This is a genomic window from Saccharothrix isguenensis, from assembly GCF_052936305.1.
Genome location: NZ_CP193626.1, coordinates 4,812,289 through 5,042,974 on the forward strand (window position 1 = coordinate 4,812,289; position 230,686 = coordinate 5,042,974).

At 67.9% G+C, this 230,686-nt stretch carries 201 protein-coding genes, 9 pseudogenes and 8 CRISPR repeat arrays (2 of these 218 running past the window's edge); of the genes and pseudogenes, 92 read left to right on the forward strand and 118 right to left on the reverse strand.

The genetic code is table 11. The annotated features are described in order from the left end of the window. Nucleotides 1-603, reverse strand: the 5' portion of a protein-coding gene (locus ACRAKI_RS21560; protein ID WP_447002314.1) for an ANL family adenylate-forming protein. 87 nt of this gene lie to the left of the window's left edge; the window shows 603 of its 690 coding nt (coding positions 1-603); the start codon lies at nt 601-603; the stop codon falls past the left edge of the window. Nucleotides 604-1,657: 1,054 nt separating this feature from the next. On the opposite strand from ACRAKI_RS21560, the gene ACRAKI_RS21565 reads away from it, so the two are divergent. The 3 genes and pseudogenes from ACRAKI_RS21565 to ACRAKI_RS21575 form a co-directional block, all read left to right on the forward strand. Then, on the forward strand, nt 1,658-1,987 hold the full coding sequence (locus ACRAKI_RS21565) for an integrase (protein ID WP_447002315.1): 330 nt from the start codon (nt 1,658-1,660) through the stop codon (nt 1,985-1,987). Continuing rightward, nucleotides 1,984-2,463, forward strand: coding sequence for an integrase (locus ACRAKI_RS21570; RefSeq protein ID WP_447002316.1), 480 nt, complete (start codon nt 1,984-1,986; stop codon nt 2,461-2,463). The genes ACRAKI_RS21565 and ACRAKI_RS21570 overlap by 4 nt, the downstream gene beginning before the upstream one ends. A gap of 60 nt (nt 2,464-2,523) precedes the next feature. Beyond that, nucleotides 2,524-2,727 (forward strand): annotated as a pseudogene (locus tag ACRAKI_RS21575) (integrase core domain-containing protein); the annotation flags it as partial. 63 nt (nt 2,728-2,790) lie between these two features. Here the strand turns inward: ACRAKI_RS21575 and ACRAKI_RS21580 are convergent. Genes ACRAKI_RS21580 through ACRAKI_RS21605 form a run of 6 tightly spaced genes read right to left on the reverse strand, consistent with a single transcriptional unit; the run spans nt 2,791 to nt 9,263 of the window. Beyond that, on the reverse strand, nt 2,791-3,765 hold the full coding sequence (locus ACRAKI_RS21580; protein ID WP_447002317.1) for a hypothetical protein: 975 nt from the start codon (nt 3,763-3,765) through the stop codon (nt 2,791-2,793). Continuing rightward, on the reverse strand, nt 3,762-4,751 hold the full coding sequence (locus tag ACRAKI_RS21585; protein ID WP_447002318.1) for a M20/M25/M40 family metallo-hydrolase: 990 nt from the start codon (nt 4,749-4,751) through the stop codon (nt 3,762-3,764). Before ACRAKI_RS21585 ends, ACRAKI_RS21580 begins: the two co-directional genes overlap by 4 nt. Further along, entirely contained in the window at nt 4,748-5,530 is a 783-nt protein-coding gene (locus tag ACRAKI_RS21590; RefSeq protein ID WP_447002319.1) for a GNAT family N-acetyltransferase, read from the reverse strand. Before ACRAKI_RS21590 ends, ACRAKI_RS21585 begins: the two co-directional genes overlap by 4 nt. Then, a complete protein-coding gene (locus ACRAKI_RS21595; protein ID WP_447002320.1) occupies nt 5,527-6,135 on the reverse strand; it encodes an HAD family hydrolase in 609 nt (202 codons plus the stop codon). The genes ACRAKI_RS21590 and ACRAKI_RS21595 overlap by 4 nt, the downstream gene beginning before the upstream one ends. Then, entirely contained in the window at nt 6,132-7,601 is a 1,470-nt protein-coding gene (locus tag ACRAKI_RS21600) for a coproporphyrinogen-III oxidase family protein (protein WP_447002321.1), read from the reverse strand. The genes ACRAKI_RS21595 and ACRAKI_RS21600 overlap by 4 nt, the downstream gene beginning before the upstream one ends. A gap of 39 nt (nt 7,602-7,640) precedes the next feature. Further along, the gene (locus ACRAKI_RS21605) at nt 7,641-9,263 is read right to left on the reverse strand and encodes a B12-binding domain-containing radical SAM protein (RefSeq protein WP_447002322.1); all 1,623 of its coding nucleotides are present in this window, start codon (nt 9,261-9,263) and stop codon (nt 7,641-7,643) included. Between the two features lie 416 nt (nt 9,264-9,679). On the opposite strand from ACRAKI_RS21605, the gene ACRAKI_RS21610 reads away from it, so the two are divergent. After that, nucleotides 9,680-10,183, forward strand: a complete 504-nt coding sequence (locus tag ACRAKI_RS21610; RefSeq protein WP_447002323.1) for a hypothetical protein — start codon at nt 9,680-9,682, stop codon at nt 10,181-10,183. A 293-nt stretch (nt 10,184-10,476) separates the two neighbouring features. Here the strand turns inward: ACRAKI_RS21610 and ACRAKI_RS21615 are convergent, their stop codons facing one another. From ACRAKI_RS21615 to ACRAKI_RS21660, 10 genes are all read right to left on the reverse strand, one after another. Further along, nucleotides 10,477-11,925: a BTAD domain-containing putative transcriptional regulator gene (locus tag ACRAKI_RS21615; protein WP_447002324.1), complete on the reverse strand. Its 1,449-nt coding sequence runs from the start codon at nt 11,923-11,925 to the stop codon at nt 10,477-10,479. Nucleotides 11,926-12,292: 367 nt separating this feature from the next. Beyond that, the gene (locus tag ACRAKI_RS21620) at nt 12,293-13,318 is read right to left on the reverse strand and encodes a diiron oxygenase (protein WP_447002325.1); all 1,026 of its coding nucleotides are present in this window, start codon (nt 13,316-13,318) and stop codon (nt 12,293-12,295) included. A 32-nt stretch (nt 13,319-13,350) separates the two neighbouring features. Then, nucleotides 13,351-14,166 (reverse strand): ABC transporter permease, encoded by an 816-nt coding sequence (locus tag ACRAKI_RS21625; protein ID WP_447002326.1) that lies wholly within the window; start codon nt 14,164-14,166, stop codon nt 13,351-13,353. Next, entirely contained in the window at nt 14,166-15,158 is a 993-nt protein-coding gene (locus ACRAKI_RS21630; protein ID WP_447002327.1) for an ATP-binding cassette domain-containing protein, read from the reverse strand. Before ACRAKI_RS21630 ends, ACRAKI_RS21625 begins: the two co-directional genes overlap by 1 nt. Before the next feature lie 3 nt (nt 15,159-15,161). Further along, a complete protein-coding gene (locus ACRAKI_RS21635; RefSeq protein ID WP_447002328.1) occupies nt 15,162-15,965 on the reverse strand; it encodes an ABC transporter permease in 804 nt (267 codons plus the stop codon). A gap of 10 nt (nt 15,966-15,975) precedes the next feature. Beyond that, nucleotides 15,976-16,251, reverse strand: a complete 276-nt coding sequence (locus tag ACRAKI_RS21640; RefSeq protein WP_447002329.1) for a PqqD family protein — start codon at nt 16,249-16,251, stop codon at nt 15,976-15,978. Nucleotide 16,252: 1 nt separating this feature from the next. Then, a complete protein-coding gene (locus ACRAKI_RS21645) occupies nt 16,253-17,050 on the reverse strand; it encodes a hypothetical protein (protein WP_447002330.1) in 798 nt (265 codons plus the stop codon). Beyond that, a complete protein-coding gene (locus ACRAKI_RS21650; RefSeq protein WP_447002331.1) occupies nt 17,047-17,814 on the reverse strand; it encodes a CPBP family glutamic-type intramembrane protease in 768 nt (255 codons plus the stop codon). Before ACRAKI_RS21650 ends, ACRAKI_RS21645 begins: the two co-directional genes overlap by 4 nt. Then, on the reverse strand, nt 17,811-20,021 hold the full coding sequence (asnB, locus tag ACRAKI_RS21655; protein ID WP_447002332.1) for an asparagine synthase (glutamine-hydrolyzing): 2,211 nt from the start codon (nt 20,019-20,021) through the stop codon (nt 17,811-17,813). The genes ACRAKI_RS21650 and asnB overlap by 4 nt, the downstream gene beginning before the upstream one ends. A 383-nt stretch (nt 20,022-20,404) precedes the next feature. Next, nucleotides 20,405-20,599 (reverse strand): transposase, encoded by a 195-nt coding sequence (locus tag ACRAKI_RS21660; RefSeq protein WP_447002333.1) that lies wholly within the window; start codon nt 20,597-20,599, stop codon nt 20,405-20,407. A gap of 80 nt (nt 20,600-20,679) precedes the next feature. Here ACRAKI_RS21660 and ACRAKI_RS21665 point away from each other — a divergent pair. Next, nucleotides 20,680-20,964: pseudogene (locus ACRAKI_RS21665) on the forward strand (helix-turn-helix domain-containing protein); the annotation flags it as partial. A gap of 278 nt (nt 20,965-21,242) precedes the next feature. Here ACRAKI_RS21665 and ACRAKI_RS21670 read toward each other — a convergent pair. Next, nucleotides 21,243-21,635 carry a hypothetical protein gene (locus tag ACRAKI_RS21670; protein WP_447002334.1) on the reverse strand — a complete coding sequence of 131 codons (393 nt, stop codon included), beginning with the start codon at nt 21,633-21,635 and terminating at the stop codon, nt 21,243-21,245. Nucleotides 21,636-22,113: 478 nt separating this feature from the next. On the opposite strand from ACRAKI_RS21670, the gene ACRAKI_RS21675 reads away from it, so the two are divergent. Further along, nucleotides 22,114-22,407 carry a hypothetical protein gene (locus ACRAKI_RS21675; protein ID WP_447002335.1) on the forward strand — a complete coding sequence of 98 codons (294 nt, stop codon included), beginning with the start codon at nt 22,114-22,116 and terminating at the stop codon, nt 22,405-22,407. A gap of 529 nt (nt 22,408-22,936) precedes the next feature. Beyond that, nucleotides 22,937-23,851 (forward strand): NACHT N-terminal Helical domain 1-containing protein, encoded by a 915-nt coding sequence (locus ACRAKI_RS21680; RefSeq protein WP_447002336.1) that lies wholly within the window; start codon nt 22,937-22,939, stop codon nt 23,849-23,851. On the opposite strand, the gene ACRAKI_RS21685 is transcribed toward ACRAKI_RS21680, so the two are convergent. From ACRAKI_RS21685 to ACRAKI_RS21715, 7 genes are all read right to left on the reverse strand, one after another. Next, entirely contained in the window at nt 23,841-25,013 is a 1,173-nt protein-coding gene (locus ACRAKI_RS21685; RefSeq protein ID WP_447002337.1) for an ISAs1 family transposase, read from the reverse strand. The two genes, ACRAKI_RS21680 and ACRAKI_RS21685, sit on opposite strands and share 11 nt — an antisense overlap. Nucleotides 25,014-25,104: 91 nt before the next feature. Continuing rightward, nucleotides 25,105-25,626: a hypothetical protein gene (locus ACRAKI_RS21690; RefSeq protein WP_447002338.1), complete on the reverse strand. Its 522-nt coding sequence runs from the start codon at nt 25,624-25,626 to the stop codon at nt 25,105-25,107. A gap of 155 nt (nt 25,627-25,781) precedes the next feature. Then, nucleotides 25,782-26,102 carry a hypothetical protein gene (locus ACRAKI_RS21695; RefSeq protein WP_447002339.1) on the reverse strand — a complete coding sequence of 107 codons (321 nt, stop codon included), beginning with the start codon at nt 26,100-26,102 and terminating at the stop codon, nt 25,782-25,784. Nucleotides 26,103-26,267: 165 nt separating this feature from the next. After that, nucleotides 26,268-26,603 carry a hypothetical protein gene (locus ACRAKI_RS21700; protein WP_447002340.1) on the reverse strand — a complete coding sequence of 112 codons (336 nt, stop codon included), beginning with the start codon at nt 26,601-26,603 and terminating at the stop codon, nt 26,268-26,270. A 151-nt stretch (nt 26,604-26,754) separates the two neighbouring features. Next, nucleotides 26,755-27,738: a non-homologous end-joining DNA ligase gene (gene ligD, locus ACRAKI_RS21705; RefSeq protein WP_447002341.1), complete on the reverse strand. Its 984-nt coding sequence runs from the start codon at nt 27,736-27,738 to the stop codon at nt 26,755-26,757. 242 nt (nt 27,739-27,980) lie between these two features. Then, complete coding sequence (locus tag ACRAKI_RS21710; RefSeq protein WP_447002342.1) at nt 27,981-28,331, reverse strand: hypothetical protein; 351 nt, start codon at nt 28,329-28,331, stop codon at nt 27,981-27,983. Between the two features lie 338 nt (nt 28,332-28,669). Continuing rightward, nucleotides 28,670-29,161, reverse strand: a complete 492-nt coding sequence (locus ACRAKI_RS21715; protein WP_447002343.1) for a hypothetical protein — start codon at nt 29,159-29,161, stop codon at nt 28,670-28,672. Between the two features lie 342 nt (nt 29,162-29,503). Between ACRAKI_RS21715 and ACRAKI_RS21720 the strand changes: the two genes are divergently transcribed. From ACRAKI_RS21720 to ACRAKI_RS21745, 6 genes are all read left to right on the forward strand, one after another. Further along, the gene (locus ACRAKI_RS21720) at nt 29,504-32,293 is read left to right on the forward strand and encodes an AfsR/SARP family transcriptional regulator (protein WP_447002344.1); all 2,790 of its coding nucleotides are present in this window, start codon (nt 29,504-29,506) and stop codon (nt 32,291-32,293) included. A 98-nt stretch (nt 32,294-32,391) separates the two neighbouring features. Continuing rightward, nucleotides 32,392-33,240, forward strand: coding sequence for a hypothetical protein (locus ACRAKI_RS21725; protein WP_447002345.1), 849 nt, complete (start codon nt 32,392-32,394; stop codon nt 33,238-33,240). Nucleotides 33,241-34,160: 920 nt separating this feature from the next. Continuing rightward, nucleotides 34,161-34,433: a hypothetical protein gene (locus ACRAKI_RS21730; protein WP_447002346.1), complete on the forward strand. Its 273-nt coding sequence runs from the start codon at nt 34,161-34,163 to the stop codon at nt 34,431-34,433. A 1,341-nt stretch (nt 34,434-35,774) separates the two neighbouring features. After that, entirely contained in the window at nt 35,775-36,071 is a 297-nt protein-coding gene (locus tag ACRAKI_RS21735; RefSeq protein ID WP_447002347.1) for a hypothetical protein, read from the forward strand. After that, nucleotides 36,058-37,113: a tyrosine-type recombinase/integrase gene (locus ACRAKI_RS21740; RefSeq protein ID WP_447002348.1), complete on the forward strand. Its 1,056-nt coding sequence runs from the start codon at nt 36,058-36,060 to the stop codon at nt 37,111-37,113. Before ACRAKI_RS21735 ends, ACRAKI_RS21740 begins: the two co-directional genes overlap by 14 nt. Before the next feature lie 362 nt (nt 37,114-37,475). Then, complete coding sequence (locus ACRAKI_RS21745) at nt 37,476-39,824, forward strand: ATP-binding protein (RefSeq protein ID WP_447002349.1); 2,349 nt, start codon at nt 37,476-37,478, stop codon at nt 39,822-39,824. 50 nt (nt 39,825-39,874) lie between these two features. Here ACRAKI_RS21745 and ACRAKI_RS21750 read toward each other — a convergent pair whose 3' ends face one another. Further along, nucleotides 39,875-41,098 (reverse strand): cytochrome P450 family protein, encoded by a 1,224-nt coding sequence (locus ACRAKI_RS21750; RefSeq protein WP_447002350.1) that lies wholly within the window; start codon nt 41,096-41,098, stop codon nt 39,875-39,877. 1,044 nt (nt 41,099-42,142) lie between these two features. On the opposite strand from ACRAKI_RS21750, the gene ACRAKI_RS21755 reads away from it, so the two are divergent. Together ACRAKI_RS21755 and ACRAKI_RS21760 are read left to right on the forward strand one after the other, a co-directional pair. Continuing rightward, entirely contained in the window at nt 42,143-42,430 is a 288-nt protein-coding gene (locus ACRAKI_RS21755) for a helix-turn-helix domain-containing protein (RefSeq protein WP_447002351.1), read from the forward strand. After that, on the forward strand, nt 42,415-43,044 hold the full coding sequence (locus ACRAKI_RS21760; protein WP_447002352.1) for a hypothetical protein: 630 nt from the start codon (nt 42,415-42,417) through the stop codon (nt 43,042-43,044). Before ACRAKI_RS21755 ends, ACRAKI_RS21760 begins: the two co-directional genes overlap by 16 nt. 308 nt (nt 43,045-43,352) lie before the next feature. Here ACRAKI_RS21760 and ACRAKI_RS21765 read toward each other — a convergent pair whose 3' ends face one another. Genes ACRAKI_RS21765 through ACRAKI_RS21785 form a run of 5 tightly spaced genes read right to left on the reverse strand, consistent with a single transcriptional unit; the run spans nt 43,353 to nt 47,759 of the window. Beyond that, nucleotides 43,353-44,384, reverse strand: a complete 1,032-nt coding sequence (locus tag ACRAKI_RS21765; RefSeq protein WP_447002353.1) for a hypothetical protein — start codon at nt 44,382-44,384, stop codon at nt 43,353-43,355. After that, complete coding sequence (locus tag ACRAKI_RS21770; RefSeq protein WP_447002354.1) at nt 44,381-45,094, reverse strand: hypothetical protein; 714 nt, start codon at nt 45,092-45,094, stop codon at nt 44,381-44,383. The genes ACRAKI_RS21765 and ACRAKI_RS21770 overlap by 4 nt, the downstream gene beginning before the upstream one ends. A 25-nt stretch (nt 45,095-45,119) precedes the next feature. Beyond that, nucleotides 45,120-45,815 carry a hypothetical protein gene (locus tag ACRAKI_RS21775; RefSeq protein ID WP_447002355.1) on the reverse strand — a complete coding sequence of 232 codons (696 nt, stop codon included), beginning with the start codon at nt 45,813-45,815 and terminating at the stop codon, nt 45,120-45,122. Next, complete coding sequence (locus ACRAKI_RS21780; RefSeq protein ID WP_447002356.1) at nt 45,812-46,888, reverse strand: hypothetical protein; 1,077 nt, start codon at nt 46,886-46,888, stop codon at nt 45,812-45,814. The genes ACRAKI_RS21775 and ACRAKI_RS21780 overlap by 4 nt, the downstream gene beginning before the upstream one ends. A 37-nt stretch (nt 46,889-46,925) precedes the next feature. Next, entirely contained in the window at nt 46,926-47,759 is an 834-nt protein-coding gene (locus tag ACRAKI_RS21785; RefSeq protein WP_447002357.1) for a YczE/YyaS/YitT family protein, read from the reverse strand. Nucleotides 47,760-48,377: 618 nt separating this feature from the next. Between ACRAKI_RS21785 and ACRAKI_RS21790 the strand changes: the two genes are divergently transcribed. From ACRAKI_RS21790 to ACRAKI_RS21805, 4 genes are all read left to right on the forward strand, one after another. Next, complete coding sequence (locus tag ACRAKI_RS21790; protein WP_447002358.1) at nt 48,378-49,271, forward strand: hypothetical protein; 894 nt, start codon at nt 48,378-48,380, stop codon at nt 49,269-49,271. 131 nt (nt 49,272-49,402) lie between these two features. Further along, complete coding sequence (locus ACRAKI_RS21795; RefSeq protein WP_447002359.1) at nt 49,403-49,699, forward strand: hypothetical protein; 297 nt, start codon at nt 49,403-49,405, stop codon at nt 49,697-49,699. Nucleotides 49,700-49,951: 252 nt separating this feature from the next. Further along, entirely contained in the window at nt 49,952-50,440 is a 489-nt protein-coding gene (locus ACRAKI_RS21800) for a DUF6355 family natural product biosynthesis protein (RefSeq protein ID WP_447002360.1), read from the forward strand. 108 nt (nt 50,441-50,548) lie between these two features. After that, the gene (locus ACRAKI_RS21805; RefSeq protein ID WP_447002361.1) at nt 50,549-51,511 is read left to right on the forward strand and encodes a L,D-transpeptidase; all 963 of its coding nucleotides are present in this window, start codon (nt 50,549-50,551) and stop codon (nt 51,509-51,511) included. Here ACRAKI_RS21805 and ACRAKI_RS21810 read toward each other — a convergent pair. Then, nucleotides 51,504-51,935 (reverse strand): hypothetical protein, encoded by a 432-nt coding sequence (locus tag ACRAKI_RS21810; protein WP_447002362.1) that lies wholly within the window; start codon nt 51,933-51,935, stop codon nt 51,504-51,506. The genes ACRAKI_RS21805 and ACRAKI_RS21810 overlap by 8 nt on opposite strands. Nucleotides 51,936-52,038: 103 nt before the next feature. On the opposite strand from ACRAKI_RS21810, the gene ACRAKI_RS21815 reads away from it, so the two are divergent. The 14 genes from ACRAKI_RS21815 (at nt 52,039) to ACRAKI_RS21880 (ending at nt 66,794) form a co-directional block, all read left to right on the forward strand. Next, nucleotides 52,039-52,713, forward strand: coding sequence for a hypothetical protein (locus ACRAKI_RS21815; protein ID WP_447002363.1), 675 nt, complete (start codon nt 52,039-52,041; stop codon nt 52,711-52,713). Between the two features lie 22 nt (nt 52,714-52,735). Continuing rightward, nucleotides 52,736-53,260 (forward strand): N-acetyltransferase family protein, encoded by a 525-nt coding sequence (locus ACRAKI_RS21820; RefSeq protein ID WP_447002364.1) that lies wholly within the window; start codon nt 52,736-52,738, stop codon nt 53,258-53,260. Beyond that, nucleotides 53,257-54,045 carry a GP88 family protein gene (locus ACRAKI_RS21825; RefSeq protein WP_447008477.1) on the forward strand — a complete coding sequence of 263 codons (789 nt, stop codon included), beginning with the start codon at nt 53,257-53,259 and terminating at the stop codon, nt 54,043-54,045. The genes ACRAKI_RS21820 and ACRAKI_RS21825 overlap by 4 nt, the downstream gene beginning before the upstream one ends. Next, nucleotides 54,035-54,334, forward strand: a complete 300-nt coding sequence (locus ACRAKI_RS21830) for a helix-turn-helix domain-containing protein (protein ID WP_447002365.1) — start codon at nt 54,035-54,037, stop codon at nt 54,332-54,334. The genes ACRAKI_RS21825 and ACRAKI_RS21830 overlap by 11 nt, the downstream gene beginning before the upstream one ends. Nucleotides 54,335-55,133: 799 nt before the next feature. After that, complete coding sequence (locus tag ACRAKI_RS21835; RefSeq protein WP_447002366.1) at nt 55,134-56,132, forward strand: hypothetical protein; 999 nt, start codon at nt 55,134-55,136, stop codon at nt 56,130-56,132. 11 nt (nt 56,133-56,143) lie between these two features. Further along, on the forward strand, nt 56,144-56,419 hold the full coding sequence (locus ACRAKI_RS21840; RefSeq protein WP_447002367.1) for a hypothetical protein: 276 nt from the start codon (nt 56,144-56,146) through the stop codon (nt 56,417-56,419). After that, a complete protein-coding gene (locus tag ACRAKI_RS21845) occupies nt 56,416-56,838 on the forward strand; it encodes a hypothetical protein (RefSeq protein ID WP_447002368.1) in 423 nt (140 codons plus the stop codon). The genes ACRAKI_RS21840 and ACRAKI_RS21845 overlap by 4 nt, the downstream gene beginning before the upstream one ends. Further along, nucleotides 56,835-59,450: an ATP-binding protein gene (locus ACRAKI_RS21850; RefSeq protein ID WP_447002369.1), complete on the forward strand. Its 2,616-nt coding sequence runs from the start codon at nt 56,835-56,837 to the stop codon at nt 59,448-59,450. Before ACRAKI_RS21845 ends, ACRAKI_RS21850 begins: the two co-directional genes overlap by 4 nt. Then, nucleotides 59,447-59,908 (forward strand): hypothetical protein, encoded by a 462-nt coding sequence (locus ACRAKI_RS21855; protein ID WP_447002370.1) that lies wholly within the window; start codon nt 59,447-59,449, stop codon nt 59,906-59,908. Before ACRAKI_RS21850 ends, ACRAKI_RS21855 begins: the two co-directional genes overlap by 4 nt. Nucleotides 59,909-59,970: 62 nt before the next feature. Next, complete coding sequence (locus tag ACRAKI_RS21860) at nt 59,971-62,001, forward strand: hypothetical protein (protein WP_447002371.1); 2,031 nt, start codon at nt 59,971-59,973, stop codon at nt 61,999-62,001. A 132-nt stretch (nt 62,002-62,133) separates the two neighbouring features. Continuing rightward, nucleotides 62,134-63,060 carry a hypothetical protein gene (locus ACRAKI_RS21865; protein WP_447002372.1) on the forward strand — a complete coding sequence of 309 codons (927 nt, stop codon included), beginning with the start codon at nt 62,134-62,136 and terminating at the stop codon, nt 63,058-63,060. Between the two features lie 4 nt (nt 63,061-63,064). After that, on the forward strand, nt 63,065-64,198 hold the full coding sequence (locus tag ACRAKI_RS21870; protein ID WP_447002373.1) for a C40 family peptidase: 1,134 nt from the start codon (nt 63,065-63,067) through the stop codon (nt 64,196-64,198). After that, a complete protein-coding gene (locus tag ACRAKI_RS21875) occupies nt 64,192-66,210 on the forward strand; it encodes a type IV secretory system conjugative DNA transfer family protein (protein WP_447002374.1) in 2,019 nt (672 codons plus the stop codon). The genes ACRAKI_RS21870 and ACRAKI_RS21875 overlap by 7 nt, the downstream gene beginning before the upstream one ends. Nucleotides 66,211-66,266: 56 nt before the next feature. Beyond that, a complete protein-coding gene (locus ACRAKI_RS21880; protein ID WP_447002375.1) occupies nt 66,267-66,794 on the forward strand; it encodes a hypothetical protein in 528 nt (175 codons plus the stop codon). 31 nt (nt 66,795-66,825) lie between these two features. Here the strand turns inward: ACRAKI_RS21880 and ACRAKI_RS21885 are convergent, their stop codons facing one another. The 3 genes from ACRAKI_RS21885 to ACRAKI_RS21895 form a co-directional block, all read right to left on the reverse strand. Then, nucleotides 66,826-67,875 (reverse strand): hypothetical protein, encoded by a 1,050-nt coding sequence (locus ACRAKI_RS21885; RefSeq protein ID WP_447002376.1) that lies wholly within the window; start codon nt 67,873-67,875, stop codon nt 66,826-66,828. Between the two features lie 16 nt (nt 67,876-67,891). Further along, nucleotides 67,892-69,025 (reverse strand): IS630 family transposase, encoded by a 1,134-nt coding sequence (locus ACRAKI_RS21890; RefSeq protein WP_447001894.1) that lies wholly within the window; start codon nt 69,023-69,025, stop codon nt 67,892-67,894. Between the two features lie 321 nt (nt 69,026-69,346). Further along, nucleotides 69,347-74,404, reverse strand: coding sequence for an AAA family ATPase (locus tag ACRAKI_RS21895; protein WP_447002377.1), 5,058 nt, complete (start codon nt 74,402-74,404; stop codon nt 69,347-69,349). Between the two features lie 356 nt (nt 74,405-74,760). Between ACRAKI_RS21895 and ACRAKI_RS21900 the strand changes: the two genes are divergently transcribed. Continuing rightward, on the forward strand, nt 74,761-75,381 hold the full coding sequence (locus ACRAKI_RS21900) for a hypothetical protein (RefSeq protein ID WP_447002378.1): 621 nt from the start codon (nt 74,761-74,763) through the stop codon (nt 75,379-75,381). A 121-nt stretch (nt 75,382-75,502) separates the two neighbouring features. On the opposite strand, the gene ACRAKI_RS21905 is transcribed toward ACRAKI_RS21900, so the two are convergent. The 6 genes from ACRAKI_RS21905 to ACRAKI_RS21930 form a co-directional block, all read right to left on the reverse strand. After that, the gene (locus ACRAKI_RS21905; protein WP_447002379.1) at nt 75,503-76,732 is read right to left on the reverse strand and encodes a hypothetical protein; all 1,230 of its coding nucleotides are present in this window, start codon (nt 76,730-76,732) and stop codon (nt 75,503-75,505) included. An 830-nt stretch (nt 76,733-77,562) separates the two neighbouring features. Beyond that, the gene (locus ACRAKI_RS21910) at nt 77,563-78,159 is read right to left on the reverse strand and encodes a hypothetical protein (RefSeq protein WP_447002380.1); all 597 of its coding nucleotides are present in this window, start codon (nt 78,157-78,159) and stop codon (nt 77,563-77,565) included. 186 nt (nt 78,160-78,345) lie between these two features. Then, a complete protein-coding gene (locus ACRAKI_RS21915; protein WP_447002381.1) occupies nt 78,346-78,636 on the reverse strand; it encodes a hypothetical protein in 291 nt (96 codons plus the stop codon). 39 nt (nt 78,637-78,675) lie between these two features. Then, complete coding sequence (locus ACRAKI_RS21920; protein ID WP_447002382.1) at nt 78,676-79,728, reverse strand: hypothetical protein; 1,053 nt, start codon at nt 79,726-79,728, stop codon at nt 78,676-78,678. Between the two features lie 321 nt (nt 79,729-80,049). Further along, nucleotides 80,050-80,538 carry a hypothetical protein gene (locus tag ACRAKI_RS21925; RefSeq protein ID WP_447002383.1) on the reverse strand — a complete coding sequence of 163 codons (489 nt, stop codon included), beginning with the start codon at nt 80,536-80,538 and terminating at the stop codon, nt 80,050-80,052. Nucleotides 80,539-81,031: 493 nt separating this feature from the next. After that, a CRISPR array of direct repeats spans nt 81,032-82,585; the repeat unit is 28 nt; unit sequence GTCTTCCCCGCGCGAGCGGGGGTGGTCC. An 81-nt stretch (nt 82,586-82,666) separates the two neighbouring features. Continuing rightward, entirely contained in the window at nt 82,667-84,187 is a 1,521-nt protein-coding gene (locus tag ACRAKI_RS21930; RefSeq protein WP_447002384.1) for a helix-turn-helix domain-containing protein, read from the reverse strand. 373 nt (nt 84,188-84,560) lie between these two features. Then, nucleotides 84,561-84,894: a CRISPR direct-repeat array (repeat unit 28 nt; unit sequence GACTTCCCCGCGCGAGCGGGGGTGGTCC). Between the two features lie 521 nt (nt 84,895-85,415). Between ACRAKI_RS21930 and ACRAKI_RS21935 the strand changes: the two are divergent. Both ACRAKI_RS21935 and ACRAKI_RS21940 read left to right on the forward strand, forming a co-directional pair. Then, nucleotides 85,416-85,526 (forward strand): annotated as a pseudogene (locus tag ACRAKI_RS21935) (transposase family protein); the annotation flags it as partial. A gap of 545 nt (nt 85,527-86,071) precedes the next feature. Next, a pseudogene (locus tag ACRAKI_RS21940) lies at nt 86,072-86,284 on the forward strand (hypothetical protein); the annotation flags it as partial. A gap of 52 nt (nt 86,285-86,336) precedes the next feature. On the opposite strand, the gene ACRAKI_RS21945 reads toward ACRAKI_RS21940, so the two are convergent. From ACRAKI_RS21945 to ACRAKI_RS21965, 5 genes are all read right to left on the reverse strand, one after another. Then, nucleotides 86,337-86,609: a hypothetical protein gene (locus ACRAKI_RS21945; RefSeq protein WP_447008617.1), complete on the reverse strand. Its 273-nt coding sequence runs from the start codon at nt 86,607-86,609 to the stop codon at nt 86,337-86,339. A 673-nt stretch (nt 86,610-87,282) separates the two neighbouring features. Beyond that, nucleotides 87,283-87,741 carry a hypothetical protein gene (locus ACRAKI_RS21950; protein WP_447002385.1) on the reverse strand — a complete coding sequence of 153 codons (459 nt, stop codon included), beginning with the start codon at nt 87,739-87,741 and terminating at the stop codon, nt 87,283-87,285. A gap of 9 nt (nt 87,742-87,750) precedes the next feature. Further along, nucleotides 87,751-88,434, reverse strand: coding sequence for a NucA/NucB deoxyribonuclease domain-containing protein (locus ACRAKI_RS21955; protein WP_447002386.1), 684 nt, complete (start codon nt 88,432-88,434; stop codon nt 87,751-87,753). A 128-nt stretch (nt 88,435-88,562) separates the two neighbouring features. Further along, a CRISPR array of direct repeats spans nt 88,563-89,201; the repeat unit is 28 nt; unit sequence GTCTTCCCCGCGCGAGCGGGGGTGGTCC. Between the two features lie 45 nt (nt 89,202-89,246). Beyond that, the gene (locus ACRAKI_RS21960; protein WP_447002387.1) at nt 89,247-89,666 is read right to left on the reverse strand and encodes an Imm1 family immunity protein; all 420 of its coding nucleotides are present in this window, start codon (nt 89,664-89,666) and stop codon (nt 89,247-89,249) included. Nucleotides 89,667-89,721: 55 nt separating this feature from the next. Further along, a complete protein-coding gene (locus tag ACRAKI_RS21965; RefSeq protein WP_447002388.1) occupies nt 89,722-90,519 on the reverse strand; it encodes a DddA-like double-stranded DNA deaminase toxin in 798 nt (265 codons plus the stop codon). A 1,098-nt stretch (nt 90,520-91,617) separates the two neighbouring features. Here ACRAKI_RS21965 and ACRAKI_RS21970 point away from each other — a divergent pair. Beyond that, complete coding sequence (locus ACRAKI_RS21970) at nt 91,618-92,985, forward strand: pentapeptide repeat-containing protein (RefSeq protein ID WP_447002389.1); 1,368 nt, start codon at nt 91,618-91,620, stop codon at nt 92,983-92,985. A 443-nt stretch (nt 92,986-93,428) separates the two neighbouring features. Here ACRAKI_RS21970 and ACRAKI_RS21975 read toward each other — a convergent pair whose 3' ends face one another. The 17 genes from ACRAKI_RS21975 to ACRAKI_RS22055 form a co-directional block, all read right to left on the reverse strand. Beyond that, the gene (locus ACRAKI_RS21975) at nt 93,429-93,980 is read right to left on the reverse strand and encodes a flavoprotein (RefSeq protein WP_447002390.1); all 552 of its coding nucleotides are present in this window, start codon (nt 93,978-93,980) and stop codon (nt 93,429-93,431) included. Next, entirely contained in the window at nt 93,977-95,320 is a 1,344-nt protein-coding gene (locus tag ACRAKI_RS21980) for a helix-turn-helix domain-containing protein (protein WP_447002391.1), read from the reverse strand. The genes ACRAKI_RS21975 and ACRAKI_RS21980 overlap by 4 nt, the downstream gene beginning before the upstream one ends. A 322-nt stretch (nt 95,321-95,642) precedes the next feature. Continuing rightward, a CRISPR array of direct repeats spans nt 95,643-96,582; the repeat unit is 28 nt; unit sequence GTCTTCCCCGCGCGAGCGGGGGTGGTCC. Nucleotides 96,583-96,707: 125 nt separating this feature from the next. After that, nucleotides 96,708-97,571, reverse strand: a complete 864-nt coding sequence (locus ACRAKI_RS21985) for a bifunctional DNA primase/polymerase (protein ID WP_447002392.1) — start codon at nt 97,569-97,571, stop codon at nt 96,708-96,710. Nucleotides 97,572-97,624: 53 nt separating this feature from the next. Beyond that, nucleotides 97,625-98,098 carry a bifunctional DNA primase/polymerase gene (locus ACRAKI_RS21990; RefSeq protein ID WP_447002393.1) on the reverse strand — a complete coding sequence of 158 codons (474 nt, stop codon included), beginning with the start codon at nt 98,096-98,098 and terminating at the stop codon, nt 97,625-97,627. A gap of 340 nt (nt 98,099-98,438) precedes the next feature. Beyond that, on the reverse strand, nt 98,439-99,491 hold the full coding sequence (locus tag ACRAKI_RS21995) for a DUF4192 domain-containing protein (protein ID WP_447002394.1): 1,053 nt from the start codon (nt 99,489-99,491) through the stop codon (nt 98,439-98,441). A 108-nt stretch (nt 99,492-99,599) separates the two neighbouring features. Beyond that, entirely contained in the window at nt 99,600-100,019 is a 420-nt protein-coding gene (locus tag ACRAKI_RS22000) for a hypothetical protein (RefSeq protein WP_447002395.1), read from the reverse strand. A gap of 292 nt (nt 100,020-100,311) precedes the next feature. Next, a complete protein-coding gene (locus ACRAKI_RS22005) occupies nt 100,312-100,848 on the reverse strand; it encodes a hypothetical protein (RefSeq protein WP_447002396.1) in 537 nt (178 codons plus the stop codon). Between the two features lie 66 nt (nt 100,849-100,914). Next, nucleotides 100,915-101,112 (reverse strand): hypothetical protein, encoded by a 198-nt coding sequence (locus tag ACRAKI_RS22010; RefSeq protein WP_447002397.1) that lies wholly within the window; start codon nt 101,110-101,112, stop codon nt 100,915-100,917. Nucleotides 101,113-101,162: 50 nt separating this feature from the next. Then, nucleotides 101,163-101,642, reverse strand: a complete 480-nt coding sequence (locus ACRAKI_RS22015; protein ID WP_447002398.1) for a hypothetical protein — start codon at nt 101,640-101,642, stop codon at nt 101,163-101,165. 376 nt (nt 101,643-102,018) lie between these two features. Then, nucleotides 102,019-102,189 (reverse strand): hypothetical protein, encoded by a 171-nt coding sequence (locus ACRAKI_RS22020; protein WP_447002399.1) that lies wholly within the window; start codon nt 102,187-102,189, stop codon nt 102,019-102,021. Between the two features lie 324 nt (nt 102,190-102,513). Beyond that, nucleotides 102,514-102,948, reverse strand: a complete 435-nt coding sequence (locus ACRAKI_RS22025) for a hypothetical protein (RefSeq protein ID WP_447002400.1) — start codon at nt 102,946-102,948, stop codon at nt 102,514-102,516. 311 nt (nt 102,949-103,259) lie between these two features. Further along, nucleotides 103,260-103,436, reverse strand: a complete 177-nt coding sequence (locus ACRAKI_RS22030) for a hypothetical protein (RefSeq protein WP_447002401.1) — start codon at nt 103,434-103,436, stop codon at nt 103,260-103,262. A 187-nt stretch (nt 103,437-103,623) separates the two neighbouring features. Then, nucleotides 103,624-105,033, reverse strand: a complete 1,410-nt coding sequence (locus ACRAKI_RS22035) for a hypothetical protein (RefSeq protein WP_447002402.1) — start codon at nt 105,031-105,033, stop codon at nt 103,624-103,626. A gap of 77 nt (nt 105,034-105,110) precedes the next feature. Beyond that, complete coding sequence (locus tag ACRAKI_RS22040; RefSeq protein ID WP_447002403.1) at nt 105,111-106,568, reverse strand: magnesium chelatase subunit ChlI family protein; 1,458 nt, start codon at nt 106,566-106,568, stop codon at nt 105,111-105,113. A 254-nt stretch (nt 106,569-106,822) separates the two neighbouring features. Further along, nucleotides 106,823-108,073 carry a hypothetical protein gene (locus ACRAKI_RS22045; protein WP_447002404.1) on the reverse strand — a complete coding sequence of 417 codons (1,251 nt, stop codon included), beginning with the start codon at nt 108,071-108,073 and terminating at the stop codon, nt 106,823-106,825. A gap of 296 nt (nt 108,074-108,369) precedes the next feature. After that, nucleotides 108,370-109,155 carry a hypothetical protein gene (locus ACRAKI_RS22050; RefSeq protein WP_447002405.1) on the reverse strand — a complete coding sequence of 262 codons (786 nt, stop codon included), beginning with the start codon at nt 109,153-109,155 and terminating at the stop codon, nt 108,370-108,372. A gap of 3 nt (nt 109,156-109,158) precedes the next feature. Continuing rightward, entirely contained in the window at nt 109,159-109,674 is a 516-nt protein-coding gene (locus ACRAKI_RS22055; protein WP_447002406.1) for a hypothetical protein, read from the reverse strand. 264 nt (nt 109,675-109,938) lie between these two features. Between ACRAKI_RS22055 and ACRAKI_RS22060 the strand changes: the two genes are divergently transcribed. Beyond that, nucleotides 109,939-110,061 carry a hypothetical protein gene (locus ACRAKI_RS22060; protein WP_447002407.1) on the forward strand — a complete coding sequence of 41 codons (123 nt, stop codon included), beginning with the start codon at nt 109,939-109,941 and terminating at the stop codon, nt 110,059-110,061. A gap of 18 nt (nt 110,062-110,079) precedes the next feature. Here the strand turns inward: ACRAKI_RS22060 and ACRAKI_RS22065 are convergent, their stop codons facing one another. The 3 genes from ACRAKI_RS22065 to ACRAKI_RS22075 form a co-directional block, all read right to left on the reverse strand. Continuing rightward, on the reverse strand, nt 110,080-111,036 hold the full coding sequence (locus tag ACRAKI_RS22065; protein WP_447002408.1) for a hypothetical protein: 957 nt from the start codon (nt 111,034-111,036) through the stop codon (nt 110,080-110,082). Nucleotides 111,037-111,206: 170 nt separating this feature from the next. After that, nucleotides 111,207-111,698: a hypothetical protein gene (locus tag ACRAKI_RS22070; protein WP_447002409.1), complete on the reverse strand. Its 492-nt coding sequence runs from the start codon at nt 111,696-111,698 to the stop codon at nt 111,207-111,209. Between the two features lie 121 nt (nt 111,699-111,819). Beyond that, a complete protein-coding gene (locus ACRAKI_RS22075; RefSeq protein ID WP_447002410.1) occupies nt 111,820-112,164 on the reverse strand; it encodes a DUF6884 domain-containing protein in 345 nt (114 codons plus the stop codon). Between the two features lie 235 nt (nt 112,165-112,399). Between ACRAKI_RS22075 and ACRAKI_RS22080 the strand changes: the two genes are divergently transcribed. Next, nucleotides 112,400-112,828 carry a hypothetical protein gene (locus ACRAKI_RS22080; protein ID WP_447002411.1) on the forward strand — a complete coding sequence of 143 codons (429 nt, stop codon included), beginning with the start codon at nt 112,400-112,402 and terminating at the stop codon, nt 112,826-112,828. A 108-nt stretch (nt 112,829-112,936) separates the two neighbouring features. Further along, a complete protein-coding gene (locus ACRAKI_RS22085) occupies nt 112,937-114,040 on the forward strand; it encodes an IS630 family transposase (RefSeq protein ID WP_447002412.1) in 1,104 nt (367 codons plus the stop codon). Between the two features lie 515 nt (nt 114,041-114,555). Here ACRAKI_RS22085 and ACRAKI_RS22090 read toward each other — a convergent pair. From ACRAKI_RS22090 to ACRAKI_RS22130, 9 genes are all read right to left on the reverse strand, one after another. Beyond that, nucleotides 114,556-115,188: a helix-turn-helix domain-containing protein gene (locus tag ACRAKI_RS22090; protein WP_447002413.1), complete on the reverse strand. Its 633-nt coding sequence runs from the start codon at nt 115,186-115,188 to the stop codon at nt 114,556-114,558. 663 nt (nt 115,189-115,851) lie between these two features. After that, complete coding sequence (locus tag ACRAKI_RS22095; RefSeq protein ID WP_447002414.1) at nt 115,852-116,043, reverse strand: hypothetical protein; 192 nt, start codon at nt 116,041-116,043, stop codon at nt 115,852-115,854. Further along, complete coding sequence (locus ACRAKI_RS22100) at nt 116,040-117,137, reverse strand: DUF3560 domain-containing protein (protein ID WP_447002415.1); 1,098 nt, start codon at nt 117,135-117,137, stop codon at nt 116,040-116,042. The genes ACRAKI_RS22095 and ACRAKI_RS22100 overlap by 4 nt, the downstream gene beginning before the upstream one ends. Nucleotides 117,138-117,450: 313 nt before the next feature. Then, a complete protein-coding gene (locus ACRAKI_RS22105; RefSeq protein ID WP_447002416.1) occupies nt 117,451-118,074 on the reverse strand; it encodes a Crp/Fnr family transcriptional regulator in 624 nt (207 codons plus the stop codon). A 189-nt stretch (nt 118,075-118,263) separates the two neighbouring features. Then, nucleotides 118,264-118,527, reverse strand: a complete 264-nt coding sequence (locus ACRAKI_RS22110) for a hypothetical protein (RefSeq protein WP_447002417.1) — start codon at nt 118,525-118,527, stop codon at nt 118,264-118,266. A gap of 98 nt (nt 118,528-118,625) precedes the next feature. After that, nucleotides 118,626-120,473 carry a ParB/RepB/Spo0J family partition protein gene (locus ACRAKI_RS22115; protein ID WP_447002418.1) on the reverse strand — a complete coding sequence of 616 codons (1,848 nt, stop codon included), beginning with the start codon at nt 120,471-120,473 and terminating at the stop codon, nt 118,626-118,628. A 182-nt stretch (nt 120,474-120,655) separates the two neighbouring features. After that, nucleotides 120,656-121,012 (reverse strand): hypothetical protein, encoded by a 357-nt coding sequence (locus ACRAKI_RS22120; protein WP_447002419.1) that lies wholly within the window; start codon nt 121,010-121,012, stop codon nt 120,656-120,658. A gap of 307 nt (nt 121,013-121,319) precedes the next feature. Further along, complete coding sequence (locus tag ACRAKI_RS22125; protein ID WP_447002420.1) at nt 121,320-121,829, reverse strand: hypothetical protein; 510 nt, start codon at nt 121,827-121,829, stop codon at nt 121,320-121,322. Nucleotides 121,830-122,184: 355 nt separating this feature from the next. Then, a complete protein-coding gene (locus ACRAKI_RS22130) occupies nt 122,185-123,393 on the reverse strand; it encodes an MFS transporter (protein ID WP_447008478.1) in 1,209 nt (402 codons plus the stop codon). Between ACRAKI_RS22130 and ACRAKI_RS22135 the strand changes: the two genes are divergently transcribed. After that, on the forward strand, nt 123,320-123,490 hold the full coding sequence (locus ACRAKI_RS22135; RefSeq protein ID WP_447008618.1) for a hypothetical protein: 171 nt from the start codon (nt 123,320-123,322) through the stop codon (nt 123,488-123,490). The two genes, ACRAKI_RS22130 and ACRAKI_RS22135, sit on opposite strands and share 74 nt — an antisense overlap. Here ACRAKI_RS22135 and ACRAKI_RS22140 read toward each other — a convergent pair. The 4 genes from ACRAKI_RS22140 to ACRAKI_RS22155 form a co-directional block, all read right to left on the reverse strand. After that, a complete protein-coding gene (locus ACRAKI_RS22140) occupies nt 123,474-123,941 on the reverse strand; it encodes a hypothetical protein (protein WP_447002421.1) in 468 nt (155 codons plus the stop codon). The two genes, ACRAKI_RS22135 and ACRAKI_RS22140, sit on opposite strands and share 17 nt — an antisense overlap. A 416-nt stretch (nt 123,942-124,357) precedes the next feature. Continuing rightward, nucleotides 124,358-126,033: direct repeats of the CRISPR family, unit length 28 nt; unit sequence GTCTTCCCCGCGCGAGCGGGGGTGGTCC. 154 nt (nt 126,034-126,187) lie between these two features. Beyond that, a CRISPR array of direct repeats spans nt 126,188-126,582; the repeat unit is 28 nt; unit sequence GTCTTCCCCGCGCGAGCGGGGGTGGTCC. Between the two features lie 716 nt (nt 126,583-127,298). Then, complete coding sequence (locus tag ACRAKI_RS22145; protein ID WP_447002422.1) at nt 127,299-127,592, reverse strand: hypothetical protein; 294 nt, start codon at nt 127,590-127,592, stop codon at nt 127,299-127,301. Nucleotides 127,593-127,761: 169 nt separating this feature from the next. Further along, the gene (locus tag ACRAKI_RS22150; RefSeq protein WP_447002423.1) at nt 127,762-128,958 is read right to left on the reverse strand and encodes an IS701 family transposase; all 1,197 of its coding nucleotides are present in this window, start codon (nt 128,956-128,958) and stop codon (nt 127,762-127,764) included. A gap of 12 nt (nt 128,959-128,970) precedes the next feature. Beyond that, complete coding sequence (locus tag ACRAKI_RS22155) at nt 128,971-129,498, reverse strand: SAM-dependent methyltransferase (protein WP_447002424.1); 528 nt, start codon at nt 129,496-129,498, stop codon at nt 128,971-128,973. 570 nt (nt 129,499-130,068) lie between these two features. On the opposite strand from ACRAKI_RS22155, the gene ACRAKI_RS22160 reads away from it, so the two are divergent. From ACRAKI_RS22160 to ACRAKI_RS22185, 6 genes are all read left to right on the forward strand, one after another. Continuing rightward, nucleotides 130,069-130,635: an RNA polymerase sigma factor gene (locus tag ACRAKI_RS22160; protein ID WP_447002425.1), complete on the forward strand. Its 567-nt coding sequence runs from the start codon at nt 130,069-130,071 to the stop codon at nt 130,633-130,635. 2 nt (nt 130,636-130,637) lie between these two features. Further along, the gene (locus ACRAKI_RS22165) at nt 130,638-132,038 is read left to right on the forward strand and encodes an EAL domain-containing protein (RefSeq protein ID WP_447002426.1); all 1,401 of its coding nucleotides are present in this window, start codon (nt 130,638-130,640) and stop codon (nt 132,036-132,038) included. 60 nt (nt 132,039-132,098) lie between these two features. Next, nucleotides 132,099-132,998, forward strand: a complete 900-nt coding sequence (locus ACRAKI_RS22170) for a hypothetical protein (RefSeq protein WP_447002427.1) — start codon at nt 132,099-132,101, stop codon at nt 132,996-132,998. Between the two features lie 561 nt (nt 132,999-133,559). Next, a CRISPR array of direct repeats spans nt 133,560-134,929; the repeat unit is 28 nt; unit sequence CTCTTCCCCGCGCGAGCGGGGGTGGTCC. 90 nt (nt 134,930-135,019) lie between these two features. Further along, nucleotides 135,020-135,145, forward strand: a complete 126-nt coding sequence (locus tag ACRAKI_RS22175; protein WP_447002428.1) for a hypothetical protein — start codon at nt 135,020-135,022, stop codon at nt 135,143-135,145. Nucleotides 135,146-135,522: 377 nt separating this feature from the next. Next, a complete protein-coding gene (dnaE, locus tag ACRAKI_RS22180) occupies nt 135,523-139,038 on the forward strand; it encodes a DNA polymerase III subunit alpha (protein ID WP_447002429.1) in 3,516 nt (1,171 codons plus the stop codon). Further along, a complete protein-coding gene (locus ACRAKI_RS22185) occupies nt 139,035-139,379 on the forward strand; it encodes a DUF6300 family protein (protein WP_447002430.1) in 345 nt (114 codons plus the stop codon). The genes dnaE and ACRAKI_RS22185 overlap by 4 nt, the downstream gene beginning before the upstream one ends. Before the next feature lie 17 nt (nt 139,380-139,396). Here ACRAKI_RS22185 and ACRAKI_RS22190 read toward each other — a convergent pair whose 3' ends face one another. After that, the gene (locus tag ACRAKI_RS22190; RefSeq protein WP_447002431.1) at nt 139,397-140,965 is read right to left on the reverse strand and encodes an asparagine synthase-related protein; all 1,569 of its coding nucleotides are present in this window, start codon (nt 140,963-140,965) and stop codon (nt 139,397-139,399) included. Nucleotides 140,966-141,035: 70 nt separating this feature from the next. Next, a complete protein-coding gene (locus ACRAKI_RS22195; RefSeq protein ID WP_447002432.1) occupies nt 141,036-141,185 on the reverse strand; it encodes a hypothetical protein in 150 nt (49 codons plus the stop codon). 456 nt (nt 141,186-141,641) lie between these two features. On the opposite strand from ACRAKI_RS22195, the gene istA reads away from it, so the two are divergent. Continuing rightward, entirely contained in the window at nt 141,642-143,147 is a 1,506-nt protein-coding gene (istA, locus tag ACRAKI_RS22200) for an IS21 family transposase (RefSeq protein ID WP_447002433.1), read from the forward strand. Then, complete coding sequence (gene istB / locus ACRAKI_RS22205; protein WP_447002434.1) at nt 143,147-143,938, forward strand: IS21-like element helper ATPase IstB; 792 nt, start codon at nt 143,147-143,149, stop codon at nt 143,936-143,938. Before istA ends, istB begins: the two co-directional genes overlap by 1 nt. 426 nt (nt 143,939-144,364) lie before the next feature. On the opposite strand, the gene ACRAKI_RS22210 is transcribed toward istB, so the two are convergent. Next, entirely contained in the window at nt 144,365-144,931 is a 567-nt protein-coding gene (locus ACRAKI_RS22210) for a hypothetical protein (protein ID WP_447002435.1), read from the reverse strand. Between the two features lie 127 nt (nt 144,932-145,058). Here ACRAKI_RS22210 and ACRAKI_RS22215 point away from each other — a divergent pair, with 127 nt between their 5' ends. Next, entirely contained in the window at nt 145,059-146,579 is a 1,521-nt protein-coding gene (locus ACRAKI_RS22215; protein ID WP_447002436.1) for a peptide deformylase, read from the forward strand. Nucleotides 146,580-146,692: 113 nt separating this feature from the next. Here the strand turns inward: ACRAKI_RS22215 and ACRAKI_RS22220 are convergent, their stop codons facing one another. Then, complete coding sequence (locus ACRAKI_RS22220; RefSeq protein ID WP_447002437.1) at nt 146,693-146,971, reverse strand: hypothetical protein; 279 nt, start codon at nt 146,969-146,971, stop codon at nt 146,693-146,695. A gap of 731 nt (nt 146,972-147,702) precedes the next feature. Continuing rightward, a complete protein-coding gene (locus tag ACRAKI_RS22225) occupies nt 147,703-148,149 on the reverse strand; it encodes a hypothetical protein (RefSeq protein WP_447002438.1) in 447 nt (148 codons plus the stop codon). A 157-nt stretch (nt 148,150-148,306) separates the two neighbouring features. Between ACRAKI_RS22225 and ACRAKI_RS22230 the strand changes: the two are divergent. From ACRAKI_RS22230 to ACRAKI_RS22310, 17 genes and pseudogenes are all read left to right on the forward strand, one after another. After that, a pseudogene (locus ACRAKI_RS22230) lies at nt 148,307-149,081 on the forward strand (IS701 family transposase); the annotation flags it as partial. A gap of 431 nt (nt 149,082-149,512) precedes the next feature. Continuing rightward, nucleotides 149,513-150,697 (forward strand): helix-turn-helix domain-containing protein, encoded by a 1,185-nt coding sequence (locus tag ACRAKI_RS22235; protein ID WP_447002439.1) that lies wholly within the window; start codon nt 149,513-149,515, stop codon nt 150,695-150,697. Nucleotides 150,698-150,762: 65 nt separating this feature from the next. Beyond that, nucleotides 150,763-151,026, forward strand: a complete 264-nt coding sequence (locus ACRAKI_RS22240; RefSeq protein WP_447002440.1) for a hypothetical protein — start codon at nt 150,763-150,765, stop codon at nt 151,024-151,026. A 728-nt stretch (nt 151,027-151,754) separates the two neighbouring features. Continuing rightward, nucleotides 151,755-153,218 carry a tetratricopeptide repeat protein gene (locus ACRAKI_RS22245; RefSeq protein WP_447002441.1) on the forward strand — a complete coding sequence of 488 codons (1,464 nt, stop codon included), beginning with the start codon at nt 151,755-151,757 and terminating at the stop codon, nt 153,216-153,218. 182 nt (nt 153,219-153,400) lie between these two features. Further along, entirely contained in the window at nt 153,401-154,396 is a 996-nt protein-coding gene (locus ACRAKI_RS22250; protein WP_447002442.1) for a helix-turn-helix domain-containing protein, read from the forward strand. Nucleotides 154,397-154,880: 484 nt separating this feature from the next. Further along, nucleotides 154,881-155,714 (forward strand): SAM-dependent methyltransferase, encoded by an 834-nt coding sequence (locus tag ACRAKI_RS22255; protein WP_447008479.1) that lies wholly within the window; start codon nt 154,881-154,883, stop codon nt 155,712-155,714. A 224-nt stretch (nt 155,715-155,938) separates the two neighbouring features. Continuing rightward, nucleotides 155,939-156,223, forward strand: a complete 285-nt coding sequence (locus ACRAKI_RS22260; RefSeq protein ID WP_447002443.1) for a hypothetical protein — start codon at nt 155,939-155,941, stop codon at nt 156,221-156,223. Between the two features lie 114 nt (nt 156,224-156,337). Further along, on the forward strand, nt 156,338-157,588 hold the full coding sequence (locus ACRAKI_RS22265) for a hypothetical protein (RefSeq protein ID WP_447002444.1): 1,251 nt from the start codon (nt 156,338-156,340) through the stop codon (nt 157,586-157,588). A 231-nt stretch (nt 157,589-157,819) separates the two neighbouring features. Beyond that, nucleotides 157,820-158,674: a helix-turn-helix domain-containing protein gene (locus tag ACRAKI_RS22270; protein ID WP_447002445.1), complete on the forward strand. Its 855-nt coding sequence runs from the start codon at nt 157,820-157,822 to the stop codon at nt 158,672-158,674. Continuing rightward, nucleotides 158,674-158,973, forward strand: a complete 300-nt coding sequence (locus ACRAKI_RS22275; protein WP_447002446.1) for a zinc finger protein — start codon at nt 158,674-158,676, stop codon at nt 158,971-158,973. The genes ACRAKI_RS22270 and ACRAKI_RS22275 overlap by 1 nt, the downstream gene beginning before the upstream one ends. 25 nt (nt 158,974-158,998) lie before the next feature. After that, a complete protein-coding gene (locus tag ACRAKI_RS22280; protein ID WP_447002447.1) occupies nt 158,999-159,508 on the forward strand; it encodes a hypothetical protein in 510 nt (169 codons plus the stop codon). A 7-nt stretch (nt 159,509-159,515) separates the two neighbouring features. Beyond that, nucleotides 159,516-160,142 (forward strand): Scr1 family TA system antitoxin-like transcriptional regulator, encoded by a 627-nt coding sequence (locus ACRAKI_RS22285; RefSeq protein ID WP_447002448.1) that lies wholly within the window; start codon nt 159,516-159,518, stop codon nt 160,140-160,142. A gap of 74 nt (nt 160,143-160,216) precedes the next feature. Beyond that, nucleotides 160,217-160,471: a transcriptional regulator gene (locus tag ACRAKI_RS22290; RefSeq protein ID WP_447002449.1), complete on the forward strand. Its 255-nt coding sequence runs from the start codon at nt 160,217-160,219 to the stop codon at nt 160,469-160,471. Between the two features lie 599 nt (nt 160,472-161,070). Then, a complete protein-coding gene (locus tag ACRAKI_RS22295; protein WP_447002450.1) occupies nt 161,071-161,268 on the forward strand; it encodes a hypothetical protein in 198 nt (65 codons plus the stop codon). 619 nt (nt 161,269-161,887) lie between these two features. After that, nucleotides 161,888-162,052, forward strand: coding sequence for a hypothetical protein (locus ACRAKI_RS22300; protein WP_447002451.1), 165 nt, complete (start codon nt 161,888-161,890; stop codon nt 162,050-162,052). 749 nt (nt 162,053-162,801) lie between these two features. After that, complete coding sequence (locus tag ACRAKI_RS22305) at nt 162,802-164,418, forward strand: alpha/beta hydrolase (protein WP_447008480.1); 1,617 nt, start codon at nt 162,802-162,804, stop codon at nt 164,416-164,418. 645 nt (nt 164,419-165,063) lie between these two features. After that, nucleotides 165,064-167,382 (forward strand): effector-associated constant component EACC1, encoded by a 2,319-nt coding sequence (locus ACRAKI_RS22310; protein ID WP_447002452.1) that lies wholly within the window; start codon nt 165,064-165,066, stop codon nt 167,380-167,382. 83 nt (nt 167,383-167,465) lie between these two features. On the opposite strand, the gene ACRAKI_RS22315 is transcribed toward ACRAKI_RS22310, so the two are convergent. Then, a complete protein-coding gene (locus ACRAKI_RS22315; RefSeq protein WP_447002453.1) occupies nt 167,466-167,663 on the reverse strand; it encodes a hypothetical protein in 198 nt (65 codons plus the stop codon). Between the two features lie 366 nt (nt 167,664-168,029). Between ACRAKI_RS22315 and ACRAKI_RS22320 the strand changes: the two genes are divergently transcribed. From ACRAKI_RS22320 to ACRAKI_RS22330, 3 genes are all read left to right on the forward strand, one after another. Then, nucleotides 168,030-168,527: a hypothetical protein gene (locus ACRAKI_RS22320; protein ID WP_447002454.1), complete on the forward strand. Its 498-nt coding sequence runs from the start codon at nt 168,030-168,032 to the stop codon at nt 168,525-168,527. Between the two features lie 100 nt (nt 168,528-168,627). After that, nucleotides 168,628-168,852 carry a hypothetical protein gene (locus ACRAKI_RS22325; RefSeq protein ID WP_447002455.1) on the forward strand — a complete coding sequence of 75 codons (225 nt, stop codon included), beginning with the start codon at nt 168,628-168,630 and terminating at the stop codon, nt 168,850-168,852. 11 nt (nt 168,853-168,863) lie between these two features. Next, complete coding sequence (locus tag ACRAKI_RS22330; RefSeq protein WP_447002456.1) at nt 168,864-169,256, forward strand: hypothetical protein; 393 nt, start codon at nt 168,864-168,866, stop codon at nt 169,254-169,256. A 567-nt stretch (nt 169,257-169,823) separates the two neighbouring features. Here the strand turns inward: ACRAKI_RS22330 and ACRAKI_RS22335 are convergent. Next, the gene (locus tag ACRAKI_RS22335) at nt 169,824-170,372 is read right to left on the reverse strand and encodes a hypothetical protein (RefSeq protein ID WP_447002457.1); all 549 of its coding nucleotides are present in this window, start codon (nt 170,370-170,372) and stop codon (nt 169,824-169,826) included. Further along, entirely contained in the window at nt 170,369-172,072 is a 1,704-nt protein-coding gene (locus tag ACRAKI_RS22340) for an RHS repeat-associated core domain-containing protein (protein ID WP_447002458.1), read from the reverse strand. Before ACRAKI_RS22340 ends, ACRAKI_RS22335 begins: the two co-directional genes overlap by 4 nt. Before the next feature lie 125 nt (nt 172,073-172,197). Between ACRAKI_RS22340 and ACRAKI_RS22345 the strand changes: the two are divergent. Continuing rightward, nucleotides 172,198-172,395 (forward strand): annotated as a pseudogene (locus ACRAKI_RS22345) (IS1380 family transposase); the annotation flags it as partial. A 1-nt stretch (nt 172,396) separates the two neighbouring features. Here ACRAKI_RS22345 and ACRAKI_RS22350 read toward each other — a convergent pair. From ACRAKI_RS22350 to ACRAKI_RS22360, 3 genes and pseudogenes are all read right to left on the reverse strand, one after another. Continuing rightward, nucleotides 172,397-172,567 (reverse strand): annotated as a pseudogene (locus ACRAKI_RS22350) (IS1380 family transposase); the annotation flags it as partial. Nucleotides 172,568-172,667: 100 nt separating this feature from the next. After that, nucleotides 172,668-173,798: a helix-turn-helix domain-containing protein gene (locus ACRAKI_RS22355; RefSeq protein WP_447002459.1), complete on the reverse strand. Its 1,131-nt coding sequence runs from the start codon at nt 173,796-173,798 to the stop codon at nt 172,668-172,670. A gap of 106 nt (nt 173,799-173,904) precedes the next feature. Further along, the gene (locus tag ACRAKI_RS22360) at nt 173,905-174,972 is read right to left on the reverse strand and encodes a helix-turn-helix domain-containing protein (RefSeq protein WP_447002460.1); all 1,068 of its coding nucleotides are present in this window, start codon (nt 174,970-174,972) and stop codon (nt 173,905-173,907) included. 287 nt (nt 174,973-175,259) lie between these two features. On the opposite strand from ACRAKI_RS22360, the gene ACRAKI_RS22365 reads away from it, so the two are divergent. The 5 genes and pseudogenes from ACRAKI_RS22365 to ACRAKI_RS22385 form a co-directional block, all read left to right on the forward strand. Further along, complete coding sequence (locus ACRAKI_RS22365) at nt 175,260-175,715, forward strand: peptidoglycan-binding domain-containing protein (RefSeq protein ID WP_447002461.1); 456 nt, start codon at nt 175,260-175,262, stop codon at nt 175,713-175,715. Between the two features lie 302 nt (nt 175,716-176,017). Then, nucleotides 176,018-178,438 carry a glycoside hydrolase domain-containing protein gene (locus ACRAKI_RS22370; protein WP_447002462.1) on the forward strand — a complete coding sequence of 807 codons (2,421 nt, stop codon included), beginning with the start codon at nt 176,018-176,020 and terminating at the stop codon, nt 178,436-178,438. A 1-nt stretch (nt 178,439) separates the two neighbouring features. Next, a complete protein-coding gene (locus tag ACRAKI_RS22375) occupies nt 178,440-179,132 on the forward strand; it encodes a hypothetical protein (RefSeq protein WP_447002463.1) in 693 nt (230 codons plus the stop codon). Between the two features lie 45 nt (nt 179,133-179,177). Continuing rightward, entirely contained in the window at nt 179,178-179,729 is a 552-nt protein-coding gene (locus ACRAKI_RS22380) for a peptidoglycan-binding domain-containing protein (RefSeq protein ID WP_447002464.1), read from the forward strand. Between the two features lie 529 nt (nt 179,730-180,258). After that, nucleotides 180,259-180,981: pseudogene (locus ACRAKI_RS22385) on the forward strand (transposase); the annotation flags it as partial. Nucleotides 180,982-181,832: 851 nt separating this feature from the next. Here the strand turns inward: ACRAKI_RS22385 and ACRAKI_RS22390 are convergent. The 9 genes from ACRAKI_RS22390 to ACRAKI_RS22430 all read right to left on the reverse strand — a co-directional run bounded on the left by ACRAKI_RS22390 (nt 181,833) and on the right by ACRAKI_RS22430 (nt 192,941). Next, nucleotides 181,833-182,033 (reverse strand): hypothetical protein, encoded by a 201-nt coding sequence (locus tag ACRAKI_RS22390; protein WP_447002465.1) that lies wholly within the window; start codon nt 182,031-182,033, stop codon nt 181,833-181,835. 1,031 nt (nt 182,034-183,064) lie between these two features. Then, entirely contained in the window at nt 183,065-184,111 is a 1,047-nt protein-coding gene (locus tag ACRAKI_RS22395) for a tyrosine-type recombinase/integrase (protein WP_447002466.1), read from the reverse strand. Further along, nucleotides 184,104-184,586 (reverse strand): hypothetical protein, encoded by a 483-nt coding sequence (locus ACRAKI_RS22400; RefSeq protein WP_447002467.1) that lies wholly within the window; start codon nt 184,584-184,586, stop codon nt 184,104-184,106. The genes ACRAKI_RS22395 and ACRAKI_RS22400 overlap by 8 nt, the downstream gene beginning before the upstream one ends. Before the next feature lie 603 nt (nt 184,587-185,189). Further along, on the reverse strand, nt 185,190-185,543 hold the full coding sequence (locus ACRAKI_RS22405; RefSeq protein ID WP_447002468.1) for a signal peptidase I: 354 nt from the start codon (nt 185,541-185,543) through the stop codon (nt 185,190-185,192). Between the two features lie 1,398 nt (nt 185,544-186,941). Continuing rightward, on the reverse strand, nt 186,942-189,590 hold the full coding sequence (locus ACRAKI_RS22410; protein WP_447002469.1) for a putative PEP-binding protein: 2,649 nt from the start codon (nt 189,588-189,590) through the stop codon (nt 186,942-186,944). Between the two features lie 81 nt (nt 189,591-189,671). Then, nucleotides 189,672-190,820, reverse strand: coding sequence for a cysteine desulfurase family protein (locus ACRAKI_RS22415; RefSeq protein ID WP_447002470.1), 1,149 nt, complete (start codon nt 190,818-190,820; stop codon nt 189,672-189,674). Further along, nucleotides 190,817-191,758 (reverse strand): hypothetical protein, encoded by a 942-nt coding sequence (locus ACRAKI_RS22420; RefSeq protein ID WP_447002471.1) that lies wholly within the window; start codon nt 191,756-191,758, stop codon nt 190,817-190,819. The genes ACRAKI_RS22415 and ACRAKI_RS22420 overlap by 4 nt, the downstream gene beginning before the upstream one ends. Then, the gene (locus ACRAKI_RS22425) at nt 191,752-192,396 is read right to left on the reverse strand and encodes a hypothetical protein (protein ID WP_447002472.1); all 645 of its coding nucleotides are present in this window, start codon (nt 192,394-192,396) and stop codon (nt 191,752-191,754) included. Before ACRAKI_RS22425 ends, ACRAKI_RS22420 begins: the two co-directional genes overlap by 7 nt. Beyond that, nucleotides 192,393-192,941, reverse strand: coding sequence for a dCTP deaminase domain-containing protein (locus ACRAKI_RS22430; protein ID WP_447008481.1), 549 nt, complete (start codon nt 192,939-192,941; stop codon nt 192,393-192,395). Before ACRAKI_RS22430 ends, ACRAKI_RS22425 begins: the two co-directional genes overlap by 4 nt. 198 nt (nt 192,942-193,139) lie before the next feature. On the opposite strand from ACRAKI_RS22430, the gene ACRAKI_RS22435 reads away from it, so the two are divergent. Both ACRAKI_RS22435 and ACRAKI_RS22440 read left to right on the forward strand, forming a co-directional pair. Continuing rightward, the gene (locus ACRAKI_RS22435) at nt 193,140-194,153 is read left to right on the forward strand and encodes a LysR family transcriptional regulator (protein WP_447002473.1); all 1,014 of its coding nucleotides are present in this window, start codon (nt 193,140-193,142) and stop codon (nt 194,151-194,153) included. 34 nt (nt 194,154-194,187) lie between these two features. Further along, entirely contained in the window at nt 194,188-195,531 is a 1,344-nt protein-coding gene (locus ACRAKI_RS22440) for a methyltransferase domain-containing protein (protein ID WP_447002474.1), read from the forward strand. Nucleotides 195,532-195,536: 5 nt separating this feature from the next. On the opposite strand, the gene ACRAKI_RS22445 is transcribed toward ACRAKI_RS22440, so the two are convergent. After that, nucleotides 195,537-195,854, reverse strand: coding sequence for a nucleoside triphosphate pyrophosphohydrolase (locus ACRAKI_RS22445; protein ID WP_447002475.1), 318 nt, complete (start codon nt 195,852-195,854; stop codon nt 195,537-195,539). Nucleotides 195,855-196,683: 829 nt separating this feature from the next. Between ACRAKI_RS22445 and ACRAKI_RS22450 the strand changes: the two genes are divergently transcribed. Further along, nucleotides 196,684-197,489, forward strand: a protein-coding gene (locus ACRAKI_RS22450; RefSeq protein ID WP_447008482.1) for an IS5 family transposase whose coding sequence is annotated in 2 segments (ribosomal slippage) — nt 196,684-197,026 and nt 197,026-197,489 — 807 coding nt in all. Because the reading frame shifts where the segments join, the coding sequence is not laid out codon by codon here. A gap of 350 nt (nt 197,490-197,839) precedes the next feature. Here the strand turns inward: ACRAKI_RS22450 and ACRAKI_RS22455 are convergent. Then, nucleotides 197,840-198,556, reverse strand: coding sequence for a hypothetical protein (locus ACRAKI_RS22455; protein ID WP_447002476.1), 717 nt, complete (start codon nt 198,554-198,556; stop codon nt 197,840-197,842). Here ACRAKI_RS22455 and ACRAKI_RS22460 point away from each other — a divergent pair. The 3 genes from ACRAKI_RS22460 to ACRAKI_RS22470 all read left to right on the forward strand — a co-directional run bounded on the left by ACRAKI_RS22460 (nt 198,555) and on the right by ACRAKI_RS22470 (nt 200,123). Continuing rightward, nucleotides 198,555-198,803, forward strand: coding sequence for a DUF7669 domain-containing protein (locus ACRAKI_RS22460; protein ID WP_447002477.1), 249 nt, complete (start codon nt 198,555-198,557; stop codon nt 198,801-198,803). The two genes, ACRAKI_RS22455 and ACRAKI_RS22460, sit on opposite strands and share 2 nt — an antisense overlap. A 101-nt stretch (nt 198,804-198,904) precedes the next feature. Continuing rightward, a complete protein-coding gene (locus tag ACRAKI_RS22465; RefSeq protein ID WP_447002478.1) occupies nt 198,905-199,657 on the forward strand; it encodes a hypothetical protein in 753 nt (250 codons plus the stop codon). A gap of 262 nt (nt 199,658-199,919) precedes the next feature. Continuing rightward, on the forward strand, nt 199,920-200,123 hold the full coding sequence (locus ACRAKI_RS22470; protein ID WP_447002479.1) for a hypothetical protein: 204 nt from the start codon (nt 199,920-199,922) through the stop codon (nt 200,121-200,123). 181 nt (nt 200,124-200,304) lie between these two features. On the opposite strand, the gene ACRAKI_RS22475 is transcribed toward ACRAKI_RS22470, so the two are convergent. Further along, nucleotides 200,305-200,913 (reverse strand): GIY-YIG nuclease family protein, encoded by a 609-nt coding sequence (locus ACRAKI_RS22475; RefSeq protein WP_447002480.1) that lies wholly within the window; start codon nt 200,911-200,913, stop codon nt 200,305-200,307. A gap of 837 nt (nt 200,914-201,750) precedes the next feature. Here ACRAKI_RS22475 and ACRAKI_RS22480 point away from each other — a divergent pair. The 4 genes from ACRAKI_RS22480 (at nt 201,751) to ACRAKI_RS22495 (ending at nt 204,605) form a co-directional block, all read left to right on the forward strand. Beyond that, on the forward strand, nt 201,751-202,074 hold the full coding sequence (locus ACRAKI_RS22480) for a hypothetical protein (RefSeq protein WP_447002481.1): 324 nt from the start codon (nt 201,751-201,753) through the stop codon (nt 202,072-202,074). Nucleotides 202,075-202,630: 556 nt separating this feature from the next. Further along, entirely contained in the window at nt 202,631-202,900 is a 270-nt protein-coding gene (locus tag ACRAKI_RS22485; protein WP_447002482.1) for a hypothetical protein, read from the forward strand. A gap of 464 nt (nt 202,901-203,364) precedes the next feature. After that, nucleotides 203,365-204,198 carry a hypothetical protein gene (locus tag ACRAKI_RS22490; protein ID WP_447002483.1) on the forward strand — a complete coding sequence of 278 codons (834 nt, stop codon included), beginning with the start codon at nt 203,365-203,367 and terminating at the stop codon, nt 204,196-204,198. A gap of 95 nt (nt 204,199-204,293) precedes the next feature. Beyond that, nucleotides 204,294-204,605 carry a hypothetical protein gene (locus tag ACRAKI_RS22495; RefSeq protein ID WP_447002484.1) on the forward strand — a complete coding sequence of 104 codons (312 nt, stop codon included), beginning with the start codon at nt 204,294-204,296 and terminating at the stop codon, nt 204,603-204,605. 470 nt (nt 204,606-205,075) lie between these two features. Here the strand turns inward: ACRAKI_RS22495 and ACRAKI_RS22500 are convergent, their stop codons facing one another. Next, entirely contained in the window at nt 205,076-205,573 is a 498-nt protein-coding gene (locus tag ACRAKI_RS22500; RefSeq protein WP_447002485.1) for a DUF6933 domain-containing protein, read from the reverse strand. Nucleotides 205,574-205,877: 304 nt separating this feature from the next. On the opposite strand from ACRAKI_RS22500, the gene ACRAKI_RS22505 reads away from it, so the two are divergent. Then, a complete protein-coding gene (locus ACRAKI_RS22505; RefSeq protein ID WP_447008483.1) occupies nt 205,878-207,035 on the forward strand; it encodes an IS30 family transposase in 1,158 nt (385 codons plus the stop codon). A gap of 334 nt (nt 207,036-207,369) precedes the next feature. On the opposite strand, the gene cas6e is transcribed toward ACRAKI_RS22505, so the two are convergent. Genes cas6e through cas3 form a run of 7 tightly spaced genes read right to left on the reverse strand, consistent with a single transcriptional unit; the run spans nt 207,370 to nt 214,928 of the window. Beyond that, the gene (cas6e, locus tag ACRAKI_RS22510) at nt 207,370-208,038 is read right to left on the reverse strand and encodes a type I-E CRISPR-associated protein Cas6/Cse3/CasE (protein ID WP_447002486.1); all 669 of its coding nucleotides are present in this window, start codon (nt 208,036-208,038) and stop codon (nt 207,370-207,372) included. Continuing rightward, entirely contained in the window at nt 208,029-208,751 is a 723-nt protein-coding gene (gene cas5e, locus ACRAKI_RS22515; RefSeq protein WP_447002487.1) for a type I-E CRISPR-associated protein Cas5/CasD, read from the reverse strand. The genes cas6e and cas5e overlap by 10 nt, the downstream gene beginning before the upstream one ends. 5 nt (nt 208,752-208,756) lie before the next feature. Then, nucleotides 208,757-209,917, reverse strand: coding sequence for a type I-E CRISPR-associated protein Cas7/Cse4/CasC (gene cas7e, locus ACRAKI_RS22520; protein ID WP_447002488.1), 1,161 nt, complete (start codon nt 209,915-209,917; stop codon nt 208,757-208,759). A 19-nt stretch (nt 209,918-209,936) separates the two neighbouring features. Further along, the gene (gene casB, locus ACRAKI_RS22525; protein WP_447002489.1) at nt 209,937-210,536 is read right to left on the reverse strand and encodes a type I-E CRISPR-associated protein Cse2/CasB; all 600 of its coding nucleotides are present in this window, start codon (nt 210,534-210,536) and stop codon (nt 209,937-209,939) included. After that, on the reverse strand, nt 210,533-212,137 hold the full coding sequence (gene casA / locus ACRAKI_RS22530) for a type I-E CRISPR-associated protein Cse1/CasA (RefSeq protein ID WP_447002490.1): 1,605 nt from the start codon (nt 212,135-212,137) through the stop codon (nt 210,533-210,535). The genes casB and casA overlap by 4 nt, the downstream gene beginning before the upstream one ends. Then, nucleotides 212,134-212,508, reverse strand: coding sequence for a hypothetical protein (locus tag ACRAKI_RS22535; protein WP_447002491.1), 375 nt, complete (start codon nt 212,506-212,508; stop codon nt 212,134-212,136). The genes casA and ACRAKI_RS22535 overlap by 4 nt, the downstream gene beginning before the upstream one ends. Next, entirely contained in the window at nt 212,505-214,928 is a 2,424-nt protein-coding gene (gene cas3 / locus ACRAKI_RS22540; protein ID WP_447002492.1) for a CRISPR-associated helicase Cas3', read from the reverse strand. The genes ACRAKI_RS22535 and cas3 overlap by 4 nt, the downstream gene beginning before the upstream one ends. 960 nt (nt 214,929-215,888) lie before the next feature. Between cas3 and ACRAKI_RS22545 the strand changes: the two genes are divergently transcribed. The 3 genes from ACRAKI_RS22545 (at nt 215,889) to ACRAKI_RS22555 (ending at nt 218,411) form a co-directional block, all read left to right on the forward strand. Next, a complete protein-coding gene (locus ACRAKI_RS22545) occupies nt 215,889-217,112 on the forward strand; it encodes a helix-turn-helix domain-containing protein (protein WP_447002493.1) in 1,224 nt (407 codons plus the stop codon). Then, nucleotides 217,109-217,345, forward strand: a complete 237-nt coding sequence (locus tag ACRAKI_RS22550) for a hypothetical protein (protein ID WP_447002494.1) — start codon at nt 217,109-217,111, stop codon at nt 217,343-217,345. Before ACRAKI_RS22545 ends, ACRAKI_RS22550 begins: the two co-directional genes overlap by 4 nt. Before the next feature lie 103 nt (nt 217,346-217,448). Continuing rightward, nucleotides 217,449-218,411, forward strand: a complete 963-nt coding sequence (locus ACRAKI_RS22555; protein WP_447002495.1) for a phosphotransferase — start codon at nt 217,449-217,451, stop codon at nt 218,409-218,411. Between the two features lie 110 nt (nt 218,412-218,521). Here the strand turns inward: ACRAKI_RS22555 and ACRAKI_RS22560 are convergent. The 4 genes and pseudogenes from ACRAKI_RS22560 to ACRAKI_RS22575 all read right to left on the reverse strand — a co-directional run. Continuing rightward, a pseudogene (locus ACRAKI_RS22560) lies at nt 218,522-219,031 on the reverse strand (helix-turn-helix domain-containing protein); the annotation flags it as partial. A 635-nt stretch (nt 219,032-219,666) separates the two neighbouring features. Continuing rightward, nucleotides 219,667-220,863 (reverse strand): IS701 family transposase, encoded by a 1,197-nt coding sequence (locus tag ACRAKI_RS22565; protein ID WP_447002423.1) that lies wholly within the window; start codon nt 220,861-220,863, stop codon nt 219,667-219,669. 55 nt (nt 220,864-220,918) lie between these two features. Then, nucleotides 220,919-221,383 (reverse strand): transposase, encoded by a 465-nt coding sequence (locus ACRAKI_RS22570; protein WP_447002496.1) that lies wholly within the window; start codon nt 221,381-221,383, stop codon nt 220,919-220,921. Nucleotides 221,384-222,397: 1,014 nt separating this feature from the next. Further along, nucleotides 222,398-222,664: direct repeats of the CRISPR family, unit length 23 nt; unit sequence GTCTTCCCCGCGCGAGCGGGGGT. A 163-nt stretch (nt 222,665-222,827) separates the two neighbouring features. Further along, a complete protein-coding gene (locus ACRAKI_RS22575; protein WP_447008484.1) occupies nt 222,828-223,985 on the reverse strand; it encodes an IS30 family transposase in 1,158 nt (385 codons plus the stop codon). Between the two features lie 644 nt (nt 223,986-224,629). Here ACRAKI_RS22575 and ACRAKI_RS22580 point away from each other — a divergent pair. Together ACRAKI_RS22580 and ACRAKI_RS22585 are read left to right on the forward strand one after the other, a co-directional pair. Next, nucleotides 224,630-227,206: a DEAD/DEAH box helicase gene (locus ACRAKI_RS22580; protein ID WP_447002497.1), complete on the forward strand. Its 2,577-nt coding sequence runs from the start codon at nt 224,630-224,632 to the stop codon at nt 227,204-227,206. Nucleotides 227,207-227,464: 258 nt separating this feature from the next. Continuing rightward, the gene (locus ACRAKI_RS22585; RefSeq protein WP_447002498.1) at nt 227,465-228,382 is read left to right on the forward strand and encodes a hypothetical protein; all 918 of its coding nucleotides are present in this window, start codon (nt 227,465-227,467) and stop codon (nt 228,380-228,382) included. Here ACRAKI_RS22585 and ACRAKI_RS22590 read toward each other — a convergent pair whose 3' ends face one another. The 4 genes from ACRAKI_RS22590 to ACRAKI_RS22605 form a co-directional block, all read right to left on the reverse strand. After that, nucleotides 228,383-228,679 (reverse strand): hypothetical protein, encoded by a 297-nt coding sequence (locus ACRAKI_RS22590; protein ID WP_447002499.1) that lies wholly within the window; start codon nt 228,677-228,679, stop codon nt 228,383-228,385. Nucleotides 228,680-228,957: 278 nt separating this feature from the next. Continuing rightward, nucleotides 228,958-229,584 (reverse strand): hypothetical protein, encoded by a 627-nt coding sequence (locus tag ACRAKI_RS22595; protein ID WP_447002500.1) that lies wholly within the window; start codon nt 229,582-229,584, stop codon nt 228,958-228,960. Nucleotides 229,585-230,026: 442 nt separating this feature from the next. Then, a complete protein-coding gene (locus ACRAKI_RS22600) occupies nt 230,027-230,560 on the reverse strand; it encodes a hypothetical protein (RefSeq protein ID WP_447002501.1) in 534 nt (177 codons plus the stop codon). A gap of 58 nt (nt 230,561-230,618) precedes the next feature. Next, nucleotides 230,619-230,686 carry the 3' portion of a hypothetical protein gene (locus ACRAKI_RS22605; RefSeq protein ID WP_447002502.1) on the reverse strand. It continues 313 nt past the right edge of the window, so only the last 68 of its 381 coding nucleotides appear in the window; its start codon lies beyond the right edge, outside the window; the stop codon is at nt 230,619-230,621.

A 230,686-nucleotide genomic window follows, 5' to 3' on the forward strand; every position in this document is an offset into this window, starting at 1 on the left:
GGCTCGACGTGCACACCGCACGTCGAGCCCATTTCGTCCCGCTCGTGCGCTCGTACCCTCAGGGTTTCTGTCACATGTAGAACAAAAAGTCTGCACTAGAATGAATGACTTCGACCGCAGGAGCATTTTGTCGGACTTGCCGTTGCCGTTCATCGGCAGCGCGTTCAGAACGTTGATCTTCTCGGACACGTGGATTGGGGACAGCACCTCGGCGATTCGCGCACGGATATCGCCCACTTCGACCACCGCATCCGAATCACATTCGATTGCCGCGTGGATGTGCTCGCTGCCGTCCTCGTCTCGCACGCCGTAGACGGCGGCGTGCCGGACACCCGGGTGGGACAGGATTTCCGCCTCGACGACGATCGGATGGACTTTCACGCCGTCGACCTTGATGACGTCGGCCACCCGACCCAAAAGGGTCAGATATCCCCGCTCGTCGAGGAAACCGATGTCCCCGGTGCGGTACCAGCCGTCTTGGAGGACTTGTGCGGTCAATGCCGGGCTGCCGTTGTAGCTGTCCATCATCTGCGGCGAGCGGACGCGCACCTCAACGATCTCCCCGACCGCCAGCTGCGCACCCGAGTCCGAGTTGCAGACCATGACCTGCACCTCGGGGAAGGGCCGTCCGACAGTGGCCGAGAGCTACGGATCACCGTGCTCCGAAGGTGTCAGGTTCGTGATCCGGCCGCACTCACTCGCGGCATACCCCTGCCACAGCACAGGGCCGAAAATCCGATAGCCCTGTGCGATCCTGGCGGGTTGCCGCAGGGCTTCCTCCGTAGACGATCCGCTTCAGCGAGGACAAGCCCGCAGCTTCCACCGCGACATTGTCGCGGATTCCCCGCTCGTGTAGGTGGTCGATGAGCTGGAACACGTGGTTCGTCGCCATGAACGTCCACGAGATCTCCTTCTCCCCGAGACAGCGTGCACGAAGTTCTCGGCATCGAAGTTCTCCTGGAGATGGAGTGCTCCGCCCAAGGCGAAGACCGCGTCCACCATCGGGGCAACGCCATGGCTCAGCGGTGTCGACACCAGAATCGACGCACAGTCGGCTTCCTGACCGAGTCCCATCCACGCACGCACGGTGGCTTCCCATGCGCGGGGCTCACTGGCACTTACCCGACGCTTCACCGGGCATCGTTTATTCGTCACCCACATGGACTTCGGGCGACCTCAGCTAACGCCGATGGGCCACGACACCGACCTTAAAGGCGTCTTGAGACCTCAAGCTTCTACCGAGTGGACATTGACCCGGACAGTGGCCAGTAAATCACGAGGTTCGCCGGTTCAGGTGGACAGTCCTCAAGAGTTGTGCCATGCTGGCCTAACAGGGGTGAGAACCTCGAAATTTTGACGCGACAAAATGCGGGCCCGTAGTTAGGCGCCTAAACGGCGACCGGGTCAAACGGGGGGCAAGATGGCAGAGGAAGTGGCAGTTGCAGTTGCATCCGAAAAATCGCGAGCATTCGGCGCCACTATTATACCCGATATGCGTAACAGGCGAGCTTCTCCGCGGGTGGAACGATGCCCGTTGCACACTGATGCAGCGGTGCCGACCGGAACCCATGACACCTGTGGAGTTCCACAACTCTGCACCTGAGCGCTGAGCTGCAGTGATCGCGCACCATGAGCCGTAGATGCAGGATTGCGAGGCGTGGCGCTACGACTGCTGTACCTGATCTTCGTCCGGCTCGTTGGCTGGCTGGTCCTGCTCGGCCGGTCATCAGCGGCCAAGGACTTGGAGCTGCTGGTGCTGCGGTACGAAGTCGCCGTACTGCGCCGCACCAACCCCCGCCCGCGGCTGGAGTGGGCCGATCGCGCGGTGCTCGCCGCGCTGGTGCGCCGACTCCCCCGGCTGCTGTACGAGCACCGTTTGGTGACACCGGGCACCCTCCTGCGATGGCACCGGCGCCTGGTCGCGAAAAGTGGACCTACCCCCACCGCACCGGCAGACCGCCGGTCAACGACACCGTCGTGGCGTTGATCGAACGAATGGCGCGGGAGAACAGCGGCTGGGGCTACCGCAGGATCCAAGGTGAGCTGCCCAAGCTCGGCCACCGGGTAGGCGCTGCAACGGTTCGCCGCGTGCTCAAGCGCCTGCGGGTACCGCCCGCGCCCCAGCGCGACACCGACACCTCCTGGCGAGGGTTCCTCCGCGCGCAGGCCGCGAGCATGTTGGCCTGCGACTTCTTCCACGTCGACTGCGCCGTCACCCTCAAGCGCGTGTACGTGTTCTTCGTGATGGAAGTCACCACCCGCTACGTCCACATCCTCGGCGCCACCACCAACCCCGATGGTCCTTGGACTACCCAGCAGGCCCGCAACCTGCTGATGGACCTGGCCGATCGGGCCGACGACTTCCGGTTCCTCCTCCGGGACCGGGCCGGCCAGTTCACCACCTCATTCGACGCCGTCCTCGCCGGCGCCAGCATCAAGGTCGTGAAGATCCCACCACGGTGACCACGAGCCAACGCTCACGCCGAACGGTTCGTCGGCACCGTCAGACGCGAAGTCACCGATCGCCTGCTCATCATCAACGAACACCACCTCAGAACAGTGCTGCAGCACTACGCGTCCCACTACAACCACCGCCGACCACACCAAGCCCTGCAACTCGCCCCACCACAACCAGACCACCCGACCGCAAAGCCGGGCTACACGTCGATACGCCGCCGACCAGTCCTCGGCGGCCTCATCAACGAGTACGAACCCACAGCCGCCTAACCGCAGGTCAGGCGATGCGGCCGACTTTTGGAACCCCACAGGCGGAGACAACGAAACCGCTGGTCAGGACAGCACGGGAGCGGCTTCCGTGATGAGCGGAGCCAGCGCGTCGCGCAGCCGGTCCCGGACGTCGCCGATCACCGGGCCCGGCCGCCACGACGCGATCCAGAAAGGATGGCAGTCGTCTTCGGTCCAGTAGACGTTGTCCTCCAGATCGGCCAGCGATGCGCACACCACGCGCGCCACCGGGAACCACGTCTCATAATCCGCGCCGAACCGCTCGACGACTTCCGGTGCGCGCAGTCGGATCTTGTCGTGGTCGTCGAGGCCGTGGTCGGGCAGGTCCAACCCCAGAGAACGGATCGTGCCGCACCCGACGTTGACCGGCAGGGGGAACCCGCACACCTCGACGCCGTGCTCCCCCATCCGCAGGAACGCCCGGTCGTTGGACAGGAATGCGCTGCCCCCGGCGAGGTGGCGGAACAGCTCCGTGGTCTTGCCGACGCCGGAGCTGCCGACCACCAGGGTCGACACGCCGTCGTCCAGCCACGCCGCACAGTGCACCTGGACGGACGGGACCGCCCGGGCGCGGCACAGCAGCCAGTCCTCCAGGACGTCGGCGAGCAACATGGGCGGCAAAAGGCCTTCAGCGCTCAACGACACGTGCCCGTCGGCCGCCAGCACCACGGCGTCGCCTGCCGGACCGGTGGCGCGGTAGACCTCGCGGCCCTCGCCGTCCACGCACACGTCGATGTCGCGGTGCTGCTCGCCCGCGTGGAACGGGCTGGCGTCGAGGAAGAACTTCCGCGCCGACGACCCGCCCCGGTGCCGGGGCCGCTGCTCCACCAACTCGACCGGCACGGTGACGTACCGGCGCTCGACCAGCAGTTCGGGCTCCTCCCCCGGACCCGCCGGCGAGACACTGCCCGCGAACGTGTCGTGGACCTCGGCCAGTTCGGCGTCGGGGAAGCCGCGCAGCTCGACCACCCGACCCCACAGCCTCGATCGGGCCATGCCCGCATCGGTCATCGTCCTCATCGGTAGAACTCCTCAAGCCGGTCGAGGACCCGCCGCAGGACAGCGCGTTGCCGCCGGATGCGTTCGGGTCTGATGAACTCGTTGGGTTGGTGGTTGCGGTTGTCGGTATCGGCGCCGGGGACGACCAGGAGGTGCCGCACCCCCAGCGGCCCGCGGGCGCCTAGCCGGTTGGAGAACGCGGCACGGCCCGCGACCACGAGCCCGGGCAGCTCGACCCGTTCCTCGCCCTCGACGGGCTCCATCCACTGACGCAGCTCGGTCGGCCACCCGTCGAGCAGCTCCCGCACCTGCGCAGTCTCCGCGGTGCCGAACCGCAGGTCGAACCGCAAATCCACGCGTTGCAGGCTCAACGACCGCTCGGTGGCGGGCGCCGACAACCCGGTCACCGTGACATGCAGTCCCCGACGCTGGGCGTCGTCCAGGAACGACCGCACCAAGGCGACGACGTCGCCGCCGCCCCGCGCGGGGTGCTGCGGGGCACGTCCGGTGTTCAGCCGCACCACGCCGTCGGCCTGCCCGCTGTAGCCGGTGTAGGCGTCCACGCCTTCGGGGGACGCTCCGTCGCAGACCACCAGCGCCCGCGGCGCATGCGCGGCGACGAACTCACCCGCCGCCGCCGTGCCGTCGTGCTCCTCGCTCGTGTCGATCAGCACGAAGTGCCTGTCCGGGTCCGTCACCAGCAGTGCGTTCAGCAGCTGCGCCTTGGAATCCGACGAGCCGAGCCCGAACCACGAGCCGTCCTGCTCGGTCAGCGTGAACGGGTCGGTCAGCCAGTCCTCGCCTGGTCGGGGCGGCTTGGTGTCCACGTGCCCGTACAGCCAGATCGGCGACATCGGATCACCCCGGCCGAGGAGCTCTTCACCGATGCGGCGGCAACCCCAAGCGGCCAACTCCTCCGCACAGGCCGCCAATCGGGGCTCGTCCAGAGGACTCACGGTGTCGAGCGCCACGAGCCGAGCCAGTCGGGTGAACTCCACGTCGGTCACAACCGCACCCGCGGGTGCACGTGGGCGGCCAGCCCGCCGGGAGCCTCCACGACGACCGGTTGGGCCTGCACGCCCTGGTGGTAGGCCTGGTTGCGAACCTGGAAGCACGCGTGCCAGCGACCGGTCCGCACGTCCTCGTCCACGCCCGCGAACGCGAGCTCGGGGACGCCGCCGAGCAGCACCGCCTCGTCCGGTCCGACGAGCAGGTCCGCGTACCACTCGGGGTCGGTGCGCAGCGCCATACCCAGCACCTCCGCCACCGTCCCGGTGAACCTGACGCGCAACCGCCGGTCGTCGCGCGCCACCTGCGGCCCGAGCGGATCGCTCATGCGTACCGGCGCGTCGGTGAACACCACCGAACTGCTGCGCCGGCCCGGGCCTGAGACGTCACGGCGGTACCCGAGCTTCACCGCGACCGGGCGCAGACCGAGGTCCAGCTTGAGCTGCTGGCTGGCCGGGTCGTCGCACGTGCAGCTCACGTAGGTGGGCAGTCCGGTCGCCCGGGACCAGCGGTAGCGCTCCTGCTCCAACCGTCGACCGAGACCGCTGCCCCGGTGATCCCGGTGGACCAGGAGGTTGGCCAGGTACACCAAGTGCGCGCCGACGCGCGCAGAGGCGTAGCCGACCGCCGAACCGCCGTCGAGCGCGACGACCCCCAAGCGGTCGGCCCGAGCCAGGTCCTCCAGGTAGTGGTAGCGGTGGTAGGAGGTGACGAACAGCCGCTGCACCAGGTCCAGCAGCTCCCGGGGCAGCGGCCGGCCGGGTGGGAAGGTGCTCAACTCCACCGCCGTACCACCGCGCCCAGCTCACTCATCCCCGTGACTACAGGTCCAGCGTGGTCGGCCGGCTGCCCCACCCCCACACCGCGGATGCCGAGGTCCACCGCCGCCGCGACGTTGCGCGGCCGGTCGTCGGCGAACAGCACGGCGACCGCCGGGACGCCCACGGCGGCCAGCAGGTGCTCGTAGGCACGCCGATCGGGCTTGCGCACGCCGATGTCGCCGCTGATCACCCAGGTGTCGATCCACCGGTCGAGGCCGAACCTGCGGCGCAGTAGCAGCGACCACTCGCTGACGTCGTTGCTCAGGCACGCCACCCTGAAGCCCGCCGCCACCAGTTCGTCCAACAGCTCCGGCACGCCGTCGGACAGCTCGTGCAGCCCGCAGTACTCGGTGTCCGACGCCGTCGCCGGGACACCGAGCCTGCGCCACAGCTCGGCGGAGTCGAACTCACCCGAGCTGCAAAGCCGGTAGGCGGCTTCGATCTCCTCATCGCTCAACGCGCAACCGCGCTCCCGGACGTACGGGGCCAGCAGGTCGGCGACGTCGTCGGCGTGCCGGTAGAGCACTCCCATCGCGTCCAACGCAACCACGCGGCCGGTCACGCGTAACGATCCTGTTCGAAGAACATGCCGTACTTCATGCCGAGCGCGTCCAACTGCCCGCGGACGGCCGGCGAGTAGAACATGACGCTCAGCTCGTCGCCGAAGAAGTAACCCAGTTCCGTCGGCCGGATCGCGTCGTCGGTCACCGTGAACAGACCCAGCCGCTCGGCCTTCGCGATCTCGGGACCGAACACGTCCAACGGGTCGCGGCCGAACTTCTCGACGAACTCCGTCCGCGAGATGCCCTGGCTGGTGTGCACGCCGAGCACCATGCTCTTGCGCATCGTGCCGTCCAGGTCCAGTGTCTCCCCCACCCACGTCGGGTGCTTGCGGTCGCGCACCGCGGCACCCCACTCGCCCAGCGACTTGGTGTTCCAGTAGAAGGTGGAGTTCAGAAACCCATAGGAACCGCAGCCCGCGCTGAGCAGCTGAGTCTGGCTGACGCCGCGCTTGCGCTCGGTCTGCTGCTGGATCTTCTGCTGGGCGATCGCGTACTTGTGGCTCTGCACCCGCATGTAGTCGCCGTCGCCCATGACCAGGCCGTGGGCCAACTGCATGTGCAGTCCGTCCTCGTAGGATGGGTACAGGTCCTGCTCCAGCTTGGAGATCCGCTTCATCGGGTGCTGCCGCAGCCGGTAGACGCTCACCGACTCCAACCGCCACGAGCAGATCTCGCGCATGGTCTGCACCCACGAAGCCAGCGACTGGCCGGGCAGCGCGTAGATCAGGTCGACGTTGACGTTGTCGAACCCCGCGGTCCGGATGTTGTCCAGTGCCCGACGCGTCATGTCCGCGCCGTGCCTGCGTGCCATGATCTTCAGGACCCGGTCGTCCAGGCTCTCGACACCGAGGTTGACCCGCGTGACGCCGTTGTCCATCAGGACGCGCAGCTTGTCGAGGTTGTCGTGGACGGTCTCCGGCGCGCACTCGAAGGTGACCTCCATGCCGTCGTCGGTGCGCAGCGTGTGGAGGTAGTCCATGATCTTCTTGATCTGCCGCGGTTCAAGGATCGACGGCGTGCCGCCACCGAAGTGCACGGTGGAGATGTGCGCGTTCGGGTTGTACCGCTCCAGCTTGTCGGCGATCTCCCAGATCAAGAGGTCGATGTACTCGTCCTTGAGCACCTCGGAGTTGCCGTTGTCGACGACCTTGGCGAAGTAGCAGTACGAGCAGATCCCGCTGCAGTAGGGGATGTGCAGGTACATGTTCAACGAATCGCTCTTGGGTTCCAGGGGCGAGGCGTCGAACATCTCGTCCGACCGGATGGACTTCAGGGTCCGCACCGGCGGGTAGCTGTAGATGAAGCAGTAGTCGCCGTTCTTGTCGAAACCGTCGGAGGCCAACCCGGTCCAGTCGATCTCGCGATAAGCAGCGTCGATCCGTTCCTCGGTCTCCGCGTCGAGCACCATGTTGTCGTTGTCCTGCTTGATCTGCCTGCGTAACTCGGCGGCCGGCACGAATGCCACGACGTCATCCCCCCTGCGGATAGTTCACGAGGTACTGCGCTAGTCCGTGCACCTGCCCGAGCCGCCCGCTCCACGCAGCGACAGCGCGTAGTTCCTCTGCCTCTTCAGCGCGATGTCCTTCCAGTCCGACCTGACCTCGTAACCACCGATCAGGGCTTTGTACGCGTCGGTGGGCGCGGGTACCCAGAAGAACGAGAACTCGTCCTGCAGGTACCGGAGGGCCTCATCGCGCCGGTCGTACCGGCTGATCACGTCGAGCAGGAAGAACGGATCGGTGCCCGCGAATCCGATGCCCAACGAGGCGCAGTGCTCGGACACGCGCTTGACCCGCCTGACCACGGCGTCCGCGTCCGGTTCGCCCCCGTCGGCGTTGCGGTACTTCCACCACCCCGAGTCGAAGCCGGCGAGTTCGATGCCGAACGCACCGGGATCACGCGCGATCGGCGTCTCGGGCGGCAGGTAGAACGGGTTGATCCGGACCGAGTGGATGTTCGCCGCGTTGCGGTCGAGGAACCGGATCGTCTCGTCTATGTCGGATTCCTCCTCGCCGGGGAAACCGATCAGGAAGTTCACGTGGTTCCAGATGTCGACGTCGGCGGCCGCGTGCAGCGTGCGCTCCATCGTCGGCACGTGGTAGTCCTTGCGCATCAGGTCCAAGAGCCGTTGGGAGCCGGACTCCACGCCGTAGCGGGCGAGCCTGCCGCCGACCGCCCGCATCCGGGCGAGGTCGTCGGTTTCCAGCCGATCCGCGCGCACGTAGGTGAACCAGTCGGAGCCGACGCAGCCCGCCTCCTCCATCGCGTCGAGGAACCGCAGCATGTACTTGCGGGACGGGTTGAGCTCGTTGGTCATGAAGTTCAACTGGCGCACGCCCTGCCCGATCAGGCCCTCGAAGGAGGTGACCGCGGTCTGCGGCGGGGTCAGCACCGCCCGGCTGCCGGTGGCGACCCGGCAGAACGCGCAGCGGAAGTTGCACTGCTTGTCCCACACGTACAGGTGCGCACGGCGGACCGGCTGTGAGTCCCGGTACGTCGCCGCGCCGAAGAGTTCGTAGCGGTCCCACCGCACCCATGAGTAATCCGGCTGCGGCGGAAGGCTCTTGGCGGCCACCACCGGCCCGGCAACCGGGCCGCGGGGCGTGGCGGTCACGCCGTTGGGGATCCGGTCAGGCGACGCGCCCCGGGCAAATGCCTCGACCGCGTCCCACCCGTCGCCGACCACCACCGTCACCACGCCGAACGGCAGCAGCGCGGTCAGCACCTCGTTGGCGGAGGCGGGGGTGAAGAACTGGCCGCCGAAGACGACGCGGCAGCCGTTCGAGAGCGCCACCCTGGCGAGCAGCAACGCCGAGGCGACCTGCTCGTAGCCCATCACCGAAATCGCGACGTCGTGGTCGGCGCTGCCGTCGATGGCCCGCCACAGCTTCGCGCCGTACTCCGCTACCTCGTCGTCGAGCGCTTCGCGCAGCACGGTGTCGCTGTCCAGACCAGACTCGTACAGCAGGCAACTCTCCCCGAGGACGCGCTCCCACGCCAATTCCATCTCCAGGTCGTACGCCGTGGCGTCGAGCCCGGCGTGACCGAGTTGGGCCGCGAGCACGGCTATCCCGACGGGCGGGTAAGGCACGATGCGACGCGCCGACGGTGCGTAGACAAGACGCATTTTCCCCCCTGGTCGAAGACAGAACAAAGTGCGACCAGCGCCCACACGCCCACTGATCGAATGATCCGATATTCCACCCCGGCGACAAAGTCGGCGCCACGCAGAACCCCCAGGTCGAACCCACCCCCGGGTTCGACCCAAACGGCATCACGATCGAGGTCCCGTAAACAACCACGATCGAGTTCACCTAAACGCAGGGTAACCCAAGATCCCCAAGTCGCCAAGCAGAAGCCCACATCATGGGACCCCGATCAAGCGGCGTGCTGGTCATGCGGATTCACCACTTGCGATAATCACTCGATCAGACCATAGACTTCCGCCTGCCGAGCATGGGTAGCCTGCCAAGCCGAAGCCGTGGCGGAGAGCGCCCAGGGGGATGAGGCTGGGGATCGTTACGTTTACGCGCGGATTCGCGCATGCGCACACAACGGCACGACCTCGGGGCAATTATGTCGGAATCCGGCAGGGTGGCGGAACTGTCCGCAATGGACGTGCGCCGAGTGCAGATCTGTGACGTCACCTTGCGCGATGGCGGGTACCTGAACGAGCATTCCTGGTCTTTGTCCGACGCGATCGAGCTGGTGCGAGCGTCGGTGAGTGCCGGTATCGACCACGTCGAGGTGGGCTACCTGTCGGCCGACGCCGACGACGAGGACGCGAAGGCCCGACCCGCCGCCTACTGCCCTCCCGACTACCTGCGCCGCTGCTCGCCGAGGTGCCGACGGCAGCATGTTCTCAGAGGCGGTGTCCTCGCTCATCCGGGACGTCCGCGCCGTTTCTGCCGCGGAACGGCTGTGCAGACCGCAATCGACGCGATGGAGGCGGCTGATCGCGCGGCGGAGGAAGCTCGGGCGGCGGCCGAAATGGCAGGCAGGGCAGCCTTGGACGTGCGCGCTGTGACGGCGCCGCACGTGATGTGAAGGACGTACTCGACGCCCCGCACTGTCCGGCTTCGTGCCGAGGTATTCGGCAGAGCGGCGCAATCGGCGGCCTTCTCCTCCGACTACGCGGTCGCCAAGATCATGGAGGTCAAACGGAGCATCGTCACAAGGTGCGCACCGGGACTCCAGCCGGGCTCGGCGTTCATCGGCGGCGCGTCGACCGCTCTCGCTCCTCCGCAGTTCGAAGACCTTTTCGAGGTCGTGCGAGTGCCGTCGGACGACGAGGAGATCGTCAACTGACGATCGCACGTACGACAGGGGCCACGTCGGGGTCAGGCGACTACCGCCGCACGGTGGCGGATGGCGGTGTGGAGTTCGGTGGCCAGGGCGGACAGGGGTAGGTGTGGGTCCGCCGCGGCGCGGTAGGCCACTACGCTCAGTGCCAGGGGGAAGCCCGCGCAGCGGGACAGGAGGTCTTCCACTGCTTCCGGTTCCGCCAGCAGTCGGGTTCGGCCCAGTCTGGTGGTCAGGATTTCACGGGCTTCCAGCCGGGTCAGGCGGTCCACCGGGAGCGCGTGACCGCCGTGCCGGGTGAACAGCTCGATCAGCCCGTCCCGGCTCGTCACCACCACCATGCACGTCGGACTGCCCGGCAGAAGCGCCGCGACCTGGTCGGCGCTGCGCACGTTGTCCGCCACCACCAGCAACCGCTTGTCCGCCACCAGGCTCCGGTACAACCCGATCCGGGCCTGCGGGTCCGGCGGGATCGCGCCGGGCGCGACGCCGAGCGCGTCCAGGAACCCCCGCACCGCCACGTCCGGGCTCATCCGCCTGCCGCCACGTCCGAAGTCGACGTACAGCTGGCCGTCCGGGAACCGGTCCGCATTGTGGTGCGCCCAGTGCAGCGCTAGCCACGTCTTGCCCATGCCGGCCGCACCCGTGATCGCCGTGATCCCCACCGTGCGACGAACGCCGTGCAGCGCGCTCGCGTCGAGAGCGGCGAGCTCCGCGCACCGGCCGGTGAAGTGTGGCGGCGCGGGCGGCAGCTGGCGTGGCACCGGTGTCGTCGCCTCGACGGTCGTCGGCGGCGGCGCGGGCTCGGACAGGCTGGGGTCGGCGTCGAGGATACGCAGGTGCAGGTGCTGGAGCGGCGCGCCGGGATCGGCGCCCAGGTTCTCCACCAGCCGAACGCGGAACTGCCGGTAGTGCTCCAACGCGTCAGCGGGCCGTCCGGCGCGGTGCAGGGCCAGCATGTACTGCCGCGCCACGCGTTCGTCCACGGGATTCGCGGCGGCACGGGCGAACAACTCCGGCACCAGGTCCTCGCCGTGGCCCAGCCGCAGCAGCGCGTCGGCGAGGTCGCTCTCGGCGTTCACCCGGTCCTGGTGTAGCCGGTCCCGCTCGGCCAGCGCCCAGTCACCGCCCAGCCCCGTGAACGCCTCACCGCGCCACAACCGCGACGCCTCGTGCAGCAGCTCCACCGCCTCCGCGTCCTCCACCCCTCGCGCACGGGCGCAGAGGCCGCGGAACACGTGCAGGTCCACGTCCGCCGGGGCGACGTTGAGCAGGTACCCGCCGGACCGCCGAACGATGTCGATCCCGTCCACGTCCGCGAGCACCCGGCGCAACCGGGACAGGTACGTCAGGAGCGTGGCCCGCACCCGCAACGGCGGCCCGTTGCCCCAGATCCGCTCGATCATCCGGTCGGTGGACACCACGCGTCCGACGTCGACCGCCAACGCCGCGAGCACGCACCGCTGACGCGCCGATCCGAGATCCACCGCGCGACCGTCGACCGATAGCGACACTTCCCCCAGTAAGCGCAAGTCCACCGAACTCCACCCCCAGGTTTCGGATGCTACCTCCGCCCCAGCGTGATTACGCTGTCAAGGGCGGCGCACTCAGCGGAACGGACGCAGGGATTCACACCATTGGCACAACCGTTGCGCCAGAAGGGCCACAAGAACGTCACCGAGCGCGGCCGGGGATTGGTCTTACCAGGTCAGTGTCGGTACCGGGACGGACGAGACCGCATAGTCGCGCATGATCACCTCGTGACCACACAGGCCCCCGTTCGTGATTCCCGACAGCAGTCCGGAAGCAATTACGGAAATCCACAGTGAAATCCCGGCGTCCCCGAAAAATTCTTCACACCGCGTCCTCGACGAGCCCCAGCCTGGCGAACTCCTCGCCCGCCCCCGGCCGGCCCAGCACGCCGAGCGCGTGGAAGTACCGGACCGTCTGCTGCGCCGTCGTCCGGGAGAACTCGCGCACCACCTCGTCCGGGTACACCTCGGCGACGACCTGCTCTGCCTCGTCCGCGCTGAGCCCGTACCCGCGCACCTCCGCACGCACCGCGTCGAAGTCCGGCCGCAGGAACGCGTCGATCAGCGACGGCGCGACCCGCGCGGTGAAGTCGCGCGCCCGCTCGTCCAACTGGCCCCACATGATCCGGAGGAACGCGGCGAAATACGCGTGGTGCCTACCCTCGTCCACGGCGTGGTCCCGGATGACCTCGCGGACGGCGGGCACCACGGCCTCGTCCACCGGCACGTCGGCCAGCGTCGCCGAGATCAACGTCTCCGACACGATCACGAACACCAGCTCGACCAACGGTCGGAACTCCGGCGGCGACGCCTCCTGGATCTCCCGCAGCCGGCGCAGGAAGAACGGCTCGGCGGGCAGCACCGGCGCCACCCCCGACAGGTCCCGCGCCTGCCGGGCCAGGTCGGCCGAGAACAGCGCGTGGTACGCCTCGTCGCAGTAGATCTTGAGCGCGTCGAACCTCATCTCCTCCGGCAGCTCCACGCCGACCGAGCCGTGCGCGATGCCCGCGACGGTCCGGTTCACCACCAGGTATTCGAGCTTCGCGGTGAAGTCGAGGTAGCGGTACAGGTGCTGCACCAGCACCTCCCGGAACACACCGGGCGGCAACCGCCGCACCAGCGGGTGACGGGCGACCGGCACCATGTCCGGGGAGAAGAAATGCCGCGCCTCGTCGCCCTCGCCCAGCACCCGCCGCGGCGCGACGCGGACGCTCGACCGCTCGTGCCAGGAGCCGAACGGACTGCGGTACTCGTCGCCTTCCACCGCAGGCGGCTTCGGCGCGAGCAGCGTGCGCGGGCAGAACGACACCGCGGCGCACCCGACGAACATCCCAGCCGTACCGCACATCCCAGCTTCCCCTTTTCGTCAGGTCCCGTCGGTCAGAACAGCCGCAGCCGCCCGGTCCGCCGCGCGCGGTGCTCGCCGACGCGCAGCACCACGGCCGCCAGCAGGATCAGCACCGCGCTCAATGCCCCGAGCCCCGCCAGGTGCGGCGCGAGTTCGCCGAGCCCGTCGGCGTCCAGCAACGCGCCGCGCACCACGATCAGACTCCCCGTCAACGGCAGCAGCGACGCGATCGCGCCGACCCACGTCGGCAGGGCGAAGACCGGCAGCCGCACCCCGCTAGCGAACGCCATCGGCTCGCTGAACAGAATGAACAGGAACGCCGAATCGCGCGAGAAGATCAACAGCGAGTTGAGCAGCGCGCCCCACGCCACCGCCGGGAGCAGCAAAGCCAGGAACACCACCAGGAACATCGCCGGGTGCGCGACCCGGACCACGTCGAACGCGGTCAGCATGGCGGCGGTGAAGCAGGTGAACACCCACGTGTTCTGCACCAGCGCGCCCGCGCCGTTCGCGATCACCAGCACCAGCCGGTTCGCGGGCGACAGGAACAGCAGTTCCATCGTGCCGGTCTGCCGTTCGAACGAGAAGTGCCACGCGGACTGCACCTGGGCGAAGAAGAACGTGAACCCCAGCGCGCCGGTGGCCAGGAACGCGAACAGCTGGTGCTCGTCGGCGGCGGCGGGCCACCGCTCGGCCGCCGCGGCCGTCATCACCGGCCGCACCGTGTAGAAGGCGCCGGCCAGTTCCAGCGCCGGCCACAGCAGCATCGAGAAGAACACCAGCTTGCTGCCGCCGAGCCGCCGTCGCTGCTTGAGCGCCTCCGCCCGGAGGATGCCGAGCACGGCCATCAGACCACCACCGGTTCCGGTGCGCCGCCCGCCAGCGCGATGATCGCGTCCTCCAGCGACGGCTCACCCAGTTCCAGCCCGGTCACCGCACCACCCGCCGCGACGATCGCCGTCACCAGCGGTCCGGCGACGTCGTCCGGGTGGCCGAGGCTGACCACCACGCCGCCTTCCTCGTCCGGCTCGCACGTCGCGGTGACGCCCAGCCGGTCCGCGAACTCGGCGACGGCCGCCGCCAGCGAGGTGCAGTGCCGGGCAACGGTGACGCGCACCGTCCGGTTGCCGCCGGTCGCCGCGGTGAGCTGGGCGGGGGTGCCCTCAGCCAGGTGACGTCCGCCGGCGATGACGTAGACGTTCGCGCACAGTTCCTCCACCTCGGTGAGGTAGTGCGAGGTCAGCAGCACGCCCTTGCCCTGTGCCGCCAGGGATGCGACGACCCGGCGCAGGTCACGGGCGACGGGCGCGTCCAACCCGAGCGTGGGCTCGTCGAGCAGCAGGTAGGCGGGATCGTTGACCAGTCCCCGGGCGATCGACAGCCGCTGCGTCATGCCCCGCGAGTACCGCTCCACGACGGTGTCGCCCGCGTCGGTCAGGCCCACCAGGTCCAGCAGTTCGTCGACCCGCCGGTGCAGCACCTTCGTCGGGACGCCGTAGAGCAGGCCGAAGTAGCGCAGGTTCTCCCGGCCGGTCATCCGGGCATACACCATCCGCTCGCCGCCCGCGATGAGGTTGATCCGCCGCCGCACGTCGCGGGCCTGCGTCACGACGTCGAGGCCGTCGACCGCGACAGTGCCGGACGTGGGCCGCAGCAACGTCGCCAGCACCTTGATCGTGGTGGTCTTGCCCGCTCCGTTGAGGCCGAGCAGCCCGGTCACCGAGCCGGGTGGGACGGTGAGCGTGAGGCCGTCGACCGCGACGTGCTCCCGGCTGCGCCCGAACAGCCGGTCGCGGACCGGGAAGCTCTTGCGCAGGGATCGGGTGACGATGCCGTCCATGATTCAGAACGCCCTTTCGATGGCTCGTCGTTCGGCACGCGGCAGCAGCACCGCGCCCAGCACCAGGCACACCGCGCTGATCGCGAGGCTCGTGCCGAGCGGCCCCGCCAGGTCGGCGAATGCCGTGCGGCCGGCGAGCACCGCGCGCACGCCGTCGAGCGCCTGCGTGACGGGGACCAGTTCACCCAGCCACCGCACCGCCGCGGGCAGGTAGTCGCGGGGGAAGGAGAACCCGCCCAGCAGGGCCAGCGCCGCGAACAGCGTGTTCTGCGTGATGTGCGCCTCCCCCGCGAACAGCATCACGCCGCCCACCAGCACCGACAGGGCGAACACGGCCACCGCGAACACCACGCCGGCCAGGACCATCAGCACCGCGTCCACCGACGGGAACCGCACGCCCAGCCACAGCGCCACCGCACCCACCGCGGCCGACTCCACCAGCGTGCTGAGCGCGGAGAACCCGGCGCAGCCGATGAGGTAGGGCCAACGGCGGGCGGGGGTGACGACCAGGGCGGTGAGCGTGCCCTCGCGTTCCTCCCCGATCAACGCCTTGGCGACCCACAGGATCAGCCTGACGGCGAACGTGTACGCGATCGCGCCGACCGCCACGTACCCGACGTAGTCCGCCGACCCCGCCTTCGCCGCGAACCCGGCCTCGACCCGGCCGCCGCCGATCGCGTGGAACGCCAGGTACGCCAAAGCCACCGTCAACCCGCCGGTGACGACGGTCGAGGTGAAGTACGTCCACGGGTAGGCCCGCGCGGTCACCTTCCACGAGCGCTGGAACGTCGCCGCGGCCACTGCCATCGCCGCCACCTCAGCGCACGTCGAGCGCCCGCGCCCGGACGAGTTCGGCGATCAGCTCGGCGGTGTCCGCGAGCGCGACGTCCAACTCCACGTCGTACTCGGCCGCGAGGCGTTCCCCGATCTCCCGCACCGTGCGCGTGTCGTCCACCTGCTGGTAGACGAACGCCGCCGTGTCCTCCAGCTCGAACGCCTGCTCCCCGGCCGCCACCAGCACTTTGCCCTTGAACTTGCGCACCCGGACGTCCATCCGGTTGCACGGCACCGCGTCCGCACTCGGCTGTTCCATGTCACACATCCACTTCACGCGTGATCCGCTTGCACTCCGACACCACTCGCCGCACCCAGACGCCCACGTCCGTCGGGTCGAGGCCGCGCATGGTCTCCAGCTCCCAGTACAGGTCGTACGGCAGCACGTCGGGCTTGGCGGCCCGCATGCGGCGGGCCCGCCACTTCTCCCCCGAGCCGAACTCGCCGAGCGACGCCAGCAGGGCCTCCACCGTGAACCCGAACGCCATGCGCGCCGACAGCACGGCGCTGTCCAGGTCACCGGCCGCCAGCTGGCCCAGCGCGTCCTCGGCCCGCGAGTCCGCGAGGTCCAGCTCGCTGGCCACCAGGACGGCGCGCAACGCGGAGTCCCAGACCTCGGCCCGCCGTCGCTCCGTCCACTCCGGACCGAAGACGGTGACCCCGTGGCAGATCCGTTCGAGGAGCAGCACTTCGTCCTTGACGAGCCGGTACGGCGGCAGCCGGCCGTCCTCCAGGGCGTCCCACCCGACCTTGGCGAGGATCTGGTCGACCTGGGTGTCCACCCAGTACTTGGCCTCCCACCGCCGCCCGCCCGCCCGGAACGCCTCGACGGCCACTGCCTCCGGCGTGACCGGCACCGAGATCGACTGGCCGGTCGGGCCGGTCCACGGGGTGGCGGACACGACGTACAGGTCGACGTCGCTGGTCTCGTTGTCCCAACCGCGGGCCATCGAGCCGCCGACGAACACCACGAGGCAGTCCTCGGGCAGCAGTCCGTGCGACTCCAGTTCGCCGACGGCGTCCGCGAACACCGGCGTCTGCCGGTCGGTGGAGGTCATGCGACTGTCCTTTCAGGAACGGCCCGTTGCAGCTGCAACAGGAACGCCGGCAGGTTGTTGAGCAGGTGCCCGAGCAGCGCGGGCCACAGCGACCCGGACCAGACCGTGATGGCGAGGAAGCCGACCGCCGCGGCGACCTCGACCAGGAACGCCCGCGACGTAGCACGGCCGTTCGCGCCCGGCTGCACGCGGTGGCGTGCGACGAAAGCGACCGCGCCGATCATCGCCAGCGGCAGCGCCGCGCCGGCCGACGCCACCAGGACGACGCCCCGGAACACTGCCTCCTCACCGGGCGGACCGGCCAGCGAGCACACCGCGCGCGACACACCGTGCGGGCGCGGGGTCGGTCCGAGCAGGAACGCCAGGCTGCCGTCGAGCAGTCCCCTCACGTCGAGCCCGCCCAGCAGGACCAGGACCACGCCGAACGCCGCGCCGACCGGGTACCACCACAGGTCTGCGCCCGCGAACAGCTCCGGGGCGCCCGCCACCGCCAGCAGGACGACCGCACCGACCGGGACGAGCAGACCCGCAGCCGACTCCGCGACGAAACCGGCGGGGGCGCGCTCGTCGCGCGGCAGGCTCCAGGGTAGGCACAGCAGGATCGTCTCCACGGCCAGCAGCACGCCGATCGCCCGCGCCACACCGGGAACCGGGCTCCATTCGACCTGCCACTGCGCCACCGCGAACGCGAGGACGCACGTCGCGGCCAGCAACCGGTCCGGCGGCACCCGGCACGCGGTCCGGTCGAACGTCGGCCTCGTCATCCGTCGACCTCGCCCCCGACTTCGACCAGGCCGAACTCCACCGCGTCACCCAGCGACGACGTCAGGGCGGACCACTGCGCGCCCGCGGCGTCCGCGACCTGCCCGGCCGTCCGCGGCTCGTCCGCCTCGGCGAGCGCGGTCAGGAACCGGGCCCAGTCGGGGCTCTCCTCGGCGTCCACGACGTACTCGACGGCTCCGTCGACCAGGACGTACCAGACGTCCGGCTCGGTCGGGCCGTGCAGCAGCAGGACCTCGTCCACGAGCCGGACGACGGCGTCCCGCGACACCTCTGGGCGGCACAGCGTGACCCGTTCGATCGACTCGGCCTCGGCGTCCCAGTCGGTCACCTCGATCGCGACCGGCGGCGTGGTGGCCCGGCCGATCGACGGCGGCGAGGGCGGCGCGGCGGCGAACTGCTCCAGCAGGCCCAGGTTGAGGATGTGCAGGAGGAACTCGACGTGCCCCGAGGAAGGGTCCTGCTCCAGGCTCGCCGCCAGCGCGCGGGCGTTGTCGTGGTCGATGAACTCCTTCGCCCGGGGACCGGACAGCGCCTCCTCCAGCAGTGCGCCGTCGTCGGCGTTCACCATCCGGGCGAACGTCCGGTAGGTGTAGGCGACGCCGTCGCCGTAGAAGAACGGGATCTTCGGCCGGTCGACGACCTCGTCCGGCAGCACGCCGCGCATCGCCCGGCGGAGTATGTTCTTGTTCCACAGCAGCGGTTCACGCAACCGGTCGGGGATACCCGCGACCAGTTCGACCAAGCGGTGGTCCAGGAACGGCACCCGCGACTCGATCCCGTTGCCGGCCGCGGTGCGGTCCTCGTGCCAGCAGTTGTACTGGAGCACGTCGCGGTACTTCCAGGCGAAGAACCGGGCGTGGGGGTCGCCCCGTTCCGCGCCCACCCACAGCACGTCCTCGCGCAGCAGCGGGAACTCCGAGTGCTCCCACCACGGTGCCAGGTGCGGGTTCGCGGCCTGCGCGGGACGCCGGGCCATGCTCCGCAGGCCGGCCACGTAGTCCTGCCAGTCGCCGCCGTTCGCGACGGTCACCGAGTAGCCGCCGTTGAACTCGTCGCTGCCCGCCCCGAGCAGCATGGCCTTCACCGACGGGTGCGCGAGCCGCACGTACCGGTACATCTCGTGCTTGTAGTAGATCTCCGGTCCGCACACCGGCGATTCGAGCAGCCACACCAGCCGCTTCCACTCCTCCGCGGTGGGCGTCGCGGCGGTGTCGTGGACCACCTGGTGGTTGGGCAGGCCCAGCATCGCGGCGATGCGGTGGCCGTGCTCGGCGTCACCGTTGGCCAGCGTGCTGCCGTTGAGGGCGGTGAACGTGCGCAGCGGCGTGTCGTGGCCGGTCAGCGCCGCCACCGACGCCGAGTCGATGCCGCCGCTGAGGAACAGGCCGATCTCGACGTCGGCCATGCCGCAGTCGTCCACGGCCGAGGTCAGCAGCTCGCGGTAGGCGTCGACGAACTCCGCCTCGGACAGGTCCAGGCCGCCGGAGAAGTCCGGCAGGCTCCAGTAGCGGTGGGTCGACGTGCGGCCGTCGCGCAGGTCGAGGGTGACGATCGTCGCGGCTTCCACGAGTTCGACGTCCCGGAACCAGGTGTTGACCGGGGCGGTCGCGAAGGCGGGCTGCTTGGTGAGCGCCTGGTCGGTGATCGCGGCCTGCCAGTCCAGCTCACGGGGGCAGTCCTGGTCGCAGAACAGGGCCTTCATCTCGGAGCCGAAGACGACGCGTTCACGGTTAAGGTGGTAGAAAAGCGGCTTCACACCGAAGCGGTCGCGGCCGAACAGCAGCTTGTTCTCGCGCCGGTCCCACAGCACGAAGGCGAACATGCCGCGCACGTCATCGAGGAAGCGCAGGCCGTCGCGGCGGTAGAGCCCGAGCAGGACCTCGCAGTCCGACCCGGTCCGCGGCCGTTCGTCGGCCGGCAGCGTCGCGGCCAGCTCGCGGTGGTTGTAGACCTCGCCGTTGGCGATGAGGACGAGTGAGCCGTCCCGGCTGTGCAGCGGCTGCCCGCCGCCCACCACGTCGACCAGCGAGAGCCGCGTGAACGCCAGGCCGACCGGGCCCGAGCGCAGCACCTCGACGTCGTCAGGGCCGCGATGGGCCACCGCCTGGGACATCCGGCGCAGCAAGCCGTCCGCCCCGGCGTCCAGCGCAGTCCCGTCGACACGCGCAATACCTGCAAGACCGCACATTGGGTCGCCCTCTCCCAGAGTTACCGTGACCAAGAGACCGCCCCGAGCGGGGTGCCACCTCGGGTGCGGTGACACCCCGGATCACTCGGGTCAGGGCGTGAGACCGAGGATCACACCGAAGGTGACCTTCTTGGCGACCGGCTTGCGGTACTTCTTCACGACTGCTCACCTCCTCCCCAGGGTGGTCGGGTGCACTGCCGGATCGATTCCGCGGAACGCACCGGCGGTGCGGGGCCATTCTGTCCACGGACGTGGGACGAAAAACTTGCACGGCTGTGGAATCCGCTGGCAGACGCGCTGCACAGCACCCTGCGATGATCACCGAGACACCGCGTCGGAGGATGTTCAGCTTGACTCTGTCGGTGATCTTGATCGCTGCTGTGTCAGCGGGCGGCTCGCCAGGAACGCAGGCGCGGGATGTCCTGCTGATCGAGGTAGTCCTGGAAGGCCGTCGGTGGTCTTGGGGGCGCGCTTGTGCCGGGAGATTGACGGCTGAGGCGTTCGATGTTGACCGCTATGGCGGTGAGTACATGCTGTAGGCGGGTTTTGCTCTGTCCTCGGTAGCGGCAGCGGCGCATGCAATGACCGTGCCAGGTTCAGACGGTCGTAGCATCTGATCTTGGTGTTCGATGGGAAAGGATTGCCCACCGTGCGTCGGATGTTGACCTTGGTCGATCGGGAGGAGATCTCCCGTGGAGTGGCCGAGTCGTTGCGCTACAAGGAGATCGCTGCCCGGATCGGCCGTGATGCCTCGATCGTGTCCCGCGAGGTGAACCGTCACGGCGGCAGGGACGGCTATCGGGCGGTCACCGCCGACGGGGCCGCGGGGACGGCCCGGTCGAGGCCGAAGCCACTCGCGGTGGACCGGAACCCGGTTCTGAGACGGGTGGTCAGACTGCTACGGGCGGGCTGGTCACCGGCGTCGATCGCGGGCCGGTTGGCAGACCCCGCTGGTCGCGTACCGAGAGCACCAGATCGATGAGGAAGCCCGCGGTCAGGCCGGCCGTTGGGCCGAAGCGAACAAGATACGTACCTATGCGGCGGAGGTTCGCCGACGGGCGGAGGAGCACTCTGTCGAAGGTCGTGTCCAGACGCTCGAGTGGGTCGAGCGGATCGAGGCGGTCGCGGACGCGTTGGATCCGTTCCGTACGACGCGTCCCGCCTCGTGCCCTACCCGAACCGACGGACAGCGACCTGCGAGCATTCATGACGTGACGACCGCTAATGGCCCCAGCGTCGTGGAGCGCGTACGTACCGGACGGGTATCTCCGACGGCTTCAGCGGGCGGTCGACTACCGGACGGTAGTTGGCGGGCGTGATGCGTTCTTCCTCGTGTACTCGCTCGATGACGTCGGCGAAGATGCTGTGGCCTTTGCCCTTGAGCTGGTCCACGAGGCGGGCGACGAGCACGTCCAGACGCTGTACCTCTGCTTCGGCCGCGGCAAGCCGTTCCTGCATGGTCACCGCACGATGGCCGCACCAGCCGCGAAGAAGTTCGTGCCGAGGGCGGCCGTGTTCGAGGTACCAGCGGTACTCCCACTCGGGATCCGACCCTCGTTTGGTCTTCTCCCGGTACTCGCTCTCGTTTTTGATCACCCAGTCCAGCACCGGCATTGGGTTCACACGGCAGGCGAACTCGGCAATCAGAAGCGTGCCCTCGGCGGACCTGCCTCAGCGCCTCCAGCCGCAGGTCGTCCGGGCGTTGGGCGTCCGCATGGAGGAGACCTTCAGAGGGCTTTTGAACCCCCAAAAGTGGACTTCAGCCCATCTCGGGCACCGCCACGGTGCCGCATAACCCAAGTCTATGCAACAACTTCCGCCCACTGTCCAGGTGGGCCACAGCCCACCTCCGATGCGACGCGAATATCCCGCCCATGCAAGCGGGCCAACTTCCGGATATTCCAGGAAAACTGACGCGGATCCTTTTTGGACTGTGATCAGTTCTCGCGTCGCGGCTACGGGCCAGCGAAGAAGCATGGTCTCAGTCTGACTCGCAACCGATCGCGGCGTTGACGGTGTGCCGGACGATGACTGAGGAGTGTGATCTTTCAGGTCGTTCAACAGCGCACGGGTGTTGTCCGCGGTAGGGTTGGTGATCGAGGTCTGGCGCAACGACCCTGCCGAGGCCATGCATGCCTCGCGGCGTGGCCCGAGCGATGCCGCGATGTTCGCCGAGTCCAGGACGCTCTACGACCACGCGGCCGTTGCCTTGACCGCAGCAGAGCAGAAGTTCGGACCTCTGGACTTCGAACAGCAGCTGCTGGAGCGCGATCGTCTGGGGCGGGTACCGGTGGTCGGATGCTGCGGGATGTTGGCAGAGGCTCCCTTGCGTCAAGGCCCGCACGAATGCTTTGTGCGGGCTGTCCGGGCATGTGTGCGTCAGTGATCCGCTCGAGGTGTACCTGGTCAATCGGGCGCTGAGGCCGGGCAGGATCGCAAAGGTATGCCCAGGTGGTCGGTGATCGTGGAGCGCATCGGGGTCTTGCGCCGACCCCGAGCACTCGGCGTGGAGGGGTGGACGGCCGTGGTGCGGAGGCGCTCCCGGCCAAGTCGTCCACGACGACGCCGGACAACCGACTCACCGCCGCGCTGCTCGCCCGTCCGGCCGACCTGCCGGTGGAGATGGTCGACCCGGCCCGGCTGGCGGATAGCCCCTCGACCGTCTGGCGGAATCCCGCACACGGCGGGCGTCGATCCTGCGCCGGGTTTCGTGGGCGAGCCGATCGAGGTTGTGGGCGCGGTCGGCATTGACCTCGCGTTTCAGGTCGGCGCCCCGCAGTTCGTCAGGGTTGCTTGATGTTCGCTGGCGCGGCGGAGGCGAACACGTCGACCGGAGTGCCCTGGTTCCGACCGACCTGTAACAGCGCCGCATTCACCGCGATACTCTTCCCGACCACGGCGAAGGAGATTGCTGCGTGAGCGTGCTCGGAGCGATCGTGGTCAAGCTCGGCGAGGTCGTCGTCAAGAGCGCTTGCGAGGCGGTAACCGGGAACAAGCTGGCCGGTGAGATGTCCGGCGCGGTGAGCGCGGTCCTGGGACAGCGGGGCGTTGACGGCCTGGCTCACCGAAAGGCCCGCCGGCAGTTGGAGGAGCGCGCGGACAAGCTCGCGGAGAAGGTACTGGAACTCTACGGGCACGAGTTCCGCGGCCTGACCGAGGACCAGCGCGCCGTTGTGGTCGAGGCCGTGAAGGAGACTTTTGAGAACGCACCGCCCGGTTCGGGTCTGGTACTCGACGCCGACTTTGCGCCGCCTGCCGTCGAGCGCGCGGTTCGGGCGGCCACCGCCGACTACCACCGGAGCTTGGCCTTCGGGACCGACGAGAGCGCGCTCTACGACCTGCTTCTCCGCGAAGCATGCACCGACCTGGTGGAGATTGTCCGCACGTTACCGTCGCTGGCCTCGGTCGCGGCCCCTGAGATCCTCGCCCGGTTGACGACGATCGAGAAGCAGATCCGGATAGCCCCGCGCCGCGCGCTGGCCGACGCGGACGACGAGCGCGATGCCGCCTTCTCCGAGATCTACCGGCGGTATGTGACACGTGTATGGGACAACGTCGACCTGACCAGCGAGCATCTGAGCGCGACCAGCCGTCGGTACCCTCTCGAACGCGCGTACCTCAGCCTGCCCGCACTGATCTACGGCGCGGGTGCGGCAGGCGACACTCGGATCGAACAGGCGATCGCCGACCGGTCCCGCGTGGTGCTCCGCGCCGAGTGCGGTAGCGGCAAGACCACCTACTTACACCGGTTTTTCACCCAGGTGGCACGACGTAGCCTGCCCGCCCCGGCCAGGGTTCCGGCAAAGTCGTTTGTGCTGTTCAGGTGTTGATTCCGAGTAGTTGTAGTGGTCGTGCCGGGTTGCGGGACATGGTTCGCAACCCGGCGGCGATGTTGGTGTGGCCGGTGTGTCGTAGGGCGTTGATGGCGAGGTTGCGCAGGGAGGCCATCGCCCTGGGGGCGTTTCCGGTGCGGACGCGGGAGGCGTCCTCGCCGTAGGTGACGTCGCGGACCCAGTGCAGCCGGTTCTCGATCCGCCAGTGGCCCCGCAGCAGGTCGGCGATGCGGGCGGGGTGGGCGTGTTCGCCGGTCAGGCTGCTGACCCCGAGCGCGGCGAAGGCGCCGCGCCGGCCGGTGGCGTGGCAGGTCCGGTAGCGCTCGACGAGGAACGCGGTGGCGGCGTGGGGGAAGTCGACGTCGCCGAAGCCGTGCTTTCCGAGCGGGGCGACCCGGACGGTGCGCAGTTCGGTGCGGCCGTGTCCTCGGTCGGCGAAGACCAGGCAGGGCATGTCGTTCCAGGGCAGTGAATCGAGTTGGGTGTAGACCCTCGGCCAGCCGGTCTTGACGGTGAACACGTAGTGCGCCCCGCGGGCGTGCAGGTAGCGGGCGTGGTCGCGCTGGGTGTGCAGCGCGTCGGCGGTCACCACCACCCCCGCCAGGTCGACGGTGTCGAGCAGCGGCGCGAACCCGGCCAACTCACCGCCGGCCGGGACCCGCCGCTGACCGGCCACGATCCCGTCGTCATGACGTAACGCCGCCAGCAGGTGCACCCCGCTGCCGCCGGCCCGACCGAACGTTCCGGCCACCGACTTGCCGTCCACCGCCACCGCCGACAACGCCTCGCCCGCGTCCCGACCGGAGATCCGCGAGGCCGACCAGGCACCGATCGCCGCGTCCAACGCGTCGCCGTCCACCAACGACAACACCCGTCGTACCGTGGATTCCCCCGGCGCGACGAACCGGTCGCACCACGGGACGAACCGGACCCCGAGCCGTTCCAACAACCGCTGCGGCGCGTCCACGGCCCATTCCCCGATCGCCGCGAACGACCGCGCACCCGCCGCCACCGCCGCCGCGGCCACCGACAGGATCGAGGTCAACGAATGCCGCACACCCCGACGCCTGCGCGGGTCCGGCACCCGGTCCAGAAAGACCCGCAGGTCGGCGACCTGCCCGGCCGGCACCGAGGCCAACCGATCGACGACACCGGGCATCGGGCAGGATGACAAGGCGGGCACGGCACTCCCCAGATCATGCGACTTAGACACTCACATGATCACTCCGGAGCGCCGTGCCCGCCCACATTCAGAGCCTGAACAGCACAAACGACTTTGCCGGAACCCTGGGATGCGTCCCGGTCCCTGTCGCCATGCCACCTAGACTGCTTACCAAACTGATGCCCAACGTGGCGATGGCGGCACCTTCGAGGCACTGGGTCAGTATTGCGATGAAAAGTCGGTCTTTCTCGGCGAGCGGAATCAACTTGCGCATGGTCAACCCTGTCGTGAAGGTGGTGACCATGATCTCGTGGAAGCCGAAAAGGTCTGCAGTCGCTTCCTCCCTCTGGGACTGGTTCGAGAAGCCGTAATCGTTAGCTGGCCAGTGCTGATCTACTCGCTCTTGGGCTATTTCGGCGGTTTCACCGCTGCCGACATGTCCTAACAATATGTGGCTCAATTCGTGTGCCACCACGAACGCTTCGGACGCCATTTTTCGTCGAGGTCTCTCCCGACGGTCCGGGCGACTCCCCTGTGCCGCCTCTCCCCCGATCCGGAGCAGATGGTGTTCCACATCGGCAACAAGAATCGCCCCGGCTTCCGGCAGCACCCACCTCACCATCGTCACGCCGTTCTACGTCAACCACCACGGGCAGCTGCCGCACTCGGATGGACGGCACCGGTGTGGTGCGTCGCTCCGGCATCGGTTGACGACGAAGTCGGCGCGGGCGCGTCAACTCGGCGGACAGTCGCCCTTGGCCGGGGTCATTCCTCCGCTTTCGCGAAGTAGACCATCCGGTGCCCCCGACCCGGCCAGTCCTGGTCGACCGGACCGACATGGACCTGCTGCTCGATGATCGGCGGCTGCGCGTTCGGGAACGCGTAGTGCTGCGCCTCCAGTTCAAAGAGCACATCCTGCAGGTCCTCCACCATCTGCTCGTCCAGCACAGCGACGGCGAAGTGTACTCGGACAACACTTTCTGAAACCTCTGCCGCTACGCCGAGCAGGTTCTTCGACACGTTGACCAGTAATGCCTGCACGAGGAAAATTACGGTCAGGTTCTCGCGTTCGACGCTGCTGTTCATCAGTTGATCGCCTGTGGGTTGATCGGAACTACACCGGGATGCTTTGTACCCTTGATCAGGAAGACTCCCGGCCCGACTTCCCCACCTACTGCGCGAAGTCCTCGACGGCCACCTCCCCACCACCCCGCTCCTCCTCACCGGCTGACGGCCCACGGGGTGACCGACCTACGACCGTCGGGACCAGGGCTCAGGTCCGGGTCCGGGTTCGTCACCGAGCCGGAGGGAGGTCAGGAACGCAACAGCGGCCCGGTGCGCCGGTCCGTCCGGTGGCACGACCTCCAACAGCGCAACGAGTGCGAGCAGACGATCCTTGTCCACAGCCTCGAAGTACCGGATCAGGTAGGTGTCCCAGCGGCTGTCCACCCGCAGCAGCACACCACCCCCGTAGAGCGCGTCGACCAGCATCGGCTTGCCGTCGTGCTCCTCGACGCGCCAGACCGGCAAGGGCGCCACCAGACGCCGGAACCGGTCTACCACCCGCTCGTACTCGCGCCGCTCCACGCGACCACCCCTCGATCACCGACAACCGCTGCACCTCACAAGCAGCACGCCGCGGTCGGGGAAGAACCGCTCCAACGATCATCGCACGAGTGTTCGATTCCACGTCAAGACGAATCACACCACCGCGACCACCGAGTCCACGGCCGACCTGTCAGCGGCCGGGGTGGTGGACGTCCGTCGGGCCGAGGTCGTCCCGGAGACCGCGCCAGGACGGGTGGCGGAGCCGGTGATCGGTGGTCCAATGGCGGAACTCGACCTCGCCGACCAGCACCGGCTCGACCCACCGCGCGTCACGGGCGAACTCGCGCGGGACCGGCGTCCCGAACGGGCTGGTGGAGCGCCGAAGCCGCTCCAGCCGCCGCTGCATGTCGACCAAGGCTTTGCCGGTGAAGCCGGTGCCGACGTGTCCGACGTAGGCCAAGCCGGTCTCGTCGTACGCACCCAGCAACAGCGACCCGACCGTGCCCGAGCGCCGCCCCTGACCCGGCTTCCACCCACCGACGACAACCTCGTGGGACCGACGCAGAGGCGTCTTGATCCATGCTGGAGACCGTCGGCCCGACTCGTAGCGGGAGGCAGCGCGTTTGCTGACGATGCCTTCGAGACCGTGCTGCTCGGCGACGTGAAGGATCGTCGCGGGATCGGTGTCGGGGAAGCTCGGCGGGACCTGGACCGGGTGATCACCGGGCAGCTGCAGCGCGGTGAGCATCGCCCGCCGCTCGCGATACGGCAGGTGCTGTGTCGATCGGCCATCGAGGACCAGGAGATCGAACACGTAGTAGGCGACCGGTGCGACGCGCAACGCCAGGGCACCGACGGTGCTGCGAGTGCGTCGCTGCAGGAGCCCGAAGTCGGGGCGCTGGTCGGGACCGAGGGCGACGATCTCGCCGTCGAGCACCACAGTGCGCCCGTGCAGCAATTCCGGCAGGATCCGCAGCTCCGGGAACCGGTCGATCAACTCCACCTGGTTGCGGCTGAGCACGCGCACCCGGCCCCCCTGGCAATACGCCACGCCGCGGTAGCCGTCCCACTTGAACTCGACCGCCCACCCAGGGCCTGTAGGCGGTTCGCCGGGGGTGGCGAGCATCGGGGCGATGATCGGCTGGTCAGCCGGAACAGCGGCAGCGCGTCCCACCCCGACCACCTCCAGCACCGACAGGTATTCATCGTCACCGGGAATCGCGAGAGGCGCGAGCGCAGGCAGGCAGGTGACAACAGTGCGTTACGTCCGGAACCATGGTGGGGACTCGTCAACAAGATCAAGCTGCACGAGCGTCAGCCCTACGGACGGGCAAGCTTAACCCTGCTGCGCAAGCGAATCCTGGTCAACCAGTAGCAATATTCGTGGCATCTCGCCTACTCAGCTCGGATCGTTGATCACGCAACTAGCGACAGAACCGAACGATTGACAGACTCAACTTCCGGCACCGCACAGGTGTCGGTGCGGATGGCGTCAAGGCCGGTCTGGAAGTAGGCGAGCCAGCGTTTCTTGCGTCCGGTCTTGTCCAGCGAGGCATCGCGGGGAGACACGTAGACGCCGAGGACGTGAAGGTGGCCGTGGTCGGTGTCAGTGACGACGCCAGTCGCTCTGACTGGAAGGTAGTCGAGGTGGTCGGCAAGAGGGTCTGGGCGGGTAGCTGATTTGCTGACGGTCGTGACGCCGAGTTTGCCGTCGGCGTGGTGAAGCGGGACCAGTTCAAACCCGGGCATGGCCGCCAATCCGAACACCGGCAGGGACAGGGGGTCCGTGTGGATGGTGTCGCGTCGAACGGTTTGCCGGGTCCGACTTCAGCGAGTGGTTAACGACCGAGGCGTATGTCGGGCCTGTCGCCCCGTCAGATCGCCGCACCGTCGACGGGCCGCCACCAGGATGCGCGACCGGTCCGGTCACGCCTTCTTCCGGCGGACTGGCCCGGACAGCGTGGCCTGCGAATGACAGCACGTACCCTCGCACAAGCGGCGGCACCCGAGGGTGCCGCCGCTTTCGTGTCCCGGCGTCCGCGCCGCCTCCACACGACCCGTGTTCCGGCAGGCTGGGGACCGCCCCGGCACGCGGTTCACAGGCGCTAGTAGCAGATGTACTTATTGCACTCCCTCGTCCAACCCTCCGCGATCGCCACCCCACCGCTGTACACGGTTCCCTTCGCGACGAACGTGACTCGGGAACTGGGCGCGAGGATCTGCGGAGTCACGCACCACGTCTGGCCCGGAGCCACGTGGCCGTTCCCGCCGGGGCTGTCGCAGTTCCACTGGCCGGCAGGTTCCCCGTCGAGGTAGCGGTACAGCCAGGCGTTCGCAGTCCGCCCGGTCGGAAGGGGACCGTAGTTGATGTACATGGCGAAGTAAGAATCGCCGTTGCGGCACAGCTGCACTGCGCCTAGCTGGGACCCCGAGTTGGTCGTGACGTGGTTCGCGCTGACAACCGTGTGGCCGTTGCAGTTCGCGACCTGCGCGGTTGTCCCGGCCGTCGCCGGGGCCGCCGCAAGCGTGCCGAGCACCGAAGCGGCTGCCACGGCGAGCGTGAGCGTACGTACTGCGCGAATGCGAGTTCCGATCATGATTTTTCCCTCTCGGTGTGGCTCTTGTCGAGCCCGATCGTGGAGGTTCGGCCGTGTGAATCGCTTGCAGGTTCTCTGCACGGCCGTGCGCAAGCTGCTGTTCAAGATCACTGAACCGATTTCGCACTGTTGGGGAGCGGCCGGGTGAACCAAGCCGACGCCCGCGAACCCAAGATTGCGGGTCCGGAGATCCCCGACGGCAGGTCACGCAACGTGGTGCGAGCCGCCGTGGGGCTGACGTTTCGATCCGTTCGTGGTAATCACTCATGGGGTTCCAGGTGGCGGGTGCGTGAACCGCTATGCCTGTTGTGCCGGGGGAGGCCGCGAACGGGGGTGGTGGCTGTGCGGGCTGTGGTGCTGCGTCTGCTGGGAGAGGTGGGCGCCGAGGTCGGTGGGCGTCCGGTGGACTTGGGGACGCCGAGGCAGCGGTGCGTGCTGGCGGCGTTGGCGGTCGACGCGGGCCGCGTGGTGCTGGTGGACCGACTGGCGGAGCGCGTCTGGGGGTCTGATGTGGCGCCGCGGGCGCGGGCGACGCTGCACGGCTACATCTCGCGGTTGCGGCGCGCGTTGGCCTGCGCGGACGGCGTGTCCATCGTGCGCCGGTCGGGCGGCTACGTCTTGATCATCGACGCTCCCGAGCCGGTTGTGGACCTGCACCGATTCCGCGACCTGCGTACCCGTGCCCGCGACGATGGCGCCCCTGTGGCACCGATGTTGACCGAAGCGTTGGAGCTGTGGCGGGGGGAGGCGCTGACCGGTGTGGACGGCGAGTGGGTGCAGGCCGAACGCGAGCGGCTCGGGCAGGAACGGCTGGCCGCGCAACACGACCTGACCGACGCCTTGCTGCGCACCGGAGCAGACGGAGAACTGGTGGCATCGCTGGCCGCGAGGACCGCACAGCACCCGCTGGACGAGCGGGTCGCGGCCCAGTACGTGCTGGCCCTGCACCGGGCCGGACGCACCTACGACGCTTTGGAACACTACCTACAGGTCCGCACGCGGTTGATCGAAGAGTTGGGCATTGAACCCGGCGCCGCCCTCCAGGACGCCCACCGGCAGGTACTGACAGCCGACGTCGCCCCCGCCGGAACGCCCTCGGGTACGACAGCAAGACCGGTAGCGCCCCGCCAGTTGCACGCCGCTCCGACGTCGTTCGTCGGCCGTCATGACCAGCTACGCCGCCTGGACGAACTCCTGGACGCCGTGAGTCCGAGCGGCACGATGGTGATCTCGGCCATCACGGGGGCGGGCGGCTTCGGCAAGACCTGGCTGGCCCTGCGGTGGGCGCACCGCCACCTCGACCGGTTCACCGATGGTCAACTCTTCGTGGACCTGCACGGCTTCGGCCCGCGCGGCGCGCCGACTGCGCCGGATGCGGCGCTCCTGGGTTTCCTCGCCGCCCTGGGCGTCGAGCCATCGTCGATCCCTCCCGACGTGCAAGCCCGCTCCGCGCTGTTCCGCAGCCTGACCGCGAACAAGCGCATGCTCGTGGTGCTGGACAACGCCGCCGACACCGACCATGTGGTCCCGCTTCTGCCCGGAGGCGAGGGGTGCGCGGTCGTCGTGACCAGCCGCAACCGGCTGGCGGGCCTGGTCACCGGCCATGGTGCCCATCGGCTGTCCGTGGACGCGCTGTCCGACGGCGAGGCACGCGACCTGTTGGCCGCCCGGCTCGGCGCGGCCAACGTCGACGCCCAAGGCGGGGCGGTCGACGAGCTGATCGGCCTGTGCGGCGGGGTTCCGCTGGCCTTGAGCGTGGTCGCCGCCCGCTCGCAGGTGCAGCTGTCCGTCGCGGTCGCCGAGCTGCGGGAGTCAGGGCCGGCCGCGCTGGACGACGACCCGTCGGCCAGCCTGCCGGCCGTGTTGTCCTGGTCGCTCCGCGCCCTCACCTCGGAGCAGGCCACCGCGTTCGCGCTGCTGGCCATCGCACCCGGTCCGGACATCGACCTGCCCGCCGCCGCCAACCTGACCGGTCTGCCACCCGCCGCCGCCCGATCGGTGCTGCGGGCACTGACACAGGCGTCGCTGCTCGACCGCGACACGCGCGGCCGGTACCGGATGCACGACCTGGTCCGCGCCTGGGCCACCGACACCGCACGGGAACTGCGCGAGGACGTGCGGGACGCGGCGATGCGACGCGTGATCGACTTCTACACCCACACCGCTCACACCGCGGACGTGCTGCTGGACGTGCACCGCGGGCCCGTCGGGCCGGCTCCTCCCGCCCCGGGCGTGCACACCCATCCGCTGCCCGACGCCGCGTCGGCAACGGCCTGGTTCGACTCCGAACGCGCCTGCCTTCTCGCCGCCCAGCGCGCCGCGATCCTCCTGCATCACCACCGCGCCGTGTGGTGGTTGGCCCTGTCCTCGGAGACCTTCTACCACCGACGCGGCCACCGCCACGATCGCCTCACCATGTGGCGGGCCGCCGCACATGCCGCCGCACACCTGCCCAACCCCGTCGCCCGCATCCTCGCCCACCGAAAACTGGGCCGCGTCTGCGCTGATGTCGGACTGCACGAGGAGGCGACCGAGCACCTGCTTCACGCCATCAACCACGCCGAAGAACATCACAGTCCCTACGAGCAGGCCCATGCCCACCAGACTTTCGCCAGGATCCTGGGGCGGTGCCACCCCCGCAAGGCCCTGCACCACGCCACCCGGGCACTGCACCTCTTCCTCAACCTCGACGTCTCGCTGTGCCAAGCCCACGCATACAACGCGGTGGGCTGGTACACCGCGCAACTGGGCCGCCACGACACCGCCCGCAGCCACTTTCGCACCGCCCTCGCCCTGCATAGACAGCACCACAACCCCACCGGGGAAGCGAACACCCTCGACAGCCTGGGCTACGTCGAGCACAACACCGGCAACCACCACCTGGCCATCCGCCACTACCGACAAGCCCTCACCCTGCGCCGCAGCCTCGACAACACCTACGACTCCGCCAGCACCCTCGAACACCTCGGCCCACCCCACACAGCCCTGGGCCAACACGACCAAGCCCGCAGCGCGTGGCGGGAAGCGCTCGAGCTGTACCGCCACCAGGGACGCGACCAGGACGTCGAACGACTACAACGGCAACTCTTGGAAATGCACTCGACATCGCCCCAGCTTCGCGCCCGGCGGTGAATGGCGATCACCCCGAGACGCAGTGGCTCGGTCGCGTGGAGAACGAGGACCGACTGCTCACCCAACTCGCCAGCCTCGCCACACAGGGTGCCATCTCCGTGGCTGCCACGTACAAGTACCGGAACGAGGGTGTCGCGGTGCTCGCGGCGGGCCGTCCGTCCCCGCACGGGTCGCTACCGGCGGCGAAGGCGGCCCGCCCCGTGCCTGCCGATAGTACATCCATGCAGGTGAGAGCGCGGTTGGGACAAGGCACGCAGCGCGTGGGCGCCAGGCGCTCGGCGAGCACGGCCAGGGCGGCGTCCAGACGTTTCTGGCTCCTGCTCAACCGCAGCCGCTACGCCATCACCCACCACACCGTCATCGGCTACAACACCCTGTCCGAACTTCTGCCCCACCCCGACCGCGACACCCGCGCCGAGCAGGCGGAGGCCATGCTGCTGCACCTGGTCGACGAGCACGGCAACCCCACCTTCGACCACCCCGGCGCACCGCCCTACACCCCACTGCACCTGGCCTGCCTGCGTCTGGCCGCCGCCACCCGGACCGATCCCCACGGCATCACCGACGACCAGGTCCGAACCACCCACCGCATCCTCGTCGACCACGCCCCCGCCTCCATCACCGCCCACGGTCTCGACCAGTACCCCGGCACCGACACACCCGCCTACCGCAACGCCTACGCCACCGGCATGCTCGTCGAACTCACCTGGCTCACCGTCCACTTCAGCGGCCTGCTCAACGTCTGGTTCACCGTCCTGCACACCTTCGACGAAGCCACCGTCACCGACGACGACATCGGCTCCATCACCGTCTACAACACCACCGTCCCCACCAGCATCCGCCGCCGCAACAACGCCCTCCTCGGCCCCACCGGCTGGGGCGACCAACCACCCAACGCGACCCGACCACAGGCGGCCACATCGTCCATCGAAGCCCTGGCACCATGACCTTCCCAGTCCGTCGCACCGCCCTTTTGGGGCACGCGGCTGGGTCAACGGAATGTCGGACCGGCCGCCTGACCCGTTTCCGGGGTGTACGTCGGGCGGTTCGCCGCTGCGACGCGATCCGCGTCGGCTACCACATTCGAGAGGAGCGCCCGCCAGCCAGGTGATCGCACAACCGCATCACCTGGTCGGAGACCGTGCGCACTACGGCAGTCGGATGGCGCCGCCCCCACGGATCGAGAAACACCTCAACGAGGCCAACGGGCAACGGCCCCTTATTCATCTTCATGACCTCGGACAACCGACGTCTCTCGATCGAGACCACACCGGTGCCAGAGACTTTCAGGATCACCTGGTGTCGCGCGCCGTCCGGGTCCTCTGCAGCCCAGTGCCGGGCGGCGTCGCTTCTGGTAAACCCGCCCTCCCCGCCAGACGGTCTAGCAGTACGACTAGATCGACAGCCGGCTGCCCACACCGACTGCGCAGGGCGTGCTTGTCAATCGAGGATGGGGCGCCGCCGCGGGAACGGCCGGCCTTAACGGCGTGTCATCCATGCGGGGCTGCGCCTCACCCTTGTCCGAGCATCGGGCGATCCGTTACAGCGTTGCGGGAACGAGCGGAAAGGGTCTTTACCGAGACCGGCGATCGTTGGTCCCCGCCCGACCTTCCCGACTACGTAGAACCTGATCGGCCACACAGCTCCTTCAGCGGATTGATCACGTATTCCTCCTCGTGGCGACCCGAGTTCCTGCCTCTCGACGCCACATCGCCCGTCGACACCCTGTCCAATTGAATGCGGCAGCGCGTGAGGCCGATCGTGAGGAAGCTGATCGAGTACGAGTGCAGTCGGCCCGGGAACGACAACCACGACGTAGTCGAGTGTCGGCACCGAGATCCGGTGCAACCAGGTCACCCGCGGCGCCGTGCTGACCATGGACGGTGAAATGATGCCCGCTGAATTCAGCGGAGAGATGACATTCCAGGTCGTCGACAACGAGAGCCGGCGGTTCGAGTACGTCAACCTCAAGATCATGGAACTCCGATGGGAAGTCCGCCTGCCCGACACCCACGCGGGCAAGTCTGTTTCGATCGTCATCGAGCAGCACGAGGCCGATGACGACACACCGAGTTGGCTGCGAATCAACGATAGGTTCGCGTCCAAGTACGAGAACGGGTTGGTCTTCTTCCCACCATGACCGTCCACCGTTCCGACGACACTGAGCCGCAGGTGCTGACCAGTTGGGATCCCGGCAAGTTGGTCTCCACCCTGACCGAGTTCCCGCCTCGCGGTGCCGGCTACACGCTGGAGGATGCCGTGTATTTCGCGCTGCCGGACGACCCGGACACCATCGTGGTCTCCATCGACGACTCCCGCTTAGGATGGGTGCCGCCTGAACCGCCGTGCGACCCTGGACGACGCCGCGCACGGGTCTACGGGCGGGCGCCGCGTCTTCCACCGGCCCTACCGCAGATAGCCGAACCGGCGCAGCTGGGGCTGCGCTCTCGGGCACGGCGGCGGCGAGGGCACGGCGGTAGAAGCCGAATGAGAAGTCCATCAACGCCGACAGCACCAGCCCGTTGGCGGCGAGGCCGACGAACGCCAAGGCCACCAGCAGCGCGACGGGTGCCAAGCCTGCGCCCGCGGCCAGCAGCGTGCCCGCGATGTAGAGCGGCGCCAGCGCCGCCGACTCCTGCTGCGCCTGCTCCACCGCCGTGACGACCTGCGACCGGACCTCCTCCACCAGGAGGCGAACGGGTCGCGCGAGTCGAGCTGCCGCCAGGCGATCTGGGTCTGGTCGACGGCCGCACGGACAATGCGCTGCTGGGCCCGGTAGTAATCGGCATCGGCAGGTGGTGGGGCGGTGCATGGCGGCTGTGGCGGAGCACCCGCGCCGCGTCAGTCACGACGACGGCCGCGGTGGCGGCCACACATGCAGGTGGCGATCGTTGACCACGTGCAGCGGTTCGCCGGGACGAACGGGACGCCCACATCGCCCGTCGCTCGCCTCGCGGAACAGGTGCCTGCGACAGGATGAACGCGCCCACTGCGGGTGCACGGTTGTCATGACGGCCCCGTTCGGTCGACCTCGCGCACCCATTGACGCATGCCGGGATGGACTGAGGTTTTCACGAGGTGAAAAATTGCTATTCCATGCAACGGAAGATTTTAAGCATGACCCTTATTTCGAAGAGTGGAATCTCCGACTTTTCGGTCAATGAAATGTTGGCATCGCGAGTCGGATCGGGTTAAAGTCCGTTCGTTGATCCACTGAGACGCTGTTCGGGGGGATTATGAGGGCGGAGGAGTTCGGATCTCGACCGCCGTCGCGACCGAAGGTCGAGCGGGTGTCGATGCTGACGAAGTGGTGATCCGGGCACTTACCCTGCCCGCGGTCCTGCCCGGTCAAGTGCGCACTCGCTCCCGAAAACTCGACGTCGGAGATTTGCAGGCACGACTGGGCAATGTCGATCTGCATTTCGCTTTCTCTTTCGTGGACGATCGGGGAAGACTTCGCAATTAACAGATATTTACCCACTTGCGCTGGACGTCCGGCCTGCGACTGAGGGGAATGCTGGGGCAAAACTATGTATTACTTCGGCCGGACCGGTCAGGCGATCTGGCCATTGACCAGCGCAGTCGCCTCCTACTGCCCGCCAACCTCCTTCATTACTGCGGTATCGGGGAAGAGCGGCAGGTGCTTCTGGTCGCGGCGTTCGAGCACGAGATACTTGTCGTGCATCCGGTGTGCAACATGACGGATATGGTCCGCACGTTTCACGCGAACCAGTTCGAGCGCGCCGTGTACGGAGGTGTGGCCCGTGGCGGGCATTGACGACCTGGAAATGGCGCGTTCCTTCCTTGAACGACTCGGAGTGTCGCCGACCGACCTGACCCGGAGCGAGAAGCGTAAATCTGTCCCGACTTTCGGTGAATTCGTGCCGATCGTTGCTGGCGTGGTACCCATGGGGAGTCGGAAAGTCTACACTCCGTACTGGCTGAAGCTGACGGCCCAATGGGGCGATGCTCGCATCGACGAGAAGAAGCCGACCGACATCAACTGGTTCATCGAACACGCGAAGAGGACCGCGATAGTTCGACGTTCCAGTCGGGGTGGACACAGTGCTGCCGAGCACGCTTTCCACGCGCTGCGATGTGTTCACAAGTATGCGGTCTGGAACAGGCTGATCGATGCGCGTGAGGATCCCACTGAGCAGGTCGCCAGGCCGAAGCGGCTGAAGTCCAACAGGCATGCGCTCGACAACGCTCTGGTCAGCGAGATCATCGAGGTCGCGTCCACCACGGGCAACGACCCGGCTCTCGACGCGCTGCTGATCCGCCTCCACCTGGAGACCGCTGCCCGTCGCGGCGGTGCCCTGCGCCTGCGACTGCGTGACCTCGACCGCGAGCAGTGTCTGGTCCGGTTGCATGAGAAGGGTGATGTCAGCAGGTGGCAGCCGGTGTCGCCGACGTTGATGAAGCACCTGCTGCTCATGGCGCACAACCGCGGTGCACGCGACGAAGACAGTCCGGTGCTTCGCTCTCGTGCCGGCACGCCTTTGACCAAGCGGCGGTACGACCATCTGTGGCGGCGTCTCGGCGAGCACATCGACAGCGTCAGGACCTTGGGGGTGTCGACACACTGGCTGCGCCATACCACGCTGACCTGGGTGGAGCGAAGCTTCGGATATGCGGTGGCGCGAGCCTATGCCGGGCACAGTGCGGCGACGGCCAACCGCTTCAGCGTCACCGCCACCTACGTGCGCGCCACCATCAACGAGGTGGCGGAGGCACTGTCGGCACTCACGGGTGAGCCGCATCCGCTGGCGCCGCCGGCCGAGGTCGAGGGCGAGGCGAAGCCGCCTGCTGCGGACTGAGGTCGCGGTCGAGGTGGGCGCCGGGTCCGGAACGTGCGCTGGCTGCGGGTGTGCGCTTGCGGGACTGATCGGAGGTTTGCTCATATCCCGTGCGAGACCGCAGTTTTGCGGTGTACGGTCTCGTGGGCACAGCGAGTGATCATATCCTGTCTGTGGGGAGTCCTGCCTGGTAGGGCTTCGACGGGAGGCGATCCGGCCTCGTGTCCACCGATCCAGGGCGGCGCTGTCGGGGCACCGCCTGTACGACTTTGCCCGGGGGAACGAACATGGTGATAGGCCCTGAGGACAACGGGGCAATAGGGGCGACACCTGTCCAGGAGCAGGTTCCCGTCGACTTCGCGCTCGGCACAGCGCTCACGGACATGACCACCTTCATCGGGCGCGGCGCCCTGCTCCAGGCAACGACCGAGTTGCTCGGCACGATGCGCCTGGTGACGCTGACGGGAGTGGGTGGTGTCGGGAAGACACGGCTGTTGGAACGCCTGGCCGGCGACCTTGCCGCGAACTTCGACGAGGTCGTGCTTGTTCCGTTGACGGGACTGCGGGCCACGGAGGACCGGCTGGCGTCCACGATCGCCGAGGCGCTGGGCCTGCCGAACAACTCCCCCACCCCGGCGGCGGCACGGTTGATCGACTATCTGTCGACGCGGGGCAAGGTGCTGCTCGCGCTCGACAACTGCGAGCACCTGGTGGGAAGCGAGCCGGGAGCGGGGCAGGTGCCGCGGTTGCTGCGGCACCTGCTGGCGGGCGTGCCCCGCCTGCGGGTGGTGGCCACCAGCAGGGAGAACCTCGGCGTCCAAGGCGAACACATTGTGGCCGTGCCCCCTCTACCGGTGGCGAACAACGATCTCGCCTGTGTCGGGGAATGCTCCTGCTGTGTGCCGGAGGCGGTGCAGCTGCTGGTGGACCGTGCTAGGGCGGTCGGGGTGGAGATCCGGGCGTCGGACTATCCCGTAGCGGTCGAACTGTGCGAGGCGCTGGACGGCATCCCGCTGAACATCGAGTTGGCCGCGGTCCAGCTGGAGACCATGACGCTGCACGAGATGTTGGCGCAGCGTCGGGCGTTGTTGGACACCCTGGTCGGCGGGGGCGCGCGGCAGGAACAGCACCGGTCCGTGCGCGCCACGCTGGATTGGTCCTACGGATTGCTGGCCGAGCCACTGCGGCGGATGTGGGCACTGCTGTCGGTGTTCGCCGGCGGATTCGACCTGGACGCGGCAGCCGCGGTGTGCGAGAGCCGCGGCATCGATCGCGCCGAGGTGCGGTCGCTGCTGACCCGTCTCAAGCGCAAGTCCTTGCTGGTGGTCGACAGAAGCGGGGCACGTGCGCGGTTCCGTCTCCTGGAGACCATTCGCCTCTACGGTGAGGAGCTGGTCGAGGCGTCCGGGGAGTTGGCGGAGCTGCGCCGCGCTCACGCCGCCTACTTCCTGTCGCTGACCGAGCGGGCTGGAGAGCAGTGGCTGGGGCCTGACGAAGTGGCGTGGATGCAGCGTATCCGGACTGAGCTGTTCAACATCGTCGCTGCGCAGGAGTACTTCCTCGCGACGGGGCAGACGCGGTCGGCGGTGCGGTTGTCGGTGGATTGCGGACGCAGTTGCGCCCTGGTTTTCGGGGGACGGATCAACGACGGCCGCGACATGATGGCCGCGGCCCTGGACGAATCCCCCGATACACCGACGATCGACCTGGTCAGCGGTCTGTCGCTGGCGGCGTGGTTCGCGTCCATCCAGGGCAATCAGGTCGACGCGCTGCGGATGCTGGAACAGGCCGAGGAAGGCGCACGGGCGTTGGGGTGTCAGGACACGTTTCCCCCGTTGCTGTATGCGCGGGCGACCCGGCTGTGGTTGGTCGAGCAGGATCCTGAAGTCGCGCTGGAGGCAGTGGAGCTGTATCGGCGGGTCGAGCAGGCGTTCCTGGACGCGGGCAGCGAGGCCGACGCCCTCAGATCGTTGATGTTCGGGGCCATGGCCGCAGCGTTCATCGCGGATCGCGACACGGCGTTCGCGTGGTGTCGACGCATGCACGCCACCGCCGAGAAGGCTGGGGCGCAGTGGTCGATTTCGTGGGGGTTGTGGAATCTGTCGCTGGCCGAGTTGCTGCACGGCGATTGCGGCGAGGCGTTGACGTTGGCTCAACGCGCCCTGGGCATCCAGGACGAGATCGGTGACACCTGGGGGCCGGCATGGACGAAGTGGTTGTTGTTCCTGATCGCCGTCGAGCTGGGAGACTACGAGCGCGGCGCGCAGCTGATGGGTGCAGGCAACGCCGCTCGGAAGCTGACCAACGCTTCGATCCTCGGTCTGTTGCCGTGGCTGCGGGTGCAGCAGCGGGCCGAGGGCAAGGCGCGCAACGAACTGGGCGATGAAGAGTTCGACATCAACTTCGCGTTGGGTGAGCGTCTGGCCTCTGGCGCGGTGATGACGCTGGCCTTCGAGCTGCGTGCGCGGTCGAGCGCGGAGGTCGACCGCCCGGCAGGGTTGTCCGCGAAGGAGTTCCTGGTCGCGTCGTTGGTGGCCAGGGACATGAGCAACCGGGAGATCGGCGAGGCGGAGGGACTGTCGCACCGCACGGTGGAGGTCCACGTCTCGAACATCATCCGCAAGCTTGGCACCGCGCATCCGGACCGCGGCGTGAGGCGCCGCCACCACGTCCGTGACTGGTTCTTGAGCCTGTCGGCGGACGAGGTCGCCGCCGGTCTGGCCGCTACATGACCGTCGGGTGGTGGCACGGTCATGACCGTGCCACCACCCGACGGCTGGTTCTAGATTTGAGACCGGCGCGGGTTGATCAGCAGTTCCTCGATGCCAGCCATGATGGCGCTGCGCTGCGCTGGAATCAGATCGGGATCGACTGCGAGACTGGCGTCGGGGAGCTTGTCGATCAGCTGCTGTAGTGCGATCTCGGTTTCCATGCGCCCCAAGGGCGCTCCGAGGCAGTGGTGCATGCCGTAGCCGAAGGACAGGTGCTTGCGGGCGTCGCTGCGCTCGATGTCCAGCGTGGCCGGGTCGTTGAACACCTTGGGGTCGCGGTTGGCGCTCATCAAGGACACCAAGACGATCTCCCCCGCCGGGATCTCGACGCCGCTGTAGAGCACCGGTGCCGTGGTGACCCGGTGGGTGGCCATGCGAACCGGTGAGTCGAACCGCCAGACCTCCTCGATCGCCTGGTGGATCTTGTGTGGATTCTTGGCGAGGTGACGCCACAGAGCGGGATCGGCCAGTAGCCACCGCACGGCCTTGGCGATGGCGTTGGTCGAGGTTTCGTGGCCGGCGACGACGATCAGGAAGGCGGTTCCCATCAGTTCGTCGTCGTCGAGGCGGTCGCCGGCTGAGCCTTGGGTCAGAGCGGAGAGCAGATCGTCGCCTGGGCGCTTGCGCTTGGACCGGATCAGGTCGGCGAAGTAGGCCGACATCGCCCGTGAGGACGGGAGCAGGAGCTCGGGGACATCGCCCATCAACGCCGCGGTCCAGTCCCTCAACGCCTCGTGATCCTGAGCCGGCACACCCATCAGTTCACAGATCACCGTAAGCGGCAACGGAAAGGCGAACCTGCGGATCAGGTCGAACGGTTCGTCGATGGGAAGCTCGTCGATCAGCGTTCGGGTCAACTCCAGCACTCTGGGGCGGAGTTGCTCGATGCGCGTGCGGGTGAACCCGTCCGCCAGCAGACGACGCAGGCGCCCATGGGCCGGCTCGTCCTGGAACAGCAGGTGCGGCCGGAACATCCCGCTCAATTCCGTCGGCAGTCCTGCGGCGTGCAGGTGCCGTTCCATGACCGGGCGGATGAGGGCGGCGTCCTTGCTCAGGTCGCGGTCGGTCAGGGCGCGTCGCGCGTCGGCGTAGCGGCTGATCACCCACACCGGCAGGTACCCGCCCACCTCGGCGCGGTGTACGGGCTCGGTCGCCCGGACCGCGTCCCCCACCTCCAGTGCCTGCTGCCAGTAGTCCTCCCCGAAGAGACGGACGTGCGTCGTGTCGGTCTGCATTGCCAGTCCCCCGGTGTCGTGAAGTTCCGCGCCCGCGCGCGGAGGCTCGAATCTCGTCATTTAGGGTAAGTATCGATAGGTCGGCAGGGATGCGCTATTAGTGGAACCACTTAGCGTTTCGCTGGAGCACTTAGAGGGACCACTTAGTGACGCCCGGAAGGCCACGTAGCTTCGCCGTCAACCACGTAGAAGCAGTCTCGCGCACGTACTGCTTTTACTTTTCCCGGACGGCGGGACAACCGGCCGACCGGCTTTCACATGTGAATGCAAGGTCGTAGGCCGCACTGCCTCGTGGCAGGATTTCACACGCTGTCGCCGGAAGGCCGCTCCGTGCGTCCACAGGTTCTATAGAGACGGCCGGGAGCTGCTGTTACGTGGACGCAGGGCTGTCACCTACGGGTTGGTTGAACCCAAAAGTACGTACCTAAGTAGTTAGCACTGCCACTCCGGAGAATGCGACCTGAGAGTCCGTTCACGTTGACATGGAGTATTGATGACATATGCTTTCGCCTGTTGATAGGCAGGGTGACGCCTCCGGTGTTGCGCCTGAACTGTGGCATCGGATGGGTGCCGGCGGGATCGCGACGGCGTGGCTATGCGAGGAGTGGCGTGGGTGACACCGCGCAGGTCCGGCAGTCGAGAGGTTGCATTGACTATCCGGCCGCGGTGCCACGCATGTCTGTTCGAAGGGCGGGGGTGTGCGTCGGTGATCGTGCTCCGGCAAGGCCGTGTGGTCGTGATTCCGCCGGTGCGTGCTGGATGCCGGGCACGCGTGGTGCGGGTGCTGACGGCGATGCGGAAGCCGTCGTCACCATCTCGTGCCCGTCATCCGGCAGGCCGGGACGCCGGGGGTGTCCCGAGGTGAGGTCCGGCGCGCTGCGAACGGCGCGTCATGCCTATCCAGACCGTAACGGGCGGTGATCACCGAAGGGTTGGTCGCGTGCAGGACGAGGGAGGGAACACGTGTCGTTCACCAGTGAGGGGCGCAGCAGGGACTGGCGGTCTGACCGTGCACAACGGGAACCACAAGCGGACGAGGAAGTGGTGTCGGAGAGCGAGGGAGCGGATGACGCGGTCGGGGACGGCGGCCGGGGGTCGGTGCTGGAGCGGGCGTTCCAGGTGTTGGAGCAGGTCGCCAGCGGCGCGCGGCCGTTGAACCTGACCGAGATGAGCCGCGCTGCGCGGCTTCCGTTGCCCACCACCTATCGGCTGGCGAAGACCCTGGTGCAGTTGGGGGCTCTGGAGAAGGAGTCCGGTCGGTACACCCTCGGCCCCGTGTGGTCGGAGTGGTCGGAGGCGACAGGGCCGGACCACGCATGCACCTCGAACTGACGGGCGGCGCTTCCTGCCCGCACCCTGAGCATCGGAGCCGTTTCGCGATCGTTCAGCCGTCCGACCACTTTGCCGGCAGGGCTGCGGTCGTACCCCGAGCCGGATTGTGGAGGCGTGCGGGGAGAGTTGGTGGTGAGCCTGCGGACCGGTCGGCGAAGGAACGCTTCCGGCGCATCACGGAGGCGGTGGTGCGAGCCGGGCTGGTCGGGGGTGACAGCGGAGCGGTCAGGTCGCTTCGGACCAACGTGGACGCCAGCGAGTTGGACGATGTTCTGGTGTGGATGATCGAGGCGGCGGTCGCGTGCCTGCCTGACCCGGGTGAGCCGTCGACTGCGGCGCTGTTCACACGCTGCGGGCACTGTGGTGGTGTGCTGAAGGGCTTCGACCGGAGCGACTCGGGCTTGGGCTTGGCGGGGCAGGCGGTCGAAGCGGCACTCGCCGACGATCACGCGCTGGTGCGCGGGTCGGTCGAGGGGCTGCTGGACGTGACCGATACCGACAGCCGCAACGAGGGGTTGGTGTGGCTGCTGCGCGTCGTCGCGTGGTGCTTCGGCGAGGTGTTGCACACGATGGACAACGTCTCGACCGGCTCACAGCATGGTGAGGTGTGGTAACGAACCACGCGGGGTGGTCCGATAGCGTTCGTGTGAGACAGGACGAAGACCCCGGCACGGCGACCGCGATGCAGCTGCGGACGCTGGCCGGGGTCTTCGCCGTGATCGGCGCGACGGACGTGCTGTTGGCGTTGTTCGCGATGGAGCTGTGGCCGGTCGCGCTGGCGGTCGCGGCCGGACTGTTCGCAGGGTTGCTGTGGCGCCGTGCCGGACCTGCGTCCGTCTCGGGTGGTGCTCGTCGTCGCCGTGGACCGGCTAAGCCGCAGGCCGGGAACCGTGATCGACCACGTCGGGTCGACGGGTGCCGTTCAGCGTTGCAGCACGACCGTTCCGGCGGCGACCGACGACAGCGGTCCGCGTAGGCCGTCGGGTGTCGGCACGCACCCTTGACCGTCCGACTGCCCGAGCGGGGAGACCTGGGACAGGGCGGGCATCACGAGGGTGCCGAGCATGCCGGTGCAGATCCGTTCGTTGTTGATCAGCAGTGGCTGCCAGATCCTGGCCAGCCAGCCGCCGTCGATGGTCGCGGGAGTGATGGCCATGAACGTGCGCGGCCGGACGGTCGGGACCGATGTCGGATCCGGTGGGCCGCTGTCGGTGGTGACGCGGCTCAACCGGGCCAGCATGGTCGCGCTACCGGTGGTGTGATCGATGTCGACGCGGTGCGCCGACTGCGACAGGACCACGGTCTGGTCCAGGTACAGCCAACCGGTCGGCGCGATGCCGCCGTCGAGAGGCCGAGTGGGCAGCAGGACCCGGGCCCAGCCCGGCTGACGCTGCACGACCGGAACCCAGGTCGGGGTGAAGACCTGCCTGACCGGCAGGCGTGCGAAGGGCTGCCCACCGGGAGCGTCGTAGACGGCCGTCGTTGCGGTCGGGTGCAACACCTCGGGGCCTGGGTCGGAGGCGGGGTCCGGGTCTGCGGGCGCGTGCGGTAGGGACTGTCCGACCACGGCGAGTGGAAGCTGGTCCAGCTGGTCCTCGGCGAGGGGGCGTGGAGCGATCGCCGCGGGGTCCGGAGTGGGCGTGGTGGTGCTGGGTGTGGCCGCCTCGGTCGACGTGGTGTCGACCATGACCGTCGTGGTGGCGGTGACTACTGGGCGCGCCGTGGCCGTGTTGTCGTCATGGCCGCGTAGCAGCAGCACCAGGGCGACCAGCACGACGAGACCGGCGGCGAGCAGCATCGACGGACTGCGTAGAGCGGTGAGCATCCGCAAACGTGCCGGCGTCAGGGGGCGCATGGGCTGGGTGGTCTCGGTCGCCGTGTCCGGCTCCTGTCCGGGGACGTCGACGGTGACGTCGCCGGACAGGGCGTGGACACGGACCTGCGGTCGGGTCACGGGGCGGTCGCCGCGATCTTGTTGGCGACGGTGCGGGCGATGGAGCAGGTGTCGATGTCCGGGAACCGCCCGTTGGTCAAACTGACGCCGCCCACGCCGTTGGTGAGTTGGATGATCGCGGTGCACATGGCATTGCCCTTGCGGTCCTTGCCGGGCTTGAGCACACCCTGTTTGCCGCCGTAGGTGGTCGCCGAGGAGCCTGTGTGGTCGGCGGGGTTGGCCGAGATCTGGCCGGGGCGTGCCCAGACGATGAGTGCGAGGAAGTCCCGGCCGGTGTTGCTGGTGGCGTTGCCCTGTTCGTCGACGGTGGCTTCGACGGTGTCGCCGTTGTCGTAGCGGCAGGCGATCGCGAAGGCGTCGTTGTCGCGCGGTGGGCGCAGCGATGGCTTGGCGTCGGTTGTGGTCGGGCGTACCTCGGTGGGGAAAGCGGCCCAGCCGATGGAGCAGGGGTCGTAGGGGGCGCCGACGCTCGCGGCGTCGACGCGCTGATCGAGGTCGCCGAGGGTGATGGGTGCGTCGGGCCGGTCCGACCCCGACGGTGTCGCCGAGCCTGGGGTGGGAGTCGTGTCCGCGGTCGATGATCCTGCGGTGTCTGATGTGGCACCGGCCGGGGTGGCGGTTCCAGGGACGGTGGTGGTGCAGGAGGTCAACGTCATCGCTGCTGATGCGGCGGTGGCGAGGGCCAGTGCCGCGATGGTGCCGGTGCGCATGGTGGTCTCCGTGTCGGTGGAAGGGTCATCGCGGGTAGAGCGCGCCGAGCAGCGCGCCGGCGAGGTGGTCGCGGAACCCGATGCGGTTGCGGTCGACCGGGGTGTTGGAAGGTCGGCCGCGTGGCGGGTGCAGCTCCAGGTGGATCAGTAGCACGCCGGGCTTCTCTGCGTCTCCATGTGGGGCCAGGGTGATCTGTTCCCCGTCGCGTCCGACGCCGTCGGAGTCGGCGGCCAATCCGGTGGTCATCGCCGGTACTCCGGCTATCTGCACCTGGTGGGTGAGCGCGGCGATGCCCGGATCGGACTGGAACCGGGTCAGGTACTCGCGCAGGGGCGAGGCTCCGAACAGTCCGAGTTTGATCGCGACCTGGTTGTCGTCCGACCACAGTTCGCACCAGGAGGAGTCGTTGATGTAGCGGTAGAAGCCCTCGCCCAGCCACTGTTGCCAGGTCTGGTCGGGCAGCGCGCTGCACAGCATCTGCGAGCTGGCGGCCTCGTCCGCGGCCCACGCTTGGAACAGTTGCTCGCCCTTGGCCGGTTCGGTGCGCTGGAACTCGGCGCAGCTGTCCGGGTCGGGCGCACGGCTGCACACGGCCTGTTGAGGGCTGTCCGGGGTCGGTTGCGTGTGGGGGCGCGCGGTGCCGCCGATGGTGGTGGTGCAGGCCGACAGCGCCATGGCCGCCGCCAGGAGCACGGTGCCGAGCGGGCGGGGGCGGGTCACGGCTTGCCCACCGCGTTCAGGATCTTCTCGACCAGTGCTCGGGACTGCTGTTCGCAGTCAGGGGTGTCGACCTGGACGACTTGGACCGCGGGTAGCGCGTCGTCGTCCTGGTCATTCTCGACGATCGTGGTGTCCTGATCCCAGACCGCCACGGTGCGGCACTGCCCGGCGCGGGTACCCGTCACCGCCTTGTACCCGGCGATGTCCACGGCCCGGTACTCGTCGGGCGAGATCGTCAGGTTGCGTGCGGGGTCCTCGTCGACGCCGAACACGACGGTGATCTCACCGGCCCCGGCTTTGCTCTTGGGGTTCACCGTGCCGCCGGCGCCGGGGATGATGCTGCACTCGTAGACCTCGTGCGGCTGGATCTCCGCGTCCGCGCCCAGGTCGTCGACCACGGCGGTGAGCGCCTGGCAGGGGTCGCGCAGCGCCAGCGGCAGGGCGGGCTGGGTGCGGTCCGAACCGTGGCGCGGCAGGTCGCGCCACCGGTCCGCGAGCTGCCCGACGTAGTCGCGGGCGAAGTCGCACACCGGTCGCACGACGTTGTCGCGGTCGTCGGGGTGGACATCGAGCACGACCGCGTAGGTGTCGTCCAGGGGGCGGGCCAGTTCGCAGGAGGGTTGAGGTGCGCCCTCCTCCTTGACGTAGAACTCGACGCCGCCGATCTGCTCGGGCGCGGCCTCGCGCCGCAGCGCGGCGTCGTACTCCTGCGCCACCCGCAGGTACATCGTCCACGTGGAGTCGAACTCCGACTTGTGCAGCCGCAGGGTGCAGGTGTTGAAGCCGTCGTCGCTGGGCATCAGCTCGTCGCCGGTGCTGCCTTCCCCGGACGCCTTCTCGGCCGCCGCCGGGTCGTGCAGTGCGCAGGCATCGATATCCCGGTAGCGGGCGTAGGCCTCTGCCGCCGGGCGCAGGTCCTCTGGGATGGCCGGGTGGACCTCCGCCCGCGCGGAGGGGTTCGGGTCGTGCGTCGAGGTGGACGTCGACTGGTCGGATGGTGAACCGGTGCACGCCACTGCCGCGAGCGCCACAGCGCACAGCAGCAGGACGGCCCGAACAGGGCCGCGCAACATGGATCTCCCTACAGGTGAGTGAAGGCGCGCCGAGAGGTCAGCGCTTGAGGTTGTGGGCGAGGTCGACGACCGATACGCCGTCGAGGGTTTGGGTCGCGGGTGTTCGCGAGTCGTCCCGCATGACGTCGTTGCTCGCTGCGGGCCGAAGGGGCTGCGTGACCAACTCCCGCTGGGAATCGCCTGAGGAACACGCTTGACCGCTGGCTCGGGATGCCTGTCCGTCCTGTGAGGACTCCCCGGGCGCGGTGAAGCGCCCGGTCCGGCGCAGCAGGATCGCGATGACCGGTCCGAGCAGACCCGCCAACAGCACAGAGCCCAGACCCACGGTTCCGTTGGTCACCGCGGCGACTGGTCCCAGGGCCAGCCAGCCCGCCAGCAGGCAGGCGACGTCCGCGACGACCCGGATCACCGCCGGACGCAGCCACGGCCGGCGGCAGTGCAGCTCCAGCATCAGGCCGTCACGCGGAAGTGCACCCATCCCGGCACCCAGGTACAGGGCGATACCCAGTGCAAACAGCACGCCGCCGAGCGGCAACAACGCCAGGCGCCACACCAGGGCGAAATCCGGCAGCAGCGCCAAGGCCACGTCGCACACGACCGCCGGGACCGTCGCGGCGACGACCGTCCCCACACCCGGGCGCACCCGCAGCGGCAGGTAGGCCAGCAGCAGAACCGCCTGCACGGCGAGGAAAGCGCCGCCCATCGTCCACCCGGTGTGCCTGCTGATCGCCGCGTGTAGGACGTCCAGCGGCAGTAGGCCGAGCCGGGCACGCACCAGCAGCGCGATGCCCAACCCCATTGCGACCGTTCCCGCCACCAGGCGGACGAACCGCGCTCCCCTCGCCGTGATCCGACGATCGGCGCCGGTCATGCCCGCACCTGTCCGGCCTTGCCTCGCCGCGCAACCGTGGTTGGTGACGTGACCGCACATCGAACGGTCGGACCCACGGAACTCGACATCGCATTACGCATGGCTGTCCCCTTCTGATTTCATTGGGCGAAACATCGACTAGCAAGGGGGACGCCGGTCGCGCGCTGAGCACCATAGCCGACTCCAAGTGCTCCGGGGAATATTTTCATCAGTTGAAAAGTGTCCTCGCGACGCGCCTGGCGGAAGTTTTCATTTGGCGAAACCGGCACTTTTCATACATTGAAAGGATTTCACCCGAAGAAATGACAGGCCACGCCCAGATGTGTACATCAGTGCAGGTCAGAAGGCTATTTCGTCTTGTTTCAACTTTTCTCGTGACGTGATGCGGGAGTTGTGTCATTGTTCTACCGGCAACGCGGTCACCTGTTGCGGTGAACCTGACGGATGCGGACATGGTCAATGGCCTGTCGCGATGACGCGGAACGCGTCTGCATGTGTCGGGCTTGTTCGCGCTCGACGGGTTAATCGCTCGTGGACTGCCAGGGGGACGGCCGTCGCACGGAGTCAGGTCAACGGTTGTACGCGCCCTGCTGACGGGTGGATATCAGGGGGAACAAGGTGGAGACACGTCGTGCACGATGGCGGCACACCGTGGAAGGGCAGCTGCTGGTGCTGCTGGGACACCGGGCGGATCCGGTGCCGCAGACGATCAGCGACCGGCTGGTCGGGACCGGGACGCTCCAGGTCCTGACCGCCGATGCCGCCGGCGACCTGCTGCTGCTGGAAGCGACGCTGAGGCGGGAGTCGGCTGAGGCGCTGGAACGGATCGACGACGCGCAGCGGCGCATCACGACGATCCGGTCCGCGACGAAGCCCGACGTCGGCGCGCTGGAGCGGGCGGTGGACGAGCACACCGAGGCCGTGCGGGAACTGGAGAACGCGCGTGCCTTGGCCGAGGATCTCCGCGACTTCGTGATCGGGCTGGACCCGCCGTCGGGTCCGCTGCGGGCGGCGGCCGACGGCTGGCGCCTGTCACCGGACGTGCCCGCCCAGGTGGTGGCCTTCGACGACGAGACCACGTTCCTGACCATCGACCCCCGGCGGGCGACTGCCACGGGCCTGGGTGTCTTCGCGTTGGACGGTGTCGAGGAGTGGGGGTGGGCCTGGCGTCGCGACGGTGATGACGATGATCTGTCCTCCGCTCTGCAACCGGATCGCTGCGGTCAGTGGGTGCTGGGCTATCTGCCGGCGACGCAGGAGATCTACGCGGTCCTGCGCGGGGCGGGCGTGCCGACGCGGATCTGGCTGCTGGGAAGGGACTTCGCCCGCGACACCGCGCACGCGGTGCTCGACGAGTTGGCACCTCGGATGGCGCATCCGAACTCGTTGATCGCGGCTGCCGGGACGGTCCACGCGGCGTCGCTGTGGCGGACGCGGGAGCCGACGGTGCCGCTGACGGACTCGATGTTCTGGGACGTGGGAGTCCCGGCCGACGAAGGCGACCTGCGATGAAGCGCCACCGACGGAGGTCCGCCGTGCTGGGAATGTCGAGTGTCCTGGTTGCGACGGTGGCCTGCGCGACCACGCAGCCGGAAGACGTCGTCGTCTCGGATTCGGCGGATGCGGAGCGCCGCGATCCGCAGGTGAGTACCGCGGTGGTGATCCCGCCGCCGCAGGCGCGCGGATCGGTGGTCAGCGTCGTCGGCAGCGTCGAGTGGACCGGCCGCCAACCCGGTTGCGTCGTGCTGGAGTTGCCCAGCGGGCAACGCTTCCAACTCACGGGCACGGCCGCAGACGACGGCGAACGGCAGGCCCGAGCCGGCCAACGCCCGTCACGGCAGGAGATCGAGGCCACCGGGCACATCCCGCCCGTGGGCGCGACGTCCTGCGGCCCGGTGCGGGCGTTCTGGGCGGAGCGCCTGGCTCCAACCGGACGCTGACCCCTGGGCGGCAACAACTACGTAGACCGCGGAGTGCCGGTTCGCGCTCACCAAGCGCCCCGCTCCGTGACAACCACAGACCACCGGCCCCGACCGCGGGCCGGAGCCTCACCGCCGGATGGCGGGCGGGCACCAGACTGCCGGTCACTCCCGACCGGCGGGGTGTGCCGCGCCGCCGCTCAGACCCAAATCCCCCCTGGGGGCGCGGCGAGCGGCGCGGCACACCTTCCCCACCGGAAGCAAAGGAAACCGATGACACGCACGTTCATCCTGCGCCTGCTCGGCGTGTTCGGCCTCGCGCTCGGGCTGTCGCTGGCCGTCACCGCGGGAAGCGCCTCTGCACAGATCGCCATGGGCGGCCCGTACGGGCCCACCTCGGCCGGCAGTTCGGCGTCCCAGATCCAGGCGCACCCGGGCACCCCCGGTTCGCAGATCCAGGCGGAGGCTGGTGTGACCCTGCCCGGATCGCAGATTCAGGGCAAGCTCGCGGCTCCGGCGCGTGCCCAGGCGGGTGCCGAAGGTGTGACGGCACAGGCCAACTGCGGCTGGTACGCACCCAACCGCTACGCCTACTACAACCACTGCGGGCCGGGCAGGATCTCGATCAACGTCGAGTTTTGGTGGGGTGCCGGTTCGACCCGCTCGATCTGCGTCAGCTCCGGCCTGACCAATCTGTCCGATCATCGGGCGCTTCAGGGTGGACTGATCACCTACGCCTACTACAACGGCCGCGGTTGCTGACAACTCCACCTGTGAAGCGTCTGCCGCGCGAAGCCAGGTGCACCGCCGCTGTCGGGGGCGTCCGGCGCACCAACTCTCTTCCATCCCAACTGTCCACTTAGTCCAACCATGACAGAGGAGGTGACCATCGTGCGCCACGGCAGGACGAACGACCCCGGAAACGTGGTCCCACGACGAGCCCGAGGAGTCGTCCTCGGCGGGCTCGCGCCGGCCGTCCTGACCGTGGCCGCACTCGTTCTCACGGCCACCGAGGACCGGGGGCACGGTCAGACTGTCCCCGGTCACTCGGCCGGTCGAGATGCGGAACCGGCCGCCGACGCGGCGGCCGGTCACGCGGCATCACCGCAGCCCCGGCCGGTATCCGAGGAGCAGTTGGCCGTGCTGCCGCAGGCGGAGGTGTTCACCGAGGTGCCCGACGCGCCGCGCGACCCGGCACCCGAGCAGGTACCCGACGGCACGGTCGCGCATCCCACGCGCACCGTGGCGGCGTACGCGACACCGGGTGGCGACCCGGTCGCCGCGGTGCCCAGCACCCAGCCCATCGGCATCGAACCGGCGCGTGCCCAGGTCGATACCTGGCTGCCGGTCCTGGAGCGACGAACGGACTGGGTCATGGTCGCTCTGCCGTCGAGGCCCAACAACAGCGTGGCCTGGCTGCACCTGGGGTCTGACATCACGCTCGCCGCGACGCCGTACCTGGTCACGGTCGACCGGGCGGACTACTCGCTGACGTTGCACCAGTACGGTCGCGAGATCGACCGGTGGACGGTGGGCATCGGCGCCGCGAACTCGGTCACGCCCCAGGGACGGACGTTCGTGATCGCCACGATCCGCGACCCCGCCGCGACATACACACCGGTGCTCCTGGCGCTGGGTGCGCACTCCGACACCTACACCACCTACGGCGGAGGGCCCGGAACCATCGGCGTGCACGGCTGGCCGGATCCGGCCGTCTTCGGCGTCGCCAGCTCCGACGGCTGTATCCGGGTCCCTGCCGACGCACTGCACACCCTGACCACATCACACGGCGGAAGCCCCATTCCTGCGGGCACCACCGTGTTGATCAAGTAGCCGGCAGGACGCCGGCGTTGGCCTGAAACCGTTCATCTACAAGGAGATCCATGACCACGAGGTCTGCCCGCATCACGTTGGCCGGGATGGCCGCCGGTGCGCTCATCGCAGGTACCGCCACCCTGTTGACCACGACCGGCGCATCGGCCCAGGCGGCAGGGATCAGCGTCCCGCCATCCACGACGACGACCAAGCCCACGACGACCGTCAATCCGACGACGACCACGCCGCCGAAGCCCACGACCACAACGTCCAAGCCCGCAACGTCCGAGCCGACGCCGACCACAACGACCTCCCGCGCGACGGAAACCCCGTCGTCGTCGGCGCCGAATCCCACCAGTCCTCGGGCCGGATCGACGACGACCAGCGTGGTCGTCGTCCCGGCACCCGCACCATCGGTCGTCGTCGCCCGGCACCCGGTCACCGGGTGAACCGAGTGGCCGGCCCTCAGCGCGCGGCCCGCCCTCTCTTCCCAGGAGGGCGGGCCGCGTCCCCACCCCCGCCGATCTTCAGGCAGGAGGAACACCGTGTCCCTCGTCGACATCGACACGCGCGTCAGCACCGGCCACAACGCCACCACGTTCACCGCCAGTGTCGGCATCGAGAGATCGGCCGCTGACGTTCCCGACACCGGCGATGGAAATCAGGATCACGAGCTGGAAGACCGGGCAGTGCGGCTCAAGCGCCTGATCAACACAGCGCCCACCTACACCGCGGCCTTGTCCTGGTGGACCGGCTTTGCCGTGCGCAGGACAGCGCGCGTGCCCGACACGCGCCGTGAGGTGAACCCGCTGGAGGCCAAGCTGCTCGATGTCCCGCCCGGCACTCGCGTCACCGTGCGAGACGGCTTTCTGGTGCCCGCCATGGGTGATCCAGCGGTTCGCCTGGCCGCGGTGACGGCGCTGGTGTACGAGCCGGCGCTGCGCCTGGACATCGACGGGCAAGCGGTGCTGCGACACGGCAGCGTCCCACTGGGGGAACTGCTCGGTGCGGCGGTACACCGTGCCACCCAGTTCACCGTCCGTATCGACGGTCCCGCACACGCCGAGGCCCCGGCGCTGTACTCGCAGGCACGTCTGCTCGTGGCGGGACGTCCGGTCGCGATGGTCACCGAGACGACCTACTGGTGGCCACTGCTGCGGCGGACACCCGCCACGGTGCCGCAGTACGTGGAGGCTGCCCCGTGGACGGCGCGGCCGTGACCATCCTCCACCGGAGCTGAGCATGATGCGCCTCCCCCACCTGGTGGCAGCGCCGCTGTTGGCCGCCGATCGTCGCAGCGTCGAGGCGATGCTGGACCGGTGCTCCGATCGCACCGTGCTGGACCGGTGCGGCGGAGGTTCCCCGGACGCCGTCCGCCTCTACCTGCGGTCGCTGGCCAACCGGTCTCGGCAGACCACCGTGGCCGGGTGGCACGGTCATCGGCTCGTCGGGGTGGCCACCGCAGTGCACGATGACGACGGCAGCGAGCTGGCGATCCTGGTCGAAGACGCCTGGCAGCGTCGCGGAGTCGGTACGGCGCTGATGAGCCGGCTGCTGGCCGACACCGCGGGGCGTTCGGTATTACGCGCGCAGGTAGCCGTCACCAACACCGCAGCTCTTGCCCTGCTACGTCGCGTCACCCCGACGGCGCGGCTCGGCGCGCCCGACGCGGGCGTGATCGAGGTCGAGTTCACCCACGCCCCCCATGACCGCATGAGGAGCACGTCGTGGCAGTCGACCGGTCCAGGTTCACGCCCGAACGCATGATCACCCAGAACGCCTACCTCCGCCCGCACGGGATCTTCACCTTCTCCATCCCGGCGCTGGCGGGCAGGTTCGACGACGGAACCCCTTACGTCACATGCCCGGCAGCCGGTGTCTGTGCGGCCGTGTGCTACGCCCGCACGGGCACGTTCCGCTTCCCGAAGGTGCTGGCCAAACACCAACGCAACCTTCTGCGGATCAAGCAGGATCTTCCACAGTGGAAGGACGACATGCTCGCGGAACTCGCCGCGCCGCGCCTGCGCGGAGGCAAGTACCTCAGGATCCACGACGCTGGCGACTTCTTCTCCGACCCCTACCTGGTGGCCTGGCTGGACATCGCCCGCACCACGCCCGACGTGACGTTCTACTCGTATACCAAGGAAGTAGCCCGGTTCAAGAAGTTGGTGGAGCCGGACCCACCTGCGAACTGGCTGTGGGTCTACTCCTACGGTGGGAAGGAGGACCACCTCATCGAACCGGGCGACCGGGTCGCGGACGTCTTCCCCAACGAGGAAGCCATCACCGCCGCAGGCCACCACTCCAACGCCGCATCGGACCTGTTGGCGGTGCTCGGGCCCTCACCGGTCGGCATGACGCAGAACAACCACCCGCACTTGCGACGCCGCATCGGTGAACGCACCTTCCGGGAGTGGCAGGCGCAGAAGTCGGCACCCCGACTGGGCCCTGGACGACTGGGGTCTCGATCCCACCGGCCACGCGGCGCGCAGCAGGGGCGGCCGACCCACCCGGAACTCGATTCGACAGCGGAGCACGGCGATGACCGGTGACCCGCCTGGGACGGCCCGACCCGCCTCCGCAGCCGCGACTCGTGGTTGCGACTCCTACCTGGAGCGCTGCCTGCGCGTGCTGGAGGCCATCGCTCCCCAACCCGCACCGCTGACACTGGCCCGGATCAGCGAACTCGGCGGCCTTCCGCTGAGCACGGTCCACCGTCTTGTCCGCGCCCTGGAGGACTGCGGCGCCGTGGAACGGGTAGGTCGCCGATACCGCATCGGCGGGCGACTGGTTGCGATCACCGCTCACACCACATCCGAGCGGCCCGACCGAAAGAACTGACCGGCCGCCGCGCGAGTACTTCGACGACTTCGCTTCGACACGCTCATAGTGGACGGGGTGTGCGGGAACCGGCTACCGGTTCCCGCACACCCCGTTTTTTCGACACATGGAATGTGTCACAAGTGCGAGCGGCAGATTATCCGTCTACGCCCCCACGGCTCGACGGGTAATCAACCACCCGCATCCCGACAGTACGCATAACCGACTGCGCACTGACTCCATCATGGCACGTCATGCGGCTTCCGCGCATCGCATCGGATTAGAGTCGGATGGTTTTCATTCAGTGACAGCGCTTTTCCCGATCTACGGGAAAAACTCTTTCCGCGAACAGGCGGCGAGTTATGGTGCCTGTATCGCGCCGCGCATCCGAGATTGTGACGAAGTAGCGCCGCGGTGTTCACAGGGGGTTTCATGTTCGTTTTCATCACGAGACTGTCGGCCGTCCGGGGGTCGGATCATGGCCGGTGATCTGCTGTGGCGGTTGATGGCCGGGAAGAATCACCGCGCTGTCCGCGACCGCTGGAACGCGCGACGCGCCGGGAAGGTCACTCGGGCAGACGGCACGGCGTTCGCCGCCGGCGACAAGCCAGGACGCGCGGCCATCGGAGGAATGGCACCGCCGGTGGACGCTCGACACCGGCCGCCCGCATGGACTGCCTCGGTGCACGGCCACCCCGCACCACCTGGGCCCGTGCCGGCGCCCGGTGCCGCACCGCAGTGGGCGCCACCGGCCCCGACGCCTCCGACCGAGGCCGCGCCGGTACGCCGTTCAGCCTCGCCGCGACAGACCGCCTTCGACGTGGTCGACGGTGTCCGAGAACCGTGGTGGACGCGAGCGCGCCGACTGGCGCTGCTGACCGCGATCACGGTCCTGACCGTCCTGGGCGCGGTCGATGTGACCGTCACGGTGGCGGGGTTGTTGCGCCCGTCGACGTCGACCTCGACACCGGGCGTCGCCGATGAGGTTCTCGACGGGGTCGCCGAGGGTGTGGCGGTGGACTACCTGTCCTGGGATGCCCGGGAACGAGAGCGCCGAGAGCAGGTGCTGCGGCGGTGGGCGTCGCCGGGGCGCGAAGTCGACGGATGGGACGGCCAAGGCCGTCAGTCCGCCGACAGCGCCGCCGTGCTCGGCCGCGTGCGACAGGGCAACGACCAAGCCGTGGTGACCGTGCGAGTTCGGGTCGTGCCCTACGCGCCGGCCGAGGACCGGGGATCGTCGGAACAGCCCCCGACGCAACCGCCCTCCGAGGAGTCGGGGTCTTCGTCGCCCACCGCCGGCTCCGGTATCCCGGCCGCGGAACCGGCACCGGCGGACCTTCCGGGTTGGCGGGCCTATCCGGCGCGTTGGCTGGTCGTCGCGGTGCCTCTGGCGGAGCACGACGGCCGCCTGGTGTTGACCGCGTCTCCGGCCCTGATCGGCGAGCCCGGCACCGCGGTCCCTGAATCCGTACCGCCAGGCCAGACGGTGTCCGACGACCGGTTCACCCGTGACACCCGCACGGCCGTGGAGAGCTTCATGGACGCCTTCGCCACCGGCGACCTGGACTTCGTCCGGGCTCCGCGAGCAAGGATCGCCTCCCTTCAGGGCGCGGCGACGCTCGTCGAGCTGCGGCAGTGGCGTGGCATGCAGGCATCGCCGGGCGCACCGCCCGACCAGCGTGTGGGTGTGGCGACGGCGGTGTGGCGCGTGGCGGAGAACGCCGGGCAGTTGATCTGCACCTACCGCTTGAGCCTGCACCGCCAGGACGACCGCTGGCTGTTGGCGGGCATCGACATCGACACCGGGAAAGCACCGTGATGAACACCGCGATGACCATCGTGAGCGCGCTGGAACTGGCGCAGACGCAACCGTTGCAGCAGGTGAACCTCGACGGCATCAAGCAGGCGATCTTCACGTTGCTGGGTGTGCTGCTGATGATCGTGCTGGGCGTTCGGGCCTTCTGGTCCTACATGGAGGACAAGCCGGGCAGGATGATGGCGCAGATCCTGGGTGCCATGGCGTGCGGGGTGTTCATCTTCTTCCCGGACACCGCCGAGAACATCCTCAAGGGAATCATCCAGTCCGTGGTCGGCGGTACGACATGAGGCTGCCCACTGACACCGTCCACCTGAAACTCCAGACCCGCCAGTACGAGCTGTTCGGCCGTTCCCTGGGACGTGGTATGGAGCGGCGGATCCTGCTGATCGGGGCGGTCAGCGTCGCGCTGTGGTGGGTGGTGCTGCTAGTGCTGGGCATGCCGATCCTGCACCGTCTGTCACCACTGGTGTTCCTGGTGCCGCCCGTGGTGTTCGTGCTCTACGGCACGCGACGCGACGACACCGGCCGGATGATGCTCGCCGCCTGGAGGGACTGGGCTCAGTTCCGAATGCCGTCCCGCAGGGTGCCTATCGGCAACCCACTGCTGGACATTGCCGGCCACCGGTCCCATCCGATCCGACTGCACATCACCACCCGCCTCGTCACCTCGGAACCCAAGTCCGGAAAGGATGGTGGCGCAGCATGACGCGCAAGACACGACATGCGGCACGCCGGATCACCGACCCACCCGCCGCGCCACTGCTGATCCTGGACGGCATCGAGGTCACCGACGACGCGGTGTGGACCTGGGCGCAGATCCCCGACGGCTCCACCGAACTGATGGAGGACGGCGAGCTGGAGGCCGCGACCTGGGCCACGGCCGCCGCGATGCACACGCTGCTACCGGTCGACGCCGAGTACCACCTCAAGATCATGTGGACGCGGTACTCCGACGAGGACTACCGCGAAAGCTGGAAGTCCACGTCCGGAGTCCGTGCGCCGGGTGCGGAGTACTACATCGAGCTGGGTGCACACCGCATCGCCCGCAACAGCGACGTGGGGCACTTCCGTCGCCGGATCGTGCTGCTCGGGGTCCGCTGGCCCACCCGCGACACCGCCTCGCCGTGGGAACGCCGCCGACAGGCGGTCTCCGCCCAGCTGCGCTCCCGGGCCGGGATGCTGCGCGACGCCCACGAGCGCGTCGAGGAACTGCGGCCCACTGTGCGGCGCTGGTTCGGCCAGGTGCGCGACAGCCCTCTTCTCGGTGTCCCGGCGTCGGCCGCGACGATCGCGTGGGCCTATGCCCGTGAGCTTCGCCGCACCGCCGACCTCGCCCCGGTCGACGACGGCGAGCTGTCCGGCGCGCGGCTGCTGTCGCTGATGCACGGCGAGGTCGTCCCCAGCCCTGACGGCGGCTACGTGACCACCAGGGACGCGGTCAGCGGCGCCACGCGGCACGTGGCGGTGCTGGTGCCCGCGGTCAACGGCTTCCCGGCCGACGAGCTGGAGATCCCCGGCGGGGAGTGGCTGGCGTTGTTGACCGAGTTGACCGACGTGGAGGCGTCGGTGCGCGGGGTCAACCACGGCCGCACCGGATCGCTGGCGCTGCTGCGCACCGGCCGCAAGTGGACCAGGTCGCAGTCGCTGGAGGCCGGTGAGGCGGGCACCGCCCCGCCGGAGGAGATCGACGAGGCCGAGCTCGCGCTCGCCGAACGCGACCGGGAGGTGCGGCGGCGCGTCGACGTGCTGGCGACGTCGCATCCGCGGTGGGTGGTGCATGCCGAGACCGTCGAGGAGTTGACCGACCGCATCGAGGCGCTGCGCCGCCGCTACACCGGCATCGTGGCCCTGGAGCCGGCGCCCAACATCCAGGACCTGCTGTGGAAGGAGCTGCTTCCGGGTGACCGGGTGAGGGTGCCGGAGTTCGGGCAGGTGCAGCCGATGCGCACGCTGGCCGGCTCGTGGTTTCACGGCGGCTCGGCGGTCGGCGACACCAGCGGTCCCTACATCGGCGGCAACCTCGGCGCGACGCCCGGACCGGTGCGGCTGCACCTGGTCTCGCGCACCGCCGACGACCGGCGGATGCCCACGACGATGTCGTTCACCGGCCGCTCCGGCTCCGGTAAGTCGACAGCGGTGATGTTGACGGTGCTCGCCGCGTTGGCCGAGGGTGCCTGGTGCCTGCTGGCCGACCCCAAGGGCGACCTGGCCGGCATCGTGGAGGTCGCCGACCGCGTCCTGGGTGTTCCGGTGCAGGTCGTCGACGTCACCGCGGCGGAGGCGGCCGGGTCGATGGACCCGATGCGGTGGGCGCCCACTGCCGACGAGGCCCGTGCCCTGACCCTGGACGCCCTGTTGGGCGTGCTCAGCGGGGAGGACCGGCGAGGCACCGAGGCGGTGTTGGAGTCCGCGATCGACCGGGTCTTGGCCCGCCCTCGTGAGCTGTGGTCGGCCACCGCCGTGGTCGGCGAACTTGTCGCCACCCCCGGCGACACGCCGGCCGCGCAAGCTGCACGGACGCTGGGCGAGACGCTGTCGGTGCGCTCTCGCCAGTCCGACGTGCGCGCTGTGCTGGGCACCCCGGCGGCCGGTGCCGCGCCGATGCTGTCCGGCCGCGGTCTGGTCTACCTGCGTCTGGACGGCCTGGGCTTGCCGCAGCCCGGCAGCGTGGCGGAGCAGTGGACGGTGTCCCAGCGCTGCGCCATGACCACCTTCCGGACCTCCACGGCGTACGCGCTGATGCAGTCGCGCCACGTGCGGGAGCTGATCAAGCTGGTCGCGTTGACCGAGTTGCACCGCATCACCGCCTACCCGGAAGGCCGTTCGCTGGTGCAGTGGCTGGCCCGCACAGGCCGTGCGCTCAAGACGTACCTGCTGTTGGACTCCCAGTCCGCGGTCGAGATGGCCGCCATCGAGGGCTTGGTCGAGCAGTTGGTGATGTCGGCGGCGTTCGAGGCGCTGGGGCAGGAGGAACAGCGCGCGCAGGCGGTGCTGCTGCACAGGCCCGACGCGGGTCCGCGACTGCGCCAGGCGCAGGGCATGTTGGGGCCGGGCGAGTGCGTGATGCGCGATCGGCGCAACCGGCTCGGGCTGGTGGCTTTCGACCGGCTGACCGAGTGGATCGCCGACACCTTGTCCACCGACGCGGCGGAGGACTCGGCCGACCTCTACGCCTACGACGCCGAACAGATCGAGAGCGATTCCCCGGATGCCCGCGTGGTTGCGGCGCCGGCTGACGCCGCGGAGTCCGACAAGGCGGCTGCGGAAGACGCGGTCGGCGAACACCAGCGAGCCGATCACCGCGAGCGTGCCCGGTGATCGCCACCTCACCGCTGCGACCGTCAACTGCCCAGCGCCGTGCGGGTCTGATCGCGTCGGTGGTGTCCGCGGCGGCCTTGGCGAGCTTGACCATCATCGCCGTGTCGTGGCCCGAACCGACGCCCTCGGCAGACGCGGTGCCACTGGATCTCAGTGATCCGGCATCGGTCGCACTGGCCTTCGTGCAACGCGAGCAGGCGCTGGATCCGGACGCGTGTCGGCTCGCGACACCACGGTGGCGTGCCCGGCTCGGCCGCGAGGCGCGCTGTCTACCTACCGATCACCGGCCGCGACCGGAGGTCCGGGTACTCGGGGAGAGCAGGTCTGCCGAGTCCGCGGTCGCGGTGGTCGAAGTCCGTGCCCACGACGTACCCCGGCAGGTCACGGTCGGATTGGCTCTGGTCGACGACCAGTGGTTGGTCGACTCGGTGGCATCTGCGCCCGTGGAGGAGCCATGAGGGACCACGTCCTCACCCCGCTGGCCGACTTCGTGCGCCACACGGGCGGGCAGGCGCTGCTGGTGGCGAGGCTGGTGCGTGGACGCGTCCCGCGACCGCTGCGGTGGCTGTGGGACCGGCCCGAGCGGATGATGACCCTGGCCTGGTTGGTGGGGCTGCTCGTCGCCGGTCACGCGCGCAGCGCGGTGGCCGACGATGTGATCACCGGTCCGGATCTGGCCGGCGGTAGCCCGAAGACGCTGTTCGAGACGTACTCGTTCTACGACTACGCCATCACGGTCAAACCGGATGATTCGGCGTCGGGCTGGCTGGATCTCGCGCTGCCGGTGTACCAGATCATCGGCGTGATCACGCTGCTGCTGATGTGGCTCGTGCTCGGCGTGTTGGAGGGCGCGCTGACGCTGCTGGAGTGGCTGCTCAATCTCACCCTCTATGCCGAGTCCAGCAACAAGATCGACCAGGCGGTGAACTCGGTCGCCTACCACGTGTTCTGGCCACTGATCACGGCCACCGTCGCGATCGGCGCGGTCATGACCTACGCTCGATGGCGCGGCGAGGGCCGAGGCTTCGCCACCGACCTGGGCTGGGTCATCGCCACCGCCGCGACGGCGATGCTCTTCGCCTCGGGCCCGTCCACCGTGATGACCACCGTGGACGGAGCGCGGCAGCAGATCGCCGACGGCGTCATCGCCGGATCGACCCAGTTCGTCACCACGACAAACAATCCCACCGGATTCCCCACCACGGCGATCGCCGACGGCAGCCCACACGCGGGCACCCGCCGACTAGTCGACAGCATGTGGTCCAACTTCGGCGCCACCCCCTGGTGCCTTGCGCACTTCGGTTCCCTGGACGTGTGCGCCAAGGCCGGTCACCACGCGCTCGCGAACGACGACACGTGGAAGCGGTGGATGGAGATCCTCGACGACCAAGGCGCGGTCGAGGAGTTCGGCCCCTACGGCGACTACATCCGCGGACAGGACCCGGCACGACTGGGCATCGTGCTGCTGCTCGCACTGTTGGTGATTCCCCTGGCGTTGCTGTTGGTGCGCTTGATCGTGGCCGGACTCAACGCATCGGTGGGACTGCTGCTTGCTTTGGTGGCGGGACTGGTGTTCCTCACGTTGTGGCCGATACCCGGCTGGCCTCGTGCGGCCGGCACGCGCTACGTGATCTACACCTTCGGCCGCAGCCTGCAAGCTCTGACCATCACCACGACGGTGGCCGGCGTGACCGTCACCTCCACCGTCATCAGCGGCCTCGCCGGTCAGCACGGGTTCTTCATCGTCACGGTGCTCAACATCGCCCTGATGACGTCGGCGGTGCAGATGCAGTCCTGGGTGGACTCACTGACCGGCGGCGAAGGAGCCCACACGATGGGTGTCGGCTCAGCGTTGATCGCACGGTCGGTAACGCGAACGGCGTTCAAGGCGTTCGGTGGCGTCGCCCGCGTAGCCGCCGGCGCGGCACGGGTGGCCGGTGGAGCGGCGGTCGGCGGGGTCGGGTTGGCCGTCGCCGCGACACGCATCGCGGGCAACCAGCTCAGATCGTCGGCGACCAAGGCGGCGGACATCGATCGCGGACCGGTGCAGGCAACCGCGACCCGCATCACCCCGTCCACGGACGTGCAGCCCTACGCACCGGGCCCAGATGGACGTCGAGCACGCCCGCACGGGACCGGTGCGACAATCGCCATCACATCCGGACCTGCTCTGGCAGTAAGGGAAAAACCTGTCTCGCGTCCCGATCCCGAGGCACGCAGGGGTGCGACGTTCGACGCCGAACAGGCCACCGCGGTCGGCCCGCGACGTTGGATCGCACCGCCCGGCGGAACCGGCACCACGCAAGCAGCCGGTGACACCCGTCGGGTGTGGGTCGTTCCGCCCGGCGGGCGGGGACTCGCACCACCTGACAAGACCCCGCCGCCCCCGGCACGCAACCGCCGTGGCGTCCATCGGATCACCACGGCCCGAACACGACCCGCGCGACGCGTAACGCGCTCGCCGGATCAGGGCGACGCGAATCCGATACCGCCGAAACGGCCGCGTCGCACACCCAGACAGCGGCGTGGTGACACCACCGAGTCAGGCTGATCAGCGAAGGGACGAGCACCGGTGACACGCTTCGACGCCCAACACGACGACCCCCAGCCGTACAAGGTCGCGAACCCTGCGGCCGAACAGCCCGATGGCGATGCCGACCGTCCAGCGCGAGTCGCACACAAGGTGAGCCGCGCGCTCTGGGGACGTGACCTGCTCGGTCCCCGGCCCGGATGGTGGCCGTGGGGCCCGAAAGCCCGAGCCCGCGCACACCGACGTCGCGAACTGCGCGAGCTCGGCGCACAGCGCCGCGCCAACCTGCACCACCAGTTCACCCAGGACCACGACCAGGACGGTGGCGACGTCCGAACGCCGTGGCGGCCCGTACCGATCCGCCGCAACATCGCCGCCATCACCGGCGTGATCACCGTGATCGCCGCAGTGGCGGGCCTTGCCTGGTCGGCCGACGAGCCAGGCAGTGCGGGCAGCGCGCCGGGACAACCCGGCGAACCATCGTCGACACCCGCCGAGGCCGCGTCCGCCACCTCGCCGCAGACGACGGTCCAGCCCTCGGACGTCACATCGTCGTCTCTGCCGGAACAACCGCCCATCCCGCCCTCCGGGGTCGCACCGACAATCGCCCAGCCCCGGACCGCGACGGATCCATCGACGATCGTCGTGGTCGCCGCTCCACAAGGGTCACCGACACGTCAGGAACTGGCCGGTCCGGAGAGCGCGGCACGTGCGTGGCTGGCCCGCTGGTGCCCCTTCACCACCACCGGGGAACAGCTCGGTGACGCCGAAAGCCGAGCCCGACCGGCGATGACCGCCGAAGCGTGGTCGCTGTTCGACCCTGCCGACGACGACCGTGCCGTGCGCAGTTGGGAACAGGCCACCGCCGCCGGGGAGTCCGCGACGTGCTCCGCACCCGTCGCCCAGATCGTGCCCAGCGCGCCCCGCGCCCCGGAGCGGGTCGTGGTGCGGGTGACCGCCGATCGGGTGGTCACCACCGCCGCGGGCACCCGGTACGTCGAGCCGGTCGCCTCCACCCGGGTCATGCTGCGGCAGGGCGACGGCACCTGGCGGGTCGACCTGGCCGCCGTGGGCGGCTGAACCGATGGTCAAAGGCATCCTCGGCGGCGCAGCCGCCCTGTTCAGCGTGCTGCTGCTGGTCGCGCTGCTCAGCACCGGCGCCCAGGAGGCGACAGCGGCCCCACCGCGTGGCGGCTGCACAGTCATCACCCCACCCGCTGACCAACCGGACGAGCAGGCAACCGCTCCCGGTGGGCAGGTGCAGGCCACCCTGAACGCCGACCAGATGGCGGTCGCACGCACCGTCGTCGCCGTCGGCAAAGGACTCGGCATCACCCGGCGCGGCACCGCGATCGCCCTGGCCACGGCCATGCAGGAATCCACCCTGAACCCCACCGCGACCAACGGACGCAGCCTCGGGCTGTACCAACAGCAGGGCGAGCTGTACGCAGGCGTCAACCGCACCGACCCAGCCGACACCTCCCGCGCGTTCTACGAACAGCTGCTGGTACGCGTCCCGAACTACAACGACCCCACCGTCGCACTCGCCGACGCGGCGCAGACCGTGCAGGCATCCGGCGCCGGAGCCACCTGGTACGCCCGATGGGACCGGTGGGCCACCGCGCTGGCCGCCCAGCTCCACGACGGCACCCCTGCCCAAGGCGACACCAGCGGCATCGTGTGCGCACCGGGCGGCGGCTCGGGACCGATCCGCATCATGGTCAGCGGCACCACCATCACCCTGCCCGCCGAAGCCGGGATCCTCGGCACGCTCACCATGCCCAACGAACGAGTCACCACGATCGTGGCCTCGGCGCTGAGCTACCTGGGCACCCGCTACTCCTGGGGCGGCGGCAATGCCAACGGTCCCACCGTGGGCATCCGTGACGGCGGCGTCGCCGACGCACACGGCGACTTCGAGAACGTCGGCTTCGACTGCTCCGGCCTGATGGTCTACGCCTTCGCCCAAGTCGGCATCACCCTGCCGAGGGTCTCCCAGGACCAGCAGCAGGTCGGCCGCTCCCTGCCCTGGGAGCAGGCCCAACCCGGCGACATGCTGTTCTGGGGACGCCCGGCCACCCACGTAGCGCTCTACCTGGGCACGCTCAACGGCGTCCACTACATGGTCGAGGCACCCAGCAGCGGCGACGTCGTCAAGGTCAGCCTCGTGCGCACCCGCGTCGCGGGGTTCGACTCGTCGGTGGTGCGCGCATGGTGATCCCGGGAAGGCGCCGCACGACGCTGGAGCAACGTCGACGGCGCGCGGCGGGTCTGCTGCTCGCCCTGGCCGGCGCGGTCGCGGCCGTGTGGTTGGCCGCAGGGCTGCTCGCCTTGGTCGACGGGCAGGGTTGGCGCCCGCCCCGGCTCGAACTGCACTCGTCTACCGGCGGTGACGGCGGACTTCTCGGCCTGCCGACCTACCGGCCCCCGTCCTCAAACGCCAGCCCCGACCCGACCGCGACGTCGACAACGAGCATCCCGGCTCCGGACCCGACCGCGGCGCCGGACGAGAACGGATCGCGAGGGCCGGTGGCCATCCGGTGGCCGGTTCGCCCGTTGTGGGCTTTCACGGCCGCCCTGCCGCTGTGGGCGGCGTGGCTCGCGTTCGTGGTCGCACCCGTGGCCGGGTACCGCCGCGAAGGGCTCGCCAGCACCCGCGAGGTGCGGCGCACGCTCGGTCGGCGACAGGCACGCCGCAAAGGCCGTGTCACCTGGCCGCGAAGCCGATGGTGGACCCGCCTGACCATGCCCACCGCCGCGTTCGGCTACCGACTGGGCCGGCCACTGCGCCCGTGGGCACCGTGGGTGCCGCTGTGGGCGCACTTCGAACACAACATCCGCATCCTCGGCCGCACCGGCTGGGGCAAGACGCTGCGCCTGCTGATCCCGATCATCCGCGACCTGCCCGGCGCGGCACTGGTGCTCAGCATCGAACCCGCGGTGTTCACCCACACCGTGCTGGCCCGCCGCCACCGCCCCGCACGCCCGATGCGGGCACCGCTGCGATGGCTGCCGCGCCACCGTCGGATGCGCGAGTACCCGGTCGCAGCAGCGGACTTCTCCGACCCGGCCCACCGGTTCACCGCCGGATTTCCGCAGGTGCGGTGGAACCCGATCGACGGTTGTGCGGACTTCGCCGTGGCTACCCGACGCGCCCACGCCCTGGTCGCCGGCTCCGACACCGCGGGTACCCAACGACGGGGCAGCGATGACGACGTGTTCTTCCGCAACTCCGCCAGCGAGGTCCTGGCCGCCTGGCTTTATGCGGCGGCGCTGGGCGGCTACGGCCTCGATGAGATCACCCAGTGGCTGTCCGACACCCAGCACACGACCCCACGCCGGGTACTGGCCGAGCACCCGCACGCCGACCGCACTGCCCTGCTCGCGCTGACCACCCACCTGAGCACCCGATCCGACCGCACCACCTCCGGTGTCGAGCGCTATCTCGCGCTCACCATCAACGCGTTGATCAGCAGCGAAGGCCGCGCGTTCTGCGATGTCGATTCCGACCAGTCGTTCGACATGGCCGGGTTCGTCCGCGAGGGCGGCACCGTCTACGTCCTGGCCGACCCCGACCGCGTCCACCGGGTACGCCCGCTGCTGTCGTTGTTCACCGCAGAGATGTTCATCGCCGCCCGCACGGCGGCACTCGGCCATCCTGGGGGCAGGCTGCCCGTGCCGTTCGTCGCGGTCCTTGACGAGTTGCGGCACAGCGTCGTGGTGCCCAACCTGCCCTACGTCGGCAACACCATGCGCAAACACGGCATCCACTACCTCTACTCGGTGCAGAGCAGCAGCCAGGAAGACGAACTCTACGGCGCCCAAGCCGACGGCCTGCGCGCCTCGGCCAGTGTCACCGTCGTCGGCGGACTGGACATGACCGTCGCCCCCGAACTGACCACCCGAGCGGGCAACGCAGCCCTCGTCGAGCGGGCCCGCGAACGGGGCGGCGACCAGGTCACCCGCGTGGACAGCCTCCCGGTCTCCGAGCAGCAGCGCCTGGCCGACGGCCGCGCCGTCGTCGCCCCACGCGGCAGTGGCCTGTTCATCGCCTCCGCACCCTCGATCCACCAACGCCGCCAGCTGCTCCGCCGCATCCACCGCGAGGTCGGCACCGTCGACGCGATCGTGCGCGAAGCACGCAGCCGTGAACACAGCCGCGCTCGAGCAGCCATGGATGCAGCCGACGCACGAGCCACCTTCAACGAACCCGGAGGCACGCAGTGGTGACCGGTCACCCGACGGATCCCGCCTCGACAACCCTCGAACCGTCTGCCGAGCGGGACGTGGCGGTGTTGCTGGCGCTGCTGGACGACGAACCCGCTGCGGTGCGACGCACTCCGTGGACGTGGGCCGCCCTGTCTCACGAGGAGGCCGCAGCGCTGCGACGGACCGTGCGGCGGTGGGTGGCCGACTACAACCTGGTGCACGCGGTGTCCAGTCGCGAACTCATACCCGACTGCTGGCCACAGCACCCCGGCCTCGCCCACGACCTCGCCGTGATGGTGTGGGTCTACTACGACAGCCACCACGACCGCCGAACCACACCGCTGATGGCAGGCGACTATCACCTGCGCCACTTACCCGGATTCCGCTCTCGGCTCGATCGCTGGCTGGGCAGCGACCCGACCAGCTGCCGCGCGGGCGAGCACCCCGCCTCCTGGCGCGCGAGTCCCGGTGACGCGCTTCGGCCAAGTGACCGGCTTCGGGCGGTGGACCCTGGCGAGCCGAACGAGGCGTTGCACTTCTCGTTCGGCTTCACTGTGAGCGGCACACCGTCAAACACCGTGTTTCGTGTGCAGACCGGTCATTGACCCCACGGTCGAAGCGGTGTCCATGTGCACCTCACCGCCCAGTTGCCTGCGGGGCGAGTGCCCGCCGGAAGTCTTCGGTGTCCACCTCGGTGACGATGTCCCTGCTCTCGGGCGGGCTATTCCGAGGCACCGTGCGCACGCTCGGGCAGTCCTCGGATGTGCTCCCGGCAAGTCGCGACGAGGCGACCTTTCGCCCGGTGCGGGCTTCGAAGACGTCGAGCCGGTAGAGGCCTTGGTAGAGCCGGTCAACCACAGTGCGGTACGAGCATTCGCTCAGCGGGATACGTGAAGCGAAGCCGATGGCACTGGCGCAGGCGACCAGCTGCACCGCGGTGAGGTCCTCAGGGTCGGTGTCCAGCCGCGATCCCGGTGGAAAGGAAGCTTCCGCGTCGAAGAGAAATCCGCCGCCGTAGTCCAGGAAGGCTGCGGTCGGGTGCGTTTCGCCGGAGTGGGAGGCCGCCCGGCGGTGTCCGCCGCCACCGTTGACGCAGGTGGCCGCGAAGTCGGATGTCTCCAGCGGCAGGCCCAGCACGGCGTAGGTGCCCACCGGCCACCCAAACGCGATCAAGAGCACAGCCACCACGCCGTAGGACGCCAACCCCACCAGCCGGCGCCGCGACCAGCGGCGGCCAGGCGCCAACCGCCGCTGCACGTCGCGCAGATCGCTGATCGAGCACGTGCCAGCCAGGTCGAGCGCGCGGATCCGTTCACGCTGGTCGTAGGTGATCGCGATGGGCTCCTCGCGGCGGGAGAAGATCAGCAGGCCGTGCTCGGCCACTGCGTACCAGCGCCGGCCCGTGCCTGGCACCGGCCCGAAATGGACGTACAGCGTCACCAGGCCGATCATCGCGACGGCGAGGAACAGGGGCAGCGGCCAGAGCCGTGCATCGGAGGCGGCCATGATCCCGGCGACGATCGGCGCGACCAGCGTGCCCACTCCCGCCAGACCGGCGGCGAGAGATGCCGATGCGTGCTCCCGGTGCACCCGAATGACCCGGCCGAGCCCGTGCTCGGCCGCCGTCGCCTCGATCTCCGCACGACGCATCGGGACATCATGCCGCAACACCTCGTCAAGGCGCATGATGTCTAGTGCCGCATCAGGCAACGTTCGCCCTGTTGACGACTGCGCGTAGGTGTTCGTCCTGGGCGTGTTTGTTTCGCCAGATGATGTAGCGGCGGATCATGCTGCCCTGCTCTTTGTGGCTGGGGTGGTCGGTGCCGTCGAGGGTGAAGTAGCGCAGGGCCGTGAACTGGGCCTCGATGCGGTTGAGCCACGACGAGTTGGTCGGGGTGTAGGCGATCTCGACGTTGTTGGCCTCGGCCCACTCGCCCACGCGCCGGTCGACCCTGGTGGTCAGGTGCGGGGCGTAGTTGTCGCACACGATCGCCAGGCGGACCGTCGGCGGGTGCAGCGTGCGCAGGTAGCGGCAGAACTCCAGGAACTTCGTCCGGTTCTTGGTTTTCTTGATGTGGCCGTAGAGCTTGTCCGCGGCCAGGTCGTAGGCGGCGAACAGGTGCCGGACCCCGTGCGGGCGGGTGTAGGTCGCCCGCCGCCGTGGTCTGGGCCCGCGGTCGGGGTCCTTGTGCCTGCCGCCGCGTTCGGTCCACTGCCGGCCGGGATGGGGCTGGAGGTTGAGCGGCCCGAACTCGTCCAGGCAGAACACCACCTCCGGTTCGCCCGCCTCGGGGACGACCTCGCCGTCGGCGATCGCATACAGGTGTTCCACCCGTGCCTTCTTCGCCTCGTAGTCCGGGTCGCGGGAGGTCTTCCAGGTCTTCACGCGTTGAAAGGTGACGCCTTCCTCGCGGAGCAGGATGCGCAGGCCCTCGTGGCTGATGTCGTCGACCACCCCCTCGGCGACCAGGAAGTCGGCCAGTTTGGCCAGGCTCCAGGTCGAGAACGGCAGGCCGTGCTCGACCGGCCCGGACTTGGCGATCTTCTTGATCTCGCGGCGCTCGGGCAGCGTGAACGTCTTCGGCCGGCCGCCCTTGTACTTCGGATACAGCGAGTCGAAACCGTCGGTGTTGAAGTTGTGGATCACGTCCCGGACCCGGTCCGCGCTGGTGAACGTCACATCGGCGATCCTCGCCACCGGCATGCCCTGCGCGGACAACAGCACCATCTGCGCCCGCCGCCAGGTCACCACCGACCCGGTACCCCGGCGGACGATCCGTAGCAGGCGCCTGCCCTCGCCGTCATCGATCTCGCGGACACGTACCCGATCTGCCACTCACCCAGCCTGACGGACACGCACCGCCCGGAACAGGACCCGAGCGGCGTGTCAGGTCAGGGCGAACGTTGCCTGATGCGGCACTAGATGGTGTGTATCGGAGGGCTGACCGGTAGTCGATCGTGCCCGTAGATGGGCCGGTCCGGTCTCGTACGAGCAGCGGAAGATGGTTGCGGCCGTCTACCCACCGCGTTCAGCCGGGCGTTATCCATGGAGGAAGGCCGGAAGTTGCGATGGCAACTGGCCATCGACCGCGGGTAGTGAGACGTCATTGATCGTTTCCTTCGATTGATTGCGCGGTGATCGGGCAGCCTGGCGGCGTCACCGGCTGCCGGGCTGCGGTTCGATGTGATTGCCGACCTGGGGTGGCTCGATGTCGTCGACGTGGGGTTGGTGCTCTGCGGTCCGCTCCGGTGCCCGGTCGTGTGTGGTCACCAGCTCGGTGTGGCGTTGTTGCCGCTCTCGCTCCCGGACTTCCTGGGGTCGTCCGGCACGCAGTTCGACTTCGTCGCGCAGGCCGTCGATGCGCCTGCTGAGGTTGTGGTGTTCGGCGGCGAGGTGTTCGGCGCGGTCCTGAGCTGTAGTGAGCGCGTCGAGGTCTCGCTGGTGGGCTCTGGGCCGCGCGTGCTCATAGTCCTTCTCCGCCGCGTTGGCTCGGGTGAGGGTGTGGCGGCGCTGGTCGGGTGGGCCGGTGTGTTCATGCAGCCGGGCGGCTTGGGCGGCGAGTTCGCGAGCGTGCGTGTGTGCCTGTTCCTCCAGTTCGGCGTGGTGTTTGACCTGGTCGGCTAGTTCGGTGCGGCGGGTGCGGGCCAGCGGGCCGAGGGCGTCGAGGGTGTGCTGGGTGCGGGTGCGGTCGGCCGCTGCGTTCTCGGCGCGTTGCAGTGCGGCGTGCCAGCGGGTTTCGAGGTCGTCGGCTTGTCGGACCAGGTCGGCTTGCTCGCGTAGCCGGTGGAGGTGTTCGTCCAGCGCCCGCACGGCGGGACCGGCTTCGGCGTTGACCTGGATCCGCAGCTCTTCGGCGTTGCGGCGGGCTTCGCTGACGGCTCGGTCGAGGGCTGCGAGGCGCTGCTGCTCGACGGCGAGGAGACGCCGCAACTGCCCGTCGTCGTGACGGTCGTGTTCGCGCTGCGCCCAGTGCTGCGCCCTGCGCGTTTCGGGCTGTCGAGTTTCCGGCTGGCGGGCGGAAGCACCCGCAGTGGTCTCGGCAGGTTCGGTCTGCTGCTGTGCGGCGCGCTGGAAGGCGGCGGTGGCCAACGCCGAGGGGTTCTTGACCCTCCTGCCGCTGACCTCTGTGGGTGAGATGTGGCGCAGCGCGGCGTGCACGTCGGCGCCGGCTTCGGTGGCTTGCTCGATCCGCTGCGCCAGTGCGCCGAACGCGTGCCCGCCGGCGACGAGGTCGACGACCTCGGGGTGGTCGGGCCAGGCCTGATGCAGGTGTTCGAGGGCGATGCGTCGGCGGTGGCGTTCCGCGGCTGCCCGGTCGCTGCCCCGCTGCGCCTTGTCGGTCTCCCACTGGTGGGCGCTGGCGGTGCGTTTGATGAAGTAGGCGGTCAGGCGGGCCGGGTCCTCGACGTTGGCGTGGCCGACCTTGGCCAGTGGGACGCGTGCCAGCAGGGTGCGGGTGTCCAGTCCGCCGACCGCCTGGCGGTCGAGTTGGCGCACGACGGCGTCGAACGTGGAGCTGGTGATGACCGCTTCGGCCAGTTCGGGGCGTGCGGTCCAGGTCTCGCGCACCAGGTCGGCGACCTGGTCGCGCATGAGTTGCCACTGGTGTCGGCGTTCGGCCTGCTCGTGTGCGGCGTCGATGCGGCCGTCGGCGAGGCGTTCGGCGGCGTCGCGCACGGCCCACGCGGTGAACGCCGCGGGGTCGGTGACAGCGTCGGAGGCGACGGTCCGCAGCGGTACCTGGGCCAGCACCTCGCGCACGTCGAGTGCCGAGTTCTCGACCTCGGCCAGGTGTCGGGCCACGGTGGTGAACGCGGTGGCGGAGATGAGGCGCTCTACCAGATCGGGCTCGTGGCGCCACACCTCGCGTAGCAGCGCTGCCGCGCGGTCACGCGATTGCTGGTCCCGCTGTGCGCGTTCGGCGCGTGCCTGCTTGGCTTCGGCGCTGTGCTCGGCGCGCTCCTCACGGCGGCGGACGGCTTCGCGTTTGGCTGCTTCGGCGTCGCGGGCGTGCTGCTGGCGGGTCTGGGCGTCGGTGAGGTCGCGGAACTCGGCGAGCCCGAGTTGGACGACGACGGGGAGGTCGTCGGGTGAGGTTTCGGTGGTGCGGGCGCGTCGGGCGAGCTTCTCGACGGCGCGTTCCATTCGTTCCGCGCGGGTGCGCGGTTCGGGCCGGTTGGTGGCTTCGTGTTCGGTGTCGAGTGCGTCGAGTGGGGCGAAGAGGTGGACGGCGTTGCGGTGGCGGCTGGTGGCGACGTGGGCTGCGGGGTTGTCGGCTCCGGCGGCGTGGAACAGCACCGTGCCGCCGGACCATTCGCCGTCGGGGCCGCGCCACTGATCTCCGACCGTCAGCCCTTCGGACTTGTGCACGGTCATGGCGTAGCCGAGCGAGACACCGCCGCGGGCGATGTACTCCGGGGTGAGTCTGCCCAGGCGGGTGGTGCGTCCGTCGGCTGTGTCCTCCTGCCATTCGGCGGTGAGGGTGCCGTCGTCGGCGATGGCGGTGACGACGGCGCGGTAGCCGTTGAGAACGTCGGTGTCGGCCAGCGTGCGGCGCTGTACGGCGTTGATGCGCATCAGCACGTGGTCGCCGATGTGGAAGCGGATCTCGCCGCCGCGTCGCAGCGCATAGGTGTGGCCGGGGCCGAGTTCACCGTCGGCCAGGCGCAGGGCCTGGGCGCCGTGGTTGAGCCGGTCGACCATATCGCGGGTGGCGCTGAGCATGACCAGGCCGCGGATCTCGGTGTGCGGATCGGGTGCTCCGGTGCGCATCCGCGCCCAGCTGGCGAGCATGGCGGCGGTCGCTTCGGAGGTGGTGTCGGTGGCCACCAGTCGGTTGTTGAGCATCCAGATCGCGAGGGCTTCGCTGTAGCGGCCCTCGCGCCACAGCGCGATGGCTTCGCGTTCGTCCTCGTCGCGCTGACGCCGGTTGTCGACCAGTTCCAGTCCGTCGACCAGGCGGTGGACGTGCCCGAACAACGAGCCCGCGCCGACGCCGCGCAGCTGGAGCTTGTCGCCGACCTCGATGACACGGGTGCCGGTCTGGGCTGCTCGCTGATAGAGCCGGGCGCGGTCGCGGTCGTCGGTGAGGTTGGCTTCGTCGACCACGAGCACATCGATGCCGGTGAGTGCGGTGCTGCCGGGATCTTCGACGTTGGCCAGCAGTGAGCTGAGGGTGCGGGAGGGGATGCCGGATTCGGCTTGGAGGTTGCGGGCGGCGACGGCGGCGCTGGCCGCGCCCTGCACGACGTGGCCGGCTGCTTCCAGGATGGCGCGTAGGGCGCGTAGAAGAGTGGTCTTGCCGGTGCCGGGGGCACCGTTGATGGTGTCGATCATGCGGCCGTCGGTGGCCAGACGCGTCACGGCGGCACGCTGCTCGTCGGAGAGCGGGTAGCCCTGTCCGGCTTCGACGGTGTCGAGTGCCATCTGCACCAGGTCCGGGTCGGTGACGCGGGCTGGTGACTGGTCGGGGTGGCTGGCCTTCGCGGCGCGCAGGATGATCTTCTCGGCTTCGACGACGTCGGTGGTGGTGAACTGCTCGGCGTTGGCCATGTGCTGCGCGGCCAGGGACCGCTTCTCGCCCACCCCATGCACCAGTTCCGCTCCCTGGGGCAGTCGGACGAAGTCCAGGTGCGCCAGGACGCGGTCGGTCATGGCCTCGATCGCCTCGGGCGATTCGTAGCCGCCGGGCATCGCGTCAGCGACGTGGCGCAGTGCGTCGGCGCGGGTGAAGCGTCGGCTGTGCGAGGTCAGGCCGGCAGCGGGGTCGAGCAGTTGGTGCGCGATGTTCTCGGCGGTGACGACCGGTTCGGGTTCGGGTTCGGGTTGTTCGCCGTCTTCGGGCAGGTGTCCGCCGGCGAGGACGCGTCGGAGCTGTTCGGCCGGGTCGCGTCCGGCGGCCAGTTCCTGGCCTTGCCAGATGTCCCGGAGGGTGGCGTCGGGTGCGTCGGTGTAGTCGCCGTGGGCTCGCCCTGGTGTGGGTTTGGGGCGGCGGGTCAGGCGTGCGGCGAGGTCCTGCTGGACGCGGGTCGCGGTGTGCGGGTCGTGTCCCAACTGGGTGAGCAGGGAGCGGATGTCGGTGTTGCGTTTGCTGAACTGTCGCAGCGTGTCGTCGGGGATGCCGGCGATTTCCCAGCGTCCGGTGCGTTGGCTGCGGCGGTAGCGCACGCCGAAGCGGGTGGTCATCTGGTGGCGGATCAGTGCGTGCACCATGTGCTGCACGACCGGGGCGTGGCGGATGAGGTCGCGGCCTCCGGCGGCGATGGTGCTCCACTTGCCGTCCTCGATGCCGCGGGTCATGTTGGCCAGGGTGAGGTGGACGTGCCAGTGCGGATCGCCCACGGATGTGTCCTTGGTGGGGCGTGCGGTGCGTTCGATCATCGCCCAGCCGAGGAAACCGGAGCCTGCGACGGTGGCGGCGGTGTGGCCTTGGCCGTGTTTGCCGCGCATGCCGTAGGCGGTGCGCGCTTCGAGCCAGTCGAAGGTGCGCAGCACCTGCTGGAGGTACATCGGCTCTGCCTGTGCGGCCAACTCGGGGGTGGCGATGGCCAGGAACACCGAGTCGCTCTTGGGGATGTCCACGGTGAGGTCGTAGGCGGCGTTGCCGGTGACCACTCGGCGCGGTACCCGTTTGGTGCGCGGCTTGCCGGTACGGCCGGTGGTCTGCATGACGGTGAACAGGTTCGCCGTCGCCCGCTTGAAGGCACCGGGTTGCCACACCTCGTCCGGTGTCAACCCTACGGTGTCGAGGAGGAGACCGGCGTGGTCGGCGCGCAGGCGCGCGGTCTCTCCGTCGGCCCGCCACACCCGCTCAGCGGTGGCGAACATGTCGCGCAACTTCCGGTCCGTGAGTACGTCCGACACCGGTACCCCTGCTTGGATGGCGATGCCGTGCACGGCGCGTACCAGCGGCGAGATGGGCAGCTTCGCGTCCTCCGGGACGGCTTTTTTCGGCTCCACGAGTACTTCGCCGGTGTGCGGATGATGCCCGGTCGCAAGTGCGCGTGCCTGAGGGAACTGGTCGCGGGTCAGCGGACTCAGCGGTGTGATGCCGACCTCTCGCAGCCCTTGTCCGACCCACAACAGGCCCGGAGGAGCGCCTTGCGGGTGTGTCGAGAGTGGTCGTTCGCGGTCGGAGCCGCTGCACGAGCCGTGCAATCCGAGGCGGTAGTCGATCTCCACGGGGTTGAACCCGATTGGCTTGACGTAGGCCACGCGACTACCTCCCCACGCGCTGCTCGGCGACGGGAAGCGCGTCCTGTCGCCTGTTGGGATCTTGGCGTGGGGGCAGAGATGGCCACACGGGGCGTGTCAGCTCGATGTGGAGACCTCGTGGATACCATAGTGCAAGATTGTTGATCTTGCTGTGGTTTGTTCGCTGTGGACGGTGGGATGCCGACTTTTCGTTGGGCGAAAAGGTATCCGATGGACATACGCGGCCGGACGTCCCAGGACGCGTCACAGCGGGTCTGTGCCGCTGTGACGCGTGCTGTTTGTGCTGGAGTCGGGCGGAAGCGGCGTTTACGGTGGTGGTGCTCCCAGGGGGAACGTGCGGAGCGGAGGTCGGGATCATGGCTGTGTCGGCGAAGGACATCGCTCGGCAGGTAGCGGAGGAGGACAGGCGGCGGGCGCGGCTGCGCACGACGGCGATCCGGGATGTCGCGCGAGCGGCCGAGACTGCCGAGGATGTGGAGCGCGGTAGTGACGAGCGGATCGCGGGACTGCGGAAGCGGCACCGTGAGCGGGTCGCGGTGTTGCGGGAGCAGCTTGGGCAGGACATCGAGGTGGAGCGGGCGAAGAAGCAGACGGCCCGGGTGGGTTTGGCGCAGACGGTGGTGGCGGCGCTGGAGGTGTTCGACGAGGCCGAGTTGGCGCGCTATACCGGGATGTCGGATCAGATGGTCGCGTCGTTGGTGCGCGTGGGACGCTCGGCGTCGACCGGAGGTGAGCCGGATGGGCCCGAGGAGGTCACCGACGACGCGGCCCGTGTCGGTGAGGACGTCACCGACACGGGTGTCGATGGTGAACCGGACGTACTGGGTGGTTCCGGTGATGACGTGTCGAGCGGCGTGGTGCTGCCGGATGGTGGCGGTGATGCCCCTGCGGTGGGTGGGGGGCATCGTTTGGGTGCGGGAGGTGTGGGGGTTGGCGGGGGTGAGTACCCGCCGCAGGCGGGTTCGATGTCGCCGTGAGGCGGTCGGGGGTGGGTGGGTGGGGCCGGCTTTGATGGGGTGGCCGGCTTGATGCCGGCCACCCCGGTTACGCGCCGAGCGCCGGCGGACGGGGTCGGCCCGTCCGCCGGCGGGGTGAGGGTTAGGCGGCTTCCTGTTCGGTGTGGTGCTGCTGGGTGGTCTGCTGCTCCAACCGTCGGCAGTCCAGGCACAGGCCCTGTCGTACTTGCTTCACGTCTCCGCACGTCCCGCACGAACCGCCGTCCGCCGTGGGCGCATTCTTCGGCTCCGGTGCGGTCTGCGATTCCGGCTGCGGCTCGGCTTCGGACTGGGGTTCCTGGTCGGGCTGCGGCTGGGGTTCGGGGGTGTCCTCGGTGGCGGCGTCGGCGCAGGTGCGGGAGCAGTAGCGTGGGTCATGCGGCGCGGTGCGCTCGTCGTGCTCGTTGGGCACGGCAAGGGGGTTGGGGCTGTTGTTGAGGTTGGCGTCACAGTGGGCGCAGCAGGGCACGCCTTCAATGACCGTGACGGCGGAGTGCCGCTGCTGGTAGGTCGTCGCCCATTGCTCGATGGTGGTGGCGGTGAGGCGGCGACCTTGCCGCATGGCGCGTCGCCACTCGGTGCGCACGGCGGGCATTCCGTTCTGTGCGGCGTGGTAGTCGCATCGGGCGTGGATGGCGTCGGTGTAGGTGTGACCTGCGGGCAGCTCGGGGATGCCGGGACGGTCCAGCGAGCGGCACTCGGTGCACAGTCCGTCGTCACCGTGGCCAGCCTTCACTCGGTCGGTGTAGACGTCGACAATCGCGCGTTCCCCTGCGCACCACACGCATGGGCGGGTGCGCAGGTCGGTGACGGCGGCGCGGTCGTAGTCCAGTTCGTAGGCGATCGGCCGCTCTGCGCGGGCGGGGGCGTCGTCTACCCCGGCGCGGGTCTGGCTGTACTCGGTCACGGTGCGCGGTTCGGCCTGGGCGCGGACGCGGTCGCGCTGTTGGGGCACGGTGCGGCGGGCGTTGTCGTCGTAGCGGGTGCTGCTGTTGCGGGGTGCCTGGTAGTTGCTGCGACCGTAGCGGGGCGCGTCGGCGGTGTCGGTGTCCGGGCGGTAGAGGCCGGGGTCCTGGTCTGGGACGCACGCGGCGATGACGGCGCGGTCCTCGGGGCTGGTGGTGCGCTGCCAGGCGTTGCGCAGCTTCGCAACGGCGATGCCGTAGGGGTAGCTGCTCAGCGTGGCGGCGCACTTGCCCATCAGGGCCAACGTCTGCGGGTCAACGTTGTTGACCACGGTGCGAACGCGACGCTTGGCGGCGGTCAGATCACCGGCCCTGACCAGCGAAGCGACATCGGCAAGGGCCGTGGGAACAGAAACATGCTGCGACATGAGTAACCTCAAAATTCGGATCTACACGTCCGCCAGGTTTGGTCTTCCCGGCGCTTCCTGCGGTTTTTATCCTAGTTTGAAATCTTGTGCTTCGCAACCAGAAGGGGGACTCGTTCACTCTTGTTGTCGAAGTGTTACCGCGTCCCACAGGTCTTTGACCTGCGGTTTTGCGTTTTCGAAAACGCAAGGTGTGCGCCATTGTCGAGCACCCCCATAATGGTGGCTAACCCTTTTTCTCCCACCCCCTCGCGTAGTGCCGGTTTCGTGTCGCACAGACCGGGTCAAGGTGGGTCCCGGAATAATTGTTCGGAGCTTGCGGAGAAGAATTATTCCGGGTGCCTTGATGCGGTCTGTGCGACATGACAGCCTCAGGGCACGAGGGGGTGCTCGTGACGCGCGCCCCGGAAGTAAGGTTCACTTGGCTGCGTACGCAAATGGGAGGCGGCAGAACGCCTGTTCAGGGCCTCTGCGCGGCGCACCGGTGCTCTATGACGTCAGGGCTGCGGTGATGATCCGCTGAGTCGCTAGACTGGAGCAGCGCATCGGGATAGGGCCCTTCGGAGCCTGCACGGTCTCGGTGCGTTGTGTCCCCGCATTTTTGGTCGAGCCACTGCCTGTGGTGGTGGTAAGCCTTCGGGCTTGTGCGGGCGACGCGGGGCGTGCCTGGCTTCGGCCAGGCACGCCCTCAACGTTTCCCGAACTTCTTCGGCTCTGCACCTGCCCGCTGTGGCTTCCTTGTGAGCGACGCGACTGTCGATGGCAGTTATTGCAGCACCAGGTCCCTGTGTTCGCCGATGCGTCGTCGGGCGTGGTGCTCAGGGCACGGCGGTTTACTCGCCAGCGTCGGCTTCGTCGGCTGTACTCGTCGTCTCGATCAGGTCGACCACGGCTTGGACTGCTGTGCGCTGCAGCCAGTCGAGGAACGTCTCCGGTAGGCCGGTGCTGGTGTTCGTGGTTTCGTCGCGTCCCAGGAGCAGGCATGGCCCGGAGATGAGCGGTCCTCCCGCGGTGAGCAGCCGTTGGACGAAGGCGCGGTCGTCGTCGGTGGCGGTGTAGTTGCCGGAGGCGATGTCGGCGAGCAGGTCGTCGAGCAGGATGTCTGCGATCCGGTTGGGCGGGTGATTTTCCCGGCTGCGGTCCCCGACCCAGAAGTCGAGGCCGCGCACAACGTGGATGCGGTCGGCGAAGGGGTCGCCAACCAAGCCGATCGGCAGCAGGGCGAGTTCATCTCGGTCGTCGGGCAGGGTGAGGAAGTAGACCTGAGAGTCGTCGCAGAACATGCCGAGCCGGGTGTGCGGCCAGGGCTTCGACATGAAGCCGGCGCCGTCCGAGGCGGGTCCTTCGATGGCTGAACCGTGTGTGGGGACGACGGTGAGCAGTTGCTGGATCTGGGCTGTCAACTCCGGGATGGAGGTGGAGTTGTCCATGAGGTGGTCTCCCTTCGGTGTTGTTGGATGCTGAGTGAGGTGGGCCGGGCATAGGGGCCTGGGCTGTCGAAGGAGTCGAGGCGCTGTCGTGCGAGGTGGTCCTCCGGTTTGAACGGCTGGGTCGAACTGGGCGGCTGTTGACGCCGGGGTAAGGGGTGGGCGCGTCTGGCGTCGGGCGGGTGGTGTCTATGTGGCGTCCAGGCCGCAGCCGGGGCAGAGCAGGAAGACGCCTGCAGCGAGATCCGACTCGGTGGAGCCGACCGGGCGGCTGTGGCGGTCGAGCCACACGCCGGTCGGCGAGGTCCAGGTGCAGACCTTGGGGTGCTCGGCGGGCCAGATTCGGTCGGGCATCTGCACGACCCGCCGGTCCGGGTGGACGTACTCGCGGGAGAGGCCGTGGAAGTCCGCGGGCTGGTTGCTCAGCACGACGGCTGTGGTGTCGTGCGCTGGTGTGGCCGGAGTGAGGGAACGGGTCATGCTGCTGTGCCTGCCGGGGTGTGCTGTGGGCTGCGGGTGTTACCGGTTCGTGGGTCGGTCCCAGACGTGGACGGTGTGGCCGGTCTTGAGCGGTTTGTCCTGTGGGCCTCGGATCTGTGGGTTGATCCATACGAGGCGGCGCAGGGATCGGTCGGGGCCGTGGGCTTGGTTGCGCCAGTGGCCGCGGACCAGCCAGCGCACGGTGTACTGGCGTTCACCGGTGCCGCTGGGGTGGTTGCCGGTGGGCTTGTCGCGGTGGCGGCGGTGCACGTGCACGATGCGGACCTCGGAGGTGCGCACGCCCTCGCGGGCCTCTCGACGCTGGAGGCGCCGGTTGGGGGTGATCTGCTCGGTCTGGCTGATGCCGGGTTGGGTCATCAGCAGCCAGGCGGCGTAGAGCACTTTCATCCACGGTGCGACGGCTTGGCCGAGCAGGAGCGTGCTCAGTTCGCCGATGAGGTCGAGGTCGGCGATGGTGTGGTCGTGGTGCAGGGTGATCTCGTTGTCCCACAGCCACTCGGGTGTGGCTTTGAGCGCGGTGTCGAGTTCGGCGCGCTTGGGTGGTCGGCCGAGGAGTCGGGTCAGGCAGTGGTGGACGTAGTCGAGGTCGTGGACGCTGTAGAAGGTCACCCCGGTGGCGTCGGGCACGCCCGGTAGTGGTCCCCAGGAGGCGGCGGCGATGTCGATGCGTCTGTCCCCCAGCGCGTCGCCGAGGTAGGAGCCGATGGGTTCGGCGAAGACGATGAACCCCTGCTCGGCGGGCTGGTGGGTCTCGTCGACACGCAGGTCCTCGGGCAGCGTGTCGGCGGCGGCAATGGCGACTTGGGTCATTTCCGGGGAAACCCAGTACAGGGCGGCCTCGGCGAGGCGCTCGCGTTCGCCGTCGAGGATGAGCTGCGCGGCCTGCTCGGGGTGCGGTGAGCGGACCAGGTCGAGTGAGAAGCGCCCTTGTTTGACCATCGTGGTGTGAAAGGCCAGCGCTTGTGGCTGGGCGAAGGTTTCGCGCAGGTACAGCCGCACAGCGGGCAGGTCGTGGGGCGGGGGTGGGGTGTAGGTGCTTTCCCAGATGCCGGTGTCGGGGTTGAAGGGCATGTCGGTATGGCTCCCGGAAGGCGAGGAGTGATTGAAGTGGTGCGCGACGAGCCGGGGGTGCGCGCAAGCACCGCGGGCCCCGGCTGAAGCCGGGGCCCGCGGTGGGGTGTTACGGGAGTGGTCTGTGGGCAGGGCGCCGTCGCGGCCGTCGTACTCGGGGTCGGCTACTGCTCCCCTGTCGGTATCCGGCGGTCATGCCGTCGAGTTGCTTGGCTCCGGCGCAGGAGGCAAGTTCTCTGATGAGAACCGGGGTTCCGGTATGCGGCATCGATCGACGTGTCGAGCAGGCTGTGGCTGGCCGAGTGCGTTGGAGTGCCGGGATCAGTCCCGCGTGTCGGTCGACTGCGGATCGTTTCCCGGCACGGGGCACTGGGCGGGGTGCAGTGGCGTGGTGCCGTGCCGCCGCTCGTTGAGCTGCCTCGGTTCCGGGATGCGACGCCACCCGATGCGTTGGCAGGCGTAGAAGCGGCCGTCGACCGCGACGACGTCGCCGATGGACAGCGACCGGTTGCCCCGATGGCGGTAACGCACGGCGTGCGGGCCGGGCCGGCCGAACTCGGGGTCGTGGCCGACGTTGCACAGGTGGAAGGCCGACTCGGCCAGGTCCACGTCGCGACTGCGGGCGCTCGGCGGCTCGCGGTAGGTGAGGACTTCGACGACCGGCTGTCCCTGGTAGCCCACCAGCAGTGCGCGATCGTGCAGGTTGTGGAAGACCCGGATACCCACGGGGCGTCGTGCCCAGCGCAGCAGCGTGTGCCTGCACCGGTCGAAGGCTTCAGCGAGGTGCTGTCGGGTCGGTCGGATGTTCATCGTGTCGCACCCTCTTGCGGGTCGGGGGTGGCCCGCGGTTGCGGGGTGCGTCCGCCGGAACAGGGGCAGCGGGTGGGGCGGCGTTGTGTGCCGCCCCACCCACTGCCCCTGTACGGTGCGGCGCCCCGCAACTACGGGGCACCCCGAGGCTGCGTATGCGGCTTTCCGACGCGGGACCGAGTTCGAGGCCCAGCAGAAGCCCTTCTTCCGACGGAGCAGGGAGCATGAGGGCCAGCGAGGATCGGTTGATCTGCGTGGTCGGCTACGTCTCAGGCGGACCTGTCACCGCTGGTTGTTCGACGCGGTCAGAAGACGCAGGCCCTCTCGTTTCCGAGGTCCATGTCGTTTACGTCAGAGCGTCGACATGCGGGGCCTTACGAACGAAGCAGCACTGATGACATCAGACCCTACGGAACATCAGGGTGATATTCGAGACCGCAACGAACCGAATGAAAATGCTGGCTCCAACCTGTAACGTTGCAGCTCAGGAAGTGTCTTCCCCGCGCGAGCGGGGGTGGTCCGCTGCACCCGGTCGTGCAGCTGATCGCGGGCGTGTCTTCCCCGCGCGAGCGGGGGTGGTCCGGCTCCGATTTCCGTGGGCCCCATCAGGCACCCGTCTTCCCCGCGCGAGCGGGGGTGGTCCGTCGTCCGCGATGCGGAGTAGGAGCGGCGGAACGTCTTCCCCGCGCGAGCGGGGGTGGTCCGTGGTGGGAGGGGGACGGCTACGCGGCGAGCAAGTCTTCCCCGCGCGAGCGGGGGTGGTCCCAGCTGGGTGATGCCCTCGAAGTCGCTCCGGCCGTCTTCCCCGCGCGAGCGGGGGTGGTCCTTGAGCAAGTGTCGTCAGTCCTTTCGGGACTACGTCTTCCCCGCGCGAGCGGGGGTGGTCCTCCGAGGGGCTTGGAACAGGCCCCCGGACCGACCGTCTTCCCCGCGCGAGCGGGGGTGGTCCCCGGCGCTTGTCGACGACGAACGCGGGCAGCGTGTCTTCCCCGCGCGAGCGGGGGTGGTCCGACGTCAACGCGCGTGGCTTTCTGCTCCGCGAAGTCTTCCCCGCGCGAGCGGGGGTGGTCCGGGCCTCATCGGCCTGCGCGACGTGCTCTCGGCGTCTTCCCCGCGCGAGCGGGGGTGGTCCCAGGTCGTCTCCGGCGAGGTCGCCGACCAGTCGGTCTTCCCCGCGCGAGCGGGGGTGGTCCGCGCAGGTTGCCGTTGTCGATCGAGGCGGTGACGTCTTCCCCGCGCGAGCGGGGGTGGTCCCATCGAACTGCTGTGTGGCGAGAACACCGAGAAGTCTTCCCCGCGCGAGCGGGGGTGGTCCGCGACCTCGTCGGGCTTCTGGTCGGCCATCCAGTCTTCCCCGCGCGAGCGGGGGTGGTCCGCCAAGCATGCACCCGGTGGTCGGTCGGTGATCGTCTTCCCCGCGCGAGCGGGGGTGGTCCGTAGGACCACCACTCGCCCGCCCCGATCCGCATGTCTTCCCCGCGCGAGCGGGGGTGGTCCCGTCACCACGACGTTGCTCGATTCCAGCCACGGGTCTTCCCCGCGCGAGCGGGGGTGGTCCGCTTGGGCCGCTCTGGTCACGGCCTCGTCGGTGGTCTTCCCCGCGCGAGCGGGGGTGGTCCGTCCCCGGTCTACCCCACGACGAGGCCCGGCGTGTCTTCCCCGCGCGAGCGGGGGTGGTCCTGCGGCGTCCGCAGCCTCCTTGCCGACCGACCGGTCTTCCCCGCGCGAGCGGGGGTGGTCCTCGTCAAGACCTGTCGGCACCGTGTCGGCGAACCGTCTTCCCCGCGCGAGCGGGGGTGGTCCCAGGGCCAGGCCGGCACCGATGGCGAGCAGCCCGTCTTCCCCGCGTGCGCGGGGGTGGTCCCAGTTCCCGGAACTCCTCGTTGGTCACCCGACGGTCTTCCCCGCGCGAGCGGGGGTGGTCCGCTTTCGGCTTCCCGGACTCCCATTCCGTCCGGGTCTTCCCCGCGCGAGCGGGGGTGGTCCGTCGCCCGGAGCCATCCGGATCAGCCGGTCCGCGTCTTCCCCGCGCGAGCGGGGTGGTCCCAGCAGATCCGGCGCAGCTACTCCCGCCTTACCGTCATCCCCGCCCATTGCGATAGTGAGCACCCAACTATGCAAGCACGACTCAGATCAGCAGCGCGCTGTTCAGGTCGCGCACCGCCGGTCGTGCCTTCCATGGTTTCAGGGTTGCTGCGACCTCACTGATTGTGCGCAGCGTGCGTTGCGAGTCGGTGGCCTTCGCCGCATGAGTTGAAGTCAACGCGATGGCGGCTGCTTCATCGGGTTCACCGCTGCGGGCGAGGGTGAGCGCCCAGCGTGCTTGGTGAAGGGCGGCGTTGCGCTTGGGGAGCTTGGTGCCGGTCAGGATGCGGGCGTACAGGTCGGAGGCTCGTCTGGGGGAGCCTGCCTCGACGAGGCAGTTGGCGGTGCGCAGTCGCAGGGTGTGGGTGGTGAAGTAGACGCCGAGGGCATCCTGACGGTGCTCGTCGCCAGCCTGGTCGAAGGTCTGTTCGGCTTGGTCGAGTTTGCGTTCGACTGCGTGAAGGGGCTCTCCGGTCATGGCCATGCCGAGTGCTTGCTGTTGGAGCACCTCGGCGCGGACTTTGGGGGGAAGTGCGTAGGGGCCGTCGGCTGCGGCCGAGGCAAGGGTGGCGACACGGGCAGCGTCGCGGCCGTCGTAGGCCATCTGCGATTTTTTCAGCAGCAGGTAGCCCTGCATGGCGGGGTCGCCTGCTTCCTGTGCCCATTCCATGCCGCGGTCGAGCCAGGCGTAGCCGACGGACGGCTGGTGCAGTTCGCGGTACAACCAGCCGCACAGTTCCGCGCCGCGCGCGCCAACCGCCAGCAGTTCCCGGCGGATGGATGGGTTTGCGTCCCGGGCGGCGACGTCGATGGCGTTCATGATGCCGAGGACTGCCGGCAACGTCTCGCGGGCACCGACGACGCGATCCTGTGCCATCGCGTCGTCGATTCGGCGGCTGAAGTGTTTGATCACCTCGCCGTCGAGGCAACGGCGGGCATCGGCCAACGCGCTGGCGATGTGGTCGGTCTGGTCGAGGTCGACCGGCGGCAAGGCCGCGACGGCAAGCCCGCGGGTCAACATCGAACGACGGCTCAGAGGGCTCATGGCATCCCCATTCGGAGGCACAACCACGTCCAGTCCCATTCCGAGAAGCGCACGTCGGTCGAGCGGCAGGAGTACCGGCATCCCCTCAACCAGCACCGGAAGCAGTAGTACATCCTGCTGCTGGACTTCCTGACGTTCGACCGCCTGCGTACCAGGCACGGACTCCCCGGGCTGCGCGTCGGGCATCTGGAACCAGAGTAGGTACTGCGGGATGTGAAGCAGTTGCGCCCAGCGGGTGAGTTTGGTGAGGTCGTTGACGGGTTCGCCGTTCTCGATCCTGCTCAGCCGGGTGGGGGACAGGCCGATCCAGACTGCGGCGGTGTCCTGTCGGATGGGCTGTCCGTGGTGGGGGTGTTTGCGGTAGGCGCGGATGACGGCACTGATGTCACGCGCGGCGAGGGCGGTCTGCAGGTCGGGGTGGTTCCAGAACTCGGCGGGTACCTCGGGCGGCTCGGTGGGGTGGCGGTTCCCGGCCCGGGTACAGGCACCACAACGGGAGGTGCGGTTGTCACGGGCCAACCGAGTACCACAACCACAACGACGCACCACATCACTCTCCCCCACCGCGACCGCCTCCCTCCACCATCGACCACACCGGTCAACCCGACCACGCTACCGACGACCCAACACAACGACACTTGCGATTTCCGCAGACCAACCCACAGTCCCTGACACCGACCACCCGATAGTCGGATCGACAGGAACAAGCCACCGACGTAGCACCCGCCACCACGGACACAACCATCCCTGCCCTCTACGACCTCATCGACCACCACATGCCCACGCCCCGACGACGCCATGGAACCCGCAACACCCCATCACCGATATCCGACACCGAGACCAACCGAATAAAAACACGCACCTCGACCTGTAAAATCGCTGGTCATGAAGTGACTTCCCCGCGCGAGCGGGGGTGGTCCCGCCTTCAGGAACTCGGCCTCGTGCGCATGGTCGACTTCCCCGCGCGAGCGGGGGTGGTCCCCGGCACCGGTCTGGTTGGGCAGGTAGGCCGGGAGACTTCCCCGCGCGAGCGGGGGTGGTCCGTTGACTTATCTAAGGGGGTGGGTGTGGGCGACGACTTCCCAGCGCGAGCGGGGGTGGTCCGTGTCGGATGCACGAGGCGCACAGGACTTCGTGGACTCCCCGCGCGAGCGGGGGTGGTCCCGGCTGGTCGAGGTATTGGGCTTTGGCGCGCACGTCTTCCCCGCGCGAGCGGGGATGGTCCCCCGATCCCCGGGTTGTTCTGCGTCCAGGTCTCGTCTTCCCCGCGCGAGCGGGGAAGACGAGACGCCGTGGAGCCTGACCTCCTCCAGCAGGTCTTCCCCGCGCGAGCGGGGGTGGTCCGCAGATCGGCCGCCCTCACGACAACGCCTACGGCGTCTTCCCCGCGCGAACGGGGGTAATCCGCCTGCTGGCCGTTGATCGGGCTGGTGACGCCGGGTCTTCCCCGCGCGAGAGCAGGGGTGGCCCGGAACCCCGGCCAGCACAGGCCGCACTACCGGGGTCTTCCCCGCGCGAGCGGGGTAGTCCGGTGTCGGCGGCCAGAGAAAGGGCTCTGTTTCTGGTTGCGTGATCAACAAGACGGTCCCGAGGACACGGCGCAAGGGTCTTCTGGGATCATGACCGGTGTGCGTTGATCAAGGCATTGGCGCTCTCTTGCCGCACTTGGCGGAGGTCATCGTCGAGCGGTCAAGCCGGTTGGCGCGCGAGCGTGGTGATCTGGGCGCGGCCTCAAGCACCCGACGCGGTGTGTCCGGGGTGTGGTCTACGGTCGAGCAGGGTGCACAGCCGCTACGACCGCAGACTGGCTGACGCCGCGATCACCGGGCGGCCCGTCGTGCTGCGATTACGCGTGTGCTGCTACTTCTGCACCGGCATCGACTGTCAGGTGCGGACATTCGCCGAGCAGGTCGAGGGCCTGACCGCGAAACACGCCCGCAGGACGGGGTTGGCGCGCCGGATGCTGGAGCGGATAGGCATGGCGCTGGCCGGCCGCGCAGGATCACGACTCGCCACCCTGCTCGGGCTGCCCGCGGCTCACAACACGTTGCTGCGCCGCGGCCACGTCTACGGGACGGTGCTGGTCGACATCGAGTTCGGCCGCCCGGTGGACGTGCTGCCCGACCGCACCGCCGCGCCGGTGGCCACCTGGCTGCGCGCCCGCCCCGGCACCACGATCGTCTGCCGGGACCGGGCCAGCGCCCTACGCCGAGGCGGCCCGCGACGCGGTGCAGGTCGCCGACCGGTTTCATCTCTGGCGCAACCTGTGCGACGCGGTGGAGAAGATCGCCGCCACCCACCGCGACTGTCTGCGACCAGCCGAACGCGCAGCACACGACGACCCCACCGATCCCGAACCCGCCGACTTCGACTCGGCGGCGCCTACCGAAGCGGCCGCGCCCGGTGCGCGCATCCGGCCGCCCCGCCCCACCCGTCCCCGACTGCCCGAGCGTCCGACAGGCCACCGGCTGGATCGTCCGCAAGCCCATCAACCTGGACCACGAGGAACGGCACCAACTCGACCGGGTCCTGGCCCGCTGCCCCGAACTGGACTCCGCCTACAGCTGGGTCCGCGCCTTCGCCGCCATGATGGACGCCCGCCACGGCGACAGCCTGCACGACTGGATCGAGCAGACCGAGGCCACCGGTCTCGCACCCTTGAGCAGCTTCACACGGGGCCGCGGAGCGCAACCAACATCGACGAGCATTTCGGGCCCTTGTCCTGCGCACGCCTTCCAACCTGGATGGATAGGGTTATCGGCAGGCACAGCGTGCCGCCGTCCGGGTCGCAGCTGAGCTTGTGCTCCTGGACGCGCGATCCGACCGGGTCGTACACCGAGATGGTGAGGTCGGTGGCCGCCGCGGCCGCGGCGGCGGGCATGGTGCCGAGGGTGACAGTCAACGGGGGAAGCACGCCGAGGATCGATCTGACGGTGGGCATGTTCGTGTCCTCCAGCTGGTTGCGTTGATCAAGCAGGACGAAAACGGGCGGACGGTCACTGGTGTGCCGGACCAGTGAACCGAACGTCCACAGTGGTCAGAGGACATTGCCTGCGATCACGATCCTGGCGTGCCGGGGGCCGATCGGTCGCACCCTGGGCTCCAGTGGTCGGTTGATGCGGCCACTACGGTCAGGACGCCGGCTGCGGTGGACGTGAGCAGCTGAACGATCCATGCGCGCTGCTCGTGTCAACCTGCCAGCAGTGCGGTGATCAGGCTCTGGGGCGCGTGACCAGGTCGTCCGGAACCATCGTGATCCCGATACGCTTCACAGTCCCCGATCTCCATGGCCGATTCTGGAGGTGCTGTGTCGCGAAGTTTGGTCCGTACGGCGATCGTCTTGGTCGTCTGCGTCGGTATCGCCATGCTCGTGATCGTGTTCACGGATCCGGGAACGTCTGCGGTCCGGACCGACGTCGACGGGCCTGTCGGTGTCAGGGTCTGTCCTAACGGGGCCACGTCGGAAGAGTGTGGGCCGCGGCCGGAGTCGAGGCGACCTGTGGCTCCGGCCGTCATCATCACACTCGCCGTCGCTCTGGGTCTGACCGTTTCGGCCGTGTGGACCTTTTGGGAGCGTCGTCGGCACTGACCTGTGCGGTACACCCACGCGGCGGTCATGCGGGCCAGATCTGCACCAGCCATCGCTCGACGCCTTCGGCGAAGCTCGCTTCTCCGGCCGCCCGGATCTCCGCCTGGCCCGTGACGTACGCCCGCACCCGGTAAGTACCGGGTGCGGGCAGCGTCAGCGTGTGATCGCCTTGCGCGGCGGTGATCGACCACAGCAGCAGTTCCGTGCTGTCGGCCTCGAACCGGTCCTCGGCCATGGCGTCCCATTGTCCTTCGGCGGCACCCGGCTCGGCGGCCCACAGCTCGATCCGGACTGCGGGACTGTGGTCGTTCTCGGCGCTGTGGAACAACACTCCGCCACGACCTCCGGCCAGAAGCCATTCTCCTGCTGTCGGCGGTTGGATTGTGGCGGCCGAGTTCAAGCGCGCCATGTCCTGCAACAGGAACTGGCTGTACTCGACATCGATCGTGTCGTCGATGGCGGTCAAGCGCGATGCTTCGGTCATACGTCCATGCTAGGGCATGATGATGACGTAGAATGGGTCGCCGTCGAGTAGGCGGTCGGTGGTCATCCATCCCCCGTAGTAGCGACCGGCCGCTTCATTGTGGGTGGCCACGACCGGGCGTACGGCGTAGTTCCATACCGACGCCGGGTCCACCCGTGAAGAGTTCTCGTAGGTGGTCGCGAATGGGTATTCATCGCATTGCATCTTCTCGCCATTGCTGCCCTGTGTGTACTTGCTCCCGAAGTAGGTGATGCAAGACCGCTTGATCTTGCGGCGGGACGCCTTGATTGATTTCGTGGTATCGTAGGCTTTATAAAGTCGATGCAACTCGCTTTCCCCGTATTTGCCGGGAACCTGCTTGCCGGAGATCGCCGGCTCGACGTTCGGCCCGCCATTCTGCGCGTCTCGGATGAAGCTTGCCGACTTGCCCATGTCTTCGTCGGTGGCACTCATCTGCAACGACGAGATGGCGTGGTAGAAGACGCATTGTCCGTTGGTGGCTACGTAGCTCGCCGAGTCGCACCGGAAGAACTCGTTCTTCAGGTTGACGGTGTCCGGTGGGAATCCCTGCGCCAGTGCGGTGGCCGTGAACAGGTAGCTGAAGTAGCCGCGCAGTTCGTCCCGGTATTTGTCAGAGGACGGCACCGCCGTCGTGGCGGTCTTGACGGTCAGACCGAACGGCGAGCCGTTCAACCTGGTTTCCCAATCCGTCAAGGTATAACCGACCGCTAGATCCGGGTTGTCGACCTGTGCTCCGCAGGTGCTGGTTCGCGAAGGGTCGGCATTAAGGCATTGGAACGTACTCTGGTCACCGCCCTCGGGTCTTCCCCGCGCGAGCGGGGGTGGTCCGACCCGGCGGTACAGCGAGGATCCGTCCTACCTGTCTTCCCCGCGCGAGCGGGGGTGGTCCGTCGGTCCGGACCTGCACGTCACCGCGCAGCGCGTCTTCCCCGCGCGAGCGGGGGTGGTCCGGCGGTCGGCGGCGACATCAAGGCGGGCGAACTGTCTTCCCCGCGCGAGCGGGGGTAGTCCCATGTTCACGACCGCGCGGCCGTGGTCGGTGATGTCTTCCCCGCGCGAGCGGGGGTGGTCCCGCGAACGCCGTGATCGACTGCCCGGCCTGCGCGTCTTCCCCGCGCGAGCGGGGGTGGTCCCTGGGCCAGCCACGTCACCAACGTGACCCGCGAGTCTTCCCCGCGCGAGCGGGGGTAGTCCCCGTACGGGCGGTATTGATTCGCCCTCGGTTGGGTCTTCCCCGCGCGAGCGGGGGTGGTCCCTTCAAGATCGACCAGGCCAGCACCTTCAGCGGGTCTTCCCCGCGCGAGCGGGGGTGGTCCCGCGCGGGCCATCTTGCCCGGGTCCACACGGGTGTCTTCCCCGCGCGAGCGGGGGTGGTCCGGCGTCGTCGTCGAGGTCGTACGCGTAGCCCTGCGTCTTCCCCGCGCGAGCGGGGGTGCTCCCCTGGCCGGTCAATTTTTCTCCCTGGATCTATACCTTGCCGATGGTCAGCCGATGGTCTGCCACTGGACAGCGGCGGGACGCTGCCCAGTGGTCAGATAGTCGATCATTGCCGCTTCTACGTCGGCTACCGGGATTTCCGCATTCGGTGGAAACTCGCTGTCGGCCGTGACGAAGTAGTACACGACGGGCTCGGCATTGCTCGGAGTAGCGCTTTTGCTGTAGCAACCCCTGGCCGGGCTGTCCTCACCTGCGTAGCGCAACACACCCCGGTCACCGTTGATCCCGACCATCAACTCCGAAGCCCAAGGATCGTCGGCAGGAACGACTGTCACGAGCAGAGCGCTACCCGGCGGGTACTTGGCACGCACGGCGACGAACAGGTCACGCACCTGGTCGACTGTGCCGAGGACCAGCGGATCGGACGTGTGCTGCTTTTCGTAGTAGGCGTTCAACGCTTGCGCCACGGTGGGGTAGCCCCTCCTCTGTAGGTCTTGCTGAAACCATCCGGTCCGTACACGGTCAGTGTGTCCCCGTCGCGCAGAAGCGCGGGCACCACCTCATCACAGGTGAAAGGCCATCCTCGCAGGGCCGGTTGTTGATCACCAACGTTGCTGACCGGACGTGATGGTTCCGCATGTACGCGGCGAGCTTGGTCTCCACATGGGATGCAATGTTGGGCAATCCGCGCCGTAAACCCAGTTCCGGGAACGCCTTTTCACACTCCTCCAGAAGTTCGCCGTAGCCGCTTACCAAGGTACGTTCCTCACCCTCAGCAGTCGTCCACTGCCCATGTGTCTTCTGACCGGTTCCGGGCACCACCGGCGGAGGTAGCCCACGCCGTAGTTCCTCGATCCGTTCCGGTGGGATTACCGGCGGTTTACTTGACTTGGCCGGAAGAGCCTGGGATTGGGGCTGCGCCGTAGGTGGTTGCGCTGGGTGCTGTGCGGGCCGTTGAGAGCCTGAGGCGAGGGCGCTCTCGGCCGCCAGGTGGGCAGCATAGCTCTCGGCGTCTTTCACAGCCTCGTTCAACAGTGGCCACAGGTAGCTCTTACATGCATCCACCACCCTCGTGAATATGGCCAGCACCTGTGCCCTGTCCGCTTCGAGGCGGTGCGCACCTTCCAACGCGCGAGCCAACACGTCATGTGCCTCTTGGGCCAGGTCTTCCGCTTGTTCCAACGCCGTGCGCGCCTGTGCGGCCTTCCCGCATGCGGCCCGGACTCCTGAGGCCACGTCCCCGAGTGACACCACCTCTGCCCCCTCTCCCCTCGTCAGCGTGGCACAGGAGTACGACAGTGAGCCTGGGTCGGTCGACATGACGGGAGGTCGTACCGGGCCGGTCGCCTTCGACGCCGCCCTGGTTGAGGTACCGGATTAACTGGTTGGCGCCGCCGCCGCAGGGAGCTACCGGGGCGTATCAACCACCGCCTTGCACGCTGGGCGCGCCCGTCCTTTCCGGCACTGGGGTGAACCGGATGAAAACGGGGCGAGAACGGATACAGTGCCTGGTCAGGAAGTGTTCTCCCCGCGCACGCGGGGGTGGTCCCCCACTGGTCACCGGGTCGTGCGACCCGCCGATGTCTTCTCCGCGCGAGCGGGGTGGTCCCGTCACCCCACCGGTCGGGATACTGCCGGTCAGGTCTTCCCCGCGCGAGCAGGGGTGGTCCCGCGGGGGTCAGCCGGGCCGGTTACCGCACGCCGTCTTCCCCGCGCGAGCGGGGGTGGTCCGTTCGTGAGCTGCTCAGCCATGGTGTTTCCCCTGTCTTCCCGCGCGAGTGGGGGTGGTACCAGACGCAGCACGAGTTCCGGGTGCAGCCGGTCGTCTTCCCCTTGCAGGGCCGTCGCAGCGTCGACGTCCAGGTCGAGCACGACCCGAGCGAGTGCGACGTCGCCGTAGGAGCGTTTCTTCTCGGGTGCGGCAGCGTAGGTCGCGAGCAGGTCGTGCGTCCCGGCCCTGCAGTAGGTCCTTTTGGGGCCGGGAAGGTGAAGATGCCGCCGAAGGCGCTGACCTCGTCGTGCTGGTCGGTCAGTCACACCACCGGTACATAAATTGACGGCGGTGCGCGCCCGTCCTTGACCACGCGTTTCCTGACTTCTTCAGCTTCCGCGACTGATTTACAGAGTCCCGCCCGAACCACGCCTGACCAGCGCTTACAGCTCCCGGCACAGCTACTTCGGCACATCCTCGGCACAGGAAGCCGCGGAACCTCACCCGCAGCAGGCCGTCCAGCCCGACTGGCATGCCTTCGGAACACAGCCACGTCGACGGACGATGATCCGGTTATGCCCGATGACCGCCCAACTTCCGCGCCGCTCCCCCATCCCGCACCCGGTCAGCAGTCCACCAACCATCCGCCCGTGCCACTGCCGACACCATCAACGTCACGCACGCCGCTGGAGCCGATGCCACGCAGGGTGATCGCGACCGTGGCGGCTCTGATCGCCACAGCGACGATCGGCTTGGTAGTGGTGCTGTGGTGGGCAGGAACTGCGGGACTATCCGGTGCGGAGTTGGTGAACGCGCGGTTCAACGCATTGCGCACCGGGTTGAGCATCGGAGTAGGCGGAGGGGGAATCTTCGCGCTGTATCTGGCGTGGCGACGCCAACACGCCACCGAGATCGGGCTGGTGCAGAAGGAACGAGACCAAGCCGACGTCGCCCGCGCCTACGAGCTGCAACGCGAGACCGCCGAGCACACCCGTCAACACGCCGAACGCGTCGCAGCCACAACTGAACGCGACGCCGAAGCGCGCCGGATCACCGACCTGTACGCGAAGTCGGTGGAGCAGCTCGGATCGGATAAGGCCCCGGTCCGTCATGGCGGCCTGTACGCACTGGAACGCCTCGCGCAGGACCACCCCGATAACCCTGCCTTACGCCAGACCGTGGTCAACGTGCTCTGTGCCTACCTCCGCGCTCCCTTCGAACTCCCCGGCGACCCGCCCGACGCTGGCGCTGACCAGGCCGCCCGCGACGAGCACCGCGAACGGATCCAGGAACGCGAGGTCCGGCTAACCGCCCAAGGCATCCTTGCGGCCCACCTGAACCCAGGAAAGGATGCTGACCGCCCCGCGACAACCTTCTGGGCCGCCACCGACATTGACCTCACCGCCGCACTTCTCATTGACTGGGACATCAGCGACTGCCTGCTACGCAACGCGACGTTTCGTCGAGCAACTTTAACCGGAGAAACCCGGTTCAGTAACACTAGGTTCACCGGGGATGCTTGGTTCAACGAAGCCAGATTCACTAACGACGCCATATTCGAGGAAGCGACGTTTGCGGGATACGCCCGGTTCAACGGAGCCTTATTCAGCCACTACGTCACATTCGACGCAGTCGCTTTCATTGAGGACGCCTGGTTCAGCGGATCAACCTTCGACGAGGACGTGCGGTTCAGTGGAGCTGCATTCACCCGGAGCGCTCGGTTTGATAGAGTGACATTCATGGAGGACGCCAGGTTTAACAAAGCAACGTTCACTCAGAAGGCCTGGTTCAGCGAAGTGACGTTCGCAGGGAGCGCCCGGTTCGACAAAGCTACGTTCGTCGATGACGCCATATTCGACGAAGCAACATTTGTCAGGCATCCTCGTTTTGACGGAGCAACATGCCGCCACTCGTCAAAAACATCGTTTACTTTCTCGTCATGGCCCGTCGGATGGGGCCCATCATCCGACCACACAACTATCGAAGGTCGCGAAGGCACTTGGCACCGCCTGCTGAAGGCTGCAACCGGACCCGACCACTCCGACAACTCCAGCTCCGAACCCGCTAGCGACTGATCCCCAGTCTCCTCCCGATGACGGCATCCGACTCGGGAGGGTGATGCGATCACAGGCGTTGGGCTCATGAGCTCGGGGCTGCAGTCGGCCCTCGGGTGCAGCTCTCCCCTGTCGGCGTTGGCCCCCAGGCAGACTTGGACCGCCATGCTCCGGTGCAACAGATGCCGATCGGCAACGACGTGCACCTTCCGACCCGACTGACGGCCCCACAGTCGAGAAACGCCGTATACACGGCAGCGATAAACCGCTCGGTGAACACGGTGAACCACAATGCGCCGCGTGAGGCGACTGCCGACATGACGTTGACCCGCAGTCATTCCCGGCGGTGGCCAGCATGCGGTAATTAGTCCAGGTGGTTACGTCGTAGCCACCGTGGGCGTAGACAAACGCGTCGTACTCCGCAGGCGTGATGCGGCGAAGTCGGCGTGGTCGGCAGCCGGGGGTCAGGTTACTTCAGTTCGATCCTTACTGGTCACTTCTTCAAATTTGCTGACGATCGCCTTCCAGTGGAAACTGGCGAGACCGTCGGATGTTCGGGTGATCACATCGTTCGGGTTCATCATCGTTACGCAGGCATCGGCCAAGGTCTTGATGCTTGTCTGGTACGCGGGGTGGCTGCGGAGAAGTTCTTTGACGCATGGCACCACGAGCGTTGGTATGTCGGCAGCCAGGAGTTCGTTGAGTAGACCCAGGGCGAGGTTGTCGCTGATGCCGTGCGCCCACTTGTTGATGGTGTTGAAGGTCGCGGGTGCGACGAGGGCGGCATCGGCTCGGGGTAGTGGGTCCTGCCGCCCGGGCCGGCCTGCTTCGGTTCTGATCGGTGTCCCCGTGTGAGTGGCAGCATCGTCAAGTTCCATCCACGATGCCGCTGTGGGGGTGGCGATAAGGCATACCTGCCAACCGGCGGAGCGGAGGAGGTCGATCAGGCGTGCGATGCCGAGCACCGGTGGCGCGGCCGTGACGATCAGGTAGACCGTGCGAGGGAGGCTGTTCATGCCAGAACGCCGATCCGCTGGGCCAGGCCGCGCAGTCCGGGTGTCTTGCTGCGCTGTTCGCGTGTCATGAGTTCGCCTACGAGCGTTCGTCCGGTCCGTTCGCTGCGGAGGAGTTGCGGGGCGACACGTTCGACTTCCAGCAGGTGGATGACCGCCAGTGGATCATGCCCGAGTTGGGTGTGCGCCCAGGCGTTGTCGAGGTGGAAGCGTCCTTGTCGACCGTGTAGCCCGGCGGGCAGGGTTGTGACGTCGACCTGGTCGGCTTGGGCGAGCAGCATGCTCGGGTCACCGGCCGATGCGGCTGTGGATACCCGGTGGATGCGGACGTTGGTCGGTCCGAAGGCGGTGAAGCCGATGTTGCCGTCGCGTCCGAGCGCGGCTGCGAGCTTCTCGGCGTGGTCGAGGCGATGTCGGGTCTCGCACTGGTCGCCTTTTCGGGCGGCGATGACGGCGCCGATGAGTGCCATCATGCCTCGCCACGTGATGCTGTGAGGGTCGCTTCCGTGAAGGGCGTCGATGCTGGCGGAAGCGTGCTGCTCGGCTTCGTCGGCAGCGTCCAGCCGAAGTAGGGCGCAGGTCAGTTGATAGTCGGCGGAGGCCCGCCCGAAGCGGTCGTCGGCGTTCTCACCGGCGGTTCGGGCCTGCTCGGCGGCCTCGTAGGCGGCGATGCCGTCGCCGATCTTCGTGGCGAGTTTGGCGGCCACGACCGCTGCCTGGCAGTGCAGGCTCAGCGCTTGGTGCCGGTCGTCGCCGGTGCTGTCGTTCACCATCGCGGCGACCGTCTGCAGAACTGCGGGCAGTGCCCGACCGACTTCGTCGTAGCGGGCCGCCTGGTAGTCGCGGTGCAACCTGTCCACCAAGGCAGCCGCATAGCGCGGAGCACCGGGGCCCGACGTCACGGCCGCACTCGCGACCACGGGCGCGACAGCGGCCGGGAACTCAGGAGCGTAATGGCCGGGGACACGAAACCAGAGTAGGTGCTGCGGGATGCGGAGCAGTTGCGCCCAGCGCACGAGTTTGGCGAGGTCGTTGACAGGTTCGCCGTTCTCGATCCGGCTCAGTCGTGTGGGTGACAGGCCGATCCACGCCGCAACGGTCTCTTGCAGGATGGGCCGCGGGTGATGGGGGTGCTTGCGGTAGGCGCGGATGGCGGCACCGATGTCGCGTGCGGCCAAGGCGCGGCGCAGTTCGGGGTGGTTCCAGAAGTCGGCGGGTAGCTCGGGCGGTTCGGTCCGGTGGCGGTGCCCTGCCCGGGTGCAGGCACCACAACGGGAGGTGCGGTTGTCCCGGGCCAGCCGAGTACCACAGGCACAGTGACGCACCGCATCGCTCTCCCCCACGGCGACCTCCTCCCTCCATCACCGGTCACCCGGTCACGCTACCGACGACCCGACACATCGACACTTGCGTTTTCCGCAGATCAACCCACAATCTGACACCGATCACCCGACGAAGGGATCGACTGAAACGGGTCATCGGCATAGCGCCCGCCACTACGGATACAACGAACCACCCCAGCCCTACAACCTCGTCGACCACGACATGCTCGCGCGCGCCCCAACGACGCCATAGAACCTGCATCACCCAATCACCGATATCCGACACCGGGACGAACCGAATAAAAACACGCACCTCGGCCAGTAAAGTCGCTGGTCATGCAGTGTCTTCCCCGCGCGAGCGGGGGTGGTCCCGCCTTGATGTCCAGCGGCACGTTCGGCGCGTCGTCTTCCCCGCGCGAGCGGGGGTGGTCCGGAGACGGCCAGCGCCGACGACCGTGCCAGGGCGTCTTCCCCGCGCGAGCGGGGGTGGTCCCGCAGCGTAACCAAAACAAGATCCACCGTCAGGGTCTTCCCCGCGCGAGCGGGGGTGGTCCCCAGACCGCCGCGCCACCACCGGCCAGCACACCGTCTTCCCCGCGCGAGCGGGGGTGGTCCCTCGCGGATCTCGGTCGCGCCGGCGATCGTGGCGTCTTCCCCGCGCGAGCGGGGGTGGTCCGTTCGGCGGGGTGCTCCCCCGCCGGTTCGAGCAGTCTTCCCCGCGCGAGCGGGGGTGGTCCGGCGCGTCGTTCGACCTGGACCGCGAGCTGTTCGTCTTCCCCGCGCGAGCGGGGGTGGTCCGGAGCTGGCGGAGCGCCTGGCGGCGATCGACCGGTCTTCCCCGCGCGAGCGGGGGTGGTCCGGCCGCGAAGTGGGGCATTCCGCTGGTCAAGCTGTCTTCCCCGCGCGAGCGGGGGTGGTCCGCGGTGCGGGGCCGCGAGGTCGACGGCGTGCAGGTCTTCCCCGCGCGAGCGGGGGTGGTCCCACGGCGGCCACCATCCGCGCGGCGGGCGGCAAGTCTTCCCCGCGCGAGCGGGGGTGGTCCTAACCAGGTCGATCCACGCCTGCTCCGAGTCGGTCTTCCCCGCGCGAGCGGGGGTGGTCCGTACGAGGCGTTCATCCGGGCGATGCTCGCCGTGTCTTCCCCGCGCGAGCGGGGGTGGTCCGTCCACAAGTACCTAACTACCTGGAGAGATGGTCTTCCCCGCGCGAGCGGGGGTGGTCCGAGGTGGAGGTGCACCCGTCCACCCTGATGGTGGTCTTCCCCGCGCGAGCGGGGGTGGTCCGCCGGCGACGGCGGGCCATGCCCGGCGCGGTCGTGTTCCCCGGCGCGAGCGGACCTCGGCTGAAACGTCACAATCGCCTTGATCCACCCGACCGTGTGACTACCGGCGACACCAAGCCCACATGCTCAGCCGACCTGGCTGGAAGACCGACCGTCCCCTACCCCGTCACCAGGAACGACGGTGATCCACCGGGGCCGCCGCTTGCCGTAGTCAACGCCATCCCGGATGGTGCGCCGCACCTCGCGGGCCGTGTAGCCGTCCACGCCGACATGCCGAGTCGAGGCGTCCAGCAGCACGTGCCAGGCCTCCCGCTCGTCCAACTCGCCGGCACCGACCAACCGCCCGAGTGTCCACGCGGCCTTGAACAAGGTGTCATGCCGGACACCGGTCCGGGCCGCCGCCACCTCGTGCACCTCACCCTCCACGATCGCTCGGACGTAGGCGCTCGCACGACGCCGTGACAGTCGCATCGGCGGTGCCGGATCAACCGGAGAAGGAGGCGTCAACGCCTCGGTGAGCCAGGCAGGCAAATCAGCAACCGGAGCCCTGCGAATCACCCGATAGACGCCCTCGGCACGGCTCGAACCGGCACCGACGACATAGCCGCCATGGCCTCGGGTATCGACGCGCCACCCCAACCTCGCCGCCGTGTTGCGCAGCTCAACCCCTTGTGGTGCGAGGAAATACAGATGACGACCACGAGGCGTAGCCACCGTGTACGTGTCGACCGGCACCTGTTCGCCGACCCCGGCCGCGAGCATCGCGAGCACATCCAGCCCATGCCGAGCCCCGGCGAATCGCTCAGGTGGGGCGTCCCCTCGCGCGCCATCCAGGTCGACCACCACCAAGCCGGACCTGCCGACCGCGATGCCGACGTTCCTTCGCGGATCACCCGCCCACCACCGGAGGATCCGGCCGCTATCGGTCGTGGCCCGCGACTCCCAGTCACGAACCACCGGCGTCTTGCCACCCGGCACCACCGGGAACACGTGCCACCCGCGTCGGGCAGCGGCCAAGGCCGCATCAACGAGCCGGTGCGGGCTCACCACGGCACCCGATCCGGCCTGGGCGCAGCTGTCTCCGCTCGTTGATCCACACCCCCGGACAGCACTGATCCAACGAGCCGGATCGCCCACCGACGACCCTCGTCGACGACAGTGCCGAGACGGCTGGAACGCCCGTTGATAAGGGACGGGGTCCGGACGGTGAAGGTGTGAGCCGGGTGGGGCTGGCCGGCGGCGTCCGCCACGTGCGCCAGGACGTTGCGGCCGTGCGTGGCTCCTGCCCACTCGGGCGGTGGTTCGTGGCCGTGGGCGTCGTCCAGGTCGAGCACGTACAGGCCGCTGGGGCGACAGGCGATGCCCCCGTTGTAGGGCAGCGATCTCCAGATGTCGCGTATCCGCCCGGGGTCTCGGGTGGCGGCGGGCTCCCACTCCTTGTCCTTGGGGGTCTTGTTGCGCGGCCACAGCGGGATCACGTGGTGACCGTCGCGGACTGCGTCGAACGCGACGCGCATCGGTCGCGGTGAGACAGTTGTATGAGTTCCCGGAGATCGCGCTGTGTTCACGATGCTCAAGTCAGTCCTGCCCTTCCTGTTTGGATGTCGGGTACCGGTGGTGTCGCGGGCCTCGCCGCGGATGAACTGCGTGACCGGGCGCAGCGGTCAGCCGGCCGTGCCGTCCCCCAGGGTCTCGGCTGGGTGGTTCATGGCTGCTGCACTCGCTGGAGCGCGGTCTCGTTCCTGAGCTGTTCCGCGTCAACGGTGGCGTATCCCTGGGGCGAGGCAGCCGGATGCGGGGCCAGGATGGGGTCCGGTGGTGCGCTGTCGCGGATGCGGGGAACGCGGCCGGTCGAGGTCACACAGAGTTGGCCATGACCAGCTGTTCGGCGGTCTCGGCCGCGTGGTCCACGATGGGGCGCAGCCTGTCCGGGGGGATCTGCTTGTCCAGGGCGGCGCCCAGCAGCGCGGCGAGTCGGTGGCCGGGGACGGCGGTCTCGGCACGGTCGAGGGCCAAGGCGGCGAGCCCGCCGTCGCCGCGCAGGTAGGCGGACAGGGCCAGCAACACGGCCGGCTCCGCGCACTGCGGGGTCGGGCACGCTCGGGTGAGTTCGGTCCACAGATGTTCGGCGGCCTGGGCGTGTTCGCCTGCCGCGGTGGCGATGCACGCGTCGCGCACCATGGGGTCGGACAAGGCCACCGCTAGGGCGGCGACGTCCTGGTCGGAGAGGGACTCCGACCGTTCGCCGGTCCGCTTCACCTGGTTCATCACCAGACGGTAGGAGTCGCGCGCCGATCGCCAACGGTCCTGGCCCGGCAGCAGATCGATCATGTTCGCCCGACGGGCCAGGGCGTCTTCGGGGTCGGGCCGCACCACGGCGAGGCGGTCGTCTCGGCTGTCGAACACTTGCAGACCTTGCACCGCGGCCTTCACAGCGAGCAGAGAGGTCTTCGGGTCCGGGAGGACGCCAGCGTGGAACGGGTCGTCATAGTCGCGCCACTGGGCTCCGGCGGTGACCGCTGTGGTCCAGAACATGTGCAGCGACGTGTCGTGCTCGGCGATCGCGTGTCGCAGCCGGGTGATCAGAGCGGTGCGCGGCAGCAGGAGCCCTTCGGGTTCTCCGCCGCCGACGACCACACCGATGACCGCGGCACCGGGGTAGCGCGCCACGACTGTGGCGATCTGGTCCACCAGGCTGTCGGAGCGGCTGTCGTCGGGCAGTTCGGCACATATCGTCAGCTCGATCAGGTCGTCGACGATGATGTTGATCAGCAGCGCGTCACTCGGGTAGTAGCCGATCAAGTGCGGCGAGGCGGCGATCAGCTCGCCGGGTTCGCTCAGCTTGGCCGGGGTGTTCTGGTCCAGCGCGTCGGTGGACGTGGTCGGGTCGGGCGTCGAGTCGGACATCATGATCGTGCTCCTTGGTGGATGTGGTCGCAGAGGGTGCGGGCGTCGGGGGGACGGCCGCGATCGGGTGGTCGTGAGAGGAGCCGGACGGCGGCAGGGCCGGGCCGGTGGTCACTTGTGCTGGGTGATGCGCTCGACGCGCATACCGGCCTGTTCGGCGAGCAGGGCGTAGATGTCGTCGCCGACGTAGAAGCCGGTCAGGTCGTGCCACGCCCTGCCGTCGTAGGGTGCGTGGGTGCCGTCGGGCCCCTGTATGACGCTTGCGGGGAGGTACTCCAGGTGTGACGGGCCCTGGGTGCGGAACGTGAAGGACACCGCCTCAGCGGTGGTGTCGAAGCGGACGACGGGAACCCCGGCGGGGATGGCGAACTCGGCGCGGCGGCGCAGGAACTCCGGCAGCGTGTTGTTGGACCGCATGCTGCTGATGCGGCTGTGGTGGTCTGCGGCCTTGGTGTCGTGGATGGTGCTGGTGACCTGGTCGCCGGTGGCGGCGACCACGATCAGGCTGATCTGGTAGCGGTGCGATCGCATGGGCTGTGGTTGTCCTTGACGGTGTGGTGGCTGTGGTTGCCCCGGCTGGTGATTGGCTTCGGTGAGCCGCTGGTGTCTTTCGCGTGGTGGCGGGGCGCACTCGCGTAGGCGTCGGCGCCGGACATGCGGGGGCAAGCCCGCGGGTGTCCTGTCCCGTGGGCTTGCCCCCGGTCCGGTGCCGGTGCAGCGTGGGCGTGCCCCGCCGCCGCGACGGCCGCCGGTGGCTCCGTTGCGGCGGGGCGCGCGCCAGGTGCCGGGCTTGCCGCACCGGCTGTTCACGCGAGTTGCCTTACTACGTGGGCGGGCGGTTCATGTGGAGCGCGGTGATCCTCAGCTCCAACGAGCGCAGGATGTGGGAACTGGCCGGGTTCGTTGCGCGCGTCCGTGTGCGCTGCACGAGTTCGACCGCGAAGTCGATGCCGCCGAGGATGGACAGGATCGTCTGGTGCGGGGTGAACCAGCCCTGCTCGTTGTGCACCCGGCACAGGACTGCCAGTGACGGCACCGCGTGGGTGAGCAACGTGTCGGCCTCCACCTCCGAAACGATGAGCCGCACGGCCGCGCCGTCGACCAGTCGCGCGGTCAACGCGGCGAGGGCCTCGTCGATGACTGAGGCCATCTCCCAGGAAGCGGCGGCCCCGGCGACGTGGCTGCGGCTGTACCGGGCGTTCTCCCACGTGTCGCGGGCGTCGGCCAAGCGCCTGAGGAGGGCGACAAGGCTTGCGGGGCCGGTCTCGGAGTCTGCCGAGTCGGTGACGTGCCCGCCGTCCCCGCCGGGGCGGAACGGCTCGGTGTCGCGAACGTCGGCTTCGGAACCTTCGGAGTTCAAGGCGGTTACCTCAGGAAGTCAATCGAGATGGGGCAAGCCGTGGCTGGAGCCGGAAGACCCTGGCGGTCAGTGGAGCGCGGGTTCACCGCAGTGTTCGCCGTGCGCGGTGAGCCAGCGCGTGGCCGCTGCGCGGTCGTGCAGTGAGAACTCCAGCACTCCGGCGAGCACGTTGACTTCGATGCAGGTCAGTTGCGCACCCAGGTGCTCGGCGAGCATCGGGCCGGCGAACACCTGACCGAACGTGCCCACCGGGTCGTAGACCACGGCGTCGGCACCAAGAGACGGATTTCCACTGCGGCAATCGGAAGTGGTCATCAGGCACCGACCGGAACCTCGTCGGCAGAGGAGGGAATTGCCGTCTGCTCTGGCGGCCACGGAGTCCACGAGTCGTCGCCGATCGTGACGACGATTGCCTGGGCGCGCTGCTGGAACTGCTCGGAGGTGATGCAGCCGACGGTGGCTTCCAACGACAGCAGGTAGTGCTCCGCCTCGGCGGGCCGGTTGGCCGCGACCACCCCAGGCACCCTGTCCATGGAGGTGGTCAGCAGGTCGGGCAGCACGCCGCCGTACTTGAGGTGGGCCGCGCGCCGGACGGCCGCGAGGCGCTCGTGCAGGTTGTGCACGTGATGTGGCGGGCCGTCTGGGACGAGGGTGAAGGACTCGCGGCGCACGTGGTTGAGGACGATGTAGTCGTGATCGTCGATGAGTTCGTAACGGGGACCGTCGGGGGTGTCGCTGACGGAGGCGATTCGGTAGCGCCCCCAGTGATCGTCGAGTGATCCGTGGTAGTTCACCCATCGACCTACTTCGGCCTGAGGCGGCGCGGTCGCGGCTGAGGTGTGCAATGGCTGCATCGGCTTTCCCTCTCTGGCTGGTTGATGTGATCTCGATTGCGATCGGCTTGGCGGGCCGAGTCACCCGGCTGTGGCTCGGCTTGCCGTGGCTGTCCTTGACACGCTGGGTGGTCAGGACTTCTGCTCGGGCCACCGGGCGAGCTCGATGGTGTGCTCGTCACCGGAACTCGGTCCTTCCCAGTGCCAGTCCCCGACGTCGATGAGGCGCAGCAGTCCGGGCAGTCGACCGGCTCCATTGCGGACCGGTGGTTCAGCGGCGAGGCCTCGGCAGGACGTGCAGTGGTCGCCTGCCGAGGCCGCTTCGCGCAGTCGTCCGTCACTGCCGGAGTTCTTCGAACCCGGACAGCAGGATCTCAACTTCCGTGCCGGGTTCCGCCTCCTCCCATTCCGCGACCTGGACGAGACGCGCCCGACCCGTCCCGTCGCCGTTGTCCTTCAACAACTCGACGACGAGACCAGGGTCGATCGAGGCAAGCAGCGTGCTCATCGGGAACCTCCTGAGGTTGGTGTGTCGGTGGAACGCGGCCTGCCTCAGCACGGCGCGAGGGGCCCGGAGGGGTGTGCAAGTGCGGAGAGCTCGTCGATTCCGGTGTGATCGCGCGCAGCGCGACCCCGAAGGGGCTTGTCTCACCGGAATCGACGGGCGCGAAGCACTTGCGCGCGAACCCCTTGCGCCGTGCTGACCTCCGGGCGTTCCATCGACACACCAAGGCCGGGGGCACCTGGGTGCGTGCGCCTGCACCGTCACGTGCCTTCCGCGTGACAGCTATCACTGGAGGCGAAGCGAGGCCACGACGATCGTGTGATCGGGTCAGGAGGTCCGCGGCCAGGCGGTGTGCCGGCGCGGCGGCTCGTAGACGTAGTCGTACCGATCGCCTGCGGCGTCCTGGTGGTCGACGTGGGTTGTGAACGCGGCGAACGCCTCGTCCTCCGACGGGTACTCGATCACAGTGATCACATCGTCGTCTCTGATCATCAGTACGACCCACGAGCAGTCATGCGGGTCACCCGACCAGGGGCATCCGCGAACCAGGGCGACAGCGGCACGGGTGTCGACACCGGGCACCAGGCCGCTGCCGTCACAGCGGGCCATCCATCGGACTTCGTCGGCGTCGTCGAGGACGGAACGCACCCACTCCTGAAGTTCCCCTTCGTCGTCGGGCCACCAGTCGCCCCGCTCGACGTGGGCGAGGTCTTCGTCGTTGGTGTAGCGAAGAGTGCCGTCGGCACCAGGCAGCTCAGTCATGACGTTTCTCCTGGGGATTATCGCTAATCGGCATGCGGTTCGAGGCGGGCGGCGACGTGCCGAACAGCTGTTCTCGCCGCCCGGCTCGGGCACATCGGGACGAGGAACCACCTCGTGCCTTCTGGTTGCGGAGGTGTGCGCCTGCGGCTACGCCCTGCACAACCCCATGGCAGGGTGGAACAGGGCTCGACGCCGAGCGGAGGCTGCGCCGATTGGGCTCGGGGGCTCCGTGCGTCGGGACCTACTCGATGTCGGCGAGGTTGTCGCGGAGTGCGTAGTTGTGGTTCTCGTTGTGGCAGGCGAACCGGTCCTCATGGAACTCGGACGGTGCACCCACCCAGTTGGCGGGCGCGCTTGGGCTCGCCGCCGGTGACCTTGGCTTGGGCACGGGCGGTGAGCACCGTCGCGTCGGGCAGCAGTACCTCCGGTGAGACGTCGGTGGATCGCGGCCCGGCCGGCACGGCGGGCGAGGTCCCGAAGGACGTCACGCGCGCAGTGCTCGTTCATCCGGGCGGGGATCGCGTAGCGACCGAGCGCAGCGATGCTTGTCTCGCCCGGATGAACGGGCACGGAACGCTTGACGTAAAGCCCTCGCCCGTTGTGCTGCCCTTGGCGCGATCCACCGACGTCGCGATCGGTGGGCGTGTCTACGGTCCGGGATCGCGGCTGTGACGGTCAGGGACGGGCGGCATCGTCGAACTCGCGGGCGGCGCGGTGCGACAGGGCCCGCAGTTCGGCGGTGATGATGTCGTGGTCGGCACCGGCGAAGCTGGAGGGCAGAATCGCCCACCGTTCGGTCGCGATGTGCCCTGCTTTCAGGAACGGGTAGTGCGGACCGTCGATGATCTTCAGTTCGATCGGCGAGGTGCGGTCGGATGGGTCGATGACGAGCAGTCCGCTGCCGCGTGAGGGCGGGGTGGTGACGTCGTTGACGGGGATGGCGATGCGTTCGGCGCCGCAGATGGTGCCCAGCGCCAGGTATTGCACCGGGCCGGTCACCTGCACGACCCGCAGTTCCCGCCCCCAGGTGGGCTGCGCCAGGAAGGCGATGACGTCGCCGGGCTGGACCCGGCGCAGCAGTTGCAGTTCGGTCGGAGTAGGGGCGAACAGCTCGGCCAGCAGCAACGCCAAGTCACGCAGCGTTCCGGCGCGGTCGGCGGGGATGTACCAGTCGTCGAGGGCGTCGAGCTGCTCGGCGCGGTGGCGCAGGGCGCCGACGGCCTGGTGGGGCCGTCCGCCCAGGGCGGTCAGCGTCGCTTCGACGATGACCGCGGTGGTGACGCCGTCCTCGACGCGGGTTTCGGTGGGGCGCTGGTCGGCGCGGCCGGTTTTGCGGCCGCCGTTGAGTTCGTCGAGCGCGGCGCTGATCGGGTGCAGGAACGGTTCGGGCTTGCGGCCGTGTACCCAGGGCAGCGGCCCGTCCAGGATGCAGCGCAGGAGGGTGACGACGCTGTGGCAGGCGGCGTCGCGGGCCGGGGCAGCGGCCAGCGCGTGGAGCATCGCCGCGGTGTGCAGCGCCCGCGCTCCGGCGGCCAAATCCGGTTCGGCGGTGTCGTGCCCGACACGCAGCGGGTCACGCCAGGAGGCGACCTGTTCCAGGACCTCCTGGGGGCGGTGCCCCCAGTCGATCGGGGCGCCGGTGGTGTTGGGCAGACGCTCCAGGGCTTCGACGTAGTCGGCGAACGCCTCGGCGGACAGGTCCAGGCCGGCGTGGGTGGCGTCGGCTTGGCCGTAGGCGAGGTCGGCGAGCGTGGGCACGTGGGTGGCGGTGGCGACGTGGACGACGTGGCGGCGGCCGTGGCGTGTGGTGGGGGTGGAGCGCGCGGTGAACGACAGCAGCTGTCGTGACGGTGACAGGCGCAGGTCGGTGGCCGAGCCGATCATGCCGATCGTGCGTGCTCGACCGGCCTCCCAGGACTCGGTGTTGCGATGTGCGGTGGGTGGGGTGGCGTCGCGCAGGACACGCAGCACCTCGTCGATGCTCGTCCACGGCGCTTGCTGGGAGGTGTCCTGGACCAGGGTGCGGCGCCGCAGTAGCGGCAGCGGGGCGTCAGCGCCGGCTTCGATGTCGAGTTCGGTGGTCATGTCAATGTTCCTCTGTAGGTGGGTGGCGTCCGGACAAGCGGGCGTGCGCCGTGCGCTGTGGCGGTCCGCGGGCCCGTTCACGTGGTGGTGAGGGAAAGGCTTTGCAGGCGTAGTGCGACGGCCTGCTCGACGTGGTGGCGCTCCGGGTGATCGCAGGCGTCGAGGTCGGCCAGCGACCAGGCGACGCGCCGGACCTCGGCGACGCCGCGTCGGCTGAGCAGCCCGGCCCGGCGGTGACGGTCGAGCAGCTCCCACGACGCGCGGGGGAAGACGCTGCTCATGGCCAGGGCGTCCTCGGGAACCTCGGCGTTGGTGGACACGCCAGCGGCCGACCACCGGCGGGCGGCGCGCAGCCGCGCGGCGGCGACCCTGTCGGCCAGCGCCGGCAGCGTCACCGCGCCCAGGTCCGGCCGGTGTTCATGGTCGGCCTGCGTGACGTGCAGCCGGACGGAGACGCGGTCGTAGATTAACAGCGGCACCTGCCGCATCTCCGAGGCCAAATCCACACAGGACAAAACCAGCAGCGGGTCGGCGGTGAAGCGGGTGGGTGTGCCGTCGATGGGCAGGAACACCGCGCGTTTGTCGATGATCTGTCGGATCACCGGCCACTGGGTGGGTGAGCGTCGTCCGGCGTCGGCGAGGTGCAGCACGCCGTGGGTGGCCAGCAGTGCCGCTCCGGGCCGACGGAAGGTACCGGCCAGTGCCGACCACGACGCGAGGCGGCCAGGCTCCTGGTAGGGCGGGTTGTGATCAACCGGCACACCATCGACGTGGGCGTCGTGACGTCGGTTCTCGGCCAGGGTGCGTGCCTGTTCGTCGGTCAGTGCGGGCAGCAGGGCGGCCAGCATGCGTGCGAACAGGGTCCGGTCGTCGGCGTCGGGTCCGGTGAGCAGGACGTGGTGTCCGCCTGCGGCTGCCGCTGCCAGTCCGCGCGCCACCCACGGCGAGAGCATCACGCCGTCGAGGAAGGGCGGGATCGTGCGCTCGGGCGACGAGTGGGCGTCGGGGGCCGGGGTGAGCACGTCGCGGCGGCCGTGGGCGTAGGCCACCACGTCGGACAGCGTGGCCGCGCCGAGCACCTGAACACCGTCGAGCGCGGGCTCGGGCGCCAGGTCCGTGTCGGGCATGATCACCCGCCGGACATCGGTGCGTCCGCGCAGCGAGCGCAGGCACTGCCACAGGTCGGGCGTCGAACGCACCCTGCCGTCCAGGTTCAAGCCGCCCAGCACGATCGTGTCCTGGAGCGCCGGCATGTCACCGGCCGCGGTCAGCACCGCGACGGCGACGGCGAGATCGTGCACCGGGTGCTCGCTCCCGATGAGCCGATCACTGCCGATGCTCACCGGCGTGATCGGGTACGGGAGATCGGAATTGCGGATGGCCGCCTTGACCCGGTCCCGCCGCTCCGGTGTGACCCGGCGACGACCCGACAGCGGAGAGCGGAGGTGGCGGTCGGCTCCGAGGAGGGCGGTGATCACCACGTCGTGGGCGCCGCCGGCGACCGGCATGAGGGAACGGATATGAGCGCTCTGCATGGCATTCCTTGCTGTGGGGAAACTTCACGGGGTGTTGTCCGGGGTGGGTGCGTGGCCAGCCGTGGTGTGGCTGGATCGAGGTCGGCTACGCAGCCGGTGCGGTGGGCGTGATGGCGAGCCCTGGGTCGCCTTGTGGCGGCGTCCACGCTGTTCGGCGACGGTGGCGACGGGCTCTTTCACGGAGCCACGGGCCCACCCAGCCGCCACTGGGTGGGCCCGCGCCGGGTGCGCCAACGCCCAGGGCTGGCTGCCTCTTACCTGGCCAGGGCCATCGCGCGCAGGGCGAGGTCGTCCAGCGCGTCGGCGCGGCTGGGGTCGGCCACGGTCTGGCTGTAGCTGGTGATCGCGTTGGCGAGGCCCGCCGCGGTGGTCTGGCCCCCGGCGATGAAGTGGCGCAGCACGCCCTCGCGTTCGGTCTCGGTGAACCCGAGTTCACGCTTGAGCACCTGCACGGTGGTGTGCGGCTCGGTGACCGGCGCCCCGGCCTGCTCCTCCAGCTTCGCGACCTGATCGGCCAGGAACCGCGGTGAGAGCCACTCGCGGACGTGGTCGCGGGCCTGGGCGGCGATGACGTGGAGCTGCTTGTTGACGGTGTCCTGCGACCAGCTGATCGTGCCGCCCTCCATCTTCTGCCCGAGGTGGACCTTGCGGAACGCCAGGGCGGGCAGCGTCAGGCCGTTGCGGCAGATCCGCACGAACAGCTCCGGCTTGAGGGTCACCGAGCCGGAACCGATCTCGGAGTTGGAGAAGCGGAACCCGGCGAAGACCACCGGCTCCGAGCCCGGCTTGTAGCCCAGGCCCTCGGCGGCGGCGAGGCGGCGGCCGGTGTCGAGGTTGGTGGTGACGCGCTGCCGGTCGGCTTCCAGGGTCGGGTCGGCGAAGGGGTTGCGATAGCCGGCCAGCAGGGTCGGTGCCAACCGCTCGACGGCGGGCGAGTAGACCTTGCAGTGCATGGAGGAGTCGGTCAGGTCGCAGGAGCGGATCTCGACCTGCACGTCGGCCTGGCGGATGCCGTCGAGCACCGCGGTGAGCAGGTCGAGGTTGTCGACCATGCCGAACCGGTCCGACAGCATCGCCCGCAGCACTCCCGGCTCGCCGTCCTGGCCGCAGAACAGCCGCAGCAGGAGCGACCGGGAGTCGGGCGGGTAGATCACGCTGGTCTTGCCTTCAGCGGTGCGCTTGGACTTGCCGTGCAGCAGCCCGTTGACGTTGGCGTCGAACAGGTCGGGCCGCTCGGTGCGCATGAAGCGCAGGTACTTCTGGTTGATGCCCAGCTTCGCTGCGATCGTGGTGTCCGCGGCGGCGGTGGGCACGTACAGGCCGTCGACCAGGGTGACGCCGTGGTCGTCGACGACCGGCTCGACCCCGGACAGCTGGATCGCGCCGCCCCGGGCCCGCAGGGCGGTGGCTGGTGCCACCACGTCGACCTTGGCGGCGTTCTGCGTGCGCAGCATGTCCAGCATGTGCTCGAAGGTGGCGTTGCGCACGGTGGTGGTCAGGGACACGGGAACTCCATTCCGAAGGGCCACGCGCGCACGGCGGTGGCTCTTGCACTCGGTTGATCGGCGGCGGTGGCGTGGTCGGTCGCCGTCGCCTGGTGTGATGGCGGTGACGTCCGCCCCTGGTGTCGGTGGGGCGCGGCCGGTTGGCCGTGGCGGCGGCAGGAGGGGGCAAGCCGTGCTTTTTGCGGCTTGCCCCCTTGCCGTCGCTGCGGCAGGCTGCGCCGGCCCACCGACACGGGGCGGACAGCGGCGCTGAAGGGTGTTGTCTCAGCGGGCGGTGACCGGCCTGGTGCGGCGGGTCAGTCGCAGTCGCACTCGGCGACGCCGGCGCTGGTGACGAAAGCGCAGTGCGGGGTGTGGAACTTGGTCAGGATGATGCCGCCGTCGGCACGGCGGATGATGATCAACGGATAGCCGTTGCGTTCCGCCCACTCGAAGTCGTCCGGGTCCAGGCGCACCAGATCGGCGTCGTAGCCGTGGGTCGTGGCCACCAACGTCTGGAGGATCTCCAGCAGGTCCGGCCCCGGCGTAGCAGGTGCTTGCGGCGCTGCGGCGTACTCGTATCGGGCGAGTAGACCGCCGTCGCAGTTCGACAGGTCAATCCCGGTTCCCGGTCCCAACCGCTCGGCCAGAGCGTGCAGTGCCGCGCGCACCAGGTGGTCGGGTTCGGGGTGCTCGGTGCCGATCCGGACGCTGTAGACGCCTCGGGCGCGCAGGGAACCACCGGGGCGGCGGCGCACGGCCAACCGCAGCTTCTGCGCCGCGGTGAGCGGATCGTCGGCGAGGTCGACACCCAGCGATCCGAACCAGTCCTTCAGCATCCCGATGACATCACCGCCGGATACGCCGCCTTCCGGGGCGTCATGCTCGATGTCCTTGTATCGGCGCAGCAGGCCCATGACAGCCGCGCCCTCGACGGTGTCGGGATCAAAACCAACAGCCCCAGCGGTGACGTCGCCGGCCTCGCACCGACCGCCCTGCCCAGGGTCCACTTCACCGGTGTCCACGTGTTCGGACGGCCGGATGGAGCGGGAGGGGACGTCGGCCACCGAGTTGCGGTCGGTGGGCGCATCGGATGTGGACATGCGCTACACCGCCAGCGAGGAGAACATCGGCAGCCGGTATGCCTCAGATGCCGGAATCAGGTCGATGACGTCGCGCTCGCGCGTCCACTGTTCAACGAACCGCAGATGGACCGACAACCATCGGCGGGCCCAGCCTGGCATGGCGTCGGTGACCGGCCGGTGACCGTTGCCGCCGTAGAAGGTCATGAAGATTCCGTCCTCGTGCTGCCACGCGAGCTCGGCGGCGATCCGGGTCGGGATGGAGGCCAGCTCGGCGGCGTGCCACCGTGCGCCGTAGGCGGTCCAGGCGTCCCCGCCGACCACGAGCGGCTGCACGACCAGCCGCAACGGCTCATCGTGGCCTACCAACCTGCCCTTGGGATCGACAGGACGGACCTGCCGGCACTGCGGACACTGGCCGTAGATCGAGGTGGGGTGACGGTCCGACCGTGGTCCGATGCTGCCTTCCGACGCAGGCTGACGACGGCCGGCGCAGCGGATGGTGTCGACGAAAAGACCGTTGGAGTTCTCCAAGCGCATGATAATTTCCCTATCGACATTGTCCGATCCTCGATAGTTGCGCGATTATCGGAGCGTGGCGTAGCGGTCGACCGGGCGCGAATGATCGATCAGCCCACTTCTTCAGTGGCGAATCTTCTTCGTTCCTATTCGACCGAAACCGACGCTGTCACATAAGGCGTCGGGCCCCGTCCGGTGGGGCGCACTCGAATAGCGTTCGTGGCGGGTAAAGGGGGCAAGCCGCAGCTTTTCCGCGGCTTGCCCCCGGCCCGACGCGGACGCAGAGTGCGCACGCCCCACCGGACGGGCATCCGCGCCCAGCTCCGTGCCCACCTCCTGGCCAGGGCCGGGTCACGAGAGCTGCTGCCGAACTCGATGAGCGGGAAGCCCGGTGTCGCGCAGCTCTGAGGCGCGCGAGTGGTCGGATCAGCGCAAGCCCGACCAGCGGCGGTGCAACTGCCGTCCGTCCTGGTTGAGCGTGATGCGGAAGACCTCACGCGGACCGTCGTCGGTCTGCACACGGAAGGCAGTTTCGTTGGAGAGCAGATGTGCTGCCGCGAGCAGCGCGTAGCCCCGAGCCTCTTCTCCGTCGATCGTGCGCCATGGCTCATCGGGGTCGTGGATGTAGACGGTCTGCTCGCCCCAGTGGCGCACATACCGGCCGCTGGCGACCAGTTGCAGTGCCCGGTGCACGATCCACCGCGCCGGGGCATCGAACCCACCGGAAGCATGGGTGAGCGACTCGGGACGGGGAAGCAGCTCAGCCTGAACGCCCGCGGGTCGCGTACGCCGCCGCACGGTCTTGCGGATCGGTGGCGTCGGGGCGTCGGCGACGACGCCCCGACAGGAGGCGCAGCGGTTGCGCGGCGACGCCGGCACGGCGCCCACGGCGGCGTCGACATCGAGGCCGCCGCACTGGGCACACCGGTACCCGACGTCGTCGACGTCGACTCCGGCACGCTCGCAGGCGGCGTGCGTGCCGCCGAACACGATGGTCTCGGCGAGGCGTTCTGCGGCCAGGTGCTCGGCGAGCGTGGCCAACTCCGAGGCGCTACCGCGGTCGATCAGCGCTGCCAACAGGCCGTTGGCATGCCGTGCCAGGCCGGAGCGACACAGTGGATCGCGACGCCCGCCGAGGAACAGCTCGAACCGGCCCGCACGCCACGCCAACAGCGCATCGACCGACTGCCCGACGATGCGCAGGGTGAGCCTGAGCACCAACCCCGAGCCGGTATCCACGTGCAGTGTCTCCACCCACAGGGTCGCCGAGACATGCTCGGCGACCGCGCGGGCGAAGGTCATCGCGGGCACCTCGCCGGGCAGGTGCACTGCGGACAGGTTGCTTTCGGTTCCGTCCGGAACCGTGGCGTGCAGGTAGGCCACGATGCCGCTCCTGGTAGGTGACGGTCACGGGTGCGGCCGTTGGACGTAGCCATCGGTCTGCTGTGCTCCGATTGTCGATCAGCACGGCGTGCACGGCGCCGGTTCGTACCTCCTTCAATGACAGATGCCTGGTCGTCTTCTCCGTGGGCCGGGCGGACACTGTGAAGCGCTCACTCAAGGCAGGCTTCCAAGGCCGTGAGCTGCCCCGGGTCGAGGTTCGCCAGGTCGGCTGTGGTGAAGTCGTACAGCCGTTCCCACCGGTGGTCGTGCCGGTTGCAGAACACGCGCAACCCGGCGGTGTCGAACAGGTAGAGCCATCGGTGCGCGGGGTCGGGCTTCTCGGTCAGGCGGCCGGTGATCGGGTGCGACGCTGACTCGGCGAGGACGTAGCCGATGCCGCGGTAGGGCGTGATGTGCTGTGGCGTGAAGGGCGTGCGTTGGCCGGTGTCGAGTTCGTAGCCGGCCGCCCAAGGGTTGATCGACTCCCAGTCATGGCGCAGGAGTGCCCGAACGAGGCGGTCGACGTCGACGTCGTGGTGACGGTGCAGGGCCTTGCTCAACTCGGCCACCTGGACCGCGGGAAAGCCCGTCCGCGCACACGGGCGAGCGGTGTAGGTGACGCCGTCGGAGGCCAGTTGACCGATCAGTGATCGGGGTGACATGGGTTGCTTCTTCCACTCGATGTTGGTCGCGGCGCAGGCAATGTGGTCGCCTCGATCGCGCCCGGGATTGTGGTGTCGGGTGCGCGGCGATGCTCCGGCGCTGCGGTGAAGGACCCGGCTACTACGGCCGGATGTCGTGGTGACGGACTTCCCGCGTTCGACGTAGATCGGCGAGAAACCGGCGCTGATAGCCGATGCCCGGCGCAGCCTCGTAGGCGTCGCACAGGAGCACCGTGTGCGTGTGGTGTCGTCGGATCAGGTCGAGGGCTTCACTCAGCCGGGACACGTATGCCTTGGGCAGGAAGGCGACGATCTCGGTGTGGTGGTCGGCGGTGATGGCTGCGAGCTGGTCTGCCAGCCGCCAGGCGGCCACCGCCCCCGGCGCGGTCATCGACTGCTCGTAGGGCGCGATCTCGGTGTCGGGATCGACAAGCCCGTGCCGGGCGGACAGGTTATGTAGGTCCATCAGTTCTGTCCGTTGTCCGCAGCTCTCCCTGCAGCGTGACCATCGCTGGCGGTGTGCACGGTGCCGGGGCAAGGACCACGATCGGCCCCCGGCACGGGGAGCTGAAACAGGCCGTTACGAGCTTGTCAGTACGAACCCGAGTGAACCGCGACCTGGGTACGGTCACCGGTATGGCCCTAACATTGGTGACGGCCTGACGTTAATAATCGATGCCGTGACAGTACGTGGTTGGTGGATGCTTCTCGTAGTCGGTATCCTGTTATTCGTGGCCGGGTCATACTTCGAGGAGACGGTCCACGAGTACCAGGTGCACTTCAGCAATGCCGGTGACAAGTGCGGAGACAAAGGCGTCCACATCGACGAGGACACCGGGGATTTGCTTCGTTGTTACTCCACGGCACAGTCGGGGCCGGGTACCGGCCTATCGTTCACGGCGGAGGAGCGGGATCGAGTAGTCGCACTGGCCAAAGAGCTTGCGACTGATGGAAGCTTATCCGATGTCGATAAGGAGCAGGTTAAGAAGTTGGTCGACTCGATCGCTGCTGAACATGTGGATTTGGACAGGTGGAGCGATGGAGCCGAAACCCTGGGCTTCATAATTTCCATGGCCGGCGGAGTGTTGTTCGTTATTAGTGGTATTAGACTTCTGGCTTTTCTTGGTTAGTGGGATTACTGCCGTGGTGACTGGCTAGTGCTGCATCTCTGAACGTTGACCCGGTAATTCGCCAGGTGGGCTGACGGGCCAGGCTGGTCCTCCCATGTCGAGCGGGAGGTGGTCGCGGGTCGTCGTCCGGAGGTGTTCGTCCGGCCGTTGTCCATGGAGGAGGGGCGGAAGCTGGCCCGGATCGGTCGCACCGCGAAGGACCCGGTGCGCCTGCGTCGGGCGATCGTGGTCCTGATGTCGGCCCAAGGGCAAGCCGTTTCCGACATCACGTCGTTGATGCAGGTCAGCGCCGATTACGTGCGGGATGTGATCCACGCGTTCAACGAGCGGGGGTTCGCGGCGCTGGACCCAAAATGGAGCGGGGGACGCCCGAAGGTAATCGGTGAGGCGATCCGTGAACGGATCTGCCTGATCGCCCGGACCTCCCCCGCCTCCTGGGGCATCACCGCGTTCTCGACCTGGTCGCTGTCCAAGCTCCGCGCCCACCTGCTCGACCGCGGAACCGTCGCGGCGATCAGCCGGGAGACCCTGCGCCGCATCCTGCACACCGGAGGCGTGTCCTGGCAGACCACCTCCACCTGGAAAGCCTCCACCGACCGGGACTTCCTGGCGAAGATGCACCGGATCCTGGACCTCTACGACCACCCGCCGGCCGACGGCCGGGTCATCTGCGTGGACGAGTTCGGACCGCTGAACCTGATGCCGCGCAAGGGCAAAGCCTGGCGCCCGGTCGGGTCACCACGTCGATTATGGGCGACCTACAACCGCCGCCACGGCGTGATGCACATGCTCGCCGCACTCGACCTGACCACCGGCCGGATCCACTACCGCATCCGGCGCCGCAAACGCCACGCCGAGTTCCTCGACCTCCTCAAGGGCCTGCGCGACCGGTGGCCTGCGCAGAAGCTCTACATCGTGGTCGACAACTTCTCACCCCACCGTCACCCCGACGTCCTGGACTGGGCCGCGGACAACGACGTCGAGTTGGTGTTCCTGCCGACCTACTCCAGCTGGCTGAACTGGATCGAAACCGAGTTCACCGCCGTGCGCTACTTCGCCCTCAACGGCACCGACCACCGCAGCCACGCCGAACAGAACGCCGCGATCGCCGCCTACATCCGCTGGCGCAACACACGAGCCCGACCCAAGACCCGCTTCGCCACCGACTCACCCATCCGAAGCTGGACCGATTACCCGGCCAAGGTTGCGTGATGCAGCACTAGCCGCAGCAATGTCGCCGCCGCCTTGCGCGAGGTGGGCGAGGTGGGCCGCGCCGTGGAACTGCTTGAACGGATCGTCGCCGAGCGGGAGCGGGTATCGGCAGTGTGTGCGAGCACTAGGACAGGATCACCCCCTAACTGGGACAATCCGTAACAACCTCGCCGCCACGCGGTCGGATTTGGTAGGACGTCGGCGGTGGAGACTGCCTTGGAAGCGGATCCATTGACGGTTGGGATGGCCAGGCGATGTACGGGATGTCGCTAGGCAGGGAGCAGTGTTTCTGTGGCCGTATCTATGCTGTTCAAGGCCCAAGCAGGTGGACATAAGACCACCGAACTTGCCGAACACCGGCACTGGCTCCAGCGGGGAGCGGTGCACCAGCGCCCGCCGGCGCTCCGCCGACACGGGAACCGGGTTGACCACTGGGCCAGCACCGAAACGGGAGTGAAACGAGTAGTAGCCCGCGATCACAGTGAGCGCATGGTTGATCGTCCTGGAGCTCGCCGTCAGCGAACAGAACGCCGGAGACTGGACTGTGGGCGTTGTTGCCGGTCGAGCTCACGGTCACGGACGGCGTCCTCGTACAGCGGTCTGATGGACCCCGGATCAACCCCTAGAACTTGGGCAAGCCGCTCCAGCACCACCCATCGAGGTAGTGAGCGTCCAGCGAGGATGTCGTATGCCGATGAGCGGCTGAGCACACCGGCTTGGTTCGCGATGTATTCAAGCTTGACGCTGGAGTCCTCGTACGCCTGCTTGAGGCGAAGTGCGAGTTCTTGCCTGGCTGACGTGATCGGTCTCGTTGTCTCATGGATTCCGGAAGATTTCGCGGTTGTACCGACGAATACGGAGGAATCCAGGCCACGTTCTTCGGCTACGGCCGACTCCCACCGCAGCAACGCCGTAGCAGCCGCCTCCTCGCCTGCGAGGCTGCGCGCAAGCGCCTCGGTCGTGGAGCGGCTAGGCACTTTAGGGCCAGTAAGAGCCTTGTAGACGGTTTGGTGCGATACCCCAGCTTCGGAGGCAAGTCGCGAAACCGGCAGATCACCGTGCCGGAGCACGAGGTCTTGCAGGTGAAGGAAGAACTCCAGGCGTGCGCCCTCCGGCAGTTCCGGCCGCTTCAGTGGCTTCTTGGCCATGCTTACCTCGATACCGTGCATCAACGCTGCATCTGCGTAATATCAACCTTTTGTCTAGCAGGCATCACCTTACAGCATGCGGTTGACCTGCACCAATAAGATGTGAAAGGTTGGAACAACCTGGACGGTCCAGGGCGAGGGTCCGCGCTGGGACCTTGGCACGGGCTCAACCATGGCCATCAGCCAAGCGCGGACCCTCGGAACGGAGGAGAACGATGGCTCCCCATCAACATCCCAGGTCCGTCGGACCCACCACAGAGCGTAGTACGCAACCCGCGTCAACGCGATGCGCGCCCCAAAGCCCGAGGTCGGGTCCCTCCTGGAGGGATGTGTTCGCCTTGGGGCTGATCCTCTCTACTCCTCTCGTCCTGGTGCTGGCTGGTCAAGCGGACGCCGCCAAGATTGCTGCTACGGCTGGCTTCGTGGTCGTTGTCCTGCGGGCTTGGTGGTTTGGACGTTCAGTTCGATGACCCGCCACCTTGGGCCTCCAGTACGACAGCAGTCGATGACCACCAGATGGTCTCTTGAGACAGAAACCTGCGCCTTCGCGTAAGCCGTGGGTTGGGCGTTCCCAGGATGCCAAGAGTCGGCAGGATGTCGGGCGGTTGTGTCGGGGACATGTCCCCGACACAACCGCCCGTTTCAACGGCCCTCTGTGAGTGATCAACTGGAGTTAAGGGCGATGAGCACGACGAGGTTGGACAGGTCCGCGCGCACTTCCGGCGGCCGGAACCCCGGCTCCTCCAAGGTGCGCACCAGCCCGGCCGTGGACTCGGCGCCCATGCCGTAGCCCCACACCACCCACTCGGCCTGCGCGTCACGCGAGTCGGGTACGTCGAACAGGAAGTCCGTCATGACGACCTGCGGAAGACCAGCGCGACCCGGTCGGTGCCGGGGGTGTTGAAGGCTTCGACGTATGCGGCGGGCATCTGTTCGGTCGTGCGGTATTCGGTGATCTTGTGCCATTCGACCGTGGTGGTGTACTCGCGCTGTCCGGGATGAGGTGCGGGGTGGGCGAGCCTGGGAACGCTGACCGACTTGGTGTTGACCCGTCGGACCGGTGCCCACAGCCCGCGGATGGAAACCCAGTCGCCGACGGCCACCGTGTCCGGTCCCGGTGCCGCTTCGCCGGCATGCAGCTCGGCGTACACCCCGCGCCAGTAGTCCAGCTGTTCGGTGACGTCGGCGAGTTCGGTACGGGCTCGTTCGGCCTGCTCTGTGTCGGTGTGCTGTGCGGTGAGGGCGGCTTCGTCGGTGGCGTCGGGCTGCTGCGGGGTCGGTGAGTTGTCGAGTCGTCGGTGCAGGTCGCGTTGGCGGGCTTCCAGGTCCTGGATGCGGTTGCCGACGGTTTCCCTGCTGTAGCGGGCGCCCATGTGATGGCGTGCGCTGTCGGCTTGGCGTGCCAGTGTGGCGGCGAAGTCGGCTTGTTCGATGGACTTGCCCAGGTTGTCCCAGGCACGTTCGCGTCGGTTGCGGTCCGCGGCGTAGCCGTGGTGGTCGACCAGCATCGGCTGGCCCGGCGGGATGTTATCGAAGACGTGATCTGCCTTGGCTCGGGTGACCTCGGCCGTGCGGGTCCACTTCTCGGAGCGTGCGTCGAGCCGGTGCGCGCGGTTGGTCATGCGGTCGGCGAGGTCGCGCTCCTGCTGTTCGACACTGGGTACGGCAGGGTCGATATCGCGTTCGACGGTGTAACCCAGGCCCTCCAGCACCTGCTGCATCTCGGTGATGGCCCCGTCCTTGGGCTTGCGGTGGCGCGAGGAACGCAGCAGCCACGCCTGCGCGTAGCCGGACCACACCCAGGATCGATGGGCCTTCAGGGCGGTGTGGGCAGGGCTGTTCTTGTCGGTGCCCTGCACGGTCGTGCCGCTGTGGTAGTCATGGTGGATGGTCAGCGCACCGCGGGTGGTGCTCGATGTGGTGGTGTCGGATGGTGCGGAATCGGACATGGTGTAGGCCTTTGCTGGGTTTGAAGGGCACGAGTGGTGCGCGCGATGCCGACGCACGTCGCAGGTGTTTTCCGGGCGACACGTGAAAGGCCCGGTTCTTCCGTCTGTGCAGACAGAAGAACCGGGCGTTCCTGGCTGTGTGGCCGATAGGGACACTTCACTGCCGCTACGGGACCGTCCCTGTTGGTGTGCGGTCAGTATCGGGACGTGGTGTGTCCTCGCTGTACCGGTAGCTCACAGACTGCGGGACCTGGGGTCTTCCCTGCTTCCGGGAAGGCCCGGCGCCGAGGGCGTTGTGTGACGCCGATTTCGGTCAGCGCGTCCGGCGCGCGAGGCGTTGCGGGTCCAGGATCAGGACGCTCCTGCGCTCCAGCCGCAGCAGGCCGCGGCGAGCGAAGTCGGCCAGGGCCTTGTTCACCGTCTCGCGTGTCGCGCCGACCAGCTGTGCGAGTTCCTCCTGCCGCAGGTCGTGGGTGACCTGGAGCAGGCCGCCGTCCTGGCTGCCGAAGCGCTGTGCGAGCTGGAGCACGACCTTGGCCATCCGGCCGGGCACGTCGTTGGCGATCACGTCGGTCAGCATCGAGTTGGTCCGGCGCAGCCTGCGCGCCAGAGCGCGCAACAGGTGCTCGGCGAATTCAGGCTGGTGGATGATCCACTGCCTCATGGTGGAGCGGTCGATGCTCAGGGCACGGACTTCGGTGACCGTGGTGGCGGTGCAGGTGCGCGGGCCGGGGTCGAAGACGGACAGCTCGCCGAACAGGTCGGATGGTCCGTGCAGGGCGAGCAGGTGTTCCCGGCCGGTGGACGACTTGTGGCTGATCTTCACCTTGCCGGTCTGGATGAGGTAGAGCCGGTCACCCGGCTCGCCTTCGGCGAAGACCACACGACCACGAGGGAAGGTGGTGGGTTTGTTGACGGTTTCGATGGCGGACCGCATAGGGTCCTCAGTAGACAGATAGGTGGTAGGGCGGGTAGCGGACATCGTGTAGCTCCAGGTTCGGTGGGGTCGGGGCTGGCCAACGGGAGTTCGCCGTCGGCATCGATGCTGCGGACACGGGCCGCGATCATCGAGGGGACCGGGATGTGTCGGCCGTTGACGAGCAGGAGTTCCGCGGTGTCGTGAGGGTCATTCGGTCTCGGCACGGTCGGGCCTCTCGGTTTCGGAAGCGGAGTGCGGTTGGTAGTGGGCGGCGATGCCCTCGCCCCACGCCAGCCGACAGGCCACGGCATGCCCCAGGGTGGCGGTGGCCTCGTCGGCGGCGTGGGTCCAGCCGTCGGCATAGCGGGTGCTCCAGTCCGGTGAGCCGGGTTGTGGGGTGTAGTCGCCGCCGGTGCGGTAGTCGGCCCGGCCGCGTGCGCGGCCGAGGTCGTAGTCGGACAGGTGGACCATGGACGAGCCTCCTTTCGTGACAGGTCGGGAGGTGATGCGGAAGTCGTCAGGCCCGCACCGGACGGTCGGTGCGGGCCTGACGACGGAAGCGATGAGCGTTACGCCACCTGGGCCTCCTGGCTGTCAGCGGGGACGAGGTGGGGCCACTTCTCGTGGTCCAACTCGGGGTTGTTGACCAACCGCTCGACGTGGGAGAGCGGGTAGCCCAGCGCCGCGAGCAGCTCGAAGTAGAAGCGGGTGTCCTCGCTGGGGCGTCGCCAGCTGGAGTCGGCGTTCTTGTCGGTGTAGGCGAGGTCCCAGTGCTGCTCGCAGGCGCCGACGACCTGGGCGAGGCGGATCAGCACGGCCTGGGTTTCGGTGGTGGACTTCTTGCGCAGCTGCACCGTGATCGGGTGCAGCTCGCGCCGGTGAGCCTTCGGTTCGTCCAGCTTGAGCAGCGTGCAGGCGTAGCGGTGCACGGGTGCGGCGTCGCTGAGGTAGTCACCGGCCAGCACCTCGGCCAACCCGAGCCAGTGGTGCACCCGCGGCGGCAACACGATGTCCTTGGACTTGGTCTTGCGCCACTCGGCGAAGTACCCGGTCAGCCACTCCCGGCGGCCGGCCTTGGCGTCACGCCAACTCTGGTTGTTCTCCTTCGTGCGCTTGCGCTCGCCGGCCTCGAAGGCGCTGTCCGGCTCCGACCGCGCCGCCCGCGCGAAACGCAGCACGTGTCCGTAGGCGGTGTAGTCGGTGCAGACGTAGTGGACGTCCGGCTCCTCCCGGTCGTGCTCGTAGTCGATGTAGGCGGCGTGGCCGGGGCAGCCGGCGTGCGCCTCGGCGGTGAGCGTGTGCTCGGCCTGCTCGTCGGGGAGCAGGCCGTCCAGTTCGGCCACGTCGTCGGCCTCGGGGTCGATGATCGGCACACCGGCGGCGCGCAGGCGCGCCTCGGCCTCGGCGATCTTCACCGAGGCGATCGTGCGGTGACCGTGCTCCGTGAACTCCACGCAGAAGTGAGTGACCTCCGCCTCCAGGTCGCGGTCGACCCAGATGGCGACCGCGCGCCCGGGGCAGTCGGCGTGCCCGGCCGGGTCGAGCGCGGTGGTGTCCTCGCCGTCGCACAGCTCGTCCAAGGACGCGCTGTCCTCGGACAGGTCGTGTCCGGTCTCGATGATCGCGTAGCCCAGCTCGGTGAACCGTGCCATCTCCTCGACCAGCTTGGCGCGCTGCTCGCGCTCACGCCGCAGCTGTCCGCGAGTCCACTCGAAGTTGCGTGGATCGCGGGTGAGCACCTCCAACAGCTTCTGGTGGGCCTGCTCGTCGCCGTCGAACTCCGCCAGTTGCGCCATGGCCAGCAGGTCGGTGTCGGGCAGGGCCTCGCTGGCGGCGCGCGTGCGCGGGTTGGACGCGACCGCGAGCCCGGCCCGCACGCGCTCGGTCTTGCGGGACAGGGTCTGCGCGATCGCGTCCGTGTCCAGGCCGGTCAGGGACAACTGCTCGTAGAGACCGGCTTCCTCGGACGGGGTGTAGCCCTCGCGGTGGATGTTCTCGATGCCCTGGGCCACCAGCACGTCCTGCCGCGTCGTGCCGGGCGCGTGGACCAGGACGTCGATGAGCAGGTCGGGGTTCTCCAGCTCCTTGACCGCGACCGCGGCGGCCGTGCGGTGGAAACCCACCAGCACACGCAACACACCATCCACCGGGTCGGGGGCGACGTTGACGATCGAGACCATCGGGTTCAGGCCGTGCTCGGCGACCGATGCCACGAGCTCGGGCCGCTTCAGGCGGATGTCGCCGACCTCGCGGGTGTTGCCCTCCGTACGCAGTTCACGCGGGTCGACGTTGTGCTTGAGGTACGGGTAGGTCTGCTCGGTCGTGGTGCCCACCGGCTCGACGACATCCGTGACGTCATCGACAGCGATGGTGTCGGCGGTGGTGGTGCCGCGCTCGGCGACAGCGTTCGTGCTCATCGTGATAGCTCTCATTTCGGGTGTCGTGGGCATGGTGGTGCCGTGATCGGATTACGGAATGTGCTGGTGTGAAAGGAGAAGGCGCCCTTCTTCGGGTGCTGTGGCAGTTAGCGCGGTCCGGTGCGCACGAAAAGGCCCGGTTCTCCCATCACGTGGAAGGGAGAACCGGGCCTCGGTAACGGTCAGTCGATCGAGGGATCGACCCGGCAGCATGTGACCGGGATGCCCTTCAGGTCGTAGCTGTCCCGGCCGCTGAGTGAGGCGTACTTGTCGGCGGAGTACGCCAGGGCCGTGGTGGACTGACGGTCCAAGCTCACCACGGCCCTGGTGGTGCGGCCGGGTTCGATCGACTTGACGATGCCGGTGAGGCCGTTGAGGTAGGCGGGCTTCAAGCCGTACAGGGTGACCGGCTTGCCTTCCTTCACGTCGGCTGCGGCCTTGTCCCGCAGGAGTCCGTGACGCTTCTTCACGGCGTCGATAATCCGATCGAGATCGCTTTCGTCGGCCCGCTCCAGAACGAAGCCGATGACCTCGGCCATCGTTGCGGCGCCATCAGTTATAGCGGATGTCCCTCCTGGTGAGACCGACCCGAACCGGTGACCGGGTCGGGCCGGTGGTGTCGCCCCTGTTCGGTGGGGCGCACTCGACAAGGCGGTGCCGGCGGGGGAAGGGGCAAGCCGCGTGTAGTTCGCGGCTTGCCCCGGCCCGGCGGTGCCGCAGAGTGCGCACGGCCCACCGGACAGGGAAGAACCACCGGCCGCTGTGGCAGACTTCCCTGCCGATCAGGACTTCTGCCTCTGAGGAAATGAGTGACGCTTGGGCTTCAGCGTCGACTGGCTGACCTGGTCAGGTGGGCACGATCAGCGTCGCCTCACTGGCCAGTGTGTCGGCGAGGCGCCGCAGCGTGTCGAAGCCAGGCTCGGGGTGGACACCGGTGCCCCTGTCACCCCACAGTGAGGTGCCGCTGTGCCAGTTCGACGGATCGTTGTCCACGACCGTTGACCATTCACGAGCGGCCGTGAGCACCTCGGCGATGGCGAACGACTGCCGCTCGTAGCTGTCGCGCTGAGCACGCACGCGGAAGGTGTGCTCGCCGCAGCGGTAGAAGCGGACCACGGTGTAGCGGTGGCGACTCGCGTCGCTTCCCAGGGTCTCGTGAATCTGGACGAGTTCACCGGGCGCTTCGAGCCAGCCGAGGAGGGCGCTCAGTGCGTCGAAGATGTGACCTGAACGGCGGTCCGGGTCCTGCTGCCGGTAGTCGGCCTGCTCGGTGTCCCAGTTGTATCCGACGACGGCTTCGATGAACGCGACGATCTCAGGCGCGGCGATCCTGGCGGATTGCTGGTCAAACGACATGGGCCTTCTCCGTATCGACGTGACGATGGGTGCCCGTCGACTCGGTGGCTTGCAACCGCTGATCCCTCCGGTCGTGCAACCGATTCGCTTCTCGATCAGAAGTGGCCTACCAAGGTGGTTGAATCGGCTGGCAAAGCCGCCTTGTCGGTGGGGCGCACTCGGAAGGCGGTGCCGCCGCACGCAGAGGCAAGCCATCTTTTGCGGCTTGCCTCTGCGTGCGGCGGTGCCGCAGAGTGCGTCGCACCCACCGATAAGGCGGCGGACGGCCGGTTTGACTGGCAAAGTATTGTATGAATCCGATTGCGAAATACGGCTCGGCAACGCTGCAGAATTGACGCGGCCTCCGACCGCGGGGTCAGGTTCGGGGCTGAAGGGTTCGCCACCGCCCTGCCAAGAGCGTTGCGGCCACGACACCGACAGCACCCGCTGCGCCGGTGACGACGTGCGGGTCGACAAGTTCGGCGGCAAGGCCGCCGAGGGTGACACCGGTGCCTTGGGCGGCCTGCATCGTGGCGACGGCGAAGCCGATGGCCTGGCCGCGGTGGGCGTCGGGTGCGCGTAGCACGAAGGTCGTCTGTGCGACGACGTGGTAGCTGGACGCGGCGCCGGACAGCACGAACAGCCCCACGACCATGGGTAGCGGCGGATCGAACAGGCAGCCCAGCAGCGGTACGCCGGTTCCGATGGCCAGCAGCGGCATCAACCGCAGCTGAACCGGCTCGGCCAGGACGGCGACAGCGACGGATGCCGCGGCGCAGCCGGCGGAGTAGGCGGCGAACAGCAGACCCACGGTCGCCGGCCCGCCACCGAGACGCGCGGAGTAGGGGGCGGCCAAGGCTTCGCCGACGATGTAGGTCCCGGACAGAGCCGCGTAGCCGACGAGAACCAGCAGATGCCGGTCGCGCCACACCACGTCCGCGCCGGCACGAATCCGCTCCCACCACCCGAGCGGCTGGGAACCCCTCGTGGCGATCGACGGCACGAACAGCGCGACCAACAGCGCGGAGGCGGCGAAGGTGGCGGCGTCGACCAGGAGCGCCCCGCCGGGGCCGATGGCGGCGACCAGGATGCCTCCGGCGGCGAACCCCAGGATCTGCCCCAGTTGCGTGACGGTGGACAGGGCGGCGACCCCGGTGCGCATCACAGCGGGATCCGGTATCAGTGCCGGGAGCAGCGCCGAGCGCGCAGGCACGGCCGGGGCACCCGCCAACTGGACCACGACCAGCAGTACGCACACCACCTGCCAGGGCAGACCCGGCCAGGCCATGAACGCGACCACGGCCGCCCGGACGAGGTCGGCGACGATCATGACGGTGCGCCGCGGGTACCGGTCGGCCAGCCCCGCGAGCAGCGGACCACCGATCAGCGCGGGTAGGAAGGTGAGCGCATAGGCAAGGGCCGACCAGGCGGGCGAGCCGGTTCGGTCGTAGACCAGCACGACCAGCGCGACCCGGGCGAACTGGTCGCCGACCACCGAGATGACGTGGGCGGTGAACAACGCCCGGAACGCCCCGAGGGCGAAGACCGCCCGGTACGCGGTTGCGCTGTGCCGGTTCTCCACCACGACGTGCGTGTCCTCAGGCCGCGCCGACGCCGGCGAGCCGGACCTGGTCGCGTCCCCTGTTCTTGGCTTCGTCGAACCGCTCATCCTGCGCGACTGACCCGGCCCCTCCGCCGCCCCGGCCTCACCCCAAACGGGCCGGACTCGTCGCCCAGCCTCAGGGACTTCAGGAACGCGACCGCCGCCCGGTGAGCCGGCCCGTCCGGCGGCACGACCTCCAGCAACGCCACCAGCGCGAGCAGACGGTCCTTGTCCACCGCCTCGAAATACCGCGCCAGACACACATTCCATCGGCTGTCGACCCGAAGCAGCACACCACCGCCACCGCCCAACGCGTCGTCGACCAACACCGGCGACCCGTCACACTCATCGACCCGCCACGCGGGCAACGGCGCCACCAACCGCCGGAACCGATCAACCATCCGCTCGTACTCACGCCGATCCACAACCCACCCCCGACCACCAAACCTGCGACAGACTCGCTCCGGGCGGAAGCCCGACGGGTCGAGGAAGGACCACCACAGGATCGTCGCACACACGTTCGAATCCACGTCAAGCGGAATCGTCCCACCACGCCATCCACAAGGCATCAGGTCAGGGGTCCGAAGAACGCGACGAGCGCTCCGACCGGCGCCAAGACCGAAGTCGACGACACGATGCGGCCAGCCAAGTACGTCAGCCGGTTGACAACAAACCGATGCCCATTCACGAGCCGAACAGGCCTCCGCTCGGCCACAATCGGCCAAGCACTGTGGCGATACGGCAACCGCACCAGCGCCCACCGCAAACTCGACCGAGCCCTCACCCTGATCGTCGACATCGACGACTCTCTCGGCGGACCGTCCACGCCCTCACCGACCGACGGGCCTAAGCTCGGTTCGAGAGGCGGCTCAACGTGAAGGGCCCGCCCAGAACCAAACCGATGCTAAAACGGTGATCCGCCGCCTAAACCAGCTGGTCAAGAAGTGTCTTCCCCGCGCGAGCGGGGGTGGTCCGCTTCGGGCCGCGCGGCTGGTCGTCGAGACCGAGTCTTCCCCGCGCGAGCGGGGGTGGTCCGTGGTCTTGCATGCGAGTCAGTATGCGGCCGTTGTCTTCCCCGCGCGAGCGGGGGTGGTCCGGCCGAGATGGACGCCACGGGCAAGGTGCGTGTCGTCTTCCCCGCGCGAGCGGGGGTGGTCCCTCCCACTCCAACCTCAGCTCGGACCGGTCGACGTCTTCCCCGCGCGAGCGGGGGTGGTCCGTGGGGAGGATCGGGTGTCGTCGCCGAGGTTCCGTCTTCCCCGCGCGAGCGGGGGTGGTCCGTCCGCCGCGAACATCACGACGGGCCGGTGCGGGTCTTCCCCGCGCGAGCAGGGGTGGTCCGGTCCCCGTGACGAGCGGCACACCGGGGAGCACGTCTTCCCCGCGCGAGCGGGGGTGGTCCCGAGCCCAAGCCGGGCGAGGACAAGTGGGACATGTCTTCCCCGCGCGAGCGGGGGTGGTCCTTGGCCGCCGTCGTCCGCCTGGTCGAAACGCGAGCCTTCCCCGCGCGAGCGGGGGTGGTCCTCCCCGGTGGATGCCGAAATGGGAGGGGTGCACGTCTTCCCCGCGCGAGCGGGGGTGGTCCGGGCGGCCTGTCGGTCGACGAGGCGATGACTGCGTCTTCCCCGCGCGAGCGGGGGTGGTCCGTTGTTGCCGATGTCGGTGTGGTCGCCGTCGCGGTCTTCCCCGCGCAAGCGGGGGTGGTCCGGACGCAGCCACCGGTCGACCCGCTCCAGGTAGGTCTTCCCCGCGCGAGCGGGGGTGGTCCGGCGTTGGACGCGGAGAAGGCCAACGACCTGCTGTCTTCCCCGCGCGAGCGGGGCTGGTCCGGAAATCGACCGGCGCAACATCATTTCGGAAGAGTCTTCCCCGCGCGAGCGGGGGTGGTCCGAAGTTCCCCGAGCAGCGCGCCGACGCGGAGCGGTCTTCCCCGCGCGAGCGGGGGTGGTCCGTACATCATCGCCAACGGCCTGATCCTGGACACGTCTTCCCCGCGCGAGCGGGGGTGGTCCGGCGCTCGCGAAGTGGAACGGGACCGGCCCGCTGTCTTCCCCGCGCGAGCGGGGGGTGGCCCGGCGGCGAGACCCGCTCGCTGTGGCTGACCGAGGTCTTCCCCGCGCGAGCGGGGGTGGTCCGCGTCCTGGGCGGAGAAGTGCATCGAGATCCTGGTCTTCCCCGCGCGAGCGGGGGTGGTCCCGTACCGCCGCGCGTCACCATCGCCCGCATCCCGGTCTTCCCCGCGCGAGCGGGGGTGGTCCCCCCGGTGAGCGGTACGCGATGCTGCGCAACGCGTCTTCCCCGCGCGAGCGGGGGTGGTCCCCGTCCGAGCACAGGCGATCAACGACCACCCCGGTCTTCCCCGCGCGAGCGGGGGTGGTCCGTGGACACGGGTGTTAGCGTCCGCGTACCACCGGTTTTCCCCGCGCGAGCGGGGGTGGTCCGTGGACACGGGTGTTAGCGTCCGCGTACCACCGGTCTTCCCCGCGCGAGCGGGGGTGGTCCGAACTCGCGGACTCCGGCGTCACCGTAGGCCGCGTCTTCCCCGCGCGAGCGGGGGTCCCTCCTCGTCGGTGCCGGTCCAGCCGATGGCCGGGTCTTCCCCGCGCGAGCAGGGGGTGGTCCCGTCCCGTACGCGGTGGCCCTCACGTCGATGGAGTCTTCCACGCACGAGCGGGGGGTGGTCCGCCCTCCATGGCCCCACCGAGACCCTGCATCTTGTCTTCCCCGCGAGCGGGGGTGGTCCTCGTTGGTCCGTACCGGTGCCTACGACGAAACCGTCTTCCCCGCGCGAGCGGGGGTGGTCCGCGGATCGCCCCGACCCTGACCGTCAACGGCTACGTCTTCCCCGCGTGAGCGGGGGTGGTCCCTCGATCAGCTCCACGTCCTCCTGCAACCCGACGTCTTCCCCGCGCGAGCGGGGGTGGTCCGGCGTCGCGGGAGCAGGCCGAGTTCGTCACCGCGTCTTCCCCGCGCGAGCGGGGGTGGTCCCTGGTGGCACTGTCGCCGCTCCGCTCGCGCTGAGTCTTCCCCGCGCGAGCAGGGGTGGTCCCGTGCCCACGGGGTGACCGGCCCCGCCGCAGCAGTCTTCCCCGCGTGAGCGGGGGTGGTCCGTCGATCCGGCCCGCGTACCGCTCAAGCGCCAGGTCTTCCCCGCGCGAGCGGGGGTGATCCCTGATCCTGCTCGCCAGCGACGGCGTCCACAAAGTCTTCTCCGCTCGACCGGGGTCGTCCGTCCTCGGCCAGTGGCCGAGGTCCGCACCCGCGCCGTCTTCCCCGCGACCGGGGGTGGTCCCAGCCTGTGGCACTGGCTGGTTGCCCGCAGCTACTGGTCCCCGCGCACGCCGGGGTCGTCCGTCGCCACGTCTCGGCGGCCTCCCGTTCACGGTCTTGTCCGCAATGACCGTCTCGGGCCGCCTCCGTGGGTGTCCCGGTCCGGGGCGGTCGACACCGTACCGCCCCGCAAACCACAGCTGCAGGTCCCGGTAGTCGACCTCGATCCGCACCCGTGCACCAGGCATGCCGCATCGCGTTGTTGAGTCTTCCTAGAGGATGCGGTGGGCCCGACACCTCCACGTCGGGCTTCAAGGGCCGCAGTCGGCCAGCGACCTGCGCTACGCGGACCGGGCACTGGGGGTTGTGGGACGTCTGCCACCACGAGGCCAGTGGAGACGGCCTGTTCCTGCTAGTCCGCCGTAGTATCCGACGGCGTAGCCGGTGGAGGTGCCGCCTGGAACGCGGGTGATGGGCGAGCACGAACATCGCCGGTCCTGACGCCACACGGGTCCGGCTGCGCCTGGCGGTGTGCACGGGTGAGGTCGCCTTCTCTGCCGTTGTTCACCGACCTCCGGCATCCCGAGACCGGCGGATCGACCTCTGCCGAATGGCACTCAGGCGATGCGGACGTGGCAACGCAGCACGGCTGGCCCCGGCTCGCCCGCCGCGTCGGGCAGTTCCACCTGCGACGATGACCCAGCTCGATCCAGCCAGGCCCGGATGGTGCGCTCAGGGCGGGGGTGGCGAACCTCCCATGCCGGGAGCACCGTATCGCCGTCGGTATCGGCGGGATGATCTCCGGAGGGCAGTAGGTGGGTGAGGGCGATGTGGCTGTGGTCCGGCAGGAGGTCGAGGTAGCGCTCAAGGATCATGCCGGGGAACTCGTCGTCGATGAGGGTGTCGAGCACTCCGACTGCGAGCACGCCCAACGGCCGGTGCGGGTCTATTAGTACTCCAGCCGCAGTTCGTGATGTTGTACCTGTCTTCGCTGGTAGTGGGCTTGTTTGGCGCGGTGTTGGTGGCGTCTGCGCCAGTGGGACCAGCTCCAGGTGTGGGCGCGGTCGGGAATGATGGTGATCAGGTGTGCCAGGAGACGCCTGACCTCGCCGAGGGTGACCGGGATGAGGCCGCTGCCAGGGCTTTTGGGGCGATGGCGGCGGTGACGGCGAGGTAGGTGTGGGCGAGCATCGCCAGGGTGATGTGGCGGTACCAGGCGTCGTAGCGGCGGACCTGGTACTGGTCCAGGCCGACCTCGGTCTTGGCGGTCTGGAAGCAGTCCTCGACCGCCCACCGGGCACCGGCCACTCGGATCAGGTCGTCGTCGGTGGTTCCCGTTGGGGCGCAACACAAGTAGTAGGCCAATTCGTGCTTGCCGCGACGATTGCGCTTCAGGGAACGGCGGATCAACAGCCACCGCCGCCAGCCTGGCGGTGTGGTGTCGTCGTAGACGGGTAACGAGGCCACCGCCCAGTCGAACAGGCGGGGGCCCTTGGCTCCCTGGCCGCAGCTGCGGCGCTTCCACGCCGCCGGTGGGGCGTCGGAGGTCAGGAAGTCGGCGCGGGTGCTGCCTGCGGTGGCGGGAATGGTCTGGCTGCTCGGCACGGCGACCACGTAGCCGATGCGTCGTTCTTCCAGCCAGGCCCGGAATTTCGAGTCGCCGCCGTAGGCTTCGTCCGCGGTCACCCAGCGGGCCGGCACGCCGGCGTCCAGCGCCCGGGCCAGCATCGCGCGGGCGAGCACGGGCTTGGTCGCGAACTCCACGGTGTCGGGCACCGCCGCCTCCCGACACCGTTCCCGGTCGGCGACCCAGGACTTGGGCAGGTACAGCTCCCGGTCGATCAGCGTGCGGCCTTTGCTTGTGGCGTAAGCAAGAAACACGCCGAGTTGACAGTTCTCGATCCGTCCGGCGGTGCCGGAGTACTGCCGTTGCACCCCGGCCGACTTGTCGCCCTTCTTCAGGAACCCGGTCTCGTCGACCACCAGCACGCCCTCGCCGTCGGCAAGGTGCTCCACGGCATAGTCACGGGCGTCGTCGCGGACCCCGTCGACGTCCCACGTCGCGGCGTTGAGCAACCGCTGCATCCCGTCCGGCGTCGCCTCACCGGCCACTTCCGCCAACGTCCAGCCGTTCTTGCCCGCGATCGGAGCCAACAGACCCCGCACATACGCCCGAGCCCGACGCCGCGGCTCCGCCCGCAGAAACCGTCCCGCCACCCGCCCGAACAGCTCGTCCAAGCCGCTCACCCACGCCTGGATGTCCTCATCAACCAACACAAGATCGATAAGCTAGCAGAACATGATCACGAACTGCGGCTGGAGTATTAGGCCGCTGGTGTCGGGATGGGCGAGCACGAGGTCGGGACTGCGTAGGTCGGCCTCGATGCCGCAGGCCGAGGGGGTGTCGGCCAGCAGCAGATTGGTCAGGGCGACGACGGCCGGATCGTGGTCGACGTAGACCACGGTGGCCTCGACGCCGAGGTCGTCGGCCACCTGGTGCACCGCGCCTTTAGTGGGCAGGCCGGAGCCGAGATCAAGGAACTGGCGCACGCCGTCGGCGAGCATGCGCCGCACACAGCGGCGCAGGAAGGCCCGGTCTCGGCGCGCGGTTTCACGCAGGTGCGGTAAACGGCGCAGGAGTTCGACGCCCTGCGCGCGGTCCAGGGGTGTGTTCAGGGTGCCGCCGAGCAGCCAGTCGTGGATCCGGGCAGGACCGGGGCGGTCGAAGCCCGCGACGACGGCCGGGCGTTCGGGGTCGGGGTCGTCAAGGTCGTGCTGACCGTCCTCTGGTCCGCCGGAATCTCGCTCAGCACCCACGACTGCCCCTCCCCTGTTGTCGGCGGCCCCGTGAGGGACGGCGACTGTGGTGGTGGTTCCCATACTGGGAGCGCTGCCCGGTGTGGTGATGACGCGATTGCCGACGACACTTCGTCTGGCCGCGGGCCAATCGCTCGACCGGCGTAGTGATCGACGCGGTCTCGGTCCTGGTTCGCCGGATCGGGTGACATGGTGCCGGTAGGGCTTGAGATCAGGGGTGTCGGCGACTGATCAGTGAATGTACGGCCACGACGCGGGACGCGGTGAGCGCCCAGCGGCGTGGGACGCCCTATCCGCCAAGAGGTCATCAGTGCCCGCATCGACGTTCGCCGTCGACTCCCTGCTCGGTCTGACACACACGCGCCCTCTTCGCAGAGGCGCACGGCAGCGGCGGCGTTGCGCAGCTCACCCTCCCGGAAGTGGCCCCCGTCGCGCTCCGGAGGGCGTCCTGTCAGGGGTGCGGGAAGGTTCACGGCGTCCTCTGCCGCTTCTTGGTCTGCAGTGTGGGTCCGGGTCGCCTGTCGTGCTCGCGGCGTGGACGTCCCGGCACGAGGACCGGGGACGTCCGCAGTGAGCGATCGGCACGACGCCCCATCCGAGCACGATCGCACGCCCGAGTTCGACGAGTTCTTCCACGAGATGGCCCCGCGGATGCTGCGCCGCGCGGCCCGCAGGGGCGTGCCGTACGCCGAATGCAGCGAACTGGTCCAGGACGTTATGGGCGTCGTATGGGACCGGTGGCACCGCATCGAAGAGCCGCGCGCCTACGCGATGGCCGTGTTGCGCAACCGCATCTCCGGGTTGCTCAGCACACCCCAACAGCCGCATGTGCCCTTCGACGAGGAACAGCATGCCCGCGCCGAGCACGACGAGGAGATCGAGGAGCGTTTGCGGGAGTTGCTCTTGGACGGGGTGCAGGTGCTGCCTGCGCACTTGCGCGAGGTGATCGAGCTGTACCTGCAGGACATCGACACCGCCGGGATCGCCACACGTATCGGCCGCAGCACGAAGGTGACTTCCACCTACCTGTGGCAGGCCAAGAAACGGCTCAGGGAACTCGTGCACGACGAGGCACTGCGCATCGTCGACGAACTCGACGACATCGACACACCCCGCGCCACCGATCGAGAGGAGTGACCATGCTGCGATGGTTGACGTCCTGGATACCCGGTACCAAGTCCTTCCGCGTCCGGCGGATGCTCGATGCCGGACTGCGTGATCTACGGGCTGGTTCCTCGCAGGAGCCGACCCGGCAGGAACTGGACGCCATGCTCGCGCGGATTGTGAGCAGGCCCGGACCGCGGTCCTCGCCGGTGCGGGTGCCGGAGCAACCCGGTCGCGACCGGCCGGTGGGCATCAACGCCATGGTCACCGGCTGGGTCTGTGCCCTCACCGCCTCCGGCCACCATCCTGCTGATCCGCGGCGCCTGCACGCCGTGCTGACGGACACGGCCGACTGGCTGCGCCTGGTGGCTTCTGGCCGCCCCGCATCGCGCACCGACGCTGCCCTGGGCCGGGAACTGGCCCACGATCTCGGAGGCTCCAGCGAGACGTACCAGCATCTGCGTGCGCTGGTCCTGCCTTGGCTTCACCGGCTCACGGGCGGCGATGACACGACTCGGGCCGCCGCCATTACCGCCCTGGACAGGGCATTCGCCGCCGCTCTGCGCCACCACGCCGAACCATGGCATGTCCGGCCGGCGGAGACCCGACCACCGGGAACGCCCGTCCGGCGGCCACGGGACGCCACCTCACACCTGTTGGCCGAGGTCTGCGACGCGCTACGAGCCGATCGCCTGGAATTGCGCTATCGCCCCGTGGTCCGGCTCACCGACGGCGCCGTCACCACCGTCGCTGCCGCCACGGTGTGGCGCCATCCATGCCACGGCGAAATCGGCTGCGACGCACTGCTGGCCGAGGCCGAGGCACGCGGCCTGGTCGACAACGCTGGTCCGTGGCTGCTGCGCAAGGTCGCCGCGCAGGCCACCCGATGGGCCAGCCGCCTCGGAACAGCTGCCCCGCAGGTCACCCTTACTGTTTCCCCCCGACTCGCCTTCGACGACGGCTTGGTCGCACTGCTACGCACCCTGCTGCGCACTCATCATCTCGATCCGAGCCGGCTGCTGCTGTGCATGCCTGAAGCTGCGGTAGCCGACCATCACGGCGACCCGCAACCGCTGGTGCTGGCCCTCGGTGGCCTGAGCGTGCCCGTGGCGCTGGTCTGGCCTGGTCGCGACATCACCGCCTACACGCACCTACACCGGCTGAACATCGACACTGTCGTGCTCCCCGCCGTCACCGAGCTCACCCGGCGTCCGACCAGCTCCATCCCGTACTGCGAAACCGATCCCGTCCCACCACGCAACCGGCCGGTCCCGGAGCTTCCCCTGACAGTGATGGTCACCGGTATCGACGACGAGCACCGATTGCGCCACGCCCACAGCCTGTCCGCCGACTTGGGTGCCGGTGACCACCTCGGCGCACCGCTGCCGGCCGACCGGATCGACGCCCTGATCACCCACGGCGCCGTGCCGCTGTGACCACGCAGCCTCTCCAGTCCCCGTCCCCGCCGGCCTGCCGACCATCGGAGAACCTCGCGCATGTTCCGCAACCGCCCACGCCACGCGACGCACTCACGCAACATCGTCCACTGCGCGACCGGCCTCGTGCTCCAGATCGGATCAACCCACGGGGACATCACCGTCCGCACCGGGACCAATACGACCATGCCCCCGTCACCACAGCAGGCATCCCGGCAGAAGAACACCGACCCGCGCCCGAAACCGGCCACACCGGACATCCCGACGCCCGACACCGTCCCCAACCGGCGAGCCGCTCCCGGCGGCGTCACCGGCCCGACACCGATCAAGGTGCTCGTCCTGTTCACCCTCGACTCCGCCCGCCCCGCTCCGACAACCCGGCGGCACCGGGCCACGACCACACCTCGTCGCGACGTCCTCGATCCGGTCCCCGTCGGACAGGAACGCCTCACCCCGATCCCCACCGATCCTGACGCCCGCAGGTCCGCCCCCATGCCCGCGTATCCGCCTCGCAGCCGACCACATGCTTCCCGTGCCGCCGGAGACCGCCGTTCACCCCACGCCCCTCGGGCTGAGCAGCCCTTCGCCGACGGCCCGACCGGTCAGCCTCACGGCATGCGAACCGAGCCTCGATCCACATTCTCCGACCACGGCAACCACGATCCGGCCACACGTCGCCGCACACCACGACCAGGCCCAGTCCGCCCGCCGGACCCGGACACCCTCATCGGACAGATCGAGGACCTCGCCCGGCTGTGGAGGCACGCCGACCGCGCCAATCCCCGCACGCTCGACGCCGTCACCGCGGCCTTTTCCCGCTTGTCCGACACGATCACCATCATTGAACAACATCCCCACATGGCACGAACGTTGCCGCTCGACCCGTCGGAACTACGAACCACCCTCACAGACCTGCTGCATACCTTCCACCTCTGGCGCGACCGCCACGCAAGGCAGTGACCCAGACACCGAACACAAGGGACTGTTCCGTCTGACGGCGCACATGAGGATGGTGAACAGCAGCGGAGGTAGTTCGCGTCGGCCGAGCCCGCTGCCGCCATCTGGGTTCAGAGTTTACGCGAAGGCGCGGGTCAGGACAGTGGCGGCTTGTGAGGACCTGACCCATGGTCGGTGCGGGTGACCGCTCCAGCCGTTGAAGTCAATGTGCAGCACGCCGTCGGGGTGGAGGCGCTCGGTCGGGTCCGATTCTGCGACCGACGGGCCGGTTCCCCACCTCGTGCGACACGGTCCCCGCCGAGGCTGGTGTCGACGTCGTGAGAACCTCGCCACGGAGTCCACAGCAAACGGCTTCGCCGCGCCGTTCGTCGGCATCGTCAGCCACGACCACGGCCTCATTTTGATCCCTGGCATCGACCCCGATCCTGGAGCGTCCATGTACTCGCCGCAGAGACCCGAACGGACAGAGAGGTCGGTTCGAGATGCGATCCACCGTAAAGCGGTCCCCACACCAAACTGATGCTGAAACGGCGACTCGTCGCGTAAAGTAGCTGGTCAAGAAGTCTCTTCCCCGCGAGAGCGGGGGTGGTCCCCCGCCCGGGGCGCGGGGGCGGGCGATGGCGGCCTCTTCCCCGCGAGAGCGGGGGTGGTCCCCGCCTGTCGATCAGATCCAAGCGCAACTCCGCCTCTTCCCCGCGAGAGCGGGGGTGGTCCGGCCGCGACGCCCGTACCCGGCCCGGTGACGCGCTCTTCCCCGCGCGAGCGGGGGTGGTCCCTGGTCGCGGGCGTAGCGGGCGCGGCCATTGACCTCTTCCCCGCGCGAGCGGGGGTGGTCCTCCCTCACATCTGTTGGATTGGCTGATCTTCCCCTCTTCCCCGCGCGAGCGGGGGTGGTCCGCGCAGGTCGTCCAGCCAGCCCTCCGCCGGCTCCTCTTCCCCGCGCGAGCGGGGGTGGTCCGGCCGAGATCGGCGCGCGGAGGGTCACCCGACACTCTTCCCCGCGCGAGCGGGGGTGGTCCCCGGGTCAACGGCATCCTGGTCGAGGCGGTTCCCTCTTCCCCGCGCGAGCGGGGGTGGTCCGGCGCACCCTCGAACTGAGCGCGCTGCGCCGCCCTCTTCCCCGCGCGAGCGGGGGTGGTCCGTCGACGCTGATCTGGCTGGACCGCCGCGCACCCTCTTCCCCGCGCGGGCGAGGGTGGTCCCGCGCCCGGTGGGCTGCTGCTGGACTGCGCGTGCTCTTCCCCGCGCTAGCAGGGGTGGTCCCTGGAGAGCGTGGTGTTGCCGTCGAGCGGCAGGCTCTTCCCCGCGCGAGCGGGGGTGGTCCGGCGCAGGCGGATATCGCCCGATACGGGCGTGTCTCTTCCCCGCGCGAGCGGGGGTGGTCCGGCCGAGATCGGCGCGCGGAGGGTCACCCGACACTCTTCCCCGCGCGAGCGGGGGTGGTCCCAGCGCACTGTGCACGCCGTGGCCCGGCGCGCACTCTTCCCCGCGCGAGCGGGGGTGGTCCGATGCAGCACACCACGTCACCGGGCCGGATCAACTCTTCCCCGCGCGAGCGGGGGTGGTCCCTCGCCCCGGAACGGGGCGTGGCGGGCCTCGTCCTCTTCCCCGCGCGAGCGGGGGTGGTCCGGTCGCCGCCGAGAAGGCCCTGCGCACCGGCGCCTCTTCCCCGCGCGAGCGGGGGTGGTCCGCAGCCGTCGTCGTCGAGCAACACGAGGTCGTGCTCTTCCCCGCGCGAGCGGGGGTGGTCCGGCGACGCTGGCCGTGGTGGAGCTGCTGCGCGACTCTTCCCCGCGCGAGCGGGGGTGGTCCCTGCACGCCCTGGCCCTCCAGGGGGAAGCTCACCTCTTCCCCGCGCGAGCGGGGGTGGTCCGATGGAGAAGATCACGAGGTAGCCGATGATCGGCTCTTCCCCGCGCGAGCAGGGGTGGTCCGTTCGGCTGCGTCCGCCGTGCCGGATGGGGGTTGTCTTCCCCGCGCGAGCGGGGGGGTGGTCCCGCGTCACCGTCGCCGAAGCGCTGCGAGTGGCTCTGCTTTTCGCGCTGTTCTTCGTCAAGGACTGGATCGACTACGTGGCACTTCACGAGCGCGGTGCACGAACCATCTGCACGGTGCTGAGGGTCACCGAACGCCGGGAGACCACCACGTAGTACCACGGCGGGGGCATCAACCCGGACGGCACTCCACGACCGGGAACCGCCGTGCTTCTTCCCTCAACTATCCGGCAGACCAATGCCGCTGTGCCACTGCCGGGACTCCCATCACTCTGCGTCACACACCCGTCACACTTGTACGACATCCGAGGTCAGACTCAGGCTGGACTCGGAGTTGCCAGCGTGTCACGACCGCTGTTGATCAGGCACCGAGAGACCATCAACTCGATGCGGCTCTAGGCCGTCCGGCTGACTAGGCTGAGCGCCTGGTCCGTGTGCTGAGGCAGCGCTGTCGATGACCACGATCTCGGGAGGTCCACGCTTTGTCTGGGCAGTCGTCATTCGTCCATCTGCACGTTCACACCGAGTACTCAATGCTCGACGGTGCAGCAAAGGTCGGCCTGCTGTTCGAGGAAGCCGAGCGTCTGGGCATGACCGCGGTAGGCATGACCGACCACGGCAATATGTACGGTGCGGACGAGTTTTACCAGACCGCCAAGAAACACGGCATCAAGCCGATCATCGGCATTGAGGCATACCTCGCGCCACACAATCGCATCCACAAGAAGCCGGTTTTTTGGGGAGACCCAGGGCAGCGGAGCGATGATATCTCAGGCGGTGGCGCATATACGCACATGACCATGCTCGCAGCCAATGCGACCGGCCTGCGCAACCTATTCGCGTTGCACACCCGCGCGAGCATGGAGGGCTACTATCGCAAGCCTCGCATGGATCGGGAACTCATCTCTGAGTACGCGTCCGGGATCATTGCGACAACCGGGTGCCCATCCGGAGAGGTCCAGACGCGGCTTCGGCTCGGCCAGGAGGCCGAGGCGTTGCAGGCTGCGGCCGATTACCGCGACATCTTCGGTGCGGAGAACTTTTTCCTCGAGTTGATGGATCACGGCCTCAGCATTGAGCGCCGCGTCCGGACCGGGCTTCTGGAAATCGGCAAGAAGCTCGATATCAAGCCGCTTGCCACGAATGACAGCCACTACGTCACCAGGGATCAGGCCGACACACATTCGGCGCTTCTGGCGGTGCAGTCGGGCAAGACGCTGACGGATCCGCAACGGTTCAAGTTCGACGGCGACGGCTACTACTTGAAATCTGCGGAAGAGATGCGGCAGATCTGGGACTCCGAGGTTCCCGGCGCTACGGACTCCACACTGCTTATCGCCGAACGAGTCGAGCCCTACGACGATGTGTGGGCATACCGCGACCGGATTCCGGAGTTCTCCGTACCCGAGGGCGAAACCCAGGAGTCCTGGTTCCGCGCGGAAGTAATGCGCGGTCTGGAGTGGCGTTTCCCCAACGGTATCCCGGACGGGTACGTCGAGCGTGCCGATTTCGAGCTCAAGGTCATCATTGACAAGGGATTCCCCGCGTACTTCCTCATCGTCGCCGACTTGATCAAGTACGCCCGGGAGAGCGGAATCCGCGTCGGGCCCGGCCGCGGGTCGGCAGCGGGCGCTCTGGTTGCTTATGCGATGGGCATCACGAACATCGACCCCATCCCGCACGGCCTGCTGTTCGAGCGGTTCCTGAACCCGGAGCGGACCGCCATGCCCGACATCGACATCGACTTCGACGACCGCAGGCGTGGCGAGATGATCCGCTACGCCAGCGAGAAGTACGGCCACGACCGCGTCGCACAGGTCATCACCTTCGGCACGATCAAGACAAAGGCCGCACTGAAGGACTCGGCCCGCGTCCACTACGGCCAGCCCGGATACTCGATCGCTGACAAGATCTCCAAGGCACTTCCCCCGCCGATCATGGCGAAGGACATTCCGCTTTACGGAATCGTGGACAAGAGCCATCCGCGCTATGGCGAAGCGGCCGAGGTGCGAGCGCTGCTCGACACCGATGACCAGGTGAAAACCATCTTCGAGACCGCTCGCGGCCTGGAAGGGCTGATCCGCAATGCGGGCGTGCACGCCTGCGCGGTGATCATGTCGCGTGATCCGCTGATGGAGTCGATCCCGTTGTGGCAGCGCGACGACGGTTCGATTATCACAGGATGGGATTACCCCTCTTGTGAGAACATCGGCCTGCTGAAGATGGACTTCCTCGGGTTGCGCAACCTCACGGTGATCGGTGACGCGGTCGACAACATCGTCGCCAACCGAGGGAAAGACGCCGTTCCCGACTTCGACACTCTGTCGCTTGACGACGTCGAGACGTACAAGCTTCTCAGCCGGGGCGACACGCTGGGCGTTTTCCAGCTTGACGGCGGCCCGATGCGCGACCTTCTGCGTCGCATGCAGCCCACCTCGTTCGAGGACATCGTCGCAGTGGGCGCGCTGTACCGGCCCGGACCTATGGGCGTCAACGCTCACAACGACTACGCGGACCGGAAGAATGGGCGTCAGGAAGTCAAGCCGATTCATCCGGAACTCGAAGAGTCGCTGAAGGAGATTCTCGGCGAGACCCACGGTCTGATCGTCTACCAAGAGCAGATCATGTTCATCGCGCAGAAGGTGGCCAACTACTCGATGGGCCGCGCGGATGTTCTGCGCAAGGCGATGGGCAAGAAGAAGGCGGAAGTCCTCGCGAAAGAGTTCGAGGGTTTTCGTGACGGCATGCGCAACCATGAACTGAAGTTCTCCGACGAGGCGATCAAGGCCCTCTGGGACACGATCCTTCCGTTCGCCGGTTACGCATTCAACAAGTCGCACGCCGCCGCGTATGGCCTGATCTCCTACTGGACCGCGTACCTGAAGGCCAACTTCCTCCCCGAGTACATGGCCGCATTGCTCACCTCGGTCGGCGACAATAAAGACAAGTCGGCCGTATATCTCTCTGAGTGTCGCCGCCTCGGCATCAAGGTCTTGCCGCCGGATGTCAACGAGTCCGCCCTTCGGTTCGGTGCCGTGGGGAAGGACATCCGCTTCGGCCTGGGCGCTGTCCGAAACGTCGGAGCGAACGTAGTCGAATCGATCATCAAAAGTCGCGAGAAGCACGGCGAGTACACGTCTTTCACGGACTTCATCGACAAATCGGAACTCGTCGTGTGCAACAAGCGCGTGGTCGAATCGCTCATCAAGGCGGGCGCATTCGACTCGTTCGGCCAGGCGCGTCTGTCGCTGGTCAAGGTGCACGAAGACGCCGTGGACATCGTCGTGCCGATCAAGCGGAAAGAAGCGGACGGACAATTCGATCTTTTCGGCACTGTGGACACTTCGACCGACCCCGACAACGAGTCCTCCCCCCTTGCGCACCTGAAGATCGAAAGCGAAGAGTGGCCGCGCAAGCAGATGCTGTCCTACGAGAAGGAGATGCTGGGGCTATACGTCTCGGCGCATCCGCTCGACGGCGCGGAACGGATTCTTCGGAAGTATGCGCCGAGGCCGATCGCAGTGATCTTGGACGACCCGCCCAAGGATGGCGAGTTGATCGTATCCGGGATGATCTCCTCGATCGAGCGACGGGTGAACAAGAACGGTGAGCCGTGGGCGATCACCGTTGTCGAGGATCTAGACGCGGCGATTGAGGTGCTGTTCTTCCCGAAGTCGTACTCGGTACTCGCACCCGACCTTGAGCTTGACTCGGCAGTGTGCGTGAAGGGGCGGGTGAACTGGCGCGACGACAAGATGGCGGTCTTCGGCAGCGATGTGATCCCGCTGGACATCACAGACGCCGAGAACAATCCCGGCGCTGCACCTCCGGTCGTTCTCGGCCTGACCACCAGGACGTTGGATGAACACTTGATCAGCGAACTGAAGGTCACCCTTTCAGCGCACGCTGGTGATGTCCCGGTTCATTTGAATGTGCTCAAGCGAGACAGGACCAAGGAAACTTGGGTTGTTGACGATTTTCGAGTCGCCACCACGCCATCGTTCTTCGGTGATTTGAAGACGCTGCGCGGCGTGACGATCGAGCGATGACGTCGGACAGGTTCGAGGTCCGGGCCGCTGATGGTCTGCGATGTCATCGCTGCGGCGGCCCGCTCCTCTGCACGGTCGAAGTGCCCTACTCACTGCGGCGCGCTGACGGTCTGGTCGTGCCGGGCACGCGCATGGTGGGGTTGTGCCAGAACTGTGACAAGGACGATCCAGCCGGCCGCGGACTGATCGCCTTCTTCACGGTTCACCCGATCGCCGAGGAGCACCAGTTCGATGAGGTCGTAGCGCTCATCCGTGAGTGGGTTTCGGCGCTGCCGTCATCGGCAGAGGTGAGCGGCCCGCCGGATGCCACCGAGAGGGCCTGGCGCGCGGGCGAGTTATAACCGCGTGCCAGGCCTCCTTACGGGTTCGAGAACGCCCGCAGGCCGAGTTCCCAGTTCAGGAACTGGTACAGGACCTCGCGATCCTTGGGGGAGAAGCGGGCGGTCTCGTAGGCTTCGCGGAGGCCGTCGGCGTCGGCGTAGCCGTAGTTGACCAGCAGAGACTCCGTGAGGTGGTCTTTGACCATCGTCATGCCGTACTTCGTCATCGCCGCTTCGATCACATGGACGAAGTTCTCGCGCTGCTCGGGGTAGCCGATCTCGGTTGGGAAGCCGAGCGAGATGAGACGTTCACGAAGCAGCCTCTTGCCTCGCCGCCACTCCACCGGCAACCACTCGCCGAAGCGGATGAGTTCACTCGCGAACGGAGAAACCGGCCACATGCCCGCGCGCAGGTAGGTCGGCGCGATGCTGGCGAACGCGATCAACGTGACTTCGCTGATCACTGATGCCGGAGCAGCGTTCTCCTCGATGGCCTCCAGGTGCTCGACGGCTTCCCTGCTCACCCAACTCGGGTAGGTCGGCTTCCAGTGCTCGTCGCGAGTCGCCCACTCCTCTTCGCGCAGCGACACCATCTCGTCTCCGCCAGTACCAGAGAAGACAGTGTTGATGCCCCGTTCTTTCAACGCCTCGAGCGTTGCCGCGTACCCCTCGACGTAGATCTCCTCGTAGGGGCTGACCTGCTGTTTGGCTCGGACGCCGTCAGGGTTGAGGGGCAAATGGTCGAGGATCGGCACCGTCACGTCCCTGAACCGCCCCCGATCGACCATCAGCGCGCGGCGCCGTACCTGTTGCGCTCCTGCGGGGCCACCGAGCATCATCGAGAAGCTGACGAGTCGCTGTTCGGGGCGCATCGCCGCAAGTGACATCGCGACGTTCGCGCTGTCCACGCCGCCCGACAAGGCAGCCGCCGTCGTCTCCCACGGCACCTCGCGCTCGCCGATGACGTGTTCGAGCAGCACCTCGAAGCCCTTCAAGGGATCTGCACCAGGCGCGAGCTTCCTGGGGGCGGAGTGGAGTGCCGCGTCCGGATACCGCAACTTGAGGCGCATGCGAGCGAAGGTCGCGGTTGCTCGCTCGGTGAGCCGGTGCACGTTGGCCCACGCGGTCTCGTGCGAGTAGCGGAAGCCCAGGGTGATCCGCCGTGCGATCTCGCGGTGCACGAGGTGGTCATTGCTGGTGAGGTCGCGAAGATCGGTCAAGTCCCAGGATCCGCACTGGAATCCAGCTTCGGCGACCAGGTAGACCGGTGCGGTGCCGTACTGCCCCGCCCTCAACTTGACTTCATGGTTGGGGCGCAGCTCCATGGTCAGGAATTCGAGCGGCCAGCCCTCGCTCTCTTCCAGGAGGCGTTGGTAACGCTGCTGGCTGACCTTCGTCACCGTCGGGTGGGAGTCGAACAGGGCGCTCGCGTGGCCGGTCTTGCGCTCCCGGACTATCACGAGGATGCGGGTGCCGTCCGTCAGAGCAGCGCACTCGAGCATCGGGTGTCGAAACGGCTCGATCCGATTGCGCCCGTTGCGCCACGCCGTGCCGTCCCAGTCCCAACCAGTGCGAGGGACCGCCTCGTCCAGCTTGAACTTCAGCATCGGTCCTCCTTGATCCGGGGCTGGTGGCGCGGACGCGCTCGCGCCACCAGCCGTGAGGCAGGGCCTCACATCACTCGAACTCGTCCCTCTGCGTCTGCGTGTCGGACGAACCGGAGTGCTTCTTGTACGAGTACCGGTTCGCGTGCGACGGGACCTCCAGGACCACGTCACCCGTGAACATCGCGTCAACGGACGCGAGGCTCATGATCTGTGTCTTCATGCTGGACCACCTCCTCTCGCTGGGTCGCTTCCTTCGCCCGCCCTTCATGGCTCGGGCACGTCGAGTTGCACCGTAAGAGGTGCGGCTTGGTCGGTCAGGACGGCGCTTCCCTGCCCGATGAGTTCTCGGGCTGCGGCGATCGGTAGTCAGACGTTGTGGCCCGACGCACCGAGTAGCGGTGCTGTCGGATCAAGCATCCAGACCACGTTCGGGCGCACGACGAGGTAGTCATTGGTCGACACAGCGGGCTTCTTCCTTGTGCCAGTCAAGCTCGCGCGCCTTGGCGACCACTGCAACCAGCCTTCCGACGAGTTTGTTCGGAGGTTTGTCGGCGGCCAGTGAAAGATCCCCATAGGCGGCCACTTACCGCCCCATAGACGGCCGGCGATCTCCCCGCTGGTGGCCAGATATCTCCCCGGTGAGTAGTCCGGGCCACCGGTCAACAAGAGTCGACCGGTGAAGACGAGCAGGGAGATCATGGAGATCCTTGAGGCATACGACCTCACGGGGAGTTACCGCGCGGCGGCCGCGCTGGCCGGGTGTGACCACCACACCGTGGCGCGCTATGTGCAGCTGCGCGAGGCCGGGCAGAGCCCGGTGGCCCGTGAGCATCGGGCTCGTCCGATCGACGAGTATCTGGAGAAGATCGAGGAGCTGGTGGTCCGCTCGGGTGGGCGGGTCCGGGCGGATGTGGTGCACGAGCGGATCAGCGCGATGGGTTTCGCCGGCGGGGAACGCACCACCCGCCGGGAGGTCGCGCGGGTCAAGCAGCGGTTCCAGGCCGGGCAGCGGCGGGTGTTCCGGCCCTGGATCACCGAGCCGGGGCTATGGCTGCAGTGGGACTGGGGCGAGGGTCCTCGTATCGGCGGGCGGCGCACGAGCCTGTGGTGCGCGTGGCTGGCATGGTCACGGTTCCGGGTGGTGATCCCTGTGTGGGACAAGACGTTGCCCACGATCGTGTCCTGTTTGGACACGACATTGCGGCGGATCGGCGGGGTGCCGACCTATGCGCTCACCGACAACGAGAAGACCGTGTCGGTCGACCATGTCGCCCGGATCGCGGTGCGCAACCCGGAGATCGTCGAGGTCGGCCGGCACTACGGGATGACCATCCGCACCTGTGTCCCGGCCGACCCGCAGTCCAAGGGCGGGTCGGAGGCCACGGTGCGGATCGCCAAGGCCGATCTCGTGCCCACCGAGGCGAACCTGCTGGACGAGTACCGCAAGTTCGGCGAGTTGGAGACGGCCTGCCGGGAGTTCTGCGAGCAGGTCAACGACCGGCCGCATCGGGAGACCCGGCGCCGCCCGGTCGAGGCGCTGTCCGAGGAACGCACCCGGCTGCATCCGTTGCCTGGCCAGGCGTTCACGGTCGCCTTCGGAACGACGCGGCGGGTGAACTGGGACTGCACGATCTCCGTAGAAGGGGTGCGTTACTCGGTGCCGCACGAGCTGGTCGACACCCGGGTCTGGGCCCGGTTCCACGGCGACGAGCTGATCGTCACCACCGTCGGTCAGGACGGCCCGGCCGAGGTCGCCCGTCATACCCGGTCCACGCCGGGCACCCCGGTGATCAGCGACGAGCACTACCCACCACGCGAGGACAAGGACGGTGACCGCGTCCCGAAGGCCACCTCGGCCGAGGAAGCGGCGTTCCTCGCGCTCGGGCCGGGCGCGGCGTCCTGGCTGGTCGAAGCCGCTGCGGCCGGAGCCCGGCGGATCCGGCCGAAGATGGCCGAGGCGGTCGCGCTGGCCAAGCTCCACCCAGCCGCCGAAGTCGACCAGGCGCTCGGGACGGCGGCGATCGCCGGCCGGTTCGCCGAGAACGACCTGATCCGCATCCTGGCCCACCAGGGCGGCAGGGAGCAGGCCGAGCCCACCCGAGCCGGTGAAGCGCACAGCCTGCAACCAGGCACCTCGGCCTGGTCCAACTTCGGCATCACCACGGAAGGGGATGAGGTGTGATGGCGGCACCGCTGCGCACCGTCGCGGGCTCGGGCGGCGACCCGCTGGCCGAGGCGATCGAACTGACCAAACGCCTGAAACTGCCCTACATCCGGCGGTCGCTGACCGATCTGATCCCAACCGCCAAGGCCCAGCGCTGGGATCCCGCCGAGGTCGTCCGCGTCCTGCTGGCCGAGGAGGCCGCCGGACGCGACGCGGCCAACCTGCGCACCCGCCGCAAACGCGCCGCGTTCCCGGCCGGGAAGACCTTCGGCGACTGGGACGAGCAGGCATCCACCATCCCGCGCCCGACCCAGGACGCGCTCAAGACGCTGGAATGGGTGCAGCGCAGGGAGAACCTGTGTGTCTGTGGTCCGTCGGGCACCGGGAAGTCGCACTTCTGCGAAGCGCTCGGGCAGGCCGCGGTCGAGGCCGGGCTTACCGTCGCCTGGTTCACCATCGAGGACCTCGGTGTCCTGGTCCGCCGGCACCGCGCCGACGACTCGATCACCCGAGCGATGACGCGGCTGATCCGCACCGACCTGATCATCATCGACGACATCGGGCTGCTGCCGGTCAGCCCGGACGCCGCCGAGGGCTTCTACCGCCTGGTCGACGCCGCCTACGAGCGGCGGGCGCTGGCGGTGAGCTCGAACCTGCACCCGTCCGGGTTCGACGAGATCATGCCCAAGACCCTGGCCACCGCGACCGTCGACCGGCTGCTGCACCACGCCCATGTCGTCGTCACCCAAGGTGACAGCTTCCGGCTCGCGCAGGCCACCTCCGGCAAGGGCGTGATGCCGTTGAGCTGACCGAGTCCCAACCCAGGGCGGGGAACTATCTGGCCGCCGTTGGGGAGATCTGGGTGGCCACCAGCGGGGAGAACTCCTGGCCGTCTATGGGGAAGAACAAATGGCCATTGACAGAGGTTCAGCAGGTTCGAACGGCGTCACTCGGTTCAGCTTGTCGGGCACGCAGCTCAGCACTGCGTGGTTCTCGTGCCACGCCTGGATGACATCGAGGTAAGCGGGAACGCGGAATCGGTGGAAGTGCAATCCAACGACTCTACCGGTGGAGTCGAGCAGCGGAAGGGGATGGAACCCCGCACTCATGAGCGCGTCGATCAGTTCGTCCATCGCCGCTTGCCCCTTTTTCGGTTCGGGCGGGGAGGGGCGTCGGGGACTCCTCCCCGCCCGGCAACCCGGCTACGGGGCAGGGCCGTCTTGGCGCACGCGGAGTCAGGGCCCCGCGGTGTCGTTCAACGCGATCCGCGCGTCGGTCACGGCACGACACGGCAGCCTGGGAACATTCCAGTGACGCAGTCGCCGTCGGGGCCGACTGGTTCGGCAGCGGCCCTCGTAGTCCAGTTCGTGCTCCATCCAAAGCGAGCCGGGAGCCCGTGGGGATGTGCGGTTCACGTGTCGGACCGGTCGTCCGACCGCGCACCGGGCCGCCGCCCGGTGACGTCGTGGGGGCGGACCCAGGTGGCCGTCGACCAGGTCGGCCCAGACCGCTCGGGCGATCAGGGTGCCGGAGTCTGGATCATCGGTGAAGCGCCGGGCGACGTTGTCGTACAGGTCGCGCTGCGCGGGCACGGCCTGGATGCATTCGAGGTGTTTGCGGGCCAGGACCGAGACCGCGATCAGGATCGGGTCGGAGCCGGCGGGCGGTTCGGCGCCGCATGCCCGGATCACCTCGGCACCGCCGGACAACGGGTAGGCGTCGGTCGCCGGTGTCGACGTCGCGTCGACACCGGTGGTCGCGGTGTCGGATCGTCCTGCCGTGGTCGTGAGGCTGCGTGTCATGGAGGTCCTCCCTGTGCCGAGCCGGACACCGTCCACAACACTCCGGCGCAGGGGTGTGCCTCTAGGCTGAACCGTGACTCACGGTGGGTTCACGCCCACTCACGGCCAACAGGGGAACAGGGCGGTCATGGTCGACGACACGCAGGTCACCGACGCGGGAGGCGACAAGGGCAACGCCTTCGCGGCGGAGTTCGCCCGCTGGCGGGACGTGCGTGGCCTGTCCCGTGCGGCACTGGCCCGCAAGATGGACTACGACCGTTCCTACGTCTCCAAGGTCGAATCCGGCGCGGAGCGTCCGTCGCGGGAGTTCGCGCTCCAGGCCGAGACTGTGCTGGCCGCCGGTGGAGCGTTGCGTGAGGCGTTCCGCGTCTTCGAGACCGGCCGTGAACCCCGCGTGCGCCTGAACACCGCGGCCGAGTCGAGGGAGCCGGCGGGCACCGGTGGTCTGGTGGTGGACCACGACGACGCCACCCTGCGCTACGACGCGGGCGTCTACCGGCTGACCCAGCGGCGTCGCCTGGTCAACGACGGGACCGAGCCGATCAGCCGCTACCTGATCCGCATCTCCGTCGACCGCCATCCCGGCGACCCCGAACGCTCCAACAAGCTCTACAGCGTCGACCCGCTCACCTGGGACGAGATCGACCTTCACGCCTGGCACGGCCCCGACCGCGCCGAGCCGATGACCTGGAGCGCCCACCACGACCGCGACGCGTTCAAGGAAGTCTGGCTGCACTTCTCCGGCGAGACCGGGCACTTCCCGCTCTACCCGGGAGAGTCGACCTGGATCGAATACGAGTACACCGTCCGCGATGACCATTGGGGCAACTGGTTCCAACGCGCCGTGCGGCTGCCCACCGCCACTCTGTCGGTGACCCTGGACTTCCCCGCGGAACTCTCGCCGGTGGTGTGGGGGCTGCACACCTCGATGACCGCGGAGGCCATGCCCTTCCGCACCGCCATCACGCGCACCACGGCCGACGACCGCGTCCGGTTCGCCTGGTCGTGCGAAGACCCGCCTCTGCACGGCCGCTACCGCCTCGAGTGGGACTTCCGAGGCCGTACAACCACCGAGATCGACCAGCCCGTGCGGCCGAGCCGGGCCATGACCGCGCTCGGCGTCGTCCAGGAGGGCGATCCGCTGCTGCGCCGCACCGCCCGTTCCTTCGACCTGCCCACCGAGGCCGAGGACGCACGCCGGGTCATCGCCGAACTGCACTCCGCCGCCCAGCGCATCGCCGGCGCCCACAACTTCGGCAAGGGCATGGGCGTGGCCGCGCCCCAGATCGGCATCGACCGCGCCGCCGCCCTGGTGCGACCACCGGGCACCGGCCAGGTCATCACCCTGCTCAACCCCCGGATCATCGAGACCAGCACCGAGACCGACGAGCAGTACGAAGGGTGCCTGAGCTTCTTCGACGTCCGCTGCCTCATCCCACGCCCGCTGCACATCCACGTCGAACACACCGACATCACCGGCGAACTGAAGATCACAGTCTTCGAGCGGGCCATGGCCCGACTGGTCGCCCACGAAGTCGACCACCTCCACGGCATCCTCTGTCACGACCACCTGCCCGACGGACGGCAGCCCACACCCATCGAGCAGTACCGGGGCACCGGCCACACATGGGCCTACAACGCCCCCTGACGCTCCTGGACGGTCCTTGACGGCCTGCAAGGCGATGCCCGCCGGTGGCTCGGTCAGGCCGTCCGCAACACGCAGGACATGGGCGGCCCGGCCCACACCGTGATTGTGCTCGATCACCTGGACGCGTCCCGCTGGACAAAGCGCTGGACTACGCCTATCTCGGGGACGCCCGGCAGGCCATGACCGCTTTGCGCCGCACCGAGGACGAGTACGCCCACGCCGCCGACGGCCGACAGCGGGAGTTCCTGCGGTTCTTCGATCACGCCGCCTCGCAGACCAGCGCGGCCCGGATCCACAGCCGCCTCGGCCTCACCGACGCCAGGTACCGCGAACCCGCCATGGAACGTCTCCAGCGCGTACTTGACCAAGCGCCCGCCGACCGCGTCCGTCAACGCGCGTTCAGCCTCGCGTGGCCGGCCACCTGCACCCTGACCGAGGTCGACCTGTCCGCCGGGTCTAGCTCGGCGTCCAAGCCCTCGACGCCACTCGTGCCGTCCAATCGACCAAGGCTGCTCGCCCCGTCAAGCCACTGGAGGACGAGGCCGGCTCGGCGTGATCTACCTCGTGCACGTGCTCCAGCGCCGGCTGCCAGAGGGGGGTCGACGTCTACTCCTACAACCCCGGCCTGGTGCCGGGGACGGGGCTGGCGCGTGACGCGGGCCGGGTCGGTCAGGCCGTGTTCCACGCGGTCTCGACGGCCTTGACCGCCACGCGGATCGCCACCAGGTCCTGGCGTCGACGGGGCGTACACCGGTGGTGTGGGTGACCAGCAACGGCTGCGGGCCGACGTCATGTCCGCGGTGTCCCTGTCGCGGTGCTTTGTGGTTCACCGTGTTTACCGAGCGGTTCACCGCGTTTCTCGATCATTTCGATGGTGCGGGCATCGTCGAGGGGACGCCGTTTCTGTTGTCGCCATCGTTCGAGTACGACGTCGAGCTGGGACTCGAACCGCAGGCACCTCTGGCCAGCTTCCGGCACCTACAGCACACACCGCACGTGATGAATACGCCCTCGGCCCGGTCGCCGCCAGTGACTGGTGAACGGCCGAGCCGAGGGCCGCATTTTCACTCCGTCAAACGCACGTCATCAGCCCGGCTCGACGCCGATACGATGGAAACGTGCGCTACGAGCCGTCACGCATGTCCCCATCCGACTCGTACCATACGTACTGGCAATCATTCCCACGAATGACGTCCCAGACCTGAGAGCCAGACTGACAAAGGATGTACCTCGGGAGCAGGTCCATCTTGGGGTAGATGATGAACGGATCCGGCTTCAGGTTGGGACTCTCCTCCGGCTCGCATCCCTCAGCCTTGACGTCGTTACCGTCCCACTCCACGGGCCAGCACGAGTACGCATCCTGGGCCACGGTCCCGACGGTGGTCGAGGCTGAGGCGTACGCCGGCGCACCCAGAGTCAGCGCCATCGCGGCACCACAGCATACGATCTTTCCAGCCAGTTGACGTAGCATGATCCTCGCCTTCCTTCGCTCGCACAGGATTCGCCGCCCCACGGACGGCACCGGAAGGGTCGGCCGTCCGATGGCGTTCATGCCGATCACGACCGCCATTCACTACCCAATCCGCTGAAACCCGACGAACGTGGCAAAGCAACGCCACCACGACTACAAGCCGTAGTGATTCAACGACTCACGCTGATCTATACTCCGATGTCCATAACCCTCAGAGCGGACACTGGACCCTCCAGAACCTCCACCATAAATCTTCGGCGTGGGCCGTCAGTACTCGGGGACGGCGGGGCGGATCGAGAACTCGCAGATCGGGGTGTTCCTGGCCTACGCTTCGCCGCGAGGACGGGCGTTGATCGACCGCGAGTTGTATCTGCCGAAGGACTGGACCGACGACCGGGAACGTTGTCGTGCGGCGGGAATCGGCGACGAGGTGCGGTTCGCGACCAAACAGTTGCTCGCCCGGCGCATGCTCGAACGAGCGCTGGAGGCCGAGGTTCCGTTCGGGTGGGTGACCGCGGACGAACTCTACGGCAACGACACGAAGTTCCGGCTGTGGCTGGAGACCGTCGACGTCCCACACGTGGTGGCCGTACCCAAGAGTGCGATGGTGGTGTCGTTCGATCTGCTGAAGGTTCGCGTCAACCGTCTGACCGCCGAACTTCCCGACACTGCGTGGAAACGACTCAGCTGCGGGGAGGGCGGAAGAGGGCCACGGGTGTCGGATTGGGCCGTGGTCGACATCCGACCGTTGCGCAGGCGGGAATGGGGGCACTGGCTACTGGCCAGGCGCAGCGTCACCGACCCGTCGGACATCGCCTATTACGTCTGTTTCGGCCCGGCCGACACCACCCTGGAGCAGCTGGTGCGTGTCGCGGGTGCGCGATGGGCGATCGAGGAGTGCTTCCAGACCGCGAAGAACGAGACCGGCATACCGGCACATCACACTGTCCATGACCGCCCTGGCCTTCCTGGTGATCACCCGCGAGATCACCAAAAAAGGGGCTCCGCATCCGGCACGACGCAACCGCTGATCCCGTTGTCCGTCAACGAGATCCGCCGATTATGGAACCGGATCGTCAACCGCGTCACCCCACGGTCGACCACGTCCTGCACTGGTCGAACTGGCGACGAACAAGCCAAGCCCGCGCCCGGATCAGCCACTACAAGAGACGCGGACATCACAACCTGTCGTTGTCGTACTAAGTCCGGACTGTCTTAGCCGGTGTTCGCCGCGATGTCGACGCAGTCAAGTTGCGAGCGGCTTCACCGTGCACACCGGGCACGATCCGGACCGCTCTTCACTGGATCGAGTTGATCAGCCCCACGCCGCGGGCAAGTTGTCCGCTTTGCTTCCACTTGTCAACGATCACCCCGACAGTCCTTCGGATGACCTTGTTCGCCAGAGGAGGATCGAGTTGGTTCGGCTACTCTGAAGTGACCCGGTGAAGAGGGATGGCTCGACATGGATCAGAACGCACTTGGTGACAGTATCCGGCGGCTGCGCGGAAACCTGATGACCCAGCGAGAACTTGCCGAGGCAGCCGGAGTGTCACTCTCGCTGGTCCGAGCCTTGGAGCAGCACCAGCGGCATACCGCATCGATCGCGAGCCTCCACAAGATCGCTCGGGCTCTGGACACCGACATCGGGGTGCTGCTGGGCAAGCGCGCTAACTTCCCTGGCGACGACACGGGTGTAAATGCGATCCGGCATGCGCTGATGCCCGCTGATGATCTCTTGGACGAGGCTGGCCGCGACGATGAACCTCTCGGTGTCGACCAGGCACGCCGGGCCGTCGACTTCGGATGGGGTTCGTACTGGTCCGGCAGGTATGACCGGCTCTCGGCTTTGCTGCCTGCCACACTCGCCCAACTTCGTGCCACCGCGCGCACCAACCTCGGAGATGCCACCTCGCACGAGCTGCTGGCACGTGGGTACTGGCTCACCGCGTGCACCTTGATTCACCTCGGTCACCAGGATGCGGCATGGTTGGCGATCAGGCAGGCGCTCGACGCCGCAGGTCGGGGCGATGACCCGCTGTTGGACGCGGTGTTGCGCGGCTCTGCCTCGTGGCAGCTCCTCGTGCAGGGTCGCTACGGCGAGGCCTCGCGAGTTGCGTTGCGATCGGCGTCGGACGTGCAACCTGGCGGTGACGTGCCGCCCGCCGGCCTGTCCGTGTACGGCTCGCTGCTGATCACCGCGGCGACCGCCGCCGGGCGGGACGGTGACCTCGCGCAGGCGGCCGACCTGCTTGCGGAGGCCGAGGCGGCAGCGCGACGCAGCGGCGTGGACCGAACCGATTACGAGAGTCCGTTCGGACCTTCACAAGTGATCATGCAGACCGTGGACGTGCACGTAGTGTCCGAACGCTACGAGCAGGCCATCAAGGTCGCCAGGACGATGCCTCGCGACGCCGCGCTGCCGCTTGCGGCCCGCGCGCGACATCTCACTGACACCGCATTCGCGCACGTGCACCTCGGCGATACAACGCGGGCGCGGGACGCGCTGCTTGCCGTCGAACGCATGGCTCCGGATTGGATCCGGCACCAGTCATTGCCCCGGCAGGTTGCCGCAGAGTTGGTGCGTCGCGACCGCGACACTGCCACTCGCCGCCTGGCCAAGCGACTGGGCGTAACCGGCGGACAGTAGCCCGCTCGTGTAGTCCCACACGGCGTGTGACCTGCTCAGCGGGCCGCGTTTCTACGGTCTTACTCATGGCCGTTTCCATCCTCGCTCTGCTCGGCATGGCCGTCGTGCTCTCGATCCTGTGGTGCGGTTGTCATGTGCGTCGCGAGGTGCTGCGGCACCGTCAAGTCGCTCGCATGCGTACCGCCCTCGATCCTCGTACGAATGCCTCTGAACTGCGCGAACGCTGCGGCACAGACCTGCTGCCGCGCTACTTGGCTCCGGCCGGAGTACTCGGAATCGTCGACACGACCACCCTGGCCGATTCCGTATGGAACGTGGTGGCGCTGTGAGCCGCCTAATCGTCTTCTACTGCACCGATGCGACTCCCGCGCTGCACGACGCGATTGCGCCTCGGTCCGATCACGACGTGACGGATCCGCCAACACCGTCCTTTCCGGATCGCGGGCCTGTCCCGTCTCACGAGGTACGGATCGCGCCGTACTACACCGGGTGTGCGGAAAATGCCGCAGTCCGCCGCCATGACCGGCTTGGCCGGTGGCAGCGGGGAGCCGCGCAGGCCCGCAGCCACATCGCCGCACGACTGGATGGCATTGCGCAACGTGACGCGGTTGCGTTCTCAGCAAGTCAACTTGTCGGTGCTCGCAAGGGTAGGAGCGTCGCTCGGACGCCATTCTCTGCGTATCGCAGCGGACGTGGAATTTTCGGCCAGCCGCGTGGGCTCGGAGAGGCGGCGGGTATGGACATCGCGACCGTGGCCATGCTGCGCGGTCGCGGGCAAACAGTGCTCCTCCCCCACTGCGGGTGGGGTGCGGGCAGCCAGGAACGCCAGCGGCCAGCCACGGCGTTCGGAGCCCTCATGCTCCGTTTCCAGGCATCACCACCCGCACACACGCCGACTTTCAGTCCGCCGTCGCGTTCATCGGGCTCTGTGGCGGGCGTCCGCTGGCCATCGCGGTCCTGGCCGCGATCCCGCGCTGCACCCGAGTCTGCCGCTGGCCGACCTCGCGGCAGAACTCACCGACAACCTTCTGGACACCGTCAATCGGAGGACAACCTGGTGACACGAGCCGTGGCGGCGGACTATGAGGGCTTGGATCCTCTCGGCCGGATGCTGTTCCGCCTGCTCGGTGTGCAGCCGGTCGACTCCTTCTCCTTCTCAATGCTGCTCGCGCTGGCCGCCCCCTCGCAGGAGCGCCTTGCGTCAGTCGACGACGTGGACGTCGCGGAGGAGCAGTGGCTGGATCCGGCCGGCCGGTCGCGATCGCGTCGGGCCGCGCAGGTCCGTCGCGTGCTCGACGACCTCGTCACCGCCCACCTGCTGACCCGACACCCGCTCCAGAACCCGACTGCCGAGGGCGACACCACGGACTCGATAGGGGTCACCGGGCCGGTCTGGAAGATCGACGCGGTCCGGCACCACCTTGCCCGTCACCTCGCGGTCACGACCGATCCCCAGGATGTTCGGTTGGCCTCGCTGGTGCGGGTGGTCGACGTGGCGCTGTGGCCAGGGCTGCACGCCGCCGACACCCTCGTCACGCCCTACCGGCGCCGCACGCCCTACCCGGCCGCAACCGACAGCCTGTCCGGCCAGTCGGTGATCTTCAGCGACCGCGCGGAGGCGTTGGCCTGGTTGGAATGCAACGTCGACACGATCGCCGCTTACGCACGTGCTCTGCATGCCGTGGGTGAGCATCGGCGGTCGTGGCATCTGGTCGACGCCTTGTGGCCGTTGTGGTTGCACCACAAGCACTATGCCCGGCGGCTGGAGTTGGACGCGCTGGCGCTGCGTGCCGCCCGAGCGTGGGGTGACGAGGCGGCGCAGGCGGAGATGCTCAGGCGGATCGGGCTGGCGCAGACCTCACTGCGCGCGTTCGACGAGGCCGTGGAGGCGCTCAAGGCGGCTCTCGCCCTGCGGTTGAGGCTGCGCGACCGGTGGGGCGAGGCGGACTGCCGCAACGCCCTGGGGCTCTACCACAAGGCGCTGGGCAACATCGACCACGCCGGCATGCAGTTCCGGCTCGCGGCCCGGCAGTACCAGGCCGTGGGGGCGCTACGCGAGCAGGCCCTGACCAACCACAACCTCGGCGCGCTCTACCTCGACGCGGGTCAACCGCACCTGGCGCAGGTTCAGCTATCGCGCACCCTGGACGAGTTCGCCGCGCTGCCCGAGCCCGACGAGTACAACGCCCTGCGCACCCGAGTGGACCTGGCCCGCGCCCACCTGGGGATGGGCCAGTACGAGCACGCCCGTGTTCTGGTGGTCGAGTCTGTCGACGGGTTGGCGCGACTGGGGAACGTGGTCGAGCGTGCCCGCGCCATGGAAGTCCTCGCCGACATCGCGCAGGCCACCGACGACCCGGCCTTCCGCCGTCGGCTCGTCGATGCCCTCGCCCTGTACCGATCGGTCGACTCCCCGGATGCCGATCGGGTGCGTGCGCGCCTGGCCGCCATCCGGCCCCACCGTCCAGGCGTGCACGGAAGTCCCGACAGCGCCGAAGAGTCACAGCCGGAGCGGCCGTGAGCACGACGAGCGACGACAGGGGCGCAGATGAGTCGCCCCGTGATGTGAGACAACCAGGTCCTCATGGGCCGTTCTCCGCGACTTCGCAGCCTCCGGCTCCACCTCGACGGGCGTTGCGGCTGGTGCGTCAAGTGGTCGACCGGGGAACCGGCCACGCCGGGTGGAACGGCCCCCTCACAGGAGTGGGCGGCACCGTCCCGGCCGAGATCATCGGTCCGGGCGGGATCGGTGACCGGCCCGGCCCATCGCAGCCGAAGACGACCGCACTGTCGATCATTGCCGGCGGCCGCGTCGCGTCCGCCGGAGCACGATTTGAGGAAAGCGTGATGGACACCGACGAGAAGACCGTGTTGTTGAGGCTGAGCAGCGCCCGTAGCCGTGAACTCGGCGAGGAGCTACGCCGCATCCGCCACACCGCCCGACTGTCCTCCACCGAGCTCGCCGCCGGTCTGGGCTGGTCGCTGGGCAAGCTGAGCAAGCTCGAAACCGGCAGCCGCCGCACCAGCGCCTGGGAGATCGCGGCGCTGATCGGGCGCTGCGCCGCCGACAAGTCCACTCGCGACCGCGTCATGGCCATCGTCGAGGAACCCGACACCGGAACCTTCACCCGCACCCATCACGGCAGCCCCGACACGCTCACGGCCCTCACCGTGCACGAACGCCTGGCCCGCGCCATCACCGTGTACGAGCCGCTGACCATCCCCGCCCTCGCCCAAACCGCCACCTACGCCCACGGTCTGACCGGCGACCAGGAGCTGGCCGAGGCGCGGGTCGCACGGCAGGATTTCCTGCACCGCCGTAACCCGCCGACCACCACGCTCTACCTCCACGAGACCGCACTGCGTCTAATCGTGGGTGACCAGGTCGTCATGCGCGACGCACTGCGTCATCTCACCCGGCTGGCCGAGTCGCATCACGTCACCGTCCATGTCATCCCCATGACCGCGTCGGCCCACCCGGTGTTGCGCCACCACACCGCGCTGCTCACCTTCGCGCCACCGCTGCGCCCCCTGGTCTACAGCGAAACCGGCCTCACCACCGTCTTCCACGACAACCCCCACGCCGTCGAGCAACACCGGCACGCGATGCACGAACTACACGCCCGCGCGCTGCCCGCAGCACAGTCCCGCGAGGTCATCGCCCACTGGACCGACGCCCACGACAACGGTGCCCGCTGATGCGACCGTGCTCGTTGCCTGGACACCACCATGACAGCGAAATCCGTGTCCTCGACACGACAGCATCGACATCGGCCCACCAGTACGACGCCGGTACCAGGTGCCAACTGCGCCATCACGCTCCGACCAGGTCCGCGTGCGAGAGAGCGACGAGCGAGGTGCCCGTCTGGTTCGCGTATCCAAGCTCTTCGCGAGTGACGGACGGTCGGCGATGAACACGACACACCGCATCCTCATCACTCTGGCCCACGCCGGCGGGGACGGGCTGACCGGACGTGACATCCTGGAGCACACCGGTATCGGGGTGGGCAGCAGCTACCCCCGCCTGGTGCGATTGGACACCGTCGGACTCGTGACCCGCTGGCGGGAACCCGGAAGCCCCGGCGCATCGGGTCGCTTCCGGTATCGCGCCACCGACCTGGGTCGTGCCGAAGCACGCCAACTGGAACTGTTGGCGTCCAACCTATCGACGCACCGGACGCTGATGTCCCGCGCACGAGTGACAGGGCCCCGAGCGGCAGGGCGCCGCGCGCCCGCTTCCGACACCGGGGACGACACGACGCCGTTGCACGCGTTCAGTTCGGCGTGGCCACATCCGGTCCTGTTGCGCAATCACCTGCTGAGCGGAACGCTCAACCGCTCCGTCGACCGGCAGGAGGCCGCCCGTCTGCGCGGACTGGACCCGGGCATCGACGCGCGGGCACGTGCCATCGAAGTCCGGCGTGGAGGTGTGCTGCAGGCATTGGCCGAGGACGGGTTGGTCGAGCAGGTGCTGGATCTGTCCACCGGTGTTCCCGCCGCCGGTGTCGTGCGCTGCGCCCACGTCGCCTTGGCCGACGACGATTCGCCCGTCCCGGTGGTCTACGTCGCCACCGACGGGCATCTGGCCGTCGCGACCGAGACGGCCATATACGGCTACCCGCACACGGGGATGCTGGTGGGCGATCCCTGTGACGCGCGCACGCTGTGGCGGGCCGTGACCAGTCCCGGAGAGAAGCATCCCCGTCGTCTGCTGCACCCCAGCCGGCCGGTGGTGCTGGACGCCTCGACGATCAGCGACCTGGTGCCCGACCCGCGCCGGCTGTACGCGGTCCTGCGTGCCTGGCGTACCACCGTGCGGGACGGCTCGGTGCTGTTGTTGGCACGCTCACTCGACCCGGCCGTGCCCGATCCCCTCGCGACCGCGCGCCGCGCGGGCTGGCATCCACTGCCCGTCACCACCGCGCCCACATCGGACACCGGAGACGTCGTCGACCAGCGGGCCCAGATCGCGGTGCTGACCACGAGGAAACGTCGACGGCCCCGGCGACGGCCGTGACACGGTCGCCTCGACATCATCATCCTCCTCGCCCGCCTGACACTGCCAGGTATCGGAAATCTCCATGGCGCACGACAACTGGGCACCATCTACGCCCGCCAAGCGGACGTGCTGCCCCCTGCGACTGCCTGAGCGCCGGCAAGGCCGTACCTGGCATCGGGAAACGTCCGCGCGGACCGACCGTCACCGGTGTCGGGCAGGCGACGATCGAGCACGGAGACGGAATGGTGAGCCTGCCACCGCCACGTCGTTCCGCCGGTATGGCCGACCCGTCATGGGGACTCGCCCACTGCGGCGAGTCATCGGCGGCTCACGATCCGGACCCGCCGACCGAGTACCTGACCATCCTCGGAGACCTGCCCGGCTCGACAGCGGCAGCCACCGCTGCTGCTGCCGAGCGTGACCGTGAGCGGGTCGCCGCGCTGAGAGCACTGCAACAAAAGAAGATCCCGAGCAGTGACTATCTCGATTTCCTCGACCGGGTCCTGCAAGGACTGCGCCACATCTGACATGAACGGACCGCACGTGATCAGCTTGTCTCCTGTGGGACGGCACCGGAGCGCCGCGTCGTGATGATCCGGCCCGACCTCGTGGCCCGCTGGAGGCCACCTACCGCCGCCGAGTTGCCCGAACTGCGTCTGCGCCTGCGCGAGCACGTCCTGGACCCAGGCAATCTCGACTTCCTGGTGCGCGTGGACAACAACAGGAACACCGTCTTCCCGGAGATCGACGGCCCGCCGATGCCCGGCACCGCCGTAGGTGTGGCCGCCGGCAGGCGGGTGGCCGAGCGTGAACACCGGCGCCTGGGCGAGGCGGCGCTGTACTGGGTCGACGAGGACATGACCTCGCTCGCGCTCGCTGCCGCCGACACCCCGTCTCGGGAGCCGGTGCGGGCCCGCCGCATGCCCGCCGAGGCCGGGTTGATGCTGTTCGCCCACCCGATCGGAGGCCGTGAGCTCGACCCCGCGGTGTCGCTGGCCAATCTCGGTTACCCGGATGCGTGCGAGCCCGGCACCCTGCTGATGCCGACGCCGATCGTCGCGGTGTCCTGGTCGTATTTCACCACCGCCCACCTCGACATCGACGGCATGCCCAGCGTGCGGTGGAGCAGGGGCACCCCGGACGGCCCGATCCGGCTGGACCGCGGCCTGGAGGGGGTGTGGTTGACGTTCTGGACGCCGGGCGGCCAAGGCTGGGACGCCCTGCCACCGGACGCGGTCCTCTCCGGCGGTCCCGGAGTGAGCATCACGGTCGGGGAGCTGCTCGACATCGAGCAACGCGAGGGAGTACCGCCGCTGCGCGGCCTCTCCGAGACGCTGCTGCCCTTCGACCGGCCACTGCCGCATCCCCGGCCCGACACCCACGACCAGTGGGCACACGTGGTCTACACCGTCTGGCAGATCATGGCCCAGACCGGCACGGCCCGACTCACCGAGACCGAGACCCTCACCCGTGTCCGCCAGGGCCGCAAACGAGACCGCGACCACGGAGTCACCGCCTTCGGCAGTGTGCAGCTGGTCCGCGTGCACACCCGACATCGCCCCACAGACCGAGCACGCATCGAGGACGCGCAGGCATCCGTCTACCGCCGAGTGCCGCAGTGGACCCGACGCTGGCCGGTACGCCCCTACCGACGCAACACCTGCCTCAACTCCCGTCTGCACTCCACCGGGCACTGCGAGCACCAGGAGACCGTGGTGCCCGGCCACATCAAAGGACCCGCGGACAAGCCACTGATCATCACCGACCGCGTACACCTGGTGAACGCACCACCACCTCCCGAGACCCTGACCCACCCGCACTCCACCACCCCGCGCAACACCTCCACCGCCCCACCCAGCACAGCCGAACCCGATAACCGGGCCAGGAGATAGCGAGGCGCCGTCGACCACGACAGGAGCCGTAGCCAACGCACCGGACCGACGGTCGGGACGCTCGGTCTACCGCGCGGCCGTCGCCGTCGCCGTGACGAAGCGCAGTAACCCCCGTTTTTCGACCACCGGCCGGTCCGCACGCCGGCCGGACATGGTGCGGCGGGTGACGCGGAACGCCGATCCCCCGCGGCGCCCCCACTCGCCGCACCCCTATCAGTCACGAGAGGAACCATGCAGACCGACGAGAAAGATCCAAGCCCGACGAGATCGAGCACCGCACGCAGCCGCGAACTGGGTGAGGAACTGCGCCGGATGCGGCATCACGTGAAGATGTCCGCCGGTGTCACCGCCGAAGGCCTGGGCTGGTCACAGGGCAAACTCGCCAAACTCGAGACCGGCAGCCGCAGCACCAGTCCGGTGGAGATCGGCACCCTGGTGGGTCGTCTGGGTGCCGACAAGCCCACCCGCGACCGGATCGTGGCCATCGCCACCGAACCGGACACCGGTAGCTTCCTCCGGACGCACGATCGCGCCCCGGACGCCCTGGTCGCCCTCGCCGTGCACGAGAAGGCGGCGCGGACCATCGCCGCCTACGAACCGCTGACCGTGCCGAGCCTGGCGCAGACCGAGGACTACGCGCACACCCTGACCCGCGACCGCAGCCTCGTCCAGGCGCGGATCGCCCGCCAGCAGCGGCTGCACCGGCCTGACGGTCCGGCCACCGTCCTGTTCCTCCACGAAGCCGCGTTGCGTTCGATGGTCGGCGGCCCCGACACCATGCGGGACCAGATGCTGCACCTGACCCTCATGTGCGGATGGCCACGGGTCCGCCCGCGCCTTGTTCCGGCGTCCGTCGGGTTCGACGCCGCCCTCGGCCGGCCGGCCACGCTGCTCACCTTCACTGCGCCGCTGCGGCCCTTGGCCTACGTGGAGATCGACACCGTTACGGTGTTCCAGGATGCTCCCGACGCCGTCACCCGGTACGAGGCGAAGATGCGACGCCTCGACGCGCTGGCCCTGTCCCCCGCCCTGTCCCGCGACGTGTTCGCCCGCTGGGCGGACGCCTACGAAAGGCAGGCCCGCTGATGCCCGTACGGCCGTTCCGTTGGCTGCCCCACAACCACAAGCGGCACGCCGTCGACGCCGACCTCGTCGCCCGGGACCAGGCGCGCACCCTCTGCGGCGAAGACCTGATCATCCCCACCACCCCACGCACCAAAGACCAATGGTGCTGGCCGACCTGCACCGAATGCGACCTGCGATGGCGGGCCGCGGAGGACATCCCGCCCTTCCCCCGCCAAACCCGCCCTACAGCACGTCGCCCGAGCCGCAGGACGACGAACCCAGCCCGGTCCGACCCGAAATCGGAACTCCACCGGGCCTGACCCCGACCTCGGAAACGACGGCACAGTGACCACCGACCGAAACGATCACATCACCATCCCGGACGCGACGTGGTCCAGGCTGCTCGCTCCCGACAGCGGCCTGGTCGCCCAGTCCGACACGCTGCGAACCGCCCTGGCACGCCTGGACGGCTACACGATCACGATCGAACTGCGCGAGCTGCAGCGCGACGCGCCGGAGACGGATCGACGGGTCCTGGAAGGACTCGTGGTCTTCCTCCGCTACACCGCCAGCCGGCGTCTGGGCGAGCACGAGGCCGCAACGACCGCCGCAGCCGAGGCGCGCAGGGCAGGCATGCGACGAACCGACCTCCACGACATGCGCCGCCTCGGCGCACTCGTCGTCGGCATCGCGCGGGGCAGGCTGCCCGCGGATCTGCACACCGAGGCCACGGAGCTGGTTCGGAAGCGCCTCGGCGCCGCCGAGGCGAACCGTCTCATCGCTCTGATCCGACGCGGACGCCGTTACCCCTGGGCGGTCTTCCTGCACCGAGCACAACGCCGTGGCGGGAGGTGACCGGTTGATGGAAGGCATGCCCACGCTGCGTGGCCGCGTACTCGGGCTGGAACTGCGCCAGCTCCGTGAGGCAGCGGGCCTGACCGTGACCGAACTCGCCGCCCGCACCCAGTGGCCTCCACACAAAGTCCGGCAACTGGAGAACGGCATCACCGACTCGTGGCCCACCGACCTCGCCACGTGCCGGCCGATGTACGGAACACAAGCAGACCGGCTCGCCGACGCGGCCCGACACGCCCACCGGCCCGATCTATGGTGCTCCTGGGGTGCCGAAGCGACGACCGTGCTCACCGTGCTCTGCCGCGGCGCGGAACGCATCGACCTGTTCGCACCCCTCGGAATTCACCCCGCCCTCGAACACCTCGACCCCGGGCGGTGCACCGCCTACGTGACCGACAGCGCCGTCATCGACCGCACCGACATCACCATCCGCGTCATCCCCCACAGCACCGGCATCCACCCCGGCATCGAACACCACCCGCTCACCTACTTCCGCATGCCCGACGGCCCCTCCGTCGTCCTCTACGCCTACCTCCACGCGGCGCACTTCACCGAGCAGACACCGCACCTGCTGTCGGCCTACACACTCTTCGACCGACTCGACCAGTTCATCAGCTCAGCAACCGAACGATGACCACCTCGACACATCCACTTCGGACAATCGAGCAGGTATAGTCCCCGTCCCAGTTCACGAAGGCCTGAACCTCCATGGCGCACACAGTCAAGCTCCGCACCGACACCTTCAACAAAGCCATGCGACTTGCGGGCTCCCAATCCGACTACGCGATGGCCAAAGCCATGGGCATCAACCGATCCACGATCGCCAGAGTGACCAGCGGCGAACTCCGACCCGGCCCCGTGTTCATCGCAAGCGCACTGACCGCACTGGCACCGATGCAGTTCCACGACCTGTTCGAGATCGTTCCCACCACCACGGCGCAGCCGAGCCGCGATGGAGACTGAGCGCATACCCACGACGCCGTCAGGCCATCGACGGCAACCGTCGAGGCAGGTCCCTGGGCGACTCCCACCGCACACTCGGCCCGCCAGGTTCCCACGGCCGCGATCGTCAAGAGGACCTCGCACCCCGCGCGACCGGACAAGCCGAACTCCTGGCCACTTCTGCCGCACACATGGCCGCCCTTTCGCCACCTCAGCACCCACCGCACGACAGACCAGGCTCCCTCAGAACACCGGCGCCGACGGGGAGCGCACGGCACGTACGCCGCCTCGCCCGCAATGTCGAGCACCTGAGGTCCTCTTCGACCGGCGGGCGGTCGCGCCGTCGTACAGACGAGTTCACCTCCGGAGTCGCACGAGCGCGGGCGACCACAACACCGACGAAGAACCGCATGCCTACAACGGTCCGCAGCAAGGAATGATCACGGCGGCGAGTGCTCACGGGCTCGTGACCGGTGGATCCCATCCTCGTCTGGACAGCTGCTTGCAACCGCGGCAGCGATCGACTCGGACCGCCGAATCGGGCCATCGGCGATTTGCCGAAACCCTGTCGTGGCCCACGCGGCTGGCGAACTCCGTCACCACAGGCCAGGATTACGACCGTGAATGATCCTCATGCCGATGCCTCCAGGGCCGAGAACGACTACTTCACGCAAGCCGAAAACCTCGGCGCGTCGAAGGAACACGCCGACCGAGTCCTGCGGCAGGCCATCCGCGATGCCAGCCGAGGAGAAGCCGCAGACCCATACGAACTCGCCAGTCTCCAACTCGCCGCCGACCTGCACCAGAACCCGGAGTGAGCTGGCCCCTGACCGTTGCCGACCGAGCTCCGGACGTATGCGGGCACCCGGCGGCGTCGGCCGTCCGCACGGGTAGGAGTTCCCGCAGATTCGGATACGACAGCCGCACCAAACGGCTCGGCAAATCCCGCCACTGGATGTCTTCCGCCGGAACAGGCCGGTACTGCCCAGGGATGACCGCGGCGGCGAAGACGGCAGTGGTCCGCACGGACCGGCCAGCACCCGCGTGGCCCTTCCGATCGGAGCCCGTGCCGGCAGCCGTGACCAGACCGACCCGGCAGCCACGATATTCCTCCTGCCAGTGTCCGCTTGCGTGCGCGCCGGACAAGGCCCACGAGGTCAGCGACGCCTCGCCCAGCTCTCCCCTGCCCTTCTCGTTCGGAGCTGCGGATCATCGGCCTCGACCAAGCCGCCACTCACCACACGATCGTGGACCGGCTGTGGCTTGTGGTCGTGGAAGGCACCGACGCCCGCCTACCTCCAGCACCGATCGCATCCCGACCGCCGTGACCAGCGGCCCCACCGAGGGCTAACACCGCCCTGTCAGGGGATCGTGTGGCCATCGGTCCACGGCCACCCTGGGAACGTGCGACGACTCGAAGTGCTATTGCCCACCGACTTGACCATCCGTGAGTACGCGGCCGTCGCCCACGCCGTGTGGGCAGTGCTCAACGCGGCCGGGATCGACGAGGACAGCTCGCTGCGGCCCGACGACGGGATCACCGACGCGGAGCTGAACGCCGCGTTCGACATGGACGTGAAGGGCTACCCATGGGGACCGTGACGGCGGAGTGAGTACGTTGATTGTCCCGGTCATCGTCTCGGCCTGGTCGCCGGCACCGTGCGATCCGCCTTTCAGGAGGTCGTCGGTAACCTGCTTCGCCGTCCGTGGACGTCCTGATCGCCGGGCCGTTCGAGGACCTTCTCGCCGCACCTTTCGACACTTTCGGCGTCCGCTGCGACCACGCCTGTCCTCGCTCCACGCGCTGTGCTGCCCTGACGACCGTTCACTCGACCGCAGCGGGCGCGGCGGAACCTGACCCAGGTGCCACGGCCTCACTGCGACAACTCGCACCACGTGCCGTGCCACCGCGAAGTTCAGGGCTGGACGTCGAACAGGTCGTAGCGGTCGAAGGTCCCGATCGAGGTGATGAGGCCATCGGCGGTCTCGACGAGCTACGCGATGTACGCAACGGGTTTGGTCGCCACGGCGCATGGGCCGCGTCACCGGGCGAGGTGCCACCATGACGAGGCATCGCTGACGGCTCACTGCCTTCACCCGTCCGAGATCTCCTTGCCACGCGGGCTGAACGGAATTCTTCGGCTGTCATCCGGTCTTCCCACCCCGTCGTTTGCAACGTACGTGTTGTCGGTCTCTCGGATGAGTCCGCCATCGGTCCATGGGTGGACGCGGACACGACCGGTCGGCGGATAGAACTGCGTCCACACGGACCTCATCCGTGATGCCGTCCCCGAGGAACGCGAGGAATTGCCATGCCCTCCATCACCCAGGCCGTCGCCGTCGCGTTGGCGGTGGTCGGATCGGTGTCTGCCACACCGGCGACGGCAACGGCAGGTGCGCCGAGCGTGCAGTGGAAAACCTGCGACCGACCGGTACAGGAAGGGGTCGAATGCGGCTCCATCACCGTGCCGGTCGACTGGTCGCATCCTGCAAAGGCACTGATGCCCGTGCAGGTGTACCGGCTCAAAGCCACCGACCGGGCCTCGGTCAAGGGCACGATCGCGAACTTCCCGAGCGGTCCCGGCACCACCGCCGACATCGCCTTCGCCGGACTGCGCGAGGCCGCGCCGGAGTACGACCTGGTCGGTGTCGACCCGCGCGGTGTCGGCGGCAGCAGCCCTCTGACCTGCGACCCACGCGGCGTCGACCTCCCACCGCTCGTCCCGCCGACCACCAAGGCCGGTCTGAACGAGCTGAGCATCGACCAGCAGCGTTTCCGGGCGGCCTGCACAGTGACGCCGGCCATGGCGGCGGACCACCTCGACGCCACCAGTGCCGCCCAGGACGTGGAGTACCTCCGCCGTGCGCTGCGCCTGCCCCGGATCAACCTCTACGGCCACTCCTACGGCACCCTGCTGGCAGAGAAGTACCTCGCTCATTTCGGCCGCTCCGCGCGGGCCTCGATCCTGGAAGGGATGATAGACCCCACCTTGAGCCGCCGGGAGTTCGTCACGACCGCAGCCGCCGCGAGCGAGACCCTCTTTGCGGCGTTTACCCGCTGGTGCGCCTCCACGACCACCTGCGCGCTCCAGGGCCAGGACCCGGTCGAGGCTCTCCGGCGCGCGCAGATCAACGCCGACACCGGTGTCATCCCCGGCGACTTCTACGGCAGGCCGTGGCAAGCGGCCGCGGTGACCTACCTCTTCGAGATCGAGGTGAGCGGGAACCGCATGGCATCGTTCGCCCGGCAGCTGCTCCAGCTCGCGCAGGGCGAGAACCCGGTACCTTCCACCGGCGCGCCGGGTGACACCGCGGAGGTAACGGAGAGGTTCCCCTATACCGATCCGATCGTGTGCCAGGACTTCCCGCTGGCGATCCGGGGCGCGGACGACGCCGCCGACGACCTGGCCGCCACCCGCCGGGTCGCCCCCACCGTCGGGTACAACGTCAACGCCCACCAGTACACCGCCGCATGCGTGGGCTGGCCGGGTCCGGTCCGCGGATCGGGCACACCCGTCACGTCCAGGAGCACACATCCCACGCTGCTGGTCGGCAACACCGGTGACATCGCCACCCCCGTCGCGTGGGCCGAGTCGGTGAAGCGACAACTCGGCGGCAAGGCGGCACTGCTCACCGTCGACCAGAACGGCCATTCCGCAAGCATCGACACGCCCGGCTGCGCCCAGCGGATCATCCGCGACTACCTCGACACGCTCCGGGCGCCACGAGGACGACACGATGCCCGGCACCCTCGGCGGACGGCAACTGAACACCCGCTCTCCCATCGACCAGCCGCTCGTCAGCCGCGCCAGGCAGGCACCTCCGGGGAGGCCACGGCATGTCAAGGCGAGGCGGAACCGCAATCGGCGCACGACCGCAAGGAGCAGCGGTTCGGCATGGCGAAGGACAAGGCCTTCCTGGGGAGTGGTCGAGGCCGGACCCACCGGTCAGCCGGATCCCGGCGCTGACACTCCCTCCCGTATCGCTCCCCGCCGACTGGAACCGCGCGGTCCCGCGGACCGTCGTGCCTGACGTAACGACCGGTCCGACCGATCAACCGGATCGGGTCGGACTGCCCGGCCGGGCACACCGCGCCGGTGGGAACGCATCGCCAGGATCCCGGGTCTGTCCGCCAACGCGGCGCTGATCACCGGCTGGGTCCCCGTCTCGCGGTTCAACGACGACGCCCCGGAGACGGCGGTTCGCGAGTACGTCGACGCCGTCGCGCCACCGCGGTCGACGCGATGCTCGACCCGGGCGGTTCGGTGGAGCTGTCGGGCTGCGGATTCGAGAACGACGACGAGTACGACATCGGGGTTTCGCGGGCTCCGGAAGATGTGCTCCAAGTCAGCCAACCGGACCACTGCGCCGTCGTGGTCGAAGAGTGCCTCGTAGCCGCGGCGGACCGCCTCGTCAGCGGAGCGGTCGGGCCCAGGACTCACCAGCGGTGCACCCGTCGCCCCGGCGGTCGTCGCTCGAGCCGCCGTCACGGAGGACTGCCACGGCTTCTCCACAGTGCCGCGATCGCGAGATCGGTTCGCCGGTCTGTGCCATAGTGAGCGTCGATCCGGGAATCCGTTGCCTGCCGTTATGCGGCTTTGCCTGGGGAGAAGATGGAAATCGAGTTACGGTTCGAGGCGGGTGAGGTCAGCAGTGGTTCCCACGACGACCTGCGGACGCTGTACCGCCATCTCGCCGACAACCCGGAGCTCAGGGAAGACGCCCGCGTGTCGATCCAGCGGGAGCCGGTGCGACCGGGTGAAATGGGCGCAACCGAGGTCGTGCTGGCCATGGTGGCCACAGCGGCGGCCCTGGGACAGTTGGCGGTCGCCATCCGGGCCTGGCGCGACCAGCTGAAACGTCCGACGAGCGTCCGGCTCGTCGTCTCCGACGAACACCGGGAACCCACCCGGGCGGTCTCCGAGGCGTTGTGTGGGCCGGAGGAGGCGCGGCCGGGAACGGACGGCGCAAGAGCGGTCGGTGCCGGTCCCATCGGGCGGATCGACCCGGACAACTCCGCCTGCGTGCTCATTGGCGTGGACACCTACTACGACCAGGAACTGCCGTCGCTGCGCGCGGTGTACAACAACGTCGAGCAGCTACACGACGTGCTGACCGACGAGAACATCTGGGGCGTCAAGACCGGCCGCATCCGGAAGGTCCACAACCCGCGAACCCCCACCGAGCTGGTCCAGCCGATCCGTGAAATGTCCGAGCTGGCCACCGACACCCTGATCGTCTACTACTCGGGGCACGGGCTGAAGGACCTCCTGGAGAACGAGCTGTACCTCGCCCTGCCGAACTCCGTGCCCGGTCAGCCGGAAAGCGCTGTCCGCTACAAAGCCATCAAGCAGGCGATAACCCAGAGCCGCCAGGCTCGGCGCGTGGTCGTGATCCTCGACTGCTGCTACAGCGGCGTCGTGATCGACGGCGGCATGTCTGCGGCCACGGACGACATCCGCGCCGACGCCGGCGTCGAAGACGTCCGGGGCTCGTACCTGATGTGCTCCGCAGCGCCCAACCGCAAAGCGCTCGCGCCGAGCGCCGACGTGTGCACAGTGTTCACCGGAGAACTGGTGGACGTCCTCGGGCGCGGCATCCCCGAGGGAACCGGGCTTATGATCAGCCTCGGCGCGGTCTTCCGGGAGGTGCGAAGGCGGCTGAAGAGGGACAACCGGCCGGAACCGCAGGAGCAGGACCAGAACCAGGTCGGCGACCTTCACTTCGCGCACAACCTCGCGCGACAGGAAAAGCCGGTTTCCGAGGTCACGGTCCCCGCGCCGCGGACGCGTCGGCAGCGCGTCCTGCGCAGGCTGGGACTCGCCACGGTGGTGGTAGTGGCGGCTGCCGCGGGGTTCGCCGCACAGCTCGGCGTCGACTGGTGGCGCGGGCTCCGTGCGGCGGCTCCGGTCCCCGCCGGCGGTCAGTGCTCCCCCAACGCCACCCTGCTCAGCTATTCGGACCAGCTCGACAAGGTCGAGGTGAGCGGCGAGCGGGTGACCGGGTTGTCGGCGCTGGCGTTCACCGGCCGGTCGAGCGTGCTCGTCCTCGCGGACAACGAACCTGGTCGGGTCTTCCCTCTGACTCTGGAGAACCCGCAGCGGCTGGAGGTCTCCATCGGCATCGGCCGAACGCTGCGCGACCCCGACGGGGCGCCGTACACCGGAGGTATCGACGGCGAGGGCCTGGTGATCGAGCACGGCACCGGAACGATGCTCGTGAGCTCGGAGGACGGCCCGACGATCCGCCGCTTCCAGATCAGCAACGGCCGCGAGGTCGGGGAGCCCGTCGTCGTGCCGACCGTGCTGCGGAACCCGCCTGTCGGCGACGCGCAGAACGGCCGCACCATCGAGGCCCTGACGGCGACACCCGAGGGCGACCACCTCTACGCGGGCTGGGAGGCGCCGCTCAACGGCGATGGCGACCAGCGAGGTCGCAACCGGTTGAGAATACAGCGTTACCTCGGTGAACCGGGCGGCACGTACACGCCGGACCGCCAGTACGCCTACGAGACCGACGCGGGGCTCTACCTGACCGAGCTCGCCTTCGTCGAGCGGGATCGGCTGCTCGCGCTGGAACGGCAGTACGTGGAAGGGCTCGGCAACGCCGTCCGGGTCTACGACGTCAGGCTCGCCGACACCGAGGACGTCACCGACGACCCCACACTCTCCGACAACACCGCCGACGTGTTCTCGCCTCGCACGCTCCTGTTCGACCTCGCGGACTGCCCGGCGGGCAGCCCCGGCCAGGTCGCCGTCAAGGAGCCGCAGCCGAACCCCCTGCTCGGCAACGTCGAAGGCATGGCTGTCGGTCCCGAGGAGACCACTGGCCCGGAGAAGGGCACCCGCTTGCTGTACCTAGTCACCGACGACAACTCCAACAGCGTCCAGATCACCCGACTGTACGCCTTCCGCATCACGCTCCCAGACTGATCAATCCGCTTATGGAATGACAGGAATTCTGCGCTGAATCGCAGCGCCGTGCCTCGACGAGGGGGTATGCGGCCAGGGCTGTGTCACGCAACCTTGGCCAGGTATCGGTCCAGGTTCGGATGCGTGAGTCGGTGACGAAGCCGGTCCTGGGTCGGCTCGCGCGTTGCGCCGGCGGATGTAGGTCGTGATGGTTGCGTTCCGCCCGGCACGGGTGCGGTGGTCGGTGCGTTGAGGACGAAGTAGAGCAGGGCGGTGGACTCGGCCTCGATCCAGTCGACCATCTGGGGTAGGTCGGCAGGAACACCAGCTCGGCGGCGTCATCGACGGCCAAGCCCAGGACTGCGGTGCGGCAATGCGGCGAGAAGTTGCGGGCCACGGTGTACAGCTTCCGCTCAGGCCACCCTGGTGGGCAAAGCCTTGAGAAGGTCCAGGAACTCGACGTGTCGTTTGCCGCGCCGGATCCGGCGGCGGCTCAAGGGCTTGAGGCCCAGCCACCGCGGGGCCGGGACTGGGCCGTTCCGATTGTGGCACGGGGCTTCGCGGTCCGCCATGACGCTCAAGCCGGTTGGCGCACGTAGTAACGGGTTATTGGATGCTGGTCGGCTTCTGTTGATGCTCCGCGATGCCATTTGAGCGCTATTTCAGAGGTGGGCGAGAGCCTGCCGTTCGACCTGACCTCCCGGGAAGCCCTGCTGGAAAGCGTGCACACCCTCCGGCGACCACGCGTGAACTCGTCCGGGCCGGCGGGTGCGCGGGGGTCGGGTCGGCGCTCGCTCCTCGACCTCGTCACCGCGCGCGAGGTGGTCAAGGTCTCCCTCCCGTTGATGTTCAGGATGATCGGCGACCTGGTGACGATGCTCGTCGACCGGATCTGCCTGGCCCGGTACTCCGAGACGACGCTCGCCGCGTCCGGGCCGGCGGTGTTCACCGGTATGACGATCATCATGCTCGCCACCGGGATCGTCGGCATCACCCGCGTCGTACGTGGCCCAGGCGCACGGCAGGGGGATCGGCCGGGCGGGTTCGACGAGGGCGCGATCGGCGTCATGCTGGGGCTGTTCGTGGCCGTAGTGCTACTCGCCGCCACACCGTTGGTCGTGCGCATCCCAGAGTTGAGCGACCTGCCCCCGGAAGTCGTCGCGTAGGTGGCGGTCTTCCTGGAGTGGTCGACCCGCTTCGGCGCGGTGATGGTGCTGAACACGGCCGGCCTCGTACTTCAACGGCGTCCGGAACACCCCGATCCCCATGCTGGTCGGACTGGCCGGGCAGGTCGTCGGCGTGGTGCTGGCGATCGGCCTGATGGTCGGCAAGTTCGGCCTGCCCTATTTTCTACGCACAGTGACGGTCAAGCGTATAACGGTAGTCCATGCGGTCCGTGTCGAATTCCGGTTCAGCGGGTCCAATGGACCGACTACAGACAGAGGCGCCATGTCCGAATTGGAGAGAAATCGATGCTTCGCAGACTCTTGACCATTGCGGTTATGCTCGTCGCGGCGGCGGAATTTCCGGTGCCCGCGCAGGCCGCAACCACCCTCGTGACCTGTGTGGGCCAATCCACTCAGACCTACAACCCACCGCTCACCTTGAGCATGCAGATGACCGACATCGACGCGGACGTGACCTACAGCGGTTGTACCGGCGGGCCGGTGACGGCCGGAACCGCGGCCGTCACCACCACAGCACAGGCCAGCTGCGTGCTCAGCGGCCCATCCACCGTCACCCAGCAGATCATCTGGAACAGCGGTGCCACCAGCACCACCACTGGCGACACCATCGCCACCCGCGCCCTGGGGCAGACGATCGTCGCCACGCGGGGAACCGTGACGACTGGCCTGTTCGCGGGCGCCCGGTTCGTGCGACGGTCGTCTTCGTGAACCCCGATCCCCTGGCCTGCCTGACCACCGGAGTCGACACCGTCAGCGGCCCTCTGACAATCACCTTCACCGGCTGACCGACCTCCGCCCACCACACTGCCGAACCATTGCCGGCAGGCACGCACGACAGCGGCGTTCCGGCATCCATGAGACCTGCTTGCGGCGAGACACCGTGCTTGGGTGCAGCGTCGCGGAAGTGCGGAGTCGTCGCCTGCTTGTGCCTGGCGGGTGCGATCGTGCAGGACGGCGCGACCGGCATGCTGTGCCACCGCCCTGCGCCACACTGCCGAACCGCGTTGATCACACGCCCCGAACCGCGTCGACATGATCGAAGGGAAGCTCCTGGTGGCCATCCGACCTTTGCCGGCAATCCGGCCACCAGGAGCCTCGCCATGACGGTGGCACAGAGCGGCTCGTACAGAAAGTGAGAACATCGCGACCTGGCATGCCCAGGGCGGCGGTCCGTGAGGCCCGTTCCAGGGCGGGAAGTACTCCAGCAGTTGGCCCGCCGCCGGTTGATCGCCCAGGTCCGGCCGGCGGCCAGGTCGTAGCGGTGCACGGGCATAGCTACCCCCCTACCAACCAGCCGATCGTGAGCAGTACAGCCCAAGTCGCGAGAAAATGGAGCGGCCACACGTCCAGCCTGGTGAGCACTTGATCGTCTGCATCCGGGTTGTCTTGACGGGCTTTTTCGATCCGGCGCTTCATGCTCTCCTGCATTCGATAGCCAGTGACCGAACTGGCCAGCGAGGTCGCGCCAGCGGCGATGTTGATCCGGCGCCCGTTGCGCAGAAGCACCGCGAGCCGATCATCCACCACCACCGAATCGACTGAGGACCATGGCACCCAACTCTTGGTGAACCAGTTGACGACAACAAGCCCGCGCTGCCTCACCTCGGCCCTTGGATGGATTGTGGCGAGCAGTCCGGGCCACACTACGCAGACATTGATCACCAGAGCCGTCAAACGATCGGCGTAGGTGCTGTCCGGGTGCGGACTCGGGCTGACCACGATGAAGATGGCAATGGCGAACGCGACAGCGGCCATCACGGATCCGAAGATCACGTCGGTGCGGCGCCGGATGACGGTGACGGTGTCGCCCAGGTCTGGTTTCATACCGCCCTCATGGCCTTGGTGCGGTAGGCGTCCCACGATTGGATGGCAGCGATCTGGAAGGTGTTGACGTGTGCGTTGTTTCCCCAGTTGCGGGCCGTTGCGCGCCAGTTCACCGGGAGGGTATGGCGGACGCGGGCCTTCCAGTGCCGACCGTGCTTCTGGGGTGTGCGAACCACACTCTTGGCGAACCAACTGGAGGACATCGCTCGGCCCGCTCCGCCGCCGATCGCGGTGAACGCGGCGTTGAGGGCGAAGTTCTTCATGTCGACGCGACCGGTCGTCCCCCACTCGTGAGCCGTTTGGGCACCGAGAAGCACGGCACCTGCGACCAGGCACGCGCCTGCGCTGGCGACCACGCAGCCCACGGCGACCGCCACGGACGCGACGGTGAGGGCCTTCTTGAAGAAGCCGCCCCAGTCGACGCGACCGTCGAGGTCGTTGGCGTTGATCGGGTTAGCGGTGACGTAGTCGTAGTCGTAGTCGTAGTCCTTGGCGCTGCGGCCGTCGACAGGGTCCACCGACAGGAAGCGGCCGAGCAGCGGGCTGTAGGGGCGGGCGCCCATCTGCACGAGCGACAGTGCCACGGCATGCTCGTAGGGGCGCTGGTGCTGGCCGAGCCAGCCGTAATCCATCTGGCCGGGCTGGTTGTCCGGCACGGCGTCCGGGTCGACGGTCCCGTCGGTGGTGAGGGGTTCGCCGTAGGAGCTGTAGGTCCGCAACGGGCCGGCCTGGTTGCCGGCGGTGTCGGTGGTCAGGCTGAGGTCACCGCGCACGGTCGGGCGGTCGAACGAGCGGCCGGTGCCGGTCACGATGAGCAGTACGCCGCCGGGCAGGGCGATGGACCTGGTCAGGACGTTCTTGGCGCTAACGATGCGGTCGGTGGCGTCCCGGGTGTAGGCGATGTCGGCCGGTTCCGCTCCGGGGGTGCGGGCGGCGGTGTTGCGACCTGCCCCGTCCCATTCGAGGTTGGTTGTGCTGCCGGCGTTGGTGAACCGGGTGGTGTTGCCGTGGTTGTCGTACTCGATGCCTGTTACGGCTGTCGCGCCGGTGGTGGCCAGTAGTCGGTCCGCCGTGTCGTAGCAGTAGGCGGTCTCCGCGGTCCCGGCGGAGGTCCGGTCCAGCAGTCTGACGCGGTTGGTGTTGGCACCGGCGTTGGACGCGCTGCCGGTCGGGCAGGTGGACGAGGCGGGTGAGGTGAAGTCGTAGGTGTAGTGGTGGCCCGCCACCCACGCCTCGGTCAGGCGACCCGCCGCGTCGTAGACGTAATTCGATGCGCCGGGCCGGGCGTCGACGCCGCCGAGCGTTTCGTCGATGATCGTGCCGGACTGCGAGCGGGTCACAGCGGACACGATGTCGCGTCCGTCGGCGGTTCGCTGGGCGATGGCGACACCACCGCGAAGGACGTCTCCGGCAACAACCGCAACGGCGTCTACTCGGGCACGGTCAACCGCAAGCAGCCCGGCGCCCTGCCCGACGACAACGACGCCGCCGGAGGCCGCGTGGAAATCCCCGGCGACGGACTGACCGTCGACGGCACGATGACCGTCGAGATGTGGGTCAAGCCGCGTGTCACCGACCAGTGGAACGGCTACCAGGACCTGATCAACAAGATCGACCACTCCGACACCCGCCGGTCGGCGTTCGACCTGGTCCTGCGCGACGACTACAAACTTTGGCTGAGCGGCATCCTCGACGAGCACCAGCCCGCTGCTTTCACCGGAGATTGGCACGAGAGTGGCCAAACGATGGAGAAAGGTGCTCTGAGCTGCAAGAATATGGCTTGTCGCGAGGGCCGTATCAGCGCGAGTTCAGGAACACCTTTCTGGTGGGCGAGTCTACCGGGTTCTATCCGTCGTTGACCGTCGACACCGCCGGGACGGGGGTGGTGTCGCAGGCGGCGTTGGGCCGGTGGCGGGCACCGACAGCGATCCACGATCCCGGGAAGATCGTATGCGATCTGGCGATCGCGTTGGCCGTGGGCGGTGACTGCCTGGCCGACATCGCGACCCTGCGCGTCGAACCACGGTGCCTTCGGTCCCGTGGTCCACGAACGAGCACAACGGATGGAACCCGAACCCTCTCTTGAACGTCGGTGCGGCGTTCTGCTTCTCGGAGTGCGCGTCGAGCAGGGTGGCGTCCAGATCGAGGATCAACGGGTGCTGCGACTTCGCCCCTCGATCAGGGGCTGGCCACCCGTCCTGGTGTCTGTGAAGGCGCCTCGTCCAACGACCGCTCTGGCCGAGGGAGAAGACGCCCGTGTGAGGACCTCTTAGCCGGATGCCCGGGGCTGGGCTGTCACTTCGGTTTCTGGGCTGCGGCCAGGCAATTCGGCCAGTCGCTGAAGTCCTTGTTTTGGGCCCAGAGCCGGTGTGCCGCTTGGATGTTCCACTCCGGGTCCAACGCGTCCCGGGGTGTGCCGCGCAGGTCGCGCAGCCTGGCGTCGGATATCTGGAACACGCCCCAGTTCCGGCTGCCGTCGGTGTTGGGCAGGACGTGCAGGGGGTCCAGGAACGACTGGCAGTCGGCTATGCGTACGGCCAGCTCGGGTGCCTCGGCGAACACCTCGTGGATGCGTGCGGTGACCTTCTCCGGGGCCCAGGTGGTCATGGTGACGTCGGAGGTGTAGAGGGCCTCCTTCGTCCGGGGGTTTACCAGTCCGTCAGCGTCCAGGCCGGCCAGAGCCTGGAAGGCCGTGACCCTGCGGAGCGTTTCCGGGCCGAACTGGCCGTCCACTGCCATCTTCGCGCCGTGGTCGACGAGGAGTTCCTGGACCTCGACCACGCAGTCGTCGTGCTGCCCCATGGTGATGGGACTGCCGCACTCGGGCCCGAACAACTTTCGGCCGGACCCGGGACGTTCGGTGGCGGAGGCCGCGGCAGGGGGCGGTGCGGCCCGCTGCTCTCCGGCGTCGACCATTCCACGGACGTTCCAGGTGATCACGGCGGTGAGCAGTACGGCCACGGCCAGGCCCGCCGAGATCCAGGGGCCTCGGCGCCACAGCTCCATGACCGGGGGAGGGGCGGCCGGCAGAGGCTCCTCCTCCTCGGCGGTGAGGAGCGGAGCGGTCGGGGCGGCGTCGGTGGGCGCGTCGGCGCGTGGCTCCTGGGTGTGGGGCTCCTGTTCGTGGGGCTGCGCCGCCTCGTCTGTGGTGGCGGGGCCTTCCCGCCCTTGTGCCGCGGGGTCCTTGATGTCCGGCTGGCTCTCGTTGGCCAGGTCCCACTTGCGGTACAGCTCGCAGATCTCCCGGTCCTGGGCCTCCGCCTGCCTCGCCAGGAGTTCGATGACCTGGAAATCGGGCGGTACGGCCCTCCCGGTGCAGTAGCGGTGCAGTGCGGAACGGCTGACGTTCAGTCGGGAGGCGAGTGTGTCGTAGCTGTGCGGTGTGCGTTCCTTGAGCTCTCGCAGTGCCTCTGCCAGAGCATGCACAGAATCGTCGACCCGCTTCCCGGGCATTTCATTCCTCCCCGATCGGTCCGCTGTACAGACGTTCGGGGAACCCTAGCCCGGGTGGGTGCCCGCCTTCCTGTGGCAGTCAGGGGATGGACACCAGGCAATCCGGCCATGCGGAGAAGTCCCGCGTTCTCGACCAGATGCGTCGGGCCGCTTCGATGTTCCAGGCGGGGTTGATGGCCTGCGCGGGCGTGCCGCCGAGCTGGCCGATCTGTGTCTCGGTCAGCTGGAAGACCCCCCACGTGCGGGACGCGCTCCCGTCGGACATCACGTACAGGGGATCGAGGAGCGACCGGCAGTCGGCGATCCGTACGGCTTGCTCCGGTTCTTCGGAAAAGGTCGCTCGGATGTGCCGGACGACCTGGTCGGGGCTCCAGGTGGCCAGGGAGACGCCGCCCCGGTAGAGGGCTCGGGCGGTGGCTTCCTCCACCACGCCGTTGGGCGGCACACCGGCGAGAGCCTGGAAGGCCAGGACCCGGCGGCGGACGTCGTGCGTGTAGCGGCCGTGGGTTTCGGTGCCGGCGGCGCCGGCGGACCGCAGCAGGCGCTGGACCTCCTTGACGCACTCGCTCTGCTGGCCCAGTCCGACCGAGCTCGGACAGGCTTCGGAGAGCAGCAGTCCCCGCTCGGCGGTGTTCGGGGATAAGAGCAGCGGCGCCGTGATCAGCGTCGTAACGGTCAGGAGCGCGGCGAGGGACGTGGCCGTCCTGCGGAACCGTCGTCGTTCGGCCGGTGAGGAGAGGTGCGGCTCCGGTGCCGAGGCAGGGGACGGGGCGAGGACGGGGGGCTCCGGTGCGTGGGCCAGGGGATGGGCTTCCCTGTCGGTTCCCGCCGTCGGTGGCGGAACGGCAACGGAGGCGGCGGTCGGATCGGGGACCGGAACCGGGTCGGTCGCCCGTGACGGCTCTTCGGTCGCGCGCACCCAGATGGCGTGCAAGGCCAGCAACCGCTCCCGGTCGGCGCCGCAGACCTTGGCGATGCGCTCCACCACGGCGAACTCCGTGGGTACGGCCGCGCCTGTGCAGTACCGGTGGAGTGAGGAGCGGCTGACGCCGGTACGGGCCGCGAGGGCTTCGAAGGTGAGCCTCGAACCGTTCTTCAGCGCGCCCAGTTCGCGGGCCAGCTCTTCTCCCTGGCCGTCGCCCCCCACTCGTCTCCGTCCTCCCGTACCGCTCCGCACCCCCCGGCAGATGTTACCGGGGACGATAACGGGCCGTCGTGTCAATCCCCATCCCGTTCCCGTCCCATCACGCCGGATCGTCGCAGGTCGGAGCAAGCCTCGCGTCCCTGTGTCCCATTGCCGTCCGCCGACGTTGACCGCATTGCCGAGCGTCTGGAAGAACTGCCCCAGCTCGTCTCCCGCCGGGGGCGAGGGGTGCTCCCCGGTTCCGCGACGACGCAGAGACGACAGACGCGACACGACAGGAGAAGGCATCCATGAAGACCAACCGCATGCTCCGCACCAGAGCGGCTCTCGCCGTGGGGGTGACCCTGCTGTCCGGTGCTGCCGTGGCAGGCACCGCCGGGCCGGCCGCGGCCGCGAGCGGCTGCAACTCGACCTACACCAGCGCCAAGAGCTTCATCGAGTGGCGCGGGGAGGCACGCATACCCGCCTGGAGCGACGGCACCTATCTGAGTCTCAACTGCTCGATGCAGTTGGGGTCGTCCGGCGCCGGCGTCAGGGCTCTGCAGACTTCCCTCAACAAGTGCTACGGCGAATCGCTGGATGTGGACGGGGACTTCGGGCCGCGGACACGTGACGCGCTCAAGCGAGCCCAGGCGAGGGAGCGCATTTCAGTGGACGGCGGCTACGGCCCGCAGACACGCAACGCCCTCGGCTGGTACTACAAGCCCGTCACCCCCATGGGCTCCGACGAGTGCAGCCGGCTCTGACACGCCGGCGTTCCGAACGCGGCGATGACCGCGCACGCCAGAGGCGGGCTCGGAACGGGTGAACCCCTTCAGCGCCGCCGTGAACGGGCGTGCAGCGTCGCTGGGTCGAGGAACCGCGTCCCCTCAAGGGCTCCCGCGCCGCGAGGGTCGGAGGCGGGAGGCCGGTGCCTCCGGCACCGGCCTCCCGCCGGTTCCTGACCCCGCCGAAGCCGCAGCCGAGCCGCAACCGGACCGCTCCCCGCGCCTCCCCACCGCCCATCGCGCTGGGCGACGGACTTGGACCATGGAGGATGTACATGTCAGTGGACCCCGACATTCTAGCCGCCCAGCAGTGGGTCAACGCGACCTACGCAGACGCGCCCGGGTACGTACCGTGTCCGGAGGATGGCAGTACGGGCTGGGCGACGGTGGACTGCCTCACCCAAGGGCTCCAGCACGAGCTGGGAATCTCCCCGACCGTCAAGACCTTCGGGCCGGGCACTCTTGCGGCGGTGAGGCAGCGCTACCTGTTCCCCGACCAGGAGACCAACCAGAACATCGTCCGCATCTACAGCGCCGCCTTGTGGTGCAAGGGCTACTACGGCCCGGCGCATCCCGCCATATGGGACTTGAGGGCCGCGACCTCCCTCGCTCAGCTCTACAACGACATCGGTCTCGACTTTCGAGAGCCCCTCGACGCAGACCTGTGGGCCCGCGTCACCCGTTCGCTACTGCGCATGGACCAGTTCCGTACCGTGCCCGGCGGCGACGGCACCACCAAGCGCATCCAGCAGCACCTCAACCAGCGCTACGTCCAGCAAGCCCGCATCCCCGCCATGAACCTGGTGCCGACCGACGGCCACTACTCGCGCGACGTACAGCAGGGGCTGATGCTGGCCGTCCAGTACGAACTCGGCCTGGACAAGGCCACCATCAACGGCTACTTCGGCGACGGCACGCAGCAGGCCCTGAAGACCGTGGGCACCGGCAGCGACCTGCCCTACAACCTGAGGGTGCTGTTCCGCGCCGCCTGCTGGTTCAACTCCCCCACCTGGGACAGCAACGGCAGCGCCGTCCACTTCCACCCCGAGAATGTGCTCGACGAAGATCTCTGGGAGGCCACCGAGCCCTGGGTGCGCACCTTCCAGACGTTCTCCCAGCTCCCCACCGGCGGCGACAACTACAACTTCCAGACCTGGGCCCAGTTGCTCGTCTCCAGCGGTGACACCAGCCGCGCCGCCGAAGGCTGTGACACCGCCGCGTACACGAGCAAAGAACGCGCCCAAGCCCTCAAGAACAAGGGCTACAGGCTCATCGGTCGGTACTTGGACGAGCACCTCGACCCTGACGACGAGCACTACCTCGGCAAGGCGCTCAAGCTCGGCGAGGCACAGGGCATCATCGACGGCGGTCTCGGGCTCTTCCCGCTGTTCCAGTACAACGGCACCCAGCTGTTCAACTTCACCTACGCGAAGGGGTACGAGCAGGGTCTCAAGGCGGACTCCAAGGCCAGGGAACACGGCATCCCCCACGGCTCCTGCATCTACTTCGCCGTGGACTACGACGCCCAGGATCACCACATCACCTCGAACGTCGTGCCCTACTTCCACGGTGTCCGCACGGCCCTTGAGCGGAGCGGCGCCCGCTACATCTTCGGCGTCTATGGCACCCGCAACGTATGCGAGCGCGTCTCCCGCGAGGCCGGCGCCCGCTGGTCGTTCGTCTCGGGCATGTCCTGGGGCTACTCCGGGAACCTCGGCTACCCGATGCCGCACAACTGGTCGTTCAACCAGATCCGCGAGTACCAGTTCCAGGCCGGCTACGGCCTCGACCACAACATCCATCGGAAGAACAGCGACGAAGGCGCGTGGCGCCTCGACGCCACGGGCACTGGCGACCAAGGCCTGCGGAACTACATCGACCACGTGAAGCGCATCGAGGGCGCCATCTCCGCCATGGGCGACGGACCTCCCCGGCACGCTGTGATCGACAACACTCTCGCCTTCCTGCGCTGGGCCGAACCCAATTACCACGACTGGAAATGGCGGGCCGTCCTCGGCGACATCTGGAAGGAGGTCCTGGATGCCTGCGCGGCCGCGGGCATCAAGCCCGGCGACATGCGCAAGTACTACGATCCGCGGGCGAACCACCACATCACCCTCGCGCACTTCGGCGCCGCCGCCGAGGGCCACTACGACTCCCCCGGAAGCGGCACCGACGCGGCCGTGGGAGAAGCCTGCGGATGGGCGGGGGACATCCTCAACGCCTACACGCAATGGCGTGAGAACCACCGCTCGATGTCCGGCGAGGACTTCTGTGTCCAGGTCGTCGGATCTGCCACGGTGGAATCCCGGTTCAGCAGTGACAATCTCATCGCCGATGTCGATGCCTACAACATCTCCCAGTACCTGCACGGCTTGGACGGCGAGTCCGGCGGCAACGGGGACGACAGGCTGCTGTCCGACGCCCTGTTCACGTATCACTTCTGGGATGGAGCGAACCGCTCGGCGAAGCGGTTCACCCACTTCTACGAGAACCGGTTCGGCGGCAGCCCCAGCGCGTTCCGGGCGACCGTGCGGAACATCCTGCTGGATTTCGAGTTCAACTCCCTATTCGACTGGGGCAAGGGGTTCTTCCTGCCCGAAGACGAAAGTCAGCACCCGGACCGGATTCCCTCGGACCAGCTCGCCTCGTTCGTCGACGGACTGCACACCGTCATCACCCGCCGCATGGAAGGGGAATAGCATGAGCCGCACCATCACGCGCCGGGGAGTCCTCGCCGCCGGGGCCGCCATCGCCATGGCCGCCTGGATCACCCACGCTGGCCCGGCTGTCGCCGCCCCGGGCGCCGCATCGAACGGGAAGAGCGCCAAGTGGACCCGGGACAGATCCGTGAACGGCTGGCCCATCACCCCCGACGCCGTCAGCACCCACCTGGTGGACGGCTCGACAGCCTCCGTGGACTTGCGTGACGGCCCAGTGGCAACCGTGCTCCTGCACATCGCGCGACGCTGGCACTACGAGATCGCACCACTCGACACCGGCCAGGGCGGCGGCATCAGCGGCCACACCACCAACCGGACCATCGCTGCGGACTACGAGTCGAACTACCTCTCCGGCACCGCACTGTGCCTCCACCCCGCCGCCTACCCCCTCGGGGGCTCCGAAGGGCTCTGGCCCCACCACGAACGGATCGTGCGGGACATCCTCCTGGACTGCGAAGGCACCGTCGTATGGGGCGGTGACCTCAGCCCTGTGAAGCCGTCCCACTTCCACATCGCGGCGGGGCCGGACAGCAATGCCCTCGCCGACGTCGTCGAACGGCTGTCCCCGCTGCCCGGCCTCGGGCGGACCCGCGGAGCGGGGGCGGTCGGAGACCCGGCCCACCCCTCAAGGCGGGTCAAGGCACGCCGTCTTGAACGCTCCCAATACAACTGACCCAAGCACCGGAGAAGATCACTCATGAGAAGAACACGGTGGAACATGAAGTACACGAGAGCGGTCGCGGCCGTCACGGCCGCGGCGGCCGCATTGACGCTGGGAGTCTGCGTCACGCCCACATCGGCCAAGCCGTCGGACGGATGGGTGCGGGGCTACGGAGACTTCTCCGACGACTGGAACGATGAGGGGCCCCTCTCACGGACCTCGTACGCGAGCTCCAACGCCACCTGCCTGTGGCAGAAGATCCTATGGGCCGAGAACGTGTCGTACGCCGGAACCAGCACGAGCGAGACCTTCACCAAGGACAAGATTGACGGGATTTTTGGCAGGAACACCGCCAGAGCGACCTGGTCATTGCAGTCTCGCTGGAACCTCGGGACCGACTCGACCGTTGGTGGAGCGACGTTCGGCAGGGCCGCCAAGAATCTCACTTACGTGGGCGGCAGCACCGCCTCGGGCATGGGACTGACCCTCCAGTACAAGGGGAAGGGGCACACCTTCAGCATCAACCGGAACACGGAGGGCAAGTACACCTTCCTCGACCGCTCGGGAGACTGGCGTCAGGCAGGCTACGGCTACCACAGCTGCGGCTGACACCCGTTGCGGACCCGGCATGCCGGCTGCCGGGCATGCCGGGTCCGCCTGTCGCTGGAACATCCGCGTGACATGTACGGAGGCGCCGGCCGGTTGCTCCCGACAGCGCTCCACAGCCACAGCTTGCCACCGGCGCCCCCTGGCAGGTCATCTCCTGCCTCATGTGCTTCGACCCCGACTCCCGCGTCCACGAGGCCCGCCCCCGCCGGGAAGGCACGGGCACGAAGACCACGACCTGAGATGGCCGCCGACGGGCGGGCCACGGCCTGTGGGGTGAAAGCGGACGTCGTCCATCTCCGCCGACGTGCGCCTCCGGCCGGGCGGCACGTGCCGGGGCACGCCGAGGACTTGGCCCCGCGTCGTCTCGCTCAGCCGGAAAACACCTCGGCCAGGGCCTTCCAGGAGCCTAGCCCGTTGCTTTCACGGGGATTGGCGTGAGAGTGGCCAGCTCATAGAGAAAGGTGCTCTGAGCTGCAAGGATATGGCTTGTCTAGGGCCTTGTCCGTGCGAGTTCAGGAGCACCTTTCCGGTGAGCAAGCGTACCCGGTCGTATCCGTCGTTGACCGTCGACACCGCCGGAACGGGAGTGGTGTCGCAGGCGGGCGCGACGTTGCTGGTCGAGACCGTGCACAAGACAGACCTGGGCCGGGCACTGTCGACGGCGTTGGGTCGGTGGCGGGCACCGACCGCGGTCCACGACCCAGGCAAGATCGTGTCCGATCTGGCGATCGCGTTGGCCGTCGGCGGTGACTGCCTGGCCGACATCGCGACCCTGCGTGCCGAACCGGGCCTGTTCGGCCCGGTCGCCTCGGACCCGACGGTGTCGCGGCTGATCGATGCCCTCGCCCGTGACTGCGACAAGGCCCTGGCCGCGGTGGACGCCGCCCGCACGCGGGCACGGGCGGCGGCGTGGAAGGCGGCCGGCCGACACGCCCCCGACCACGGCATCGGCCCCGACAAGCCGTTGATCGTCGACCTGGACGCGACCCTGGTCACCGCGCACTCCGAGAAAGAGAACGCGGCCCCGACGTTCAAACCTGGCTACGGTTTCCACCCGTTGTGCTCGTTCGTCGACCACGGCACGCCAGGCACCGGCGAACCACTGTCGTTGCTGCTGCGGCCCGGCAACGCCGGATCGAACACCGCCGCCGACCACATCACCGTGCCCCGGAAGGCGTTGCGGCAGTTGCCGTTCACCGCCAAAGGCGGACGCGTCGGACACAAGGTGCTGATCCGCGCCGACGCCGGTGGCAGGTCGACAGCAACCCGGCACAGCGCCTCGGTCCGACCCACCGTCATCGGCAAGGGCGGTCGCAACGCAGTGGCCACCCTGATGGAGCGCACCAGCCGCTTCTCAACGCAGCGATGTGGGACGTCGACGACGCCCGCGGCTACGCCGTGGAGCATCTGACCGACAGCGATGGCGTACCGGCGGTGGACGAGACCGGGTTGTCTGAAAAGAGGAAGTCCACCGGGGTCTGCGGTGTCGCGGCCAGCTTTCCGACTGGTACTCACGTACGAACCGGAGGCCGAAGTCCTCCGCGACCAGGACTGCTGGTTCGACTACGCCCCGAGCGCCACCCACCGGCTCCGACCGGAGCGCACCGGGTCACGGGGGCGGCGGGTCCAGAAAGACGGCATGCTTGGGCAGCACGCCGGGCAGGCCGTTCCCGTGACCGATCACCCCGGCCTCTGTAAGGCCACCAGCCCACGCGAACACACAAGCAGCACCCCGACGACCGCCGTCGTGCCACCCGCCGCCATAAGGCCGAGACGCCCCGAAACCAGGCCCACCAACCCGAGCGCCACCAGTGCACCGCCTACCCACACGCCCCACCGCCACCGCCCGCGCCTGCGCTCCGTCGCCGCGACACTGTGCACAGCGAACGTCAACTCACGCGCGCACACGACACACCGAAGCCGGTGCCGCACCACGGGTTCTCCGTCTGCTGGACGCTGCACCTCCCACGGCACGGCACCCCGGTACTCGAACGAGGCGGCGCCCGGCGAGGTACGCGCCCAAAAGTTCACCCGATGACGCACCACGGCCCGATGACTCCCGGCCAGCTTCACCGGCACGCCGCACCCCTTCCGCCGCAGGACTCACACGAGCGCGTCACCGACACTATCGAATGCGACGAAGAAGCCCACGCCGAACGAAGGAACCACACCGGCCAACGGACGGGACTCGTCGCGCTCCGGACCCTCCACCGCTTCCTCAACCCGGCTGGCCTTGGCGAGCATCTCGGCGATCGACACAGTCCGCATCGGATCCGAAGGATCCTCGGCGTAGAAGTCGACCAACCCGTCGCACCGGACTCGCGGCGGAGCACGCAGTACTCCCGCATCTGCCGGATGCGTTCCCGCCCTTCACCCCGCTCATAGAGCTCGTGGTCGTCGGCGGAGATCACCGGCAGCACCCTGTGGTGTTCCGCCAACCGCTGCTCGAAGGCCGCCAACGCCGCGGCGTCGAGCGCGTCGATGAACGTCGAGATATGTACGGTCTGCACGTCCGGACGGCTGACCGCCAGGCCCGCCGTCCAAGGGCCCACCTCCTGTGGATCGGCGGGCTCCTCGGCACAGACCGCGGCCAGCCCGTCGACGATGCGCAACAATATGTCGTAGACCTCGTAGCTGTCTCAGTACACCGCCCCAGACCGGCCGGACGGCGCGGCGTCGGAGCGCAGCCCGCACCGGTCCACCCACGCGATCACCGCAGCCTCGACCTCCGCCGCGTCTCGATCACCGGATACCCCCGCTCCAGCTACGCGCGCACCGCGGCGGGCTGCTGCTCGTAGACACGACGCCGGTTACCGCGGGATGAACCCGTCTCGACGCAGCCACAGACCCACGTCCTGCTCGGTCATGTCGACCCCGACGACCAGTCGGGTCAGCCCGACCACGGTCTGACGGGTTCACAACGGGCCTCCGATCAACACCTCCTCGGGATGCAGTCGGCCATCGCCGCGAACAGCATGCCCGGTCCTCCACGCTGATCAGCTCGACCGGTCCCGGCCGACGACCCCGGCGCACCACCAGGCCGTCCCGGCCCTGCTGTCAGCAAGGGCGCGTCACCAGGCACCCACCGACCGCACGGAGACCCCCGAAAACCTCGGCAGCCTGCTCATAGCCCTCGACCCGCCCGGACTCCAGCGTCGCAACCACCCGCAGACGCAGTACCTCCTGCTTCGCAGGCGACAACCGGCGCGCACCCTCGGCCGCGACCACACACGTCAACCCACAGACAACCGATGACCTTCCATTCAATAGCGCTGTCATGCTCTATACCGCACCCCGCAACGCCGGGCCCGGCCCTACCCCGCACAACCACCGCCTCACCCCGCCGAAGATCGCTCCACCTCCGCTCTGACCTGCGGCACCAGCGGATGCGGCTCACCCGACAAAGCCGACAGCGCCTCGGCCACCTCGTTCATCGACGCACGCACATACGTCGCGGTCACCCCGTACCGGTTGGTCGTCGCCGCAGCATGCCCGGCGTATGCCCGCGCGACCGCGTACCCGAAGCTGCGCTCCACCCACGTCAAGGTCGTATGCCGCAACCAGTGCATCGTGATCCCCTGCGTCCGCACCGACTCGATGTGCTCGCCAAGGCGCTGCCACAAGTGGTCGTATCTGCGGTACGTCAGAGGACGGCCGTCCGAGTAGCGCAACACCGCACTGTCCGGATCACGAGCACCACGCGCACGAGCATGCTGCCGCAGCCGCGCCATCAACGTCGGTGACACCGGCTGCCAACGATGCACATTGCCCTTCTCCCGCAACTGCACCAGGCACTGGTCGGGATCCAGGTCTCGCACCCGCAGCGCAAGCGCCCCACCGCGCCGAGCCGCGGTCTCGATGTGGAACCTCAACAGCAACGCGTCCAACCCGGGATCGTTGCCGGTCATGGAAGCGACCTGCACGATCTCCCCCACCAACCCGGTGTCCAACGATCGCCGGTTCGACTTCACACGCTTGGGCTTGCGCACGTGATCGGTCGGGACAGTCCATGGATCCATCAACTGGTTCCGGGTCGCGTGGCGGTACAGGCACCTCAGTGCCTCGAAGGCGTGCTCGGCAGCGCTGTGCCCTCCCCTGCCCGATCGACGCTGCACAGCCGTGGCCTTCACGTGCTCCACAAGCCAGTTCACGTCCGTGGGTTCGATCTCGTCGATACGACGGTCGGCCCACACGGCGAGCATCTTGTTCCAGTAGGTCGTGTACAACTTCCGTGTGCCGGCCGGAACGACACCCGACACCTTCGGTATGAACTCCGCAAAAGTCGGCACCGACGACTTCCCGGCCTCACGTCCGAGCAGTTGCTCCGGCGAAACGCCCAATTTCTGAAGAAGTGCCGCCGCTATCGCCACCTCGTCACTCATGATCATCCACTCCTTCTCGGTTGCGCATCATTCCGAAAAATTGCTCGGCATGAAACCCTCGGATCATGCTGATGACGTTCAGCGGCGGATGAATTATCAGCATATTGTGATCCGGTACAGCTACGACCATGACGGAAGACCCGGTCGCCATACCGCAGTAACGCAGCAACGCCGCAGGCAGCCGAAGGCGCAACCGGTGATCGATCACCAATTGCCCATCGGGAACGATCTTCAGCACCACATAGTTCCGACCTGCCGAACCGGACAACCTGGTCCCCGGAAGCCAGTTGAGCAATCGGAACATCCCGCGACTGGCAAGTCGGCCACGATGATCAAGTATCCCGACGGCAAATCCCAAGTCGGCGTGGTCGATACGCGAAACAAGGTCACGCACGTCGACCGAACGCAGCTGACGCCTTGACCTCCCTGGCAACACCGCCGGATAGTTCAACGCATCGATCACCGCGTCATCCACGCCGGAGAACCGCATGCCAGCCGGGACCGAAGGCCGCTCCCCCACAGCGAAAACCTCAACCATGACACCCCCACGACACCGACACCTCAGACCGCGCCGCCGAGACTAACCCCGAACTACCGAGGTAAGTCAACTTTTCATTGACCGGAAGCCTCATCCCGCAAGCCTCACAGAGCTTTTCGGCCTCATGGAAAGCCAAGCGCTGAACTTCGGGTTTCACCCAATGAAATATGTTCGCCTGAGCCGCAGGGAAGCTGTATGACTTAACTCACTTCCCAGGACTGCGGAGCGCAGTCCTCTCTTTCATCCAGCGACATACCGTCATCCCCGGAAGCACGCTCCAAGGAGCAACCGGCCCGCCGGAGTGGGAAACTTCCCACACATGCGGCGGCACCCTCTTGGCTGATAGAGTGCATCCATGCGCCTCCATCTCCGCAAGGAGGTGGGATCTCTCCCACGGTTCGGTGGTCGAGCAAACCTCTTCAACACCCGGACCTCACCGCACTCTGTTACGACGTCGAACTTTTAGTTCTGGCGCGCTTCTCGCAACTCACCAGCGCCACCGGGGAGGCGATGGTGGCCTACTGCAGTTACCGATCGTCACTAGTCAGGTTGCGACGGCCACCGGACCGTGAGAACGGTCGACTCCTCGAGTGCTTCCCATGAGTGATCGACGCCCACGCCCCACATGACGTAGTCGCCGGAACGAGTCATAGTGAAGGTGCCTTCAGTGGTGTCAACACGGAAGGAACCCCGCACCAACATGGTCAAAGTCGTCCGTCGATCATCCGAAGTCCACTCGACACGCTTGTCGCCGGCAGGATGGTTACACCATTTGACCTCCACATCTTTCTGCGAGCGGACGCCTTGCGACGGGTCGATGAAGTGCCCCACGAGCCAACCGCGGGTGTCTGCACCGTCCTCGTTGGCGTTTCCGGTCTTCCAGTTCACCGTCACTTTTCTCCCGTTCGATCGTCGACAGGCGGACACGGCCCGCCCGTCATCGAGTAGCCGTTTCCGAACTGGAGACGGCGGAAGTCTTCTGGCGCGAAGACGAGACAACTCCTGATAGATCGGACGGTGTCCATGCGCCGTTCCACCAAGAGTTCCGTTGCTATCGTGCCCGGCCCCTGCGGGCGGCATAATCGCGGGTTCCCGAGGCTGTCGGCTTGCCGCCTTCCACCAACCCATCCGGCAGGCGGGACGCCATCCTACTGATGCCACCGCAGCCCAGTGGGTGAAGCTCGACCCGTTGTTGCCCGATCCGACATGCCGGCCGGCCGGGGCGGTGAGAGAAGCAGCGCTACCGCGTCATCGTGGACGCCATCGTGTACATGATCGACAACGGCATCAAGTGGCGCGCACTGCCTGTGGACTTCCGCCGTGGCAGACGGTCTACAAACACTTCGCTGCTTGGGAGAAGGTCGATGCGTCGTAGCGACTGCTTGAGGCGTTGTGTGACCGCGTCCGCCTGGTGGACGGCCGTGGCGCCGCTGTCCGCGGCGGTAATGGACTCGCAGTCGGTGCGCGCCGCCGAGACTGTCGGCCGGTCCACGCGGCTTCGGCGCGGGGAGGAAGATCCTGAACTGCAGGCGACACACCGCCGTGAAGGCGATGGGGTTGCTGCTGGTGGCGCTGGTGACGCCCCCATCGACGTCGACGTAGAGCCGGGTCGCTGCGCGCAGCCTATTGCGGCGAATGGGCGCTACCGTTAGCGGGCGGGTCGCGTTGGTGTGGACAGACGGCGGCTACACCGGCACCCTGCTCGACTTGGCCCGCAGGACACTTCGTCTGGTGGTGGAGGTAGTCCAATACCAGATCTGCCGTACTTCACTGTGCTGCCCAGCAGGTGGTGGTGGAGCGGACATTGCCTGGATCACCGAACGCCGCCGCTGCGTCCACAACTACAAACGACTACGCCATCACCAGCGGTTATGGCCGCTGGTCCATCGTCCGCATCACCAGCCACTGGCTCGCCCAACCCCGGTAGCTCGAAACGGCCACTGACATCCAGAACTGAAACGAACCGAATGAAAAAGCACGAATCGACCTGTAAAGTCGCTGGCCAGGAAGTGTCTTCCCCCGCGAGCGCGGGGGTGGTCCGCGGATCACGTCGCAGCTGTCCGGCTACGTGATGTCTTTTCCCTGTGAGCACAGGGGTGCTCCGGACGGCCGTGATGGGATCGCCCTCGCCACCCCGTCTTCCCCGCGAGCGCGGGGGGCGGTCTGGAACTCCGCACCAAGGCGGAGACTTGCTCAAGTCTTCCCCGCGAGCGGGGTAGTCCCAACTTCAGTCCGGCGGCCGAGCGGTTCCGACTTCTTCAGGTTGGCTAGCGTGCAGGGCAGGGCGGATACTCACAACTTCTGCCTGGTGCAGCACGCTCCGACGCTGTGGTGTTTGCTGACAGCCGTACGGATCTCTTCCCGATTCCCCATCAACACCACAGCCCGAGCGGCTTCCAGACGGGCAACTGGAATGCGAAGCGGTGGACACGAGACGTAGTGCATACCCACCTCGTGGAAGAAGTGAATGGAGGAGGGGTCACCGCCGTGCTCCCCGCAGACGCCGAACTCCAGATCCGCCTTGGCATAACGTCCTTCCCGCACTGCGATTTCGATTAATCTGCCGACACCGGCACGGTCGATTGTTTCGAACGGCGAGTCGGTCAGCAGGCCAATGCTGCGGTAGTCGGCCAAGTAAGACGCTTCGGCGTCATCCCTCGACATGGCCCAGGTGGCTTGGGTGAGGTCGTTCGTGCCGAAGGAAAAGAAGTCCGCGCAGCCAGCCAGTTCACCTGCGACCAGCGCCGAGCGGGGCACCTCGATCATGGTTCCCACCACCTTGGGCACGATCGTTCCCGTCTCGTCGGCCACTTCGTCCATCACGGCTTCAGCCCGCTCCCTGACGAGTGCCAGTTCTTCTACGGAACCGACGAAGGGGATCATGATGCGCACGTCCGGATTCCCGCCCGCAGAAAGCCGCGAGGCAACTGCCTCAGCAATGGCCCGGACTTGCGTCGCGTATACCTCGGGTGTGCCGAGCCCGAGCCTTACGCCACGCGAACCAAGCATCGGGTTCCGCTCGTGCAACCGCTGCACCGCACGCAGCAACCGACGATCGTATTCCTCCGCTTCGCCACGCACCTCGGCGACGGCGACCCGCACCGACAGTTCCGTACGATCCGGCAGGAACTCGTGCAGCGGAGGGTCTAGCAATCTTACAGTGACGGCGCGGCCGTCCATCGTCTCGAACAGGCGTACGAAATCCGCTCGCTGCAGGCGCAGCAGTTCTGCGAGCACTTCCGAGCGCTCTCGATAACCGTCTTTGCCTGCCAGGAGGACCCTCCGCAGGAGTTCTGCGCGCTCACCGAGGAACATATGCTCCGTTCGGCACAATCCGATGCCCTCTGCACCCAGGTGGCGTGCCCGCGCCGCCTCCGAAGGTGCGTCGACGTTCGCGAGCACGCGCAGGCTTCGTCGGCTGTCTGCCATCTCCATGATCCGGTGAACCGAGCGCACCAGGTTGTCGCCGCCCACGTCTTCCGCGTCCACACCACCCTCGAAGTACGCCCGCACCGCAGACGGAACGATCGGCATCGCGCCGGCGTACACCGCACCCGTTCCGCCGTCGATCGACACGAGGTCGCCCTCGTTGAGCACGACCCCGCTCTGGGCGCGGAGCCGACGCGCTTCGACGTCGATCACCAGGTCAGCCGCGCCGCAGACACACGTCACGCCGAAGCTGCGGGCGACCACGGCGGCGTGTGAAGCCTGTCCGCCGTGAGTCGTCAACACGCCTTCCGACCGCATCATGGCTTCCATGTCGCCCGGGTCGGTATCCTGTCGCACGAGGATCACCGGCTTCCCGTCCTTGATCCACTGCGTGGCTGTGACACTGTCCAACACGACGTGCCCGACTGCCACCCCTGGAGAGACAGCCACCGCCGTGGTGACGAGCCTGCCGTGGACGTCGTCCTTGAACCCTGACGACATCAACTGGGCGAGTTGATCGCCGGTCGTGCGGCGCAACACCTCGTCCGCGTCGATCAAGTTCTCTTCATACAGCGCGTCCACGATCTGAAACGCGGCTGCGGGCGCACGTTTCGCCGGGCGAACCCGCAGCACCCACAGCTCCCCGCATTGGACGACGAACTCGATCTCGCACAGGTCTCGAAAGCGCTCCTCCAGCAGTCGCCCGACGGCCGCCAGTTCACCGTGCAGGCCGGAACGCACGAGGTCCAGCCCGCTCAACGGCGCGACAGCGCTGACACCCGCCGCCAGTTTATCGCCACCACCTTTCAACACGTACCGGCCGACCACTCCGGGTTGTCCGGTATCCGGATCGCGGGTGAAGGCGAACCCGGTACAGGAACCGGCATCGAGGTCCCCGAAAACGGCCTCATGCACGATGACGGCGACAGTGTCGTCCTCGGAGTCGTCATCAGGCAGGACACCACACGACTCGAAGAACGCGCGGACCGCCATGCTCAACTGCACGACAGGGTCCTGTGGGAAATCCTGTCCCGAAGCGACACGTGTGACGCGCTTGAACGTCTCCACTAAGTCCATGAGGTCCGCGAGGGCCAATCCCGACTCGTCAGGCACGCCGCGGCGAGACTTCAGGGCTTCGATCTCGTGGTCGAAGAGCGCCCGATCGATACCGAGGACCCCTACTCCAAAGGTCACGAGCAACTGCTGGTACGCGTACCAGGCTGGCCATTGGCTTCCCGACCACGAAGCGAACCCGTCGACCGTGTGATCGGCGAGTCCGATGTTCACCACGGGCTCCGCCGATATGGGCTCAGGACACCTGACTTCGAGCCGCACCGACACCAGGAGCGGCGAATCGTCCTGACCGAGTGTCCGTCCCGATTCTCGCTCCAGTGCGGTCAACTGCGCGCCGAGCCCCGGATGCCCGGCACCGTCCTGCCGATACGCCCCGGCGGGGATGATGAACCCAGGCGGAACCGGAACCCCTGGAGGGACTGGCAGCAGATCGCACATGGAGCCTCCATTGACCTTCCGAGGATCATCCCTAGGGCACCGCCGGTCGGGTTCTGGTCGCGCGGACGACTACCGGACGTGTCAGACGACGGCGCGGAGTCGTGATACGGCAGTGGTGATCCGACGAGCGGCGTACTCGACGTCTTCGTCGCGGGTGTGGCGTCCCACCCCCAACCTGATGGTGGCTCGGGCTGCGGTCGCGTCCAAGCCCATGGCGGTGAGGACATGTGACGGGTCCGCCTGTCCGCCGGTGCACGCCGATCCGGTAGAGATAGCTAGTTCCGGCAGGATGTCGATGAGCCGGTCCGCGTCGATCCCTGAGATGGTGAGGCTGGTGTTGCCCGGGAGGCGGTGCTCGACGCTGCCGTTGACGGTGATGTCCGGCAGTCCGCTCCTCAGTTGATCGACGAGGGTGTCACGCAGCCTTCCGATTCGATGTGCCTCGGTCCGCCTTTCGACGGACAATATGCGCAACGCCTCGGCGAGACCGACGGCACCGGCGAGGTTGACCGTGCCGGCTCTCCTGCCGTACTCCTGGCTACCGGCGTACTCGGGCCGAAGGGACGTGCCTCGACGAACATAGAGCGCTCCGATCCCCTTGGGGCCGTACACCTTGTGACCCGATACCGTCAGGAGGTCGGCCCCGAGCTCGTTCACGTCGATGTCCAGCGCACCAACGGACTGGGCGGCGTCGACGTGAAGCAACACGCCGCGGTCTCGGGTGATGGCCGCGATGTCGGCTATGGGCTGCACGGTGCCGACCTCGTTGTTGGCATGCATGACCGACACCAGAACCGTGCGCGGAGTGATTACGGTTGCGATGTCCTGCGGATCAACCATGCCCATACCGTCCACGCCGACGGTGGTAACGGTGTGTCCGGAAGCGGCGAGGCGGTCACAGGCCGCGAGTACTGACTTGTGTTCGACAGCGGTTGTGACAACGTGGTCGGTGCCGGGGTGTCGGCTCCCGGCCACGGCACCGACGACGGCAAGGTGATTGCCTTCCGTGGCACCCGAGGTGAATACGATCTCGCTGTCGAGATCGGCGCCCAGAGCGGTGCGGACTTGCCGTCGAGCGGCTTGTAGGCCTTCGGCCGCCTGCCTGCCGAATCGATGCGAACTCGCCGGGTTGGCGTAGAGCCGGGTCCAGTAGGGGGACATCGCCTCCAGGACGCGAAGGTCGACTGGGGTGGTGGCTTGATAGTCGAGGTAGACGACTTCATCTGTCACGTGACACCCCCGGAGGGCGGCGGTGCGGTGTACTTGTGACCACCGTCGACCACGTCCCAGTAGACGACTCTGCCACCACCAAGATCCGACAACGAGGTGGCAAGGCATCGCCAGTCGCGGTTGGCGTGCGTGGCGGCGATCAGGAACGCTGCGGCGAACCAGGCGGGCATTGAGCGCACGGCCCTTGTCGTGGGGTCCGAGTCGCGCCACAGATCGAGGTAGCCGTGCGAGCGAAGCCAATCACGCGCGAATGACGCGCTGTCACCACTGTCCTGGGAGCGATCTCCCGATACTGTGCGGACGTGCTTCGAAAGGCGTTCCAAGCGCGCTTCGCGGCGGGCTCGTATCGCCGCAGGGGAAGCGTCCGGTGTGACACGGAGATCGCTCCACCACGGTCTGTGGTAGCGACGCCACGAGACATCGGTGATCGAGACGGTGACGTGGGGCAGGATTCCGCCGCGCGTCAGGTCACCGACGTCGTAACCGGGCCCGAGGACCTCCGCCGTGAACTTCCCGGGCGCCTCGCGCGTGGGCCGATCCATGCGCAGTAGTGCGGAGAGTTGGTTGCTGAACCGGTTCGTTGGTTCGAGCAGGATCACCGCGCGCCCGGCCGCGATCAACTCGGCTGCGTGAGGTTCCACCCTATCGAGTGGAAAGCTGTTGCCGCCCTGGTAGTAGGAGCCGATCTCCGTTCCGCCGTCCGAGCGCACCATCAGTTCGGTGGCTCCCGTCGCCGCGGCGAGTGACGTAACCGCAGTGTGCAGCGCGGCGGAGCCGGCGTCCGGTGGCACACAGACACCGTTGAGAACTGGGTTGCCCAGAAGCCGAAGGCGGCACATGGTCGACCATTTGGGCCAGCGTCGGTCGGCCACTGCGGCGGTCAGGGAGGTGCGGTCGAGCGCATGTAGCAAGCCGGAGCCGCCGTCGCGCGTCAACACGTCGCCTGCCAGCGATCAGCCGCGGTGCTGGTGTTCCCGCGCAGGACTTCCAGCGTATAGCGCTGATGCTCGTCGAACCGGTGGTCGCGCCAATCGTATTGGTCGGCCAAGCCATGCAGTTTGGCGCAGACGCGCCGCACGTATTGGCGAGCGAATCTCGTGTCCGCGGGCCAGTACAGGTGTTGTCCCGGCTCCGGTGACAGGTACAGGTACGGACCGGTGGCGACGGCGGGAAGGCCAGCCAAACCCGACAACACCGTCGCGTCACCACCCGTAGCCCGATAGGCCGTGGTCACGGCATCGGTGATCGGGACCGGGATCAGGTGCAGGTGACAGTGCGTGCAGCACCCCGCTCCGAGTTCGCAGTCGCGGGACCCGTGCTCGGCGACGATCGTGGGTCCGAAGGCCGAGGTGATGCGCGACCGCACCCCCTCGACCGCTGCCTGTGCCTTTGACAGTGCCTGGACCGGCAGGTCGGCGGCGGCGTCCACATGTTCCAGGGGCATGTATAGGCAGTAACCCGGCGTGAAGCTGCCGATGGTGGGCAGCAGCACCCAGCCGTCCTCCTCGACAATGATCCGGTTAGTTTCGCCGGGGTCGGCGAACTCGACGCAGAAGGCGCAATCCATCGCGGTCACCTCCGGTAGTCGTGAGCGGGGAACTCGTCGGCGTAGCGGCTGCCGAGGTGGCTGCCTTCGCCGTAGAACCGATGTGCATCGGCGCTCGATGCGGGTCCGTCTACCGCGAACAGCACGAGCCTGGCCACCGCCATGCCCTGGTGGATGCGCAGGTCGGCCGGGCCGACGTTGAGCAGTTCCAACGTCAGGGAGCCGTTCCACCCAGGTAGCACCCATGGGCTGGTGACGTGAGTGGCCAGGCCGACCCTCGCGAGGTGGGACAACGTACCGATTGCGCCGGCGCTGCGCGGGCCTAGGCGCAACTCCTGGTGGACCTGGCAGAGCACCATTTCACCGCGAGCCAAGTCATGGCTGCCCCACTCTGTCCGGGGGTCTCCGTAGAGCCGGTCAATGCTCCGTTGGTCCGTCAGGTCGACGGAGCGGTTCGAGTTCAACGTCTGCAGACACGCGCCGAGGCGCAGCAGCAGGCCGTCGCCCCGCAGTTCGCCTCGCCAGGCGATCTCACCGGCATCCACCAGCTGAGTGATACGACCTGCGGTCAACATGCGGTTCACCGTCCTCGAACACCTACAGAGGCAACAACTAGATGTTCGCCGATTCACTTCAGAACGTCTAGATGTACCATCGAACATCTGAAGATAGTTTCAGTTGTAACTGCGATTCAGGACACCACAAGTGCGCCACCGGACAGTTGATCACCGAATCGGAGAGGCGGTGGGGAGTTGACGACAGGGGATGGACCAGTGAACACTCCTGAGCCTGACGACATCATGATGTTGGGACCAGGGCTGTTGGAGACCACGCTCGACCAACTGCGCACTCTGGTGCTCGTGGCGGACACCGGGTCCGCCATGCATGCGGCCCGCATCTTGAACCGGGAGCAATCCAGCGTGCAAAAGCAGTTAGACACGCTCAACCGCAGCTTCCAGCAGGCGTGCGGGGAGTTGCTGGTGGTGAAGCAGGGGCGCGGGAAGCCGTTCCTGTTCACTCCATCAGGGCAGCTCTTCGCCGATCTGGCCCGAATTACCCTGAAGGGCTGGCAGTCTTCGATCAACGACAGTCGACGCCGGTTGGGACAGACGATCACGGTGGGCACGACGGAGTTCACGCTGGACCTGCTGAGTCGGGTGTGGCAGCGGGTGAGCAGTGATTTCCTCTCTCGTGGGACCGAACTTAAAGTCATGCATGTGCGCACGAAGGATCTGTACTCACGCCTGGATGCGAAGGCTGTCGATCTGCTCTGTGGGGGATTCGCCTCGTCTCGGGAATACGCCGATGTGCCGGAGCAGTATGATTTTCTGGAGTGGCATCGTGAAGGGCTCGTACTGTTGACGAACCTCCCTCGGCGGGAGTTGGCGATGCCAGAAGTCGGGGTCGGCCGATTACCATCAGTGCCATTGTTGATACCTTCAGGTGGCGTGATAGTTGATTTTCTCAAACGTTGGTACGGTATGGAGTTCCGCAACAGGATGACCATTGCGGCGACCATTGACGATATCTATTACGGACTGGCCCTGCTGCGGCACGAAATGGCGTTCGGATGCATGATCGTCTCGGAGTCAATCGGCCGGGCCGCGATCGAGGGTCGCCTCCCAGGCGGCCCCAATCTGAGGATCGTCTCGTTCTCCGCCGACTTCAACCCGATGCTGGAACTGGTCACCGGTGTCTTCGCCCGCAAGGGCGAGCGGGAACGATACGAGCCGTCCCATCCGCTGAACGTTCTCTGGGACGCATTCGATGCGGAGATCGACCGATAAGAGCAGTGATCACACGACCACCTCGGGAGTGCCCGTGCGCCTGGCTTCCATCAACCTCAACAAGCGTCTCGGCAATCCGGTGGCACGGACGCACCTGACCCGGTGGTTGCTGCACAATCAGGTAGACGTGCTGGTCGCACAGGAGCCGTGGAAACCGGTCGCCCGCGTCGCCGTCGACCTGCCGGGCTTCCGACACGTGGACGGCAACGGCAACCTGTTCTGCTGGAGCGCCGAGCGGTACCAGGTGCCCAGGGCCTCGCGCCCCGCCGACTTCGCTCAGCGGCTCGAACTAGCCTGGCTCGTGGTCTACAACGCCTACCTCGACTCCGGGTCAACCACCTCTCGGCGGGATCAGCTGGACATCCTGCGCAAACTCGTCGGCACCGAGAACAGGCGCCCCGTGCTGGCATGTGGCGACTTCAACCTTGCGCCGCGCCTCATCGACGGCGTTAGCAACGGCCACCCCAGCGACTTCAATAGCAGCACCGAGCGTGAGCGGTTCGCCGCACTGCTAGCCGAAGCGGACATGGTCGACTCCACGGCCACCGATGCCCCGGAGTTCACGATCGAACGCCGGACGGCGACTCTTCACAGCCGCTTTCGCTGCGACCTCGCCCTCATCTCCGATCACTTGCGCCCGGTGACGTCGGTTCGCTACGACCATTCCGTCCGCAGTGGCACACAGGCGTTCACCGATCACTCCGCCATCCTCGTGGACCTACCCGTCACGCTGCCTCCGGCAGACGAGGATGAGAAAGATACCTTGTTCTCTCTGTTGCCCGAGCCTGATGATCGGCCGGAATTCGCGCGTGCAGAATACCATCCACACAAAACGGCAATGAACCGCGGCCGCCCGTCGCCCTTCGCCCGAAGCGTCGTGGACACGCTGGTGCCGAACATGGAAATCGGCAGCATCTTCGATTACGGGTGCGGACGCGGCAGTGACGTCGACCATTACCGGAGCGCAGGACTGACCGCCGATGGGTGGGATCCGCATCCGGGCTTCGGTCGGGCGACCAAACCAGATGGCCTCTACGATCTTGTCACGAACATCTTCGTGCTCAACGTCCTACCCAACCCGTGGCAGCGGATCGAGGCCCTGCAGGACGCCGCCCGGTTTGTCCGCCCAGGTGGCTTCCTCCTTGTAGTCACGCGGTCACCAGCAGACATCGCGCCTCGCGCCACCTCCGCGAACTGGCCGATCCATCACGACGGCTACTGGTCCGACCAGGCCAAAGGCACGTTCCAGAAAGGTATATCCACCGACGAGATCATCGCGCTCGGTCGACAGGCAGGGTTGCGCCCCGCCTCGGAGCAGACGCTGTTGACGACGTCCTCGACTGCCGGGCAAGCGCTGCTCGTCAAGCCGTCGGAGTAGACGGCTCAGCCAGTCGACGTCGAGTTGCGGATCCAGACCACCCGATCGGAGAAACCACCCCGCTCCTGAGCCTTGGCGGCGCGGAGCTGCTGCAGACCATCCTCATTGACACCGAGGTCAACTGCCAGCGCAGACAGTACCTCCAGGACGTCGGCCAACTCTTCGGGATCGTTCGACGCGAGGAATTCGTCAACCTCCTCCACCAACTTGGCCCGCAGCAGGCTTCGGTACTCGTCGGCCTCTGCGGTCCTCACCTCTGGCATTTCACCGGTGTCGCGGATGATCTGCGGGATCTTGTCGCGGACCAGCTTGGCTTGACTCATCGACTCCAGCTCCATAGGCAACGACGGACCCGACCACAGCGCGCAGTGTAGGAAGCTCACCCAGCGCCACCGAGCAGACACGCCAAGGAGGCATAGCAAATACTGATGTGTCCTGGATTTTGGGGAGCGGTGCTCCTGGACTGCCATGCTGATGTGATCGGGAAGAGGTCTGCATACCCAGGAGTTACCCACCGGAGTTCCATCGCCAGGTCCTCGACCTGATCGCGCCGGTCGTATGGTCGCCCAGGTCGCCCATGATCTAGAGGTCGATGGGCGTACGACCTGTACCTGACGTCGTCGGGAGCAGGCCGACTCGGGTCAGGCGCCGGACTGACCTCGGCGGAAAAGTCGGATCTGCCTGCGCCCCGGCCGGGGATCACCGGGCTGGAGACAGAACCGACCCGGCCACTACTCCAGCGTGCGACGACTCGACAGTGCCGACATCCGCCGATCAAGTCATTCTGAAACCAGTTGTAAAATTGCTGGTCAAGAAGTGTTTCCCTGCGTGAGCGGAGGTGGTCGTGGCGCACCCTGTGAACCGGAAGACGGAATCGGTCTTTGCCGCGCGCGCGGGGGTGGTCCCTGCACATCGGCACCCGGCGTGACGGGTGCCTCGTCTTCCCGCGCGAGCGGGGATGGTCCGCCACCGGTAAGGATTCGAACATCCTGGTGACCAGTCTCCGCACGAACGGGAGTGGTCCGTACGTCGGCCCGGTCGCCAGAACGGTCGGTGCGTCTTCCCCGCGCGAACAGGGCTGGTCCCATCGCTAAGACCACGTCTCACGTGGCGTTGATGGACGTGTCATGATCTTGGATCGTGGTTGATCGGTTGTCGTTGCGGTTGGTGCCCGATGAGTTGTGGGCGTTGGTCGAGCCGTTGCTCCCGAAGTTCGCTGCCCGGCCGCAGGGCGGCGGGACGGCGCCGGTGGACGACCGGGCGGTGTTCACCGCGATCGTCTACGTGTTGACCAGCGGATGCGGGTGGCGGGAGTTGCCGCCGTCGTTCGGTGTCACCGTGCCGACCGCACACCGCCGGTTCACCCAGTGGACCGAGGCGGCGTTGTGGCGGCGGTTGCACCAGGCCGTGTTGGACGAACTCGGCTCGCGCGGGGAGGTCGACTGGTCGCGGGCGATCCTGGACGCCGCCTCGGTCCGGGCGAAAAAAGGGGCGACATGACCGGCCCGAACCCGGTCGACCGCGGCAAGCCCGGCTCGAAGATCCACGTGATGTCCGACCGTGCCGGTCTGCCGCCGGCCGTAGGCGTGTCCGCGGCGAACCTGCACGACAGCCAGGCACTCAAGCCCATGCTCATGGCCATCCCGCGCATCCGGTCCCGACGCGGACCACGGCGCTTCCGCCCGACGAAGCTCCACGCCGACAAGGCCTACGACATCGACCACCTCCGCCGATGGTTACGCCGACGCGGCATCGTCCCGCGCATCGCACGCAAAGGCATCGAGTCCTCCGACCGCCTCGGCCGACACCGCTGGGTCGTCGAACGCACCATCTCCTGGCTCACCGGCTACCGCCGCCTGACCATCCGCTACGAACGCCACGCCGACAACTACTGCGCCTTCCTCACCCTCGCCGCAACACTGACCTGCTTCAAACGACTGGCGAAGATCGCCACATGAGACGTCGTCTAAGTCGTACGGCTGCACGATGTGGTTGTCTTCCCCGCGCGTGCGGGGGTGGTCCCATCAGGTCGAACCCGTGACTGGTTGGCGTGCGTCTTCTCCGCGCGAGCGGGGTGGCCCGGTCAAGCTGCCCGCCGAACAACTCACGCACCTGTCTTCCCGCGCGAGTGGGGGGGTGATTCTATCCAACACTTGGACATCCACGCACCGCGCTCTCGAGGCACGTCGTTAGTTGCATTCCTACCTGAGCTTCCTGCACAGCGGCGTATAGAGGTATCGGACCGACGGCTAATGATCCATCGATCCGGAACGACATAGACCACGTGGCGCAGGCATGCTCGTGGCGGTCAGATGCAGTGTGGACATCGGTGGCCGCTGAACTCCGGGGCCATCTGGAGCGTGGGCTCGGTGGGCTGCTCACCGAGGACGTGGTGCGGTTCGCCGCCGCGCGAGCCCTGGTAGCAGCCGGTGTGGACGCCGCAATGTTGCGGGTCGAGGCGCCGCACCCGGTGTTGAAGGGTTCGCGGGTCGATCTGTTGGTCGGGCGGCCTTTGCCGGTGGCGTTGATCGAGTTGAAGTTCCCCCGGGAGCCGAACGAGGTGAACGCGGCGTGGACGATGGCCTTGGGCGAGGTCCTCAAGGACTTCTACCGGCTGGCCACCTATCCCGGCGAGGTCGATCGGATCTTCGTCTACGTTGAGAGTGACCGTCTGCGCAGGTACATGGCCGGTGCCGCGCGGCGCTACGGAGTCGACCTGGACACCGACACGGTGGCACTCAGCCCTGCCGCCGTCGCCGGACTGCCCGCCACGGCCCTGGAAATCATCGGCCCCGGCCTGGTCCGGCACCACGTCACGGCGACCCGCATCGCGGTCATCCCCGTCGACGACACCCTGCGCCTGACCATCTACCACGTCGACCCGCGCCACCGAACGGAACGCGGACCTGCCCGCAGTCGATCCCGAGGCGACGCGGCCGCTGCCTCCGGTGCAGGCGGCGTGGCAAGCAATCGAGACGGCAGCCGACACCGACACGCCGCCGATCCGGCCGGGTTCCCGCGCCATGCGGGAGGGTGCGCGCGAGGAGATCCTCGACTCGGTCCAGGCCGTGTTGACCCGATCCGGCGCGTCGACCTTCACGCTGGCCGAGGTCGTCGTCGAGATGGCCCGCCGGGGCACCGGCTACGCCGAGAGCACCGTCCGCACCATGGTCACCTCGCGCCTGTGCCGCAACGCCCCCGACCACGCCGTCACCGCCTACGACGACCTGGAACGAGTCGATCGCGGTCGTTACCGGCTGGTATCGGACTGAGCGGCATCCGCGGTCGGGGATGATTCGCGCACGCCGCGCGATACAAGAGCGCCCGAGTGCCCGACAGTGTGTCGACGAGCCCGCATCCCCCTGGAGGACTGATGGAGCCGCAGGCCCACGACAACACCTCGGTACTGGGCCGCCTGCTCGACGAGATCTCCTGGGAAGACGCCAAGGTCCGCGGCTACCGCGACGGCGGACGCGGACGCGAGAACGTCCTGACCGCCGAGGTCCTCACCGCCCTGGACTTCCTCCCACGCCGCGCGTTCCTCGGCGCCGTGCTGGACAACGCCCACGGAGCCGATCACGCCCGCCGCGCCCTGTCCCGGGAGAGCGAGGACGCCGAGATCGTGTTCCTGCCCGACGAAGTCGTCCTCAACCCCGACGGGAGCTCCCGTGGCGACCGGCTTATCGTCCAACCCGACGCCGCCATCACCACCCCCACCGTCCACGCCCTGGTCGAGGCCAAGAAGGTCGGACGCAGCTCCTTCCGACCACAACAGCTCGCCCGCGAATACCTCGCCGTCACCCGACAGGCCGGAGACCGGACACCGCTGCTGTTGCTCATTCTCGGCACCCCGCCACCCGTAGCCGTCGCCGGACACGGCCGCATGCCTATCCATGACGCGATCGCGCTCCACCTGCCCACCGTCCACGCCCCCGCACACCACCCCGACCCGCTCGACGAGCTGACCGGCCGCATCCCCGACGTGTGCGCCTGGACCACCTGGCACGACCTCGCCCACACCGTGACCGATCAACACGCCCGCACGACGGGGACCGACCCGTCGACCGCGGCGACCATCACCCGCTTGGCCGCCTCCATCACCCGCGCCGTCACCCGCCACTCCTGAGGCAACCGCTCGACCAGTAGGGATCGCTTTCGGTCAACACGGAATCGCTTGCGACCGCGTAGAAGGTGGACCAGCCCGTGAACCCGCGTATCCGGGGCGTGGTGAGCGTGGACGTGACCAGAACGCTGTTTGTGATCCCATGCGGAGCGGCGAAGCTTGCCCGGGCAAGCCCTGCGCCGAGTCTCTACACCGGGTCGATGTTCCGGTATCGCCTCGCTGTGGTCGAGGAGGAGGCCGAGCCGGCTGGCGTCGTGGGCGCAGTGTGGCGGTGCTGATCCTGTCGGCGCGCCACGGCCTGCTCGATCTGGACACGCGCGTGGAGCCCTACGACCAGAGGATGAGCGAGCGGGACGCAGCCCGGGAGGCGGTCGTGGCCGATCAGTCGTCACCGTCGGCCGAGGCTGGTGGCATCGACATCCACGCCTTCCTCGTCCGCCCCTGCCTCGCCATACCCGGCCGCCCATGAGTTGCTCGAACGACGCGGCCACCGCGTTCACGACCACTACCTGGGCACCCCCGGGGCATCGGCTACCAACGACAGGTCCTGGCCATGCTCCGCTCGACCTGCGGCACCCGCGACCCTCACGCGTCCGTGGCGCCACCCCGTCCCGGACGAACAGCCGCCTCAGACTCCGGTCGGTGACCGGTCAGGAGGTGACGGGTAGGGCGCGTGCCCGTTTCTTGTGCTCGGTGCGTAGCGCGCGTAGTGACACACAGTAGGGACTGTGGACGTTGTCGGCGATGTTCAGCGGAAGAACTTCGCGTTTGATGAGCTCGTGTTCCAGCTTCCACGGTTCGTCGTCGAGGACGAACGCCACACGGGCGTGAGCACCCATCCACTCGCTGAGCTTGGCCTCCCCCGCCTTGGTGAAGGTCAGTCGCGTGCCGCTGCCGACCCGGCGCAATTCGATGCCCAACCGTTCGGCCAGGTGGCACCCGAGGGTCAATCGCAGGGTGGATCCATAGGCGTTACCGCCGAAGTGGTAGCCGACCCGCTGGCGCAGATGCTGCCTGCTCGGCCGCGCACCGTTCACCGGAGGCGCCTTCGGCGCGATCCCGACATACAACAACGTCCCGAATCCGCCGACCCGGCACCTCTCGGTCGGCACACCCGGCGGCACCTCGTCGAAGTACCAGGCGTAGACCCCTGATCGCGCGGGCATCAACGAGGTCCCCGACATCGCCTCCTGACGCGCATACACCCGCTCCGGACTCAGCAACCCTTCCGCCAACTCCAAGTAGACGTCCTCGTCCACAGCGCCTCTCCCTCCCTTTGCCGCCGACATCCGGTACCCCGACCGACGGTGTACCACACGGGCACGACTTCACCACCCATGATCGATTCCCGGATCACGCACGACTCGACACCATCACCGTGCAAAGGTCTCCGATGCACTCAGTCCTGCAGGACCCCAGCGCGGTATCCGCAGGCTCATGAGCTTTCCCCGTCTGAACACCGGTGCGGCCGACAAGGGCGTGAGATTGTGGCTGCGCAGGCACAGCTTGGCCCCGCAACGGCCAGCCCGCCGTGCCTACGAGCAGCAACCGGCTCGACGAGGAGTATCCGGCGATCGAGAGCTGGACGAAGGCCGAAGGCGCCGTCATCGCGCGAGCGGGGGTGGTCTGCTGTCAAACGCCACCGGCTCCCAGTTCCACTCGGTCTTCCACGCTCGAGCGGGGTGGTCCGGAGGCCGGTGGTGGCGAGCACGAACCCGCTGGGTCTTCCCCGCGCGAGCGGGGGTGCTCCCGGCCTCGCCCCACAGGTCGACCCGCTTCCCGAGTCTTCCCCTGCGAGCAGGAGTGGTTCGGAAGAGTTCTGGCGGCGTCGTGCGTCGCTGATGTCTTCCCTGCGCGAGCAAGAGTCGTATCCAAGTAACCGCTCGTGTTGCCCTGGCTCGACCAGGCTGGCTCACCGCAGTCAGAGTCGACTTGGGCCACCTGTCCGGAACGGACGTCCCTCGGCGAGCAGCCGAGGGACGGAAGATCACGATGCTTTCCGCGTTGAACAGGGTGCCGCTGAGTGGGTCTCGTCAGGGTGTTGCCAGCCGGGTGTCTCGATGGGGTGACGGGCCCCGTTTGGGAGTATTGTGGCCATGCGATCGTTGGGAAGCCTTGCCGCCTTCGCCGACCTCGACGGTCGTGCCTCGCTCCGTGAGCTGGTGATCGACCAACTCGCCGCGCACGCCGCGGACTACAACTTGGGTGCCGTCACCACCGCCTACAGGGCCTCGATCAACGCGCGCTTGGCCGTCACCGTGAACTCCGACGCCGAGCTGCTGATCAATGAGGACGACGAGGTTGTAATCGACGGCTGGGTCGACGGCGATCTACGGGAGCTCGTGGACGACGCGCTGTTTGCCGTCGACCTTCGGATACTGGCTGAATCCCACCGCCGTCCGCGTGCGGACGGGACGTGAAGCTTAGGTTGACCGGCACGAGCAGCTACATGTCACCGCTGCGTTGTGCCCACACCGGGCCGCTGCACAGACCGGCGCAGGTTTCCGCAGCCGAAGGGATCGCCGACCACCCCACCTGACTTCATGAAGCTGCTCAGGAACCTCCACCACGTCGACTGCCGCCCCGTTCGTAGCAGTCATTGAGGTGAGCGGCCCGGCTCGGACACTGAGAGGTGTCCGCAGGTATTCGCGCTGACCGCATGATTGCGCGCTCAGCGCGCCTCGGTCACCTGTCGAGCGGCCTTGCCCACGCGTCGACCTCGGGCATCGTGATCATGGAGCGCCTCATCCTGCCCGGCCTGCTCACCGACCACCATGCCGCACCCTCGTCACCGCACTCGTCGACCGCCTCCTCACCGGCCAACCCGACCAACCAGCCACCCCCTTCCATGTCGACTCCTGACACGGTTGAGCGAAATCGGACTTTCGACTGTCGAACTCCCGGTCCTCGGGGCGAGCTCCACGATGTCTCGGCCAAGCCGGAAGGGAAATTCATTCAGTCAACACTGTATCTATAATGATGGTTGATCATTTGTCCGCTCGCCAAAGGGCTGCAAGCTCGTCAGCAAAGTGCCTCGGCGAGCTGCACCAGTTCAACAGCCTGCTGGGCAAGAACTTCATCACCAAGTACGACGCCAAGCAGGGGATCATCGTGCTCGGCCGGGTGGTCCCGTTCGGCATCAGTGTGGCGATCGGCGGCGACGCCAACGCCCTGGCCACCTGGCGCGCGTTCAGCCCGGCACCCCTGTCGTGGGCCGATACATACCCGGAGCCTCGCCGGGAGTAGTCCTGGGGATCATGCTGGAGCCCGCACCGGAGTCAAGCCCGAATCAAGGCCGCAGACCGGCTGAGCCCTCGCCCGGACCGGCAGGCTCCTGCCACCAGCAACCACTCCGCCTGCCCCCCGCCAACCAGCGTGGAATCCACCAAATTCAGTCGAGAGGAACACAAAGCAGCACAAGAAGACAAGGCCACCATTCTACAACCCGCCGCACAGGTACAACTTATGTTAGACAGCATTATCCTTGCAGTTCGGAGCACTTTCAGTGCGTTTCGGCGCTCTGACGCCGATCCTCCCGTAAAGCAGTGGGCCAATCCGGCGCGCCACAGTGCGCGGATCGTGGATCACAGGACTCGGATGCCCGACGGTTGCCAGACTTTCTGGCGCACAAGCCACAATCTGGCATCGGCAGGGTCGCGATCCCACAAGTGTGGCGAGTACTGCATCCCGTCCCGTCTAGCATCGCCGAAATGACCGCCGACCCGACCGCACTGCATGGCGACCAGGAGTCGCTGTTCGCGGCGATTCCGCCCGACGGTGCCACGATCAGCAATCCAACTCTGCAACGACGACTGGGCTGGGACGGCACCCGCTACTTCCGAGCTCGCGACACCCTGGTCGACGCAGGACTCATCGTTCGCGGACGGGGCCGCGGCGGTGTCGTGCGCCGGGTCGTCACCGACGACACCGTCGAGGAACGCACCATCGCCGTAGTCGTCGACACCGCCGCCGACCTGCAGACGACCGCCGCCACGGTCGAAGCCGTCATCAAGAAGGAACTCGCACTCTACGAACCCATGCGGCACGTCATCGCCACTGCCTGGGCCCAAGACCACCGGCGCGACCCCCTCGCCGTGGAGATCACGGCCCTTCAGGGACGCCGTGCCACCGGCGGCGTGTGGTCTCGCCCCGACATCGTCAGCGTCGAAGTCCGTACCTTCGCCTACGTCCCCGGCAAGTATCTCGAAGTCGCCACTTTCGAAGTCAAAGCCGCCAACGCCATCAACGTCCAAGCCGTCTACGAAGCCCTCGCCCACCGCCGCTCCGCCACCCATTCCTACGTCCTGCTCCACGTCCCCGCAGACCACGCCAGCCACCTCGAAGACGCGGTCGCCGATGTCGCCGAAGCAGCCCGAGCCCACGGCATCGGCGTCATCACCGCTGCGGACCCGAACAACTACGACACCTGGGAAGACCGCGAAGAAGCACGCCGCGTCGAGCCCGACCCCGAACGCCTCAACACCTTCGTCGCCACCCAACTCAACTCCAGCACCCGCGACCTCATCTCCCGTCGCCTCCGTTGACCAGGGGGACTGTTTCGAGATCGGCTCTGGCGCACTTCCGGTGGTGGTGCGGCGGGTCCCCGGCAGAGACAGGTCAGGGGGTGCCCTGATCGTTTGTGACTGAGATGGCGATGCTGGTCAGTGCGGTGTTCTCGGGGTTTTCGGCGCTGTCGATCGAGGATGTCGAGGGCGCGAGCGGTGTGATCGCGGTGCGAGGAACGACCACTCACCACCGTCGCGGGCGATGGCTTCCCCACGAGTCCACAGCGAACGGCTTGGCCGAGCGATTCGCCGGCCACGTCGGACACGACCACGCCGTCACCCAGGTCCTGGGCATCGACTACCGCTCCGGACGCGTCTACGTCCTCACCATGGAGCCGTCAGGCGGAGGTCGGTTCAAGATTCGAACCATCGTGCAGAGGGCCTGACCAAACCGATGCGGAAAGGGGCGGTCCGGTGACCGCGGCCACCGCTCCGGTCGAGACCGAGCCTTCTCCACGCAAGCAGGGGTGGTCCCAGGACCATTCGCTCGTTACGGCGCAGGAGCGTGTCTTTCCCGCGCGAGCGGGGTGGTCCGGCGCTCCGGCTGGCGAAGTGCCAGACGGTGCCGTCCTCCCGCGGTAGCGGGGTGGTCCGCCGCATCGGTGGTGCGAGGAGCGCCGCGCGGAGGTCTTCCCCTCGCAAGCGGGAGTGGTCCGGTGTGCTGGCTGCGCGACGCTGCGCTTGTCAGTGGCCAGTTCGATCTCCCCACTGACGGCCACTTAGTTTAGCGGCGAGGTATCCGGCCGTGTCATCACTACGCTCGGTGAGCTTGCCTGCTATCGGCCGACCCATCGTCGGCGAAGTGGGCCGTGTGCTCCATGGAGTACAGATGGGCCTGCCTGTCTCGTGCCCGGTGTCAGATCATCATCGCCTGCAACGTGGCGGCGAGTTCACGGTCTGGACTGACGTTTCTGCCATATAGCGGGCTGCAGGGGGTCGCGGCGAGCCGGACTCCGAGCGCGACGAGGTCCACGGAGGGATCGTCGTCGTGGTGGATCTCCGCGAGGCGGGCGAAGTCGGTCATGACGCCCACAACCCTGCGGTTAACGGTGACACCGAACTGAGCGGTCTGCATGTGTCGACGTTCCTGGTCGACGATCGCGGAAGGCGCGTCGAGGATGGTCAGCACTGTGCCGATCTGCTCGGCGAGCCTGCCGGTCAGAGTCGCCGCGGGTGCCGAAGGCAGCAGCACGGGAAGCAACGTCTCCTCGTTGACCAACAACACGACCCGCGGCCGCCAGAACAGGGCCGTGGCATACCAGGGGCCCAGCAACGTCGTGCCATGATCATCATCGGGCGCGGTGGGCGGACCCACCAGACGCAGCAGCTTCCTGGTCGCACGCACAATCAACACCCGACCATCCTGCCTCGATCACGTCCGCAGCACACCACCACATCAACGTTCGAGGCCGCCGCAGGTCACAAGAGTTCAGCTCGACGCGGCTCGTCCGCCGCGGCACGAACCGGTCCGACATGACGAACGTGCCGCAGGGGCGCTCCTGTTACCGACCGCGAGCGGGAACTGCAACCGGCCACCACAACTGGCCCTCCTCGGGGGATCTTCGTTGGCTGTGTCAACGGCGCTCGAATATTGACCCCCGGTGGTCGCGCGGGTTCTAGTGCTTGTCGCAACACACCTGATCATGAGGGGCGTGTTGATGGCGAGGCGCGGGCGCAAGCGCAGGCTCGATCTCGAGTCGGAGTACTGGTTGCTGTTGGCCGCCGGTGTGGGCACCGTCGAGGCGTGCAGACAACTCGGGATCGGTCGCAAGACCGGCTATCGGTGGCGGGCGGAGAACGGTGGACTGCCGCCGGTACAGCTGCCGGAACCAGCCCGGTCGAACAGGTACCTGTCGTTGACGGAGCGGCAGCGGATCGCCACGTTGCACCGGGAGGGTCTGGGCGTTCGGGCGATCGCCACGATGATCGGTCGCGCGCCGTCGACGGTCAGTCGAGAGCTGCGCCGCAACACCCTCGCCCATGACCGCTGCTACGACGGCGACCTGGCGCACGCTCGGGCTCGGCAGAGGACGCGGCGACCACGGCGATCCCGGTTGATCGACGATGCGTTGTTGCGTGCGGAGGTGCAGACCAGGCTTGAGTTGGAGTGGAGCCCTGAGCAGATCGCGGCCCATCTGCGGACCGCGTTTCCCGATCGGCCGAGCTGGCATGTGTGCCACGAGACCATCTACCAGGCGCTATACCACGGTGGCAAAGGCGGCCTGAGTCGGCACCTCACCCGACGGCTGCGCACCGGCCGGCCGTTGCGCAAGCGCCGTCGTCGCGCCGACCAGCGTCGCACCAGATTCATCGCGCCGGCGGTACTGATCGACCAACGGCCCACCGCCGCACTGAACCGGACGCGGTACGGCGACTGGGAAGGAGACCTCATCGTTGGCGCGGCGGGCCGCTCGGCGATCGGCACCCTGGTCGACCGCGCCAGCCGCTACCTCCTACTGGTACACCTCCCTACCGACCGCACCGCGGAGGCGATCCGTGACGCACTCATCGCGGTGCTCGGCCGATTGCCCGAGCCGCTGCGACTGACACTGACCTGGGACCAGGGCTCGGAGATGGCCTGCCACGACCAGATCGCGCCGCTCCTACAGGAAGGGGTGTTCTTCGCCCACCCGGGAAGCCCTTGGCAGCGCGGCACGAACGAGAACACGAACGGGTTGCTGCGTCAGTACTTTCCGAAACGCACCGACCTCTCGGTCCACACACCGGCCGACCTCCAAGCCGTCCAGGACCGCCTCAACAGCCGCCCACGCAAGACCCTCGGCTGGCGCACACCCGCAGACGTCCTGGCATCATGATCCAACAACGTTGCGATGATCACTCGAATCCGCCCTAGAACCCGCGCGTCGCCAGGGGGTCAGTTTTCACGCGTCGTCGACAGGCTGCTGACAGGCAGCGCTCCGTACGGTGGTAGGCCCAGTCGGCTCACCATGACGGGCATCGTCCGCTTTCTGATATCCGAAACCGAAACGAACCGAATAAAAAGCATGTCTCGACCTGTAAAGTTGCTGGCCAGGAAGTATCTTCCCGCGCGAGCGGGGGTGGTCCGCCGGGGCACCGGAGCGGGCGGGAGAGGCGTACGTCTCCCCGCGCGAGCGGGGGTGGTCCACCGACACAGAGAACTTGTCGGGATTAGTGGTTCCGTGGTGGGGCGAGCGTGAGAAGGCCGCATCCGTAGGCCTTGGCACGCCCAACGCCGGTGACCACGGCGTGGGTAAAGGCTTTGGTGTCGGTGACGATGAGGTGGCCGTCGTAGCGGACGGCATCGACGGTGATGGTGCCGCTGTCACCCTTACGTCCGGTCATTCTGGGGAAGGGTGAGGGATTGACGTCGGGGTGGCCGTCGCGGGCGGTGGGGATGACGAAGCCGTGTTGTTCGCCTTTGCGGATCAGCCAGGTGGTCTGGTCTTCGGGGGTGCGATGGGCCACACGCCTTGAGCGGCCTTGGAGTTGGGGTGGACGGCTGTCCTGGGTGGGGTTGCCGAGCATGCGGAAGGCAAGTTTGCGGCCGGGTGCGATGGCATCGAGGACAGGTTGCAGGGGACGGACTTCGGCCGGTCCGACGAGGTAGTCCGTGGGGAGTTTCACCCAGTTTGGTTCGGTGTGGCTTTGGACGTAGGCGGTGTAGCCGATGTGGGTGGAATCCAGACGCCATAGGACGCCGTGGGCTTGGCGTGCGGGGATGTCGCCGTCGGTGTCGGGATAGCCGGACATGACGGTGCGGTGCAGGTCATGGATATTGGCGAAGTCGCGGCGGAACTCGCGGGACCTGACGTTGACAGGCAGCTTGGTCAGGTACACGGGTTGTCGTCTCCTGCGGCGGTGATCATGGCGTCGGTGAGTTGCACGGGTCGAGTCAGGACGGTGCGGGTGCTGTAGCGACGGTTGCCTTCGGTGAAGCTGAGGGGGTGGTCGTGGCGGACTTCGGCCTTGTCGGTGGTCGGCGCGCAGTCGAGGACGGCGCGCAGACCGATCCGGTCCTTCTTGCCGAGTTCGCCCGCGCGCATCCGAGGTGACGGCTCGAGCCAGTGGTGGTCGTCGACGACCTCGGCCGCAGAGCGTTCGGACAGGCCGACCTTGGTGACCAGTGGTCGGGCGGGCACGAAGGCGCGGCGGCCGAAGAACAGCGGCCACTTGGGGTTGTTCACGGCGTCGTGGAGGCGTTGCAGCAGCGGTGGTTCACCTTCCAGAACGACGAGGAACAGTGCGTCGGCCAGGTAGTAGCGTTCGCTGACCACGGTGCGGTGCCCGGTTCCTTGGGTTGTGGGGACGTTCTGGGTGGTGTGGTAGTCGCGCTCGAGGATGCCTTCGCGGTCTACTCGCACGGCCAGCTGGAGGGCGGCGAGTTGGGCGATGGTGTCGTCGTCTTCGCGGGGGACACCGAGGGCGGAGGCGAGGAGGCCGACGACACCGGACTTGGTGGGTTCGGTGGTGGTGTCGCGGATGACGCCTCGGGATCGGATGCCCCATGACTGCATCGGTGCGTCGAAGCACAGGGCCAGTGACCTGGGCACGGTGGTCACGCCTTCGCGGCTGCGAGCAGGTTGTCGGTGAACGCGCCGATGTTGGTGACCGTGTCGGCGGGGTCCAGGTGTGGCAGGTCGCCGCTGACGGAGGCGGCTGCGATTGCCCGGATCTGGTGGCTGCCGTAGAAGTCGCGCAGGCCGGTGAAGTGCTTGGTGAGCCGTTCGGTGGACCCGGCCATGAGGTCGGCGTCGGTGACGGGTTTGAGGAAGGCATTGGCGAGGTTCCAGGCGCCGGCGTCACGGACGACACCGAGGAGGGTGTCGGGCAGGGTGCGGGCGGCCATGGAGTTCTGCTTGCCGCTGGGCACGGCGTGGATGAACGAGTTCAGCCAGGCGCGCATCGCGCGGTTGGCGAGGTCGGTGTCGCCGCCGAGGTTGCGCACCAGCTGGCCGGTGTCGACGTTGGCGTAGCGGTAGTAGCAGGCGGAGTTGAAGTCGACGGTGCCGATCATGTCCGCGCCGGACTCGCCGTCGGGCTTCAGGTCGTCGACCGCGGTGTAGAAGTCGAACTCGTTGAGCACGGCATGCGTGGACAGGGCGTGGGCAACCTGGGAGGCTGCGTCGACGTTGAAGTCCTTGTTGTCGGCGATCATCCGCCCGAACAGTGCGACGTCAGCTGCCCGGCCGCCGTCGAGGATCCGCTTGGCTTCCACCGCGGTGGCCTTGTCGGGCTTCGCCTTGACGGGTTTCGCGGGCTTGTCGGCCCCGCCATCTTTCTCTTGGTCCTTCTTCGCTGCCTTCGCCGTGTGGCTGGCGGCCAGGACGTCCCAGTTGTCCTCGCAGTACTGCGCGAGCCGGTCGACTGCGTCACGGCCGACGAACAGCAGGTACTGGGTGAGGCCCTTGCTGGGGTCCACGGCGAAGCCGAGCTGTTCCAGGGCTGCGGCGACCACGCCGCGGGTCAGTGCGTTGTCCCGGTCGGGTCGTGCGAGCACCTCGGCGGTGTTCTCGACCAAACGCTTGGTCCGCACCCCGGTCTCGGAGGTGTCCAGGCCGTAGTCGTTGAACAGCAGACGGGCGGCTCGCTTGAGCGACTGGCTGGAGATCCGGCCGCGGGTGCAACCGCCGAAGGTGGCGGTCTTGGGCTGGCCGACGTCGTCGCGGTTGAGGTTGCTGACCGGGAAGGACTGGAGCAGGTGCAACTCGATGATCACGAAGGTCTCCGGGAGGTGGTCATTCGTCGGTGTCGGACGGCTCGTCGGCCGAGGTCCGCTTGTCTTGTGGGGTGTTCGTCGTCGGTGGTCGGTGGAACTCGCCAGCCCAGCGCAGGCGCACGCGGTGCGCTTGGGCCTGGTCGTCGTCGCCGAGCAGCACGACCAGGTCGTCGAGGAGTTGGTCGAAGTCGACGCGGATGTCGTGGGACGACAGCAGTCGCACGGTCTGGCGCAGGTTGTGCGGCAGCAAATCACGGTCTCGTGCGAGCAGTTGGGTGAAGCGTCGGGTCACGGCGGGTCCGCGGGCCGCTTCGAGTTCTCCCATGGAGGCGCCCAGCGAGCGGCGGCGAGCGCCCTTGGCACGTCTGCGTTGGGGATGCAGGGCGAACAGACCGGCGACGAGCAGCCACGTGTCCTGCTCGTCGTGCGGTGGGTCGTGGGGGAAGACGTACTCATAGGCGTCGGCCTGTTGCCGGGAGCCGGAGAAGATCCGTCGCAGCCGGGCCAGTGCCTGCCTGGCTTCACCGGCCCGTTTCGGGTTGTCCGACGAGGCCCAATAGTGCAGTCCGTGGAGGTAGTCGACGAACGTGCGGCGCCGCTCCGTGAGGGTGTCGGTCACGCGATCCGTCCTTTCGTGGTATAGCTGCGCGCCTCGCGGCGGAAGTTGTCCACCAGCGCGTTGAGCCGGGCCTGGAACGCTCGCAGGTGCTTGCCCATGAGGAACACGTCACGGGTGTCCGCCGGTGCCCGCTCGGCCCAACGTTCCGCGGCCTGCTTGGCGATCCGATACACCTCGCGCGTCCACTTCTCGACCGCGTCGGACTCCGGCTCGCTGGCGTCGTGGGCTCGTGCGACTTCACGCAGGAACGTGGCGAAGCGCCGGGGTAGCTGGGGCCAGTACGCCACGTCCAGGGTGGACGTGGGGTCGGCGCGTTTGTCCTTGTTGTAGTCGCGCTCCATGTGCCGCAATGCCGCTCCGGCGTTGTCGGCCAGCGCGATCGCGCTGCCGATCAACGCTCCCAGCGATATGTCCCGAGCGCGCAGCAAGGGAACCGGCGCGGGGACCTGTTCTTCCAGGTATGCCTCGACCACGGAGGCGTTTTTATCCAACTTCTGCCCGAAGATTCGCAGCGTGTAGACGGCGTCGCTTGGGATGTGCCCGTCTCCGGCGAGCGCGGCGATGTGCTCCAGGGCCCGTGGCCGAATCCTCGTGCGGCCCTCCTGCCGGAGGTCGATCATGAGCAGTTCGACGCTGTGCCGCCACACACCGCGCAGCGGGTTCAGCCGGATTGGCAGCAGCGGCGCGTCCTTCTTCGGTTTGCCGTTGGGGCCGAGTGGGCGCCGGAAGGCCGCCATATTCTCTTCTTCCGACAGATCGCCCTTGAACCGCACACCGGGGGTGAGGACCACACCGTCCACCACGACGGTGTCGCCATTCACCGTGGGGAACAGCAGGATCCGCCGGGATGGCCAGGTCAGCAGGTCGGTCCACCCCCGTGCCCTCCGTTCGCCCGGTGTCCCCTCGGGTGGGTCCTGCTCCTCCCACGCAGGCATGTCCCGGCTGGTCGTCATGTACGGGGTCTGGTAGTCGGGCGCGTAGGGCAAGGCGTTGAGGAGCAGGGTTTCCTTGAGGTCGCGTCCCTCGACGAGGACCACGCCCAGCAGGTTGCAGGGGGCCCTTTCGGAGGACTTCACTTTCTCGAACGGGGTCTTCATGCCGCCAGGATCGAATGCCTGGACGGTGACGAGCCACCGCGCCGCCTGTGCCGGGCTGAGCACGGTCCGGTCTCCGGCGGTCGTGTGGTCGAACAACGTGACGTTGTTGCCGACTGCCAGGTGCGGCACCAGCTTCGCCACCGTCGACGGCGTGATGCGGGCCAGCGCCGGACTTTGCAGGAACGGCCGTTCGGGGTGGAAGAGATCGAAGCGGTCAGACTGATCCGCCACGTAGTCGCTCAGCTTCTCGGACGGCAGTTGCTTGGCCGACCACAGGTCGGCCCAGGCGTCTTCGTCGACCGGTCCGTAGGTGCGGTGCAGCAACGCCAGCACCAGCCGGTACAGCGCCGCGGTCATCGGCGGTGTGTCACCGACGATCCGTCGAATTCCGCGGGCGTCGAACAGCAGCTGGGCCAGGCCGACTTCACGGCGCTGCGCGTCCGCCCCGATCACCGGGATCCACGGCTCGGTCAGCAGGTTGAACGATGCGGGCGGGGCGATCACTGGTAACCATCGACGTACACGCCGTACTCCGGTCGGTAGCGGATGAGATGGCCGGCGACCAGACACTGGCCGTCGTGGAACACGAGCGCGCGGTGCTGACGCAACCAGGGGGTGCTCGCGAACAGGTCAGGGACCGGTGCCGCCAGCAGTTCGGATACGACCTCAGGCGGCACACCGTCCGGCGCCGACAGGACCGTGCTCGACTCCAACAAGGCGTCCAGCATGGCCAGGTCGCTGGTGGTCGAGGTCAGGTCGGTCACCTCTCCCCCACGCACCGGTCTGACGGAATCGCTCCTGTCGTCACCCGACGCGGGATGCAGTAGAACCACGTCCACCGTCGTGTCGGGGAACTCATCGTCGTAGTCGGTCACTTGGTACCGCGTCCGATCCGGGTTCGGTTGGCCGATTTGGGTTGTGCCGACAGCTTCTCCAACCGCACCGAGCCGATCGGCATCGGCAGGTACATCGTCTGCGCCTCACGCTCGTACTTCTCGATCAACGTCTTGTGCGCGGCACGTGCCTTGTCCCACGCCGCCTCCCACCCGGCAGGGCAGGTGACCACCTCGTCTGCGCCGTAGACCGCGTCGATCAAGCCCGGCACTTCGTCAGGACAGCAGATCGTGGGCTTGCCCTTGAGTAACGCCCACGTCCGCATCAACACGTAGGGCGAGTAGACGCCGCCCAGGTAACGCGGGAACGTCGGCCCTTCCGGGGTATCGGTCACCCCGGTGATGCCCAGGACCATCTCGCCTCGAGCCGCACTGCGATCGTGCCGGTGTTCACGGCCCGCACGCTGGATCAGCAGGTCGACCGGAGCCAGGTCGGTGAGCATCACGTCGAAGTCCAGGTCGAGGCTCTGCTCAAGAACCTGTGTGCCCACCACGATCGCGTGCGGCCTGGTTCCGCCCGGGCCGAACGACTCCCGCAGCCAGCTCTCGGTCCGACGACGCTCGGCGTGGGACACCTGCCCATGCAGGAGGACTATCTCGGGACGCCCGGCGGCGGGCAGCGCGGCGACCCGGGCCTGAAGCTCCTCGAAAGTCCTCTTCGCGCGCCCGACCAGGTTGTGCACCACCGCCGCACACCCCTTGGTCCCCACCTTCCCCAGCAGCCAGTCGACGACCTCGGCCTCCTCGATGGGCTTGTCAAGGTGGACGCGGCGGCCCTTGTTGAGGTCCGAGACCTCCGCGCCCTCCACCACCGGCTCGTCGGCGCCCACGACCGTCACCCGCGGATAGACGGACGACGGCGGCAACGGCGGCGTCTCGCGCGGCAGGAGCCCCAGCAGGCCGGCCTGCCACGCGGCAGCGAGTTCCTCACGACGACGGGTCGGCAACGTCGCCGACAACAGCACCACCGAGACACCCAACCGCCCGAACCACATCAGCAACCGGTCCAGCAGCGACGACAGGTAGGTGTCGTAGGCGTGGATCTCGTCGAAGACCACCACCTTGTTGGACAACGCGGCCAACCGCACGAACATGTGGCCGGAGCGGATCACCGCCTTCGCGGCCTGGTCGACCGTGCCCACACCGAGGTTGGCCAGCAGGCTCTTCTTGCGGGTGAACCATTCCCGTGCCGCGACGTCGGAGTCCTCCGGGTGATCACGGCCGACATCGGAGGGTTCGACGGTCCGTTCCTCCAGGTAAGCACGGGCATCGGAATGGATCAGTCGCACTGTGGTCCGATCCTTCAGACCTTTGAGCAACGTCTCCACCTCGACGAGCACCTGATTACTCGTCGCCTTCGTCGGCATCGCCAGATACATCCCCGCCAGCCCCAGATCGCGCACCAAGGTCGCGCCTACCTGCATCGCGACCTTGGTCTTCCCCTCTCCCGGCGGAGCTTCGACGATGACCATCGTCGGTGATCGTCGGTCCACGGTCAGCCGCTCGGCCAACCGCTGTACCGGACGGGCCTTCTCCACCTTCGGGTACAGCGAGGAGAACCCAGTGTCGTGAGGCGGCACCCACGGCCGCAGACCCGCCCTGTCCACAGCCTTCGCCGCAGAGACCTTCGCGCTGTCCACGTATACTTCGAGATCGAACTGCTCCTCTGGCGACTCGAAGTTCGCCCCGTCGGACGCGATCCAGTCACTGATCGTCGTCACCGCGGCGAGACCGACCGCAGCACCCGCGTCGAAACGCACCTCACCCCACGGGAGCGACCGCGGATCCGGCAAACCAAGCAGGCAGGCCACTGCCACCACGAGGTCGTCTCGCCACGCTGCCCACGTCGCCTCACCGTGGTTGTTCTTCTCGCTCTCCGCCTGCGCGATCTCCCCCGCACTCGGGAAATAACCATGGTGACCACCCAAGGCGACCGCAATCTCGCGCGCCACCCGGCGATCCGCTCCCCACGACTCCACCATGCCGACCACGTGCATCGCCGTGACCAGGCCGTGCGGCGTGTCGAACCGCGCGACGCCGAGGCGCTTCACGTAGTCCACATCAAGAGCCGCAGTCGAGCCCAACCTTTTCGACGCCAACTCGGCGTGCAGACCTTGGAACCCAGGTGAATATTTACCCAGATCATGAATCCCGCACAGCAACGCGATCCACCCGTCCGCATCACCCAACGGACCGAAGGCGTCCCGCAGCTCATCGAGGCAACGCGGACTGACCAGCAACGGAAGCACAAGCTCCGCGACGACGGCAGTGTCCACTACGTGGCAGACCAGAGGGTGTGGCAACTTCCTGCCCGATGCCTTCCCCCACGCACCCGTCACGGGAGGAAAATCGTCAACCACACACACCTCTCGACCATCGACCCCACTCAAACGAGGCGCCATATAAGCACAGACGCTCGCCGCATTCCAATTCCAGCATGACGGAGCCACGCATAACGGCCGAGATTTCACCCGAATGCCGGAAGAACACAGAAACTGAACTTCAGTGCAGTTCAAATCATCGGACGTGCACCACAGCCAGCGCCGTCCCCCAGTCCGCAAGAATGCGGCAACACCGAGCAGAACCTCGCCCCGCCTTCCCCAGACCTCGCCGACCGAGCCAAGCGGTACTCGCGATGCCAACGCCGTACAGTCGACGGATCCGGTCGAACCCGCTGATGTCTTCCCCGCACAAGCGGGGTGTTCCCAACCGGCTGATCCGGGCGAACAGTGATTCGGCGTCTTCCTCGCGCAAGCGGGGGTGTTCCCAGCGGACCGCCCTTGTCGCCGCCCCGCTGCACGTCGTCCCTGCGCAAGCGGGGGGTGTGCCGTAAGTGGCCACGACCCCGGGCGCACCGCCGCCGTCTTCCCCACACGAGCGGGGTGGTCCGACGTGGTCCGGCTTCAGAAGGCGGCGGTGCAGGTCGTCCCTCGCGAACGGGGGGTGGTCCGCGCAGTTCCTCGGCGAGGCCGGTTCCCGGGCGGTTCCCCGCGCGAGCGGGGGTGGTCCAGGGGTTCCCTCCTCCGAGGTATCAGCTCGGTGGTCTTCCCCGCGCGAGCGGGGGTGGTCCGACCGGTGCCAAGGCACGCGCCAGCGCGAGTGGGTCTTCCCCGCGGAAGCGAGGGTGGTCCTCGGCTTGGGGCAGTCGGAGGGCTCCTCCTCCAGTCTTCCCCGCGCGAGTGGGATGGTCTGAAGTCCTTCTGCCCCACATCCAAGACGCGTCTGCCCGCGCGAGCGGGGTGCTCCCGCCTTCCGACGTGCATTGCATCATCAGGCGGTAAGCGACTCCACCGTTACACTGTGTACCGATAGAGTTACTGAACGACCAAGCGGATGTTCGGTACCAGAAGGAGGCGATGGTCATGGGCAGCATCGATGCGGTGCGCCGCTGCTCCTGCGGCACTCGGCTCGCCCGTGACAATCGCACCGCCCGTTGTGGTCCGTGTACCCGAGCCGGACGCCGCCACCCCACCGAGCCGCCCGAGGTACCCGCCGAGTTCTGGAACCACCCCGATCTGAACGCCGCCCTCGCCGCTCGTGACATCGGCGCCGTCATCCGCGCCTACCGCAAACATCCCCACCACAGACAATCCATCCGGCAGGACACCGCCGCAGCCTGGATCGGCCTGTCACCCACACGACTGAGCCGGATCGAGAACGGCGAACCCGTCAACGACCTCACCAAGCTCATGCGCTGGGCGCAACTCCTCCGCATACCCCACCACCTACTCTGGTTCCACATACCCGTCGCACCGTCAGGTGACGCGGCGAGCGGGACGCCGACAGTTGACGGTCGCGGTTCGTCAGGTGGCGCGCTGCTGATGAAGGACACCAGCAGCCCGGCGGTGGGCAGCGATGATGCCGAGCGGTTGCGGATGCGGCTGGACTCGTTGCTGTCGGACGCGGCGTCGACCGGCAGGCTGGAGATGGTCGAGCAGCAAGTGCTCGACCACGTGACGCAGTACACCCGCACCAGTCCGACCGAAGCCGTGGCCTCGCTGATACCCGATCTCGCGGAAGTCCACGCGCTGGCCGCTCGCCGTCATCCGGTCGCGGTCCACCGGACCTTGTCCACGGCGGTCACCATGCTGACGTTGCTGGTCGCCGACGTACACATGAAGCGAGGGTTGGTCGTCGACGCGCGACGTTGGTACCGCACAGCGCTGTTGTCCGCCCGCGACGGCGACAACCCGCTGCTGGCCGCGCTCGTGCTGGCCCAGCAGACCATGCTGGCCTACTACTACGAGACACCGGAGCAGACGATCAGCCTGGCCCGACGTGCCCAGGAGCTTGCCGCCGGCGCGGTGTGCGATGCCGCCGCGCTCGCCACCGCCGCCGAAGCCCGCGCACTGGGCAAGCTCGGTGACGCCCACGGTGTCCACCAGGCACTCGCCGACGCCCGCCGTCTGACCGACCGGCTTGCCGAGCTGCGCAAGGACGACGATCCCTACGCCGCATACCGTTTCAACCACGGCCGGCTGGCCCTGTACGCCTCCAGTGCGTTGTCCAATCTCGGCGACCTCACGCACGCCCACAAGGCGCAGGACCAGGCCCTGCACGCCTACGCGGCCGACCCCGGCTGGTGATCGATCCGGCGTTGATCCGGCTGGACCGCGCGTTCGTCCAGGCCACCGCGGGCGACCCGGCCGGTGGCGCCGACCTCGCCGCGGCCACGCTCACCGAACTGGAACCGGCTCACCGCACCCAGGTCGTGCTCATCCGCGCCCGCGACGTCGTCACCGTCGCCGAAGCCCTGCCCGGTGTGCACAGGAACGCGGTGCAGGCCGTGGAGCAGCTCCGTGAACTCACCGCTGTCTGACCGCTCGCGGCAGCAACCCGTCCGTGCTTCCGACGAACCGCACCGCCGTCGCGGGCACCACCCCATACCCTCAGGTGAACCCGATCGCCCGGACACTGATGTGGTGACTTCAGGGCCGAACGAGGCGACCGCATACGACTTCACCCCGACTACCACCCGACCGCTGCTGGAACAGGCATGCCGCATCGCCAGCCTGGACGGCAGCCACGCCCGCATGCTGCGCCACCACAGCAACGCCGTCTACCTGGTCGGCCGGCCCTCCCGCGAAGTCGTGGTCAAGATCGGACGCCCCGGACCCGACCCGAACCAGGATCTGCGCGACACCCGCGCCCTAGTCGAACTCACCCAGTGGCTTGCCCTCCACGACGTTCCCACCGCCACCCTGCTCGACACACCACCCCAGCCACTGTTCATCAACGGCCACGTGATCACCCTGTGGCGCTACCTACCCCAGCAGGAACCGATCACCACCCAGGCCATCGCCGCACCGCTGCGCGCGCTGCACCACGCACCTCTTCCCCTGATCACTCGTCCGCCGCTGGACCCACACACCGCGATCACTCGTTCCATTGCCGCCAGCCGCATCCTCACCGACCGGCAGAAGCGGGTGTTGCTCGACCACCTCGACCGGCTCACGCCCGCCTGGACCGCCCTGTGCTCGAACTCAGTGCCCCAGCTCATCCACACCGATCCTCAGCACCGCAACACCCTCTGGCGCCGCTCCGCCAGCCAGTTCCAGCGGGCCGACGAGGGAGCCGCCAGCCAGGCGGTGCTGTGCGACTTGGACGACATCACCCTCGGCCCTGTCGAGTGGGACCTAGTCACCATCGAGATCCACCACCGCCGATTCGGCCACCCCGAAGCCGACTACGACGCCTTCTGCCACACCTACGGCCGTGACATCCGCGACTGGCCGGGCTATCGAGACCTTCGTAACCTACGAGAACTACGCATGGTGACCACCAACGCGCGAAAGTCCTTGCCCGGCAGTCCTGAGGCCGCAGAAGTGCAGCGCCGCGTCGACGGGCTCAGCCATGCTTCGGATCAGCTGTGGCGGATCCTGTAGGCCTGCGAACTATGCGTCGGCCTCGTCGGCCGTAGAACGTGGGCATGCTGCATGGGAAGTGCCCTCGGATTACCTGGCCTGGCTTACCGTGCAACGCCGCATTCGGCCTGTTTGGCCTGGTCGCTGCCCCGGCCGTGGACGCGCCATCCGCCGCCGTCGGGGATGACGCCGGCCTTCTTGACGTCGAGGTGGACCATGTGGCCGGGCCAGCGGGCGACGATCCGGCGGGGCACGCGGTTGTTCTCCCCTGTCGGGTCGAGGAACCGGCGGCGGTTGAGCCCGAGGTGGGCCAGGTGCCAGCCGACCGTGCGCACCGACACGGCCGTGCCCTTTGGCGGTGAGTTCCAGGGCGATGCGGCGGGTCGACCACTTGCGCTCCCGCCGCAGCCGTTCGATCCGGACCACGACCTCGGCAGGGGTCGCGGTGGGCTGCCGACGCGGAGCGCTGGAGCTGTCGGCCAGGCCAGCCTCGCGGAAGCGACGATGACGGTTGACCCACTTGGAGTCGCACTGCCGCGAGATGCCATCTCGGCCGCGACATGGGCGATGGGACGGATCCTGCAGCGTTGGACCAGTCGGTATCGGCCTTCGACGGACAACGGGGCGTTACCGTGAAGCACGGACGGGTCTTCCTGCTCGGCGGACGAGTTGATCGTACTTCTCATCCTGCCGCCGAAAGACCCGTCCCTTCGCCTCAGGCCCTACCAGCTGTCACCAACGTCATGACCCACAACAATTTGCTCGACCTGTACTCGCTTGAGCAAGCGGCGTAGAGCGTTGCGCGAGCGGCGAAAGCCTCAATCCGACTCGGCCCAGGTCAACCCGCCCGGCCGGTCACCGTGGCTCGTTAGCAGTCCCCAAACTGCCTCACAGACCAGGCTTAGCGGCAATACCGGTGACTTAGAGTGGTTTGCGCTGCTTGTTGGCGGAGACGGTGCGGTAGTGCGGTGCGATCCGGACTGTCCCGGCGGGGTCGCGGGTGGGTTGTGGACAGGCCCGGTGCCGGGTGCGTTTGAGTTTGTAGTTGGACATCTTGCGTTTGACCACGCGGGGGTTGCTGCGTGGTCGTCGTTTCGGTAGGAGGCGGGCGAGGATCTCGCGGATGCCGTCGAGCAGGGCGCGGGTTAATACTCCAGCCGCAGTTCGTGATGTTGTACCTGTCTTCGCTGGTAGTGGGCTTGTTTGGCGCGGTGTTGGTGGCGTCTGCGCCAGTGGGACCAGCTCCAGGTGTGGGCGCGGTCGGGAATGATGGTGATCAGGTGTGCCAGGAGACGCCTGACCTCGCCGAGGGTGACCGGGATGAGGCCGCTGCCAGGGCTTTTGGGGCGATGGCGGCGGTGACGGCGAGGTAGGTGTGGGCGAGCATCGCCAGGGTGATGTGGCGGTACCAGGCGTCGTAGCGGCGGACCTGGTACTGGTCCAGGCCGACCTCGGTCTTGGCGGTCTGGAAGCAGTCCTCGACCGCCCACCGGGCACCGGCCACTCGGATCAGGTCGTCGTCGGTGGTTCCCGTTGGGGCGCAACACAAGTAGTAGGCCAATTCGTGCTTGCCGCGACGATTGCGCTTCAGGGAACGGCGGATCAACAGCCACCGCCGCCAGCCTGGCGGTGTGGTGTCGTCGTAGACGGGTAACGAGGCCACCGCCCAGTCGAACAGGCGGGGGCCCTTGGCTCCCTGGCCGCAGCTGCGGCGCTTCCACGCCGCCGGTGGGGCGTCGGAGGTCAGGAAGTCGGCGCGGGTGCTGCCTGCGGTGGCGGGAATGGTCTGGCTGCTCGGCACGGCGACCACGTAGCCGATGCGTCGTTCTTCCAGCCAGGCCCGGAATTTCGAGTCGCCGCCGTAGGCTTCGTCCGCGGTCACCCAGCGGGCCGGCACGCCGGCGTCCAGCGCCCGGGCCAGCATCGCGCGGGCGAGCACGGGCTTGGTCGCGAACTCCACGGTGTCGGGCACCGCCGCCTCCCGACACCGTTCCCGGTCGGCGACCCAGGACTTGGGCAGGTACAGCTCCCGGTCGATCAGCGTGCGGCCTTTGCTTGTGGCGTAAGCAAGAAACACGCCGAGTTGACAGTTCTCGATCCGTCCGGCGGTGCCGGAGTACTGCCGTTGCACCCCGGCCGACTTGTCGCCCTTCTTCAGGAACCCGGTCTCGTCGACCACCAGCACGCCCTCGCCGTCGGCAAGGTGCTCCACGGCATAGTCACGGGCGTCGTCGCGGACCCCGTCGACGTCCCACGTCGCGGCGTTGAGCAACCGCTGCATCCCGTCCGGCGTCGCCTCACCGGCCACTTCCGCCAACGTCCAGCCGTTCTTGCCCGCGATCGGAGCCAACAGACCCCGCACATACGCCCGAGCCCGACGCCGCGGCTCCGCCCGCAGAAACCGTCCCGCCACCCGCCCGAACAGCTCGTCCAAGCCGCTCACCCACGCCTGGATGTCCTCATCAACCAACACAAGATCGATAAGCTAGCAGAACATGATCACGAACTGCGGCTGGAGTATTAATCGGTCAGGGGGAAAAAGCGGCCTGTGCGGTGGTCTGGCGGCGGGCCAGTCGCAGGGTGCGGATGAACGAGAGCCGGTCGGGATCGAGGCCGGTGTCGGTGGCGGCGGTGTGCATCAGCGACCGGATCGCGTGGTGCACCAACAGGTGCGCCCAGACTTCCTGCTCGACGCCGTCCGGCGAGCGTGAGCGCAGTACCTGTCCGGGACCGCGTTGATGGGTCTTAAGCTCGTCCAGCGCGGTCTCGATCTCCCAGCGTTGGCAGTACAACGCCGCCAACTCGCGTGCCGGGGCCTTGCGGTGGTCCAGGATCGTGGTGATCAACCGATACGGCGCGTCGTGCACGGGGTGGGCGGGATCGTCCAGTGTGTACTCGACCACCCGCACCGCCACCGGATCGGCGCGCCGGTAGTGGTCTTCCGTGGCCACGATCACCGACAGATACGACCCGTCCGGCAGCTCTTCCTTCACGGGCAGTTTTGCCCGGTGCCTGTGGCTGCCAGCTCGATGAGGGCCTTGGCGTCTTCGGCTAGATCAAGGGCGTCAGCCAGCGGTGCAAAGGGCAGGTCTCCGACCACCTGGCGCAACGCGGCCACTACCTCACCGATACTTGCCAAGCCCGCTCCCAGCCGTCAGGTCGGTGCCGATACTGGCACGGTGCAACGCTCGTCGTCAGGGAGTTCACCCGCTGGCGTGCGTGGCAACAGGCCACGGACGACCAGCTCAGCTTCTAGGTCGTACTGCCATAGCGCCGGTATCAGCAGATCAGGTGCCGCCGCGTCACGGCGACGGGCGGCGTGGTTGACCAGCGGCGCGGGTTCCGCTGTCGGTTGAGCAGGCCCCGGACCCGGCCGTCGCCGTGACGCCCGGCGGTGGACGCGGCCGGGCACGGGCTGTGTGCCGCCACGGGCGGCCTGGTGATGCGCAGCGGCCGGTACTTCCTGGAGCTGAACGAGCTGGCACGGTCCGGCGACTCCCGTCCACAGAGCGCGATCAGCGCAAAAGAGGTCTCAGTGAGCCGGGCACGTCCATAAACGTGGGAGCCGGGAGGGTAGCTGTTCGAGCGCGTGGCAACCGGTTCCTGTGACTACCTCACGTTGTACGCCGCCCCGTGGGTGCTAGGTGCGTTGCCGGACGCTGCTGCGCGTCGCGCGCGAGGCGGGCGTGGTATTGCTGTTCACCTTGCAGGGCGCGACGAAGGACGCATCGGGCAGCTCACTCACCGGGTCCGTCGCGTTCAAGATCTGCGGCCCGGCGTCGCGATGCGCGAGACGCGGCTGCTGTTCGGCGAGTCCGCCAGGGCGGAGGGCTACACGCGCAGAAGTCCGTACCCGAGCGCGGCCCCCAGATTAACGACGCCGAGACGTTCTTCATCGACAGGGCGCGCTCACCATGACGGGGCATCGACCGATCTCCAATATCCGGAACCGAAACGAATCGAATGAAAAAGCACATCTCGGCCTGTAAAGTCGCTGGCCAGAAAGTGTCTTCCCCGTGCGAACGGGGGTGGTCCGCGGCCGCGTGGCCGCCTCGTACGCGCGTCGACGTCTTCCCCGCGCGAACGGGGGTGGTCCCACGCCGGGCGACGCGACGTGACGGTGGACCAGGTCTTCCCCGCGCGAACGGGGGTGGTCACGTCAGGTTGTCGGCGAGCTGGAAGCGGAACCGGTCTTCCCCGCGCGAGCGGGGGTGATCCGCTGACCGGCGAGGGCTTCAAGGGCCTCGGTCTGTCTTCCCCGCGCGAGCGGGGGTAGTCCCGCATTCGTCGGCCGCCACCGATTGCTGCCTGAGTCTTCCCCGCGAGCAGGGGTGGTCCGCAGCACCAGACCGCGCTGTCAACGGCGCTCGAATATTGACCCCCGGTGGTCGCGCGGGTTCTAGGGCGGATTCGAGTGATCATCGCAACGTTGTTGGATCATGATGCCAGGACGTCTGCGGGTGTGCGCCAGCCGAGGGTCTTGCGTGGGCGGCTGTTGAGGCGGTCCTGGACGGCTTGGAGGTCGGCCGGTGTGTGGACCGAGAGGTCGGTGCGTTTCGGAAAGTACTGACGCAGCAACCCGTTCGTGTTCTCGTTCGTGCCGCGCTGCCAAGGGCTTCCCGGGTGGGCGAAGAACACCCCTTCCTGTAGGAGCGGCGCGATCTGGTCGTGGCAGGCCATCTCCGAGCCCTGGTCCCAGGTCAGTGTCAGTCGCAGCGGCTCGGGCAATCGGCCGAGCACCGCGATGAGTGCGTCACGGATCGCCTCCGCGGTGCGGTCGGTAGGGAGGTGTACCAGTAGGAGGTAGCGGCTGGCGCGGTCGACCAGGGTGCCGATCGCCGAGCGGCCCGCCGCGCCAACGATGAGGTCTCCTTCCCAGTCGCCGTACCGCGTCCGGTTCAGTGCGGCGGTGGGCCGTTGGTCGATCAGTACCGCCGGCGCGATGAATCTGGTGCGACGCTGGTCGGCGCGACGACGGCGCTTGCGCAACGGCCGGCCGGTGCGCAGCCGTCGGGTGAGGTGCCGACTCAGGCCGCCTTTGCCACCGTGGTATAGCGCCTGGTAGATGGTCTCGTGGCACACATGCCAGCTCGGCCGATCGGGAAACGCGGTCCGCAGATGGGCCGCGATCTGCTCAGGGCTCCACTCCAACTCAAGCCTGGTCTGCACCTCCGCACGCAACAACGCATCGTCGATCAACCGGGATCGCCGTGGTCGCCGCGTCCTCTGCCGAGCCCGAGCGTGCGCCAGGTCGCCGTCGTAGCAGCGGTCATGGGCGAGGGTGTTGCGGCGCAGCTCTCGACTGACCGTCGACGGCGCGCGACCGATCATCGTGGCGATCGCCCGAACGCCCAGACCCTCCCGGTGCAACGTGGCGATCCGCTGCCGCTCCGTCAACGACAGGTACCTGTTCGACCGGGCTGGTTCCGGCAGCTGTACCGGCGGCAGTCCACCGTTCTCCGCCCGCCACCGATAGCCGGTCTTGCGACCGATCCCGAGTTCTCTGCACGCCTCGACGGTGCCCACACCGGCGGCCAACAGCAACCAGTACTCCGACTCGAGATCGAGCCTGCGCTTGCGCCCGCGCCTCGCCATCAACACGCCCCTCATGATCAGGTGTGTTGCGACAAGCACTAGAACCCGCGCGTCGCCAGGGGGTCAGTTTTCACGCGTCGTCGACACGCGCCTGTCTACTCGCGCACGTCGTCTTCCCCACGCGAGCGGGGGATGGCCCTCGGCTGCGAGCATCTCCGCGCGAACGGGGTGGCCCGACGCTCGCGCAGCTCTGGGACGAGGCGAACGAGTCTTCTCCGCCTGGCTCATGATGACCGCTTCCTTCCGGCGCCGACCATGGCGATCAGTTGACCTGGTCACGCCACCAGCACACAGCGTAGCGATGGGGTCGCGTTCGGCGCGGTTGCCCAGTGAGGTTGTCAACCGGGGCGTTGAACTGGCAGTCCCGCTTTTGCGGAGCGGTTTGCGTCGGTTTCGGTGATGATCATGCGTTCGCGTCGTGTGACCGGGGTAGGTGCCGTGGCGGTGGTGTGTGCTGGATCAGGCATCAAGGTCTGGGAGGGCGGTCGCTGTTGACGGTAGGAGCCCACGTTGCTGGACATGCACCCAGGTGTGGAGCCCAACCAGCTGTGCCTATGGTTGATCCGTATCATCACAGATCCAGCTGAACGCTATAAGCGTAGGCGTATAAGTAAGTTATGATATGAATAATTTGGGAGTGTGGCATGCCGTTCAAGGGGGGAACGTCCTCCGAGGCGCCTCCGGACAACCCGGAGGCGTTGTATGCGAATCTGCCGCACAGGCCAGATTCGATTCCGGGCCTATGGTCACAGCAGACCGATATATTGCGGCAGTACTGGCCGAAACACGTCAATACCTCGGACCTTGCGCTCGAATTGCCGACGGGCACGGGAAAAACGGTTCCCGGCCTCCTGATCGTAGAGTGGGTGCGCCGTGTGCGGCAGGCCCGGGTAATTTACGCCTGCCCGACTCGGCAGTTGGCACGACAGGTTCACCAAGTCGCGGTCCGCGAGAGCATTCCCGCTGTCGTCCTCGCTGGCTCTCACCGAAAAAACTGGGTACTGGATGACCGGCTGCGCTATGAGGCTGGCGAGGCCGTCGCAATCACCACCTACAGCAGTGTGTTCAACAGTTCCCCGAAGCTCCTGCCAGCGGACCTGCTGCTGTTCGACGACGCCCATGCTGGGGAGCAATACGTCGGGGAGCAGTATGCCGTGAATATCGGCAGGCGCGAGAATCCCGCCGTGTACGCGACACTGTTGGAGGTTGTGGCCCCGGCATTGGACGGAATGATGTTGCAGCGGCTGCGGGACGTCTCGCCTGATCCGGGTGCCCACCATCGGGTGCGCTTGGTGGTGCCGTTGCGCAACAACGACATGGTCGCCAAGTTGGACGCGGCTCTCGCCGCTCTTGAGGGCGATCCGTGGTTCCGGTACTCGATGATTCGTGGCGGCCTGTCGTCGTGCCTGGTGTACGTGTCCTACAGCGGGATCCTGATCCGTCCGATCATTCCGCCGACCTCGGACAACTCGTTGTTCGTCGGCGCACGCCAGCGGCTCTATCTATCCGCGACGCTGGGCAACGGCGGTGAGCTGGAGCGGGCCTTCGGGCGCTCGCCCATCACTCGGCTCAAGCTGCCGGACACATCGCCCACACCACGCTCGGGCCGCCGGTTCTTCGTCTTCCCGAGCATGGTGGAGGACGCCGACCCCGTCGCGCTCACCGGCGAGATCGTCGCCCTGATTGGCAAGGCCCTGGTGCTGACCCCCGACAGCGATACCGCCGCCGCGCGCGCCACCGAATTCGCCCAGCCAGGATGGCCGGTGATGACCATCGACGACGTCGAGAAGGGCATGGAACCCTTCGCCAAGCTGCGCAACGGCACCTGCGGATTGGCCAGCCGCTACGACGGACTCGACTTGCCAGGAGACGACTGCCGTGCCGTGGTTTTGGAGGGCACGCCGAACAAGGACACGCTCCAGGAGCGCTTCCTCTCCGGCCAGGTGCGCGCGCAGAGCGCCTTGGCCGAGCGGGTACGCACCCGCGTGGTGCAGGGCGCGGGCCGCTGCACCCGCGGGCCCAACGACTGGGCGATCGTGGTCGTGCTGGGCGAGGATCTGACCGGGTACCTGCTGCGGCCGGAGACCCTGTACGCCCTGGACCCGGAGATGCAAGCGGAGATCAAGTTCGGCGTCAGTAACAGCCGTGACACCAGCCAGGCCGACGTCCTGACCAACGTCCGCATGTTCCTGGCCCAGGGTGAAGAGTGGCGCACCGGCGCCGAGCCGTTGTTGTTGCAGAATCGGCAGGCCGCGACCAAGACCCCGCCACCGGGCACCGCCGCGCTCGCTGAAGCTGTGGGCATCGAGATCGAGGCCACCGGCGACGCTTGGTCAAAGCGGTGGGCCGACGCCGGCCGCCACGCCCAGGACGCGGCCCGGAAGATCGAGAAGGGTGGAGACGTCAACCACGGCTACCAGGCGCTGTGGACCTACCTCGCCGCGGTGTGGACCGATCAGGCCGGAGCCGCTACCGGCGACTCAGGGGCACGACGGGCCGCGCACACGCTGGTCCAGCAAGCCGAACAGACCGCCAAGCCCGGGACATGGCTGCGCGAACTGCCGCCGCTGCCCGACGCCGAACCCGCAACGCTGGGACCGGAGGACGCCACTGCCGTGGCGGCCATCGTCCACCGGCTCGCCACCGGGCTCACCCAAGCCGCTCTCGACACCGTCGTACGGTCGATGCGTGAGGGGCTAGGCAACACCGAGGCGACGCTGTATGAGGCGGCGCTGGCACAACTGGGCACCCTGCTCGGTGCGGAAGCGGCGAAGCCGGAGGGCAGAGGTCGGTGCGATTCGCTCTGGAGCTGGGCGAACCACCTGTGGATCGCGCTGGAGGCCAAGAGCGAGCAGAAGCCTGCCGGTCTGGTGTCCCACCGCTATGTCCGGCAAGCCAACGACCAGTTGCGGCTGCTCGCCTCCGACCGCGGTGTCGCAGCTGCTCCTCTCGGCAGCATTACGGTGATCGTCTCTCCTCGACCCGGTGTCGACATCGAGGCGGCCAAGGGCGCCGAAGATCACGTATACCTGGCGCACCCGGATGTCCTATCCGAACTGTTGGAGGACACCCAAGCGGCCTGGCAGACCATTCTTGCCCAGAGCCCCGGCCTCAACCGGGACCTGCTGCGGGCCTTGGTCAGTACTACGTTCGGTCAGCGTGGTCTGCTGCCTACCCACGTGCGCGAGCGCCTGAACTGGCAGCCGGTTGCCACGCGATAGTCCGCTACCGCCCGGAAGGACGAGCAGGCGCTCCTTGCCGTTTCCTTCCGGGCGGACAGACGGTCGACCCCCTGAGTTCGCGAGGACGCTTGAGTGTCATGTCGGCGGGTTCGACGAATTCACCCGAACGCGGGAACTTTAATCAGCCCCTTTTGATCTCTCAGTTCTTGGTAGTGGCCGACTTCGGCTCGATATTCAGGCCCTATGGTAGGACGAAATTCGCGGGCACCCTGGGTCAGCATCCGCTTTAATGTCGGCGTGACCGACGATCCCGCCGTCAACGCTTCGTCCGACGACCTCGTGGCCGAGTTGCACCAATGGCACGACCGCCTCACCAGGCTGGAAGCAGCGTGGGCGCAGACCGCCGCCCAGTTGCGTGTCGTACCGCCGGTGACCTGTCCAGCACGGCGCGAGGACGCTCTGCTGGCTTTGGCCCATCCTGACTGGCTACCCAACGAGGCGTTCCAGGCCGGTCTTGATGCCATCGGGCTGGTCGACGCCGCCGCCCGACACCTCAGCGGTCTGCGGACGCTGCTCACCGAATGCAATCTGATCCTCACCACATGGCCACCGGCACGGGCCGTGGTGGAGCATGTCGCCCACGCCGGGTGGCTGCTCGACCCGGAGATCACGGCAGAACAGCGGGTTGCCCGCCGCTGGATGGCCAAGCTGGTCGACGCCCACCGACACCGCAGACTCACCACCGCCCTCAAGGCCCCTAACGGCCGCCGACAGGCCGCCAGGCGCAACCGCGACCAAATTCGGGATGAGGTCGCCCGCCGCTTTCCCGGCATCAACCTGGACTGGGACACCGGGCAGCACCCACACAGCCCTCCCTGGGAGATCGCCGGGCAACGGTACCCAGGGCTGGGCGAGGCGACCCGCCGCTTCATCGACTACGACGGGATGTCCGGAGCGCACGGCCTCTACGACCTGCTGTCGCTAATGGCGCATCCCAACCGGACCGCCATCGCCAGCGTTCTGGCTCCCGTCGAACGCGACGGCTACATCGAGTACGGCTATCGGCTCGACCACAAGGAGGCGGTGTGGCCCGTAGACCTGGCCGCAACGTTCCTCTACCGGGCAGGCATGGTGGTGTGCAGCTTCTTCCAGCTCGATGACACCGCCCTGGAAGCTTCGGCCGATTCGCTTCCCTCAGCCGCCAGCCGCAGTTGATCACATCGGCCCAAAAGGCACAGTCGCCACGTCGGTCCACTCGTAGGCTTTGTCGTCCCGGTTGAGGTTGATCAGCGATACCGACGAGACGACGACCTCACCGATGTGTCCGCCGTGCGCGTCGAGCGCCTGGGCTACCGGATCGATGGGGCCCGCGGTGTTGGAGTAGCCGAGACTGACGTGCGCGCGGAATCCGGCTTCGGGCTCGGGCACGTTGTCGGCTCCCCAGACGTCGCCGATTGCGGCGTGGATGGCCAGGCGCAGGTCGACCAGCGGTCTCAGGGGGTGGGCGGGCATCCCCACGTCCGGGCCCAGCTGGCACTCTCAACGCGGCCGACACCACGTCCCGCGCCGTGGACCGCAGATCCTCTCCATCGCCCTACACGACGAACCCTCGAGCCACGTCGTCTCATCCTGCGCCCCGACCGTACTCACCCGATCGGGTGAGCAGCCTGGGGTGTGATGCACCGGAGGGACGCCACACCGCCGACGTCATCGGAGTGCTCGTGCCCTGCCTGCGGCTGTCGTCTCAAGGGCTCCAATTGCACTGCCGGGTAGCGGCTCGCCGCCGTGGCTCAGACGCGGCGGCTGGCCGAGGGAGCGACCAGCTTGGCGATGCGGTCCAAGGCTTCCACCGAGAGGTTGTCGTACGCAGCCAAGGCGTCGGGGATGTGCTGGTCGAGCAGGTCGTGGTCACGCATCTCGGCGAGGATGAGGCGGGCATCACGGAGACCCGGCCGGTCGGTGTAGCCGTTGGTGCCGGCGACGACCAGGCGGTCGAGGTAGTCGGCCAGCCGGGAGTCGGCTGTAGTGGTGTTGCCGGTGGTCAGGTCGACCGCGCCGACTTGGCCGGCCCAGCCGCGGATCGGCGTGTCGCCGTGTTCCCAGACGCAGATCGCCGACCGGGCCGTGTCCTGGGCGACATCGAGCGCTTTGCGGGTGGGGCGGAACGCCAGCACAGGACCGGACACGGCGGGACCGGAGGACTTCACGGTGAAGTGCGTGGACCCTCGTTGGAAGGGCCCCAATTGCAGGATGTCCTCATCGGTGGGGAAGGTGTCGGTCACCAGCACGGCTGCCGCGCCTGTGCGCTGTTCCTGCTCTCGCAGCCAACGTGCCACCGCCTCGATCCCGGCCCGGTGGGCTTCGGGTGAGGACGGTTGCGGCAGCCATGCGGCGGCCTCGAATCGACGAAGGGTCATCAACGCTCCTTGCACGATGAGATGCCGGGCGACACCGTCGCGAACCGAGTGTGCTGCTGGTGGGGTGCGACGGTACCCGCGCACCCAGGTCGCGGAGGTGATCGACGCGGCTTCGCCGCTCAGGAGTCGGTCCACGGCGGCAGCAGGGACGGCACCCGGATGTCGGCGGGGGCGAGAGCACGTGTGTCGAGTCCTGTCTGGGCGGCGTGGCGAACGATCGCGTTCCAGTCGCCGCTGGTCACGGTGTGGGTGGGGCAGTTCGGACACGGCTTGGTGTTCGCGCAGGCGCTGTGTCGTCGGCCTGGTTGCGGATGTGGTTGAACGCGCTGAGCGGGTCGTCGGCCTTGACCAAGACCCAGGTGCCGGTGCGTTGATCGGTGGGCACAGTCCGGCAGTGACTGCGGTGCTGCGGGGTGGGCGATGCGGTCGCCGCGGCGACGGATCACGAAGTGCTGGTCCAGGGTGTCGACCTCGTCGTCCACGGGCCGGTGGGCCCCGACCCAGGCCTGTGCCTGCTCGGCGGTGCCCGGGCCCCAGAGCAGCTCCACCGGATAGCGGGTGGTCTCAAACCGGGGATCGAACCCGAGCAGCTCTCGTCGCGGTCGTCGACCTGCGCCCGGACGACCAGGCAGGCGGCATCGACCGTCATGTGCCCGGTGGGCACGGAAGAGACATCGCCGATCTCCACCCGACCTGTGTCGTCCCAGACGATCAGCTGCACGAACCGGTGCACGGGCGCGGGGTGCAAGCGCCCGCTGGGAGTCCGGGCACCCCACAGGCAGTTGACGATCTCGGCCAGGTCGCGAATGACCCGAGCGGCGTCGACGGGTGTGCCGAGGTGGTAGCCCGAGGGATGCGCGACCATGTTACGCAGCTCGACCTGTGCGGGCTGCATGTTCCTGGCCCGTTGACCGGGCAAAAACCCTTCCTCGTGGGCCCAGTTCCACAGATTCTTCAGCATGCCGTTGAACTGCATGGGCGCGCCGGAACCGGCCGATTTGAGTTTCTACGCGCCGCCCTGCTGCTTGAGGGCGTCAAGGGACATCCTCGAACGAGTCGACGTGTTCGGTACATTCCAGCCCGCTGGAGGTGTTTAACAGAG

Bases quoted from the DNA above. Each gene is read 5' to 3' on its own strand.
- ACRAKI_RS21580 (WP_447002317.1), bottom strand. From the start codon at position 3,765: ATGAGGACGATGACCGATGCGGGCATGGCCCGATCGAGGCTGTGGGGT.
- ACRAKI_RS21605 (WP_447002322.1), bottom strand. From the start codon at position 9,263: ATGCGTCTTGTCTACGCACCGTCGGCGCGTCGCATCGTGCCTTACCCG.
- ACRAKI_RS21610 (WP_447002323.1), top strand. From the start codon at position 9,680: ATGCGCACACAACGGCACGACCTCGGGGCAATTATGTCGGAATCCGGC.
- ACRAKI_RS21620 (WP_447002325.1), bottom strand. From the start codon at position 13,318: ATGTGCGGTACGGCTGGGATGTTCGTCGGGTGCGCCGCGGTGTCGTTC.
- ACRAKI_RS21625 (WP_447002326.1), bottom strand. From the start codon at position 14,166: ATGGCCGTGCTCGGCATCCTCCGGGCGGAGGCGCTCAAGCAGCGACGG.
- ACRAKI_RS21630 (WP_447002327.1), bottom strand. From the start codon at position 15,158: ATGGACGGCATCGTCACCCGATCCCTGCGCAAGAGCTTCCCGGTCCGC.
- ACRAKI_RS21635 (WP_447002328.1), bottom strand. From the start codon at position 15,965: ATGGCAGTGGCCGCGGCGACGTTCCAGCGCTCGTGGAAGGTGACCGCG.
- ACRAKI_RS21640 (WP_447002329.1), bottom strand. From the start codon at position 16,251: ATGGAACAGCCGAGTGCGGACGCGGTGCCGTGCAACCGGATGGACGTC.
- ACRAKI_RS21645 (WP_447002330.1), bottom strand. From the start codon at position 17,050: ATGACCTCCACCGACCGGCAGACGCCGGTGTTCGCGGACGCCGTCGGC.
- ACRAKI_RS21650 (WP_447002331.1), bottom strand. From the start codon at position 17,814: ATGACGAGGCCGACGTTCGACCGGACCGCGTGCCGGGTGCCGCCGGAC.
- asnB (WP_447002332.1), bottom strand. From the start codon at position 20,021: ATGTGCGGTCTTGCAGGTATTGCGCGTGTCGACGGGACTGCGCTGGAC.
- ACRAKI_RS21660 (WP_447002333.1), bottom strand. From the start codon at position 20,599: ATGCGCCGCTGCCGCTACCGAGGACAGAGCAAAACCCGCCTACAGCAT.
- ACRAKI_RS21670 (WP_447002334.1), bottom strand. From the start codon at position 21,635: ATGCCGGTGCTGGACTGGGTGATCAAAAACGAGAGCGAGTACCGGGAG.
- ACRAKI_RS21685 (WP_447002337.1), bottom strand. From the start codon at position 25,013: ATGCCCGGTGTCGTCGATCGGTTGGCCTCGGTGCCGGCCGGGCAGGTC.
- ACRAKI_RS21695 (WP_447002339.1), bottom strand. From the start codon at position 26,102: ATGAACAGCAGCGTCGAACGCGAGAACCTGACCGTAATTTTCCTCGTG.
- ACRAKI_RS21715 (WP_447002343.1), bottom strand. From the start codon at position 29,161: ATGATCGGAACTCGCATTCGCGCAGTACGTACGCTCACGCTCGCCGTG.
- ACRAKI_RS21745 (WP_447002349.1), top strand. From the start codon at position 37,476: ATGACCACCTTCATCGGGCGCGGCGCCCTGCTCCAGGCAACGACCGAG.
- ACRAKI_RS21750 (WP_447002350.1), bottom strand. From the start codon at position 41,098: ATGCAGACCGACACGACGCACGTCCGTCTCTTCGGGGAGGACTACTGG.
- ACRAKI_RS21760 (WP_447002352.1), top strand. From the start codon at position 42,415: ATGCACCTCGAACTGACGGGCGGCGCTTCCTGCCCGCACCCTGAGCAT.
- ACRAKI_RS21770 (WP_447002354.1), bottom strand. From the start codon at position 45,094: ATGCGCACCGGCACCATCGCGGCACTGGCCCTCGCCACCGCCGCATCA.
- ACRAKI_RS21780 (WP_447002356.1), bottom strand. From the start codon at position 46,888: ATGTTGCGCGGCCCTGTTCGGGCCGTCCTGCTGCTGTGCGCTGTGGCG.
- ACRAKI_RS21785 (WP_447002357.1), bottom strand. From the start codon at position 47,759: ATGACCGGCGCCGATCGTCGGATCACGGCGAGGGGAGCGCGGTTCGTC.
- ACRAKI_RS21800 (WP_447002360.1), top strand. From the start codon at position 49,952: ATGACACGCACGTTCATCCTGCGCCTGCTCGGCGTGTTCGGCCTCGCG.
- ACRAKI_RS21805 (WP_447002361.1), top strand. From the start codon at position 50,549: ATGACAGAGGAGGTGACCATCGTGCGCCACGGCAGGACGAACGACCCC.
- ACRAKI_RS21820 (WP_447002364.1), top strand. From the start codon at position 52,736: ATGATGCGCCTCCCCCACCTGGTGGCAGCGCCGCTGTTGGCCGCCGAT.
- ACRAKI_RS21825 (WP_447008477.1), top strand. From the start codon at position 53,257: ATGATCACCCAGAACGCCTACCTCCGCCCGCACGGGATCTTCACCTTC.
- ACRAKI_RS21830 (WP_447002365.1), top strand. From the start codon at position 54,035: ATGACCGGTGACCCGCCTGGGACGGCCCGACCCGCCTCCGCAGCCGCG.
- ACRAKI_RS21840 (WP_447002367.1), top strand. From the start codon at position 56,144: ATGACCATCGTGAGCGCGCTGGAACTGGCGCAGACGCAACCGTTGCAG.
- ACRAKI_RS21845 (WP_447002368.1), top strand. From the start codon at position 56,416: ATGAGGCTGCCCACTGACACCGTCCACCTGAAACTCCAGACCCGCCAG.
- ACRAKI_RS21850 (WP_447002369.1), top strand. From the start codon at position 56,835: ATGACGCGCAAGACACGACATGCGGCACGCCGGATCACCGACCCACCC.
- ACRAKI_RS21870 (WP_447002373.1), top strand. From the start codon at position 63,065: ATGGTCAAAGGCATCCTCGGCGGCGCAGCCGCCCTGTTCAGCGTGCTG.
- ACRAKI_RS21875 (WP_447002374.1), top strand. From the start codon at position 64,192: ATGGTGATCCCGGGAAGGCGCCGCACGACGCTGGAGCAACGTCGACGG.
- ACRAKI_RS21885 (WP_447002376.1), bottom strand. From the start codon at position 67,875: ATGCGCCTTGACGAGGTGTTGCGGCATGATGTCCCGATGCGTCGTGCG.
- ACRAKI_RS21900 (WP_447002378.1), top strand. From the start codon at position 74,761: ATGGCTGTGTCGGCGAAGGACATCGCTCGGCAGGTAGCGGAGGAGGAC.
- ACRAKI_RS21905 (WP_447002379.1), bottom strand. From the start codon at position 76,732: ATGTCGCAGCATGTTTCTGTTCCCACGGCCCTTGCCGATGTCGCTTCG.
- ACRAKI_RS21910 (WP_447002380.1), bottom strand. From the start codon at position 78,159: ATGGACAACTCCACCTCCATCCCGGAGTTGACAGCCCAGATCCAGCAA.
- ACRAKI_RS21915 (WP_447002381.1), bottom strand. From the start codon at position 78,636: ATGACCCGTTCCCTCACTCCGGCCACACCAGCGCACGACACCACAGCC.
- ACRAKI_RS21920 (WP_447002382.1), bottom strand. From the start codon at position 79,728: ATGCCCTTCAACCCCGACACCGGCATCTGGGAAAGCACCTACACCCCA.
- ACRAKI_RS21925 (WP_447002383.1), bottom strand. From the start codon at position 80,538: ATGAACATCCGACCGACCCGACAGCACCTCGCTGAAGCCTTCGACCGG.
- ACRAKI_RS21945 (WP_447008617.1), bottom strand. From the start codon at position 86,609: ATGCCCACCGTCAGATCGATCCTCGGCGTGCTTCCCCCGTTGACTGTC.
- ACRAKI_RS21950 (WP_447002385.1), bottom strand. From the start codon at position 87,741: ATGACCGAAGCATCGCGCTTGACCGCCATCGACGACACGATCGATGTC.
- ACRAKI_RS21965 (WP_447002388.1), bottom strand. From the start codon at position 90,519: ATGTCGACCGACCCAGGCTCACTGTCGTACTCCTGTGCCACGCTGACG.
- ACRAKI_RS21975 (WP_447002390.1), bottom strand. From the start codon at position 93,980: ATGAACAGCCTCCCTCGCACGGTCTACCTGATCGTCACGGCCGCGCCA.
- ACRAKI_RS21990 (WP_447002393.1), bottom strand. From the start codon at position 98,098: ATGCGCGTCGCGTTCGACGCAGTCCGCGACGGTCACCACGTGATCCCG.
- ACRAKI_RS21995 (WP_447002394.1), bottom strand. From the start codon at position 99,491: ATGATGTCCGACTCGACGCCCGACCCGACCACGTCCACCGACGCGCTG.
- ACRAKI_RS22000 (WP_447002395.1), bottom strand. From the start codon at position 100,019: ATGCGATCGCACCGCTACCAGATCAGCCTGATCGTGGTCGCCGCCACC.
- ACRAKI_RS22020 (WP_447002399.1), bottom strand. From the start codon at position 102,189: ATGAGCACGCTGCTTGCCTCGATCGACCCTGGTCTCGTCGTCGAGTTG.
- ACRAKI_RS22025 (WP_447002400.1), bottom strand. From the start codon at position 102,948: ATGACTGAGCTGCCTGGTGCCGACGGCACTCTTCGCTACACCAACGAC.
- ACRAKI_RS22035 (WP_447002402.1), bottom strand. From the start codon at position 105,033: ATGACCACCGAACTCGACATCGAAGCCGGCGCTGACGCCCCGCTGCCG.
- ACRAKI_RS22040 (WP_447002403.1), bottom strand. From the start codon at position 106,568: ATGCAGAGCGCTCATATCCGTTCCCTCATGCCGGTCGCCGGCGGCGCC.
- ACRAKI_RS22050 (WP_447002405.1), bottom strand. From the start codon at position 109,155: ATGTCCACATCCGATGCGCCCACCGACCGCAACTCGGTGGCCGACGTC.
- ACRAKI_RS22055 (WP_447002406.1), bottom strand. From the start codon at position 109,674: ATGCGCTTGGAGAACTCCAACGGTCTTTTCGTCGACACCATCCGCTGC.
- ACRAKI_RS22070 (WP_447002409.1), bottom strand. From the start codon at position 111,698: ATGTCACCCCGATCACTGATCGGTCAACTGGCCTCCGACGGCGTCACC.
- ACRAKI_RS22075 (WP_447002410.1), bottom strand. From the start codon at position 112,164: ATGGACCTACATAACCTGTCCGCCCGGCACGGGCTTGTCGATCCCGAC.
- ACRAKI_RS22080 (WP_447002411.1), top strand. From the start codon at position 112,400: ATGCTTCTCGTAGTCGGTATCCTGTTATTCGTGGCCGGGTCATACTTC.
- ACRAKI_RS22090 (WP_447002413.1), bottom strand. From the start codon at position 115,188: ATGGCCAAGAAGCCACTGAAGCGGCCGGAACTGCCGGAGGGCGCACGC.
- ACRAKI_RS22095 (WP_447002414.1), bottom strand. From the start codon at position 116,043: ATGACGGACTTCCTGTTCGACGTACCCGACTCGCGTGACGCGCAGGCC.
- ACRAKI_RS22100 (WP_447002415.1), bottom strand. From the start codon at position 117,137: ATGTCCGATTCCGCACCATCCGACACCACCACATCGAGCACCACCCGC.
- ACRAKI_RS22105 (WP_447002416.1), bottom strand. From the start codon at position 118,074: ATGCGGTCCGCCATCGAAACCGTCAACAAACCCACCACCTTCCCTCGT.
- ACRAKI_RS22110 (WP_447002417.1), bottom strand. From the start codon at position 118,527: ATGGTCCACCTGTCCGACTACGACCTCGGCCGCGCACGCGGCCGGGCC.
- ACRAKI_RS22115 (WP_447002418.1), bottom strand. From the start codon at position 120,473: ATGAGCACGAACGCTGTCGCCGAGCGCGGCACCACCACCGCCGACACC.
- ACRAKI_RS22120 (WP_447002419.1), bottom strand. From the start codon at position 121,012: ATGGCCGAGGTCATCGGCTTCGTTCTGGAGCGGGCCGACGAAAGCGAT.
- ACRAKI_RS22125 (WP_447002420.1), bottom strand. From the start codon at position 121,829: ATGTCGTTTGACCAGCAATCCGCCAGGATCGCCGCGCCTGAGATCGTC.
- ACRAKI_RS22165 (WP_447002426.1), top strand. From the start codon at position 130,638: ATGCTGCGATGGTTGACGTCCTGGATACCCGGTACCAAGTCCTTCCGC.
- ACRAKI_RS22170 (WP_447002427.1), top strand. From the start codon at position 132,099: ATGTTCCGCAACCGCCCACGCCACGCGACGCACTCACGCAACATCGTC.
- dnaE (WP_447002429.1), top strand. From the start codon at position 135,523: ATGCTCGACGGTGCAGCAAAGGTCGGCCTGCTGTTCGAGGAAGCCGAG.
- ACRAKI_RS22185 (WP_447002430.1), top strand. From the start codon at position 139,035: ATGACGTCGGACAGGTTCGAGGTCCGGGCCGCTGATGGTCTGCGATGT.
- ACRAKI_RS22190 (WP_447002431.1), bottom strand. From the start codon at position 140,965: ATGCTGAAGTTCAAGCTGGACGAGGCGGTCCCTCGCACTGGTTGGGAC.
- ACRAKI_RS22195 (WP_447002432.1), bottom strand. From the start codon at position 141,185: ATGAAGACACAGATCATGAGCCTCGCGTCCGTTGACGCGATGTTCACG.
- istB (WP_447002434.1), top strand. From the start codon at position 143,147: ATGGCGGCACCGCTGCGCACCGTCGCGGGCTCGGGCGGCGACCCGCTG.
- ACRAKI_RS22210 (WP_447002435.1), bottom strand. From the start codon at position 144,931: ATGACACGCAGCCTCACGACCACGGCAGGACGATCCGACACCGCGACC.
- ACRAKI_RS22215 (WP_447002436.1), top strand. From the start codon at position 145,059: ATGGTCGACGACACGCAGGTCACCGACGCGGGAGGCGACAAGGGCAAC.
- ACRAKI_RS22225 (WP_447002438.1), bottom strand. From the start codon at position 148,149: ATGGCGGTCGTGATCGGCATGAACGCCATCGGACGGCCGACCCTTCCG.
- ACRAKI_RS22235 (WP_447002439.1), top strand. From the start codon at position 149,513: ATGGATCAGAACGCACTTGGTGACAGTATCCGGCGGCTGCGCGGAAAC.
- ACRAKI_RS22240 (WP_447002440.1), top strand. From the start codon at position 150,763: ATGGCCGTTTCCATCCTCGCTCTGCTCGGCATGGCCGTCGTGCTCTCG.
- ACRAKI_RS22255 (WP_447008479.1), top strand. From the start codon at position 154,881: ATGTCCCGCGCACGAGTGACAGGGCCCCGAGCGGCAGGGCGCCGCGCG.
- ACRAKI_RS22260 (WP_447002443.1), top strand. From the start codon at position 155,939: ATGGTGAGCCTGCCACCGCCACGTCGTTCCGCCGGTATGGCCGACCCG.
- ACRAKI_RS22270 (WP_447002445.1), top strand. From the start codon at position 157,820: ATGCAGACCGACGAGAAAGATCCAAGCCCGACGAGATCGAGCACCGCA.
- ACRAKI_RS22275 (WP_447002446.1), top strand. From the start codon at position 158,674: ATGCCCGTACGGCCGTTCCGTTGGCTGCCCCACAACCACAAGCGGCAC.
- ACRAKI_RS22285 (WP_447002448.1), top strand. From the start codon at position 159,516: ATGGAAGGCATGCCCACGCTGCGTGGCCGCGTACTCGGGCTGGAACTG.
- ACRAKI_RS22290 (WP_447002449.1), top strand. From the start codon at position 160,217: ATGGCGCACACAGTCAAGCTCCGCACCGACACCTTCAACAAAGCCATG.
- ACRAKI_RS22310 (WP_447002452.1), top strand. From the start codon at position 165,064: ATGGAAATCGAGTTACGGTTCGAGGCGGGTGAGGTCAGCAGTGGTTCC.
- ACRAKI_RS22315 (WP_447002453.1), bottom strand. From the start codon at position 167,663: ATGGTCGACTGGATCGAGGCCGAGTCCACCGCCCTGCTCTACTTCGTC.
- ACRAKI_RS22325 (WP_447002455.1), top strand. From the start codon at position 168,628: ATGCTGGTCGGACTGGCCGGGCAGGTCGTCGGCGTGGTGCTGGCGATC.
- ACRAKI_RS22330 (WP_447002456.1), top strand. From the start codon at position 168,864: ATGCTCGTCGCGGCGGCGGAATTTCCGGTGCCCGCGCAGGCCGCAACC.
- ACRAKI_RS22335 (WP_447002457.1), bottom strand. From the start codon at position 170,372: ATGAAACCAGACCTGGGCGACACCGTCACCGTCATCCGGCGCCGCACC.
- ACRAKI_RS22365 (WP_447002461.1), top strand. From the start codon at position 175,260: ATGAAGACCAACCGCATGCTCCGCACCAGAGCGGCTCTCGCCGTGGGG.
- ACRAKI_RS22375 (WP_447002463.1), top strand. From the start codon at position 178,440: ATGAGCCGCACCATCACGCGCCGGGGAGTCCTCGCCGCCGGGGCCGCC.
- ACRAKI_RS22380 (WP_447002464.1), top strand. From the start codon at position 179,178: ATGAAGTACACGAGAGCGGTCGCGGCCGTCACGGCCGCGGCGGCCGCA.
- ACRAKI_RS22395 (WP_447002466.1), bottom strand. From the start codon at position 184,111: ATGAGTGACGAGGTGGCGATAGCGGCGGCACTTCTTCAGAAATTGGGC.
- ACRAKI_RS22410 (WP_447002469.1), bottom strand. From the start codon at position 189,590: ATGTGCGATCTGCTGCCAGTCCCTCCAGGGGTTCCGGTTCCGCCTGGG.
- ACRAKI_RS22430 (WP_447008481.1), bottom strand. From the start codon at position 192,941: ATGTTGACCGCAGGTCGTATCACTCAGCTGGTGGATGCCGGTGAGATC.
- ACRAKI_RS22445 (WP_447002475.1), bottom strand. From the start codon at position 195,854: ATGAGTCAAGCCAAGCTGGTCCGCGACAAGATCCCGCAGATCATCCGC.
- ACRAKI_RS22460 (WP_447002477.1), top strand. From the start codon at position 198,555: ATGCGGGAGGGTGCGCGCGAGGAGATCCTCGACTCGGTCCAGGCCGTG.
- ACRAKI_RS22455 (WP_447002476.1), bottom strand. From the start codon at position 198,556: ATGGCGCGGGAACCCGGCCGGATCGGCGGCGTGTCGGTGTCGGCTGCC.
- ACRAKI_RS22465 (WP_447002478.1), top strand. From the start codon at position 198,905: ATGGAGCCGCAGGCCCACGACAACACCTCGGTACTGGGCCGCCTGCTC.
- ACRAKI_RS22480 (WP_447002481.1), top strand. From the start codon at position 201,751: ATGCGATCGTTGGGAAGCCTTGCCGCCTTCGCCGACCTCGACGGTCGT.
- ACRAKI_RS22485 (WP_447002482.1), top strand. From the start codon at position 202,631: ATGATGGTTGATCATTTGTCCGCTCGCCAAAGGGCTGCAAGCTCGTCA.
- ACRAKI_RS22490 (WP_447002483.1), top strand. From the start codon at position 203,365: ATGACCGCCGACCCGACCGCACTGCATGGCGACCAGGAGTCGCTGTTC.
- ACRAKI_RS22505 (WP_447008483.1), top strand. From the start codon at position 205,878: ATGGCGAGGCGCGGGCGCAAGCGCAGGCTCGATCTCGAGTCGGAGTAC.
- cas3 (WP_447002492.1), bottom strand. From the start codon at position 214,928: ATGGCGCCTCGTTTGAGTGGGGTCGATGGTCGAGAGGTGTGTGTGGTT.
- ACRAKI_RS22545 (WP_447002493.1), top strand. From the start codon at position 215,889: ATGGGCAGCATCGATGCGGTGCGCCGCTGCTCCTGCGGCACTCGGCTC.
- ACRAKI_RS22575 (WP_447008484.1), bottom strand. From the start codon at position 223,985: ATGGCGAGGCGCGGGCGCAAGCGCAGGCTCGATCTCGAGTCGGAGTAC.
- ACRAKI_RS22580 (WP_447002497.1), top strand. From the start codon at position 224,630: ATGCCGTTCAAGGGGGGAACGTCCTCCGAGGCGCCTCCGGACAACCCG.
- ACRAKI_RS22590 (WP_447002499.1), bottom strand. From the start codon at position 228,679: ATGCCCGCCCACCCCCTGAGACCGCTGGTCGACCTGCGCCTGGCCATC.
- ACRAKI_RS22595 (WP_447002500.1), bottom strand. From the start codon at position 229,584: ATGACCCTTCGTCGATTCGAGGCCGCCGCATGGCTGCCGCAACCGTCC.
- ACRAKI_RS22600 (WP_447002501.1), bottom strand. From the start codon at position 230,560: ATGCAGTTCAACGGCATGCTGAAGAATCTGTGGAACTGGGCCCACGAG.